This window comes from Pseudomonas sp. NyZ201 (genome assembly GCF_049860765.1).
Classification (GTDB): domain Bacteria; phylum Pseudomonadota; class Gammaproteobacteria; order Pseudomonadales; family Pseudomonadaceae; genus Aquipseudomonas; species Aquipseudomonas bharatica.
Map to the genome: position 1 here is coordinate 3791666 of NZ_CP187557.1, position 227649 is coordinate 4019314.

The following is a 227649-nucleotide window of genomic DNA, read 5'->3' on the forward strand; positions in this document are numbered from 1 at the left end:
TCAGCGGCTTGCCCATCACCAGGGCGATGGTCGGTGCGCACAGCAGCACGGCGAAGAATTCGAAGCCCAGCGCATGGACGATGCGGGTGAGCAGGGTCTTTTCGGTGGTCATGGGATGACTCCTGGAAAGGTTTGAACCCGGCCAGCTTATGACCTACATTTCCGTACCTCAACAGCCAATATCCCAAGCACTGGTTGCAAATATGAAACGACTCGAATGGGACAACCTGCACGTCCTGCTTGCCGTGGTTCGCTCCGGCAACCTCAAACGCGCGGCCCAGCGTTTGCGCCTAAGCACCGCTACGCTGTCGCGGCGCCTGGATGCGCTGGAAGAACAGCTCGGCGGGCAATTGCTGGAGCGCAGTTCCACCGGCTGCCTGCCCACTGCGTTCGGCCAGCGTATCGCCGGCCTGGCCGAGCAAATGGAAGGCGCGGCCAACGAGATCCTGCGCGAGGCCGACTCGCCAGAGAACGTGGAAGGCACGGTGCGGGTGAATGCCGACGAGTGGCTGTCATTCCTGGTGATCGCCCTGCTCGCACCGATCCGCCCGCGCCATCCGCTGCTGGACATGGAGGTGCTGACCACGCCACACCCGGTCAATCTGGCGCGACGCGAGGCCGACCTGTCGTTGCGCTATGCCGAGCCGGAAACCCGCGACCTGGTCGCCGAGCCCCTGGGCGAGATCGAATTCGCGCTGTACGGCGCCAGCCACTACCTGGACCGTCACCGCCCGGCGCTCGCCGCGCGCGACTGGGCCAACCTCGACTTCGTCGGCCTGGAGGAGTCACGCCTGGACCAGGACCTGGAAACCTGGTGGCAAGGCCTCGACGGCGCACCCCCGCCGTGGCTGCGCTGCAACCAGACCCTCGGAATCTACGACGGGGTAATCGCCGGGGCCGGGCTCGGCATCGTGGAAAAACGCACGGCGAAACTGACGCCGACACTGGAACTGGTGATGGACATGCCCGGGCTGACCCGCGAGGTGTGGCTGTGTACCCACCGTTCGTTGCGGGAAAGTGCGCGGATCAAGGCGGTTCGGGATTTCCTGGTGCAAGCCTGGCCGCACTAGCAAGGCTTGACGCGCTCGGTGTGGGAGCGGGTTCACCCGCGATGACGATGGTGGGTTCACTTACGTCATCGCGGGTAAACCCGCTCCCACATTGACTGCGTCAAGACTACCTACAGAGCATGGATCAGGCTCTTATCTTGCCCGTTTCCCGACAGCCGTTGTCCCAATCGCGCGAGACAGGGCTTGCCCGGCGGCCTAGGATAGGCTCGCTTCGTCCTTGTGTGTCGAGTTATTTCCGGAAGGTCCCGTATGTCCACTACAACAACCAGTGCAGCGCCCCCTCTTTCAGCCACATCCACTGCCAGCCCCGGCAGCCAGCTGGTGATGCAGGTCATCGCCGGCTGCGCCCTCGCCCACCTGGTCAATGACCTGATCCAGGCGGTACTACCGTCGATCTACCCGATCCTCAAGGCCAACTACGGCCTGAGCTTCACCCAGATCGGCCTGATCACCCTGACCTTCCAGCTCACCGCCTCGCTGCTGCAGCCCTGGGTCGGCTACCACACCGACCGCCATCCCAAGCCATGGCTGCTGCCGGTGGGCTCGATCTGCACGCTGGTCGGCATCATCATGCTGGCTTTCGTCGGCAGCTTCGGCGCCATCCTGCTGGCCTCGGCACTGGTGGGCATCGGTTCCTCCACCTTCCATCCGGAAGCCTCGCGCATCGCCCGCCTGGCCTCGGGAGGGCGCTTCGGCCTGGCCCAATCGACCTTCCAGGTCGGCGGCAACGCCGGCTCGGCCTTCGGCCCGCTGCTGGCCGCGGCCATCATCATTCCCTACGGCCAGGGCCACACCGCCTGGTTCGGCCTGGTGGCGCTGTTCTCGATGTTCGTCCTGTACAAGCTCAGCCGCTGGTACAGCCACCACCTGAGCCTGTTCAAGCTCAAGGCCGGCAGCAAGGCCACCCACGGCCTGTCCAGGCGCCGGGTGACCTTCGCCCTGGTGATCCTCGCGCTGCTGGTGTTCTCCAAGTACTTCTACATGACCAGCTTCACCAGTTATTTCACCTTCTACCTGATCGAGAAATTCGACCTGTCGGTAGCCAGCTCGCAACTGCACCTGTTCCTGTTCCTCGGTGCAGTGGCGGCGGGAACCTTCTTCGGCGGGCCGATCGGTGACCGCATCGGCCGCAAGGCGGTGATCTGGTTCTCCATCCTTGGTGCCGCGCCATTCACCCTGGCGCTGCCCTACACCGACCTGTTCTGGACCAGCGTGCTGAGCGTGATCATCGGCTTCATCATGGCCTCGGCGTTCTCGGCCATCGTGGTCTATGCGCAGGAACTGGTGCCGGGCAACGTCGGCATGATCGCCGGGATCTTCTTCGGCCTGATGTTCGGCTTCGGCGGCATCGGCGCCGCGCTGCTCGGCCACCTGGCCGACCTGCACGGGATCACCGAGGTGTACACCCTGTGCTCGTTCCTGCCGTTGCTGGGGATCCTGACGGTGCTGCTGCCGTCGACCAAAGGGGTCTGACAGACGACGCGGACCTTGTGGGAGCGGGTTTACCCGCGATTGCGGCAGCGAATCCAGCATCGCAATCGCGGGTGAACCCGCTCCCACAGGGTCCGCGTGTGCCCATGAACACCAGTTTTTTTAACGCCTCAGAACACATATTTACTAATTTCGCCCCCGCCCCAGCCCCCTCAAGATCGGCCTCCTACAAAAACGAAGTGCGCCAAGCGTGCTCATCCTTGCCTTGGAGTCCGTCATGACCAACGCTGCGTCATCCGCACCGCTTATCGAGAAACACACGATCGGCTACGTGCCCCCCGAAGATCGCCATGGAAAGGTACGGGACCTGTTCACCCTCTGGTTCGGCGGCAATATCGCGCCGTTGCCCATCGTCACCGGGGCCCTCGGGGTCCAGTTGTTCCACCTGAACCTGGTCTGGGGCATCGTCGCGATCCTCGTCGGCCACCTGCTCGGCGGTGTGTTGATGGCCCTGCATTCGGCCCAGGGCCCGCAAATGGGCATCCCGCAGATGATCCAGAGCCGCGCCCAGTTCGGCTCCCTCGGCGCCCTGCTGGTGGTGGTGATCGCCGGCCTGATGTACATCGGCTTCTTCGCCTCCAATATCGTCCTGGCCGGCAAGTCCTTGCATGGCGTGGCCGAGAGCATCCCGGTGCCGGTGGGCATCGTGATCGGCGCCCTCGGCTCGGGAATCATCGGCATCATCGGCTACCGCTTCATCCACGTACTCAACCGCATCGGCACCTGGGTACTGGGCATCGGTATCGTGGTGGGCTTCGGCTACATCCTCAGCCACGTGCAGTCCGATGACTTCCTCACCCGCGGCAGCTTCAACCTGTCCGGCTGGCTGGCCACGGTGTCCCTCGCCGCGCTGTGGCAGATCGCCTTCGCCCCCTACGTGTCCGACTATTCGCGCTACCTGCCGGCCAACGTGCCGGTGGCGGCGACCTTCTGGACCACCTACCTGGGCTCGGCCCTGGGTTCGAGCCTGTCCTTCGTGTTCGGTGCCGTCGCGGTACTGGCGGTGCCGGCCGGCATGGACAGCATGGACGCGGTCAAGCTCGCCACCGGCGCCATCGGTCCGCTGATGCTGGTGCTGTTCCTGCTCAGCGTGATCAGCCATAACGCCCTCAACCTGTATGGCGCGGTGCTGTCGCTGATCACACTGGTGCAGACCTTCGCGTATCGCTGGATCCCTACCGCGAAAAGCCGCGCCGTGCTGTCGCTGGTGGTGCTGCTGGGTTGCTGCGTGGTGGCGGTGTTCGCCTCGGCGGACTTCATCGGCCACTTCGTCGATATGGTCCTGGTGCTGCTGGTGGTGCTGGTGCCGTGGACGGCGATCAACCTCATCGACTTCTACGCGATCCACAAGGGCGACTACGACATCGCCTCGATCTTCAAGGTCGATGGCGGCATCTATGGCCGTTACAACCCGCAGGCGTTGCTGGCCTACGCCATCGGCATCCTGGTGCAGATTCCGTTCATGAATACCCCGCTGTATGTCGGCCCGGTCTCGGCGCATATCGATGGCGCCGACCTGTCGTGGCTGGTCGGGCTGCTGGTCACCTCGCCGCTGTACTACTGGCTGGCGACCCGGGACAGCGCGTATCGCCGGCGGCAGACCAGCGCCAGGCTGGCGGCTGCGCACTGATCGCACGCAGGGCCTGAACGCAAAGGCCGCGGAGGTTTGCTCCGCGGCCTTTTTTCATACCGCTACGGTCAGCGGCGAAGCTGACACCGATAGCGTCAGCAATGCTTTGCAAATCCTCATGTTCAGCAACGCGTCACTGAGCAATTCCTGGTGGCGGTCATTGGGCAGGTCGGGAAGGCAGGCGGCGTACTGGATGGCTTTGACGAGGTGTTCGGTTGCCCGCTGGATGGCGTCTTCATGAGAGAGGCCGGGGCCGACGCAGAGGGTCGGGGGTGGATCGGGGACGAGCTTTTTCATGGTGTAACTCCTAGCCGGGTGATGCGGTCACCGACTCGCCGCTAAACGAGTGGGTGGCAGCTGTACGTGGGTTAGCAGACCGAGGGCTAGGAGACCCGGCGCACCCGAAGGTGCCCACACGCACAGCCGCCATTACAAGCGTCGCTGGAGTGCACTAGCCATTCGGACTGCTAATCCGTGTCGTCGATGTGCGACGACCGGCGAAGACTAGGCAGGGTTTCCCAGGGACGCAACCACCAAGCGGGGGTCGGGAGTATGCTTGGGAAATTGCCTACAAGAAAGTCGGAAATCGGTGAAGTTTCCAGACATATGCAACAGAACTTGACCCGGCCATTGAGCGCGGCATCGGCAGCTCACCCCCGCAAATAAACCAGCAACCGCCCCAGCATCTCGTCACACCCGCGCAATTGCTCCAGGCTGACGAACTCATCCGGCTTGTGTCCCTGGTCCATGCTCCCCGGCCCGCACACCACGGTGGGAATCCCTGCCTGCTCGAAAAGCCCACCCTCGGTACCGAAAGCCACGGTGCCGAACCCGTCGGAACCACTGAGCATCGCCAGCACCCTGGCCGCCTCGCTATCAGGCGCGGTGGCCAGCCCCGGATAGGCGCTCAGCGGTCGCAGGCTGACACCGGTAGCGGGCTCTACCGCCTGCATCTTCGGTACCAGTTCCGCCTCGGCAAAACGCTCCAGTTCATCCGCTACCACCTGCGCATCGAAGCCCGGCAAGGCCCGTACCTCGAAATCGAACTCGCATTCCGCCGGGACGATATTCAGCGCCCGGCCACCCTTGATCACGCCGGTCTGCACCGTGGAGAACGGCGGATCGAAGCGTTCGTCGTGCAGTTCGGGAGCGGCCAGGCGTTCGCCGATCTCGCCGAGCTTGCCGATCAGGCGCGCCGCATATTCGATGGCGTTCACGCCATAGGGTGCGTAGGCCGAATGGCAGGCCGCGCCATGCACCTGGCAACGCATGGCCAGCTTGCCCTTGTGGCCGAGGACCGGCTTGAGCTCGGTGGGCTCGCCGATCAGGCACAGCACCGGCTTGTGCGGGCGCTGCTCCAGGGCGGCGAGCATCGAACGCACGCCGAGGCAGCCGACTTCTTCGTCATAGGAAAACGCCAGGTGCACCGGGGTGCGCAGCGGCGCGGCGACGAAGGCCGGGACCGCCGCCAGCACGCAGGCGATGAAGCCCTTCATGTCGGCGGCGCCGCGGCCATACAGGCGGCCGTCGCGCTCGCTCATGGCAAAGGGCTCGACCGTCCACGCCTGGCCGTCCACTGGCACCACGTCGGTATGCCCGGACAGCACCACGCCGCCACGGTCCCGAGGGCCGATGGTGGCGAACAGATTGGCCTTGGTGCCCTCGTCGTTGAGAAACAGCTCGCTGTCCACGCCATGACTGGCCAGGTAGTCGCGGATAAAGGCGATCAGTTCCAGGTTGGAGTCGCGGCTGACCGTCGGGAAGGCGATCAAGCGCGCCAGCAGGCCACGGCTGTTCGCGTCATTCATCGCCCGGCACTCCGTAGCTCGGCGCGGCGGTGGGGTCGAGGGCGCGGGTCACGTAGTCCTGCATCTGCGGGCGGTAGGCCTGCCACAGGGCATCGAGCTGGCCGATGGGGTCTTCGTCGGCCCAGTCCACGCGCAGGTCCACCAGCGGCCAGGTCAGTTCCCCTGCCACCTTCAGCGCCGCCGAATGCACCGGGCCGGCCTCGCCACCGGCGGCCATGGCGGCATGCATCGCGGCCAGCAGGCGGTCGGGAAGCTGGCCGTCGGCCTGTTCGAAGGCGCTGACCATGGCTTCGATCACGTGGCGCCCGGAAAGCAGGTTGCCCGCCGCCGCGCACTGCTCGCCGGCCACTGCATGGTGCACACCCAAGGCTTCGCTGCCGGTGAACAGCGCGACCCGGCCCTGGCTGTCGATCACCGTGACCTGGCGGTACTGGCTCCAACCGTTGGCGCCGAGCGCTCGCTCCAGGGCATCGGCAGGCGCGCTCTGCTCACGCTCGAGCAGATCGAGGATCTGCGGGCCGAGGGCTGGCAGGGTGATGTTCTGCGTCGACACCGCGCCGACGCCGGCACGCACCCAGGGGCAGCGGGCGCCGACGGCGATGCTGGAGGAACTGATGGCGATGCCGACCTGGCCGGTTTCGGGGCAGCGGCCAATGATGGAGAAGGTCATGCAGGGGCTCCTTGAAGGTCTGGTTCAGAGAGCATTGTGGCTGGCCGCAGTGGAGCGGGAAATTCGCGGATTTATGGCTTGGGAGAAGGAAAAAACTGGCCTGGCCCCGCCAGGGCACCCACCCTCGGCTTTTTATCGCCAACCCCCAGTTATTAACTATTTTCGCCTTTTCCTGCGCTTCCCTAGTCTGGCCCCAGGCAACGGCGGTTCTCCGACCGTCCCCGAACACAACGCCTGGAGAAAGGGCAATGGGCATGACTTTGAACAACCTTGAAATCGATACCCTGGTGGTCGGCGCCGGACAGGCCGGGGTGGCCATGAGCGAACACCTGAGCAAGCTCGGCGTGCCGCACCTGGTGCTGGAGCGCAATCGCATCGCCGAAGCGTGGCGCACCGGCCGCTGGGATTCGCTGGTGGCCAACGGCCCGGTCTGGCACGACCGCTTCCCCGGCCTGGAATTCGACCTCGACGCCGACGCCTTCGCCGGCAAGGACCAGGTCGCCGATTACTTCGAAGCCTACGTGCGCAAGTACGACCTGCCGATCCGCACCGGCGTCGAGGTGAAAAAGGTCACCCGCAACGCCGATCGCCCGGGCTTTACCATCGAAACCAGCGAAGGCACGCTGCATGCTGCCCGCGTGGTTGCCGCGACCGGCCCGTTCCAGCGCCCGGTGATCCCGGCCATCGCGCCGAAGGATCCGGCGCTGCACCAGATCCACTCGGCCGCCTACTTCAATCCGCAGCAGTTGCCCGAGGGCGCGGTGCTGGTGGTGGGCGCCGGTTCTTCCGGTGTGCAGATCGCCGACGAACTGATGCGTGCCGGGCGCAAGGTCTATCTTTCGGTGGGTGCCCACGACCGCCCGCCGCGCGCCTATCGCAACCGCGATTTCTGCTGGTGGCTGGGTGTGCTCGGCGAATGGGACGCGGAAATCATGAAGCCCGGCCGCGAGCACGTGACCATCGCCGTCAGCGGCGCCCGCGGCGGCCATACCGTGGACTTCCGCGCCCTGGCCCACCAGGGCATGACCCTGGTCGGCCTGACCCAATCGTTCCAGGATGGGGTCGTGCGCTTCCAGGACAACCTGGTGGACAACATCCGTCTCGGCGATGAGAACTACCTGGCGCTGCTGGACGCTGCCGACGCCTACATCGAACGCAACGGCCTCGACCTGCCGGAAGAACCGCAGGCCCGCATGCGCCTGGCCGATCCTGAATGCATGACCCGGCCGATCCTCGAACTGGACCTGGCCAAGGCCGGCGTCACCAGCGTGATCTGGGCCACCGGCTACGGCCTGGACTTCAGCTGGCTGGCGGTGGATGCCTTCGATGCCAACGGCAAACCCAGGCACCAGCGCGGCGTGTCCAGCGAGCCCGGCGTTTACTTCCTGGGGCTGCCATGGCTGTCGCGCCGTGGCTCCTCGTTCATCTGGGGCGTGTGGCACGACGCCAAGCACGTGGCCGGGCACATCGCCACCCAGCGCACCTACCTGGCCTACCGCGACAAGGCCCAGCGCCAGTCCGCCGCCGCTACCGAATCGTCTGAAAACGCTGCTCTCGAAGGAGTCAACTGATGCCAACCCATACCCGCATCCGCATGTTCAACACCAAGGCCACCTACCCCAACCAGACCCTCGACAACGACCTGTGCCAGGCCGTACGTGCCGGTAATACCGTGTACGTACGGGGCCAGGTGGGGACCGATTTCGAAGGCAACCTGGTGGGCCTCGGCGACCCGCGCGCGCAGGCCGAACAAGCGATGAAGAACGTCAAGCAACTGCTGGAAGAAGCGGGTTCGGACCTGAGCCATATCGTCAAGACCACCACCTACATCACCGACCCGCGCTTCCGCGAACCGGTATACCGGGAAGTGGGCAAATGGCTCAAGGGCGTATTCCCGATCTCCACCGGCCTGGTGGTGGCCGGGCTGGCGCAGGCGGAGTGGTTGATGGAGATCGATGTGATCGCGGTGATTCCGGAGTAAGCAAGACCGCAAGACCATGCACCCTCCTGTGGGAGCTGGCTTGCCAGCGATGAGGCCCGACTGGACAACATCTTTGTTGTCGACGGCCAAATCGCTGGCAAGCCAGCTCCCACAGGGTTTTGGGCCAGCCGATTCAGGAAAGCCCGGAGAGTTCTTCCCTGCAGAAATCCACGAACAACTGCGCCGGCCGGGTCAACTGCACCCGCTTCAGCTTGGCCGTGACCAGTCCGGACAATTCCACCGGCTCGGCGATGTCCACCGCCACCACTTTCTGCCCGTCATAGGTGCATTCCGAGCTCGGCCGGGTGACCAGCAGCGAGAAGCCGAAACCCTGCCCTACCATGCCCCGTACCATCTCGATCGACGGCGAGCTGAAGACGATGTTCGGGGTCAGCCCGAGGTCGTTGAACAGGCTGACGAAGTAGGTCCGGCTCGGCGCGACGTCGAGCAGGATCATCGGCTCCGGACACAGGTCGCGCAGTGATACCTGGGCCTGGCTGGCGAAACGATGCTTTTGCGGCAGCAGCACATAGGGCTTCTGCGGCGGCATCAGCGGTTCGGTCTCGATGGTGTTGTCCAGGTAGTGGTCGTACAGGAAGGCCAGGTCGAACGCCCCCGAGGTCAGCCCCTGCACCAGCTCCTGCTGCTCGCCGTCGCGCATGCGGATGTCCACGCCGGGATAACGCTCGCGGAACCCGGCGATCAGACGCGGCAGGTACAACGGCGCGACGGTTTCGAATACGCCGATATCGATCTGCCCGGCCACGGTGTCGTTGTCGGCCAGGGCGTTCTGCTCGAACTCCCGGGCCATCTGCAGCAGCGACTTGGTCTTGGCATAGAAGCGCTTGCCACTGGGGGTCAGCGAGACGCCCTGGGCGTGATGGCGGATGAACAACTGCACGCCGAAGCTCTCTTCCAGGCTCTTGATCGCCGTGGAAATCGACGGCTGGGCGATGTACAGCTGGCGCGAGGCCTCGGCAACGCTGCCAGCCTCCACCGTGGTGACGAAATACTTGAGTTGTCGCAGGGTGTAGGACGCCACGTGAACTTCTCCTGGCAGGTTTACCCATCACCTTACCCTAGCCGTGGAAAACCCCGACCGAGGTTTTTCCTCTGCCCGGACCATATTTTTCCTTGGCCTCACTTCCAGGCTTCACGCTCGAAGAAGGCACGCAGGTGTTCGATGAAGAACGACACCTTGGCCGACAGGTTCAGGCGCTCCAGGTACACCGCATAGATATCGGCAGGTGGTGTCTCGTAGTCGCCCAGCACCTCCACCAGCTCACCGGAACGCAGGTAGCGCGCCAGGTTCCACTCGGCCCGCATCAGGATGCCATGCCCCTCCAGCGCCCAGTTCAAGGCGACTTCGCCATCGTTGGTGCTGAGCCCGCCGCGCACCTTGACCGATTCCGCCTGCTTGCCCCGGCTCAGGCGCCAACTGCCGAAGGCGGCGTCGTTCTGGCGCAACACGATGCAGTGGTGGCTGGCCAGGTCCCTGGGGGTTTCAGGGGTGCCGCAGCGCGCCAGGTAGGCCGGCGCGGCACACAGGCGCCGACGGTTGCTGGCGATCTTGCGCGCGATCAAGCGCGAGTCCGGCAGGTCGCCGAAGCGGATCGCTACATCGATGGCATCGTCCGGCAGGTTGATCGGCCGGTCGGTAAGTTGCAATTGCACCTCCACTTCCGGATGCCGCTGGACGAAGGAAGAAATCGCCGGCCCCACGTGCGTGCGCCCGAAGCCCAGCGGCGCATTGACCCGCAACAGGCCCTTGGGCTCGGCCCGGCTGCTGGAGACCTGGCGCTCCATTTCCTCGATCTCGCCGACGATACGCTGGGCGTTGACCAGGTACAGCTCGCCCTCGGCGGTGAGGCTGATGCTGCGCGTGGTGCGGTTGAGCAGGCGCACGCCCAGGCGCTGCTCCAGCTGGGCCAGGCGCTTGGAAACCGCCGGCGGGGTCAGGTTCAGCTCCCTGGCCGTCGCCGCCAGGCTGCCAAGGCGCACCAGCTGGATAAAGAAGGCCAATTCCGAGACCGGACTCATTAGTAACCTCAGGTAAACAATGAAGTGAAATTCATTGTATTACCACGTTTCAGAAAAACCTTTAACTTTCCCTCCCGTGATTACCCACACGAAACCTGGGCTATCCCGCCGCCGCGACTTGCCTGGTCGCAGCGGCGCGACAAGCCCGGCCGACAAGAAAAAATCCGACTCACAACAATAAAGCGGAGAAAAACGGCCATGAAAGTTCTAGGCAAGTTGTATGTGCAGGTCCTGATCGGCGTCAGCCTCGGTATCGCCCTCGGGGTGTTCTGGCCCGAAGTCGGCGTCGATCTCAAGCCCTTGGGCGATGCCTTCATAAAACTGATCAAGATGGTCTTCGCGCCGATCATCTTCGCCACGGTGGTGCTCGGCATCGCCAAAATGGAAAACATGAAGGAACTGGGCCGGGTCGGCGCCCGCGCCCTGATCTACTTCGAAGTGCTGTCCACCTTCGCCCTGGTGCTGGGCCTTGTGGTGGTCAACCTGGCGCAGCCCGGCGTGGGCATGAACGTCGACCCGGCGACCCTGGATACCAAGAGCATCGCCAGCTACACCTCGGCGGCAGCGGCCGGCTCCGGCAGCTTCACCGACTTCCTCCTGCATATCATCCCGGCCAGCGTCACCGACGCCTTCGCCAAGAACGAGATCCTGCCGATCCTGCTGTTCTCGACCCTGCTGGGCATCGCCCTGGCCCATCTGGGCGAGCGCGGCAAACCGGTGGTGGACGTGCTGGAAAGCTTCTCCCACGGCATGTTCCACATCGTCGGCATGGTCATGCGCGTCGCCCCGCTGGCGGCCTGCGGCGCCATGGCCTTCACCGTCGGCAAGTACGGACTGGGCTCGATCGTGTCCCTCGGCAAGCTGATGGCGACCATGTACATCACCTGCTTCCTGTTTGTGGTGATCGTGCTGGGCTTCGTCGCCCGCCTGTCCGGCTTCAGCCTGTGGAAATTCCTGAAATACCTGAAGGAAGAACTGTTCACCGTGCTCGGCACCAGTTCCTCGGAATCGGTGGTGCCACAACTGATGGGCAAGCTGGAAAAGGCCGGCGTATCGAAACCGGTGGTGGGCCTGGTGATTCCGTCCGGGCTGACCTTCAACCCCGATGGCCAGTGCATCTACTACACCATGGCGGCGATCTTCATCGCCCAGGCCACCAACACGCCGCTGAGCCTGACCGACCAGCTCATCGTCCTCGGCGTGCTGCTGCTCACCTCCAAGGGTTCGGCCGGGGTGACCGGCTCCGGCTTCATCACCCTGGCCGCGACCCTGGCGTCGCTGGGCAGTATCCCGGTGGCCGGCATGGTCCTGCTGCTCGGCGTGGACCGCTTCATGTCCGAAGCCCGCGCCATCACCAACACCATCGGCAACGCCGTCGGCACCCTGGCGATCGCCAAATGGGTCGGCGCGCTGGACAGCGCCCAGCTCAACCGCGTCCTCGACGGCCAGCCCGAAGCCGAAGCACACCGTGCAGAGGCAGCCCCCGCGCTGCACAACAACCAGACCGTGACACCGGCGACCACCGCCAGCGGTGCATGACCTGCCCCCGAACCCACCCGCCTTGTGATGCTGTAAGGAGATAAACCGTGGAAAGAGAAGAAGCCGTCCAGTCGCTCACCGATACCCTGGCGAAATTCACCGCCTACATCGGCAAGCGCCTGCCCAGGGACGTCAAGGCCAAGACCGCCAAGCTGCGTGCGGCGGAAACCAACCCCCTGGCCATCGCCGTGTACGACTCCATGGCCGAGAACCAGGACTATGCCGACAAGCTCAACCGCCCGAGCTGCCAGGACACCGGGGTGATCCAGTACTTCGTCTCGGCCGGAGCGCGCTTCCCGCTGCTGGGCGAGATGGAGAGCATCCTGGAGAACGCCACGAAGGAGGCGACCATCCAGGGCCCGCTGCGCCACAACGCCGTGGAGACCTTCGTCGAGAAGAACACCGGGACCAATACCGGCTCGAAGATCCCGTGGCTGGACTGGGAAATCATCCCGGATGCCGACTACGCCATCGTCGACGTGTACATGGCCGGTGGCGGCTGCACCCTGCCCGGCTCGGCCAAGGTGCTGATGCCCGGCCAGGGCTACGAAGGGGTGACCGAATTCGTCTTCGACGTGATCACCTCCCGCGGCGTCAATGCCTGTCCGCCGCTGCTGGTCGGCGTAGGTGTCTCGACCTCGGTCGAAACCGCCGCGCGCCTGTCGAAGAAAGCGATCCTGCGTGAAGTGGACTCCAGCCACCCGAACGAAAGCGCGGCGCTGATGGAAAAGCTGCTGGAAGAAGGCCTGAACGAAATCGGCATCGGGCCCCAGGGCCTGACCGGCAACAGCAGCGTGATGGGGGTGAACATCGAGTCCTCGGCCCGTCACCCTTCGACCATCGGTGTTGCCGTATCCACCGGCTGCTGGGCCCACCGCCGCGGCAAGATCCGCATCAACGCCGACCTGTCCTACGACATCCTTTCCCATGAAGGTGTAGTTCTGTGAAAAAGATCCTCAGCACCCCGATCAAAGACGAAGACCTGGCCGAGCTCAACGTGGGCGACGTGGTCTACCTCACCGGCCAACTGGTGACTTGCCGCGACGTCGCGCACCGGCGCCTGATCGAACTGGGCCGCGAACTGCCGGTGGACCTGCGCGGTGGCGCGATCTTCCACGCCGGCCCCATCGTCAAGAAGAAGGACGATGGCAGTTTCGAGATGGTCTCCATCGGCCCGACCACCAGCATGCGCATGGAGAAGTTCGAGAAGGAATTCATCGAGCAGACCGGCGTCAAGCTGATCGTCGGCAAGGGCGGCATGGGCCCGGAAACCACCACCGGCTGCCTGGAGAACAAGGCAGTGCATGCGGTGTTCCCCGGCGGTTGCGCGGTGCTCGCGGCCACCAAGGTGGAAGAGATCGAACGTGCCGAATGGCAGGACCTGGGCATGCCCGAGACCCTGTGGGTCAACCGCGTGCGCGAGTTCGGCCCGCTGATCATTTCCATCGATACCAAGGGCAACAATCTGTTCGAACAGAACAAGAAGCGCTTCAACGAACGCAAGGGCTCGGTGATCGAGAAGATCAACGCGCAGGTGCGTTTCATCAAGTAAGACCACGACCGACCGGTGCCCACGCAGCACCGGTCGGCCGTTCCCTTCTTTACAGAACAACGAGATATCGCCATGTATCCAGCCAGTCATCACGCACTGCGCGAGACCTTCCGTGGCCTGCTCGCCCGCCCGGCCTGCCAGCGTACCGCTTCGGTGTTCGACCCCCTTTCCGCGCGCATCGCCGCCGACCTTGACTTCGAGGTCGGCATCCTCGGTGGCTCGGTGGCCTCGTTGCAGGTGCTGGGCGCGCCGGACATCGCCCTGCTGACCTTGAGCGAGTTCGTCGAGCAGGCCACCCGCATCGGCCGGGTGTCGCGCCTGCCGGTGATCGCCGATGCCGACCATGGTTACGGCAACGCGCTCAATGTGATGCGCTGTGTCGCCGAGCTGGAACGGGCCGGGGTCGCCGCCCTGACCCTTGAGGACACCCTGCTGCCGGCGCGCTTCGAAGAGCCGCTGTCGGAGCTGATCAGTGTCGAGGAAGCCGTCGGCAAACTGCGCGCCGCGCAGCGGGCGCGGCAGGACCGCAGCCTGGCACTCATCGCCCGAACCCATGCCGGGGTGCAATCCTTGTCGCAGGTTATCCAGCGCACCCGGGCCTATCAGGAGGCCGGGGCAGACGGAATCTGCCTGATCGGGGTGAGGGACTTCGAGCAACTGGAAGCAATCGCCGAAGGATTGCGGGTGCCCCTGATGCTGGTGACCTATGGCAGCCAACAGGCCTGGGACGAACAACGCCTGACCGGACTCGGCGTGCGGATCGTGGTGGACGGGCATGCGGCCTGCTTCGCGGCGATCAAGGCCACTTACGACACCCTGCGGGCGCAGCGCGGGCCGGATGCCGGCGCCGAGCTCAGGCCCGGCGAACTGGTGGCACGGTACAGCCGGGCCGAGGAGTACCTGGGGCTGGCGCGGGAATATATGGGGGTGATTGCCTGAGGGGTCTTGGGCTGTTCTTTCGGGCCTCATCGCTGGCAAGCCAGCTCCCACAGGTTTTGTGCAAATCTCAAGGTTTGCAGTAACCCTGGGGGCAGGGGGTGATGCCTGAAAGGTCTTGGGCTGTTCTTTCAGGTCTCATCGCCGGCTAGCCAGCGATGAGGCCTGAGAGACCACCACACACTTCAGATCAGATCACTTCCCGGGCCAGGGATTTGATCAGCGCGTGGTAAATGCCCCATCAGGGCCTTGAACAGCAGCATCCTCGCCTTCGTCATCCTGTTGAGTCTGCTGCATCCACGGGCCATCCCGCAGTCGCGCGTCCAGCCGTGCGGCTTCCTGCAGCAACGCCTCGCTGGCGGCACGGGCCTGGCGCGAGCGCCAGCCCGAGGTGAACCCCAGGCGCTGGACTTCGGCCAGCGCTTCGTCGAGGTCCTGCATACCACGCTCCTGTGCTTCGCAGGCCACCGCAATGGACATGCCGCGCTCTTCGATGCTGCTCGAGGCGGCGCTGATCCCGGCAAGGGCCAGGTTGGCGTCGTAGGTCTGGTCGCGCCCCTGGCGTGCCAGCAGGCGCACCTCGTTGCCCAGGTCGGTCCTGGCTGCCAGCGCCGTCCGGTCGACACTGCGCAACGCCATCAGGGTGGCACTGAGCCCCGCCTGGCCCTCCAGTGCCAGCTTCATCGATTGGCGTGATTCACTGCCGACCTGACGGGCATCCTCCAGCAACTGCCGACCCTCTACCTTGATCCGGGCAAAGGCGGTCAACGCCAGATCGAACTTGCGCTGCTGTTGTTGCAGGGCCGCGTCACACTCGTTGCTCAAGGCAACGACCTGGTTCGCCAATTGGCCCAGGTGCGCCAGGTCCTTGCGCATCAGCCCCAGGCTGTCGCTGGCTTCACCCTGCAGCCCCCGCATGCCCTCGCGCAGCGCCCGCGCCTGCTCCTGACAGCGGGCCAGATGTGCGCGCTGGCGCAGGCACAGGTCCAGCAGGAGGACGCCAGCACAGGCGCCGAGAGCCGCGAACAGCCCCAAGAGCGGCTCCAGCAACAGGATGACCACAAGGATCAGGCAGTAGCGAAATGAAACGGTGGCTGGTGGCATGCGGGCAGAAGGTCCCTCAACGGCTGCGCAAACGTGTGCGTATCAAGTGTGGCGGCTTTTTTCCCGGGTTGCCGTGGTCCGCGCTGCCGGGATAAACAAAAAGCCTGCGCGGATAAACGAAAGCCTTCAGAGCTGCTCGCGATAGCGTCCCGGCCCCATGCCGAACCAGCGCTCGCAGGCCTTGTTGAAAGCACTTTGATGGCGAAAACCGACCTGGTAGGCAATCTGCTTGAAGCTCAGGGTGCTGTTGCGCAATAGCCGATGGCTGTCGCGCAGCCTCACCTCGTCGAGCAAACGCACGAAGCTGTGCCCCTCGCCTTCCAGGTTGCGACTCAGGCGCGGACCACTCATGGCCAGCACCTCGGCGACCCGGGCCAGGGTTACCGGACGCCCCTGGCCCAGTTGCTCGCTGATGACCGCCCGGACCTTCAGGCTGAGGCGATCGCCGCCCATCTGCGCCTGCCAGCGTGCCAGGTAGTCGCTATGTACTGCATGCAGCGCCGGATCGTGGCTGGCCACTGGCAGCGCGGCATCGGCATGGCTGAACAACAAGGCATTCTGCGCCGCGCCGTGCTGGATATGCTCACCATAGACCCGCCTTGCATCGGCGCTGACGGTGCACGGCGGATAGCTCAGTTCCGCGCGCAATGGCCGGATCGTCCGCCCCGGCACCAACCAGCACAGCAGGCCGACGGTGATCGCCGCCACCGCGTCGATGAACACCCGCGACAGTTCGCGCTGGCCAGTTCCGGTAGGCACGCCGACCAGGCGCACGCCGTCGCTGCGTTCTTCGACGAACAGGCAGAAACCGGTGCCCACCAAATGGTGATGCTCGGCCAGGCTCACCAGCACGCTCTTGATAGTCGGGCTGGACATCACCGCGTAGCCAAGTGGCCCGAGGTGGGCCGGGTGAGCATGCTCGAACGCGCGCAGGCCGATCCCCGGATCGCCGCCGAGCAGGCTGGCCTGGTCGAACACAGCGTCGAGGCTGGCCAAGGGGATGAAGGCAGGCGCGGACGGGTCCAGCAAGGGTTCGGCCAGGTGCTGGCACAGCTCGCGAACGGCGGGCTGGACACCTCCCAGCGCGGAGATCAGGGCGTTGGCAAAAGCCCGCGAAACGGTTGGCATGGACGAATTCCAGATACGAATGGGTCAGGCATGTCCGGAGTCAGTCGTATGACCACCGAAAGCGCATTTGACTCAATGAATCGTCTTCCAGGACACAACCTTTAGTGGCGTAGGGGCTTTCCCGATAAGGCTTGCCGGGGTGCTAGGGGAAACCATCAAGTGGGTGGCGGGGTCGGGAAGTTATCGCATGACCTTGCGACACGCCCCCACAAAAGCACGGCATGCAGCGACAAGCCCCCACCCTCCTGCATCTGTAGGATAGTGATCCACCACCCTTTACCGCGAAACTCGATCCAGGCCCTGCCCCCTCCGGCCACCCCAAGACCCCTGACGAAACCAATAACAACAGTCGCACAGAGGTAGTTGCCCCATGTCCCGGCACGAATACAGTCCCGCCCGCCTGTTGCAGGCGTTCAGCAACATGAGCCTGGAGCTCCAGCGCCTGGCGCAGAACCAGGACCTCGCGAACTTCCACCGCCCGGCCCTGGACTGCATCGGCCAGGTGCTGCCCTTCGCCAGCGCATGGTGGGGCCGCGCCGCATTGATCGACGGCTTGCCGGAAGAACACAGCTCCTACCTGCATGGGCTGCCCGCCAGCTACCTCCCGGACTGGCAGTCCATCCGCCATATCGACGTCACGGTCGGCCGGGTCCACGCCCATCCCGGGCAGTCGGTGATCATCGACATGCGCGACCCCGACAACGGCCCCGGCCTCAACTGGCTGGGACAGGCCTACGGCATCGGCGAGCTGCTGTGCGTGGTGCATGTCGATCCGCGCACCCTGTTGAGCGACCACCTGGCCCTGTACCGTGCCCCGGGCGCGCCGCGCTTCACCGAACAGGACCGGCTGATCCTCGATAACGCCATGCTGCACCTGGTCGCAGCGGTGTCGGCCAACCAGATCCGCACCCTGGTGACCAAGCGCGAGTCCCTCAGCCCGTCGCGCAACCTGGCGCTGGCGGTGTGCGACCAGCGCGGCACCCTGCAGTGTGCCGAGCGTGGATTCGTCGATCTGCTGCTGGGCGAGTGGCCGCAGTGGAGCGGCCCGCTGCTGCCGATGGCCGTGGACGGCCGCGGGCATGAGGGCAAGCACCTGCAGATCGAAGCCTCGGCGGTAGGCGACCTGTTTCTCCTCGCCGCCCGCCCCCGCGGTGCCCTGGCCCAGTTGAGCCCGCGGGAACAGGATGTCGCCATGGGCTTCGGCGAGGGCAAGACCTACAAGGAAATCGCCCGCGACCTGGGCATGGCACCCAACACCGTGCGCCACCATATCCGCGCCATCTATCACAAGCTCGGGGTCAACGATAAGACCCGCATCGCCCAGTTGCTGCATACCCCGCCCGACTGACCCCGGACGCTGATCGACCCTGACCGCACGCCGACGCCTAGCGCCGGTGACGGCCCGGCTTTGCCTGCGATTTGCCAACCATAGAAGAAGAGACACCACGACCATGACCCATTCCCTGATCCGCACGCTGGCCCTGGCCGGTGCCCTGTCGAGCCTGCACGCCCAGGCCGCCGACCTCAACGCCCGGGATTTTTTCGGCGCGCCTTCCGGCACCAGCCTCGGCGTGCTGTACCTGCCGGCCACCCGTGCCGGCGACTTCCACGGCCCGGCCGATAGCACCGGCAAGGCCGAGCTGAAGGTCAATGCCGTGGCCTACCGCCAGGTGTTCTTCAGCGACCTTTGCGGCACCCTGTGTACCCCGCAGTTCATCGTGCCCTTCGCCGACATCGATGCACGCCTGCCCGGCGCGAGCCGGCATACCGGGGAAAGCGGCTTCGGCGACCCGCAGGTGGGCGGCACGCTGTTTTTCATCAACGACCCGGCCAGCCGCACCTACAGCGGCCTGCTGACCCTGGTCACCCTGCCGGTCGGCGAGTACCACGGGCAAAATCCGGACGTCTCGCCCGGTGCCAACCGCTGGGGCACCACCTTCGTTTACAACGACACCCGGGGCATCGGCGAGAAGTGGGTGCTGGAAGCCAACCTCGAAGCCCAGCTCTACGGCAAAAACGACGACTACTTCGGCAGCGACCTCAAGCAGGACCCGCTCTATCGCCTGCAAGCCTTCGCCTCCTACGACTTCACTCCCGCCACCTACGGCGCGCTGCGCCTGATCCATGCCGACGGCGGCGAACTGAAGATCGACGGCCAGCGCATCGACGACACCCACAAGCGCTACACCCAGGTGGGCTTCGAGCTCGGCCACTGGCTGGACCGGCAAAACCAGGTGATGTTCAGCCTGTCGCAGAACGTCGCCACCGACAACGGCTACCACGGTACCGACGCCTTGCTGCGCCTGGTCCATGTGTTCTGACGCGGAGATGCCCATGAGCAGCAAGCCCCTGTCCGCTGGATCCGCAACCGCTTCGTCGCACCTGGCCCTGCTGGCGGCCATCGTGCTGTTCGCCGCGATCACCCCGACCATCCTCATGACCGCGCCGGCGGTGGCCGCGCAACTGGCCACGCAGTGGAGCCTGAGCCCGTCACGGATCGGCGATCTGTTTTCCGCCGAACTGGGCGCCATGAGCCTGGCCACCCTGCCCGCCTTCTGGTGGCTCAAGCACGCCGATTGGCGACGGGTCGCCCTGCTCGCGGGCCTCGCCTTCATCGCCGCCAACCTGCTGTCGATCTACGCCACGGATTACTCCACGCTGCTGGCCCTGCGCTTCTGCAGCGCCCTGGCCGGCGGCTCGCTGATGATCGTGTGCCTGTCCAGCGCCGCCTCCACCAGCAATCCGAGCCGGGTCTACGGCCTGTGGGTCATGGGTCAGCTGGTGGTCGGGGCGATCGGCCTGAGCGTGCTGCCGCGCCTGTTCGAACACTACGGGCTGGCCGCCTGCTACCTGTCGCTGGCGATACTGATGGCGCTGTTCCTGCCCCTGGCGCGTTGCTTCCCGCAAGGAGCGCCAGCCGCACCGACGGGCGCCGACACAGCGCCCTCGGCGAACAAAGGCAAGATCGTCCTGGGGATCCTCGGCATCCTGGCCTTCTACATCAGCCTCAGCGGCGTGTGGACCTTCATCGGCGCGATCAGCGCCGCCGCCGGGATCGCCGCCGAAATCAGCGGCGAAGTGCTGGCCATCGCCACCCTGATGGGCATCGTCGGTGCCGGTTGCGCCTCGCTGATCGGCGAACGCCTGCCGCGTGGCCTGCTGTTGCTGGCGGGCTACGGGCTGATGGTCGGTTCGGTGCTGCTGCTCCTCGGCCAACCGGCCCTGGCGCGGCTGGCGCTGGCGGCGCTGGTGTTCAAGTTCACCTGGACCTTCATCTTGCCGCTGGTGCTCGCCTGCCTGGCCGACCTCGACCGCTCCGGACGCCTGATGAACGCGTCCAACCTGGTGATCGGCGCCGGCCTGGCAATCGGCCCGGCCATCGCCGGCCGCCTGATCGAAAGCAGCGGCAGCTACCAGCCGCTGCTGATCGGCGCCGCCGTCCTGACCTTCACCTCGCTGCTGCTGATCCTCGGTTGCCGTCGCGGCGCCTGAGCCCTCCTTTCACCTGGAAAAAAAACGGAATCATCATGAGCCGAAACACTGCCTTTTTCTTCGACGAACTGAGCCTCTGGCACAGCGCCGGCCTGCATGCCCTGACCTTGCCGGTAGGCGGCTGGGTGCAGCCTCCGGCCGCCGCCGGACATGCCGAGTCACCGGAAACCAAGCGCCGCCTGAAAAGCCTGCTGGATGTCTCCGGCCTGACCCGCCGGTTGCAGGTGCGCGGTGCGGCGCCTGCCAGCGAGGAGGATCTGCTGCGCGTCCACACGCCTGATTACCTGCAACGCTTCAAGGCCCTCAGCGATGCCGGTGGCGGCGAGCTGGGCCCGCACGCGCCAATCGGGCCGGGCAGCTACGAGATCGCCAGGCTGTCCGCCGGCCTGGCAGTGGCGGCGGTGGACGCGGTGCTGGCTGGCGAGGTGGACAACGCCTATTCCCTGTCGCGCCCGCCGGGTCATCACTGCCTGGCCGACGGCGCCATGGGCTTCTGCTTCCTGGCCAATATCGCCGTGGCCATCGAAGTGGCCAAGGCCAGGCGCGGGCTGGGCAAGGTCGCAGTGATCGACTGGGACGTGCACCACGGCAACGGCACCCAGTCGATCTTCGAGGAACGCGGTGACGTGCTGAGCATTTCTCTGCACCAGGACGGCTGCTTCCCGGCCGGCTACAGCGGCGAGGACGAGCGCGGGCGCGGCGCCGGGCTGGGCGCGAATATCAACATTCCCCTGCCGCCGGGCAGCGGACATGCGGCCTATATCCACGCGATGGAGCGCATCGTGGTGCCGGCCCTGGAGCGTTTCGAACCGGAACTGATCATCGTCGCCTGCGGCTACGACGCCAACGCCGTGGACCCGCTGGCACGGATGCTGCTGCACAGCGACTCGTTCCGCGAGATGACCCGGCGGGTGCGCGAAGCCGCCGAGCGCCTGTGCCGGGGGCGGCTGGTGCTGGTGCATGAGGGCGGTTACTCGGAGGCCTATGTGCCGTTCTGCGGGCTGGCGACGATCGAGGAGCTGGCGGGCGTGCGGACCGGGGTGGACGATCCGATGCTGGAATTCGTGCAGTTGCAGCAGCCGGTCGAGACCGTGGCAGCGTTCCAGCGGCAGTGGGTCGAGGGCCTGGCAGGCCGGTGCCTGCCCTGAGGATAACGAGGTTGTCGAACATCCCTCTACCCAGCCGACCGTGAATAGTGGCAGGATGCCGCATCACTCCGGAGCACTGCCATGCCCTTGTCGAAACCACCCAGACTGCCTGCGAGGTTCTGATGCCAACCCTGCGTGCGATCGTCGATGACTGGTACGACAAGGCCTGGGGGGCGCACAAGAGCGGCAAGAAAGGCCTGCTCCCGGAACTGGAGCGCTCGCCACTGATGTGGCGAAGCTCCAGCCCCTGGAAGTGTGAACCGGGAGACGTCCACTTCAGCAATACCAAGGAAAGCAGCTACACCTCCAAGCTGCCCAGGCTCGACACCAGGACGCTGGAACAGCACTGGAGAAGCGTTCGCCTGGGCCTGTCCAGCCGCGGCTTTGTCGGCGAGGAACAACTGAACCCGCTGATCCCGCGGATGAACAGCAAGAACGTGGTCAAGCGCGTGAAGGCCCGGGTGAAATCCAGCGGCCTGAACGCCTCGATGGTGGTCAGGCGCGAGCTGGCCTCGGTCGCCGACAACACGCTATTCATCAAGGGTACCCTGGAGGATGGCTCCCCCCTGTCCGCTGCCGTGTGGTTCGAGCGCGCCACGGTGGCCTGGAGACTGCAGTCCTGGTGCGGCATCGTCGTTAAAGACATCACGAACCATCCTTCCCTGCACGGCATCTATGAACACCCGAACGCCCTGACCCTGGACAACGGCCTGAACAGCCTGAGTTTTGGCGAGCCGATATTCATCGAGTCGTCGGTGGTTGTCGCGGGCTCGGCGACCACCATTCCCGTACTGGCGGGCGCGCACTATTACGTGGGTTTCAGGTTCGGCCCCAACCTGCAACGGGCGGTGCGCAAACGCACGCCCCTGGTGCTGATCGGCAACCAGATGAACGCCAACGCCTGGCGTTCGACGCCCTTCGACTTGAGCTTCACCGATCTGGAACTGCGCAATTGCACCCTGTTGATCAAGACCCGCCAACTCGATGACGGCGGCACCCTGGTCTGGGACAGCCGCTGCTACCTGGAGGGTCGCGGTCTCGGTGGGCAACGTTACCGCACGGAACTGGCCAGCGATAACTGCATCCTGCGCTGGAACCTGCAGCTCAGCGCCAGTCTCGATTACGATCCAGCAGACGTGCATGAAACCGACTCACCACAAAACGCCGAGCTGGCCGGGGCCGAGGAGGACTTTTTCCTCGACTCGCCGGCGACCTACCCGCCCTTGCAGAAACTGGAACGCTACGATGCCTGGCTCGGCGGTGCAGCGTGGCGCAGTGGCGATATCACATCGGCGATCTATGGGTCGCTGGCCGAGGCCCAGTTCCTTCACCTGCAGTTCGGCATCGCCCTGACCAGCCTCAAGACCACCGACGCCGCCCTGGTCTTTCGCGGCACGCCGACGGTCAACAAGCCATCCGACGACTTCACCTGGCACCGCTCGCTGTTCCGCGTTGCCGTAGGCCAGCCGTTCGATAGCGGGCAGCGGCGCATCAGCCATGAGTCCCATATCCGGATAATGGCCGGCGACATCCCCTGCGAAGGCTTTTTCGAACCGCGGGAGGACAAACCCATCCTGAACCTGCGCCCGGCACGCGACACGGATATCCCCCGCTTTGCCGCAGGCCTCAAGATTGATATCCCGGCCGACACCCTGCCCGCCGTCGACCAGTTCACCCTGCGCTTCAACCTGATCAGCGGCCGCGGCCAGGTCATCGCCAGCAATGACGGAGACTTCCAGTTGCTCGACCCCTCGGAGGAACCCTGATGCCCGCAGTGCGCATCATCAGCTGGAATATCTTCAACTTCGCCGCCGGCAAGAACGGCGTACTGAGCCGGGCCGACAGTACCGAGCGCATGCTGGAAGTGGTGCATCCGGCCACCGGAGCCGCCGCCTGCGACATCTTCGTGATCATCGAACCGGTGACCAAGAAGGCCAAGGTCGGCGCGATCGCCACGGGCGGCGGCCCCACCGGCGGCACGCAGATCCTCGGCATGCTCCAGTCGCGGGCTACCGGCGGTGCCGACTGGGCCGTCGCCGACACCCTGTGCATCTACAGCAAGACCAATAGCTGGCCACGGGGTCGTCATCGACGGGCACCTCCGTCGGCGGGACCACGGCGAACGACTGTGGTTGCAACATCATGCCCGCGCCCTCCGCTCCAGCAACCATTCGCGCACCTCGCCATCGAGCAAATCGAGGCGATCGGCCGGACGCAGGCGGGTGTCGCCGAGCCGCAGATGGACCCAGTCCAAGTCCGCCCGACTCAAGTCATCGTCCAGGGCCATGGCCATGTTGGCCAGACGCAGTACATCCGGCCGCTCCACGATCCCATAGCCGAGCGCCACCTGACCAACGCTGCGCAAGCGCGTCAGCAGCGCCTGCGGGCCGAGGCGCTCGCAACGCTGCGGCCAGTGTACGCTGACACGCGCAGCGACGGTCTTGAGGAATACCTCGTCGGTGGCCTGGGCCAACTGCTGCGTCTGCAGGTTATTGATCAGCAGCATCACTGCTCTCCCCTCCTTGCTCGAAAACCCGCCAGCTCGTGCCCTCGTCAAGCTCGACCACCAGCCGCCGCATGGGCCCGAGCAGCGCCCGGTATTGCAAGGCATCGCAAGTGGGAAGAAACACCGACAGCACCCGGGGATCGTAGAAACGGAAATTCAGGACACGCCTGTCTTCGGTACGCACCCGCAGGAATTTCTTGCAGTGGCGGCGCAGGCGGTCCATCGACAGGTCCGCCGGCGCCACCAGCAGGATGCCCCAGGCATTGCCCCAGCCCAGGTCCAGCAGGGCCAGGCTGGCCGGAGCCCGCGCCGGCAGCCTGACCAGCCACGGCGCCGCGGCCTTGAGGCGCGGAATCAACTCGCCTGAATACAGGCAATCGCACGCCAGTCCGCTGCGCTCCAGCCACGGCAGGATCGCCGGATCCCGGGCACCATCGAGCAAGGCGTAGACCTGCTGGTCGTCGGCGTCGCCCCCAGGCCAGAGCAGGTCGGGCAGGCGCTCCAGCGCAGAAAGCCCGGACAGGTTCTCGGTCATCGCTTGCCCTCGCAGATTTCACAGAATGGCGTGCCTCGTTCGGCCGCCTGCTCCAGGACGGCCGCCTGGGCGTCTTGTACCGCTTCGATAGGTTGCTGGACAGGATCCGCCACGGCGGGCGCCTGGGCTTTGGCCTGCTCGCAGATCTCGCAAAAAGGCATGGCCTGCTGTGCCGCCTGCTCCAGCACCTGTGCCTGGGCATCCTGGACCTGCTCGGCCGCTGTCGGCTCGACGGCTGCCAGGGCGGCAGCCGGTTGTGCCTTGGCCAGTTCGCACGCCTCGCAGAACGGCGCCGCCTCCTGTGCGGCCTGCTCGAGCATCGCGGCGAGGGTGTCCTGGGCCTCGGCCTGCGCCGGCGAGGTTACAGGCGCCTCCTTGGCCACCGCCACGGGCACCACCGCTTCCACCCGTTCCGGCTGCGGTGCTGGCGGCGCCGGGGCAGCGACCACGGTAACCGCTTCGGCAGCATGGGTAATGACCTGCGCACGCCAGGCGTAACGATCAGCGCGCAGGTTGCCGAACTGCAATTCGTTGGCGACCTGATGCAGTACCTGTTCGTCGCTGAGGCGGTGAATCAGCAAGGTCTGCCGGGCCAGCATCGCGCGCAGTTCGAACAGCCGGTCGCGCAAGTGAAACTGCACGAAGGCCTCGGCCTGCCAGGCATCCCCGAGGTCGACGCGCCGCTGCCAGGACAGGTTGCCACCGTCACGGGCAATGGCCGGGAACTCGGCCTGTTCGCACAGGCCGATCTGTTCCACGCCGTCGGCAAGCCATATGCGCATGGTCGTCCCGGGAAGTCGAAAAATGTGCCGACACACTACCGCGAGCAGTGGCCTTTAGCCAGATCAGCACGAATGCCGCAGTGGTGCCGTTCGGGATTTCTACCGAACGTAGGTCAATAAGCCACAAAAAAAGCCGGGATTTGCTTGACCCACGCCAGAATCCTCCCATTAAATCCGCACATTCCTACAAAAATAACGGCCGCCGCCAGGCTTCCTCAAGGGACGTCCCATGCTCAGCACCGCCCTCGATAACGCTCGTGTCATGGCTCTCAACGACCAGGCCGGGCATTACAAAGCCCACGGTTACCTGGACAAGGCGGAGCAATGCTTCATCGAGGCACTCGACCTCGCCGAAAGCGTCGACGGCTTCGATCCCGCCCTTCTCGCCACGCTTCGCGACGGCCTAGCCGGCCTGCGCTGGGAGCAGCAACGCCACGCCGAAGCGGAGGCGCTGTACCTGGAGGTGCTGAGCACCCGGGAACAGCTGTTCTCCAGCAGCCACCGGCTGGTCGGGCAAAGCCTGCAGACCCTTGGCAATTGCTACCTCAAGCAGGGCCGCATCGGCGAAGCGGCGCGCATGCTGGAACGGGCGGTGCAGGTCTATCGCGAAGACACCCCCGACGACCTGGAGCCGGTCAGCGCCTGCCTGGCCTCGCTGGGGCTGGCTCATCTGCAGCAGGACAACCTGGCGGCGGCGCACAAGGCATTCAGCGAATCGCTGGGGATCTACCAGGTGCAACAGCCGCGGGACGAGCAGGTGATCGCGGTGCTGGGCGAGCAGTTGAAGATGATCGAGCATCTGGGCAAGGGGGCCTGGTGGAAGTTCTGGTAAAGAACGGCTCCCACAGAGCAAAACATAACTCTCTGATTTGCAGGGACCCTGTGGGAGCGGGTTCACCCGCGATTGCTGTAGTGAAGTCACTGTAGCAATCGCGGGTGAACCCGCTCCCACAGGGTACGCGGTGCTTCCGACTATCTGCCCCCTGCAAAAGCCGCCAAGAAGGATTATTCTCTTCGAACATTTCCCCGCCACAGACTATGTGAGAAGCGAATATGAAGATCGATGACATGGACGCTTTCGTCGCGGTCATCCGCTGCCAGTCGACCAACCTGGCCGCCGAGGCCTTGCAGTTGACCCAACCGGCAATCACCCGGCGGGTACAGAATTTCGAGGAAGACCTGGGCGCCAACCTGCTCGATCGCAATACCAAGCCACTCAAGCCGACGCCCATGGGCTGGCGTGTGTACGAACAGTGCAAGGCGATCCTGCGCGAGATCGATACCCTGCGCGAGCTGGTCGCCAGCGACGGTGCCCCCAGCGGCACCCTGCGCCTCGGCGTGCCGCAGACCATCGGCGACGTGGTCCTGCTCGACGCCCTGGCGAAGATTCGCGAAGCCTACCCGGACCTGCGTACCCAGGTGGTCAGCGGCTGGGGCAGCTCGTTGATCTCGCGCATGGAAAACGGTGACCTCGACGCCGCCGCGGCCCTGTTCCCTACCGGCAAGATCTTCCCCGAAGGCATCGCCAGCCGCTCCATCGGGCGCATGCAATTGAGGGTCGTGGCGGCCAAGGGCACCGCCGGCAAGAAAAGCTACAAGCTCAAGGACTGCTACCTGCGCGGCTGGGTGCTCAACCCCGATGGCTGCGGTTTCCGCGCCGGCCTGCAACGGGCACTGAGCGAACAGGGGCTGTCCCTGCAGATCAACCTGGAAACCTTCGGCACCGAGCTGCAGCTGGGCCTGGTCGCCAATGGCCAGGGCCTGGGCCTGGTACCGGAACCCCTGCTCGCGGCCAGCCGGCATCGCGACCAGCTGGAAGTGCTGAACGTCACCGATTTCAAGCCCCAGGTCGATCTCTGGCTGTTCCATCCGCGCTACCTGGGCAATCTGCAGGAGCCGGTGGAGTTGTTCGGCGCGGTATCGGCCCAGCGCCTGGACACGCACAAAATAGCCTGATTGCATTTTGAAAATTGTGATTATGTCTTTTTCTGATAATTAACTTAGAACCAAAAAGCCTTTCACAAGCCCGTTTCAGACGCTTATGTTCGCTTTACCGACCCCGACCTGGTGGAGGCAAATGGATTTCCGCCGCCGCCAGAGGGTCGTCCCTCCTCCCCGTTTTCGGGTCGCCCTCCGGTTGTCTGCGGAACCGCTATCCCAAGCTCGCGGTTGCCCATGCGGCAACCTTATGGAGAACGCGATATGGGGCTCACCCGTAGAGATCTGGTAACCCGCCTGGCCGCCATCGGCGGCTATTCGGCGGCATTGGGCGGCCTGTCCGCCCTTGGTCTGCCCGGCAGCGCCCGGGCGGCAAGTTTCGAACCCCTGAACCTGGCCAGCCGCACCGGCAACGGCAAGCGCGTGCTGATCGTGGGCGGCGGCATCAGCGGCCTGGTTTCGGCCTACGAGTTGCGCAAGGCCGGTTTCGAAGTGAAGGTGCTGGAGGCACGCAACCGCATCGGCGGGCGCGTCTGGACCCTGCGCAACGGCGACCAGGTCGAACACAACGACGGCAGCAAGCAGACCGTGGCCTTCGACGACGGCCTGTTCTTCAACGCCGGCGCCGCGCGCCTGCCCAGCCACCACCTGACCATCCTCGGCTACTGCCGCGAACTCGGCGTGCCCCTGGAAGTGCTGGTCAACAGCAGCCGCAACGCCCTCGCCCAGCCGGACCTGGCGCAGCCACCCCTGCTGCTGCGCCAGGCGGTCAACGACACCCGCGGTCATCTCAGCGAACTGCTGGCGCGCAGCGTGCAGCGCAATACCCTCGACCAGGAGCTGAACGCCGGCGAACGCAAGGCGCTGCTGGATTTCCTCAAGGTCTATGGCGACCTCAACGACGAGCGCCAGTACCGCGGTTCGGTGCGCTCCGGCTATACCCGCTTCGCCGGTGCCGGCGACCAGACGCCGGTGCAACGCACGCCGGTGGAACTGAAGCGCCTGCTCGACAGCAACCTGCTGCTGCCCCTGGTGTTCGACGAAATCCCGGAGTTCTCGGCAACCATGTTCCAGCCCGTGGGCGGCATGGACCAGATCCCCAAGGCGCTCTATCGCCAGGTCAAGGACGCGGTGCAGCTCAACGCCGAGGTGCAGTCGATCCAGACCTCGGACAGCGGCAGCCGGGTGGTATGGCGCGACCGCCTCACGGGCCGCCAGCACACCGAGGACGCCGACTACGCGGTGGCCGCCCTGCCGCTGCCGCTGCTGCGCCGGCTCGACAGCAACTTCACCCCGGCCTTCAAGCAGGCCATGGAGCTGGCCAAGCCGGACAAGGCCAACAAGGTCGCCTGGCAATCACCGCGTTTCTGGGAGACCGACTTCCAGATCTACGGCGGGCTTTCCTATATCAACCATGAAGCGCGTTTCCTCTGGTACCCGAGCGATCGCCTGAACAGCCCGCAAGGCGTGCTGGTCGCCACCTACAACACCAGCGAAGTCGCCGAGTCCTTTGCCGCCAAGCCCTGGGATGCGCAACTCGCCTCGTCGCGCAGCGCGGTGGAATCCCTGCACCCCGGCCACTCGCACAAGCTCGGCCGCGGCGTGGTGGTCAACTGGTCGAAGATCCCCTTCAGCGAAGCCCCGTGGATCGTCCACGACGAAGTCGCCCAGCCCGGCTACGACATTCTCAACCAGCCGCAAGGCCGCACCTGGCTGGCCAGCGATGCCCTGGCCCATGGCGGGGTCGGCATCTGGCAGAACAGCGCCGCCGAATCGGCGCGGCGGGTGGTCGGCCTGATCGCACAACACGCCAAGCAAACCCATGCCGGCGTCGCCGCCGCCTGAACCACGACAAGGAACGTCCCATGAAAAACATTCCCGCCCTTACCCTCGGAGCCCTGATGAGCCTGACGCTGAACACCGCCCACGCCGACAGCATCCAGCGTATCGACCCGCCGGGTTCCAGCTTCCCCATTTCCCAGGTCGTCACGGTGCCGGCGTCGGCGAAGCTGACCTTCGTCAGCGGCACCCTGCCCGACGTCGCCGACCCCAAGGCGCCGAAAGGCAGCATTGCCGCCTATGGCAATACCGAAACCCAGACCCTGTCGGTGCTCAACAAGCTGCAAGCCATCCTCAAGGCCCAGGGCCTGGGGCTGGGCGACATCGTGCAATTACGAGTATTCCTCGTGGGCGATCCGGACAAGGGCGGCACCCTCGACTTCGCCGGGCTGCAGGCCGCCTACACGCGCTTCTTCGCCACCGCCGAGCAACCGAACAAGCCGACCCGCACCGCCTTGCAGGTAGTCGCCCTGCCGCTGCCTGGCGCCCTCGTCGAAATCGAAGCCATAGCCGCCAAAGCCCCATAAGCCACCGGGACCGATCCCGGACATAAAACAGAACAGGAAACACGCCTTGAACACTGCCCGACTTTCCCGTTGGCCGGTGGCGACGGCGCGCACCCCGCTGTTGGGTGCCGCGCTGCTTGCCGGCCTTAACTTCCCCGTCGCCCAGGCCGAAGAAGCCGGTACCGACACCGCGGCCTCGCGCCTGGAGACCGTGATCGTCACCGGTAGCCGCGGCAGCGAAAAACGCACCGTGACCACCAGCCCCGCGCCGATCGACGTGATCAGCGCCAAGCAATTGCAGGACACCGGCAAGCCAGGCCTGATGGAGGCCCTGAGCGCCACCGTGGCTTCCTTCACCCTCCCGGAAAAGACCGGCTGGGACGCCAGCGGCATGGCCCGGGCGCCAAGCCTGCGCGGGCTTAATGCGGCGCAGGTGCTGGTATTGGTCAATGGCAAGCGCCGCCACACCAGCGCCACCCTCAACATCAGCGGGATCAACGCTGGCGCCGCCCCGGCCGACCTCGACCTGATCCCCATCAGCGCCATCGACCATGTCGAGGTACTGCGCGATGGCGCCGCCGCCCAGTACGGCTCCGACGCCATCGCCGGGGTGATCAACGTGATCCTCAAGGCCGATACCAGCGGCACCGCGGTAACCAACGTCGGCCAGGGCTACGACGGCAAGAAGCAGACCGTGCAGCAAAGCCTGAACAAGGGCTTCGAGATCGGCCAGGACGGCGTGCTGCAACTGGCGCTGGACGCGCGCAGCCAGAACGACGACAACAAGGCCAGCGCCAACGGCTATAGCGTCGCCGAGGCCCACGAGAAAGCCGGCAAGGTCACCTACGGCGGCTACGGCACGCCGAAGATCAACCTGCTGACCCTGGGCTACAACGCCGAACTGCCGATCCACGACGACCTGAGCCTGTACTCCTTCAGCACCTGGTCGTACCGCAAGGCCGAGCAGGGCCAGAACTTCCGCCTGCCGACCATCGTCAACACCATCACCACCGGCCCCAACGGCCGGCCTTCGGGCTATACGCCAACCTGGTACATCGAAGAGCAGGACTTCCAGGCGGCCCTCGGCGCCAAGGGCCTGGTCGGCGAGTGGGACTGGGACCTGTCCAGCACCTACGGGCGCAACGACGCCGAACAGGGCACGTGGAACAACCAGAACCCGTCTCTCGGTGAAGCGACACCCAATCACTTCAAGTCCGGCACCTGGATCTCCACGCAGCTGACCAGCAACCTCGATCTGCACCGCGGTTTCGACGTGGGCCTGAGCAAGCCGCTGGACCTGTCGTGGGGCCTGGAGCAGCGCCGCGACGGTTATGAAGTGGAAGAAGGCGACTGGGCCAGCTGGGCCGACGGCGGTTACTGCCGCGCGCCGGGGCAATGCGCCTCGTCCGGGGCCCAGGTAACCAACGGCATCTCGCCCGACCAGACCGACAAGACCCACCGCAACAGCGTCGCCAGCTACGTGGACGTCGGCTTCAACCCGCTGCCGCAGTGGTATGTCGGCACTGCCCTGCGCTACGAGCACTACGATCAGGGCATCGGTGCCACCCGCAGCGGCAAGCTCAGCACCCGCTACGAGTTCACCCCGCAGCTGGCGGTACGGGCCACGGTGAGCAACGGCTTCCGCGCACCGTCCCTGGCCAACAGCCTGTTCAGTGCACGCTCCACCACCTATGGCGTGGTCGACGGGGTCTACCAGTCGATCAACTACGGCGTACTGCCGGTGGACTCGGCGGCAGCCAAGGCCCTGGGTGCCGAAGCACTGAAGCCGGAACGATCGACCAACTACAGCCTCGGCCTGACCTTCCAGCCAAGTGACCGGCTGTCGTTCACCGCCGATGCCTACGTGATCAACGTGCGCGACCGCATCACCCTGACCGGGACCCTGCTTGGCCCGGAAGTCACCCAGACCCTGATCGCCAACGGCATCGACTCGACCTCCGGCGGCCAATACTTCACCAACGGTGCGAACACCCGGACCAAGGGTGTGGACCTGGTCGGCAACTACGACCAGGACCTTGGCGGCTACGGCAGCGTGAAGTGGACGGCGGCGTGGAACTGGAACGACACCGAGATCCTTTCGTACAAGGACAGCGTCAACATCCTCGGCAAGGACTACGCGCTGATGGATCGCCAGGCACGCAACTTCATCTCCGGGGTGCAGCCCAGGACCAAGCTGCTGCTGGGCGGGAGCTGGAAGCTGGATGACTACACGGTGAACCTCGGGCTGACCCGTTATGGCTCGCACCGCGAGGTCAACGATGCCAACGACCGCTCGCTGGACCGGGTATACAAGGCGCGCTGGATCACCGACCTCGACGTCGGCTACCAGTTGACCAAGGACCTGAACCTGGCGGTAGGCGCGAAGAACCTGTTCGACATCTATCCGGAGCGGCAGGCGCCGAGCAGCAAGACCATGACCAAAGGATATGGGGCCTATTCGCCGTATGGCTTTACCGGGGGCTATTACTACACGCGGTTGACCTATGACTTTTGATTGAGCGACGCGGACCTTGTGGGAGCGGGTTCACCCGCGATTGCGATAGTGACACCACCATCGCAATCGCGGGTGAACCCGCTCCCACAGAGTCCGCGAACCGCTTGAGCCTCCTGCCGAGATCAAGATTCAATTCACTGATATAAACCAATCCTAAAATGCACAACTTACATAATTAGCATAGAAGAAAATGTGCTTTCACAGCACAGCCCGCAACAGCTTAAGGTCTATCCCACAGTCCGACCCCATGCCAGGCGGAGGCCATCACGAACTCCCCTCTCCTCAAGGAGCCAAGCATGAGCAAGCGACAGATCAAACTCGGCGCAATGATCCACGGTGTCGGCCACGGTTGGGGCGAATGGCGCCATCCCGATGCGCTGGCCGATGCCAGCGTCAACTTCGGCTACTACAAGCAGCAGGCGCAACTGGCCGAAGCAGCCAGGTTCGACTTCGCCTTCATCGCCGACAGCCTGCATATCCACGCCAAGTCCAGCCCCCACTACCTCAACCGCTTCGAACCGCTGACCGTGCTTTCGGCCCTGGCCGCCGTGACCGAGCATATCGGCCTGGTGGCGACCATTACCGTCAGCTACACCGAGCCCTTCCAGGTTGCCCGGCAACTGGCCTCCCTGGACCATATCAGCGGCGGCCGCGCCGGCTGGAACGTGGTCACCTCCTGGCTGTCCGGCACCGCCGACAACTTCGGCAAGGCCGAGCACCCGCCCCATGCCGAGCGCTACCGCATCGCCAAGGAACATGTACAGGTGGTCCAGGGCCTGTGGGATTCCTGGGAAGACGATGCCTTCACCCGCGACAAGCAAAGCGGTGAGTTCTTCGATCCGGAAAAACTCCACGCGCTGAACCACCAGGGCGAGTTCTTCAAGGTCAAGGGCCCGCTGAACATCGCCCGTTCGCGCCAGGGCCAGCCGCTGATCTTCCAGGCCGGAACCTCCGAGGACGGGCGCAACTTCGCCGCGCGCCAGGCCGATGCGATCTTCGTCAGCCCCGAGGGTTTCAGCGAAGCCCGCGCCTACTACCAGGACCTCAAGCAACGCGCCCGCAACTTCGGGCGCAATGCCGAAGAGCTGTTCATCCTCCCGGGCATCCGCCCCATCGTCGGTGTCGATGCCGAGGACGCCGAGCGCCGCTATCAGCAGGCGGTGGACCTGGTCAGCATCGATGACGCCCTGGTCGCCCTCGGCCGGCCCTTCAACGACTACGATTTCAGCGGCCATGACCTCGATGCGCCCTTCCCCGATCTCGGCGACCTCGGCAGCCAGAGCCACAAGGGCTCGTCCGACCAGCTCAAGCGCATCGCCCGCGAAGAGGGCCTGACCCTGCGCCAGGTCGCGCTGCGGTTCTCCGCGCCAAAGCGCGACTTCGTCGGCACCGCCGAGGAAGTCGCCAATGCCGTGCAGGACTGGTTCGAACACGAAGCGGCGGACGGTTTCATCATCAATTCCCTTTTGCCGGACGGCCTGCAGCGCTTCACCGAACTGGTGGTGCCGGTACTGCAAGCCCGCGGCCTGCTGCGTCGCGACTACGAAGGCCAGACCCTGCGCGACAACTTCGGCCTGGCCGTGCCGGCCAACCGCAATACCTTGCGTCGCACCCAGGAAGCGGTCGCCTGAACCGCCCGAGCCCCCACACACAAGGAGTTTGCTTCATGAGTCTCGAATTCATCGGCCTGATCGGCCCCCAGGAAGGCAGCGAATCCCAGGCGCCGCGCGGCCCCGGTGTCGACCTCGATTTCATCAAGGCCTTTGCCCAGGCCCAGGAATACGGCGGTTTCGACAAGGCCCTGCTGGCGGTCAATACCAGTGCTGCCGACTCGCTGATCATCGCCAGCCACGTGGCCGCCTACACCGAGAAACTCGGCCTGCTGGTAGCCCACCGTCCGGGCTTCCAGGCGCCGACCTTCGCCGCGCGCCAGTTCGCCACCCTCGACCAGCTCAGCCGCGGTCGCGCCTCGATCAACGTGATCACCGGCGCCGACAGCGGCGACCTGCAACGCGACGGTGATTTCATCGACAAGGATGCCCGCTACGCCCGCACCGAAGAGTACCTGGACGTGGCCAAGCAGGTCTGGACCGCGACCCAGCCGTTCAGCCACCAGGGCGCGCATTACCGGGTCGAGGAAAACCTGACCCTGGTCAAGCCGCTGCAGAAACCGCATATCCCTATCTACTTCTCCGGTGCCTCGGACGCGGCGGTGGAAGTCGCGGCCAAACATGCCGACGTCTACATGATGTGGGGCGAGCCCCTGGAACAGGTGCGCGAGCGCATCGCCAAGGTGCGCCGGGCAGCGGCGAAATACGGGCGGGAAAAGCACATTCGCTTCAGCCTGTCGCTGCGGCCGATCCTCGGGGCTACCGAGGAGGAAGCCTGGGCACGGGCCGAGCGGATCCTCGCGGACGCCAAGGTGCTGCACGAGCAGCGCGCCGGCAAGCGTCGCGAACTGAACGTAGGCAGGAACAACGTCGGCTCCTCGCGCCTGGTGGAACTGGCGAGCCAGAAGGTGGTGCACGACAAGCGCCTGTGGACTGCGATTGCCGCCCTCACCGGCGCCGCAGGCAACTCGACCTCGCTGGTCGGCACCCCGGACCAGGTCGCCGAGGCAGCGCTGGAGTACTACAACCTTGGAATAACGACTTTCCTGTTCCGCGGTTTCGACCAGTTGCGCGACGCGGTGGAGTACGGGCAGGACTTGCTGCCGCGGATTCGCTCGCTGGTGGCGCAGCAGGCGCAGGGGAAGCGGGCCAACGGTTGAGGCCCCAATCGCCGGCAACGCCGGCTCCCACAAAGTCCGCATGCACCGCCGAACCTGTGGGAGCCGGCGTTGCCGGCGATGAGGCCCTCGAGAACACCACAAAAGCCCGAGCAAAAAAAAAAACGCCGGCAGCCCTGCCGGCGGTTCAAACGTAGCGCAGATATGAAGATATTGCCGTCGCACGCAAAGGGACCTGTTCCAGTGGTGCGCCGCCAGTATCCGCGTCCGCTCCCCTGCCCGCTTGCCTGTCCCTGCCAGTCGCTTGCACCTGGTTGCCAGCATCCAACTATCAACGCCAGGCGATAATCCCAGACTTCCATCATTCGCCGTGATAGTCACCTTCGCTTCATTCGATTCGTCCCCACCCGCGGCAAAACGCAGAATCCGCCCACTATCAATACATTGGCGGAGTTTTCCATGGAGCAGTCACTCAAACCCTTGCGCTATCCCCTTGCTGCGTTGGCCCTCCTGGTGATGAGTGCCTGCGGTCGCACCCCGGAAGCGGTGCAGGCTCCAGGGGCGCCCAAGGTCAGCGTAGCCAAGGTGATCGAGCAACCGATCAACGAATGGGACGAGTTCACTGGCCGTCTCGAGGCCCCGGAAACCGTCGAGGTGCGTCCGCGCGTCTCCGGCCAGATCGACCAGGTGGCGTTCACCGAGGGCGCCCAGGTGCAGAAAGGCGACCTGCTGTTCCAGATCGACCCACGCCCGTTCCAGGCCGAGGTCCGCCGCCTCGAAGCCCAGTTGCAACAAGCCCGCGCCACCGCCATCCGCTCGGAAAACGAAGCCCAGCGCGGTGAACGCCTGCGCAACAGCAATGCGATTTCCGCCGAACTGGCCGAATCGCGCACCAGCGCCGCTGCCGAAGCACGCGCCGGTGTGGCGGCTATCCAGGCGCAACTGGACCTGGCCAAGCTGAACCTGAGTTTCACCCGGGTTACCGCGCCGATCAGCGGCCGGGTCAGCCGCGCACAATTCACCGCCGGCAACATCGTCACCGCCGACGTCACCCCGCTGACCAGCGTGGTCTCCACCGACCGCGTCTACGCCTATTTCGATGCCGACGAGCGCGTGTACCTCAAGTACACCCAGCTGGCACGCGAAGGCCAGCGCGGCCAGACCACCCCGGTGTACCTGGGCCTGTCCAACGAAGCCGGCAACCCGCACCTGGGCCAGATGAACTTCGTCGATAACCAGGTCAACCCCAGGACCGGCACCATCCGCGGTCGTGCAGTCTTCGACAACCGCGACGGCCAGTTCACCCCGGGCCTGTATGCGCGCCTGAAACTGGTGGGCAGCGCCACCTACTCGGCCGTGCTGATCAACGATGAAGCCGTGGGCACCGACCTGGGCAAGAAGTTCGTGCTGGTCATGGACAAGGACAACAAGGCCGATTACCGCGCCGTCGAGCTGGGGCCGAAACTCGAGGGCCTGCGCATCGTGCGCAGTGGCCTGTCCAAGGACGACCGCATCGTGGTCAAGGGCCTGCAACGGGTACGCCCGGGCTCGCCGGTCACCCCTGAAGAAACGCCGATGGCGAGCGAAGCCACCCTCGCCGCCCTCGCCCAACAGCGCCAGGCCCTGGAAGCCGCCAACCGTCAGCCTGCCGACAACGGCAAGGCCACGGCGAAGCTCGCCAGCGCCGCGACTCCACGCGGTTAAGGGACCACACCCATGAATTTCTCCCGTTTCTTCATCACCCGGCCGATCTTCGCCGCGGTGCTTTCCCTGCTGATCCTGATCGCCGGCGCGATTTCGCTGTTCCAGTTGCCGATCAGCGAATACCCGGAAGTGGTACCGCCCACCGTCGTGGTCCGCGCCAACTTCCCCGGCGCCAACCCCAAGGTGATCGGTGAAACCGTCGCCGCGCCGCTGGAGCAGGCCATCACCGGTGTCGAGAACATGCTGTACATGTCCTCGCAGTCCACTGCCGACGGCAAGCTGACCCTGACCATCACCTTCGCCCTGGGTACCGACCTGGACAACGCCCAGGTTCAGGTACAGAACCGCGTGACGCGAACCCAGCCGAAGCTGCCGGAAGAGGTGACGCGCATCGGCATCACCGTGGACAAGGCCTCGCCCGACCTGACCATGGTCGTGCACCTGACCTCGCCGGATAACCGTTACGACATGCTCTACCTGTCGAACTACGCGATCCTCAATATCAAGGACGAGCTGGCCCGCCTGGGCGGCGTCGGCGACGTGCAGTTGTTCGGCATGGGCGACTATTCCCTGCGGGTCTGGCTCGACCCGAACAAGGTCGCTTCGCGCAACCTGACCGCCGCCGATGTGGTCAGCGCCATCCGCGAGCAGAACCGCCAGGTCGCCGCCGGCCAGCTCGGTGCGCCACCCGCGCCGAACGCCACCAGCTTCCAGCTTTCGGTCAACACCCAGGGCCGCCTGGTCAGCGAGGACGAGTTCGAGAACATCATCATTCGCTCCGGCGCCGACGGCGAGATCACTCGCCTCAAAGACATCGCCCGGGTCGAGCTGGGCTCCAGCCAGTACGCCCTGCGTTCGCTGCTGAACAACCAGCCGGCGGTGGCCATCCCGATCTTCCAGCGCCCGGGCTCCAATGCCATCGAGATCTCCGACGAAGTGCGGGCGAAGATGGCCGAGCTCAAGCAGAGCTTCCCCGAAGGCATGGACTACAGCATCGTCTACGACCCGACCGTGTTCGTTCGCGGCTCGATCGAGGCCGTGGTGCATACGCTGTTCGAAGCGCTGATCCTCGTGGTCCTGGTGGTGATCCTGTTCCTGCAGACCTGGCGCGCCTCGATCATCCCGCTGGTGGCGGTTCCGGTATCGCTGATCGGTACCTTCGCGGTGATGCACCTGTTCGGTTTCTCGCTCAACGCCCTGTCGCTGTTCGGCCTGGTACTGGCCATCGGTATCGTGGTGGACGACGCCATCGTCGTGGTGGAGAACGTCGAGCGCAACATCGAACTCGGCCTGCCGCCCCTGGAAGCAACCAAGAAGGCCATGGGCGAAGTGACCGGCCCGATCATCGCCACCGCCCTGGTGCTGTGCGCCGTGTTCGTCCCGGCGGCGTTCATCTCCGGCCTTACCGGGCAGTTCTACAAGCAGTTCGCCCTGACCATCGCCATCTCCACGGTAATCTCGGCCTTCAACTCGCTGACCCTGTCGCCGGCCCTGGCCGCCGTGCTGCTGAAAGGGCACCACGAGCCGAAGGACCGTTTCTCGCGGCTGCTGGAGCGCTTGCTCGGCGGCTGGCTGTTCCGTCCGTTCAACCGCTTCTTCGAGCGTGCCAGCCATAGCTACGTGGGCACCGTCGGCCGGGTCATCCGCCGCAGTGGCGTGGCGCTGTTCGTCTATGCCGGGCTGATGGGCCTGACCTACCTGGGCTTCTCGTCCACCCCGACCGGTTTCGTTCCGGCCCAGGACAAGCAGTACCTGGTGGCCTTCGCCCAGTTGCCGGACGCGGCGAGCCTCGACCGCACCGAAGCGGTAATCAAGAAGATGAGCGAAATCGCCCTGAAACAACCTGGCGTGGCCGACTCGGTGGCCTTCCCGGGCCTGTCGATCAACGGTTTCACCAACAGCCCGAACAGCGGCATCGTGTTCACTCCGCTCAAGCCCTTCGACGAGCGCAAGGACCCGAGCCAGTCGGCCGGTGCCATCGCCGCCGCGCTGAACGCGCAGTTCGCCGACATCCAGGACGCCTATATCGCGATCTTCCCGCCACCGCCGGTACAGGGGCTGGGCACCATCGGCGGTTTCCGCCTGCAGATCGAGGACCGTGGCAACCTGGGCTATGAAGCGCTGTACAAGGAAACCCAGAACATCATCGCCAAGAGCCACAACGTGCCGGAACTGGCCGGCCTGTTCACCAGCTACCAGGTGAACGTGCCCCAGGTCGATGCCGCCATCGACCGCGAGAAAGCCAAGACCCACGGCGTGGCCATCAACGATATCTTCGACACCCTGCAGATCTACCTGGGCTCGCTGTACGCCAACGACTTCAACCGTTTCGGCCGCACCTACCAGGTCAACGTCCAGGCCGAGCAGCAGTTCCGCCTCGACGCCGAGCAGATCGGCCAGTTGAAGGTGCGCAACAACCAGGGCGAGATGATCCCGCTGGCGACCTTCATCAAGGTCAGCGACACCTCCGGCCCCGACCGGGTCATGCACTACAACGGCTTCATCACCGCCGAGATCAACGGCGCCGCGGCGCCGGGCTACAGCTCCGGCCAGGCGGAAAAAGCCATGGAAAAACTGCTCAAGGAAGAATTGCCCAACGGCATGACCTTCGAATGGACCGAGCTGACCTACCAGCAGATCCTTGCCGGTAACACCGCGCTGTTCGTCTTCCCGCTCTGCGTGCTGCTGGCCTTCCTGGTGCTGGCCGCCCAGTACGAAAGCTGGAGCCTGCCGCTGGCGGTGATCCTGATCGTACCGATGACCCTGCTCTCGGCGATTACCGGGGTGATCCTGTCCGGTAGCGACAACAACATCTTCACCCAGATCGGCTTGATCGTCCTGGTGGGGCTGGCGTGCAAGAACGCGATCCTGATCGTCGAGTTCGCCAAGGACAAGCAGGCCGAAGGGCTCGATCCGCTGGCCGCGGTACTGGAAGCCTGCCGCCTGCGCCTGCGGCCGATCCTGATGACCTCGTTCGCCTTCATCATGGGTGTGGTGCCGCTGGTGTTCTCCTCCGGCGCCGGTGCGGAAATGCGTCATGCCATGGGCGTGGCGGTGTTCTCCGGGATGATCGGGGTGACCATCTTCGGCTTGCTGCTGACCCCGGTGTTCTTCGTTCTGATCCGCCGTTATGTCGAGCGCAAGCAGGCACGCCAAGCGGCCCGCCTGACCGCGCAAGGGAGCCACGCATGAGCCGTGTAGAGATGAATAGCAAACTGTGGCTGCCGAGCCTGTTGGTGCTGGCCCTGAGCGCGTGCGCCGTGGGCCCGGACTACAAGGCACCGGACACCGCTGCCGCCCACCTGGCCGCCAGCGACGGCCAGGCCGGCCTGGACCGCAGCCGCTTCGAGAGCGCCTGGTGGCACCAGTTCGAAGACCCGGTGCTGGACCAGTTGGTAAGCCAGTCGCTCAACGGCAACCGTGACCTGCGGGTGGCGTTCGCCCGCCTCAAGGCGGCCCGTGCGATCCGCGAGGACGTAGACAACGACGCCTTGCCGACCGTGACCAGCCGCGCCAGCAGCGACCTCGGCAAAGGCCAGATCCCTGGCCAGACCACCGATCGGGTCAACAGCGAACGTTATGACCTGGGCCTGGACATGGCCTGGGAACTGGACCTGTTCGGTCGCATCCAGCGCCGCCTGGAAGCCAGCGAAGCCCAGGAAGCGGCGGCCCAGGCCGACCTGCAGCAGTTGCAGGTGAGCCTGATCGCCGAACTGGTGGATGCCTACGGGCAACTGCGCGGCGCCCAGGAACGCGAGAAGATCGCCCTGGCCAACCTGAAGACCCAGCAGGATTCGCGCGGTATCACCGAAACCCTGCGCGAAGCCGGGGTCGGCAACGAGCTGGATGTGGTGCGCGCCGATGCGCGCCTGGCGGCAGTAGAGGCCAGCGTGCCGCAACTGCAAGCAGAACAGGTGCGCGCACGCAACCGCATCGCCACCCTGCTCGGCCAGCGACCGGATGCCCTGAGTGTCGACCTGTCGCCCAAGCAGTTGCCGGCCATCGCCAAGGCGCTGCCGATCGGCGACCCGGGCGAACTGCTGCAACGCCGTCCGGATATTCGTCGGGCCGAGCGGCAACTGGCGGCGGCCACGGCCAATGTGGGCGTGGCTACTGCTGATCTGTTCCCGCGTGTGAGTCTCAGCGGCTTCCTTGGCTTCACCGCCGCGCGCGGTTCGCAACTGGGTTCGTCGGCAGCCTCGGCCTGGGCTCTGGGCCCGAGCATCACCTGGCCGGCCTTCGACCTGGGCAGCGTGCGCGCCCGCTTGCGCGGCGCCAATGCCGAAGCCGAGGGCGCCCTGGCGACCTACGAGCAGCAGGTATTGCTGGCCCTGGAGGAATCGGAAAACGCCTTCAGCGACTATGGCAAGCGTCAGCAACGCCTCGTCTCGTTATTGAAGCAGAGCGAAGCCAGCCGCAAGGCGGCCGACCTGGCGTCGATCCGCTATCGCGAAGGCACGGTGGATTACCTGGTACTGCTGGACGCCGAACGCGAGCGCCTGGCGGCGGAAGATGCCCAGGCCCTGGGCGAGGTCGAGCTGTATCGCGGCATCGTCGCGATCTACAAGGCCTTGGGTGGTGGCTGGCAGAGCGAGGCGGTTGCATCGCGCTGATCTGATTTGGCAAGGCTCCTTTGGTTGGTTCGCACCAGCCTTTTTGCCCCGCAGGCTTTTGGCCTTGCGGGGCTTTTTTATGCACCAGGGCATCATTGCCGTCCTTCGTCCGGCCTGCGTGACCGCAGCAGTGCGAAAAACACATTGGGCACCATCATGATCGCCAGCATCCCCCAGAAACCGACCTTCCCGGCGTTATGCAGCGCGGCGCCAAGGGCGATGAATGCCAGCAGCGCGACAAAGCGCAGCGATACGAATTTTTCCAGGCCTCTCACGGCAGCTCCTCGGTGTCGTCTGGTGCAAGCGGGCGATTCTACAGAATGCCTCTGCGCCGCGCTTGCCGGGCCGTCGATACATCCGGCTGAACCATCCCTGCACCCACCCGCCGAATGAAGGGAAGGAAGCGCAAGTCTCCCTCAGGATTGGAAGGCAATCTGCCAGGCCAATGAAATTTATCGTCAGGAGTTCCCATGACCGTAAATATCAGCAATCTGACAATCACCACACCGCTGCCCGTCTCCTCGACCAACCCCGTCGCGCTGGAAGTCAACGGCGCGACGGCGATCGCCCAGTTCCCCAGCGTGGTCAAGGTACTCGGCGACGGCTCGATCCAGTTCTCCGCGCCGACCAAGGGTGCGTCCAGCAAAAGTACGCGCAGGACCCGTTGCGAATGGACCGAATCGACCAACTGGACCCTGGCCAGCGCCCGGGATCACTGGAACAGGCAGGAAATGACCCTGACCAAGGTCAATTCCGCGCAAAAGGTGGTGATTGCGCAGATGCACGTACGGGGCGATGACGGCCCGCCGGTGAAGGTGTTCTGGAACAAGGGCAATATCACCCTGGGGTTCCGGCAATCCTATGACCAGGCGGATCCGGTCAACTCGACGATCCTCAAGGGGGTGCCGCTGGGAACCAGGTTCAAGGTCAGTATCCACGTGACGGCCCAGGGCGTGGTCAATGTCAGCGTGGTCGCGGGAACGGCTTCTGGTTCATCGGGGGATCTGCGGCTCGACAGCAGCTGGAATGTGCGCCTGTTCGAATTTCATGGCGGCGTTTACAACCAGATCGACTACACGGATGCCACGCCGGCTGACGATGGGTCGATTTGCGTCATCAGTGACCTTTCGCTGAGTCACGTCTGAGCCTGCGCTTTCGGCATCGTGGTGCTAGTGTCAGGGTCTGTCCTGGTCAAGGAGCGCAGCATGACTATTCGCAGTCTGGCGAAAAACCTTCCGGCGGACCCTGACAATCCCGGTTGGGTACTTGGTTGGGGCGTGTTGCGGGATCGGCATCCGTGGCATTTCGTCGATGTGTATGCCGACCAGGGGACCGCAAGGGCGGAGGCGCAGCGGCGGGGTGCGGGTTATGTCGTGGAGTTCGGGTCTCATCGGCTAGGAACGGATGAGTTTGTTTGCGGTGTTGTGGCGCCGGAGGGGTGAGGGTTATCCAGTAGCTCGAGTGAAGAAAAAAGGGACGGATTTATTTTTCACTCGGCTCAGACGTCCGGCCTGGAAAATAAATCTGTCCCCTTTTCCGTCGTCCCCTTTTCCGTCCATCGCGAAGCCGTCGAAATGACAGAGTTTCGGAACTCTACCCTCAAAGTTTCGGAACTCCGGTATCATTTCGCGCAAACTAAAAAGCCCCGCAGACGTTAATCTGCGGGGCTTCGAATAGTGGAGGCCGAGGTCGGAATCGAACCGGCGTAGACGGATTTGCAATCCGGAGCATAACCACTTTGCTACTCGGCCTCATGAGCTTCGGAAATCTATCGATCTCACTAACTCGTTGAAAACGCTGAGATTTTTTATTTCTCGTCGCTTTCGATGGACGCCATTATGTCCACATTCCCGGATGCTGGCAACCCCCTGATTTAAAAAAACTTTCTGGCCGGGGACAGGGGCGCTTCGCGTCGGCTCGGCGCCCTGCTCCGCGCCGGCGGTCAAGCCGCTTCGCGCTGGCCACCGCTCCTGGAGACTTCGAACAGGCCCACCAGCTTCTGCAGCTTGTTGGCATTGAGGCGCACCGTTTCGGCACTGGCATGCAGGACGTTGACGGTCTGGTGCATCTCCAGGGAGGACTGGTCCACTTCCTTGATGGTCCGCCCATAGTCGAGGCTGCGTTGGTTGAGCTGCTGGATGATCTGGAACATGTTTTCCACCGCCTGGTGCAGTTGCACGTTTTCCGACGAGGCCTGTTCGGCGAGGCCGAGGCTTTGGTCGACGTTGTGCACGCCATCCTCCATGAAACCGACCGCCTTGCGCGTTTCGCCTTGCAGGCTTTCGACCGTGAGGCGGATCTCTTCGGCTGCGCTGGAGGTACGTGCCGCCAGGCTGCGGACTTCATCCGCGACCACGGCGAATCCGCGTCCGTGCTCCCCTGCCCTGGCCGCTTCGATGGCAGCGTTGAGCGCCAGCAGGTTGGTCTGGTTGGTGATGTCGCTGATCAGCCCGCTGATCTTGCCGATCTCGGCCATGCGACTGTCGAGCAGTTGCACGCTGGCCGCCGAGCGCTCGACCACGTCGCGGATCGACTGGGTGCCCTGGCGCACGGTGAGGAACTGCTCGCGGGCACGCTCGACCACTTCGTCCATGGCCTGCTTCATCTGCTCGGCACCGGCGGAGGCCTGCTGGATTTCACCCAGTTGCTCCTCGACGATCACCATCATGCGATGCACCGCGTCGGCCACCTCCATGGACGTGCTGCTGGCCTTGCGGCTGCGGCCGATCATCATCTGGTTGGTGGTGCCGACGCTGTGGCTGGCCTTGACCACCTGGCCGACCACCGAGTCGAGGTGGTCGATGAAGCTGTTGATCCAGCGGCCCATGTCGCCGGTTTCGTCGTTGGCCATGCGCGTGGGGTCGAGTCGCTGGCGCAGGTTGCCCTCGCCTTCGGCGATGGTGCGGATGACCCCGGTCATTTCCGTCAGGCGGGCGGCCAGGCGCTTGGGCCCCAGGGTGCTGAACACCAGCGCGGCGATCATCAGGCTGGCGGCCTCGCAGAGGTCGATCAGATGCTGGGACAGCCCGCTATAGTGCTGCACACCATAGTTGCAGGCGAACAGGCCGAGCATGGTGGCCAAGTAGGGTTTCATCAGGCCGTAGCTGAGGGAACGGCGGCGGTAGACCTCTTCCAGGTCGGCCTCGCACATCATGCCCCAGCGGTCCGGCGAGCCCGGCAACTGGAAGGTCACGCCCTTGCCCACCACTGGAATGTGCCGGTAGTCGGAGTAGCCCGGGTAGGTGACGAACAGGTTCGAGCCATTGCGGATGGTTTCCCGGACCCCAGGATGAAGCTGCTCGGTGGCGGGGTCGGTAAAGCGCAGTTCGAGTTCGGTGTGGCGCTGCACCCGCACGGTCTTCCAGGGCGTGTGCACGCCGCTCTTGAGGTTCTCGCCATGGCTGAAGGTGCCGTCCTCGAAGCGCGAACGCGACAACGCCACACCCGGCTGCAGGTTGCGGTCGAAGCGCGACTGGACCATGAACAGGTAGTTGTCCCCGGACTCGGCGAAGATATGCCCGGCCTCGCGCTGGATGAGATCACCGAGCACGTCGTTGGGCACCCTGCCGCACAGGCAGCCGAGGGTTTTCCCGTCGACTTTCAGGGGCTGGTAGAACATCAGCGTCACCTCGTCGTGGAAACGCGACGAGGACGGGCCGATGGCCAGGGTCAGTGGATCGCTGTAGGGGCCGTGGAGAAACGGTGCCTTCAACCCTTCGGCCAGCGCTGCCGGGTTCAGGGAACGGGATTGCGCGCCGTTCCAGGTCGAGGCCAGCAGATTGCCCGTGCTGTCGACGACAAAAAGTTCGGAAAAGTCCTCGGCCTGTTGCAGTTTGTCCTGCAGGGCCTGGGCGTCGATGGCTCCGGGCTCGCCCAGCCCTTGAGCCAGCTCGGCAAGGTGTTCCCACTGCTCCAGGGCCCAGCCATTGAGCAGCTTGACCCGGGTTTCGGCGATGGCTTCGAAGGTCTGCTCAATCACCGGATAAGCCCCACGGTTGACCCGACAGGCCCAGCCCATGGCGAGCTTGCCGGTCTTGCCGAACCAGGGTAACCAACGACGTTCTTCGGCGGATAACAGCATGGAGTTGCTTGATAGCGACATACACCTCTCCAATGGCGACATTCCAATGGATTTTGTGAGGCAACTACCAGGCCAAGAGCAAAGCTAGCTAACGAATTCACTGGTAAAACTGGCTTTGTGCCATCTCCGCTGATCGCAACCCGTTGAAACGCTCACCCGGACGAGCGCGAATTGCCCCAAATGCGAGCGGTTTCGCCGTCCCGATCGTCATAACGGTGCAATTTCAACGCGTTGCTCAAGCGCTGCTGGCCAGCGCCCAGTCACTGGAGCGCCGCTGGAACGGTGTCGGCTCATTGGCCACCCGCCGGTCTTCCCGGGTGATGAACAGGCCAAGTTGCGCCGCCCTGGCAATGGCGGCCACCTTGTTCTGCACCCCCAGCTTGACGATGCTGTTGCGCGCATGGAAGTTGACCGTCGATTCCGACAGGTTAAGGATCCCGGCCACTTCCTCCGCCGTCTTGCCGATGGCCGACCAGCGCAACACTTCGATCTCGCGGGTGCTGAGGTTGAGCGCCTCGATCCTGCGCTTGAGCTCGTCAACCTGCTGCATATGGATCAGGTTGCACAACAGCAGGACCTGGCCGGCCTTCTCATACCATTCCTGGTCGGAAATCGGCCCTTTTTCCCGGGCGACGTCGAGAACGCTGAACACCCCTTCCGAATGCGAACCCTGTGACCAGCCATGGCACAGCCCGAAAGCCTGCGCTTCATCCCACAGCCCCGGGGCGGAACGGAACAGATCCTCGCTCCAGCTGATCGGCAGGATGGAGCGTCGGCAATGCTCTATCCGGGGATCGACCTCCAGAAACTTCCTCGCCTTGTACTTCTGGATCCACCCCGCCGGCCACGTGTTCCAGAACATCGGGCGCGGGTCGAAGCTGGTCCAGCAGGTGAATCCGAAGAAATCGAACCCCAACTGCACGACCAGGCCGTGCAGCATGCCGAAGCGCAGATTGGGAGAGACTTCTCGTGCCAGGACATGCAACACATCGGCACTTAACGGCATGGTGCACCTCTTGTAATAAGCGCGAGGGTCCCTCCCGGATGCGCCTTGGGTGACGGATATATGAGCGATAGCAGGTTGAGGCTAGTGGCGAGCCGAAGCGCCGACAACAGGCTTTTGGATATATATCGAAAGGATGTTTTGCGCTCGGCGGAGGCTCTGGGATAGGGGTCTTCGCCAGATCCAAAGGGAAATGCCGCACGTCGCGCGATGGGAACTTTTTCACCGGACCTTGTGGGAGCCGGCGATGAGGCCGGCATAGGCAACGATGCTGTCTGGGCGGGCCAATCGCTGGCAAGCCAGCTCCCACAAGGTCAGTGTCGAACATAAAATCTGCGGCTGGCTCGGAACCTGTGGAAACTGGCTTGCCAGTTGCCACAGGTTCCGAGTCGCTTCAGCGAAATGTCACACCTTGAATTTGGAAATCATCACATTCAGTTCCACCGCCAGGCGCGACAGCTCCTGGCTCGCCGCATTGGTCTGGTTGGCCCCGGCCGAGGTCTGCATCGACAGGTCGCGGATATTCACCAGGTTGCGATCCACCTCGCGCGCCACCGACGCCTGTTCTTCCGAGGCACTGGCGATCACCAGGTTGCGCTCGTTGATCGCGGCGATGGCTTCGGCGATGACCTTCAGCGCCTCGTCCGCTGCCTGCGCCACCACCAGGGTCTGGCTGGCCTGGCTCTGGCTGCTGTGCATGGTGCTGACCGCCCGGTGGGTGCCGGCCTGTACACCGCCGATCATTTGCTCGATCTCTTCGGTGGACTGCTGGGTGCGGTGCGCCAGGGCGCGCACTTCGTCGGCCACCACGGCGAAACCACGCCCGGCCTCCCCGGCCCTGGCCGCTTCGATGGCAGCATTGAGGGCGAGCAGGTTGGTCTGGTCGGCAATGGAGCCGATCACATCGAGCACCCGGCTGATATCGTTGACGTGGTTGGCCAGGTCCTCGACTTCCTGGGCAGTGTCGCCAACGTCGCTGACCAGGCTCTGGATCGAGGCCAGCGCCTGGTCGACCTGCGCCCGGCCGTGCTGGGTGGTGTCGTCGGCGCGACGCGAGGCGTCGGAGGTGGTCACCGCGTTGCTCGCGACTTCCTCGACGGCAGCGGTCATTTCATTGACCGCCGTGGCCGCCTGCTCGATCTCGGCACTCTGTTGCAGCAGGCCGCGACTGGTGTCGTCGGTTACTGCATGCAGCTCTTCCGACGCCGAGGCGAGGCGATCGGAGGACTCGGCGATCTGACGCAAGGTGGTACGCAGCCGTTCCTGCATGGTGCGCATCGACTCCAGCAACAGGGCCGGTTCGTCCTTGCCATAGACGTTGATTTCCTGGGTCAGGTCGCCGTGGGAGACGCGGTCGGCCACCACCACGGCCTCATGCAGCGGCAGGACAATGCTGCGGGTCAGCACCGCAGCGATAGCGATCATCGCCAGGAGGATCACCACCAGGGTCGCGGCCATGATCACGATGGCACGGTCATAGGCCTCGCCACTGATCCGCCCCGACTCCAGCAGGCCGTCGTAGTTGTAGCGGATCAGCTCGCCCAGATCGTTCATCATGGCGTCGGCGTGGGCTACGATAGGGCCGTTGAGCACGTCGATAGCCTCTTCGGTGCGGTCGCCGCGCACGGCCTCGAGGAGCTGGCGCTGCAGCCCGGAGTACTGGTCGTAGGAAGTCTTGAATGCCTCGAACAACTCGCGGTTGCGGGGGCTGTCGATGCTTTGCTGGTAGGACTCGAGGTTGCCGCTGATCTCTGCCTGGCGCTCGCTGATCAGCTCGAGGGTGCGCTGGCGCTCCTGTGGGTCGCGCTGCAGGATCGAGCGCAGGGTCAAGGCCCGCGTGCGGCCCAGGGCCAGGCCGACTTCGGCCAGGGCATGGCTGCCGGGCTGCCAGTAGCCGGTGATCTTCTTGGTCGAGGAATCCATTTTCTCCGCTTCGAAAATGGCGACCGCACCCAGCAGCAAGACAAGCAGCGCCAGGATTGCGAAAGCGAACCCGGCCCTGGCACCGATGGAGAGATTTCTGACCCGCATTGACCGTTCCTCGAATAAAGCCTTGGAGCCCACAGGCACGGCGCGCTGGCGCCGGCAATGGAGGGCGTGGTGCACACAAAGGCTTTTTCTGGTCAGGTCGCAGGCCTGATTTATGGGGTAAGCATTCTACGGAAGCGGCCAGATGATGGCAAACTGCCCTGCATCGTTCTTCAGGCACTGATCGCTACGGGGCCGCGGTCTGGACCCCCAGGGCGGAGCCCTATGGCAGGGGATCTCCTCTTGACATACAGCCCTGCATTTTCCTGCAAAGGAGGCTTTTGACGTGTGTCAACTCACACTACGTGGAAACGTGCAAAATCCCGAAGACTCGCCTAAAGCCATGTACTTCATCAACCGGGGGAATTCGCTCCACGCTTGCCCCTCCTGCGCCTGTCCAGCTCGATCAACAAGGCCCTACACGATGTCATCACGCACCAATCTCACCCGCGAAGACTGGATTCATGCCGCGCAGCACGTACTGGTCAGCAGCGGCGTCGATGCGGTCCGGGTCGATACCCTGGCCAAGGAACTGAAGATCACCCGCGGCAGCTTCTACTACCACTTCAAGAGCCGCGGCGAACTGCTCGAAGGCATCCTCGGCACCTGGCGGGTGCGAGCGACCGAGGACGTGATCCTCAATCTGCGAAATGCCCATGTGTCGCCTTTGAAGCGGTTGCAGCGCTTGCTGGAGCTGCCGTCCTACGGGCAGACGGCCAAGGACGCGGCGGCGATCGAACTGGGCATCCGCGCCTGGGCGCGGCGCGACAAGCAGGCGCGCCAGGCGATCGACGAGGTGGACAGTCACCGCCTGAACTACATCGAGGGCTTGCTGATCCAGGCCGGGGCGCCGGCGGATGAGGCGCAGGATCGGGCGTACCTGATCTATGCGTACCAGATCAGCCTGTCGCTGCTGCATGGGGATGACACCCAGCAGCAGAGGCTGGAGCGCAGCCAGCGGATGGCGGAATGGTTGTTGCCGCAGGGTGCGGCGGTGCCGGCTTGAGTACAACGCCGGCTTGTATCTTTAGTCCTGAATAAAGACCAAGGACACAAGCCAGCCAAGCGGCGATCCGATTGCCGACGACGGGGCCTCAGCAGCCACCGCAAGCAAACATCAAGGCGCCGGATTCGGTTGCTGCACGTGGATCGCCTCGATCCCTTGCAGCAGCTCCTCGGTCAGCTTCACCTCGACGCTGGCCAGGTTGCTGTGCAACTGCTCCAGGGTGGTGGCGCCGATGATGTTGCTGGTCACGAACGGCCGGCTGGTGACATAGGCCAGCGCCAGTTGCGCCGGATCCACGCCATGGGCCCGGGCCAGCGCCACGTAACCCTGGGTGGCCTTTTCCACCTGCGGGTTGTTGTAGCGCTGGAAACGATCGAACAGGGTCAGGCGCCCCTTCGGTGGTTGTGCGCCGTTCAGGTACTTGCCCGAGAGCACGCCGAAGGCCAGCGGCGAGTACGCCAGCAGCCCCACCTTCTCGCGAATCGACATTTCCGCCAGGCCCACCTCGTAGCTGCGGTTCAGCAGGCTGTAGGGGTTCTGGATCGATACCGCGCGCGGCCAGCCGCGGGTCTCGGCCAGGTGCAGGAAGCGATGCACGCCCCACGGGGTTTCATTGGACAGGCCGATATGGCGGATCTTTCCGGCCTTGACCAGGTCGTCCAGCACGTCGAGGGTCTCCTCGATGGCGGTGGGCTCGTCGGCGGCATCGTGCACATAGCCGAGCTGGCCGAAGAAGTTGGTCTGCCGATCCGGCCAGTGCAGTTGGTAGAGGTCGAGATAGTCGGTCTTCAGGCGCTTGAGGCTGTCTTCCAGGGCCGCGGTGATATTGGCCCGGTTCAGGCGGGCATCGCCGTTGCGAATATGCTCGATCCGATGCGGGCCGGCCACCTTGCTCGCCAGGACCCAGTGCTCGCGGCCGCCGAAGCGGGCGAAGAAGTTGCCGATGATCCGCTCGGTTTCGCCATAGGTCTTCGCGATAGGCGGCACCGGGTACATTTCGGCGGTATCGATGAAGTTGACCCCGGCCTCGCGGGCCACCTGGATCTGCTCGAAGGCCTCGGCCTCGCTGTTCTGCTCGCCCCAGGTCATGGTGCCGAGGGCGATGGCGCTGACCTGGATGCCACTGTTGCCGAGTTGACGCTTTTCCATGAAGCACTCCTTTTTAGAAACGGCGAAGCCGCTGGCGCCCCGAACGGCTCCAGCGGCCTGTATCCGGTTACGACCTCAACGCGCGACGGGCTTGAACAGCTCCACGGCGCTGGCGTCGATCTTGCGCGGCAGCAGGCCCTGGGCGAAGAACACATCGGCGATCTGCTGCTGTTCGGCGAGGTTGTCGGCCTGCACCGGTTGCACATCATAACTGCGTCGGCCGTTGGCTTGCTCGACCGTCGCTACATCGAGGTTGCCCCAGAGCGGTCCGAGCAGCTTGGCCGCGTCGGTCGGATGGGCCTTGATCCACTTGCCGGCGCCGCTCAAGGCGGTGAACAGGGTGTTCAGCACCTGCGGGTGAGACTTGGCGTAATCGCTGGACGCCAGGTAATAGCGCTGGTAGTTCGACAGCCCCTGGCCATCGCTCAACACCCGCGCATGCTGCTGGCGCTGGGCGCTGGCGACGAAAGGATCCCAGGTCACCCACGCATCCACCTTGCGGTTCTCGAAGGCGGCGCGGCCATCGGCCGGAATCAGGTAGGCCGGCTGGATGTCATTGAAGTTCAATCCGGCCTTGGCCAGGGCCTGGATCAGCAGGTAGTGGCTGCCGGCCGCCTTGGTCACGGCGATCTTCTTGCCCTTGAGGTCGGCCAGGCTTTTCAGCGGCGAATCCGCCGGCACCAGGATGGCCTGGGCCAGGGGCGACGGGGTTTCGCGGGCGAAGTAAACCAGCTTGGCACCCGCCGCCTGGGCGAACACCGGCACGGTGTCGGCCACGTCCGCCGAAACATCGACGTTGCCCAGGTTCAGCGCCTCCAGCAGCGGCAGGCCGCTGGCGAACTCGTGCCAGGTAACGTCGATGCCCTGGGCCTTCAGGTCTTTCTCCAGTGTGCCCTGGGCCTTGAGCAGGGTCAGCAGGGTCGAGGATTTCTGGTAGCCGATGCGCAGGGTTTCGGCGCTGGCCGTGCCAGCGAGGCTGGCGCCCAGTACCACGGCGGCGGCGAGTTGGTAGAGGCGTTTGAGCGGGATCATGGGTGCAGGCTCCGGAATTCAGGGCTTCTGGTTCAGTTGCTGGGTCAGTTGTACGGTGGCCGGCAATACGAAGCCGCTGGCGAAGGTCGGGGCTACGTCGAGGCGGCCGGCGATCAGGCCGTGGGCCTGGTAGAAATCGGCAGTCTCCTGTTGCTCGGCGACGGTTTGCGCATCCACTGCCTGCCAGTGCAGTTTGCGCCGCTCGAATTGCAGGCGTGCGGCGTCCACTGGGAAGCCGATGATCTGCGCCAGGGTCTTCGAGTAGCTGTCGAGGTTGTGGTAAGCCCAGTCCTGGGCCTTGGCCAGGCGCGTGAGGTAATCCTGCAGGGCCTCGCGCCGGGCCGGATCGGCCAGGGCCTTGTCGGTGGCGGCGAGGAAACCGTTGCCGCTGGACAGGCCGCGACCATTGACCAGCACGCGGCCCTGCCCGGTCAGTTCGGACAACGCGGTGTAGGGCTCCCAGGTGGCCCAGGCATCCACCGAGCCATTGGCCAGGGCGACCTTGGCATCCACCGGGCCGAGGAAGCGGAACTCCACGTCCTTCTCGCTGAGACCGGCGCTGACCAAGGCTTTCAGGGCAATGTGATGGCCGATGGAGCCGCGCCCCGTGGCAATGCGCTTGCCCTTGAGGTCCGCCGCGCTTTTCAGTGGCGAATCGGGCCGCACCAGCACTGCGGTGCCATAGGCGTCCGACTTGTTCACCGCGATGGCCTTGACCTGCGCCCCGGAAGCCAGGGCGAACAGCAGCGGCGCATCACCAATGATGCCGGCATCGATGGCCCCGGCGTTCAGTGCTTCGGCCAGGGGCGCGGCGGCAGGGAATTCGGCCCAGCGGATATCGTAGGGCAAGTCCTTGAGACCGTTGGCGGCTTCCAGTTGGGCGCGCATATTGCCCTTCTGGTCGCCGATGCGCAGTTCGAGGCGGTCAGCGGCGAAGGCCGGGCCGGCCAGCAGCAAGGCCGCTCCGAGGGCCAGGATTCGGGTGAAGGGGATCATCGCGACGCTCCTTGAGGCTGGATCTCAGCCTGTTGTCAGGTTCCGGGTTCCATCCGCTGTGCGACGCGGAATGTAGGCCGACTGTAGCGAGTCGCGAATAATCAGTGAAATGCATTTTGGTCATAACCTAATATGCGAACAATTTTTCAATCCCGTGATTAGCTTAGAACCAGAAAGAATTTTACAGAGGCACTCTCCACGCATACGGTCATAAGCCCCGCCGTCTTATGCAAATGAGTGCCTGATGAGCCAGTCTTCCGCCAATACCGTTCCGCTGCACCGGCCGACGCCGCCTGACGATGCCCTGGACCCGGTCCTTGCCATCATTACCCGCGAACTCGCCGCCAGCGCCGCCGGTTTCGACCGCAGCGGCGAATTTCCCGCCGCCAACTTCGCGCTGCTGCAGCGCCATGGCCTGCTCGGCCTGACCGTGCCGAAAAGCCTGGGCGGTGGTGGTGCCGACCTGCCGACGGCGCGCAAGGTGGTGGCGGCGGTGGCCAAGGGCGAGCCGTCCACCGCGCTGATCCTGGTGATGCAGTACCTCCAGCACTTCCGCCTGCAGGACGACCAGCGCTGGCCGGCGCACCTGCGCGAACGCCTGGCCCGCGAGGCCGTGGAGAAAGGCGCGCTGATCAATGCCTTCCGCGTCGAACCCGAACTGGGCACCCCGGCCCGCGGCGGCCTGCCGGCAACCGTGGCGCGACGTACCGCCGAGGGCTGGCGACTGTCCGGCACCAAGCTCTACTCCACCGGCAGCCATGGCCTGGAGTGGTACCTGGTGTGGGGCCGCAGCGACGATGCCGACCCGCTGGTGGGCGGTTTCCTGGTACACAAGGACAGCCCGGGCATCCGCATCGTCGATGAATGGGATCACCTCGGCATGCGCGCCACCTGCAGCCACCGGGTGGAGTTCGACGACGTGCTGCTGCCGCTGGACCACGCCGTCGCGGTCAGCCCGGCCAGCGCGCCACGCCCGGAGCTGGACGGCGAGAGCCTGGTATGGATGTCGGTGCTGCTGTCGAGCATCTATGACGCGGTGGCCCAGGCCGCCCGCGACTGGCTGGTGACCTTCCTGCGCGAGCGCACCCCGTCCAACCTCGGCCAGCCGCTGGCCAGCCTGCCGCGCTTCCAGGAGCGGGTCGGGCGCATCGATACCCTGCTCTTCGCCAATCGCAACCTGCTCGATTCCGCCGCTGCCGGCCTGGTCCCGGCGCAGAACGCCGGCCAGCTCAAGCAACTGGTGACGCAGAACGCCATCCAGGCGGTGGAACTGGCCATCGAGGCCACCGGCAACCCCGGCCTGTCGCGCCATAACCCGCTGGAACGGCATTACCGCGACGTGCTGTGCAGTCGCGTCCACACCCCGCAGGACGACGTGGTGTTCCATGGCACCGGTCGTGCAGCCCTCGATGCAGGAGTCGCCCAATGAGCACCGTGAGCGTGATCGCCAGCCAGTTGGATGAGCAGGCCAACGAATTCATCCGCCAGCAATTGCCCGGCCACCGGGTGCTGGACCTGAGCCCGGAGCAGTTCCATGCCGAGCGCGCCGACGTGGTGATCCTGCGTCCGGTCAACGTCCGTGGCCGCCGGGTCGATGAAGCGCCGCGCGGTTGGCCCTGGTCGCTGCGCTGGGTGCAACTGGTGTCGTCGGGGATCGACTTCTACCCCGACTGGCTGTTCCAGGGCCCGCCGGTGACCAGCGGCAAGGGCAGCAACGCCGAACAGGTGGCCGAGTTCGCCCTGGCGGCGATCTTCTCCGCCGCCAAGCAGTTGCCTGACATCTGGGTCAAGGACGACGACTGGCACTTCACCTCGTTGCAGCCGGTACGCGGCAAGACCCTGGGCATTCTTGGCCTGGGCAGCATTGGCAAAAGCCTTGCGGCCAAGGCCACGGCGCTGGGCCTGCGGGTAATCGCCCTGGGTCGTCCGGGCCAGCCACTGGAAGCCGGTGTACCGGTGGAAGCGGTAGCGGACATCCACCAACTGTTCGCCGAGTCCGATCACCTGGTGCTCGCCGCGCCGCTGACCGCCCAGACCCGCGGCATCATCGGCCGCGACGTGCTGGCCAGTGCCAAGCCGGGCCTGCACCTGATCAACATCGCCCGCGGCGGCCTGCTCGATCAGCAGGCGCTGCTCGAAGCGCTGGACGCCGGACGCATCGGTCGGGCCACCCTGGACGTCACCGAACCCGAGCCGCTGCCGGCGGGTCACCCGTTGTACAGCGACCCGCGGGTGTTCATCTCGCCGCACACCTGCGCCCTTTCCACCGACGGGGTGCGCGGCTTCGCCGTGGACTTCGTCGAGAACTTCCGCCGCTATCACCAGGGCCAACCGCTGCGCAACCTGGTGGATCACCAGCGCGGCTACTGATCGTCTTCTTGGGAGTACTGCAATGACTGCCGTTTCCGCTCTAACCGTCAAATCCGATCTCGACAGCGTGCGCCAGCGGGTCAGCGCCGAGGAATGGGAGGTCCGGGTCAAGCTTGCCGCCGCCTATCGCCTGGCCGCGCTGTTTCGCTGGACCGACCACATCTACACGCACTTCTCGGCCCGGGTGCCGGGGCCGGAGGAGCATTTCCTGATCAATGCCTTCGGCTTGCTGTTCGATGAAATCACCGCCTCCAACCTGGTCAAGGTGGATGTCAACGGCACCCTCATCGACGACCCGCTGGGCCTGGGCATCAACCAGGCCGGCTATGTGATCCACAGCGCCATCCACCGCGCCCGCCCGGACCTCAAGGCGGTGCTGCACACCCATACCCGCGACGGTGCGGCAGTGTCGGCGCAGCGCGACGGGCTGCTGCCGCTGTCCCAGCATGCCCTGGCCTACTACAGCCGGGTGGCGTACCACACCTACGAAGGCGTGGCCCTGGACCTGGACGAGCAGGAGCGGCTGGTGGCCCACCTGGGCGAGAGCAATATCCTGATCCTGCGCAACCATGGGCTGCTGACCGGTGGCATCAGCGTCGAACATGCCTTCCGCGAACTGCACGGGCTGGAGCGCGCCTGCAATATCCAGATCGCGGCCCAGGCCGGCGGCAACGCCGACCTGCTGTTCGCCCCGGAGGCGGCGATCGAGAAGGTCAAGCAGCAGACGGCGGCGTTCATCGATGGCAACAGCCCCGGAATCCAGCGGCATTGGGATGCGTTGATCCGGCAGCTGGATCGCGAAGGAGATGATTACAAACATTGATCTTGGGCGGCCCTTGTGGGAGCGGGTTTACCCGCGATTGCAATTGTGGATTCACTACCGCAATCGCGGGTAAACCCGCTCCCACAGGGCTCGCGTTGCCCTCACGAAAACTTTTGACCGACCCCAACCCAGGGAGGAACCCCACACCCATAAGCAGGATGCCAACATGCCCAAACCCGCCTTGCGCCACGCTCTGCCCCCGTTGTTGCTGTCCCTCCCCCTGACCACCTTCGCCGCATCCGAGGAACGCCTCCCCAGCGTCACCGTGACCGCCGAGCACCGCCAGGAAAACCTGCAGAAAACCCCGCTGGCCATCAGCGCCTTCGATGAAACCACCCTGCGCGACCAGCAGATCAACAACATCCGCGACCTGTCCGGCCGGGTGCCCAACCTGACCCTGACCCGCCAGTCGATCTCCTACAGCGCCCAGACCTACGGCATCCGCGGCATCGGCGAGACCGACCCGATCCAGGAAGCCGCCGTCGCCGTCTACGCCGACGACCTGTACATCCCCAGGGCGATTTCCTCGATGCTCGACTTCAACGATGTCGAGCGCGTCGAGGTCCTGCGCGGGCCGCAGGGCACCCTGTACGGGCGCAACAGCGCCGCCGGGGCGATCCGCGTGATTACCCGCGATCCGGACCAGAAGACCCGCGCCTTCGTCGAGCTCGGCGCCGGCAACTACGAGGCGCGCAACGGCCGCCTGCTGGTCAGCGGCCCGCTGGTCGACGACACCCTGTTCGCCAGCTTCTCGGCCCTGCGCCTGAGCCGTGACGGTACGGTGTACAACCGTACCCGGCACAAGGACGTGAACAACGTCGATATCCAGTCCTACCGCGGCAAGCTGCGCCTGGCCCCGGTGGACTCGGCCTGGGATACCCAACTGACCCTGGCCGGCACCTTCGACCGCGGCGACACCACCAGCTACACGCCCTTCGACCCGAGCAACGGCCACTTCGACAAGTTCAAGACCTACAGCAGCCTCGACCCGAAGAACCGCCTCGACCAGGGCAGCGCCGTACTGCGTTCGATCTACCGGTTCGACGATCAACTGAGCTTCAAGTCGGTCACCGCCTGGTCGGCCTTCGACCAGCCGGTGGACTACGACAACTCCGGCGAGGCCAACGTCGGCAACGCCTCGCCGACGCAGAACAACCTGATCCACTACAAGCAGCGCTATGCCACCCAGGAATTCCAGCTCAACGGCGAGTACGAGCGCTTCAACTTCACCCTGGGCGCCTACCTGTACAAGGAGCGTTTCCGCGCCGAACGCGACAGCCTGACCTACTCGGTGGCCGCCGACCGGGTCAACGCCAGCGGCCAGTACAGCACCACCGATACCGAAAGCTACGCGCTCTACGGCCAGGGCACCTACAAGCTCACCGACCGCCTGTCCCTGACCGCCGGCCTGCGCTACACCGCCGAGCACAAGAACTTCGATTACCAGAACTACGCGATAACCAGGCAGCGCCAGATCACCGGCCTCAACTTCAGCGCCGAAACCAGCGAAAGCTGGGCCTCCTTCAGCCCCAAGCTGGGCCTGGAATATGCCTGGAGCGACGCACTGACCCAGTACGGCTACGTCGCCAAGGGCTTCAAGGCCGGCGGCTTCGACAACCGCGCACCGACCCGCCTGGCGGCGTTGCAGGGCTTCGATCCGGAGAATGTGATCACCTATGAAACCGGGCTCAAGGGCGATTACCTGGGTGGCCGCCTGCGCAGCAACGTCGCGGTGTTCTACAACGACTACAAGGACCTGCAGACCAACGCCTGGGACCCGGCGATCAGCGCCAACCTGCGCACCAACGTCGGCAGTGCCCACAGCTACGGGGTGGAACTGGAAAACACCGCCCTGCTCAGCCGCGACCTGACCCTCAAGGCCAACCTCGGCTACCTCGAGGCGCAGTACGACGACTTCAAGAACGCGGCGGGGCCCGGCGTGGATGCCGATGGCAACCGGATGGTCTTCGCGCCACGCTGGAACCTGGCGCTGGGGCTGAACTGGACGGTACCGGTGGACCTGCCGGGAGCGCTGGTGGCCGGCACCGACTGGCAGTTCCAGAGCAAGTCGTACGCCAATGCGGTGAATGGCGATATCTACGAAGTGCCGCAGCAGAGCTTCTGGAACGCTACCACCAGCTACGGCAGTGGTGATGGTCATTGGACCACCACCCTGGCGGTGAAGAACCTGCTCAACCGCGCCTATCCGCAGAGCATTGCCTATTCGGCGGCGAGCAGCACGGCGTATTACGCGGTGAACGATCCGCGGACCATCACCTTGAGCGTGCGTTACGACCTGTAGTCAGGAATCACGCTTTTCGGTAGCCGAGCGCTCGGCTTTCTTGTCGGCTACCGCCTGCTGCGGCGCCTCTTTTCGTGCCTGCTGGAACTGCGCATGCCATTGGGCGACACGGTCGCTGCCGCCTTCGGCGTGAGCCAGGGTCGGCAGGACGAAAAGGATGGAAAGGGTTGCAGCTTTGAACATCGACATGGAATGGAACCTTTGCCTGGGTAATGGAAAACCGTTGCCCGGGCATTGTGCGAAGCAGCGATTAACCCGCAATTAAGCGCGGCGTCGCCTGCATGGCGGATGATTGCGCTTCAGGTTTTCCGGGCCGGGCCGATGAATGCTTTACCTCCCCTCGCCTTGTGTCGTCACTGAGGACCCGAAGATGCAGCTCACTCTAAAAACAAAACTGCTGTTGCTCGCCGTACTCCCCGTCCTGGTATTCGCCCTGGTCATCAGTGGCGCCGCCGACCGGATCCTGCGCAACCTTGCCGAAAGCGAAATCAGCCAGACCCGCGAACGCCTGTTGAACGAAAGCCGGCAGAGCCTGGAACACTACATGCAGATCGCCGTCGGCTCGGTGCAAGCCCTGTACGACGCTGCCCCCAACGGCGACCAGGCCAGCCGCGCAGAGGCCATCGCCCTGCTGTCGAAGATCAAGTACGGCAAGGACGGCTATTTCTTCGCCCACGATTCCGCCGTGGTCCGCCTGTTCCGCGGCGACAGCCCGGTGGACGTGGGCAAGAACCTCAGCGAGCGCAAGGACGTCAACGGCGTGTTCATCAACCGCGAGCTGGTGCGCGTGGCCAAGGACGGCAGCCACTACGTCAGCTACAGCTCGCCGCTGCCCGGCAACGAAAGCGTGCAGGTACCCAAGCTGGCCTACAGCTTCTACTTGCCGAAATGGGACATGGCCCTGGGCACGGCGGTGAACCTGGACAACATCGAACTGCGCATTGCCGAACTGCGCACCGAGATCGACCGCCGCATCGACTCGATCCTCACCAGCATCCTCGCCATCGCTGCGGTGCTGCTGGTGATCCTCGGCATTGCCGGGCTGATGCTCAGCAACACCCTGCTCAAGCCACTCAAGGCGATGAAGGACAACCTCGACGATATCGCCGCCGGCGACGGCGACCTGACCCATCGCCTGCGCGCCGGCAATGACGAGCTGGGCCAGCTTGCCGGCTCGTTCAACCGTTTCGTCGAGAAGATCCAGGGGCTGGTGCGCCAGGTGGTGGACGTCAGCGGCGAACTGTCGAGCCTGGTCGAGGCCGTGGAAAGCCAGAGCCGGCGCTCGGAGCAGGCCATGGAAGCGCAACGCCACGAAACCACCCAGGTGGCCACGGCGATCAACCAGATGTCCGCCGCCGCCCAGGAAGTCGCCCACAGCGCGCAGAACGCCGCCCAGGCCGCCCAGGAAACCGACAGCCAGGGTCAGCAGGCCCGGCAGGTCGTGGACGGCAGTATCAAGCGCATTCACGCCCTGGTGGAGAACATTCGTGGCAGCGGCACGTCACTGGACAGCCTGCAGCAGGACGTACAGTCCATCGTCGGCGTGCTCGGGGTGATCCGCTCGATCGCCGAGCAGACCAACCTGCTCGCCCTCAACGCCGCCATCGAAGCGGCGCGCGCCGGTGAGGCCGGGCGTGGCTTCGCCGTGGTCGCCGACGAGGTGCGCGGCCTGGCCAGCCGAACCCAGCAGAGCACCCAGGAAATCCAGGTGATGATCGACCGCCTCACCGCCGGCACTCATTCGGCGGTGGAGTCGATGCGCCACTCCTGCGAGACCGGCGACAGCACCCGCGACCAGGCCAGCGAGGCCGGCGTGTCGCTGGATGCCATGGCCGGGCTGATCGGCACCATCAGTTCGATGAACGCGCAGATCGCCAGCGCCGCCGAGGAACAGACCGCGGTGGCCGAGGAAATCAACCGCAGCGTGCACCAGATCGCCCAGGCCGTGGACAGTGTCGCCGAGCAGACCCGCCAGGGCGCGCAGACGGCGCAAAGCCTGTCGGCGCTGGAAGGGCATCTGCGGGCCCTGGTGAAGCAGTTCCGTATATAAGGAACGGGCGGCGGATCAGTCGTGGTCCCCGCCGCTTTTCCCCGGCCCGCCCTTGGGCGCCTTGGCCGGGCCGGTCGGATCCACCTGTGGATCATCGAGGTCCGGCGAATCCGGATCGAAGCCAAGCTCATCGCTGCCGCTGGCGTGTTCCGAAGAATGCGGCCCTTGCTTGTCCTGCGGTTTGTCGTTGCCCATGGCCTTGCTCCTGTCGAAGTTGTCTGTCCTTGGGCCGCGCCGGGGCTGGCACCGTTCAATCGGATTTACCGTCTATTGGCTCGCAAGCCATTGGGCGGCCAGCCTTTAAAGCGTTTCGTCGGGGCCAGGCGAATCGGTTTGAGCCGCCATGCGGGCACCTGCGTCGTACCTGTACACAGGCTGTTCTGTGTGCCCACTTGAAATCGACATGAGGTGAAAGATCATGGCTAACAACCAAGGCAAGCAAGGCAACAGCAATCCAGGCAACTTCGCCAATGACCGCCAGAAAGCGTCCGAAGCCGGCCGCAAGGGTGGCCAGGCTTCCGGCGGCAACTTCGCCAACGACCGTGAGCGCGCTTCCGAAGCCGGACGCGTCGGCGGCCAGCACAGCCATGGCGGCGGTCGGAAAAGCCAGTAAGTAAGCACCAGCAAGTAAATCAAGGGCCCTTCGGGGCCCTTTCCTCATCCCGGCCAGGGACGCTACATCCACCCCGCCAACACCACCGGCAACCACACGAACGACAATACCGTCGAACACATCACCACGTTCGCCACCTGCTCCGGCGAGCGGTTGGCGCGTACCGCCAGCAGGTAGTTGAACACCGCCACCGGCATGGCCGACTGCATGACCAGGATCGCCCGTTCCAGGGTGTCCAGGCCGAGCAGCATGCCGATGCCCCAGCCGACCCCGGCACCGAGGACGATACGCAGGCCGCCGATCAACATGCCGCTGGCCACATCGCTCAAGCGGATGCTGGCCAGGGAAACGCCCAGGGTCAGGAGCATCAGCGGGATGGTCATGCCGCCGAGCAGGTCCACGGTATTGCCCAGCCATAGCGGCAGCTTGAGATCGAAGAAGATCAGCGGCAGGGCCAGCGCCAGGCTGATGACGATGGGATTCTTCAGCAGCGAACGCAGGTTGGCCGCACCGCCGGAAATGGCGATGCCGAGGGTGAACTGGAAGCTCGACAGGGTCAGGAAGAACGCCACCGCCAGGGCCAGTCCCTGGTCACCGAAGGCGTACAGCGCCACCGGCAGGCCCATGTTGCCGGTGTTGGGGTACATGAACGCCGGCATCAGTACCCGCCAGTGCTGGCCGAATGCACGGCTGACCAGGTAACCGATGCCGGCCATGACCACCATGCAGATCACGCAGGCCAGCGCCATGCTGGCGAACGCTCCCGGGTCCAGGCGGGTGCGGTGCAGGGTCGAGAGCACCAGCGACGGTGTGCCGATGGTCATCACCAGGCTGGCGATGAAGTCCGTGGGATAGGCATTGCCGCGGCGGGCCCAGGCAAAGCCGATCCCGGCAACGATGAAAACCGGTGCCAGGACGGCGAACAACGAAGCCAGCATGGGGCATGTTCCTTGGCCAAAGCGGCCATGCTAGGGGGCGGCGGCTGTCTGTTGCAAGGTTTTGCTGGCGTGCCGCCGGCTCACTGGGCCAGACGATGCAAGGCGATTTCCAGGCCCGCACCATGTCGATAGCCCGTTTGCCCTGCCTCGGGTTCCGGGCCGGCAGCCAGGCGCGTGCGCGAGCGATAAGCCAGCGGACTTACCCCCAGTTGCCGCTGGAAACTGCGGCGCATGCGCTCTTCGTTGCCGAAACCGACGGTTTCGGCGATGCGCTTGATCGGTTCCTGGCTGGTTTCCAGCAAGCGACACGCCGCCTCCAGGCGCAGGGTCTCGACGGTCTGTGCCGGGGTGCCACCGGTAGCGGCGGTATAGGCCCTGGCGAAATGCCGGGGACTCATGCCGAAGCGCTCGGCCAGGCGCTCGACACGCAGGTCGCCGTCGAGGTTCTCCGCGATCCATGCATGCAGGCGCACCAGGCGCTGGTCACGGTCGCTGCGCAGGGCATCGCTTTGTGCCTTGAGCGGCGCGCTGAGCTGGGCCTGCTGCGCCGAGCGCCGCAGGAACAGGGTGAAATAGCGGGCCAGTGCCAATGCCGCATGCGGGCCGAGGTCTTCCTCGAGCAAGGCCAGGCCCAGGTCGATACCGGCGCTGGCACCGCCACTGGTCCATAGCGGGCCGTCGTGCAGGTACAGCGCCTCGCGCTCCACGTCCAGGGTCGGGTAGCGGCCCTGCAACTCCTCGGCGAACTTCCAGTGGGTCACCACACGCTGGCCGTCGAGCAGCCCGGCGGCAGCCAGGGCGAAGGCGCCGGTGCCGATGGAGCACAGGCGTCGCGCTGCTGGCGCGCGCCGTTGCAGCCAGGCCTTGACGTCATGGTCGGTCTCCAGCTCGGCAACCCCCGGCCCGCCGATAACGATCAGGGTGTCGATCTCCAGCGTCTCGACCTGCGCCAGCGAGCGGGTCATGACCGCGATTCCGGAGATGGTTTCCACCTCCCCGCCCAACGGCGAGACCAGCACGATCCGGTACGGCGGGGCTGCCTGCAACGTGCCCCCCAGCACGCGCGGCGCAGCGGCGAACACCTCCAGCGGCCCGGCGGCGTTGAGCAGCAATGCGCCAGGAAACGCCAGCACCAGCACGGTACGCGGGCCGGACATGGCAGAAAAGGTGGGGTGTTTGACATGGTGGCGGCTGGAGGGCGTGGACATACTGGGCGCACTTTCCGATTCAAGAGCGACGACCATGCCCAGAAAGTCCTTTCCTGCCAAGCGCCTTCGCCAACAGCTGTCACGCCTGGCGTTGCTCGGCGTGCTGTTCGGCGCCTTGCCGGCACAGGCCGCCGAGCTGGAGGTCGGCGACCAGAGCGGGCTGATCCAGGCACTGCTGAGCGCAGCCGGCGAGGATCGCGGCCTGGCCTACGAACTCGACTGGCACCCTTTCGGCACCGGCACGGCGCTGATGGAAGCCTTGAACGCCGCTGCCGTGGATGTCGGCGTGGTCGGCAACGCGCCACCGGTGTTCGCCCAGGCTGGCGGTTTCGACGTGCGGGTGGTCGCCGCCGCAGAAGGCGCGCAGAACAACAATGCGCTGCTGGTCCAGGGCGGCTCTACGGTCGCCTCGGTCGCCGACCTCAAAGGCCAGCGCGTCGCCGTGGCCAAGGGCACCAGCGGCCACTACCTGCTGCTCGCCGCCCTCGCCGAGGCCGGCCTGGGCATCAAGGATGTCGAGCTGGTCTACGCCAGCCCGGTGGATGCGCAGAATGCGTTCGCCAGCGGCAAACTGGCGGCCTGGGCGGTGTGGTATCCGTTCGTTGGCCAGGCCACCTCGCGGGGTGCCCGCCTGTTGCTGGACGGCAGCCGCTGGCCGGAAACCGGCCTCAACTTCACCGTCGCCAGCCTCGCCGCGCTCAACGATGCGGAAAAATCCGCACACCTCGGCGACTTCATCCAGCGCCTGGCCCGGGCCCAGGACTGGGCTACGGCGCACCCCGAGGAATGGGCCCGCCGCCTGGCCGACCTCACCCGGCTGCCGTTGCCGCTGCTGCAGGAGATGCTGGCTCATCAGCAACTGCGCTACGTAGCGCTGGATGCACGGGTCGCAGGCCTGCAACAACGTCTGGCCGACCGCTTCGCCGAAGCCCGCGTGATTCCGCGTCCGCTACAGGTCGCCGAAGCCTTCGACCCGCGCTACAACGCCCTGCTTCCCGCCCGCCCCTGATCGTCACCCCGAGTGCCATGCCGCGCTGTACGGCAGGGCCTCGCTCATCCGGAGAAACACCATGTCCACGCTTGATCGCACCACCCTGCGCCGCCACGCCACCGGGCTGATCGCCCTGGATGCCGAACGTTCGGCCGGCGGCTACACCCTCTTTGCCCCGCAGACCGCAGGCGGCCAGGTGTTCCTGATCAACCTGCGCGGCGAGCAGGTCCATCGCTGGCAACTGCCGCAACGCCCCGGCCGCGATGCGGTGATCCTCGGCAACGGCAACCTCGGCTACAACGGCAACCATCCGGACTCCCCGGAGCTGTTTCCGGGCTGGTCGGTGTGGCATGGCGGCGCCTTCAGCGAAGTGACCGCCGACGGCGAGGTGGTCTGGGAATACACCGACCTGGGCCATCATCACGACGCTCAATGGCTGGACAACGGCAACCTGCTCTACAGCACCGCCGAGCCGCTGCCCGCGGCCATCGCCGCGCGGGTGCAAGGCGGCATCCCGGGCAGCGAGGCCCCGGGCGGGGTGATCTACGGTGACGTGATCAAGGAGGTCGACCGCGCCGGCACGCTGGTCTGGGAATGGCGCAGTTGGGAGCACCTCGCACCGGAGGACTATCCCCTGCACGCCTGCTTCGAGCGCTACCACTGGCCGATGACCAATTCCGTGACGCCAGGCCGCGATGGCAAGGTCATCCTCAGCCTGCGCAGCGTGTCGTCGGTGATCGCCGTGGACAAGGCCAGCGATCGCGTGCTGTGGCGCCTCGGGCATGACCTTGTGGCACAGCAGCATTGCCCGAGCGAACTGGAGGACGGCCGGATCCTGGTGTTCGACAACGGCATCTCGCGGCCCCATGTGTCCATGCCGCACTCGCGGGTGATCGAGGTCGATCCCCATGCCCAGCGCATCGAATGGCAGTACGCCGATACCCCCGGCTACGCCTTCTTCACGCCGTTCATGGGCGGCGCGCAGCGTCTGCACAACGGCAACACCCTGATCACCGAAGCCAATTTCGGCCGCCTGTTCGAGGTGACCCGCGCCGGCGAGGTGGTCTGGGAATACATCAACCCGCATTTCGCCGCCTACCCGGACGCCGCTTCGCGGGCCTATCTGCCGGGAGAAAACAACGCGATCTTCCGCGCCCACCGCTACCAGGCCAAGGACATTCCCTGGCTGCGCGACTGACCTCCAGCTTGCCTAACCTATCGCGCTTACGCAGACCACGCGCAGCGAGAGCTTTCTTCATCACAGGAGTTTCCGATGACCAAGCCGTTGCCCCGCCCCGCCCGCGCGTGCGTCTGGCCCCACCTGGTTCCCGGCGTGCTGGCCCTGGCCTGCACGCCGGGCTTTGCCGCCACACCGAGCGAAGGCCCGCAGGCCGATGATTCGACATTGCAGACGGTAACCGTCAATGCCCGACGCCGCACCGAGGACGCCCAGAGCGTACCCACGGCAATGACCGTGCTTTCCGCCCAGGCCCTGGAGAACCAGCGCCTGTACCGGGTGCAGGACCTGCAACAGGCGCTGCCAAGCGTCAACGTCGCCTTCATGCACGCCCGCCAGTCCAGCCTGTCGATCCGCGGCCTGGGCAACAACCCGGCAAGCGATGGCCTGGAAGGCAGCGCCGGCATCTATCTCGACAACGTTTACCTGGGCCGCCCCGGCATGGCCGTGTTCGACCTGCTCGACATCGAGCAACTGGAACTGCTGCGCGGTCCCCAGGGCACGCTGTTCGGCAAGAACACCACCGCCGGGGTGCTCAACATCAGCACCCGGCGTCCCTCCTTCAACCCCGAGGGCAGCCTTTCCAGTTCGCTCGGCGAGGATGGCTACGTACAAACCCAGGCCGCATTCGGCGGGCCGTTGAACAGCCAACTGGCCGGACGTTTCTCCGCCTACCGCACCCGCGAAAACGGCTATGTGCACAACGATCACGACGGCCACACCCTGGGTGGCGGCACCCGCCAGGGATTTCGCGGGCAACTGCTGTTCGAGCCCACGGAGCGCTTCAACCTGCGCTGGATTGCCGACTACAACGAGGAAGACTCCAGCGCCGGCACCCGCTCGCTGTTCAGCAGCGGCCCGACCATCAACGGGGTCAATCGCTACGAACAACGTGCCGCCGCCGTCGGCGCCAGCCTGGCCCGCGGGCGTCATGTGAACCTGGACGGCGACCAGAGTGTCAAGGTGTTCCAGGGCGGGACTTCGCTGGAGGCCAACTGGAACCTGCCGGGCGACTACACCCTGACGTCGATCAGCGCCTGGCGCTGGTGGGATTTCACCCCGCGCAACGACGACGAGCTGAATGTGCCGGTGATGTATAACGTCGGCCAGTCGGCTCGCGACCAGCAGTATTCCCAGGAGCTGCGCCTGACCTCGCCGGCCGGTGAGTTCTTCGACTACGTGCTGGGCGGTTACGGGTTCCGCCAGGAAATGCGCAACTCGGTGTTCACCGACTACGGACCGCTGGCAGACACCTGGAACGGCACGCCGCAGGGCGCGTTGAACGATGTCTACAGCCTGGGCAAGGGGCATATCGATACCGACAGCTTCGCCCTGTTCGCCCAGGGCACCTGGCACCTCACCCACCGCCTCGATTTCAGTGCCGGCCTGCGCGGCACCTACGAAGCCAAGCAGGCCCGTGTCGCACGCTATGCGCCGCTGGGCGGGGCGACGGTCGGCGGAGCTGCAGCGAACGTGCGCCAGGCACGCCTGGGTGCCTACGACTCCGGCGACCTCAACCTCTACAGCTTCAGCCCCTCGGCCCTGCTCAGCCTGGCCTGGCGCTTCAACGACGAGCTGATGGGCTACGCCTCGCTGTCCCACGGCGAGAAGTCCGGCGGGGTCAACCTTGGCGTGGCCAGCGCCCCGGTAGCCGGCGCCGACTCCTTGCTGATCGGCAGCGAGCGGGCCAACGATGCCGAACTGGGACTCAAGAGCACCCTCCTGGACCAGCGCCTGCTGCTCAACGCCAACCTGTTCTGGACCGAGGTCCACGGCTACCAGACCAACGCCTACGACGACGCCACCCTCACCAGCTACCTGACCAATGCCGGCAACGTACGCAGCCGCGGCGTCGAATTCGAATCCACCCTGCTGCCGTTGCGCGGCCTGACCCTGAACCTCAACGGCTCGTGGAACGATGTGCGCTACCGCGACTACGACAACGCCCCCTGCCCGGCCGAGGTCGCCCTGCAACCCGGCGCCCCGGCCTCCTGCGACCTGGGCGGGCATGCCGTGGTCGGCGCCTCGAAATGGATCGCCAACGCCAGCGGCAGCTATGAATGGCAGGCCGGCGCACTGCGCCCGTATATCAACGCCAGCTACGCCTTGCGCTCCCATGCGGTCGGCACGGTGGACGACTCACGCTACGCGCAATTGCCTGGCTACGCGCTGGTCAACCTCTCCGCCGGCGTACGCGGCGACCTCGGCGACGGGCTATGGGACCTGTCGCTCTGGCTGCGCAACGCCTTCGACAAGACCTACTACACGACACTGTGGAACTCGCCGAATGGCGGTTACACCGGGGTGCTCGGGTCGCCGAGGACGTTGGGGGTGAGTGGGCGGTACGAGTTCTAGACGTTAGCGGCCAGCCACTTCGATCCGCGTTAACCCCAGCCGTTCGGCCTGTTCCAGGATCTCCTGCGGCGTGGCATCCGCCGACGGCATGACCAGGCTGTTCTCGCTGTCGCCGAAATGCAGCACCAGCAGGTGCATCGCAGCTTCGTGCAGCGGCAGTTCGGCCTGCTCCAGCTCGAAGCTGCGGGTTTGCGGGGTGTCGTTGAACAGGTAATCGAGGGTGAAATGGGTCATGGGGTGCTCCTGGGCAATGGCTTTAGAATGAAACTAACTGACCAGGAAGTCAGCTTTTTGGTTCAAATCCGGTTCCAGACCTGAGCGAGACCGAGCAGATGAACCAGGCCATAGCCGGTGCAGATCAACGAGCTGACAGTGATGAAGCGCGTCGAGTGTCCCGTATGGCGCAGAAGCAAAGGACCGAGGATGCCGCGCAGCAGATAGACCAGAGTGATCAGGCACAAGGCCGGACGCAGCAGGGGCAGCGGGCCGATCACCCGGGCGCCGGACAGGGCATACGACGCCCAGACCGTCAGCATTGCGGCGATGAACAGGGTGATCAGGGTCGGGAACTTCCGGCCTTTCTCGGCGGCGCGCACCATGCGTTCGCCAGCGCCGAGCAGGCGATAGCCTGCAGGGCCCTGGTGAATGCACCAGAGGTGTGCGAGGGCGGCGAGCAGGCTGAGGGCGGCGGCGAAAATCAGGGTGGGGTTGTGGTCCGTCATCGGTAGTTCTATTCCTGGTGCACGACTGGATCAGTCGCTGGCGATATCCCACACCCGCATCACCCGGGTGATCGCCGCATCGATCACGGCATGCGGCGTGTTGTCGCGGGCCAGGATCGAGATGCCCTGGAGGAAGCTGTCCAACACCGTTCCCAGCACCTCGGCCTGGGTCTCCCGGGGCAATTGGCCCGCCTCGATCCCGCGCTCGACGCAGTGCACCAGCCCCGCCCGGGTGCGCTGGCGAGACCGGGTCAGCGCTTGCGTCACCCGTGCATTTTCCGGACTGGGCGCGCTCATCACCCCCAACGCGACCATGCAGCCGCGGGGGTGACCGTCCTCGCATTGCATCCGGGCCGACTGGCGCAGCGCGGTCTCGATGGCTTGCCGCGGCGCCAGGCTTTCATCCCACAGGCATTCGGTAACCTGGGCGTAGGTCCCCAGATAGCGCTCGACGCACTCGTTGAACAGCGCCTCCTTGGAACCGAAGGCGGCATAGAAACTCGGTGCGGAAATACCGCCCCCCAACCCGGCCTTGAGCTGGGCCAGGGAGGTGGCGTCGTAACCGTGCTGCCAGAACAGGTGCAGCGCCTGCTCCAGCGCCTGGTCACGGTCGAAAGTACGTGGGCGGCCCATTCGCGCCATGGGGAACCTCCTCGGGACAGGACTTGGATACTAATCGATACATAAGTCATTGACAACGCGACGAAGGAGTCGCCAACATTTGTACCGATCGATATCTAACTCAAGGAGTGTTACCGTGACCGCCTCGCCCTCCCTTCTGACGCCCGACCAGCGCCTGCCCATAGGCGCCCTGCTCGCCCTGGCCATGACCGGCTTTCTCTGCATCGTTACCGAAACCCTGCCTGCCGGTTTGCTGCCGCTGATCAGCGCTGGCCTGGAGATTTCCCCGTCCATGGCCGGGCAGATGGTCACCGCCTACGCGCTCGGCTCGGTGCTGGCGGTCATTCCCATGACCATCGCCACCCGCGGCTGGCGGCGGCGCAATGTGCTGCTCCTGACTATCGTCGGCTTCCTGCTGTTCAACTCCATCACCGCCCTCTCCGCTCACTACGGCTTAACCCTGGTCGCCCGTTTCTGCGCCGGGGTCTGTGCGGGTCTGGCCTGGAGCCTGCTGGCCGGCTACGCCCGGCGCATGGTCGCAGCGCACCAACAGGGCAAGGCCTTGGCGGTGGCGATGGTCGGCACGCCGATCGCCCTGTCCCTGGGCGTTCCACTGGGCACCTGGCTGGGCAGTGCCATGGGCTGGCGCGCGACGTTCGGCCTGATGTCGGCCCTGACCCTGGTGCTGATCGCCTGGGTGCTGTTGAAAGTGCCGGATTATCCGCCGCAGCCTGCGCACCAGCGCCAGTCTCTGCGCCAGGTGCTGACCACGCCCGGCGTGCGTCCGGTGCTGGCGGTGGTGATCAGTTGGATGCTGGCGCACAACATCCTCTACACCTACATCGCTCCGTTCGTGGCCCCGGCCGGGCTGGAGACACGGGTCGACCTAGTGCTGCTGGTGTTCGGCACCTTCGCCCTGGCGGGCATCTGGCTCACGGCGAAACGGGTCGAGCCGGCGCTGCGGGCAACCACCCTGGCCAGCCTGGTCGCTTTTGCCGCCGTTACCCTGGTCTTCGCCCTGTTCGCCGCCCAGCCGCTGGTGGTCTACCTCGGCGTGGCCGCCTGGGGCCTGAGTTTCGGCGGTGCCGCGACCCTGCTGCAGACGGCCCTGGCCGACGCCGCCGGGGACGGTGCCGATGTCGCCCTGTCGCTCAATGTGGTGGCCTGGAACAGCGCCATCGCCGGCAGCGGGGTGGTCGGCGGGGTGCTGCTGGATCGCTGGGGTGCAGCGGCCTTTCCGTGGGCGATGCTGGCCCTGATCGGCGTTGGCCTGCTGATTGCCTGGAGCGCCCGTCGCCATGGCTTCACGCCCGGACCGAGAGCGCCGGGCAGCGCCGCGCCGAGCGGACACTGAATACGTGCCTTGGGCGCGTGGCGCATCGTCTGTGATTACTCCCCGCCCCGCACCCAAGGCCGTCGCGATGCAAGACATGCTGCAAGAGATCCTCGACCAGGTTCGCCCCCTGCTCAGCCAGGGCCAGGTCGCGCAATACATTCCCGCCCTCGCCCAGGTCGAGCCGAACCAGCTCGGCGTTGCCGTCTACAGCCTCGACGGCCATCTGCACTGCGCCGGCGATGCCTTTACGCCGTTCTCGATCCAGAGCATTTCCAAGGTGTTCAGCCTGGTCCAGGCGATCAGCCACAGCGGCGAAGACATCTGGACCCGGCTGGGCTACGAGCCGTCCGGGCAGGCCTTCAATTCGCTGGTGCAGCTGGAAGTGGAAAAGGGCCGGCCGCGCAATCCCTTCATCAACGCCGGGGCCCTGGTGATCTGCGATATCAACCAGTCGCGCTTTGCCACGCCGGCGCTGTCGATGCGCGATTTCGTCCGGCGCCTGGCGGGCAATCGGCGCATCGTCAGCGATGCGGTGGTGGCCGAGTCGGAGTACCAGCACCGTGCGCGCAATGCGGCGATGGCCTGGCTGATGACGGCCTTCGGCAATTTCCACAACGACGTGGATGCGGTACTGCGCAGTTACTTCCATCACTGCGCGTTGTCGATGAGCTGCGCCGACGTGGCGCGCGGCTTCGCCTTCCTGGCCAACAGCGGCTACTGCCCGCACAGCGGCGAGCAGATCCTCAGCCCGCGCCAGGCCCAGCAGGTCAATGCGATCATGGCCACCAGCGGGCTGTACGACGAGGCCGGTAACTTCGCCTATCGGGTCGGGTTGCCGGGCAAGAGCGGCGTCGGCGGCGGGATCGTCGCGGTGGTGCCGGGGCGCTACAGCATCTGCGTGTGGTCGCCGGCGTTGAATGCGTCGGGGAACTCGCTGGCGGGGTTGCGGGCGCTGGAGCTGTTGAGCGAGCGGATTACCGGGTCGGTGTTTTCGGCGGTGTCGTAGGAACAGGAACGGCCCGATCCCTTTCAGGCTGCGCTGTCGCGCAGAGAACAATTCCAAAGCACGAAGCATCCTGTGGGAGCGGGTTCACCCGCGATTAGGATGGTGGGTTCACTAACGTCATCGCGGGTGAACCCGCTCCCACAAGGTCCCTGCAAATCAAAGAGTAGGGCTTTGTGCACTCCTTTCAGGTCAGCGCATGGCAGCCAGCTTGATACCGAAGCCTACCAGGCAGGCCCCCGCCAGGCGCTCGAACAGGTTGGAAATCCTTGGATTGGCGCGCATGCGCTCGGCCAGCTGCTGGGTCAGCACCACGGCGATCAGGCCGTAAAGAAAGGTCACCACGGCAACGGTGGCCGCCAGGAAGCCAAAGGTAATCAACCCCTGGTGCTTCACCGGATCGACGAACAGCGGGAAGAACGCCATGTAGAACATGATCGCCTTGGGGTTGAGCAAGGTGATCATCATGGTCTGGCGCAGGTAATGGCCGTTGTCCATGCGGCTCTTGCGCGGTTCGCCGCCAGGTTTGCTCAACAGCATGCGCATCCCCAGGTAGGACAGGTACGCCGCACCGGCCCATTGCACGACATGGAAGGCCGCCGGATAGGCCGCCAGCAAGGTGGCCACCCCGGCCACCGCCAGCCACAGCAGCACCTGGTCGCCGAGGATCACGCCGCAGGTCGCCGCCAGCCCGGCCTTGATCCCGCCTTTGCCGGTGGCGGTGATCAGGGCGAAATTACCGGGCCCGGGGATCGCCAGGACGATGATGAAGGCGATCACGAAGGCGCCGTAGTCGGTTACACCAAGCATCCGCAGTGCTCCTGTCAAAAGGCCATAGCCTACCCCAGGCGTCGCTAGGTTCCCTAGTGCCCCGGCCAACGTCGCAAACAAATACCCGTGGCCATTTGACTTGTACAAGTTTTGTCGTAGGATCAGTAATACCTGTACAACAAATACATCTTGTACAAGATTGCTCGGGAGCCTTGGCATGTCGAAGTACCTGGAAACCTTCGCGGATCGTTTTGCCATGCTGGATTCGACGAATCTGCAGTCATTGAAAAACTTGTACAGCGATGACATCACCTTCCGCGATCCTCTGCACAGGGTCCAGGGCCTGCCGGCACTGCACGACTATTTCGCCCGGATGTACGCCAACGCCAGCGACATCCGCTATGACTTCCACGACGCCAGCGAAACCCGCCCCGGGCAGGGTTACCTGCGCTGGACCCTGCATTTTCGCCACCCGCGCCTGGCCGCTGGCCAAGTGATCAGCCTCGACGGCGTCAGCCATTTGCACTGGCGTGAGCGCGTGTACAGCCATCAGGATTATTTCGACGCCGGCGCCCTGCTCTACGAGCATGTGCCGGTGCTCGGGCGCGTGATCGGCTGGCTCAAGGGACGCCTGGCATGATCCGTTGCTGGCTGACCGGCGCCAGCAGCGGCATCGGCGCCGCCCTGGCCCTGCACCTGCTGGAGCACGGCCATAGCCTGGTGGTCAGCGGGCGCCAGCGCGAGCCGCTGGAGGCGCTGCGCAGCCGTTTCCCCGACCGGGTGGTGGTCGCCCCGGGCGATATCGGCAACCGCGACGACGTTGCGGCGATCGGCCAGGTTCTGGAAGCGACCTGGGGCGCCATCGACCTGGCAATCCTCAACGCCGGCACCTGCGAATACCTGGAGCCCGGCCATTTCGACGCCGCCCTGCTGGAGCGGGTGCTGCGCACCAACCTGATCGGCCTCGGCTACTGCCTGGAAGTGGCCTTGCCCTTGTTGCACCGTGGCAGCAACCCGCACCTGGTGGTGACCGGCAGTTCGGTGGACTGGCTGGCGCTGCCGCGCGCCGGTGCCTATGGCGCATCCAAGGCCGCCGTGCGTTACCTGATGGAATCCCTGCGTATCGACCTGGCCAGCGCCGGCATCGACGTCACTTTGGTCAGCCCCGGTTTCGTCGACACCCCGCTGACCCGGCGCAACGACTTCCCCATGCCGCAACTATGGAGTGCGCAACGCGCCGCCCGGCATATCGCCGAGCGCCTGGCCAAGCGGCCCCTGCAGATTACCTTCCCGACCTTTTTCATCCTGGTATTGCGCCTGCTCGGCGCACTGCCGGGGCGCTGGCGCCTGAAGCTGGGCCAGCGCATGGCCCGCCGCGAACAGGACTGAAACACCATGCGTATCGCGATCATCGGCAGCGGCATTGCCGGCCTTACCTGTGCCCACCTGCTCTCGCGCCAGCACGAGATCACGGTATTCGAGGCCGCCAGCTGGATCGGCGGCCACACCCATACCGTCGATGTGCAGTGCCAGGGGCGCAGTTATGCGGTGGACACTGGCTTCATCGTGTTCAACGACTGGACCTACCCCAACTTCATCCGCCTGCTCGAGCACCTCGGCGTCGCCTCCCGCCCCACCGAGATGAGCTTCTCGGTACACGACCCGCACAGCGGCCTGGAATACAACGGTCACGACCTCGACAGCCTGTTCGCCCAGCGCAGCAACCTGCTGTCGCTCGGGTTCTGGGGCATGCTGCGGGACATCCTGCGTTTCAACCGCCAGGCCCTCGTCGACCTCGACCGGCAGCGCATCGAGCCAACCACCACCCTGGGCGAGTACCTGCACCGGCACGGCTATGGCCAACGTTTCATCGATCACTACATCGTGCCCATGGGCTCGGCGATCTGGTCGATGTCGCGGGCCGACATGCTCGGCTTTCCCTTGCAGTTCTTCGTGCGTTTCTGCCGCAACCACGGGCTTCTGTCGATCACCCGGCGCCCGCAATGGCGGGTGATCGAGGGTGGCTCGCGCAGCTATGTGGAACCGCTGTGCCGCGCTTTCATCGGCCGTATCCGCCTGGATTGCCCGGTGCAGAAAGTGTCTCGCGACGCCAGCGGGGTTACCGTCTTCAGCGCAGGCGCAAGCGAACGCTTCGACCGCGTGGTCTTCGCCTGCCACAGTGACCAGGCCCTGGCCCTGCTCGAAGCGCCCAGCGCGGCGGAACGGCAGATCCTCGGCGCCATCGGCTACGCCAGCAACGAGGTGGTGCTGCACACCGATACCCGCCTGCTGCCTGTGCGGCGCAAGGCCTGGGCCAGCTGGAACTACCGCCTGGGCGGACCGGAGCAGGCGCCGGCCGCGCTGACCTACGACATGAATATCCTGCAGGGCCTGGACGCCCCCGAGACCTTCTGCGTCAGCCTCAACCAGAGCGCATTGATCGATCCGGACAAGGTGCTCGCGCGCTTCGACTATGCCCATCCGCAGTACAGCCTCGCTGCCCTCGCGGCCCAGGCCCGGCGCAGCGAAATCCAGGGTCCGCAGCACAGCTACTACTGCGGCGCCTACTGGGCCAACGGCTTCCACGAAGACGGCGTGGTCAGCGCGCTGCAGGTCGCCGAACTGTTTGGAGAACGCCTGTGAACAGCAGCCTGTGCCACGGCTGGGTCAGCCATCGGCGCCTGGCACCCAGGGTCCATGGCTTTCGCTATCCGATCGGCATGCTGCTGGTCGATCTGGACGAACAGCGCGAACTGCTGGCGCTGTCACCCTGGCTCGGCAGCGCATGGCTGGCGCCCCTGTGCTGGCGCGAACGCGACTACCTGCCGGCACTGACTCGCAGCGGCCTGGCGCTGGCCGGTGCAGCCCGCCAATTGGTCGGCGAGGCGACCGGGCAGGTACCTGCCGGCCCGGTGCAACTGCTCACCCAGCCCCGGTGCTGGGGGCTGTCGTTCAATCCGGTGAGCTTTTATTTCTGCCATGAGGCGGACGGCCAACTGGCGGCGATCCTCCTGGAAGTGCGCAACACGCCCTGGCGCGAGCGCTTCCACTATGTGCTGCCGGTGCAGGACGGCCAGGCCGGACGCTTCGCCCTGCGCAAGGCCTTCCATGTGTCGCCGTTCATGCCGCTGGACATGGACTACCGGCTGGACTTCCGTCTCGCCGGGCAACACCTGCGCATCCATATGGAGAACTGGCGCGACGGGCAGCGGGTGTTCGAGGCCGACCTGGCCCTGGTCCGCCAGCCCCTCGACCGCGCCGCCGTACACCGGCACATCCGCCGCTTTCCGTGGATGAGCCTGCGCACCGTCGGTGCCATCTACTGGCAGGCCCTGCGCCTGCTGTGCAAACGCACGCCGATCCACGACCACCAACCCCTCCAGGGCAACCTGGGCCTGGGCAAAGCCCTCAACGAGGAGTCAGATCATGTCCAACCCCACCCTTAGCATCGGCAAGTCGGCAGGCCTGGCGCCCGTACTCGGCAGCCTGGCCCGGCACGCCGTGACCGCGCAATTGCGCAAGCTGCGCCACGGTCACCTGCGCCTGCTGTGCAAGGGCCGGCAATGGACATTCGGTGATGCCACCTCGGCGTTGCAGGCCGAGGTCGAGGTGCTCGACGAAGCGACCTGGAGCCTGGTGGCCGGCAACGGTTCGATCGGTGCCGGCGAGGCCTATATCCACGGCTACTGGCGCAGCCCCGACCTGGCCGCGGTAACCCGGCTGTTCGTGGCCAATCTCGAGGTGCTGGACGCACTGGAGGGCGGACTGGCGCGACTCGGACGCCCGGCATTGCGCCTGTTGCACCATCTCAACCGCAATGACCGGCGTGGTTCGCGACGCAATATCCTCGCCCACTACGACCTCGGCAACGCGCTCTTCGAGCGCCTGCTCGACCCGAGCATGATGTATTCCGCAGCGCACTTCGACAGCGCCGAGCAGAGCCTGGAACAGGCCCAGTTGAACAAGCTCCAGCGGATCTGCGAAAAGCTCGAACTCAAGCCCGACGACCACCTGCTGGAGATCGGCACCGGCTGGGGCAGCCTGGCGATCCATGCCGCCAGCCAGTTCGGTTGCCGGGTGACCACCACCACCCTGTCCGACGCGCAATACGCCCACACCTTGCAACGGGTGCGGGCCCTGGGCCTGGAGCAGCGCATCCAGGTGCTGCGCGAGGATTACCGTGACCTGCGCGGGCGCTTCGACAAGCTGGTGTCCATCGAGATGATCGAAGCGGTCGGGCACCGCTACCTGCCGACCTATTTCCGCCGATGCGGCGCCCTGCTCAAGGACGACGGCCTGATGCTGCTGCAGGCCATCACCATCCGCGACCAGCGCTATGACCAGGCGCGGCGCTCGGTGGATTTCATCCAGCGCTACATCTTCCCCGGCGGCGCCCTGCCCTCGCTGAGCGTATTGCTGGACACCGCCAGCCGCCAGACCGACCTGAACCTGGTACACATGGAAGACTTCGGCCAGGGCTACGCCCGCACCCTGCAACACTGGCGCGACAACCTGCACCGCTCCCGCGCGGCGCTGATGGAGCTGGGCTATGACGAGACGTTCCAGCGCCTGTGGGAGTTTTACCTGTGCTATTGCCAGGGCGGCTTCGAAGAGCGGGCAATCGGCGTGGCGCAATTGCTTTGGGCCGCACCCAAGGCACGCCGGGCGCCACTGGAGGCCTGAGGGTGTCGCGGCGGGCGTGGCTGGTCGGCAATGCCCTGTGGCTGCAGGCCGGATGGTGGGGATGCGTGCTTGGCGCCCGCCACCCCTGGATGCTGATGGCGGTGCTGGCCGGGCTGCTCCTGCATTTGCGGCTGTCCCCGGACCGGCGCAACGAATGCCGCGCCGTATTCGGTATCGGTCTCGCCGGCTGCCTGCTCGACACGACACTGGGCATGTTGGGCGTCTTCGACTTCGAGCAGAAACCGCTGCCGCTGTGGCTCGCCCTGCTCTGGCTGGTACTGGCGAGCGGTTTGCGCCACAGCCTGGCCTGGGCGCGATCGCCGCTGTGGCTGGGGGTGGTCGCGGGCATGTTCGGCGGGCCCCTGGCCTATCTTGCCGGCGCGGAGCTGGCGGGGGTCGGGTTGCCGCTGGGGACGGTGGGGACGTTGCTGGTGCTGGCGCCGCTTTGGGCGCTGTGGTTTCCACTGTGTCTGGTCCGGGCCCAGGCCAGCGGGCACCGCCCCACCCGGTAGGAGCGTCAGCGCTGGATCATAAGGGATCGCCGGCATCCAGCCGCGCCAGCAACGCCTCGCCCCTGTGCCACAGCGCTTCGCGCCGGGCTTCCTTCATCCGCTCGAGATTGCGATAGAGCATGACCATGCGCGGGTTCTTGCCCAGTTGCTGGCGGTGGCGCATCAGGAAATGCCAGTAGAGGGCATTGAACGGACAACCATCCTCTTCTACCGCATGATCGACACGGTACTCGCAGTGCCCGCAATGATCGGACATGCGCCGGATATAGGCACCGCTGGCGCAGTACGGCTTGGAACCGAGGTATCCGCCATCGGCGTGCATCACCATGCCCAGGGTGTTGGGCAGTTCGACCCAGTCGTAGGCATCCATGTACACCGCCAGGTACCACTGGCAGATCTGCTCCGGCTCGATCCCGGCGAGCAGGGCGAAATTGCCGGTGACCATCAGCCGCTGGATATGGTGGGCATAGCCCAGTTCCAGGGTCTGGCCGATGGCTTGGGCCATGCAGCGCATGCGGGTCTGGCCGTTCCAGTAGAACGCCGGCAGGGCGCGGTGGTTGCCGAAGGCGTTGAGCCCGGCGTACTCGGGCATGCGCAGCCAGTAGATGCCACGCACGTATTCGCGCCAGCCAATCAACTGGCGGATGAAGCCTTCGGCGGCATTCAGCGGCACGGCACCGCGCCGCCAGGCCGTCTCCACGTCCTCGCACAGCTGCCGAACGTTCAGCAAGCCGATGTTCAGCGCGGCGCTGATCCGTGCATGGAACAGGTACGGCTCGCCCTCGGCCATGGCGTCCTGGTAATCGCCAAAGGCACCCAGGCCGAAGTCGAGAAAGTGCTGCCACAACGCCTGGGCCTCGGCGTGGGTCACCGGGTAGTCGAAGCCTTCGGCATTACCGTAGTGATCGGCGAAGCGCTCGCGCACCAGCTCCACTACCTCGCGGGTGATCGCGTCCGGCCTGAACTCCAGAGCGAACGGGCCATGGACCTTGCCCGGCAGTGGCTTGCGGTTGTCCTTGTCGTAGTTCCACGAACCTCCCGCCGGGCTGCCATCGGGCTCCAGCAACAGGCGATTGCGCTTGCGCATGCCGTGGTAGAAGTGCTCCATGCGCAGTTGCTTGCGGCCTTGTGCCCAGCGTGCGAAAGCCTCGCGGGAACAAAGAAAGCGGCGGTCGCGATGCCAGGCCAGCGGCAGGCCGGACTCGCGCATCGCCTGCTCCAGCCGCCACTCGCCGCATTCGGTGACATGCACCTGCTCGGCACCGAGTTTCCTGCACCAGCGGCGCAGCTCGCCGACGATGCTGCCGCTGTTGCCGCGCGCGTCCAGCTTGACGTACTCCACGCGCCAGCCCTGCTCGCGCAGTGCTTCGGCAAAATGGCGCATGGCACTGAAGACCAGGATGATCTTGCGCGGGTGGTGCGGGACATAGCGCGCCTCGTCGCGGACCTCGGCCATCAGCAGCACATCGCGGGCAGGGTCGAGGGCGCGCAGCAGATCGAGATCGAACGACAACTGGTCGCCAAGCAGCAAACCCAGCCGCGGGGCCTGCAGCCCGCTCATGGCGCGCCCTGTGGCAGGCGGCGGAAGAACAGGGAAATCTGCCCGACCTCGACCCCCAGCTTGCTCATGCGGGTGCGATTGACCAGCGTGTCTTCGTTCATCAGGTACATCCAGTCGTCCATGTCCATCACCCAGTTGCGTCCATCGACCGGCAGGTCAAGGCGGTAGCGCCAATGCAGCGCGTTGCCGGCAATTTCGCCGACGGCCTCGCCGACCACGTCGCCGGCGGTGCCACGCCAGCGTCCGGGCCCGTCCGGCACCAGGGTCCAGGTGCGTTGCTGGCGGGTGCCATCGCTGTAGACGAAACGCTCGTCGAGAATCAGTTTTTCACCCTCCCGGCGACTGTCGACGCGCACATGAAAGCGCTTGACCACCTCGCCCGAGCGCTTCTGGAAAATGCCCCAGGCTTCCACCGGCCGGGAAAAATAAGCCGCCAGGTCGAGCCTGGGTTGCTCCTTGGCATAATGGTCGACCTCGACATTGCCGCACGCCGCGAGCAGCAGGCAGCCCAGTACAGCCAGCAGGATACGCATCGTCACTCTCCTCGATCGTTTGCGGACAGGCCGGACAGGCGCTGGCGCAGTTGGGGATCACGGGCACGCGGGTCCAGCCAGATGGCGAAGAATCCACGGGCGAACGCGGCATCGTCGAACTGCCGGCGCAACTGGCCATCGACGTAGAAACTGCCGCCCTTTCCGGGCTGGTACAGGCCTGCGATGCGTGTGCCGGGTCGTACATCGACGAACGCTTCACGCATCAACGCGGCCCAACGGGCCAGGGTGGCCTCGGACAGGTCCGGCCCACCGAGGCGGCGCATCTCGTCGAGGCTGGCCTCCACCAGGGTGTCGCGCGACAGGCTGCGGTGGTAGGTCAGCTCCAGAACGAACGGCTGCGACCACGCCAATGGCGTGACCGGGCTGAACGTACGGGCGCTGTACAAGCGCAGGCCGAACCAGGTGAAGTCGCCGCTACCGACCAGCCGGCCATCCTGCAAGGCCGGGCGCCAGTCCGCCAGGGCCGGCTGTGCCAGCACCAGCGCCAGGCACAGCGCAGTACGGGACAACCTGCGGATAGCGTCACCTGCTGTCATCGACCGACCCTCAAACGCACAAATGTTGTACAAGTATATTTCTTTGTACAATTTTTTCGCGAAAAGTTTGTACAACTTTTTCAGCCAGCGCTTCTCCAAGCTTCAACAGACCTCGCAAACCAGCGGAGCCCGACATGACCCTGCGCAAACCCCTGCTGTTCTCCTGCCTGATGCTGGCGCTGGCCGGCTGTTCCAGTACCGATCGTGGCAGCCCGCCCCCGGCCACCGTGCAAGTGGACCTGCAGCGTTACCAGGGCGTCTGGTACGAGCAGGCGCGCCTACCGATGTTCTTCCAGCGCAACTGCGTGCAGTCGGAGGCGCACTACACCCTGCGCGACGACGGCAAGATCGACGTGACCAATCGCTGCAAGGAAAAGAACGGAGAGTGGAATGAAGCCCGCGGTGTTGCCGAAGCCCAGGTACCGGGCAAGACCGACAAGCTCTGGGTGCGTTTCGATAACTGGTTCAGCCGCATCGCGCCGGACATGACCAAGGGCGAGTATTGGGTGCTCTATCACGACACGGACTACAAGGTGGCCCTGGTCGGCCACCCGAACCGTGAATACCTGTGGCTGCTGTCGCGCTCGCCGCAGATCGACAGCGCCACTCGTGACAAGCTGCTGGGCATCGCCCGCGAACAGGGCTATGACGTCAGTGAGCTGATCTGGCGCCAGCAATGAGCGAAGCGGCATCGTCACTGATGCCGCTTCACGTTCATCAGGATTTGTAATGCCCGGCAATGCCCGCCAGAATCGCCGGCCAATCCGTCCTGCGTACTGCTGACAAGGCCTCCTGCTTGAACGAACAGACACTTTCCCTGCGCCTGGAGCGCGTGGCTGCCCATATACCAGGCGGTTCGCGCCTGGCCGACATCGGTTCGGACCATGCTTACCTGCCGGTAGCCTTGATGCGCCGTGGCCAGTTGGCCGCGGCGGTGGCCGGCGACGTGGCGCTGACGCCCTTCCATGCCGCCCGGCGCAACGTGCGCGAGAACGGTCTGGAAGGGTCGATCAGCGTGCGCCTGGCCAGTGGCCTGCAAGCGATCGAGGCGGATGACGCTATCGATGTGATCACCCTGTGCGGCATGGGCGGCGAGACCATCCGCGACATTCTCGAGGCGGACCAGGCCCGGCTCGGCGGCCACGAGCGACTGGTGCTGCAGCCCAACGGCGGCGGACAACCGCTGCGTTCATGGCTGATGGAGCACGGCTACCGGATCGTGGCGGAAGAAGTACTGCGGGAAAATCGTTTCGACTACGAAATCATCGTCGCCCTGCCCGACGGGCCAGCGAGCTACAGCGCCGAGGAGCTGTATTTCGGCCCGTTGCTGATGCGCGAGCGCAGCGAGGCGTTTCTCGCCAAATGGCGGCGCCTGTTGCACTTGAAGGAGAAGACCCTGGCGGGATTGGGCCAGGCCCGCCAGGCAGTAGCCGAAGAGAAAAGCCGGGCATTGGTACAGCAGATCACCTGGATCAGAGATCTGCTCGCCCTGGATCGAGGCTAAGCGCGAGGCGGCTCAGCCCTCGCAGAACCTGATCCGGTTGCCGAACGGGTCATGCACTTCGAGCACCCTGCCCCAGCCCTGTTCGGTGATATCCGGACGCGCATAGCCGTAGCATTTGGCCAATAGTTCGTCGCGCAGTTGCTCGATGTTCTCCACCGGCACGAACAGCGTCGCCCCCGGGCTGGCATCGCCATGGTGTTCGGACAGGTGCAGCTGCAGACCATCGCGGCGAATCCCCAGGTACAACGGCAGATCGGCTTCATAACGGTGTTCGAATTCCACGTTGAAGCCCAGGAAGTCCAGGTAGAACTCCCGGGCCTTGGCTTCGTCGAACATGCGCAGGATGGGAATGGCGCGTTCCAGGCGAATGGCGGGGCTGGCAGCGGTTGCAGTCATGAACATGTCCTTGTCGTCGATGATGGCAGGGCATCATACGGAACCGCCCTGAAGCGGACCACCCCGTCCGGACTTCAACATCCGATACTCGGCCATGATCGCAATGGAACGATCAGCGAAGTTGCGAGCCAGAGCATTATGAATCTGGCATGAAATTCTCATGCTAACGTTCAGCGATATCCAGGAACACAATTACGCATTCATCTTCCCCACCCAATAAAAGCGAAAGGGGGTTCCATGAGTTGTCTGATCTGCGCAGGTCTTGCCGAATCCATCGAATGTTCGCCGGGGTGGGAACAACGCAGTTGCCCGCAATGCGGGTGTTACCGGATGTCCCAGTCATTGGTACTGCTGATGATGAACGAGGGCCAGATCTTCGATTCGACGAAGATGCGCGAATGGCTGGAAGTGCGTCGCGGCGTCGTACCGGTACCGTCCATCGACCTGAACCAGGCCATTATCGTTCGATAAGGCTTTTGGTACGGAGCCTATGAAAAAAGCCCGTCCGAAGACGGGCAAGCACCTGATGTGGAGGGTCTGAGCGAACCCTGCGTAACGTTCGATAGGGGTTATCAGGCAAGTTTCTTTTTTAATCGCAGTCCGCTCGACGAATGGTCTTTCGCCGGTTTTACATGCCTGTTGATTGACCAACCTTGCCAATCAAAAGAATTGAACAAGCGCGACCGTACTTCAGTCATTCGATATATCCCGGTTCAAAAGGATGTATTGCATGTCCGGCCCTGCCCTTATCGGCATCATTGCAAGCTCGTGGAAGATCGGTCCGCACGCGGTGCAGATCCTCGACGACAAGTACGGCCAGGCCGTGGCCACCGCAGCCGGCGGGCTGCCGATGGTCCTGCCGGTGTTCCCCGACCTAGTGCAATTGCCGGACATCATCGAGAGCCTGGATGGCGTGCTCTTCACCGGCTCGCCGTCCAACATCGAGCCGCACCACTACGACGGGCCGCCGAGCCCACCGCGAACCCCACACGATCGCGCCCGCGACGGTCTGGCGCTTCCGCTGTGGCGGGCCGCTGTCGAAGCCGGCCTGCCAGCCTTGGGCATCTGTCGCGGGTTCCAGGAGCTGAACGTCGCCTTTGGCGGCACCTTGCACCAGCAATTGGCCGGTTCGGGCGCCGAACATGAGCCACCGGACAATGAACCCCTCGAAGCGCAGTACTCGCGCACCCACGCCCTGACCATACGGCCGGGCGGTGTGCTCGAACGGCTGGGGCTGGCCGGAAGGCTCGAGGTCAACTCCGTCCATGGACAGGGCATCGCCGAAGTCGGCCCAGGGCTGCGCATCGAGGCCGTGGCCGAGGACGGCCTGGTAGAAGGGCTTTCGGTGACGGGTAGCCGCAGCTTCGCACTCGGGGTGCAATGGCATCCGGAGTGGCAAGTGACGGCCAATGCGGATTACCTGGCGATCTTCAAGGCGTTCGGCAGCGCCTGCCGTGAGCGGGCGCAGCGTAGGCCTGGTCGGTAACGGGCCCCGCGCTCACAGGGCTGCCGGATTTGCCACGTTCTTTGGTGCGCCATCGAAAAACGCCACGACATTCTCGAACGCATCGCCGAAATACAGCTCGTAGCCCTGTTTCTCCACGTATCCCAGGTGCGGGGTCGCCAGTACCCGGGGATGAGTGAGCAAGGGATGGCGTGGATCGAGGAGCGGTTCCTGCTCGTAGACGTCCACTGCGGCGAATCCCGGCCGCCCGGCATCCAGGGCCTGCAACAGCGCTCCCGGCGCGATCAGCTCGGCGCGACTGACGTTCACCAGCAAGGCGTCGGGCTTCATCCGGCCAAGGTCTTCGAGGGTGACGCCATGGCGAGTGCTGTCGGACAGCCGCAGGTTGAGGCTGAGGATATCCGCCTCAGCGAAGAACGCCTCCCGCGATGGCGCAGCCCGGTGTCCATCGGCTTCGGCAGCCTCGCGACTGGCCGCACTGCCCCACACCAGTACCGGCATATCGAACGCCCGGGCGTAGCGCGCCAGGCGCTGGCCGATCTTGCCGTAGCCCCAGATACCCAGGGTCTGCCCGGCCACGGCCTGGCCGAGGTTGACCTGCCAGCGCCCCTGCCTGAAGGCGTCGATCGCCGGCACCAGTTGCCGCCGCGCAGCGAGGATCAACGACCAGGCCAGTTCCGCCGGCGCCACCGGCGAGCCGCGACCTTCGGTGACGACCACGCCATGCGCCGTGCACGCCGCCAGATCGAGGTGCGCGGACACCTTGCCCGTCTGGCTGATCAACCTGAGCCTGGGCAGGCGCGCGAGCAGGGCCGCGTCGATCCGGGTGCGTTCGCGGGTAAGCACCAGCGCATCGGCATCGATGAAGCGGGCGACCAGCTCGTCGAGAGAGGCGGGCTGGACGTCGTGATGGAGGGTCACCTCATGCCCGGCAAGCAGGGCGAAGCAATCGAGGCTGCGGATCGCGTTCTGGTAGTCGTCGGGAATGACAATACGCATCGGGGCAGGTCCAGGCGGGGGATCGGAACGGCTGACGATAGCCGAACAGCCAGGTGAATGCACCGATGCCGCGCCGTCCTGCCCATGGTTTCCTGTTCAGGCCAGCGCCACCACTTCGCCCTCCCCGGTCCCCAGGTCGTACACCACCAGCGCTTCGCCGGTCACATCGGCCGCCGCCACCAGCGTCCCGTCGGCATTCCACACCGCCGACTGCCCGGCGGCGACATAGTCGTCGGCCTGTCCCACGCAGTTGGCCATCAGGACGGTCATGCCGTGTTCACGGGCAACCATGGGATAGTGCCCGTAGCCTGTTTCCACACCGCGCTGCGACTTGGCGACACTGGCGAAATACACCTGCGCCCCGGCCTGCGCTGCCTGTTGCGCATGCTCCGCCTGCAGCGATTCGTAGCAGATGGCCGGTGCCAGCAGCACCTCGCCGCGGCTGAACAGGCTCTGCCCGCTGCCCGGCAGGAAGAACGGGTATTCGTCCGGGTGCAGGCGCTGCTTGCAGTACAGGCTGCGCGGCAGTTCCGGCTGGAACACCAGCATGCCGATGCGGTTGCCGCCGGCCTTGCGGATCGGCGCGCCAACGGCGATCAGCAGGCCGAAGCGATCGCTCAGCCACTGGAACACCTCCAGCCGCTCGTCTTCCACCGGCATCGCCAGTACGTCGGCCAGCCGCGGTTGATAGCCGGTCAACGACAGCTCCGGGAAGACGATGCCATCGGCTCCCAGGCTGGCAGCGATCTCGATCACATCGACATGCTTGTCGAGGTTGTGCTCCACCGCTCCGGCAACCGAGGCGATCTGTGCGGCAATCAGTTTCATTGCTCCTCCTTTTGAACCTGTGATCATTCCTGCGCCTCGGCCACGCCCTGGTCCTCGCCGAGAAAGCCACCGCTCTGGTGCTGCCAGAGCCGTGCGTAGGTGCCATTCCTCGCCAGCAGTTCGGCGTGGGTGCCCTGTTCGATGATCTGGCCGTTGTCCATGACGATCAACCGGTCCATGGCGGCGATGGTGGACAACCGGTGGGCGATGGCGATGACGGTCTTGCCCTGCATCATCTCGTCGAGGCTTTCCTGGATCGCCACCTCCACTTCCGAGTCGAGGGCGCTGGTGGCTTCGTCGAGCAGCAGGATCGGCGCGTTCTTCAGCATCACCCGGGCGATGGCGATGCGCTGGCGCTGGCCGCCGGAGAGCTTGATGCCACGCTCGCCGACCAGGGTGTCGTAGCCGCTATGCCCCTGGCGGTCGCTCAACTGCATGATGAACGCGTCGGCCTGGGCATTTTTGGCGGCGGCGCGGACCTGCGCCTCGCTCGCCTCGGGGCGGCCATAGGCGATGTTGTCGCGGATCGAACGATGCAGCAGCGAGGTGTCCTGGGTGACCATGCCGATGGCGCTGCGCAGGCTGTCCTGGGTGACCTTGGCGATGTCCTGGCCGTCGATGCGGATGGTGCCGCTGTCGACGTCGTAGAAGCGCAGCAGCAGGTTGATCAGGGTCGACTTGCCGGCGCCGGAGCGCCCCACCAGGCCGATCTTCTCGCCCGCGCGGATATCCAGGCTCAGGCCATCGAGCACCTGGCGCTCGCCGTTGTAGTTGAAGCTGACGTTATCGAAGCTCACCGCGCCGCCGGACGTCACCAGTTGCCCGGCGTCCGGCGCGTCCACCACCTTGGGGCCCTGGGTCAGGGTCTGCATGCCGTCCTGCACGGTGCCGATGTTCTCGAACAGCGAAGTCATCTGCCACATGATCCAGTGCGACATGCCGTTGATGCGCAGGGCCATGGCCGTGATCGCCGCCACCGCGCCGGTGCCGACATCACCCTGGTGCCAGAGCCACAGCGAGTAACCGCCGGCAGCGATGATCAGGCCCACCACCAGCGCCTGGTTGACGATCTCGAACTGGCTGACCAGGCGCATCTGGCGGAAGCCGGTTTCCTTGAAGTCTTCCATTGCCGCACGGGCGAAATGCGCCTCGCGTTTGGAATGGGAGAACAGCTTCACGGTCGTGATGTTGGTGTAGGCATCCGATACCCGCCCGGTCATGGACGAACGGGCATGGGCCTGCTCCTGGCCGACCTTGCCCAGGCGCGGCACGAAATACAGCATGGCCAGGCCGAACAGGACGATCCAGGCCATGAACGGCAGCATCAGCTTGAGGGCGAAACCACCGGCCAGGGCGATGATCGCGATGAAGTACACACCGATGCCGGGAAGAATCTCGATCAGGGTGAACAGCACCTCGCGCACCGCCAGGGCGGTCTGCATCACCTTGGTGGTAACCCGCCCGGAAAACTCGTCGGAGAAGAACGACAGGCTCTGGCGCAGCATCAGGCGGTGGAAGTCCCAGCGCAGGCGCAGCGGCAGGTTGATCGCCAGTACCTGGTGCTGGACCATGGTGCGCAGCGCCACCAGGCCGATGCTGGTCACCAGCACCAGGCCGATGCCCCACAACACCCGGCGCTCCTGCTCGCTCACGGCGCCGCCGGCCTGCCACGCGGCCAGCAGGTCGACCACCTGGCCAAGGAAGGAAAACAGCCAGGCTTCGTAGATCGACACGGCAGCGCTCAGCAGCGCGAACACCAGCACGTAGCCACGGGCGCCACGGGTGCAGGCCCAGAGGAAACGCAGCAGGCCGACCGGGGGCGGCGGGAGTTCGTCGGGCGGGAATGGGTCGAGGCGTCGTTCGAACACACGAAGCATGGAAAATCTCTGCACAGGTGATGGTCGGGAGAGTCTGCCATCTGATGGAGGCTTTGCGGGGGTTTTTGGTTCAAGCAGATGAAGGAGCACCGCCTGCGAGCGAAGCTCAGGACATGCGCTCCACGCGCCCGAACTGCTTGCGATAACAACTCGGGCTGCTCTCCAGGTACTTGCGAAAATGATGTCGCATCGTCGCTGCGGTGCCGAACCCGCAACGCTCGGCAATCAACGGAATCGACAACCCGCTCGTCTCCAGAAGGTCCTTGGCCCGCTCCAGACGCACGCCCAGCAACCAGTTGGCCGGGGTGGTGCCGGTGGCATCATGGAAACGCCGCAGGAACGTGCGCCGGCTCATATGCGCCGTGCGCGCCAGGTACTCGATATCGATCTCGCTATCCGGATTGGCCCGCAGGCGATCGAGTAACGGCGCAAGGCTGCTGCCGGGGCGCACGGTGACCGGCTGCTCGATGTACTGCGCCTGGCAACCCAGGCGATGGGGCGGCGTGACCATGCGCCGCGCCGCTCGATTGGCCGCTTCCGGGCCGAAATCGCGGCGGATCAGGTGCAGGCAGGTGTCCAGCCCGGAGGCGCAGCCTGCCGAGGTCAGGATATCGCCCTCGTCCACGTACAGCACCGATGCCTCGACCCGGACCTGCGGATAAGCTCTGGCCAGTTCCTCGTGATGGAACCAATGGGTGGTCGCACGCTTGCCGGCCAGCAAGCCGGTGGCGGCCAGGACAAAGGTGCCGGCACAAATGGTAACGATACGGCAGCCCCGCCGGCTGGCCGCCCTCAGGGCATCGAGCAAATCGCTGTCGACCTCTGCGGCAAGGTCGCGCCAGCCGGGAATGACGATGGTTCCCGCCTGCTCCAGCAGTTCCAGGCCGCCTTCCACGTTGATCTGGAAACCGCCGAAGGCCCGCAATGGCCCCGGCTCGACGGCAGCGATACGCAGGTCATAGAGCGGTTTTCCCAGCAACAGGTCATCACGCCCGAAAGCTTCGATGGCGGTGCCGAATTCGAAGGTGCACAACTGGTCGTAGGCCAATACGACCAGGCGCGAGTCAAAGGAGGTCGGGTCAACAGAGTGGTTTGGCATGAAGTTGACGATACTTGGCCTGCGTGCCGATTTCCATGATTCCTTGCAACTCCGATCATCCCTGCCCTGATTCGTACTCAAGGAAAAGGTGCAACATGAAGGACTCGACAAAGGCACTGGCCGCCGTCTGCCTCGCGGCGATGATGTTCGGCCTGGAGATCTCCAGCGTCCCGGTGATACTGCCCACGCTCGAAACCCTGCTCGATACAGGATTCAGCGATCTGCAATGGATCATGAATGCCTACACCCTGGCCTGCACTACGGTGCTGATGGCCGTGGGCACGCTGGTGGACCGTTACGGGCGCAAGGCCCTGTTTCTTGCCAGCGTCGCCCTGTTCGGCCTGGCCTCGCTGGCCTGCGGCCTGGCGCAGGACGCCACGCTGCTGATCATCGCCCGCGCGCTGCAAGGCGCAGCTGGAGGTGCCATGCTGGTCTGCCAGGTTTCGATCCTGTCCCGGCAGTTCACCCAGGCCGATGAACGCAGCAAGGCGTTCGGATTCTGGGGAATCGTGTTCGGCGCAGGCCTCGGGCTGGGCCCGCTGATCGGTACGTTCATCCTTGAGCTGGCCGATTGGAAATGGGTATTCCTGGTGCACGCCCCACTCGCCCTGCTCACCTGCATCCTGGCCAGCACCGGGGTGCAAGCGTCGAAGGACCCGGCAAACGGCAAGCTCGACGGCCTGGGCATCCTGTTACTGGCATCGGCGGTGTTCGGCCTCACCTACGTGATCATCGAAGGACCCGGGATGTCGCGCGTAATGGTCAGCGCGACCAGCCTCCTGACCGGGATGGCGTTCGTTGCTTTCGTCGTATCGCAAAGGCTTGTGCCACATCCGATGATGGATTTCTCGGTGTTCCGCATTCGTGGTTTTTCCGCGGCCTTGCTGGCTTCGGCAGGAATGAACTTCAGTTTCTGGCCGTTGATGATCTACCTGCCGATCTATGTCCAGGCGGGGATGGGGCTGGACAGTAGCGAAGCAGGCATCCTGCTCCTGGCCTATACCCTGCCGACACTGCTTGCACCGCCAGTGGGCGAGCGGCTGGCACTCAGGCTGCAGCCGGGCGTATTGATTCCGGCAGGCCTGCTGGCGATCGGCGCGGGCTTGTTGCTGATGTGCCTGTCGATCGGCGCCGCTGAACTGCTGGTACCCGGCATGACCGCCGGCTGCGTGCTGGCCGGCACCGGACTGGGGCTGATCAACACGCCGGTGACCAACACCAGCACGGCCTCCGTCCCTGCTGAGCGCGCCGGCATGGCCTCGGGCATGGACATGAGTGCGAGGATGATCTCGCTGGCCATCAATATTGCGGTGATGGGCTGGCTCCTGGTGCAAGGCGTTGCCAGCAGGCTGCGCAGTAGCCTGCCCGGCTCGCTCGATGAGGCGGCCCTGCAGGCGGCGGCCCAAGGGATAGCCGCCGGCAAGCGCAACGTATCCGACGCAAGTTTCCAGGCCGCTCTGGATCAAGGCTTCAGTTGGGTGCTCTTGTACGGCGTCGCCAGCGTCTGCCTCGCGGCCTTGGCAAGCCTGCTGGTGTTCAGGCCCTGGGCGGTCGCTGACGAGGGCTGCAAACCTGCGGGCAGCCCTGCCCAGATTCGCGGGAGTTAAGTCAGCCCGCCTGCGCCGCCAGGCTGTTGCTGACATTGCGCCCAAGCACCAGCACGGTCACGAAGCCGCAACCCACCAGCGCCGTGGCCAGGCTCAGCAGCAAGGCGCTGCCGAACTGGTCGACGATGCGCCCGCCGAAGAACGAACCCAGGGCGATGATCACCTGGAACATGGCGACGAACAGCGGCATGCCACGTTCCACGTCCTTGGGTGCGACGACGAACATCCAGATGCTGGCGCAGGCCGGGAAGGCGCCGAAGGCGAAGCCCCACAGGGCGATCAGCATCACCGCACCGGTCAGGCCGGTGGCGAAATGGGGGAACAGCGCGGTACTGGTGCCGATCATCAAGGCCACCAGCAGCAGCGTGTAGCGCACGCTCTGGTTGGCCGCAAAGCCGGCGAAAAGATTGCCGATCACGCCGGCCACACCGTACAGCAACAGCAGCGAGCCGATGGTCGGGGCATCGAAACCGGAGCTTTGCTTGAAGAACGGCGCCACATAGGTGTACGCGGCAAAGTGCGCCAGGCCGATCAGCAGCACCGCGATCAGGCCGACCCGTGCCAGCGGATTGATGAACAGTGCCGGCAGGTCATGGATGCGAATGGCCTTGTCCGGGGTCAGCCGCGGCAGCAGGAAGACCTGCGCCAGCAATACCGGAACCCCCAGCACCGCGGTGGCTAGGAAGGTCATGCGCCAGCCCATCAGGTCGCTGAGCCAGGTCCCGACCGGGACGCCCAGTACGGTAGCGAGCGTCACCCCGGCCATGATGATCGAGGTCGCCTGGGCTACCCCGACACCCCTCGGCGCCAGCCGGCCGCTGAGGGCGATGGCGGTGGCCCAGAAGCCGCCGATGCTGATGCCCAGCAGGACGCGGCCGAACAGCAGCAGGCTGAAGTCGCTGGCCAGGGCCACCACCGAGTTGGCGATGATCATGATCAGCGTCAGGCCGACCAGCAGATAGCGGCGATCCATCGCGCCGATACCCACCGACAGCAAGGGCGCGGCCAGTGCGGCCATGATCCCGGGCAGGGTCACCATCAGGCCGGCACGCCCGGCACTGATGCCCAGGTCGCTGGCGACGTCGTTGAGCACGCCTACCGGAAGAAATTCGCTGGTCACCAGGGCGAAGGCGCCCACGGCGACCGAAAGGATCGCCAGCCACTGCTGGCTGACGCTTTGCTGATCATGTTCGGGACGGCCCTGGTGGGCCTGGCTGGCGCTTGACATGGGTATGGATTCCAAAGGGAGATGGCGCCTGTGGCAGGCGCAGGGAGCGGGGAAAAAACAGGAGGCGATTATAGGAGCCGGTTTTGCCGGCAAGACAGGCAGCCCGTTCGATAGTAATCATCAGTGTTATCGATAGGCGTGGGCAGCTCCCTACAGCTCCAGCACCCAGGTCTGGCTGAGCAGGTCCTTGCCGAATTGATGCACCGGTGCCTCCTCGACCAGTTGGAATCCCGCCTTCTGGTACAAGCGCCGGGCGTCCGTCAGCACGCTCACGGTCCACAGCATGATGCGCGTGTAACCGCTGTCGCGGGCAAAGCGCAGGGTCTCCTCGACCAGCCGCTGGCCGATGCCCAGCCCGCGGGCGCTGGCATCCACGTAGAGCATGCGCAGCTTGGCGGTGCTGTCGTCGTGGCGAGTCACGAACACCGAGCCGATGATCTCGCCGTGCTTTTCCGCAATCCAGCACCGCTGCGCAGACGAATCGGATTCGCGCAGGAACTTCGCCACGATCTCCGCCACCATGGCTTCGAATTCCGAATTCCAGCCGTACTCGCGGGTGTACAGCTGCGCCTGCTGCTGGACGACCCGGCCCATATCGCCGGCCTGCGGCGGTCGCAGGATATAGGCGCCGTCGCGTTCGCCGAGCAACGCCTGGATCTGCTCCATCGCCTGCACCAGCCGTTGCTGGCGGGCCGGCGGCATGTCCTGGAGCAGGCCGGCGACTTCCTCGCGAGCGGCCTGTTCCAGGGACGCCAGCACCGCCGAGCCCTGTTCGGTAAGCCGCAGCACCGTGGCCCGCGCATCGCTGGGCGAAGGCGACTTGCTGACCAGGCCCTTGCGCTCGAATCCGGCGATGATCCGGCTCAGGTAGCCGGCGTCCAGCCCCAGCAGTTGGCGCAGCTCGGCGCTGGTCAGGCCAGGCGCGCTGCCCAGCTCGTAGAGGATGCGGCTTTCGCTCAGGGAGAACTCGGTGCGCGCCAGGTGCTCGTCCAGGGCGCCGATCTGCCGGGTATAGAAGCGGTTGAAACGGCGGATGGCGTCGGCGGTTTGCAAGGTCGTATTCATGGTGAGAAATCCGGTTAATTGCTTTTGGCAAAAATATAGTTGCTAAAAGCAACCATATCAACCGCTACGTCCCTGCAAGCGGCGGCGAGAGCAAAAAACGCCCCACCCTCACCGAATACGACCCCCACCTTTCCGATCAAGACACCTGCCTTGCCGACCGCCACGTGCGCCTTGCATCGTGCGGAAAAAAGCATTCGCCGCACGGCGCCCCTTCCTCCACTGCCCTTCCCTTTTGCCCTTGAAAGGTTCCAGGAGAGCATCGGTCATGAACGAAACGATCAGCGTCCCCCCCGCCACATTGCGCAAGGTCACCGCCGCCGCCGCCGTGGGCAATTTCGTCGAATGGTTCGACTTTGCCGTGTACGGCTTCCTCGCCACCATCATCGCCAAGCAGTTCTTCGCCAGCGACGACCCCAACGCCGCCCTGCTGCAGACCTTCGCCGTATTCGCCGTGGCGTTCGCCCTGCGGCCCCTGGGCGGCATCGTGTTCGGCGCCCTGGGCGATCGCCTTGGACGCAAGCGGGTGCTGTCGGCCACGGTCTTGATGATGGCCGCCGCCACCACCCTGATCGGCCTGCTGCCGACCTACGCCAGCATCGGCCTGATGGCGCCGGTGCTGCTGACCCTGACCCGCTGCGTCCAGGGGTTTTCCGCCGGTGGCGAATACGCCGGCGCCTGTGCCTACCTGATGGAGCACGCGCCCAACCACAAGCGCGCCTGGTATGGCAGCTTCCTGCCGGTATCGACCTTCTCGGCCTTCGCCAGCGCTGCGGTGATCGCCTATCTGCTCGAAGCCAGCCTGTCGCCCGAGGCCATGGCCCAGTGGGGCTGGCGCGTACCGTTCCTGGTGGCCGCGCCGCTGGGTATCGTCGGCCTGTACCTGCGCTGGCGGATGGAAGAAACCCCGGCCTTCCGCCTGGCCCTGGCGGAACAGAAGGAGCACGCCCATTCGCCGCTGCGGGAAACCCTGACCCAGCAGAAAGGCGCGATGCTGCGCCTGGGCGCGTTCATCTCGCTGACGGCGCTGTCGTTCTACATGTTCACCACCTACTTCGCGACCTACCTGCAGGTGGTGGGCCACCTGACCCGGGCGCAGGCGCTGATGGTCTCGACCATCGCCCTGCTCTTCGCCGCCGGCGCCTGCCCGGCAGCGGGTGCCTTCGCCGACCGTTTCGGCCGGCGGCGGACCATCGGCCTGACCTGTCTGTGGGTGATCGTCGCGGTATTCCCGGCCTATTGGCTGGCCAGTTCCGGCAATGTGGCGGCGGCGGTGATCGGCGTGATCCTGCTGGCCGTAGGCGCCGTGTCGTCGGGCGTGGTGACGGCTGCCCTGCTCTCGGAAACCTTCCCCACACGCACCCGCTACACCGCCTCGGCCATGACCTACAACATCGCCTACACCTTGTTCGGCGGCACCGCACCACTCATGGCGACCTGGTTGATCGGCCTCAGCGGCAGCAGCCTGGCACCGGCGTTCTACCTGGTGGTGATCGCCCTGGTGGCATTGATCGGCGGGCTGGCGCTGCCGGAGACCAGCCGCATCTCCTTGCATGAAGAAGCGGGCGGCACGGCCTCCAGCGCAGCCGGCGAGGCCCGGGATCCGGCCTGAGCCCTCGGCCCCGGCTGTCGAACCGCGCGGGGCCTTTCACTCCCTGGACCATTCGTCGCGTTATTCGGAACTTTGCGCAACCCCTGTCCGCTTGCCCTGCTTCTAACCCTGCAGATGTAAACATCCGGATACAACTACAGGACAGGGACATGCTGCAGCGATACCGCAACCTCGCCAGGCTGGCCGGCCTGATGGTACTGGGCACCCTCGCCCTGCTGCTGTCGGGCTGCGACATGGTGCTGTTCAACCCCAAGGGCCAGGTCGGGCTCGAGCAACGCAACCTGATCATCCTTGCCACGGCCCTGATGCTGATCGTGGTGATACCGGTGATGGTCATGGCCCTGGTGTTTTCCATCCATTACCGCGCCTCCAACCACAAGGCCCGCTACGAGCCCGAGTGGAGCCATTCGCGGGTTATCGAGGCGGTGGTGTGGGGCGTACCGCTGGCGATCATCATCGTTCTGGGCGTGGTCACCTGGCGCTCGACCCATGCCCTTGACCCCTACCGTCCGTTGAAGGCCGATGTGCCGCCGATCCAGGTCCAGGTGATCGCCACCGACTGGAAATGGCTGTTCGTCTACCCGCAACTGGGCATCGCCTCGGTCAACGAACTGGCCATGCCGGTAGGGACGCCGGTGGATTTCCGCGTCACCTCCGACGGCGCCATCACCTCGTTCTTCATCCCGGCCCTGGGCGGGCAGATCTACGCCATGGCCGGCATGCAGACGCAACTGCACCTGATTGCCGATCACGCCGGCACCTACACCGGCATCGCCGCCAACTACAACGGCCCGGGTTTTTCCGACATGCACTTCCAGACCCTGGCCCTCGACCGGGCCGGCTTCGACGCCTGGGTAGCCAGGGTGCGCGCCTCGGGCCAGACCCTGGACCAGGCCGGCTACACGCGCCTGGCCCGGCCCAGCGTTGCCCACCCGGTAGAGCATTACGCCAGCGTGGACGAGCACCTGTTCCAGTCATTGATCGATAAATACCAGGGCGTCAACCGCTCCCGCGAGGTCGAGCGGCGTCTCGATATGTCCGGGAACGCGTCGGCGCAAGGCAGCCAGGAGTAATGGATATGTTCGGAAAGCTGAGCTGGGACGCCATCCCCGTCGACGAGCCCATCATCATGTACACCCTGGCCATCGTTGGCCTGATCGGCTTCGCCGGGGTGGGCGCGATCACCTGGAAGCGCAAGTGGACCTACCTGTGGAAGGAGTGGTTCACCTCGGTGGACCACAAGCGCATCGGCGTAATGTACATCGTCGTCGCCCTTGTCATGCTCCTGCGGGGCTTCGCCGACGCCCTGATGATGCGTACCCAGCAGGCCATGGCCTCCGACGGCTCGCCAGGCTACCTGCCACCGGAGCATTACGACCAGATCTTCACCGCCCACGGGGTAATCATGATCTTCTTCATGGCCATGCCCTTCGTGGTCGGCCTGATGAACATCGTGGTCCCGCTGCAGATCGGCGCCCGCGACGTGGCCTATCCGTTCCTCAACGCGGTGAGCTTCTGGTTGTTCGTCGCCGGCGCGCTGCTGGTGAATATCTCCCTGGGCATCGGCGAGTTCGCCCGCACCGGCTGGGTGGCCTACCCGCCGCTGTCGGGGATCGGCTACAGCCCCGGGGTCGGCGTCGATTACTACATCTGGTCGCTGCAGATATCCGGGGTCGGCACGCTGCTCACGGGGCTGAATTTCTTCGTCACCATCCTCAAGATGCGCACCACCGGCATGACCCTGTTCCGCATGCCGGTGTTCACCTGGACGGTGCTGTGCACCTCGATCCTGATCCTCGCGGCGTTCCCCATCCTCACCGCGACCCTGTTCATGCTCAGCCTCGACCGCTACCTGGGCATGCATTTCTTCACCAACGAGCTGGGCGGCAACCCGATGATGTACGTCAACCTGATCTGGGCCTGGGGCCACCCGGAGGTGTACATCCTGATCCTGCCGGCCTTCGGGATCTTCTCCGAAGTGGCCTCGACCTTCGCGCGCAAGCGCCTGTTCGGCTATTACTCGCTGGTCTGGGCGACCATCGTCATCACCCTGTTGTCGTTCATCGTCTGGGTCCACCACTTCTTCACGATGGGCGCCGGGCCGAACGTCAACGCCTTCTTCGGCATCATGACCATGATCATCGCCGTGCCCACCGGGGTGAAGATCTTCACCTGGCTGTTCACCATGTACCGCGGCCGGGTACGCTTCGAAACGCCGATGCTGTGGACGGTGGGCTTCATCGTCACCTTCAGTATCGGCGGCATGACCGGCGTGCTGCTGGCAGTGCCGGGCGCCGACTTCCTGCTGCATAACAGCCTGTTCCTGATCGCCCATTTCCATAACGTGATCATCGGCGGCGCCGTGTTCGGCTATCTCTGTGGGCTGACCTACTGGTTCCCCAAGGCCTTCGGCTTCAAGCTCTACGACCCGCTGGGACGGGCAGCGTTCTGGTGCTGGCTGGCGGGGTTCTACTTCGCCTTCATGCCGTCGTATTTCCTCGGTTTCATGGGCATGACCCGGCGCCTGAACCACTTCGACGTACCGCAATGGCGCCCGCTGCTGCTGTTGGAGATGTTCGGCGTGTGCATCATCCTGTGCGGCGTGGCCTGCCAGGTCGCGCAGCTGGTGGTGAGCATCCGCAAGCGCCACGAGAACCGCGACTATACCGGCGACCCTTGGGACGGCCGCACCCTGGAGTGGGCCACCGCCTCGCCACCGCCGTTCTACAACTTCGCCGAACAGCCCGTGGTACATGGCATCGACGCCTATTGGGGAATGAAGGAGCGCGGTGTGGAAACCCTGGCCAAGGCCGATTTCCGCAAGATCCATATGCCGTGCAATACCAGCCTGGGCCTGGTCATCGGTGCCCTCAGCACGGTGCTGGGCTTCGCCCTGGTCTGGCATATCTGGTGGCTGGTGATCGCAAGCCTGCTGGCGACCGTCGCAACCCTGATCGTGCGCAGCTACGACCAGAACACCGAGTACTACGTCGAGGCCGGGGAAGTGGAACGCCTGGAAACCGAACGGCGCCAACTGATGGCGGAGGCCTGAACCATGTCGCAGATCGTCCTGAACGAGACCGCCCACCAGCAGGAGCACGGTTACGAGGATGCCGGCTCGCTGAGCCTGTTCGGCTTCTGGATCTACCTGATGACCGACTGCATCCTCTTCGCTACGCTGTTCGCCACCTATGCGGTACTGGGCCAGGCCACGGCGGGCGGACCGAGCGCGGCGGACATCTTCGAACTGCCCTACGTACTCGGCGAAACCTTCCTGCTGCTGTTCAGCAGCATCACCTACGGCTACGCCATGCTCGCCAACCACCGCAAGGACAAGCGCCGGGTCCTGCAATGGCTGGGGGTGACCTTCGTCCTCGGCCTGGGCTTCATCGCCATGGAGCTCAACGAGTTCCATACGCTGATCGCCGAGGGCAACGGCCCGCAGCGCAGCGCCTTCCTTACCGGTTTCTTCACCCTGGTCGGCACCCACGGCCTGCATGTGCTGATCGGCCTGGTGTGGATGGCGCTGCTGATGCTCCAGGTCCGGCAGCGCGGCCTGTGCTGCGTCAATTCCACGCGCCTGAGTTGCCTGAGCCTGTTCTGGCACTTCCTGGACATCGTCTGGGTCTGCGTGTTTACCGTCGTCTATCTGTTCGGGGTGATCTGATGTCCAGTGAAAGCCAGGTTCACAGCAGCGCCGGCGCCAGCCAGTCCAGCGCCAGGTCGTACAACATCGGCTTCCTGCTGGCAGCCATCCTGACCCTCGTTCCCTTTGCCCTGGCCCTGTACCCGAGCATGTCGCGGCGGGTCACCTTCGCGGTGATCCTTGGCTGCGCGGTGTTGCAGATCCTGGTGCACGTGGTCTTCTTCCTGCACCTGACCACCGCCCGCGAGCAACGCTGGAGCCTGGTGGCGCTGGTGTTCAGCGTGGTGATCATCGCCCTGCTGGTGGGGCTGTCGCTGTGGATCATGTACTACGTGCACGCCAATATGCTGGGTTTGTGAAATCGGATCGAACTGTGACGGTCGCAGGGCACCCCATAAGAAGGACCCTGAGCAAACCACCCGAGGACAACCCGGAGGCTGACCACCCATGAACGAGCGCATCATCGGACTGTTCACCGACACCACGCTGTTCGGCATTTCCCTTCTCAACCTGCTCCTGGCGCTGTGCGTGACGTTGCTGACCTTCCTCGTCTCGCGCGCTGCCATCAGCTTCCTGCTGCGCCGGGTGCGGCGCTGGTCGGAGCATGACGGCGCGCTGAGCCAGGTACTGGCCAAGGTCCTGGCCGGCACCAGCAACCTGCTGCTGTTCCTTGCCTCGCTGCTGGTCGGCCTGGGCATGCTCGACCTGCCCGAGCGCTGGCTGAACCGGGTCGGCAGCCTGTGGTTCGTGGTCGCGGCGTTGCAGATCGGCCTGTGGGCCAACCGTGCCATCGCCCTGGGCCTGTCGCGCTACTTCGCCCGGCAGAGCAGCGACGGCCTGTACCAGCGCGGTGCCCTGGCCACCCTGTCGGCCTGGGGTGCGCGGGTGCTGTTGTGGTCGGTGGTACTGCTGGCGATGCTATCCAACCTGGGGGTGAACATCACCGCCTTCGTCGCCAGCCTGGGCGTGGGCGGGATCGCCGTGGCCCTGGCGGTGCAGAACATCCTCGGCGACCTGTTCGCCTCGTTGGCGATCGCCGTGGATAAACCGTTCGAGGTCGGCGACTTCATCGTCATCGGCCCGCTGGCCGGGACCGTCGAGAACGTCGGCCTGAAGACCACGCGAATCCGCAGCCTGGGTGGCGAACAGATCGTCATGTCCAACGCCAGCATGATCAGCAGCACCATCCAGAACTACAAGCGCCTGCAGGAGCGGCGCATCGTGTTCGAGTTCGGCCTGTCCTACGACACCCCGACCGAGGCAGTGAAGCAGGCACCGGAGATCGTCGAGCAGGCCATTCGCGCGCAGGACCAGGTGCGCTTCGACCGTGCCCACCTGCGCGGCTTCGGCAAGGAAGCGCTGGAGTTCGAGTGCGTGTATATCGTCAAGGACCCGGGCTACAACCTGTACATGGATATCCAGCAGGCGATCAATTTCCACCTGCTCGAGCGCTTCTCCAGGATCGGCGCGAAGTTCGCCGTGCCGGTGCGGGCGATCAAGGTCACGGCACTGCCACAGGAAATCCAGGCGCAGCAGCTTCCCGAGCGCGGAGCGGCGTTCGGGCAGGCTTAAAGACCATGAGCAAACCTAAAGTTCTTCGCGAATAAAATGAGTTTGTCTCACCACAGCGCAATCCCGAAAATCCCTCCACTGATTTTTTCGATGGAGAGATTGCAGCATGGCACTGGCACACAACCTCGGTTTCCCGCGCATCGGACGCGACCGTGAACTGAAAAAGGCCCAGGAAGCCTTCTGGAAAGGCGAGCTGGATGAAGCCGGCCTGCGCACCGTGGGCCGCGCGCTGCGTGCCAGCCATTGGCAGGTGCAGAAGGATGCCGGGATCGAGTTGCTGCCGGTCGGCGACTTCGCCTGGTACGACCAGGTCCTGACCCATTCGCTGACCTTCGGCGTGATCCCCGAGCGCTTCCGCAACCACACCGGCAAGCCGACCCTGCACACCCTGTTCGTCATGGCCCGCGGCGTCAGCGAAGGGTGCTGCGGCGCCCATGCCCAGGAAATGACCAAGTGGTTCGACACCAACTACCACTACCTGGTCCCCGAATTCACGGCCGACCAGCAGTTCGAACTGAGCTGGGAACAGCTGTTCGAGGAAGTCGATGAAGCCCTGGCGCTGGGCCATGCGGTCAAGCCGGTGGTGCTGGGGCCACTGACCTACCTGTGGCTGGGCAAGGCCAAGGGTGGCGACTTCGACAAACTGGAGCTGGTGGACCGCCTGCTGCCGCTGTACGGCCAGATCTTCCAGCGGCTGGCCGCGCAAGGCGTGGAATGGGTGCAGATCGACGAACCGATCCTGGCCCTCGACCTGCCCCAGGACTGGAAGAACGCCTACGAGCGCGTCTACAACCTGATCCAGCGTGAACCGCTGAAGAAGCTGGTCGCCACCTACTTCGGCGGCCTGGAGGACAATCTCGGCCTGGCCGCCAACCTGCCAGTGGACGGCCTGCATATCGACCTGGTGCGCGCCCCCGAGCAGTACCCGACCATCCTTGACCGCCTGCCGGCCTACAAGATCCTGTCCCTGGGCGTGGTCAACGGCCGCAACGTCTGGCGCTGCGACCTGGAAAAAGCCCTGGAGGTGCTGCGTCACGCTGCCGAGCGCCTGGGCGATCGCCTGTGGATTGCGCCATCCTGCTCGCTGCTGCACAGCCCGGTGGATCTGGAGCGTGAAGACCAGCTGGATGCCGAACTGAAAAGCTGGCTGGCCTTCGCCGTGCAGAAATGCCGGGAAGTCGCCCTGCTGACCAAGGCCATCGACCAGCCAGACGCCGCCGACGTGCGCAGTGCGCTGGAGCAAAGCCGCGCCGTGCAGGCCAGCCGCGCTGCCTCGCCTCGCATCCACAAGCCCACCGTGCAGGCTCGCCTGGCAGCGATAAAGCCGGCCGACAGCCAGCGTCATTCGGCGTTCGCCCAGCGTATCGGCAAACAGCGCGCCCACCTCGACCTGCCCGCGTTCCCCACCACCACCATCGGCTCGTTCCCGCAGACCGCCGCCATTCGCCTGGCGCGCCAGTCCTTCAAGCAAGGCCGGCTGACCGAGGCCGACTACGTCGAAGCCATGCACAGCGAAATCCGCCACGCCGTGGAAATCCAGGAAAACCTCGGGCTCGACGTGCTGGTGCACGGTGAAGCCGAACGCAACGACATGGTCGAGTATTTCGCCGAGCAACTGGACGGCTACGTCTTCACCCGCTTCGGCTGGGTCCAGAGCTACGGCTCGCGCTGCGTGAAACCGGCGGTGATCTTCGGCGACCTGAGCCGTCCGCAGGCGATGACCGTGGACTGGATCAGCTATGCCCAGGGTCTGACCAGCAAGGTCATGAAAGGCATGCTCACCGGCCCGGTGACCATGCTGATGTGGTCCTTCCCGCGCGAAGACGTGAGCCGCGAGGTCCAGGCCCGGCAACTGGCCCTGGCCATCCGCGACGAAGTGCAGGACCTGGAAGCCGCGGGCATCCGCATCGTGCAGATCGACGAAGCGGCCTTCCGCGAAGGCCTGCCGCTGCGTCGCAGCGCCTGGGGGCATTACCTGGAATGGGCCACCGAAGCCTTCCGCCTGTGTGCCGCTGGCGTGCGCGACGAAACCCAGATCCACACCCACATGTGCTACAGCGAGTTCAATGACGTGATCGAATCGATCGCGGCCATGGACGCCGACGTGATCACCATCGAAACCTCGCGCTCGGACATGGAACTGCTCGACGCCTTCGAGCAGTTCGACTACCCGAACGAGATCGGCCCCGGGGTCTACGACATCCACTCGCCGCGGGTGCCGGGCAAGGACGAAATGATCAAGCTGCTGGAAAAGGCCGCGCGGCGCATTCCGGCCCAGCGACTCTGGGTCAATCCGGACTGCGGCCTGAAGACCCGCGGCTGGCCGGAAACCGAAGCGGCACTGGTGAACATGGTGGCTGCGGCACGAGAGCTGCGCAGGCGGGTTCAAATCTAGTTATCCTTGCCGCCATCCCGGCACGGGCCGCCACACAGGCATGACAGCAGTGCCGTGGTGGCCCGTTGGAGGAGTAACCGGAATGCGCATGAAAGCCCTGTCCATCGTCAGCCCCGGCGGCACGAGGATCGCCTGCGGGCAGAAAACCCTCGAAATCCGTCGCTGGCAGCCTGGCCTTGAGCCCTCCGAGGACCTGCTGATCGTCGAGAACAAGCGCTTTTTGCATAACGACGGTGAGCAGGACGATGGAGTTGCCGTCGCCATCGTGCGGGTAAAGGCGGTTCGCCCCTTCGAAGTCGGCGATATCGAGGCGGCCTGTGCGAGTTATCACGAAGAAGGCTGGCTCGCCTGGGAACTCACCGACCTGAGGGCGATCACAGCACCGGTGCCGATGCGGGCCGAGCGAGGCATCTACGAAGTGGATTTCCCGGCCCTGCATCCGTAGTTTCCCACCCGTCCAGGATATCCGTCTCAATGGAACTGACCCGCATTTCCCCCCGCACGATCAAACCCGCCCTCGCGCTGCTGCTCGGCCTGTGGGCCGGCAACTCGCTGGCGACCGGCCTGGCCGAAGGGCTGCTGCAATGCCAGCCTTCGTTCTTCAAGAACCTGCATGCCCAACGTGGCGAACTGGCCCGTCAGGTGAAGCTGAGCCAGGACGACAAGGCCGGCGTGGCCTGGATATCGGTCGCCGACCGCACGAGCCCGGAGGGTGCGCTGCTGACCTTTGCCCATCCCGTGGATGACAACGGCCTGCCGTTGACCGCCTGGTATGACCGGGCCTTCGACCTGGGCGCGCAAGGTACCTATTACTTCTGGGGCTTCGAAACCGTGGCCAGCCGCGAGGAGGTCATGGCGAAACTGCCCCAGGCCCACTGGGAAGAAGCCGGGGAATATTTCATTTCCCGGCCGCAGATCAAACCGCGCGGCAGTGACGCCTGGCAGGACAACCCGAGCGCGGCATCGGGCATTGCGCCGGCGGCAGGCTCTGCGGAAAAGCTGCTGATGCTCAGCACCGAGGACGGCAAGACCCGTCTGCTGTGCTCGCTGCAAGGCAGCATCGATACCGCGTTGCTGCAGCGCGAGCGCCCGGATGTCGTACCAGGAGCCGGGCAATGAAACCTGTCCTGTGCCTGACCGCCGCCCTGCTCCTGGCCGGCTGCGCCCATGATGGGGCGAAGCCCGAAGCGACGCCGGCTGCCCCGCCGGCCAAGCCTGCGGGCATGTTCGAAATCATGTCCACGCCCGAAGTGGCCAGTTTCTTCGCGGCCAACTCCGTCGCCCTTTACCAGGGCAAGCCGCAGTTGCGCCAGTTCAACCTGGTTCACAATTACGGCAAGCCCGAGCAGATCGGCGCTGGCAAGACCTATGTGCGCAGTTCGAGCGCCTTGCGGGTGATCAACTGCGAACGGGACGAAACGGCCCAGTTCGGCCGGGTTTATTTCACCGACTATTTCGCCAGCGGCGAAGAGATCGCGCGCAGGGACGAGACCCCACAGTGGGAGCCCCTGCAGCGCCAATCGATCCTCGGGGAGCTGCGCAATCTGGTCTGCGCGATCGATGCCAAACGCCTCAGGGCCGCTGGCCACTGAACACCCGGCGCAACGGCAGGGACCGTAGCGCCGGAACTGTATACAAAAAAATATAAATACAACTACAATCCTCCGGCGCCTACGACATTGGCAATCGCCCATGCGTATAGCGACGGTCTGACACCATGCAACACCTGATCCTGCCCGAACCACTCGGGCGCCCTCTCCCGATGTCGCTTGTCGTGCGCCTGGCCGCCGACGATGAACTCCGTTCCCGCGAACGCCTGGACCCATCGAGGCCCCGCGCCCCGACCGCCTTCTCGCCCCCTTCGCATTGATCGAATCGCCGCCAAGGCATCCCATCGAAACCGCACTCCCATCAGGAGAGGAATACCCATGCCCAAGACATTACTGGTCAAGAACGCCACGCTGCTGGTCACCATGGACGGCGAACGCCGTGAAATCAAAGGTGGCGGCCTGTATATCGTCGACAACCTGATCCAGCAGGTCGGCCCCAGCGACGCGCTGCCGCAACAGGCCGACGAGATCCTCGACATGACCGGCAAGGTGGTCATCCCCGGCCTGGTCAACACCCACCACCATATGTACCAGAGCCTGACCCGCGTGGTCCCGGCCGCCCAGGATGGCGAACTGTTCAACTGGCTGACCAACCTGTACCCGATCTGGGCCCGGCTGACCCCGGAGATGATCGCGGTCTCGACCCAGACCGCCATGGCCGAGCTGATCCTGTCGGGCTGCACCACGTCCAGCGACCACCTGTACATCTACCCCAACGGCTGCAAGCTCGACGACAGCATCCACGCCGCCGGCGAGATCGGCATGCGCTTCCATGCCGCCCGCGGCAGCATGAGCGTCGGCCGCAGCCAGGGCGGCCTGCCGCCGGACTCGGTGGTGGAAAAGGAAAGCGACATTCTCAAGGAGTCGCAGCGCCTGATCGAGGACTACCACGATGCCAGCCATGGCTCGATGCTGCGGGTCGTGGTCGCGCCCTGCTCGCCGTTCTCGGTGAGTCGCGACCTGATGCGCGAAGCCGCCGTGCTGGCCCGTGAGCATGGGGTTTCGCTGCACACCCACCTGGCGGAGAACGTCAACGACATCGCCTACAGCCGCGAAAAATTCGGCATGACCCCGGCCGAATACGCCGAGGATCTGGGCTGGGTCGGCCACGATGTCTGGCACGCCCACTGCGTGCAGCTCGACCAGCACGGCATCGAGCTGTTCGCCCGCACCGGCACCGGGGTCGCCCACTGCCCGTGCTCGAACATGCGCCTGGCCTCGGGCATCGCGCCGATCCGCAAGATGCGCGATCACGGTGTACCGGTGGGCCTGGGCGTCGATGGTTCGGCGTCCAACGATGGCGCCAGCATGATCGGCGAAGTGCGCCAGGCCCTGCTGTTGCAGCGGGTCGGCTTCGGTCCGGATGCGATGACTGCGCGCGAAGCCCTGGAGATCGCCACCCTGGGCGGCGCCAAGGTGCTCAACCGCAACGACATCGGCGCCCTCGCCCCGGGCATGGTGGCCGACTTCGTCGCCTTCGACCTCGGCCATGTAGCCTACGCCGGCGCCCTGCACGACCCGCTGGCGGCCCTGGTGTTCTGCACCCCGACCCATGTCGATACCAGCGTGATCAACGGCCGGGTGGTGGTGAAGGACGGGCGCATCACCACGGTGGACCTGCCGCGGGTGCTGGAGCGGCACAACCGGCTGGCGCGGCAGTTGGTGCTCGGCGAGTAAAAGATCTCCGCTACCGCTGATGGCCTCATCGCTGGCAACGCCAGCTCCCACAGGGACCGCGTGCACCGCAAATCCTTTGGGAGTCGCGCAGAGAACAGTTCTAAAGCACGACGCGTACTCTGTGGGAGCGGGTTTACCCGCGATTGCTGTAGTGAATTCACCATAGCAATCGCGGGTGAACCCGCTCCCACAAGGTCCTTGCAAATCAAATAGTTATGTATTGCTCAATGAGAGCCGGCGCAGCCTGGGAGGCCGCCGAAAGCAGCCGCTTTTATCCGGGGATTGCCAAACCTGCTGCAAAAAGGTGAAATTGCAAAAAATTCTCATTAGCGACTCTTTCCCATGTCTGTCGACGATTTCGCCCTGCGCTCCGCCGTCCATGATCTGTACAGCAGTCACAGCGGCTGGCTGCGTGGCTGGTTGCGCAAGCGCCTGGATAACCATAGCGATGCCGCCGACCTGGTCCAGGACACCTTCGTGCGGGTGCTCAAGGCGCGGCAGGCCACGGACATTCGTCAGCCCCGCCAGTACCTGAGTACCGTGGCCAAGGGCCTGATGATCGATCTGTTCCGCCGCCGCGCCCTGGAGCACAGCTACCTGGAAGCCCTCGCCGCCCTGCCCGAGGAAACCTGGCCTTCCCAGGAAACCCAGGCCATCGTCCTCGAGACCCTCATGGAAATCGACCGCATGCTCGACAGCCTTGGCGACAAAGTGCGCCAGACCTTCATCCTGTCGCAGTTCGAAGGCTTGAGTTATCCGAAGATCGCCGAGCGCCAGGGCATCTCCCTGCGCACGGTGAACAACCATATGGCCAAGGCCATCGAGCACTGCTGCCTGATCCGCATGGGCTTGCTGTGAGCAGCGCCCGCCCTGCCCTGGACCCTGCCGAACGCGCGGCCCTGCGCAGTGCGGCGCAGTGGTATGCGCGCCTGTCGTCCGGTATCGAGACCGAGTCCGACCGTCTCGGCTGGCAGCACTGGCACAACGCCGATCCGCTGCACCGTCGGGCCTGGCAACAGGTCGAGTCGATACGCCAGATGGTCGAGGGCGTGCCGGGCGATGTGGCGGCTTCGGCCCTGCGCCAGGCGCGGGAATCCCGGCGCCGGGTCCTGCGCCAGTTGTTGCTGCTGGCCGGGGTCGGCGTGGTGGGCTGGAACGGCTGGGACAGCCAATGGCGCGCGGCGCGGATGGCCAGCCACCGTACCGCCGTGGGCGAACAACGCCGCCTGGCCCTGGCCGATGGCAGCCAGGTGCTGCTCGACAGCCATTGCGCCCTGGACGTGCACTTCGACGCCGAGCGCCGCTTGCTGCGCCTGCTCAGCGGTCGGCTGCTGGTGGAGACGGCGGTCGATGGCCTGGCCCGGCCCTTCGTGGTGGAGACCGCGCAAGGACAGGTCCGCGCCCTGGGCACCCGCTTCACGGTGCAGACCGAAGCCCGGTTCTGCGAAGTGGCGGTGCTGGAGAAAGCCGTGGAGGTCCGCCCGGCTGCCGGTGAGCGCGTCATGCGCGTCGAAGCCGGGCAACAAGTGCGCTTCGACCGCCTGCGCCTCGGCGAGCCCTGGCAGAGTGATGCCAGCGTCGCCTCGTGGCGCAGCGGCAGCCTGATCGCCATCCAGCGCCCCCTCGGCGATCTGCTCGACGAACTGTCGCGCTATCGCCATGGCTGGCTGCGCTGCGATCCCGCCATCGCCGACCTGAAGATTTCCGGCGCCTTCCCCCTGGACGATACCGACCGCGCCCTCGCCGCCCTGGAAAGCGGCTTCGGCCTGCGCATCGTGCGGCGCACCGCCTACTGGGTCAGCGTACAGCCGGCATAGGGGTGAATTGCCGCCCAAAAGATGCGAACGAAAAATACTTAGATTCAGGTTGCACTGTTTGCCCGCCCTGCTCGGCCAATCCTCAGTAGATGCCGTTTTGCACGGTTTCATTTGGGGAGGAACACCATGAAGTACCCGCACGCACGCCTGCTGACACCGGTAGCCGTAGCCATTCGCCTGGGCTTTTGCACACTCGGCGCGCTCAGCCTGCCGGGGCTGGCCCACGCTGCCGAAGCCGGCGCGATGCAATCCTGGCACATCCCGGCCGGCAGCCTGGCCACCGTCCTCAGCACCTTTGCCTCGGCGTCCGGCACGGCCCTGTCGTTCGATGCGGCGTTGCTCCAGGGCCGTCAGTCCGGCGGGCTAGACGGCACCTACAGCGTCGACCAGGGCTTCGCCATCCTGCTGCAAGGCAGCGGCCTGCAAGCGGTGCCGCAGAGCAACGGCTCCTACGCGCTGCGCCCCTTGCACAGCGAGCAGGGCTCGATGGAACTGGACGCCACCACCATCAGCAGCCAGCGCCTCGACCCCACCACCGAAGGTACCGACTCCTACACCGCCCGTGCCGTGACCATCGGCAAGGGCGTGCATACCCTGAAGGAAACCCCGCAGTCGCTGACCGTCATCACCCGCAGGATGATGGACGACCAGAACCTCAACACCCTGGAAAAGGTCCTGGAAAAGACCCCGGGCATCACCGTTTACGACTCGCCCATGGGCGGCAAGTACTTCTTCTCCCGCGGTTTCAACATGGATGGCCAGTACCAGTACGACGGCGTGCCGCTGGATGTGGGGGGCAACTATGTGCAGGCCAACAGCTTCTCCAGCGACATGGCCTTCTATGACCGGGTCGAAGTGCTCAAGGGCGCGGCGGGCATGCTCAAGGGCTCGGGCAGCTCCGCTGGCGGCGTCAACTTCGTGCGCAAGCGCGGGCTGGAAACCGCGGCGACCAAGCTGACGATGTCCGCCGGTAGCTGGGACGATTACCGCGGCCAGATCGACGTTGGCGGCCCGTTGAACGAATCCGGCAGCGTGCGCGGCCGCGCCGTGGCCACCCTGCAGGACCGCCAGTATTTCTACGACAACGCCAAGCGCCAGGACCAGGTGCTTTACGGCGCACTCGATTGGGACATCAGCCCGGACACCACCCTCGGCTTCGGCCTGGCCTACGAGGACGTCGATGCCTCACCCTGCTACCACGGCCTGCCGCGCTACGCCGACGGCAGCGACCTCAAGCTGTCGCGCTCGACCTGCCTCGGCGCCAGCTGGAACGACCTGCAAAGCCAGCGCATCACCGGCTTCGCCGACCTCAAGCACCGCTTCAACGACGACTGGTCGCTGAACTTCGCCTCGGTCTATACCCATAACGACCAGGACATCGAATACGGCTACTCCGAGGGGGCCGTTGCCGTGGGCGCCAGCACAGCGGCCATGGGTCGCTATGCCGGGCGCTTCGACTACGACCAGACCGACTACGGCTTCGATACCTACCTCGACGGCAAATTCCGCGCCTTCGGCCTGGAGCACGAGGTCATCGTCGGGATGAACGCCAGCCGCCAGAAGAACCACGACTACTTTGCCCTGATGCGCCTGAGCGGCTCGCAGAACCCGTTCGATCCGTCGTCGGACTTCCCTCATCCCTCCAAGGCCGATTACCTGGTCAACCCGACCCGGGGCGGCAGCGTGCCGACCGACTCCCTCACCCGCCAGTTCGGCACCTACGCCAATGTGCGCCTGAAGCTGGCCGAGCCGCTGACCCTGGTGCTCGGAGGCCGGGTCAGTTGGTACCGCAACCACAGCGACTCCTATACCCAGGCCTATGACTACTGGGTGCCCAACCGCAGCCAGGAAAACGGCCAGGTCACCCCGTTCGCCGCGGTGCTGTATGACCTGAACGAGCAGTGGACCGCCTACGCCAGCTATGCGGATATCTTCCAGCCACAAAGCAACAAGGTCACCGCCGACGGCCAGACGCTGCAACCCAAGACCGGTGCCAACTACGAGATCGGTATCAAGGGCGAGCTGTTCAATGGCGAACTGAATACCGCGTTCAACCTGTTCCGGACCATCGAGGAGCATCGTGCCGAAACCGACTATGTCGGTACCTGCATGGGTTCCGGCGACCAATATTGCTACACCGACAACGGCAAGGTCCGCGCCCAGGGCTTCGAGGCGGAAATCAGCGGCTCGCCGGTCGAGCGCCTGCAAGTGCTGGCCGGCTACACCTACACCCAGACCAAATTCCTCAAGAGCATCAACGAGGTCGACAGCAACGACCTGACCTTCAGTTCCAGCTTCGTACCGAGGCACATGCTGCGGGTCTGGGGTGATTACCAGCTCGACGGCGCGCTGGAACGCTGGAGCCTCGGTGCCGGGGTCAGCAGCCAGAGCGAGAACTCGCGCTACAACCGCACCCTGAAGATCGAACAGCCGGGCTACACCCTGTGGAGTGGCCGCTTGCAATATCGCGTCGACCAGAATTGGACGGTGGCGCTGAACGGCAACAACCTGTTCGACAAGAAGTACTACGCCACCATCGGTGCACCGGGATGGGGGAACTACTACGGGGAACCGCGGAATTTCATGGTCACGGTGCAGGGAGCGTTCTGACCGCGACCTGCAACTCACTGGTTTCACGTCCTGCACATTGACCAACAAATCGCCACCATGGATGATGGCCGCTCCCTGTACAAGGACGAACAGATGCTACGGATTCTAGGCAAAGCCACCTCCATCAACGTGCGCAAGGTCCTCTGGACCTGCGCCGAAATCGGCCTTCCTTTCGAGCGCGAAGATTGGGGCTCGGGCTTCCGGGCCCTCGATACTCCGGAATACCTGGCCCTCAATCCCAACGCCATGATCCCGGTGATCCAGGACGGCGATTTCATCCTGTGGGAATCCAACAGCATCATCCGCTACCTGGCCACCCGCTATGGCGAAGAAGCCCTGTATCCGCTGGAGGCGCAGGCCCGGGCCCGGGTCGATCAATGGATCGACTGGCAGGCGTCCGATCTCAACCGGTCGTGGAGCTACACCTTCATGTCGCTGGTGCGCCGCTCGCCCTTGCATCAATCGCCCGAGGCGCTTGCCGCCGGGCAGGCGGAATGGTCGCGGTACATGGGCATCCTCGACCAGCAACTGGCCCGTACGGGCGCCTTCGTCGCTGGCGAACGCTTCACCCTGGCCGACATCCCCGTGGGGCTGTCGGTCAACCGCTGGTTCGGAACGCCCTTCGAGCGGCCGCACCTGCCGGCGGTGAGCGAGTACTACGAGCGACTCAGCGAACGCAGCGGGTACCTGCTGCACGGACGAAACGGCACGCCTTGAAACCCGCGTCCCTCGAATGCGTCGGAAAAAGATGTTGCATTTGAGGGCGAAACTTCCCCGACTTCCGACTTTCTTGTAGGCAATTTCCCAAGCATACTCCCCAGCCCTGCCAACTGGTTGCGTCTGGTGGAAACGGTGCCTAGTCTTCGTCGGTCGTCGCAAATCGACGACACGGATTAGCAGTCCGTCGAGATATAGGCGCACCAGTGCCTCAATGGTGGCTGTGCGCGTGGGCACCTTCGGGTGCGCCGGATTCCTATATCTCCGGTCTGCTAACCCGCGTACAGTCGCCACCCTCCGTTTAGCAGCGACGTGTGGTGAATTCCTTAATCGATATAGGGTTACACCATGAAGAAGCTCGTACCCGATCCACCTCCCGTCCTCTGCGTCGGCCCCGGCCTCTACCACAACGAAGCCATCGCCAGGGCTGCCGAACATCTCGAAAAAGCCATCCGCGGCGCAGGCTCGCTGCCTGACACGCCCACTCCGCGCAACGAAGCCAGACTGAGCAGCATCCTGCTGGAAATGAGGATTGCCAAAGCCCTGCTGAGCGTGGCGTTGTCGGCCTCGCCGGTGACCATCGAGGTGTAGAAAGCAGCAAAACGCGTACCCTGTGGGAGCGGGTTCACCCGCGATTGCGGTAGTGAATTCACCATAGCAATCGCGGGTGAACCCGCTCCCACAGGGTACGCGTAGTGCTTTCGAACCTGTTCTCTACGCGACAGCGCAGCCTGAAAGGCTGGGCGGACGCCTGCGGCAAGCTGGTCCGAATCAGAAATCAGCCCGCAAGGTCACCGTGTAGTTGCGCGGATCGCCGTAGTGGTTCGCCGCATGCAGCCAGCCAATCGTCGAGTAGTACTTCTTGTCGAACAGGTTGTTGCCGTTGAGCGCCACGCTGAAGTGCTTGTCGATCCGGTACGCCAACCGCGCATTCCACACTGCATACCCCGCCTGCTCGATATCCCCCACGCCGTCGGTGCCACCGAAGTTGGTGTGGTAGTTGCCGCTCTGGATATTCGCCCCGCCTCCCACCGTCCATTGCTCCAGTCGGCCTGGCAGGTTGTAGTCCGCCCAGAAGCGCAGCAGGTGCCGCGGCGTGTAGCTGTTGAAGGTGGAACCGGCCGTGGACACGTCATCGTTCGGGTCGTTGAGGTACTCGGTGGTGGTGTAGGTGTACCCGGCGAACAGTTGCAGCCCCGCCAGCACCTCGCCGCTGACCTCGGCATCGAAGCCCTGCGCCCGGACCTTGCCCCCGGCGACATAGCAATCGTTGTTGCACGCCGGGTTATTGGTCACCTGGGCGCGGTTTTCCTGTTCGACGCGGAACAGCGCAAAGCTGGTGTTCACTCGCCCGTCGAGCAGCTCGCCCTTCAACCCGATCTCGTAGTTGGAGCCGGTGATCGGCTTGAGGGTGGTGCTCTGTGCGGTCAACTCGGTCTGCGGCTTGAAGATATCGGCGTAGCTGACATAGGTGGACCACTGATCGTTGAGCGCGTAGATCAGGCCGCCGTAGGGCGTGAACTCGCCGCTCTCCCGCGACCGCGCCGGGTCCGGCGAGGCGGCGTTGAAACGGTGCAGGTCATAGTCGTAGCGGTAGTTGCTGCTGCGCCCTCCCAGCACCAGGGTCAGCGGCTCCGCCAGCTTGTAGCGCGCCACGCCATAGATACCGTTCTGGCTGATCTTGCCCTTGGACGTCCCGGCATAGGTGGTGCCCAGCAACTGCTCCAGGGTCGGCCGCGGCGGCGAGACCGGATCGTAGAGGTTGATCGCCCCCAGATTGAGCAGACCGCCTTGCAGGTCGTCGGTTTGCAGGTCGCTGGCGTTGGCCCCCAGCACCACCTCGTGCTCCAGGTCGAACGCCCGCCATTTGCCGGTGAGGTTGATATCGGCACCCTTGTTGATGTTCTCGAAGTCGTACAGGTAGGCCCGGGAACGCATGCCGTCGCCCGTCGCCGGATCGACCGCGCCGCGCCCGAAGCTGTAGAGGATGTAGTTGGTTTCGCGCACGTAGCTACCGGAGGCCTTCAGCCGCCAGTCGTCATTGAAGTCATGGGTGATGTCGGCGAAGTAGGTGGTCTGCTTGTTGTTCCATGTGTTCCAGTCGGCGCCGGTGAAGGTCGAGCGCCCGGCGTTCACCGCACTGCCGTCCTTGTTGCGCGGCAGGCCGCTGAAGAACGGCACGGCGTGCAGGTCTTCGACACTGGCGCCGGCCGCCACCGTGGTGCGGTCGCCGAGGTCGTACTCGAGGATGCCGTAGAGCACGTTCTTGCGGCTTTCGGCGGTATCGTAGAAGTAATCCTGGTCTTCATGGGCGGCGACCATGCGCCCGCGCAGCGAGCCATCGCCTTGTTCTGGAGTCACTTGCGTGGCAGTCGTAAACGAATGCCTGGCTCCCATGCTGAACAGCCCTTCTCAGCGTGACACTCCCTCAGCCGGCATCGGTAGGCCAAATGTAGCCCATCGTCGGCGGGTTGCCTTGAAAGCGACGGACGGCCAACGACTGTCGCCGGTCAAACGGATTCGCTGGCCTGGGTAGCACTCACCTCTTCACTGGACTCGGCCGCCAGCTTCAACCGGTCCGCCTTGGAGACGTAGGTGTTCCTGTTCTTGGGCGCCAGCTTGGCACTGGCCTTCTTGGCCTTGGCCTTGAACAGTTGCTGGAGCTTTTTTTGACGATTCATGGCGGTGTACTCGGCTGGAACGGCGGTCGCACACAGTACGGAGTCAGCCGGGTCGTGTCCATGGACCTGTTCGGGTTCCGTCATGTGAAGCCAGCGATTACGGTAGTGGCTTCACTCAAGCAATGACGAATTAATGAATCCATTTCCTCAAACAAGAGAAAAAACACCAAAAATAAGACCTCTTCTAACAAATAGACTGGGGCGCTGTTCATTGGAGCCCCTCGTTCATGTCCGTCCACCAGCCCGTCCCTCGCTTGGCATCTACCCGCTCCACCGGGATCAGCATCGCCATCCTCGCCTTTTCAGCCTTCCTGATCGTCACTACCGAATTCCTCATCGTCGGCCTGCTGCCCGCCCTGTCCCGGGACCTGGGCATTTCGATTTCCATGGCCGGGCAACTGGTCACCCTGTTCGCCTTCACCGTGATGCTGTTCGGCCCGCCGCTGACCGCCGCCCTCTCCCATGTCGACCGCAAGAAACTGTTCATCGCCATCCTGCTGGTCTTCGCCGCGTCCAACGCACTGGCGGCCGCCTCGGACAGCTTCATGGTCCTGGCCATCGCACGGATCATCCCGGCGCTGGCGTTGCCGGTGTTCTGGGGCACTGCCAGCGAAACCGCCGGGCATCTGGCGGGCCCGTTGAAAGCCGGCCAGGCGATTTCCAGGGTCTACCTCGGCATCTCGGCGGCCATGCTGCTGGGCATCCCGCTGGGCACGGTGGCCGCCAGCGCCATCGGCTGGCGAGGCACATTCTGGATGCTGGCGGGCCTGTCGCTGCTGATGGCGCTGGCGGTGACGCTGTGCATGCCCAGCGTCGCGCGAACCGCCAAGGTCGACTTCATGAAACAGGCACGGATCTTCAAGGAGCCGTTGTTCCTGGCGAACGTGCTGCTGTCGGTCGTGGTGTTCAGCGCCATGTTCATCGGCTACACCTACCTCGCCGATATCCTCGAACGGGTCGCGGGCGTCCCGGCGGCGCAGGTGGGTTGGTGGCTGATGGGCTTCGGCGCGATCGGCCTGGTGGGTAACTGGATAGGTGGCAAGGCGGTGGACCGCTCGCCGATCAAGGCCACCGCGCTGTTCCTGGCGCTGCTGGCGATCGGCATGGCGGCGATCGTCCCCCTGGCCCATGCAGGCGTGCTGTTCGCTGCCGCGCTCGGGCTCTGGGGTATCGCCAATACGGCGCTGTACCCGGTCAGCCAGGTGCGGGTCATGGCTTCGGTCAACCACGCCCAGGCCCTGGCCGGCAGCACCAACGTGTCTGCCGCGAACGCCGGTATCGGCATTGGTGCGGTGATCGGTGGGCTGACCATCCCGGCCCTTGGGGTCGAATGGATCGGCTATATGGCCGCGCTGGTCGCGCTGCTGGCCCTGCTGATGGTGCCGCTGGTGCGCAGGCTCGATCCCGCGCGCTGATCAGGGTTCGGCGCGGGTCCCGTGGGGAGCCAGGCGCGGTAGCAGGTAATCGAGCAAGGCGCGGACCTTCGGCAGGTTTTCCCGGCTCTTGAGCCAGACCAGGTGCATCGGCAAGCCATCGTGGGCCAGGTCCGGCAGCACCTCGACCAGGGTGCCCGCATCGACATGCCGCTGGGTCAGCCAGGTCGGTAGCTGGCCAATGCCATGGCCGGCGAGCACCGCAGCCACCTCGCCCTCGCCATCGCCCACGGCGATGCGCGCCTGCATGGTCCGACGTTCCATCTCGCCGGGCTGGCGGCCCTTGAAGAACCAGGGGCTGACCAGCCCGTTGCCATGCCCGTAGACCACGCACTGATGGTGCTCCAGGTCCTGCCCGGTGCGGGGCACCCCATGGCGTTCCAGGTAGTCGGGAGAAGCGCAGAAGATCTGGCGCTGGGCACCGAAATAGCGATGGCCGAGGCTGGCCGGCCAGACGTCCGCGCCGCCGATGCGCACGACGATATCGATGCCCTCCTGGACGGGATCGACAAAATGGTCGGAGAAGGAAACATGCGGCTGCAACAGTGGATGCAGGCGCAGGAAATCCATGATCAACGGCAGCACGTGCAAGCGACCATAGGAGGCCGGCAGTTCGATCCGTACCCGCCCGTGAGGCTCGTTGCCCTCGCAGGCCAGGGCCTGCTCGACTTCCTCCAGGTCCGCCAGCACCGAGGTGCAGGTGCGGTAGAAGGTCAGCCCGGCTTCGGTCAGCGCCAGGCTGCGGGTGGTCCGGCTGAACAGGCGAGTGCCCAGGCGCCCTTCCAGGCGCGCCACGCTTTTGCTCACGGCGGAGCCGGTCAGGTTCAAGCGTTGTGCCGCAGCGGTAAAGCTGCCCAGGTCGGCAACGGCGACGAATACATCGATGCCCTTGAGCCGTTCGGAGGAGAACATGCGCAGTCCAGTGTCGGATGAAACCGCTATTAGCGCTCAAGGTGAAACATTAAGCAACGCTGGAGCGGGCGACGCACTCGCCCCATCACCAGCGTAACGGCAATGACGTGGATCACTAGGTGAAGCGGGTAAATCCGCCCAACACTTCCATTCATTCAATCGAATTGAATTTTTCCGAACCGCGCCTCTCCATGTATCCGGTATCTGATGAAGGAGATCGCCATGAAGGGACCCCAACTGTATGTAATCGACTATGAACTGCGCGGCGAACCTCGCACTTTCATCATCAGGCTGGAACGCATGGATAATGCCGAAGCCTGGCATTGGGCAAGTTGCGATGCGGGAATAGGCGTTATTCCGCGTTTCGGTCAGCACAAGATCAAGAAAGTGAGCAAACCGATGGCAGAACGCTATGGCCTGGAGAATGTACGCTGGCGACTGGCCGGGGACGGACCGGCCTTCCAGCCACCACCCGTGGACCCGAAGAAGTTCGCCGAGACCAGCACGCTACCGGACTGAAGAAGCCCGCAGCAAAAAGCCCGACCTCAGGTCGGGCTTTTTCTTTCAAGCCTTCCCCACGCTGGCGTACCTTCCGCCGCGTGCCAGACGGGTCGCGGCCAGGCGCCTGGCATGCACCACGCCGAACGCCAGGGCCTTGGACATGGACTCGCCAGGACGCGAATCGAAGGCTTCTTCATGCAGCGCCTGGCCTTCGGCGGCATAAATGCCGATGAACAATTGCGTATTGCCAGTACGCGACAGCCTGACCTGAACATCAATATGGCTGCCATCATCGAGTATTTCGTCGTAGGAGCGATGGTGAAGGCCGGCATCCGCCCATGCCCAGAATACCTCTCCTCGAATTCTCATCGGATCCTCCTGAAAGTTTGATGAAACGACATTCGACACAGTAGCCCTTTGTTTGAACGACTGGAAACTTATTGCGCAAATAAACGGCAATCCAGACCGACGGGCCTAACAAAGTTATACCTGAAGTTGCTCGCTGTATAACTTATTAAGAAAGTTATACATAAAGGCTCGCACGCCAACTATTGGTCACGCATTCGAAAAGGTCCCTGCAATTAGCCTTGATGCTCTTAATGCACTTCGTCCACTAGTGTCGAACACCGTAAAAACCCTCGCCGCTTGCCCTCGGTCATTACTGAACACAGACCAACCTGTGTGACAGATACGAGGTGAAAGATCATGGCTGACAATCAGGACAAAAGCGGCAACCAGGGCGGCAACGCCAATACCAACCCGGGCAATTTCGCCAATGACCGTGAGAAGGCTTCCGAGGCGGGGCACAAAGGTGGCCAGGCCTCCGGCGGCAATTTCAAGAACGACCCGGAGCGTGCTTCCGAAGCCGGCCATAAAGGCGGCCAGGTCTCCGGCGGCAACTTCAAGAATGACCCGCAGCGTGCCTCCGAAGCCGGCCACAAAGGCGGACAGGCCTCCGGTGGCAATTTCGCCAACGACCGTGAGAAAGCCTCCGAGGCCGGACGGGTCGGCGGCCAGCACAGTCATGGCGGTGGCCGCAAAAGCGATGACGACAATCGCTGACCGGTGCTTGAAGCGTAGGTAGTGAAGCTTGCAAGACCGTGTAAACCTGCCGGGGCGGCAATCGCCCCGGCTGCTCGCCGAGGAAAAATCCCATGTTCATGCACAACAAGCGATTGCAGTACACCGTGCGCGTCAGCGCGCCGGATCCGGCATTGGCCAACCTGCTGCTGGAACAGTTCGGTGGCCCCCAGGGCGAACTCGCCGCAGCGATGCGCTACTTCACCCAGGCGGTCAGCGAGGATGACCCAGGACGCAAGGACATGCTGTTCGACATCGCCACCGAGGAACTGAGCCACCTGGAAGTGATCGGCTCCATCGTGGTGATGCTCAACAAGGGCGCCAAGGGCCGGCTTGCCGAGGGGGTGGAAGCGGAAGGCGAGCTGTATCGCTCGTTGACCGGCGCAGGCAATGACTCGCACATCACCAGCCTGCTGTACGGCGCCGGGGCACCGTTGGTGAATTCCGCCGGTGTGCCGTGGACGGCGGCCTATATCGACACCATCGGCGAACCGACCGCCGACCTGCGTTCGAACATCGCTGCCGAGGCCCGGGCCAAGATCGTCTACGAGCGCCTGATCAACGTCACCGACGATCCAGGCATCAAGGACGCACTGGGCTTTCTCATGAGCCGGGAAATCGCCCACCAGCAGTCCTTCGAAAAGGCCCTGCACTCGATCCAGCCGAACTTCCCGCAAGGCAAGCTGCCCGGCCATCCGGAATTCAACCGGACCTACTTCAACCTCTCCAGCGGCGGCGAAATGCGCGGGCCGTGGAACGAGGGCGAAGACTGGGTATACGTGGAAGAGCCGCAACCGGCGGTGGATGGTGGCGACGGTTCGGCCTCGGTTGAACTGGACGATTTTTCCGCAAGCACCCTCGAAAGCATGAAGCTCAGGACCATGTCCAACCCCAATGCGCAGCCGATCACCGCGGCTGATCTTGGCAAGGTCAATAACGACGAGGCGTAAAAAACCGCGCCGGGCCCTTGGGCCCGGCGCGGTTTTTTTCTGCTTAGCGCTTGGCCTCGGCATCCGGATCGGCCGAACGTTCAAGGAAGGCCCGGGTCACTTCCGGCAGGTGCTCCCTCAGCCAGTCGGCCATGGCGATCTCCTCCTTGATGATCGAGCGGCAGACCTCGGCGGTGGCCACGTCTCCCGCCGCCTCGGCGGCTTCGATCAACACGGTGTAGCTGGCGATTTCCAGATTCTCGAACACGTAACCGGCCATGGCGCCCTTGACCACCTCGTCGCTCATGGTCATGCCACCTACGCCCTGAGCGAAAGCCATCAACTTGCCCGCCAGGTCCTTGAGGGTCGAGGTGCTGCCGCCCAGGCGTTCGATACAGCCCACCAACTGGCGTTGCTGGCCGCGGGTTTCCTCGATGTGCTTGACGATCCGGGTCTTGAGCAATGGGTAGTGTTCCAGGCGCTCGGCCTGGGCCTTGAGCATGCTTTCGGCCTGCTGCTCCATGGCATGGGCATCACGCAGCCAGTCCAGCAGGTGTTCCTGTGGTGTGGTGGTCATAAGGAAGACTCCTGTTTCCATGGGTGGAGTAATTGAGAGGCCTGGCCAGGCGCGCAGGTCCTTGACAACGACAGGCGGTAACCGTGCGCCCCGGTCATCGAAAAGGCTGAACCTGCAGGGCCGTGGCGCCCTCGAACGGCAACCCCACTCACCCCAGGAGGCAAGCGAAATGGCCCGGCATCTTTTCCTGATCAGCTATATCCAGAACAACCAGCCCGGCACCTGCGAGCTGTACAGCGAGGAGGAAACCCTGACGCCCGAACAGGCCGCCGCCCACTTGCAGGGCCTGCAGCGCGGCGATGCGGCCTCGTTCAGCGATGTGCAGGTGCAACGCCTGGAACATGACCACGAGCCCGGCACCACGCCAGGCCACTATCAACAGCCGTGACACGACGCAGCGGGAGCGACGAAGTCGTCTCCCGCCACGGCCCGCAGGTAACTGCGATCGGCCAGGGTTCTGAGGTCGCGCCATTGCTGCCAGCCGACCAGCCCCTGGCGGTCCATCTCGTCGGCACGTCTTAGCAGCTCATCGTGGTAGTCGTCCGGACGCTCGCGGCGCAAGCGATGGTCGTCGTAGATCGCAAACCAGGCATCCAGGGCTCGGGCCCCATTGCTTGTGCACCACACCGACTCATCGATTGCATTCATCGCCGTCCTCCTCTACCTAGAGGGTGGAGCCCCATGGCGCGGACGGGGTTCAACGCGAGTACGCCAGCGGTCGTTCGGCTCTTCGCTGATGGGTATCTACACATCTTTTGAGGTAAGAAGACCCGTCAGTAGATCGCATCAGGGCTGGCGGGTGCTTGTCATGACTTTTCTGGCGTCCTCGAGATCGAGCGCCGCCCGCGCGGCGCATCGCCGGCAACGCCGGCTCCCACATTTGTTGCAACGTGCCATGGCCTGTGAAATCTGCGCTGCCAGCCTTTGGATGTTCGGCGATCTACTGCGGGGAGACTGTTGGGCTCGACGCGGTATCGCGTCGTACAAACAAGGCGATCACTATGGCCTGTCAGGCATAGGCACGTTTCAACAAAATGTGGGAGCCGGCGTTGCCGGCGATGCGCCGCGCGGGCGGCGCTCGATCTCAAGGGCGCTGAAGATCTCCCGGCGTGCGCCTGGTGGCCATAACGCGGTTCTCAGACGGGCACCTCGTAGCCACCACTATTCAGAAAGATGCCTAGATACCCACGCTCTTCGCTGGAACCAACCCCCGGGCCGTTGCGTCAACCGCAAAACAGCAACAGGGTGCATGACGATGACTAAAGATCCCGTAGAGAGCGTGCTCGAATACCTCAAGCATCACCAACTGATCCTGACCACCGCCGAGTCCTGCACGGCGGGAGACATGGTGGCCATGCTGGCCGCGATACCCGGTACCGGCGAAGTGCTGGAAAGCGGTTATGTGGTGTATTCGCCGAGTGCCAAGAAACGCCTGCTCGGCGTCAGCCAGGAGACCATCGATCGCTATGGCCTGACCAGCGAAGCAGTGGCCTGGGAAATGGCCCGCGGCGCCCTGCGCGACAGCCAGGCGAATGTCGCCATCGCCACCACCGGCATCGCCGGCCCCGAGGGCGAAGGCAGCATCCAGCCAGGCACCCTGTGCTTTGCCTGGGCCTTCGCCGGCGAACCGCTTGCCACCTTCACCCGTAGCCAGCGTTTCTTCGGCGAGCGTGCCGAGGTCATGCGCCAGGGCGCGCTGTTCGGCCTGACCCAGCTTGAGCACTACCACCAGCGCTGGTTGCGCGGCGAGCGTGCCTGACCATGAACGACGTCGAGCTGGTCTCGCGCCATTACCCGGTCGAGGAAGACATGACCCTGCAGCAGCGGGTCTGGCGCTTCGAGCGGGTCGGTTGGTACGTGCTGGTGCTGATCGTGCTGCTGGCCCTGGCCGGCCTGTTCGGCAACGGTCCGCTCAGCGATGCCGACGCCACCAGCGCCGACGGGCGCGTTCGCGTGGAGTACCAGCGCCTGAGCCGCAGCGGCACCACCGACAGCATGCGCATCCAGGTCCGTGGCACCCCGGGCCAGCCGGTGCAGCTGCTGCTTGGAGGCTCGCTGCTGCGCGAAGCCAGCATCGAGACCCTTCAACCCGAGCCGCTGTCGGCACAGTCCCGCGGCGAGGAAATCCTCATGCGCCTGGGCACCGGCGAAGATGGCATCGCGACGCTGTACCTGACCCTGCGCAGCGAACATGTGGGCCGCCTGGAAGGACGCGTCGGCCTTGGCCAGGGCAGCACCACAACCTTCTCGACCTTTTTCTTTCCCTAGGAGCCAGCCATGGATTCCATTCTCCGCGCCGCAGGCATGTACCTGGCGTTGATGCTGGTATTCCGCATCGCGGGGCGCCGCTCCCTGGCCGACCTGACCACCTTCGACTTCGTCCTGCTGCTGATCATCGGCGAAGCCACCCAGCAGGCATTGCTGGGCGACGACTTCTCCTTCATCAACGCCATGCTGGTCATCGCCACGCTGATCGCTCTGGACGTCGGGCTGTCGCTGGCCAAGCTCAACTCGCGCCGCCTGGCCCGGCTGCTGGACGGCCATGCCACGCTGGTGGTCGAGCACGGCCGCTTCCTCCACCAGCGCATGCGCCGGGCACGCCTGACCGAGGACGACATCCTGGAATCAGCGCGCGACAGCCAGGGCATCGAACGGGTGGAACAGATCAAGTTCGCGATCGTGGAGCGCAACGGCAAGATTTCGGTGATCCGGCAGGAACCGTGATCAGGGCTTCCAGCCCACCTGATGTTCCTCCAGATACACATCCACTGCCGCTTCCACCGTCGGCTGGAATACGTCCCGGCCGATATGCGCCAGCACTTCGAGGCGCTCCAGCTTGTCCCGCACCGGATCCTTCACCTCGGCGAAGCGCAGCTCGATGCCCTGCCCGCGCAGGCTCTGTTCCAGCTCGACCAGCATGTCTGCCGAGGTCACGTCCACGCTGGTCACCGGCTCTGCCGCGATCACGACCCGTCGCACCGGCCCGGGTGCCTCTTGCACCGCCTGCAGTACACAGTTCTGGAACAGCTCGGCGTTGGCAAAGAACAGCGGTGCATCCCAGCGGAACAGCACCAGCCCCGGCACCCGGCGGGCATCCGGGTAGCGGCTGACGTCGTGATAACCGCGAATCCCGGCGACCCGTCCGAGCACGGCGTAGTGCGGACGCCAGCCATCCCAGAGAAACTCGATTACCGCGATCGCCACCGCCAGGCCGATGCCTGGCACTGCGCCGAGCACGGCGACACCGACGAAACAGGTGATCGACAGCCAGAACTCCCATTGCTGGATACGGTAAATGCGCCGCAGGTCCTTGAACTCGAACAGGCCGATGGCGGACGCAATCACCACGGCAGCCAGGGCGCTGCCGGGCAGATGCTTGAGAAGGTCGGGGCCCAGCAGCAGCAACAGCGCCACTCCCAACGCGCCGAACACCCCGGCCATCTGGGTACGCGCCCCGGCCGCTTCGGCCACCGGCGTACGCGATGAACTGCTGCTGACCGCAATGCCCTGGAACAGCCCGGTGGCAAGGTTGGCCATGCCCAGGCCGATCATTTCCTGATTGGCATCCACTGGCGTGCGGGTCTTGGCGGCATAGGTGCGCGACAGCACGCTGGTATCGGCGAAAGACACCAGCGCCGCCGCGAAGCCGCCGATCAGGATCGCCTGCACATCGGCAGCGTCGATCAACGGAAAGGCGAACCCCGGCAAGCCTTGGGGCAACGAGCCGGTGACCTTGACGCCGTACCTGGCTTCGAACTGCAACGACCACGCGACCAGCGTCGCAGCCACCACGGCGACCAGCATTCCGGGCACCCGCTCGAAGCGCTTGAGCAGCAGGATGATCGCCAGGCTGCCGGCGCCTACGGCAAACGCATGCCAGTTGGCCTTGCCGTCGAGCAGAGCCTGGACAAGGTGCCAGATATCCCGCGCCGGCCCTTCGCTGTCGAAGCTGATACCGAACAGCTTGGGCGTCTGGCTGATCAGCACGGTCAGGGCAATGCCGTTCATGTAGCCGTAGCGGATCGGTTTGGACAGCAGCTCGGTGATGAAACCCAGGCGCAGTATCCCGGCCGCAAGGCAGACCAGGCCCGAGACCAGGGCCATGGCGCTGGCCAGGGTGATCGCCCTGAGCGGATCACCGCCGGACAGCGGCAACACCACGGCAATGATGATCGCGACCAGGGCCGAATCGGGGCCGAGCACAAGGATCCGGCTCGGCCCGAACAGGGCATAGGCCAGCAGCGGCACGATGGTCGCGTACAGCCCATGGATGCCCGGCACCCCCGAAGCCTGGGCATAGGCGATGCCCACAGGGACCAGCATGGCGGTGAGCACCAGGCCGGCCAGCAGGTCCCTGGGCAACCAGGCAAGCGGGTAGCTGCGCAGCACCTGCAGGCCCGGCAGCCAGCGCTGCCAATCACGTTTGCCAGGGGACGCGGCGGGCTTGGACGATGGAGGCTGCATAGATTTCCTTGGGCGACGAGCAGAACGCCTGAGCAAATCTAGCAAGGTTATTGGCTCCCGCAGCCGGCGGCGGTCAATCTTTGGTGCGCTGGGCAATATTCAATTGCCAGCACGGCTGTGCTAGAACATCAAGGCAGCAGGCAACCTGTGGTTTTCCCCTGCCGAAGCGGAACGTCCCGGCGCGCGCGCCAGTCCAACGCCGGCTGGCTCCCTGGCCCTGCGGGCAAGAACGAATGAAAAGAAACACCGGTGGAACGCGATGAAGCACCTGACCCGTGAAGCGCTGGAGGCGGAAATCCTGCGTTTGCGCATGGCCCTGGAGAATGCGGGGCTCGATCCCGACCCGCCGTCAGCCCATTACCAACCCTTCGAAACCACCGCCATGCACAAGGCCCGGGTCGCCTTGCGCAAGAGCGAGGAACGCTTTCGCACCATCCTCGAAACGGTCGAGTCGGCCTTCGCCCTGGTCAAGGTCAAGTTCGACGCCGATGACCGCCCCATCGACTACCAGTTCGTCGAGGCCAACCCGGCCTTCGAACGCCAGGCCGGGGTCGATCTGCGCGGCAAGTGGGTCACCGAGTTCGCTCCGGACCTGGAGGATTTCTGGTTCCAGACCTACGGCCATGTGGCCAGGACCGGCGAGCCGGCCACCTTCGAGAGCTATGCCGAAGCCTTCAAGCGCTGGTTCGACGTGCGCGCGGTCAAGGTCGGCGAACCCGAGGAGCGCCTGATCGCGATCATCTTCAGCGACGTCACCGAACGCCGCAACGCCGAGGAGCGCCTGCGCCGCAGCGAGGCCCTGGCCCGGCAGAACATCGAACGGGTGCAACTGGCCCTGGCCGCCGGCGCGATCATCGGTACCTGGCACTGGGACCTGAACAACGGCCGGTTCAGCATCGATGAGGCCTTCGCCCGTGCCTGCGGCCTGGATCCGGCCTGGGGCACCGAGGGCCTGACCCTGGAGCAGGTGTTGCAATCGGTGCACCCGGATGACCGCAACGGCCTGACCGAAGCCATCGGCGCGGTGATTGCCAGCGGCAAGCCCTATGCCCATCAATACCGGGTCAAACGCAGCGATGGCCGCTATTACTGGATCGAAGCCAATGGCCGCGTCGATCGTGCCGAGGACGGCAGCCCCAGCAGCCTGCCGGGTGTGGTGATCGACGTCGAGGAGCGGCGCTCGGTGGAGGCCGAGCGCGACCGCGCCATCGCCGCATTGCGCAGCCTCAACGAAACCCTCGAACAGCGGGTCGCCGCGCGCACCCTGGAGCTGATGCAAGCCGAAGAGAAACTGCGCCAGTCGCAGAAAATGGAAGCGGTCGGCCAGCTCACCGGCGGTATCGCCCACGACTTCAACAACCTGCTGGCGGGGGTTTCCGGCGCCCTGGAAATGATGGCGACCCGTATCGCCCAGGGCCGTATCCAGGAGCTGGACAAGTACCTGGACACTGCCCAGGGCGCGGTCAAGCGCGCCGCTTCCCTGACCCACCGGCTGCTCGCCTTCTCCCGCCGGCAGACCCTCGACCCGCGGCCCACCGACGTCAACCGGCTGATGCAGGGCATGGGCGAACTGATCCAGCGCACCGTGGGCCCGGGCATCGCCGTCGAGACGTCGGCAGCCCCCGGCCTGTGGCCGACCCTGGTGGACGCCAGCCAACTGGAAAACGCCCTGCTCAACCTGTGCATCAATGCCCGCGACGCCATGCCCGATGGCGGGCGCATCCGCATCGAAACCGCCAACATCAGCCTGGATGCCGAGGGTGCCCGGGCCCAGGAAATCGCCGAGGGTGAATACGTCCTGCTGACGGTGGCCGACACGGGCATCGGCATGACCCCGGACATCCTCGCCAAGGCGTTCGACCCGTTCTTCACCACCAAGCCGATCGGCCAGGGCACCGGGCTGGGGTTGTCGATGATCTACGGTTTCGCCAAGCAGTCAGGTGGCCAGGTGCGTATCAGTTCGGAATCGAGTGGCGGCACCAGCGTGCAGATCCTCCTGCCGCGTTACCAGGGCGCCCTCGACGAGGAAAGCGCCCGAAACGATCTCAATGCGATGATGCCGAGCGTGTCCGGGGAAACCATTCTCATCGTCGACGACGAACCCAGCGTGCGCATGTTGCTGGTGGATGCGCTGGGCGATCTCGACTACAGCCTTATCGAGGCGGGCGACAGCCTGTCGGGACTCAAGGTGCTGCGCTCGGACGTGCACATCGACCTGCTGATCACCGATGTCGGCCTGCCCGGCGGCATGAATGGCCGGCAGATGGCCGATGCCGGGCGAATGACCAGGCCGGACCTGAAGGTACTGTTCATCACCGGCTATGCCGAGACCGCCGCCATCGGCGAAGGGCAACTCGAACCGGGGATGCAGGTGCTGACCAAGCCATTCGCCCTGGAAACCCTGGCAGAGCGGGTGCGGGAAATGATCCGGGCTTGAGATTACAACGCCGGCCGCACCTTTTCCGCCCACTCCCGCACCGACGCGCGCTGCCACTGCCGTGCCGCATAATCCTTCAGCCGCTGCGGCACTTCATCGCCATTGAAGATCAGCCGGTTGAGCATCACGGCCAGGTCCGCATCGGCGATGGACCACTCCCCGCACAGATACTCCGCCCCCTCCGGCAACAACGCCTGCGCCGCCGCGATCAGCTTGCCTGCCGCGGCCTGCCCCGCCGTCGACAACGGCCCTTGCTTCACGCCGTAGAACACCACCAGGGTGGAACGCTCTTCGCGGATCGGCATCAGGTCGCTGCGTAACCAGGCCTGGACCTGCCGGGCGCGGGCGCGCTGGAGCGGATCGCGGGGATAGACCGGGCGTTCGGGATACAGGTCTTCCAGGTATTCGCTGATGGCCGAGGACTCGGACAGGGCGAAACCGTTATGGACCAGGGTGGGTACCCGTTGGGTGAGAGACAGCCGGCTGTAGTCATCCGCCTGGTTTTGCCCCTGGTCGAGGTCGACCGGCACGGTTTCGAAATCCAGGCCCTTTTCCCGCAGGGTCACATGCACCGACATGGCATAAGGGCTGGTGTAGCGGGCATCGACGAACAGGCGCAGCTGACTCATGGCGCAATCTCCGTGGTTGAGGAGATCACGCTATGAGGTTTTTCGAGGGAAATACAATTCAAGCTTTTCATGGGGGTATTCCAGGGCGGAATAGGGCTGGCCTACGGCTGCCCGACGATTCCCGCCCTCACCCGCTCCACCTGCTCGACACTCACCGCCGGAGCACGGTTCGACCAGCCCTGGCGCAGGAACGTGGCCAACTGCGCGACCTCGGCATCATTCAGGCGCTTGGCGAAACCTGGCATCGGCAGCACCGACGGCGCGCGCTCGGTAGAGGGCGTGGCCGCGCCGGCGAGGATCACGTGCAACAGCGCGTCCGGCTTGTCGGCGGTGACCACCGTGGCCCCGTCCAGTTGCGGGAAGACCCGCTCCGCGCCCTTGCCGGAGACGAAGTGGCAGGCATTGCAGTTATCCAGGTACAGGCGCTCGCCAAGGCTGAGGTCGCGCGCAGCGGCAAGCTTGCGCGCCGTGGCGCCGGCACGCTCGACGTCGGCTCGGTGAGCCCTCGCCTGCCCCGGGTCCAGCGACTTCAGATAGGCCGCCATGGCCTGCAGATCGGCATCGCTCAGGTGCGAGGTGCTGTTGGCGACCACGTCGGTCATCTCCCCTGCTACCGAGGCCTTGGCATTGCGCCCGCTGCCCAGGTACTCGGCGATCTCGTCCTCGCTCCAGTGCGGCATGCCGCGCAGGGCCGGGACGTTCCAGCCATTGAGTTCGGTACCGGTGAGATAAGCGGCCGCGCGCTCGTCCAGGCCGTTTTCCTGGAGGGTCAGGGCCCGCGGGGTGTGGCACGAGCCACAGTGCCCCAGGCCCTGGACCAGGTAGGCACCGCGAGCGATGTCGTCGCCGTTGACGGCCGCCTCGCTGCTTGCCACCGACTCGGGGGCTGGCGAGAACAACGCGCGCCAGTAGGCCAGCGGCCAGCGAATCGACAGCGGCCAGGGAATGTCGCTGGCACGGTTTTCCTGGCGCACCGCCGGTACGCCCTGCATGAACCAGGCGTACAGCGCCCGGGTGTCGGCGTCGGTCAGGCGGGCGTAGGACGGAAACGGCATGGCCGGGTACAGCGCAGCCCCGTCGTGGCCGATGCCGCGGCGCACGGCGCGTTCGAACTGGCCATAGGTCCAGCGGCCGATGCCGGTGTCCGGGTCGGGGGTGATGTTGGTGGAGTAGATGGTGCCGATCGGCGAGGCAATGCCCAGCCCGCCGGCGAACGGCTTGCCGCCCTCGCGGGCGGTATGGCAGGCGACGCAGTCGCCGGCGCGGGCCAGGTAGGCGCCCTTGTCCAGCAGCTCGGGGGTGACCGCCTGGGACATCTGCTCGGCGGCATCCCCGGACCGGTTGAGCAGCCCGGCGACCAGCCAGGCCAGCAGGGCCCCGACCAGCAGGACCAGGCACAGCGACAACAGCAGTGGACGGGATCGGGTTGTCATGGTCGCGCTCCTCAGGCCTGTACCAACGGGCCAGGGTTCTTCAGGTACTGCTCCTTGATGGCCTGGGCCGACATCAGGGTCAGGGCGCCGATCAGCGCGGTGGGGTTGGCCTGGAAGTTCTGCGGGAAGGCATTGCCGCCGGGGACGAAGACGTTGTGCACATCCCAGCTCTGCAAGTAGCGGTTGAGCGCGCTGGTTTTCGGCGAGTCGCCCATGATCGCGCCGCCGACGTTATGCGTGGACACGTACTTGGTGATATCCCAGTGCGAGTCCATGCCCAGGAAGTTTTCGCTGTAGCTGTCCGGCCCCAGCTCCCGGGTGATGTCGAGGACGATGCCGCGCAGGTACTGCTGCAGCTTCAGTTCGTTGGGTTTCCAGTCGAAGGTGATGCGCAACAGCGGCTGGCCCCACGGGTCCTTGTAGGTCGGGTCGAGGTCCACATAGTGGTCGCGATAGGACATGCAGCCGGTGGAGATGTTGATGGTCATCGAATGGCCATACCAGTCCTGCATCGCCTCCTTCCAGCCCTGGCCCCATTCCGGCGTCCCCGACGGCAGCGAGGTGCCGATGGGCGTGCCGGTGGCCTGGGAACTGTGGATCTTCGCCCCGCCGATCACGCCCAGTGCCGGGCCATCGAAATTGCCCGGGGAGATATCGTTGAACATCTGCCCGGTGGCGCCGGCGGTGGCGAAGGGATTGAAATGCTTGTCCTTGAAGAACAAGGTCGCTCCGCCGACGCTGAGGAAGGCGTAGTTGCGCCCGATCACGCCCTCGCCGGTGTGCGGGTCATAGGGCTTGCCGATACCCGACAGCAGCATCAGGCGCACATTGACGAACTGGAAGCCGGCCAGGATGACGATCTTCGCCGGCTGGAACACCTCGTTGCCCTGGGCATCGGCGTAGGTAACGCCGCGGGCGGTCTTGCCGTCGGGGTGCAGATCGACCCGCAGCACGTTGCAGCCGGTGCGGTAGTCGAAGTTGTCCATGCGCGTGAGGGCGTCCATCACGGCGGTCTGCGGCGAGGCCTTGGAATAGTTCAGGCACGGGTACTTGCTGCAGAAGCCGCAGTAGTTGCACGGCGCGATCTGGTTGCCGTAGGGGTTTTTCCACGGGCGCGAAACGTTGGCCGAGGGGTTGGGGAACGGGTGGTAACCCAGCTTGCGCGCGGCCTCGGCGAACATCCTGTTGTTCAGCGTGTCTTCCAGCGCCGGCAGCGGGAACGGGCTGGAACGCGGGCCCTCGAACGGGTCGCCGCCGGCGATGATCTGCCCGCGCAGGTTGCCGGTGTTGCCGGACAGGCCGCAGATCTTGTCGAAGCGGTCCAGGTACGGCTCGATCTCGTCCCAGGTGAAAGGGTAATCCTGGATCTGCATGCGCTCGTCGAGACTGCCCGGTGCGTAGGCCTGGTCGGCATAGGTCTTGAGCTTGATATCGGTCGGCGTGGGGCGGATCAGCACCCCTGTCCAATGCAGGCCGGAACCGCCGACGCCGGTACCCGGGACGAAGGCGCCCCACTGCCGGGTCGGCAGGGCGTTGCCGGCGAGGTCATGGCGTACGGTCAGGGCACCGTCCCGGGGCGTGACCATGACCTTGTTGCGCAGGCCGTAGGCGTACTGGTCCGCCGGCCTGGGGTAGGAAAAATCGGCGTTGGGCCGGTCGGCGCCGCGCTCCAGGGCGCGCACCCTGAGCCCCGCCTGGGCCAGCTCGATGCTCATCAGCGAACCGGTCCAGCCCAGGCCGACCACGACCACATCGACTTCATCATTGCTCATGCTGCTCATGCTTGCCCCTTGAATGCTGTGGCGCCGGATAACGGCTTCAGGCGCGCTCGCCACTCAGGCTCACCGGCCCGAGCGGATACGCCACGTTGTGTTGGGTCACCCATTCCAGATAGCTGGCACGGGCACCGGGAAAGCCGATGGCGATCCACGCCTTCATGCCCTTGTTGCCGCCATAGATAGGATCGGCGAGCCAGCCCTGGCGGGTGTGGTTGAGCAGGTCGGTGAACAGCAGCTTGCCCGGCAGCACCGGCTCGCCGTGGGCAGCGAAATCGATCTGGCCGTTCTGCAACTGGCCCAGGACCTGCCCGCGGGTGGGCAGGTCGAGCAAGGCGAAATGCGTGCCGTGGCTGGCCTGGCACGCGCGCTCCAGGGCGGCGATGCCCTTGCGGTAGACCTCCTGCGGGGTGAAGGGCAACTGGTAGCCGAGGGTGGCGGGCGCGTTCAGGTCGAAGGGGCCTTCGAGGTAGACCTCGCTGCCCAGGTCGCCGGCCAGTTGCTGGTCGATGAAGATCGGCACGTTGCATTCGAGTGCGCCGGGGCCGCGGCCATCGGCGGGGATCAGGCGGTCGCAGGCGGCCTTGATGAAGGTCCACTCGGCGGCGCTGAAGAACACCGGGGTGTAGCTGTCGAGGCTCGGCGCGATGATCTCCGCCGCCACGGCCGCGCTCAGGCCGTCGAGGGCGATGCCCATGGCGGGCAAGGCGATCAGCGAGGACAGCAGGAACTTCCTTCGCGAGGTTTGCTTGGCTGACAACATGCAGGTTCACCTATTACCTTGCGCAGGGAACCCGGATGGCGTGCTGCATATCGACCTGGCGGGCTGGGCGCCGCGCTTCTTGCGGGTATCGATGGGCAGGCGTTGGCATCACGGGCAAAGTGGCCGGCCTGGCCTGCCTCGCTTGTTACAAGACATTTCAAAACCGGCGTTGCTATGGCTTTGTCCGCGGGATGTCCGGGGAAGTTCGGTCGGGTTCCACGATCAGTAGCGACCGGTAGGAAAAGCAGGTATACGTGAACACCCGTTACTCCTTGCAACGCCCTTTCCGTCAGGGTGGCCCGATGCGTCAACTCCCCCCGCTCAACATGCTGCGCGTCTTCGAAGAAGTCGCCCGGCACCGTAGCTTCAGCCAGGCTGCCCTCGGCCTGAACGTCACCCAGGGCGCGGTCAGTCGCCAGATCAAGCAACTGGAGGACCACCTCGGCGTGGCCCTGTTCGTGCGCACCCATCTTGGCCTGACCCTCACCGAAGCCGGTGCCGCGCTGTCACCGCAACTGGCGGCGGCGTTCGACCAGATCGACCGTGCCCTGCAATCGGTGCGCGTGCCCAATCTGCGCCAGCGCCTGCGCATCCTCGCCCCGCCGACCTGGGGCACGCGCTGGCTGTCACCACGACTGCGGGACTTCTGCCGACGCTATCCCGACATCAGCCTGAGCGTGAGCAACCAGGCCAGCCATGAGCATCTGGCCGAGATCGACTGCCGGATCCGCTTCGGCCTGGGGCCGGCGGAGCATTGGCACAGCGAACTGCTGGTGATGGAGCGGCATGTCGCGGTGGCCAGTGCCGAGCTGTTCGTCGAGGGGCAGCCTCCTGACCTGAACCAGCACCCACTGCTGCATATCCTGCATGACGGCAAGCGCCTGAGGGTCTGGGAGAACTGGCTGACGGCCATGGGGCGGGAGGATGTGGAGACCAACGGCGGGCTGGAGTTCACCACCCTGGACCAGGTGATCCATACAACGCTGGCCGGAGGTGGGCTGGCGGTGATCGATCGGCAGATGATCGAGCGCGAATTGCAGCAAGGCAGCCTGCTGCCGATTGCCGGGGTGGAAGTGCTGGGACCTTATGGCTATTGGCTGGATGTGGCGAGGGACAAGCAGGGGCTGTCGAAGGTGGGGTTGTTCACCGAGTGGTTGCAGAAGGCAACCACCTGAGGCGAGACGCGTACCCTGTGGGAGCGGGTTCACCCGCGATTGCGGTGGTGTGGCCACTATCGTAATCGCGGGTGAACCCGCTCCCACAAGGTCCGTGCAAGACAAAGCATGGAGCAGGTTTACCGAATCCCACAGGGGAATGGACCTGCCTGGAAAAGTGAATCAGGCCGCCGGGACAGCGCTCGCCTTCGCTGCAACACCCTCGACACTCGGCACATCACACGCCTGGCTCAGGGTCAGCGCCTTGGTCTCGGGCGCCCAGGCCCAGGAAATCAGGGCGCCGAACGCCAGGATCGCGGCCAGGATGCCCATGGTCGGGCTCAAGCCGATGCCTGCCACGCTCAATGGCAACAGGAAGGTGCTTACCGCCGAGCCCAGGCGGCTCACCGCAGTGGCCAGGCCTATGCCGCTGGCCCGTACCGGCGTCGGGAAACTCTCGGCCGGGAAGACCCCGACCAGGTTGCTCACCGCCGACAGGACCAGGGTGAACAGCCCGAACACCAGCACCATCAACCACGCCGCACTGCCCGGCAACACCGCCAGCAGCAACAGCGCCACGGCCAGGATCACGAACGAGCCAATCAGGAATCCACGCCGCGAGAATTTCACCGTGCACCAGATTCCGGTCAGGGCACCAATGATCAACAGCATGTTGAGCATCAACTCGGTGCCGAAGCCTTCGGCCAGCCCCATCTGCGCCAGGATGGTCGGCAGGAAGGTATAGATGGCGAAGTACGGCATGACGATGCAGACGAAGAACAGGCAGTTGAACGCGGTGCGCTTGCGGTATTCGCGGCTGAACAGTGCGCCATAGCCGCAGCGCTGGGTGCTGGCCGGTTCCTCGTCGAGCACCACATGGGCGCCGAGGTGCTTGCGTACGATGGCCCGGGCTTCCTCGATCCGCCCTCGATTGACCAGCCAGCGCGGCGACTCCGGGGTGCCGATGCGCGCCAGCAGGATCAGCCCGGCCGGGATCGCCGAGGACGCCAGCATGTAGCGCCAGGCATCGTCGCCGAGGCTGAGCATCGCCGTGCCGACGAAGGTCGCGGCGACGTAGCCGAAGGTCCAGATCACACTGAACGAGCCCAGCAACACACCTCGATGCTTGCGCGGGGCGAACTCGGCGAGCATGGCGTGGCCGACGCTGAAATCCCCTCCCAGCCCTATGCCTATCAGGATCCGGCAGAGCAGCAAGGCCGCCGCGCTTTCCACATAGAACTGCATGACCGAGGCCAGGGTGATCAGCACGAAGCTGATCAGGAAGATCTTCTGCCGCCCGAGCCGGTCGGAAATCCAGCCGAAGAACAGGCTGCCGAGAAACAGGCCGATCAGCGCCGAAGCGCCGATCAGCCCCTGCCAGAAGGCATCGAGTTGCATCTGCGGACTGATCAGGGTGAAAGCGATACCGATCAGGCCAAGGATATAGCCGTCGGTGAAGTGAGCGCCGAAGGTCAGGCCGGCGATCTTGATATGAAAGCGACCGATCGGCAGGTCATCGATCTTGACGGGATTAACGGACATATTCGTCTCCGGTTTTTGTTCTTGAAGTAGAGATGAAGCCGAAAAGCCGCCGGTGTGCTGCCGGCGGCGGAAGTTGTGCTACAGCCCGCCCATCAGCAGGTATTTGATCTCCAGGTATTCATCGAGCCCGTATTTCGAACCCTCCCGGCCCAGACCCGACTCCTTGATGCCGCCGAAGGGCGCGACTTCGGTGGAAATCACCCCTTCGTTGATCCCGACCATCCCGGCCTCGAGCCCGGCCGCCATGCGCCACACCCGGCCGATGTCGCGGCTGTACAAATAGGCCGACAGGCCATAGGGCGTGTCATTGGCCGCTTGCAGCACCTCGCGTTCATCCGTGAAGCGGAAACAGGCGGCCACCGGGCCGAAGGTTTCGTCGCTGGCGATCAGCATGTCGCGGGTCGCCTCGGCCAGCACCGTGGGTTCGAAGAACGTACCGCCCAGGGCATGGCGCTGTCCGCCGCAAACCAGGCGCGCGCCCTTCTCCAGCGCGTCGCCGACATGGGCCTCGACCTTGGCCAGGGCCGCCGCATTGATCAGCGGCCCCTGTTCGGTTTCCCCCAGCAGCGCGGCACCGACGCGCATGGCACGCACCGCCTCGGCCAGCCGGGCGACGAAGGCGTCGTACACCCCGTCCTGGATGAAGAAGCGATTGACGCACACGCAGGTCTGCCCGGTATTGCGGAACTTCGAGGCCATGGCGCCCTTCACCGCGGCGTCCAGGTCGGCGTCGTCGAAAACGATGAAGGGCGCGTTGCCGCCCAGTTCCAACGAGACCTTCTTCAAGGTATCGGCCGCCTGGCGCATCAGCAATTTCCCGGTGCGGGTCGAGCCGGTGAAAGACAGCTTGCGCACCACGCTGGAAGCTTGCAGCGCGCCGCCGATGGCCACGGCATCACCGGACACGATATTGAACACCCCGGCCGGAATGCCTGCTTCCTCGGCCAGCACCGCCAGGGCGAACGCCGACAGCGGGGTTTCCTCCGAAGGCTTGAGGACCATGGTGCAACCCGCTGCCAGGGCCGGGCCGACCTTGCGCGTGACCATCGCCAGCAGGAAGTTCCACGGCGTGATCGCCGCGACTACGCCGATGGCCTCCTTGACCACAATGATGCGTGCGTCGGCCTTGTGGCTGGGGATCACATCGCCATAGGCGCGCTTGGCCTCCTCGGCGAACCATTCGAGGAAACTCGCGGCATAGACCACCTCGCCCATGGCTTCGGCCAGCGGCTTGCCCTGCTCGCGGCTGAGCAGCGTGGCCAGGTCGTGCTGCCGGGCCAGCATCAGCTCGGCCCAGCGCTTGAGGCGCTGACTGCGCTCCTTGGCGGTGAGTCCGCGCCAGGCCGGCAGGGCCCGTTCGGCCGCGGCGATGGCGAGGTTGGTTTGCTCGGCACCGGCCTTCTGCACCTGAACGATCAGTTCGCCACTGGCCGGGTCGGTCACCGGATAACTCGTACCGCCAGCGGACCACTGGCCGTCGATATAGTTGCCATTACGCAGCAGCCCGTTCATGCCACCGCCTCGCTGAGCAGGAAGCGCTCGCTGCCCGGACGTGCCGTGCGCAGGATGCGCTTGCCGGCGGTGTAGTCGTTGATCAGGTCGCACGGCGTGTAGTTGCGTTCCAGCTCGTGCAGTTCCTCGGCATCCAGGCGGGTTTCCAGGGCCGCCAGGGCACTGTCGAACTGAGTCGTGGTGTCGGCACCCACCAGCATGCAATCGACACCGGCATGACCCAGCACCCAGGCCTGCGCCACCTGCGCATTGGACACGCCACGGCCGCGGGCCACGCGCTGCACCGAGCGGGCGATGTCGAAGGAGGCCTCGTCGCTGTACATCTGCTGGGTGAAGAAATCGGTCTGGTTGCGCGTCGATTGCACGTCGCCACTCAACAGGCCGCGGGCCAGCGGGCTGAACACCGAAACGCCAAGGCCCTGGTCGCGGCAGAACGGGATCATTTCGCGCTCTTCCTCGCGGTAGGCAAGGTTGAGCTGCAACTGCATGTTGATCGGCTTGACCCAGCCATTGCGTTCGCAACACATGAGGATCTTCGCCAGTTGCCCGGCAAGCATGGTGGAAACGCCGATGTAGCGGGCCTTGCCGGCCTTGACGATGTCGTTCAAGGCTCCCATGGTCTCCTCGACCGGGGTGTTCACGTCGAAGAAATGCAACATGTACAGGTCGACGTAATCCATGCCAAGGCGGGTCAGGGACGCGTCGATGCTGTCCATGATGTGCTTGCGCGAATGGCCGCTGGCGTTGACCCCGGAACGAGTGCCGTAGCCGACCTTGGTGGTGATTACCAGATCTTCCCGGCGGGCCAGGCGCTTGACGATGCGGCCCACCACTTCCTCGCCGACACCGGCGGAGTAAAAGTCGGCCAGGTCAATGAAGTTGACCCCGTTGGCCAGGGCATGGGCGACGATCGGCTCGCTCTGCTTCTCATCGAAAATCCACGGTTTCCAGTCCGGCGTGCCCATGTTCATGGTGCCCAGGCACAGGCGCGAGACTTCCAGGCCGCTATAGCCCAGGCGAATGTATTGCATGGCGGCCACCTCAGGCTTTGGGGGTATAGAACGGGTTGCTGATCTGGCCAACCACATCGGCCAACTGGGCACGCTCGGGCTTGCCGGCAAGGGCGGCGCGGATGGCCGTGCGGCAGGCGTTGTAATTGTTGAGGTAGACAGCGTCGAGGTCATCGCAGGCGGGATTGACCCAGTTCGCGGTGACGATGGCCCACTCGTCCTCGGCCTCGGCCGGCAGGGTGCCGTCCAGCAAAGCCTCGGTCACGGCCTTGGCGATCCCGGCCTGGGAGGCACCCCAGGTGGCATTGCCGTGGAGTTCGCCATCGATGGCGGCCTTGTTCACATAGAGGGTCATGGGCTTGACCGGGATATTCGGCTGGGCGATCACCATGAACGGGCAGTGGCCCTGGCTCGGCGACGCCAGGCTGTTGGCGAAAGCCTGGCCGGCAGGGCCGTTACGCGGGCCGATGAGGATATTGATATGCGCCGCATTGACGCCGGGACCTTCGAAACCTTCGCCGATATACAGGTCGAGTTCTTTCATCTGCAAACACTCTTTGTTGTTGGTGGGTGTGTTTGCAGGTTTTGTATCACCGCGGTGGCCGGCGGCTGGAACCACATAAAATCATGGGGGTATGACGGGAAGTCATACCCCCATGATCCAGGTCAAGCGGGCCGCTTCAGGCCTTGCCAGCCTCCTGCGCCTTGCCCGAGGCGAACGAGCTGGCGAGGAAGGTCAGCTTGTTCTTGTTCTGCTCGAAGGTGTAGATGGTGGCCAACGGCACGGCAGTGACCACGACCACGGTCAGCACGCCGGTAATCGCTCCGTTGAACTGGTTCAACAAGGGCACGCCGCTGATCGCCGTGGACACCGCACGCCCGACATACAACCCGGCGATCGCCGACGCCGCCCCGGCGAGCAGCACCAGGATGCTGTTCAGCTTGTCGGGATCATCGCTCAGCAGCACCCGGACACACCGCACCACGCTCAAAGTGCATTCACGGATGAGCCCGAGAACGAAGGACGGCACCTTGACGATCAGCGAAATGACGATTTGCGGAATCACGCTCAACGCACCCGCCACCCCCGCTTCGAGCCCGACCTTCCTGGCCCGAGCCCAGATTTGCCGTTCCTCGAAGCGTTCGCTCAGGCGGGTCTCGATCCGTGCCTTGGCGTCCTTGGCGTTCTGCAGCCAGCCTTCTTCGTTGAACAGCCGGCCCTTGGTGGTCAGCAGTTTGATCTCGTCGACGAAGACATCGATGGTTTCCAGCACGATCAGGCCGACGATCTGTTGCGCAGCCATGGTCGCCCCAGTCATCGCGACGGTCTGGCCGATCTCCTGCAAGGCAGCCATGCGGTGCTCGTTCTGCTTGGCCTTGGCCCGTTCGTAGGCTTCGACCATGTCGGCTTCCTTGACCTCGACAGTCTTGATCGAACCATCGGCCTGCTTGATATCCACGGCCTTGATCCCGGGCTTGCCTTCCACGGGACGACCGCGCCGGGCCAGGTACTCGAGTACGTTTTCCTGGCCGATGGAACGGTTCAGCGAATGATCGGCAAACACCAGGTTCTCGGGCGAATTGATCAGGTCGAAATACTGCTCGTTGGTGGTGCCCAGGCGAATCAGCGGATCGACGTACAGCTCCTTCTTGGCCACGACATGCTCGATATCGACGCCACCTGCCGTGTCCAGGCGCTGGTCGGAGTTATAGCCGTTGGCGAGAGTCTCGGCCCTGGTTGCCGCATCGTTCCTTTCATTGACCATTTTGGCGAAAGGCTCGGAGGCCTTGATCTGGTAGGCGTTGTCCTTGGCGAAGGTGGAGTAGCGCTCGGAGAGATTGTCGTACTTGGCCTGGCTATGGTTGTCGATATCCTGCATGACACCGCCAAGGGCGAACGAAGCAACCGCCCGGCGCATCGCCTCGCGCTTGCATTGCTCGAATATGTCATCGACCGTCTGCGCCGGAACGGGCAGTTGCGCGCGGATGTCATCGACCATTTCCAGGGTGGACTTGTCGACTTCGAAGGTCGAGCGGTACATCGCGCTGACCTTGCTGATCGACAGATCCCGGTAATGGACGAAATTGCGCGAATAGAACTCGCCGCTACCCAGTTCGGTGTAATCGAAAGCGGCAATGGCCTCGCTGGTCGAGGCGTGGACTGCAACCACCTTGTCCCTGGTCACCCCGTAGGCGTCGAGGCTCGCCTCCTTGGTCTTCACCGCAGCCGTCGTGGCGGCACTTGACGCAGCACTCGCCAGCCGCGCGGCAGTTTCCTTGATTTCAATGCTCGCTACGACATCCGTGGCACTCGAAACGGTTTCGCTCACCGACTTCTTGACCGCCGAGAACTTGTCATCCAGCCATCCCATACTGCATCTCCCCGATAGCGATCCATGCCCGCGCGAAACAGCGCAAATGGCCTTGTGCCTTATTCTCGCCTCCGGTGTTCACTGCATCAAGTCAAAGTGCCATCATTATGGGACATGGTCGAGCATTCGTTGCCGTTCGGATTTGCGCCGATGAAGGCCTGAACGGCAACGAGGCCCGCCGGGCTAGCGCGCAGCCCAGGCGTTGAAGCGCTCTTCCAGTTCCTCGCCGTGATCCACCCAGAATCCGGAATCCACCAGCAGGCCCTGCTCCAGGTTGGCCGGCGCGGTCGGCAACTGGGCCTGGACGTCCAGCGGCAATGCATCCAGCGCCTGCTTGTTGACCGGGCCGTAGGGGATGCTCGACGAGAAGCGCTGCTGATTGGCCGCCTGGCTGGCGAAGACGATGAACTTCTCGGCCAGGGCCTTGTTCGGCGAGCCCTTGACGATGGCCCAGTGGTCGGGGTCATAGAGGCCGCCGTTCCAGACGATGCCGAGGTGGGTGCCTTCCTTCTGGGCCACGGCGATGCGTCCGTTGTAGGCGGCGGACATCACCACGTCATTGGCCGCCAGCCATTGCGGCGGCTGGGCGCCGGCTTCCCACCACTGGATCGAGGACTTGATCTGGTCGAGCTTGGCGAAGGCGCGGGTCACGCCGGCAGGGGTGGCGAGCACCTTGTACAGGTCGGCACGGCTGACGCCATCGGCGAGCAAGGCGGCTTCCAGGGTGTACTTGGCGCCTTTGCGCAGGCCGCGCTTGCCGGGATACTTGGCGGTGTCCCAGAAGTCGGCCCAGGAGGCGGGTGGCGAGGACAGCTTCGCCGGGTTGTAGGCCATGACCATGGACCAGACATAGCTGGCGACGCCGCATTCACTGACGGTATCGGCCAGGTAGTGCTCGCCGTTGCCAAGCAGCGCCGGGTCGATCTTCTCGAACAGCCCCTCTTCGCAGCCGCGCAGCAGTTCAGGGCTTTCCACCTCGACCACGTCCCAGGACACCTGGCCGACGCTGACCATGGCCTTCACCTTGGACAGTTCGCCGTTATAGTCGCCGGCCACCACCTTGCCCGCCCCGCTCTGCTCGAACGGCTTGAAATAGGCTTGGTCCTGGGCAGCCTTGGTGGCGCCGCCGAAGGAGATCACGGTGAGCTTGTCCGTCGCGGCCAGGGCATTGCCCGCCGCCAGAGTGGAAACCACAGCCAACGCGCACGCACGCATTTTCAAAGACATCGACACTTCCTCCCTACTACTCAAGGTAAATGCCGGGTAGCCGCGAACAGCAGGCGCGGGTCGTCGACCCCGACATGGTTGGCAAAGACAGTCTTGAAAGGGCAGTAAGGCGGGCGCGGGCTCTTCTGTTCGGGCCCTGGCGCCGGCCGGGTTTCGAGCGCGTGGAATGCGCGTCGTTTTTATTCTTCGAGTGAGGAGGATGATGGAGCAGAGCGGGGGTTAGGCAAATTATTAAAAATGTTGGGGCTGGGCAGGAAAAAGCTTTGTAGTGACCGACGGGCCAACCCGATCCCGTGGGAGTCCGTCCAGCCGTTCAGGCTGCGCTGTCGCGCAAAGAACAGTTCCAAAGCACGGCGCGTACCTTGTGGGAGCGGGTTCGGCGCTCCGATGAACCCGCTCCCACAAGGTACGAGTCGTGATTCCTACAGGTCTAGTACCAGGCAACCGCCGCGGGCCCTTGAGCAGCAAGGCGTCATTTGCCCGCGTCGCTCTTCGGCGGTGAGGAACTGGTCGCGGTGATCCACCTCGCCATCCACCACCCGGGTAATGCAGGTGCCGCAGATTCCCTGTTCGCAGGATACCGGGATGATGATTCCGGCGTCGTCCAGCACCTGGGTGATGGAACGATCCGCCGGCACCTCGAAGACCTGCCCCGTCGCGTGGATGCGCACCTCGAAGGCCGCGTCTTCAGCGTGGGTCAGCGGCGCTGCGCCGAAGTATTCGCGATGCAGTCGCGACTCGTCCCAGCCCAGCGCCCGGGCGGCCTCGAGCACATGGTCGATGTAACCTGCCGGACCGCAGACATACAGGTGCGTATCCGCCGGCTCGTTCGCCAGGACCGTAGCCAGGTCCAGGCGCTGGCCGTCGTCGAAATAGCACCTGGCCGGCAGTTCGCCGAGCTGGTCGAGAAACGCCGCACGTTGCGCCGAACGCGCCGAGTAGTGAACGGCGAAAGGCCGCCCTTCGCGGGCCAGGCTGTGGGCCATGGCCAGGATCGGCGTGATGCCGATACCACCGGCGAACAACAGCGAGCGCCCTGCCCCGCTGTCCAGCGCGAACAGGTTGCGCGGCTCGCTGACCGTCACTCGCTGGCCCACCCGCAGCCGCTGGTGCACCGCCCGCGAGCCGCCGCGGGACGCCGCATCATGCAGCACACCGATGCAGTAGCGGTGCTGCTCGTGCGGGTCGTTGCACAGTGAATACTGGCGGACCAGCCCCTGGTCGAGATGCACGTCGATGTGCGCGCCGGCGGTGAACGCGGGCAACGGTGCGCCGTCTTCGCGGACCAGCTCCAGGCCGACGATGTCCTCGGCCTCCAGGCGCATCGCCTTGATCAGCAGTTCCATCACGATGCACTCCGGGCAATCACCGGTGCCTGCTCGGCGGCGATGATCCGTTCGATGATGCGTCGCGACTGCACGCCGCCGGCATCGATATTGAGCTTGAGCAGGCTGCGCTGCGGGTGTTCCAGCAGGTTGCGCTGCTGGCGCTCGAGCATTTCCAGGTCCTCGGCGAAGATCTTGCCCTGGCCGCTGCGGATGGTCTCGGTCAGCGCCGGGTCATCGGCCTTGAAGTTGCGCGCCATGCCCCAGAAGTACCAGATCGAGGTGTCGCTCTCGGGCGTGATGAAATCGACCACGATGCTCCCGGCCTTGCAATGCGCCGGTGCGTCGTAGCCGCCGGTACCGGCATGGGCCACGCCGACTTCGATCATCACGTGGCTGGGCGGGGTAAAGCGGCAGATCTGCCAGCGATCCACCGGCACGTCGTCGGCCAGGCCGTTGCCGCGCAGGGCGGCCTGCCAGAACGGCGGCGGCAGGATGTTCTCCATGAAGCGACTGGTGATCACTTCGTCGCCATTGACCCGGGTGTTGACCGGCGCCTCGTCGATTTCCTTCTGGCCGATGCTCGACGCATGCACGTAGGTTTCGTGGGTCAGGTCCATCAGGTTGTCGATCATCAGCCGGTAGTCGCAGGCGATGTGGTAGAGCCCGCCGCCGTATGCCCAGTCAGGACTTTCGGCCCAATGCAGGTGAGGGATCAGTGCCGTGTCGGCACGGGCGGGATCACCGGGCCAGACCCAGATGAAGCCATGACGCTCTTCGACCGGGAAGCTGCGGATCGCCGGGAAGGCCTGCACCCGCTGGCACGGCATGGCGGCGGTGCGGCCATCGCTACCCATTTCCAGGCCGTGGTAGCCGCATACCAGCTTGCCGTCGCGGACGAAGCCCAGCGACAGCGGCGCGCCACGGTGTGGGCAGAAATCCTCGAGGGCGGCGACGCGGGAGTGGTCGCCACGGTAGAACACCATGTTTTCATTGCAGATCTTGCGGCCCAAGGGCTTTTCAGCGATCTCGTCCGGGGTGCAGGCGACGTACCAGGCGTTTTTCGGGTGCATGGGTCAGGCTCGTTTTGTTGTTGTGATGGATCCATAAATTGGATTCAACCCAATAAAAACACAATATATCCACGCTTAATGGATCCATTAACGGTTCGATAATCGCCCGGCTTTTTTCTTCCCGTCTGCCCTTCGCAGCGGCCGGCAAAGCCGCTACAGTGCCGCGCATGAAGGGTTTTGGCCGTGGAGGCCGCAGTGAGTGGATCCGGACAACGTGTATTGAACCTGCTGCGCAGGATGATCCTCGACGGGCAGTTCGCCCCCGGCGAGCGCATCGCCGAGGTACCCACCGCCGAATTGCTGGAAGTCTCGCGGATGCCGGTACGCATGGCGTTGCGCGCGCTCGAACAGGAAGGGCTGCTGGTTCGCCACGGGGCACGGGGTTTCGCGGTGAAGCAAGTGACGGCGCAAACCCTCGGCAATGCCGTGGAGGTGCGCGGCGTGCTGGAAGGACTGGCGGCGCGGCAGGCGGCCGAGCGCGGTATAAGCATGGCAACGCGCGCGGTATTGCTCGAATGCCTGGAGCAGGCGGACAGCTTGTTCGACAAGGGCTTCGTCAGCGAGGAAGACCTGGCGGCCTACCACGACATCAACAAGCGCTTCCACCAGACCATCATCGAAGCCAGCGGCAACGCCGCGGTGGCCGAAGCGCTGTCGCGCAACGAGCACCTGCCATTCGCCTCGGTGAGTTCGATCGCCGTGGACCGCAGCAACCTGGCCCAGGAGTTTCGCCGGTTCAATTTCGCCAACATGCAGCATCACACCCTGGTCGATGCCCTGCTGGCCGGACAGGGCGCACGGGCCGAGGCGATCATGCGCGAGCATGCGCAGGTGACCATCAGGTACATGAAGATCTTCAGCGGGCCACGCCAGGAAGGGTTGAAGATCATTCAATGACCGTACGGACAAAACATGTAAATTTTGCATGAAAACAAAACATCGTTATTAACAAAGCACCAAGCGGTATTTCACAACACAGCCCTCCGCACCCTACCCTGTTCGCCATCCCCAGTGATGAAGAACCCCGACCATGTCCCGCCCAGAAACCCGCCCTGCGCTAAGGCGGACGACCTGAACGCCCTGACCCGCCCGGACGCACCACCGACCTTCCAGCGCAAGGTGCCGATGATCATCGGCTGCGCGCTGTTCATGGAGTTGCTCGACTCCACCGCCGTGCTCACCGCCCTGCCGCAACTGGCGGCGGACTTCGGCGAGCCCAGCGTGCGCATGAACCTGGTGGTCACCCTTTACCTGCTGGCGGTGGCAATGTTCATCCCCCTCAGCGGCTGGCTGGCCGAACGGCTTGGGCCGCGCCGGGTGTTCATCGCCGCCATCGGCCTGTTCGTGGCTAGCTCGCTGGCCTGTGCCCTGTCCGCCAGCCTTTGGCAACTGGCCCTGGCGCGCTTCTGCCAGGGCATGGCCGCAGCGCTGATGGTGCCGGTGGGCCAGGTGATCCTGCTGCGCTGGTCGAGCAAGGGCGACCTGCTCAAGGCCATGGCCTACCTGACCATGCCCGCCCTGCTCGGCCCGGTGTTCGGCCCGCCGCTGGGCGGATTGCTGGTGACCGGGTTGTCGTGGCACTGGATCTTCCTGCTCAATTTGCCCATCGGCCTGCTCGGGATAATGCTGGTGCTGCGCCATGTACCGGACTACCCGGGGCAACGCACCCGCTCGCTGGACCTGCGCGGCTTCCTGCTCGGCAGCCCGGCGCTGGCCTGCCTGGTGCTGGCATTCGAAAGCCTCGGGCACGGTTCGTTGCGCTGGGAGTGGTCATGCCTGTTGCTGCTCGCCGGCGCGGGTTTCGCCTGCGCCTATGTGCGCCATGCACGGCGCGCAGCGTCGCCGCTGCTGGACCTGTCGTTGCTGCACATTCCCAGTTTTGCTCTGGTGCTATGGGGCGGCACCCTGTTTCGCCTGGGCAGCGCCTCGCTGCCGTTCCTGCTGGTGCTGCTGTTCCAGCTGGGATATGGCATGAGCGCGCTGCAGGCCGGGCTGTTGACCTTCGCCGGCGGTGCCGGAGCCCTGCTGATCAAGTTCATCTCGGTGCCCCTGGCGCGGCGTTTCGGCTTTCGCGACCTGCTGATGTGGAACACGGTGCTGGGGGCGCTTTCCATTGCCCTGTGCGCGCTGTTTACCGAGAACACCGCACCGCTGGTAGTGATGTCGATGCTGTTCGTCGGCGGGCTGTCGCGCTCGTTGCAAATGACTGCGATGGGCGCGCTGACCTACGCCGATATCCCGCCGGAGCGCTCGGCCAGCGCGGCGACGCTGTCGGCGACCAGCGTGCAGATCAGCCTGAGCCTGGCCGTGTGCCTGGCGGCGATGCTGCTGGGTGCGATCCAGCGGCTGCAGGGGCACGGGCAGCCACAGGCCGGCGATATCCAGATCACCCTGGTGCTGGTGAGCCTGATGTGCCTGGCCGCCGGCCTGGTGTTCCGGCGCTTGGACCGGGAGCAATAAGCGCAAAAAAAAGGCGCCCGAACGGGCGCCAAACGTATCCACCTTTTAACCAAAGGAGCAGGGGAGCTTCTCAAGGTGAATCAGAGTACCGACAGCGGGTATTCCACTATCAGGCGAATTTCGTCCAGGTCGGATTCGAACGCGGTGGCGCGGGTGGTGGCCTGGCGCACGCGCAGCGACAGGTCCTTGGCTGCGCCTTCCTGCACCACGTATTTCACTTCGATATCCCGCTCCCAGCGCTTCTGCTCGGTGAGCGGATCGCCATTGCCATCGCGACGCATGTAGACGCTGTTGGCATTGGAGTAGTCCGCATCGCTGCCCTTGCCATAGCGGGTCATGAACGACAGCCCCGGCACGCCGTAGCTGGCCATGTCCAGGTCGTAGCGCAGCATCCACGAGCGTTCTTTCGGCGAGTTGAAGTCGCTGTACTGGATGGAGTTGTCGAGGAAGATCGAGTCCGACTGGCGCAGATAGTCGAAGTCATCGTCACCGTTGTTGCGCTGGTGCGTCAGGGCCACGGTATGCGCACCGAAACGCAGCCCCAGCTTGCCGCTCCAGAGGGTGTTGTCGAACTCGCCCAGCAGTTGCTTGCCCTCGTCGACGGCGCGATAGGCGTTGAAGCCGGTGATCAGGTCCAGGTCGTCGGCCAGCGGATAAGTGAAGCTGGTGCCGACGTAGTACTGGTTCCAGGCATCCTTGAGACGACTGCCGTACAGGCTGACACTGAAATTGTCGGTGACCGCATAGTCACCACCGCCATAGGCGACCCACGGCGAATCCACTGCACCACCATAGAAGGTCACGAAACCGTCACGCATGTTGCTCGATACCGGCTGGCTCATGGCATGCAGGCGCCCGGCCTGCAAGGTCAGGCCATCGAAACCGGTGTTTTCCGCCGTCACTCCACGGAAGCTTTCCGGCAGCAGGCGCGAGTCGCCGGCGGCGACCACGGGGGTCACCGGGAACACATCGCCGACCCGCACCACAGTGTCGAACAAGCGCACCTTCGCCGCGCCGCCGACCTTGGTGTACTCATCCCGGGCCTGGCCATCACGCGCCACCGGCACCACATCGAAGGAACTGCGCCCGCCGTTGCGACCAGCGCCGCTATCGAGCTTCAGGCCGAGCATGGCGAAGGCATCGACGCCGAAGCCGACCGTACCCTGGGTGAAGCCGGAAGAGAACCTGCCGATCACGGCGTGGGCCCAGGCTTCGGAATAACCGTTATCCCCCGGCTTCCCATAGGTTGGCGCCGGGCCATCGCGATGATCGCGGTTGAAATAGAAATTGCGGTTCAACACCGACAGGCTGCTGCCTTCGACAAAGCCCTCCTCCCGTTCGGCGGCGCTGACCAACTGGCTTGCGGGCAGCGCGCAAAGCGCTGCCAGATACAACGGTAACCTGCGACTCATGCAATGCTCCTTCGAGGTCCGGCAGTTTTTATTGTGAGTTCGACGGGCGTTGCTGGAATTGTGATTTCGCCCGGCCAGAGCATTGCTGACGGCAGATAACGCCAGCATGAGCGGGGCATTACATTCCCGTCATCGCGCTGTTGGCCGGCGACTGTCCTGATTACAGAATTGTCATCCTGCCGCCACCGCCCTGATAGCTGCCGCTCCCTAGAGTGCCGCCATCCACTCAACCGGGCCTGGCGGCACCTTCGGCGTTTCCGTCGGGCTTTCCGAGCACGAGGAACCGTCAGTGCCCCGCCTCCCGTTACTGCCCAGAACCGTCCTCACACTCTGCACCGCCCTGGCCGCGTCGCCGGCCATGGCCGACAGCCTGAGCCTGCCCCAGGCCCTGGCAGCAGCCCTGGAGCGGAACCCGGCCATGGCCGCCGCACGCCAGGAGATCGGCATCGCCGACGGCGCCCGGCGCCAGGCCGGGCTGATGCCCAATCCGGAACTGTCCTACGAGGTCGAAGACACCCGGCGCAACACCAGTACCACCACCGTGACCCTTAGCCAGCCATTGGAACTGGGTGGCAAGCGCGGCGCACGGATCGAGGTCGCCAGCCTCGGCCAGAACCTCGCTCGACTTCGCCTGGAACAGCAGGTCAACGACCTGCGCGCCGAGGTGACCCAGGCCTTCCATGCCGCCCTGCGCGCCGAGGCGGGGGTGGAGCTGGCACGGCAATCCCTGGAGCTGACCGAGCGTGGCCTGCGCGTGGTCGCGGGCAAGGTCGGCGCGGGCAAGTCCTCGCCGGTGGAAGCCACCCGTGCCGAGGTGCAATTGGCCGAGGCACGCCTGCAACTGAGCCGCGCCGAACGCGAGCAGGACGTGGCCTGGCGGCAGCTGGCACAGGTGATCGGCAGCCCTGTCGCCACCTTCGACCACCTGCTGTCACCTTCGCTGTCGCCGGGCCTGCCGCCGGATGCCGAGCAGCTGCTCGCTCGCCTGGAACAGACCGCCGAACTGCGCCAGGCCGCTGCGCAGATCGAACAGAACGAAGCCGAACTGGGCTCGGAAAAGGCCCTGCGCATTCCCGACCTGACCGTCAGCCTCGGCAGCCAGTACGACCGCGCCGAGCGCGAGCGGGTCAATGTGGTCGGCCTGTCCTTGGCCTTGCCGCTGTTCGACCGCAACCAGGGCAACGTCCTGGCCGCCGCGCGCCGCGCCGACCAGGCCCGCGACCTGCGCAATGCCGTGGAACTGCGCCTGCGCAGCGAGACGCGCAGCGCCCTGAACCAGTGGGCCACGGCGATGGATGAGGTGGGGACCTACGACCGCACCATCCTGCCCGCCGCGCGCCAGGCCGTGGACACCGCCACCCGCGGCTTCGAGATGGGCAAGTTCGGCTTTATCGAAGTGCTCGACGCCCAGCGCACCCTGATCGGCGCCCGCGGGCAGTACCTCGCCGCCCTCGCCGCTGCCAGCGACGCCAGGGCCCGGGTCGAGCGGGTCTACGGCGACCTCGACATCCTTTGAATCCTACGGAGCATCCGATGAACAACTCTCGCAAGATCGCCCTCGCGCTGGCCGTGGCGGCGGCCCTCGGCTTTGCCGGGCTGGCCTGGAATGACGACGCCGTCCACGGCAAGGACGACGGGCACGGCCACGGTGCGGAAAAAACCGCCGCCCGGGACGACCACGGCCATGAAGAACCAGGCGAAGCCGGCCACGAGGAAGAAGTCCGGCTGATGCTCACCGCGCAGCAGATCCAGGCCGCCGGCATCGAGCTGGAGGCCGCAGCCCCGCGGGACCTGGGCAGCGTGGTCAGCTTCCCCGGCGAAATCCGCTTCGACGAGGACCGCACGGCCCACGTCGTGCCCCGGGTACCGGGCGTGGTGGAAAGCGTCCATGCCAATCTCGGCGAAACCGTGAAAAAGGGCCAGTTGCTGGCGGTGATCGCCAGCCAGCAGATTTCCGACCTGCGCAGCGAGCAGCAGGCCGCGCAGCGCCGGGTCGAACTGGCACGGGTGACCTTCGAACGGGAACGGCAGCTGTGGCAGGAGCGCATCTCCGCCGAACAGGACTACCTGCAGGCACGGCAGGCCTTGCAGGAAGCCGAGATCGGCCTGGGCAACGCCCGGCAGAAGGTCGCCGCGCTGGGCACCTCGGTCGGCGCGGTCGGCGGCAATCGCTATGAACTGCGCGCGCCGTTCGATTCGGTGGTGGTGGAAAAGCACCTGGCCCTCGGCGAGGTGGTCAGCGAGGCCAGCAATGCCTTCACCCTGTCCGACCTGTCGCGGGTCTGGGCCACCTTCGCCGTGCCGCCACGCGATCTGGACAAGGTTGCCAGCGGCCGGCCCGTGCGCGTTTCGTCGCCGGACCTGGGCAGCACGGTGGACGGCGCCATCGGCTATGTCGGCAGCCTGCTGGGCGAGCAGAACCGCGCCGCCACCGTTCGCGTCACCCTGACCAACCCCGATGGCGCCTGGCGGCCGGGGCTTTTCGTCAATGTCGCGGTGGCCACGCAAGTGGCGCCGGCAGCCATCACCGTGCGCCACGAGGCGATACAGAGCGTGGAAGAACGGCCCTCGGTATTCGTGCGCAACGCCGACGGCTTCGATACCCGCCCGGTGTCCCTGGGCCGCCGCGACGGCGACTACGTCGAGGTCCTCGACGGCCTGGCCGCCGGCGACCTGGTCGCCACCCGTGGCAGCTTCACCCTCAAGTCCGAGCTGGGCAAGGCCTCCGCCGAGCACAGCCACTGATGCGCCCGTACAGGATGACCCTCCATGTTTGAACGTCTGATTCGCTTTGCCATCGAGCAGCGCATCGTGGTGATGATCGCCGTGCTGCTGATGGCCGGCCTGGGGATCTACAGCTACCAGAAGCTGCCCATCGACGCGGTGCCGGATATCACCAACGTCCAGGTGCAGATCAACACCGCGGCCCCGGGCTACTCGCCCCTGGAAACCGAGCAGCGCATCACCTTCGCGGTGGAAACCGCCATGGCCGGCCTGCCCGGGCTCAAGCAAACGCGCTCGCTGTCGCGCTCGGGGCTGTCCCAGGTCACGGTGATCTTCGCCGATGGCACCGACATCTTCTTCGCCCGCCAGCAGGTCAACGAACGCTTGCAGGTCGCCAGGGAGCAACTGCCCGAAGGCGTGGAAGCGCTGATGGGCCCGGTATCCACCGGCCTCGGCGAGATCTTCCTGTGGACCGTGGAAGCCGAGGACGGCGCGCGCAAGGAAGACGGCACGCCCTACACACCCACCGACCTGCGGGTGATCCAGGACTGGATCATCAAGCCGCAGTTGCGCAACGTGCCCGGCGTCGCCGAGATCAACACCATCGGCGGCTTCGCCCGGCAATACCTGGTCGCCCCGGATCCGCGGCGCCTGGCCGCCTATCGGCTGACCCTCGGCGACCTGGTCACGGCCCTGGAACGCAACAACGGCAACGTTGGCGCCGGCTACATCGAGCGCAACGGCGAGCAGTTGCTGATCCGCGCGCCGGGCCAGGTGGGCAGCCTGGAGGATATCGCCAACATCGTGATCTCCAGCGTGGACGGCACGCCGATCCGGGTCAGCAGCGTGGCCGAGGTCAGCATCGGCAAGGAACTGCGCTCCGGCGCCGCCACCGAGAACGGTCGCGAAGTGGTGCTGGGCACGGTGTTTATGCTGATCGGCGAAAACAGCCGCACGGTATCCCAGGCCGTCGCCGCCAGGCTCGCCGAGATCAACCGCACGCTGCCCGAGGGCGTGGTCGCGGTAACCGTCTACGACCGCACCCACCTGGTGGAAAAGGCCATCGCCACGGTGAAGAAGAACCTGGTGGAAGGCGCGATCCTGGTGATCGCCATCCTCTTCCTGTTCCTCGGCAATATCCGCGCGGCGCTGATTACCGCGATGGTCATCCCGCTGTCGATGCTGTTCACCTTCACCGGCATGTTCCACAACAAGGTCAGCGCCAACCTGATGAGCCTCGGCGCCCTGGACTTCGGCATCATCGTCGACGGCGCGGTGGTCATCGTCGAGAACGCCATCCGCCGCCTGGCCCACGCCCAGCACAGGCACGGGCGCATCCTGACCCGCGCCGAGCGCTTCCATGAAGTCTTCGCCGCCGCCCGCGAGGCGCGCCGGCCGCTGGTCTTCGGCCAGTTGATCATCATGGTCGTGTACCTGCCGATCTTCGCCCTGACCGGGGTCGAAGGCAAAATGTTCCACCCCATGGCCTTCACCGTGGTGATTGCCCTGCTCGGCGCCATGCTGCTGTCGGTGACCTTCGTCCCGGCGGCGATCGCCATGTTCGTCACCGGCAAGGTCAAGGAAGAGGAAGGCCTGGTCATGCGCAAGGCGCGGCTGGGCTACGCCCCGGTGCTGGGATGGGTGCTGAAGCATCGCAACCTGGCCTTTGCCTCGGCGGTGGGCGTGGTGGTGCTGACCGGCGCCCTGGCCAGCCGCATGGGCAGCGAGTTCATCCCCAGCCTCAGCGAGGGCGACCTGGCCCTGCAGGCATTGCGCGTACCGGGCACCAGCCTGAGCCAGTCGGTGGAGATGCAGCAGCGCCTGGAAAAGGCCCTGCTGCAGCAGGTGCCGGAGGTGCAGCGGGTGTTCGCCCGCACCGGCACGGCGGAAATCGCCGCCGACCCGATGCCGCCGAACATTTCCGACGCCTACATCATGCTCAAGCCCAAGGCGCAATGGCCGGATCCGGGCAGATCGCGCGAGGCCATCATCGCCGCCGTGCAGCAGGCTGCCGCCAGCGTGCCAGGCAGCAACCACGAGCTGTCGCAGCCGATCCAGTTGCGCTTCAACGAGCTGATATCCGGAGTGCGCAGCGATGTCGCGGTGAAGGTCTTCGGCGACGACATGGACACCCTCAACCGCACGGCGGCGAAGATCGCCACGGCCTTGCAGGGTGTGCCGGGTGCCTCGGAGGTGAAGGTGGAACAGACCACCGGCCTGCCGGTGCTGACCATCAATATCGACCGCGAGAAAGCAGCGCGCCATGGCCTGAACATCGGCGAAGTGCAGGATGCCGTGGCGATCGCCGTCGGCGGGCGCCAGGCCGGCACCCTGTACGAAGGCGACCGCCGCTTCGACCTGGTGGTGCGCCTGTCCGAAACCCTGCGCACCGATGTCGCCGGGCTTGCCGACCTGCTGATCCCGGTGCCGGCCAATGCCGCCCTGGGCGCCGAGCGGATCGGCTTCATCCCACTGTCCCAGGTCGCCAGCCTCGACCTGCAACCGGGCCCGAACCAGATCAGCCGGGAAAACGGCAAGCGTCTAGTGGTGGTCAGTGCCAACGTGCGCGGACGCGACCTGGGCTCGTTCGTCGAGGAGGCCAGCGACACGCTGGTGCGGGACGTGCAGATCCCGGCGGGGTACTGGACCACCTGGGGCGGCCAGTTCGAGCAGTTGCAATCGGCGGCCAAGCGCTTGCAGGTGGTGGTGCCGGTGGCCTTGCTGCTGGTCCTGACCCTGCTGTTCCTGATGTTCAACAACCTCAAGGATGGCTTGCTGGTGTTCACCGGGATCCCCTTCGCCCTTACCGGCGGCGTGCTGGCCCTGTGGCTGCGGGATATTCCGCTGTCGATCTCGGCGGGCGTGGGTTTTATCGCCCTGTCGGGGGTGGCGGTGCTCAACGGCCTGGTGATGATTTCCTTCATCCGCAACCTGCGCGAGGAAGGAGCTTCATTGAGCAGCGCCGTGACCGAAGGCGCCCTGACCCGCCTGCGGCCGGTGCTGATGACGGCGCTGGTGGCGTCCCTCGGCTTCATTCCAATGGCCCTGGCCACCGGCACCGGCGCAGAGGTCCAGCGGCCGCTGGCGACCGTGGTGATCGGCGGGATCCTGTCGTCGACGGCGCTGACCCTGCTGGTCTTGCCGGCGCTGTATCAGTGGGCGTATCGGCGCGACGAGGAACTGCCGGGGCAGTAACACGCCGTCAGGCGTCGAAGCGGCCGTCCAGCCACTGGCCGAGCAACTCGCTGGTGCGCTCCGGGTGCTCCAGCGGCGGCAGGTGACCACAGGCCTCGATCACTTCCAGACGGGCGCCGGGGATGCCGGCCTGGATCACCCGGGCCTCGGCCAACGGCGTGATTTCGTCCTGGGCGCCGAACAGCACCAGGGTCGGCACCTTGATCGCAGCCAGCAGCGGTTGGTAATCGGCACGTTCGATGATCGCCCGCTGCTGGCGGATGAAGCCCTCGCGGCCGATGGCGTCGGCCATGTCCATCACCACCTGCGGCACCTGGCTTTCGAGGGCGCGGGCATGCATCAGGCGCGGCAGCAGTTGCGGGGTCACCCCCTTGAACTTGCCCAGCCCGGCCAGTTCCAGCAGGCCACGACGGACCCGTGCCCGTTCCGGCTCGTCGGGACGGGCCGTGGTATCGAGCAGGGCCAGGCGCGCGACCCGCTCCGGCGCACGGCGCAGGATTTCGAAGGCGACATAACCACCCATGGACAGCGCGGCCAGGGCGAACCGCGGTGGCGCCTGCTCCAGCACGTGATCGGCCATGGCGACGATGGACTCGTGCTGGCTGAGGTCCGGAATCAGGATCTCGCGGTCGGATTCGAAGGTGGCCTGGGCGTGGGTCCAGAGACGGTGATCGTTGAGCAGGCCGGGAAGCAGGACGAGCGGGAGGTTGTTGCGGGACAACGGAAGGACTCCAGGGTGACGCGCGGGATAGGCGCACAGTTTATACAGGATGTATCAGAAAATGTCGGCTTGGACGCGGCCTCTGTGGGAGCGGGTTCACCCGCGATTGCGGTGTTGGATTCACGACCGCAATCGCGGGTGAACCCGCTCCCACAGAGCCCGCGCCGCTTTTAGGCTTCGATATCCAGCACATCCCCCCTCTCCCTGAGCAACTCGACAAAGGTGCTCAAGCACCGCGACATCATCCCCTTCCTCCACACCAGCCAGGTGCGCAGATAGCGGAACCGCTCCGACAACGGCCAGACGCTCACGGTGCTGCAGCCGGGCATGCTGTCGAGCATGCTGCGCGGCATTAACGCCAGCCCGGCCCCGGCACTGACGCAGGCGAGCATGCCGTGGTAGGACTCCATTTCCAGGATTTTCCCGGGTACCGCGCCGTCCTGGGCGAACCAGCTTTCGAAGTGATGGCGGTACGAACAGTTGGCGCGGAACGCATAGATGGTCGAGCCGTTCACCTCGGCGGCACGGGTGATGGCCCCATGGTTGAGCGGCGCGATCAGCACCATTTCCTCGATGAACACCGGCACGCCTTCCAGCGCCGGGTGCAGCACCGGCCCATCGACGAAGGCGGCGCTGAGGCGCCCGGCCAGCACACCGTCGATCATCGCTCCGGAAGGCCCGGTGCTGAGGTCCAGTTCGACCTTGGCATAGCTCTGGTTATAGGCCGCCAGCAACGCCGGAATGCGCACCGCCGCCGTGCTTTCCAGGGAACCGAGGGCGAACGGGCCCTGGGGTTCGTCACCGGCCACGGTCTGCCGCGCTTCGCCGACCAGGTCGAGAATGCGCCGGGCATAGTCGAGGAAGGTCCAGCCGGCCGGCGACAGGCGCAGGCGGCTTTTCTCGCGAATGAACAGGTCGACGCCCAGTTCTTCTTCCAGTTGGCGGATCCGCGTGGTCAGGTTCGACGGCACCCGATGAATATGTTGGGCCGCCGCACTGATGCTGCCCTGCTCTGCCACGGCCTTGAACATCTCAAGCTGGACCAGATCCATACAATCATTCTCTCTGCGTGAATGTTTCGCTCAGTATTATTCAGTTTAAGGGAAACATACAACGCAGTAGGCTTCGGTTCGTACGCCTTCTATCAGGACGCCGAGATGACCGTGATCAGCCACCAGACCCATGCCCTGTCGATCAACCCCGCCACCGGCGAACGGATCGGCCATTACCCCTATGAAAGCGATGCCGTGCTCAACGCCGCGCTGGCCCGTGCCGCCGCCGGCTACGCGGTGTGGCGCCGGACGCCGATCGACGGCCGCGTGGGCCAGTTGCGCGCCCTGGCCGTTGCCCTGCGCGACAACGCCGACGCCATGGCGCTGATGATCACCGACGAAATGGGCAAGCCGATCGCCCAGGCCCGCGGCGAGATCGAGAAATGCGCCCAGCTCTGCGACTGGTACGCCGAAGCAGGCCCGGCCATGCTGGCGCCGGAGCCGGCCCCGGTTCCGGTGGGCAAGGCCCGTATCGAATACCGTCCGCTTGGCCCGCTGCTGGCGGTGATGCCGTGGAACTTCCCGATCTGGCAGGTGCTGCGCGGCGCCGTTCCGGCCCTGCTGGCCGGCAACACCTACGTGCTCAAGCACGCGCCGAACGTGATGGGCAGCGCCTACCTGCTGCTGGATGCGTTCAAGCGGGCCGGCTTCCCCGAGGGCGTGTTCGAAGTGATCAACGTCACCCCGGATGGCGTGTCCAGGGCTATCGCCGACCCGCGCATCGCCGCCGTGACCCTGACCGGCAGCGTGCGCGCCGGTACCGCCATCGGCGCCCAGGCCGGTGCCGCGCTGAAGAAATGCGTGCTGGAGTTGGGCGGTTCCGACCCGTTCATCGTGCTCAACGATGCCAACCTGGATGAAGCGGTGAAGGCCGCGGTGATCGGTCGCTACCAGAACACCGGCCAGGTCTGCGCCGCCGCCAAGCGCCTGATCGTCGAGGAAGGCGTGGTCCAGGCCTTTACCGAGAAGTTCGTCGCACTGACCCGCGAGCTGGTGATGGGCGACCCGCGCAATGCCGAGACCTATATCGGCCCGATGGCACGCTTCGACCTGCGCGACGAACTCGACGGCCAGGTCCAGGCTACATTGGCCGAAGGCGCGACCCTGCTGCTGGGCGGTGGCAAGGTCGAGGGCGAAGGCAACTACTACCAGCCGACCGTGCTGGCCGATGTCACCGACCAGATGACCTCGTTCAAGCAGGAACTGTTCGGCCCCGTGGCCTCGATCATCACCGCCCGGGATGCGCGGCATGCCCTGCAACTGGCGAACGACAGCGAATTCGGCCTGGCCTCGACTATCTACACCGCCAATGTGGAACTGGCCGAGCAACTGGTGGAAGAGCTGGAAACCGGCGGTATCTTCATCAACGGCTACTGCGCCAGCGATCCGCGGGTGACCTTCGGTGGCGTGAAGAAGAGTGGTTTCGGGCGCGAGCTGTCGCACTTCGGTGTGCGTGAATTCTGCAATGCGCAGACGGTGTGGCTGGATCGGAACTGAGATGTGAATGGGGCTGCAAGAGCGATACAGCTCTGAATGTGGGAGCGGGTTCACCCGCGATTACGTCGGTGAATTCACCACCGTAATCGCGGGTGAACCCGCTCCCACAGGGTCTGCGTTGCAAATTACCCCAGGCACCGGGTCACATGCTTGACCGACTGATACGCCGACAACCCCCAAGGCCCCAGCTCACGGCCGATGCCGCTGCCCTTGGTGCCGCCCCATGACGTTTCGACGAACACCGCCTGGATCGAGTTGATCCACACATGCCCCACTTCCAGGGCATCGGCGACCCGCTCGGCACGCTCAAGATCAGCGCTGACCACCGTCGCCACCAGCCCGAAACGGCTGTCATTGGCCAAGGAGATCGCTTCTTCCTCGCTACGGAAACGCTGGCTGCACAGCACCGGCCCGAAGATTTCCTCGTTCCACAGGCGGCTGTGCACCGGGACGTCGGCATACAAGGTCGGGCTGACGAACCAGCCGGCACGGTCCAGCGGCTCGCCGCCGGTCAGGCAGTCCAGGCCCTCTTCCTTCGCCACGGCGAAGTAGGCCGCAACCTTCAGCCACTGCCCCTGGCTGGTCAGCGGGCCCATATCCACGTCCTCGGTCAGCGGATTGCCGACCCGCAGCTTTTCCAGCGCCAGCTTCAAGCGCGCCAGCAGCGCGTCGGCGATACCTTCCTGGATCAGCAAGCGCGAAGTGGCCGAGCACATCTGCCCGGCATTCCAGCAGATCCCGGCGACGATCCAGTCCACCGCCTGGTCCAGGTCGCAGTCGTCGAACACCACGATGGCCGACTTGCCACCCAGTTCCAGGGTCACCGGCCGGCACTGCGCCGAGGCACTGCGCATGACCTGGCTGCCGACGGTGTTGCTGCCGGTGAAGGACAGCTTGTCCAGACCGTTGTGGTTGCTCAGGGCGATGCCCGTCTCGGCCTTGCCGACCACGATGTTCAGCACGCCCGCCGGCAGGCCCAGTTGCTCGGCGATCTGCCCGTAGCTCTGCTCGATCAGCGGCGTGACCTCGGACGGCTTGAGTACCACGGTACAACCGGCGGCCAGGGCCGGAGCGAGTTTCCAGGCGCTGGTCACCAGCGGGAAGTTCCACGGCACGATCAGGCCGACCACGCCCACCGGCTCCAGCCGGGTGCGGGCGCTGAAGCCCGGCGCGGCGAGGGCCACGTTGAAATCCTTGCGGGCCTGCTGCTCGATCAGGTCGGCGTAGTAGGTGAAGGTGGCGACCGCGTCGTCCAGGTCCACTTCGGCTTCATGGCGCGGTTTGCCGTTGTTGCGCATCTGCAGGGCGATCAGTTCCTCGCGGCGCAGGCCAAGGTGCTCGGCAAAACCGCGCAGGTAGCCGGCGCGGGTGGCCACGTCGAGGCCTTTCCAGGCCGGCAGCGCCTTGCGCGCGGCGGCCACCGCCTCGTCCACCTGGGCGGCCGTGGCCGCCAGCAGTTCGGCAAAAGGCTCGCCCAGTGACGGGTCGAATACCTTGATGCAGTCGGCGCTGGCGCCATCCACCCAGCGGCCATCGATGTAATGAGTCATGTGCAGCTCCGGTTCAGGCCGTTTCGGCAGTGGTCAGCGACCTTTGCGCCGCTGGTTTGCGAAATACCCAGCGCGGGCCCTTGGGGCCATATACCGCGGCGGGCTCGGGGAAGATATTGATCAGGGCCAGGTACAGCACGGCGGCCAGGCCCAGGGTGATCGGCAGGCTGATATCGATGCCGCCTGCCAGCTCGCCCAGGCTGCCAACGAACTGCCCGGGCAGGTTGACGAAGCACAGGCCGATGATCGCGCTGGGGATCCAGGCGCCCATGCCGCGCCAGTTCCAGCCATGGTGGAACCAGTAATGGCCGCCGCGCTCGCCACGGGTGAACACCTGCAGGTCATCGGCGTGGTAGAAGCCGCGACGGGTGATCAGGCCGAGGATCATGATCACCATCCACGGGCTGGTGCAGGTGATGATCAGCACGGCGAAGGTGGACACGCTCTGCACCAGGTTGAAGGTGAAGCGGCCAATGAAGATGAAGGCGATGGCAGCGACGCCGATCAGCAGGGTCGCCCCGGCGCGGCTGAGCAGGCGCGGGAACACGCTGGACATGTCCAGGCCGGTGCCATACAGCGCCGTGGTGCCGGTGGACATGCCGCCGATCACTGCGATCAGGCACACCGGCAGGAAGAACCAGGTCGGCGCCACGGCCAGCAGGCCGCCGACATAGTTGTTCGCTTCGATGTACTGCGGCGCCTGGGTCGCCACCAGGGTTGCGGTGCACAGGCCGAACAGGAACGGGATCAGGGTGCCGATCTGCGCGGCGATCACCGCCAGCATGATCCGCGCCTTGGATGTTTCCCGCGGGATGTAGCGCGACCAGTCACCCAGGAAGGCCCCGAAGGACACCGGATTGCTCATGGCCAGCAGTGCCGAGCCGATGAAGGCCGCCCAGAAGCCCGGCTGGCCGAGGTTGACACTGCCGGCAAAGCCCGCATCGAAAGGCCCGGCAAAGGCCAGGATGCCGAGCAGGAACAGCAGGCTGGAGGCCCATACCGCGATCTTGTTGACCCACAGCATGAAGCGGAAGCCGTGGATGCAGACGATCAGCACCAGCACCGCGAACAGGCCGTAGGCCAGGCCCAGGGTCAGGTCGGTTTCCGGCAACCCCGCCAGGCGCTTGGCGCCGCCCACCAGGGCATCGCCGGAGCTCCACACCGACAACGAGAAGAACGCCACCGCGGTCAGCAGCGACAGGAACGAGCCGACGATACGCCCGTGCACACCGAAATGCGCCCCGGACGATACCGCGTTGTTGGTACCGTTGAGCGCGCCGAACAGGCCCATGGGCGAAAGGATCAGCGCACCGACCCCGACGCCGAGCAGGATCGCCCAGACCCCGGCCTGGAACGACAGGCCGAACAGCACCGGGAAACTGCCCAGCACCGCCGTGGCGAAGGTATTGGCGCCGCCGAAGATCAGGCGGAACAGGTCCAGTGGCGAGGCATCGCGTTGGTTATCGGGAATCTGCTCGACCCCGTTGGTTTCGATCCCGGAGGAATGGCTCATGATGGTGCTCCAGCGCCTGTCGTGATTGTTGTTGAGTGCGTTGGCAGTAACGGCAAGGCCGTCGAAAAGGGGCTCAGCTATCGCTCAGTGCCGACAGATGCTCATGACAGGCCAGCCAGCGCCCGCCGTGCAGGCGGAAGACGATGGTTTCCCGTTCCTGCAGGCGAAGCTCTTCGCCGCCGATGCGCAGGCGGGTGGCGACGTCATGCATGAAGATCGCCACGTCGCCCTGCAGGCTGACCTGGCCATTGCTCGACTGGCAGCCGAGCACGGCAAAGCCTTCGGCCTGCCACTCTGCCCACAACTGCTCGTAGGCAAGGCGTGACATCAGGGGTTGCGGAACGGTATGGAACAGGAAGGTAGCGTCTTCGCTGAAGCAGGCGAAGTAGCGCTCGGCGTGGTTGCTGGCGAAAGCCTCGACCAGGGCGGCGGCGGCTTGCAGAACCTGGGTTTCGCGCGTAAGGATCGGATTCACGAGTGTGGCACTCACGGTTTTTGTAGTTGTCGTGAGGGATTCTGGCGAGGGGCCAGGGCCGGAAGAATCGCTACGGGCAAATAATCAGTTCAGATTTTTCTAAACCATTCCGGCCTCATCGCCGGCAACGCCGGCTCCCACAGGTTGTGCACCGATCCTGTGGGAGCCGGCGTTGCCGGCGATGAGGCCAGTCCAGACACCATCCTACTCCCAGCCCTCCAACCGCATCGTCGCCCGCACCAGCCTTTGCTCTTCCTGCTCGATCTCCCGCAGGTTGTCCCTGATGCTTCCCAGGTGCTCCCGCGCTGCCCGCTGTGCCTGCTCCGGCTGCTGTTCCATCACGGCGTGATACAGCCGCGCGTGCTGGCGGTCGATCTGGCGTTTCTGCGCCGGGCGGCAGTAGAGGTTGTTCACCGAGGCGAACACGGTACTGAGCATCAGGTCGTTGAGCCCCTGCAGCGTATGCACCAGCACCGGGTTGTGCGAGGCCTCACTGATGGCGCGGTGGAAGGCGTGATCGAGACGGGCCTGCTCGCGGGCATCCTGCTCCTGGGCGCCGGACATTTCATCGAAGCGGCGCTTGATCAGCAGGCGGTCGACCTCCGTGGCACGCAACGCCGCCAGCCGCGCCGACTCGCCTTCCAGCAGCGCACGCACTTCCAGCAGGTCGAACAGGGTCCGCGGCTGCGAGGCGAACAGGTGCATCAACGGCGTGGTGTCGTCGGCCCGGCTCAGGTCGGCGACATAGGAGCCACGCCCGTGTTCGGTCTCGACGATTCCCCGCCCACGCAGGATCCGCAACCCCTCGCGCAGGGCCGAGCGCGAACAGCCCAGCTTGTCCACCAGGCGTCGCTCCGAGGGCAGCGCCTGCCCGACCTTGAGCACGCCATCGACGATCAGCTTCTCGATACGCTCGGCCACCTGGTCGGCGACCTGCCTCTTTGCGGGAGTGACATCAGTCATTGAAGTATGCCTATAACTGGTAGGACCAGTGCAAATCCTGCGATGAGTTGTTTCCGAAGTCCAGGCCTGAAACCACTGATGTAGCTACCTTAAGGAAGAGATACTGGCAAAAACTGGTAGGACCAGCTGGCTTTCACATCGACGGGCAACACGCCGGGCGAGCAGTCTGGCAGGCGTTCAGCCAATAACAAGACCGGACGCCCCAGCCAATGAACATCCTTTACGACGAACGCGTGGATGGTGCCCTGCCCGCCGTGGACAAGCCCCGCCTGCTGGCGCAACTGCGCCAGGCCCTGCCCGACCTGGAAATCCTCCACCGCGCCGAAGACCTGCGCCCCTACGAGTGCGACGGCCTCTCCGCCTACCGCGTGGTGCCGCTGCTGGTGGTACTGCCGGAGCGCCTGGAACAGGTGCAGACCCTGCTGCGCCTGTGCCACGCCAATCGGGTGCCGGTGGTGGCCCGTGGCGCCGGAACCGGCCTGTCCGGCGGCGCGCTGCCCCTGGAAAAGGGCATCCTGCTGGTGATGGCACGCTTCAACCGGATCATCGAGGTCAACCCGCAGGGCCGCTTCGCCCGGGTCCAGCCCGGGGTGCGCAACCTGGCGATTTCCCAGGCCGCCGCGCCCCACGGCCTGTACTACGCGCCCGATCCGTCTTCGCAGATCGCCTGCTCCATCGGTGGCAACGTGGCCGAGAACGCCGGCGGCGTGCATTGCCTCAAGTACGGTTTGACCGTGCATAACCTGCTGCGGGTCGACATCCTCACCGTCGAGGGCGAGCACCTGACCCTGGGCAGCGACGCCCTGGATTCGCCAGGCTTCGACCTGCTCGCGCTGTTCACCGGCTCCGAAGGCATGCTCGGCATCGTCACCGAAGTCACCGTCAAGCTGCTGCCCAGGCCGCAGGTGGCGCGGGTGCTGCTGGCCAGCTTCGATTCGGTGGAACAGGCCGGGCGTGCGGTGGCCGATATCATCGCCGCCGGGATCATTCCCGGTGGCCTGGAAATGATGGACAACCTGTCGATCCGCGCCGCCGAGGACTTCATCCACGCCGGCTACCCGGTGGACGCCGCCGCCATGCTTCTGTGCGAGCTGGATGGCGTCGAGGCCGACGTTCACGACGACTGCGCCCGGGTCGACGCGGTACTGCGCCAGGCCGGCGCCGGCGATGTGCGCCTGGCCCGCGACGAAGCCGAGCGCGTGCGCTTCTGGGCCGGGCGCAAGAACGCCTTCCCGGCGGTCGGGCGGATTTCCCCGGACTACTACTGCATGGACGGCACCATTCCGCGCCGCGAGTTGCCGGCGGTGCTGCGCGGCATCGAAACGCTGTCGCAGGCGTTCGGCCTGCGGGTAGCCAACGTCTTCCATGCCGGCGACGGCAACATGCACCCGCTGATCCTCTTCGATGCCAACCAGCCGGGCGAACTGGAGCGCGCCGAAGCCCTCGGGGCGAAGATCCTCGAACTGTGCGTGGCGGTCGGCGGCAGCATCACCGGCGAGCACGGCGTCGGCCGGGAAAAGATCAACGCCATGTGCGCCCAGTTCAGCAGCGACGAAATCACCCTGTTCCACGCGGTCAAGCAGGCCTTCGATCCCCTGGGTCTGCTCAACCCCGGCAAGAACATCCCGACCCTGCACCGTTGCGCCGAATTCGGCTCGATGCATGTCCACCAGGGGAAGCTGCCCTTTCCCGAACTGGAGCGCTTTTGATGAACCTCGATCACGACAACAGCGCGGCCCTGCTGGAACAGGTCGCGCAGGCCCTGAACGACGGCGTCGCCCTGCGAATCCAGGGTGGCGACACCAAGGCCCTGCTCGGACGTCGCACCCGTGGCGAACTGCTCGACACCCGCAGCCACCGCGGCATCGTCAGCTACGACCCCACCGAGCTGGTGCTGAGCGCGCGCGCCGGCACACCGCTGGCGGAAATCGAGGCGGCGTTGCAGGCCAAGGGGCAGATGCTGCCGTTCGAGCCCCCGCATTTCGGCGCTGGCGCCACCCTGGGCGGCGCCATCGCCAGCGGCCTGTCGGGGCCGCGCCGACCTTGGTCGGGCGCAGCGCGCGACCATGTACTCGGCACCCGCCTGATCACCGGCCATGGCAAGCTGCTGCGCTTCGGCGGCGAAGTCATGAAGAACGTCGCCGGCTATGACCTGTCGCGCCTGATGGCGGGCAGCTTCGGCTGCCTCGGGCTGCTCACCGAGGTATCGATCAAGGTGCTGCCCAAGCCACGCGCCTGCGTCAGCCTCAGGCTGGAGATGGACGCTGGCGAAGCGCTGGAGGAACTGGCCCAGTGGGGCCAGCAACCTGTGCCGATCAGCGCCGCCTGCCACGACGGCAACCACCTGCACCTGCGCCTGGAAGGTGGCGAGGGCTCGGTGAAATCCGCCTGCCAGCGCCTCGGGGGCGAGCACATCGACAGCGCTTACTGGACGCAACTGCGCGAGCGACAACTGCCGTTCTTCGCCAGCACCCGACCGCTCTGGCGCCTGTCCCTGCCCAACGCCACGCCCTTGCTCGACCTGCCCGGCGAGCAATTGCTGGACTGGGCCGGGGCCCAGCGCTGGCTGCTTTCGGACGCGCCCGCCGAGGACATCCGCCAGCAGGTGAGCGCCGCCGGCGGCCATGCGACCCGCTACGGCCCTGACGAAACGCCGTTCCAGCCCTTGCCCGCGCTGCTGTTGCGCTATCACCAGAACCTGAAGAAGCAGCTCGACCCCCGGGGGATCTTCAACCCTGGCCGACTCTATGCGGAGGTCTGAAACGCCATGCAAACCCAACTAAGCGAACACGCCAGGCAACTGCCCCGGGCCGCCGAGGCCGAACGTATCCTGCGTTCCTGCGTGCATTGCGGTTTCTGCACCGCCACCTGCCCGACCTACCAGTTGCTGGGCGACGAACTCGATGGCCCGCGCGGGCGCATCTACCTGATCAAGCAGGTGCTGGAAGGCCAGGACGTCACCCGCAGTACCCGGGACCACCTGGACCGCTGCCTGTCCTGCCGCAACTGCGAAACCACCTGCCCGTCCGGCGTCGAATACCACAACCTGCTGGATATCGGCCGCGCGGTGGTCGAGGAGCAGGTGCCGCGCGGCCTTGGCGAACGCCTGCTGCGCCACGGGCTGCGCACGCTGGTGCCCAACCCCGCGGTGTTCAAGGCGCTGGCCCGCACCGGCCAGGTGTTCCGTCCGTTGCTGCCGGAGCACCTGCAGGCCAAGTTGCCCCGCCATCCCGTGCCGGCCAAGGCGCGACCGGCCAACCAGCATCCGCGCAAGGTGCTGATGCTGGAAGGGTGCGTGCAGCCATCGCTGTCGCCCAACACCAATGCGGCCGCCGCACGGGTGCTGGATCGCCTCGGCATCAGCGTGGTCGCGGCACGGGAGGCTGGCTGCTGCGGTGCCATCGACTACCACCTCAATGCCCAGGAACAAGGCTTGCAGCGGGCACGGCGGAACATCGACGCCTGGTGGCCAGCGATCGAGGCCGGGGCCGAGGCCATCGTCCAGACCGCCAGCGGTTGCGGCGCCTTCGTCCGCGACTATGGGCACCTGCTGGAACAGGATCCGGCTTATGCCGCCAAGGCGGCACGGGTCAGCGCGCTGAGCCGCGACCTGACCCAGGTACTGGGTGCCGAGCCACTGGAGCGCCTGGGGATTCATGCCGAACGGCGCCTGGCCGTTCACTGCCCCTGCACCCTGCAACATGCGTTGAAACTGGGTGGTGCGGTAGAGGCGATCCTCCAGCGCCTGGGTTTCAGCCTCACTGCCGTGAGCGACGGGCATCTGTGTTGCGGCTCGGCGGGCACCTATTCGCTGACCCAGCCGGAACTGTCGCGGCGCTTGCGCGATAACCGCCTGAACGCGCTGGAAGCCGGCAATCCGGAAGTCATCGTCACCGCCAACATCGGTTGCCAGACCCACCTCGACGGGGCCGGGCGCACGCCGGTGCGGCATTGGATCGAGCTGGTGGAAGAAGCACTGGCATAAGCGATATGCGGCCCCTGTGGGAGCGGCGTATCGCTGTCGAACGTCGTTAAAAGGAGAACTCTCATGCAGCAAAAAGCAGTCCTGGAAAACACCGACGTCGCCCGTCTCCTCGCCGCTGCCCGCGACGAGGCCCGGCGCAACGCCTGGAACGTCACCATCGCCATCGTCGACGACGGCGGCCATCTCCTGGCCCTGGAACGCCTCGATGGCTGCGCGCCGATCAGCGCCTATATCGCCACCGAAAAAGCCCGCTCGGCCGCACTGGGCCGGCGGGAAACCAAGGGCTACGAGGAGATGGTCAACAACGGCCGCACCGCTTTCGTCAGCGCACCGCTGCTGACCTCGCTCGAAGGCGGCGTGCCGGTGCTGGTCCAGGGCCAGGTGGTCGGCGCCGTAGGCGTGTCCGGGGTGAAGGCGGACCAGGATGCACAGGTGGCGGCGGCAGGCGTCGCCGGGCTTTGAATCGAACATTTACCAAGGAGTACTGGCCGTGACCCAGCGTATTGCCAGCCACCGGTTGCAGGTGGCGGAAAACCTCAAGCGATTCATCGATGACGAAATCCTGCCGGGCACGCCTGTGGAGCCGGCACGCTTCTGGGCCGGCTTCGACCAGTTGGTCCACGACCTGGCACCGAAGAACCGCGCCCTGCTGGCCGAGCGGGACCGCCTCCAGGCGTTGCTGGACACCTGGCACCGCGAACACCCGGGCCCGGTCACGGACCTGCCGGGCTACCAGGCGTTTCTCGAAGACATCGGCTACCTGGTGGCGCAACCTGCCAGCGTGAAGGTCACCACCACCCAGGTCGACCACGAAATCACCGCCCAGGCCGGGCCGCAACTGGTGGTTCCGGTGATGAACGCGCGCTACGCCCTGAACGCGGCCAATGCGCGCTGGGGATCGTTGTATGACGCGCTGTATGGCACCGACATGATCGACGAGGCGGACGGCGCGCAGAAAAGCGGCGGCTACAACCCGACCCGCGGCGCCAGGGTAGTGGCCTGGGCCAAGGCGTTTCTCGACCAGGTATTTACCCTTGAAGACGCGTCCCACGCCGACGCGGTGGCCTATCGCGTGGTTGCAGGAACGTTGCAGGTTGCCCTTGCCGATGGCCGGGATACGGGGCTGAAAAACCCTGCGCAATTTGCCGGCCATCAAGGCACCGCCGAGGCCCCGGACGCGGTCCTGTTGCAAAACCATGCCCTGCATATCGAATTGCAGATCGACCGCACCAGCCCCATCGGCGCGACCGACCCGGCCGGGCTCAAGGACCTGCTGGTGGAATCGGCGATCACCACCATCATGGACTGCGAAGACTCGGTGGCCGCCGTGGATGCCGAGGACAAGGTGCTGGTCTATCGCAACTGGCTGGGCCTGATGAAAGGCGACCTGAGCGAAGCGGTAAGCAAGGGCGGCAAGACCTTCTCGCGCACGCTCAACCCGGACCGCCGCTACCACGGGCGGGACGGCAAGGAGCTGGTCCTGCCCGGCCGCTCGCTGCTGTTCGTGCGCAATGTCGGCCACCTGATGAGCAATCCGGCGATTCTCGACCAGGACGGCGTGGAAATCCCCGAGGGCATCCTCGATGCGGTGGTCACCAGCCTCGCCGCCCTGCACGACCTCCAGCGCAAGGGCAACTCGCGCACCGGCAGCGTCTATATCGTCAAGCCGAAGATGCACGGGCCGCAGGAAGTGGCCTTTGCCAACGAGCTGTTCGGCCGTGTCGAGGACCTGCTCGGCCTGCCGCGCCACACCCTGAAGATGGGCATCATGGACGAGGAACGGCGCACCAGCGTCAACCTCAAGGCCTGCATCGCCGAGGCGGCGCAGCGGGTGGTGTTCATCAACACCGGCTTCCTCGACCGCACCGGCGACGAGATGCACAGCGCCATGCAGGCCGGCGCCATGCTGCGCAAGGGCGATATGAAAGGCAGCGCCTGGATCCAGGCCTACGAGCGCAGCAACGTGCTGGTCGGCCTGGCCTGCGGCCTGCGCGGACGGGCGCAGATCGGCAAGGGCATGTGGGCCATGCCGGACCTGATGGCGGCGATGTTCGAACAGAAGATCGCCCATCCGCAGGCCGGCGCCAACACCGCCTGGGTGCCCTCGCCCACCGCCGCCACCCTGCATGCCCTGCACTACCACCAGGTGGATGTGCAGCAGGTCCAGGCCGGGCTCGAAGCCATCGATGCCGATGCCGAGCGCACGGCGTTGCTGCAGGGTCTGCTGAGCGTTCCGGTCAGCCCGTCGCGGGACTGGAGCGCCGCGGATATCCAGGCGGAACTGGACAACAACTGCCAGGGCATCCTCGGCTACGTGGTGCGCTGGGTGGAACAGGGCGTGGGCTGCTCCAAGGTGCCGGATATCCATGATGTCGGCCTGATGGAAGACCGCGCGACCCTGCGCATCTCGGCGCAGCACATCGCCAACTGGCTGCACCACGGCGTGGTCGATGCCGCGCAAGTGCGCAACACCCTGGAGCGCATGGCGGCGGTGGTTGACGGGCAGAATGCCGGCGACCCGGCGTACCGGCCGATGGCGCCCGGGTTCGACGCCTCCCACGCATTCCGGGCGGCCTGTGACCTGGTGTTCAAGGGCGTGGAGCAGCCGAGCGGCTATACCGAACCGTTGTTGCATGCCTGGCGGCGCAGATATAAAGCCGAACAACGCGCGTAAGGACACCGCGTGCCCTGTGGGAGCGGGTTCACCCGCGATTGCTATCGTGAATTCGCTACCGCAATCGCGGGTGAACCCGCTCCCACAGGGTCCGTGTCAAGCATCACAAATGCCCGCTACTGCTGACGATCCGCAATGACAACGCCTCGTACGGATCCAGGTTGATCAGCAGGCGCCCGTCCTCGTGCAGGTCGCCTTCCAGCGTTTCGCCCAGCATGTCCACCACCGGCCCCGGGGTGAAGCCTTCCAGGACGATCTCCTCGGAAATCACCTCGCTACCGAAGTTCAGCGCCGTCAGTTGCGTGCCCTTCCCGGCCGGCAATTCATGGACCATGACCAGCAACCCCGGATGCTGCACCTCGGGCACCAGCACCTGGCGACTGCTGGCAATGCCATAGGCCTGGCGCACCGCCAGGACTTTCTTTACCCGGCTGGCAAAAGAGTCGGGCTGCTGCAATTGGCTGGACAAACTGCCATACAGCGAGCGCGCCCGGGGCATGCCGCGCAGCGATTCATCGGCCTGCGGCGCCAGGTCCACCAGGTCGTAGCCGCCGCGGTGGATCCAGCGGGTGTCGCCATCGGCCATGCGCTCGGCGACCTGCCCGGCTTCCAGCGGCAAGGCGCCGATCAGGTCCCAGCCCGACAACGCCACTACCCCAGGCTGCATGGCGTTGTAGATCACCAGCAGCAGGTGGATCTTCTGGATCAGCGCCAGTTGCTCGGCAGTGATCACGCCCAGGTCACGGATCCCCAGCGCTGCGGTAATGATGCTCACCGTGGTGCACGACACGCCATTGGTCACGAAGCGCAGGTTGTACGGGGCATGCTCGCCCGACAGCCGCTCGTACATTTCCTCGCGGATATGCTCGCGCAGGATGCTGCCGGGGAAGGTCTGGCCCTTGTAGAGGAACATGTCGTTGGCGTGCAGGGTCCAGAAATGCACCAGTTCGATGGTCAGTTCGTCGTGGTTCTGCAGGGCGTGGATCAGCGAGGCGGGGTCGATGCCGAAGCGGTGCATTTCGCCGAGCATCAGGCGCAGGAAGCTGGTGTCGCCGGTGAGCAGCGCGTGCTGGTAGGCCGGACGGGTAACGAAGTCGTAGGACAGGTCGGCGCCGCCCTTGGACATCTGGGCGATGTCATCGAGGGTCAGGTTGAGCTCCTGGAAGCTGAAGGCACCGGCCTTGCGGATCATGCCGCCGAGGATCTGGTTACCGGTCAGCGACAGCGGGTGGCTTTCCGACCAGGCGGTGTCGTTGGGGCGCATTTCCACGCCGAGGAAGCCGTTGGCGTCCAGGCGCAGGCCGCGGGCACCGAGGCAGTCGATGGCGTGCAGGGCATCGCCGATGATCAGTTGCTGGGCGGCGAAGGTCGGGTCAAGCCAGTTCAGCGACGGCTGGCCTTCCTTGAAGTAATGCAGGTAGACCCAGCGCCGGGTCTTGCCGTCGGCGCCGGTGACCGCCGGGGTGGCGCTCCAGTCGGTTTCCTTGACCCCGGGCTCGAAGAAGATCACCCGCTGCAACTGGCCGACGATGTAGTGCCGCTGCTTGAGTTCATCGCACTGGGCCGGGCTGAGGTTGACCGCATCGCGCCCCGGCGGCACGTCCGGCAGCAGGCCCCAGTCTTCCTCGCGGATCTCGACCATGTGGTAGATGCCCGGGTATTCCTCATGGCCCAGTTCCGCCAGGCGGAAATCGGCGCCCTTGCCGGTGTGGGAAGGGATCAGGTCATCGATGGTCACGGCGTTGTGCGCCGCCGCCATGCGGCTCAGGTGCACCAGTTGCTCCTCGCTGCCATAGAGCGGGTCGATATCGAAACTGATGCGGTCGAAGTTGCCGTCGACACTGGGGGTGAACTCACGGCCGCTGATACCGCCCGAGCGCTTGATCGGGCCGGTATGCATGCCCTGCACGCCCAGTTCGGACAGGGCTTTCCACAGGCTGTCGGCGCCGAGGGCGTCGAGCACGCTGGCGTCCTCGGGGGCGATGATCGAGTCGGGGTAGACCGTCAGCCACACCGAGGCGATCTCGATGGCCCGGCGCGGCCGCGCCTCGGCGTAGGGGTTCATCCACAGCCGGGACTGCCCGGCATAGCTGCGCGCCCGGTCCCGGGCCGCCTTGAGCATGGATTGCGCCACCAGCCATTCCACATAGTCGCGGTTTGCAGCCGTCATTACCGCCTCCTCAGCAGCAGGGTCGTTGCTAACTCTGACGGTACGGCGGCGCAAACGTTCTGATGGAAGCGACGCGGCCCCGTGGAGCCTCAGCCAGCCAGGCGATCCAGGCCCGCGCGCAGGTCGCGCTTGAGGTCTTCCATGCCTTCCAGGCCGATCTGCAACCGCAGCGCCAGCCCGCCCGGGGCCCAGCGGGTGGCGGTGCGGTAGCCGCTGCAGTCGAAGGGAATGACCAGGCTCTCGAACCCGCCCCAGGAATAACCCATGCCGAAGATTTCCAGGTGATCGAGCATATGGGCCAGGTTGCGCTTGCTGTAGCCGGGCTTGAGGATCACCGAAAACAACCCGGTGGAACCAGTGAAATCACGCTTCCAGATCTCATGCCCCGGGCATTCCGGGAAGGCCGGGTGGAGCACCGTCGCGACCTCGGCCTGCACGGCCATCCAGTGGGCCATTTCCAGCCCGCGGCGCTGCGCTTCTTCAAGGCGCAGGTGCAGGGTGCGCAGGCCGCGCAAGGCCAGGAAGCAATCCTCGGCCCCGGGCAGCATGGCCATGGCGTCGTAGGTCTTGCGCAGCGCCGGCCAGGTTTCGGCATTGGCCGTGACCAGCCCCATCAGCAGGTCGGAGTGCCCGCCCAGGTACTTGGTCCCCGCCTCCACCGCCAGGTCGCAGCCGTGTTCATGGGCACGGAAGAACACCGGCGTGGCCCAGGTATTGTCGATGATGGTCTTGATCCCGCGCGCCCTGGCCACGGCGGTGATGGCCGGTACGTCCTGGACTTCGAAGGTCTGCGAGCCGGGGGACTCAAGGAAGATGGTCGAAGTGTTGGGTTTGAGCAACGCAACGATACCGGCGCCGACCAGCGGATCGTAGTAGGTCACCTCGACGCCGAATTTCCTGACCAGGTTGTCGCAGAGCATGCGGGTCGGCTGGTAGGTGGAGTCGGGCATCAGCAGGTGGTCGCCGCTTTTCAGCGTGGTGAACAGCGCGAGGGCCAGGGCGCCAAGCCCGGACGGCGACATTACCGTGCCTGCCGCACCGGACAGTGCGCTCCAGGCATTTTCCAGCGCCTCGATGGTCGGCGTGCCCTTGGTCCCGTAGGTGTAGCGGCCGCGGTTCGCCTCGAGGTCGGCCAGGGTCTTGAACACCACGGTGGAGCCGCGGAACACCGGCATGTTGACGAAGCCGTGCTGCATGTCGTGGTCACGGCCCAGGCGGGTCAGTTGCGTGGCGAGGGAGAAGGCGTCGTTGGAATCGGTCATCAGCGGCTCATGGTCATTTCAACCCGGGACATGCCGCCATGCGCACATGGCGGCGGTTGCCCTACTGATACCCCATCCGGCGCGACAAATCGACAGGCAGGCGCGAAAGCCTTCACAGCCGGAAGCGTTGCACCTGGTCGTTCAAGACCTCGCCCAGCCCGGCCATTTCGACACTGGCCGCGCTGACCTGCCCGCTTGCGGCATGGGCCTGGTCGGCGATGTTGCGTACGCTGAGCACGCTGCGGTTGATTTCCTCGGCGACCGCGCCCTGCTGTTCGGCCGCCGTGGCGATCTGCTGGGTCATGCCCTGGATGCCGCTCATGCGGGTGGTGATCCTGCCCAGCGCCTGGCCAGCTTCGCGCGCCAGCCTGACGCTTTCGCCGGTCAGGTCGCGGCTGGCCTCCATGCGCTGCACCGCCTGGTGGGTGCCCTGCTGCAGGGCGGCGATCAGCACTTCGATGTCTTCGGTCGATTGCTGGGTGCGCTGGGCAAGGCCGCGGACTTCATCGGCGACCACTGCGAAGCCGCGCCCTGCTTCGCCGGCCCGGGCCGCCTCGATCGCTGCGTTCAGGGCCAGCAGGTTGGTTTGCTCGGCCACCGCCTTGATCACATCGAGCATGCCGCCAATGCGGCTGCTTTCCCGCGCCAGGCTGCCGACCGCTTCACCGGTCAGTTCCACCTCCCTGGCCAGGGATTCGATCTGCACCACCGCACCGGCCACCACCTGTGCACCGCTGGCGGCCTCCTCTGCCGCCTGGTCTACGCTGCGCGCCGTTTCCACGGCGTTGCGCGCCACGTCCTGGATCGAGGTGGTCATTTCGTGCATGGCCGTGGCCACCTGTTCGGTTTCCAGCTTCTGCTCGTTGGCGCTGGCGGCGGTCTGCCGGGTAATCGCCGCCAGTTCCCCGGTGGCGCTGCCGATACGCGATGCCCCCTCGCCGATGTGCGCGATCAGCCCCCTCAGGCTATCGGTCATGCGCTGCAGGGCCGTTTGCAGCTGGCCGATTTCATCCGTGCGCTGCACCAGCGCCTGGTGGCTCAGGTCGCCACTGGCGATGCGCTGCACGTTGTGCAACGCACTGCGCAGGGGCGGCACGATCTGCCGGGTAATGAGCAATGCCCCCAGCACGCCGAAGACCAGCGCCAGGACCAGGCCGCTGGTCAGCGTCCAGGCCGCCGCGCGGGTATCCTCCTCGCGCAGTTGCATCTGGTGCTCGTAGAGTTCCTGGCTGATGCGCACCAGCGCATCGCCGTCATTCTGTACTTGCTGGGTAATGGCGCTGGCCTGGGCCAGGGCCGCCTGATGACTGTCCAGCGACTGCCGGTAGGTGCGCATGGCGCGTTCAAGTTCGTTGAAAAGCGTGGCGTCCGTGTTGCCCAGGACTTCGCGTACCGGGGCCAGGCTGGCAAGCGCCGCATCGATGGCACCGGTTGCCGCGGAGTACTGCTTGGGATTGGCGCCGTAGGTATAGGCGCGGGTCTCGAAACGTGCATAGAGAAACTGCATCTGCACGTCCTTGATCGCCTTGTACAGTTCGAGGCGGCGTTCGCTGGAGTAGCCTTCGCCCTCCAGGAACGCATTCAGCTGGTCCAGGCCTTTCAAGGCCTGGTCGCCGCTGAGGCGCCGGGTGGCCCGCGCTTCCTCTATCTGCCGGTAGGCCTTTTCCAGCTCACCGATGTTTGCCTGGTAAGCGGCAAGGTGCCGGGCCATCTCCTCGATTCGCTGCCTGTTCTGCTCCTGGGTGAAGAAATCACCCAATGCTTCCAGGTTGCCGGCGACCTGCCGGATTTTCTCCTTCAGCTCGTTGGCCGCTTGCCCGCCGCCTTCGCTCTCGACGAACGCGCTGCGCTCCTGGCGCAACTTCGAGAAATCGTCCATCAGCCGATTCACGGCGCTCATCCGGTCCATGCGATAGGAAAGGCTGTCGATCGCATGCCGGCCGGCGCCGAAGATCAGCACGCTCATCAGGCATAACAGACCGAAGCCGATCATCAGCTTCCGGGCGACAGGGAGGTTGGCAAGCCAGCTGAACATATCCGTGCGTCCTTGAACGATCCGCTACCAGATCGCGATGTCGTAGGTGAGGTAGATCCGGTTGCTGTCGCGACCGCGGGAATAGTCGGAGCGGTACACATAGTTGCGCGCCTTGACGCCCAGGCCCTTGAAGGTGCCCGACTGCACCACGTAGGCCAGCTCCATGTCGCGCTCCCATTCCTGGCGGCTGGCGCTGCCGGAATGGTCGTTGTCGCCGCTGAGGTAGCGGGCCATGAAGGTCAGGCCGGGGACCCCGGCGGCAGCGAAGTTGTAGGCGTAGCTGGCCATCCAGGTCTTTTCGTCTTCCTCGATGAACTTGCCGATACCCACGTTGCTGAAGGAATACACGGTGGCGCCGCTGATATAAGGCAGGCCGGCGTCACCCTGGAGCACCTGGTAGCCGGCCCCGACCGTGTGCCCGGAGTGGGCGTAGGACAGCTGCCCGCTAAGCATGTCGTTGTCGATCTTGCCGCCATGGGCTGCGCCGCTGTCCTGGCTCTTGAAGTAGCGCAGGTCGCTGGTCAGCACGCCGCCGGCCAGCGGCAGGTCGTGCTGGATACCGGCGAAGTCCTGGCGATAGAAGTTCTGCAGCTCGCCGTGGAAATAGCTCAGGCGCAGTTGCTTGCTGAAGGCGTAGTCGGCACCGGCGTAGTTGAAATCGCCGGAGGCGCCGCCGCTGTAGCCATCGAGGAACAGGCCGACACTGTCGGTGGAATCACGCAGCTTGAAGCGGTCCAGATGGCCGGCGGTCAGGGTCAGGCCGGCGATGTCCTTGCTCACCAGTTCGGTGCCCTGGTAGGTCTGCGGCAGCAACCTGGCGTCGTTGTAGACCAGCAACGGGTTCTTCGGCAGTTGGGTGCCGTGGCGCAGCACCGTCTGGCCGAGGCGGACCTTGGCCGTCGCCCCGGCACTGGCGAATTCGTCGGCAGCGCGGCCATCGTCATGCACCGGCAGCAGGCCGGTACCGCTGCGGCCCTTGCCCGAATCGAGGCGCACGCCGACCAGGGCCAGGGCATCGACCCCGAAGCCCAGGGTGCCCTGGGTGAACCCGGACTGGTAATCGAGCAGGAAGCCCTGCGCCCACTCGACCCGCTCGCTTTTCGCGGTGGCCGCGGCGCGGGCGCTCATGCCCTGCTCGTCACGGAAGTTTTCGTTGAAATAGACATTGCGCAGTTGCAGCTTGAGCTTGCTGTCTTCGATGAAACCTGCGGCGCCGACACCGGGCAGGTAGCAGAAACACAGGCCGCAGGCGGCCGCACGACTGTAGATACGGGTCATGATGAAAACTCGGTTTATTTTTATTGGGTGTTTTCAGACGAAGAACGAAATGGCGCCGGTCAGCACGGCCAGTGCAGTGATCACCAGGGAGGTCAGCACCGCCCATTTCACCGTGGCCTTCTGGAAATCGCCGATATCGCGATCGACCATGCCCACCAGCAGCAGGGTCGAGGCCACCAGCGGGCTCATCAAGTGCACCGGCTGGCCGAGCACCGAGGCGCGGGCGATTTCGATCGGGTCGATACCGTAGGCCGCGGCAGCGTTGGCCAGGATCGGTACTACGCCGAAGTAGTAGGCGTCGTTGGACAGCACGAAGGTCAGCGGCATGCTGGTCAGCGCCACCACCAGCGGGAACCAGTGGCCCCAGGCGTCGGGAATCCAGGCGACCAGGGTCTGGGCCAGGGCGTCGACCATCTTGGTGCCCGAGAATATCCCGGCGAAGATACCGGCGGCGAACACCAGCAGGACCACGGTCATGGCGTTGCCGGAATGGGCAAGGATCCGCTCTTTCTGCAGTTCCAGCTGCGGGTAGTTGATCATCAGGGCCGCAACGAAGCCGATCATGAACAGGATGGCCGCGTGCATCAGGCCCATCACCAGGGCGACCATCACCACGATCACCAGCAGCAGGTTGACGTAGGCCAGGCGCGGACGCTTGTAAGGGGTATCTTCGAGGATCGCCTTGATGTAGCAGTTGCCGCCGCCGGACTCGAGCTTGATGTTGCCGATGCGCTTGCGCTCTACCCGGCCCAGCAGGAAGGCGGTGAAGACCACCCACGCCGCACCGCCGATCATGGTCGGCAGCATCGGGATGAAGTACTCGGTGGCGTCCAGGCCCAGGGCTGCGATCGCCCGGGTCGCCGGCCCGCCCCAAGGGCTCATGCCGCTCATGATGCTCAGCGAGAGCATGGAAATGGTCGCCAGGATCATCGGGTTCATGCCGATGCGCTTGTACAGCGGCAGCATCGCCGCGCAGGTGATCATGTAGGTGGTGGTGCCGTCACCGTCCAGGGCCACCAGCAGCGACAGCAGCGCGGTACCGATGGCGATCTTGATCGGGTCGCCGTTGACCCGCTTGAGGATCTTGCGGATCAGCGGGTCGAACAGGCCGGCATCGATCATCAGGCCGAAGAACAGGATGGCGAAGAGCAGCAGCGCGGCGGACGGCGCGACCATCTTCAGGCCGTCGAGCATCATCTTGCCCAGGTCCGGGGCGAAACCGCCGATCAGGGCAAAGACGATCGGTACCACCGTCAGGGCGACGATCGGGGAAAGACGTTTACTCATGATCAGGTAGGTAAAGGTCACCACCATGATCAAACCAAGCAATGCGAGCATAGGATTCACTCTTGTTTTTATTGTGAAGGCAGCCGTATCCGCTACCCGGCAGTATGACTGCCGGACAGGGATATCGGAGTGTTGTATCGGGGTAACGCGGTATGGATCAGCTGTGGCGCTGGGGCTGCTCGGCAGTCCAGGTCACCGCCTGCTCGCCGGGTTCGGCCACAGGCGCCTGGTGCCCCTCCTCCAGGGCACGCATCAGCACCTCGCGGTCACAGGCCTTTTCCGACAGCGACATGACCACGGTGGCAACCGCGTTGCTGGCCAGGCTGGTCAGGGCGCGGGCCTCGGACATGAAGCGGTCGATGCCGATCAGCAGGGCCAGGCCGGCCAGCGGGATGTCGTGGATCACGGTCAGGGTCGAAGCCAGCGCGACGAAGCCGCTGCCGGTCACCCCTGCCGCGCCCTTGGACGACAGCAGCATGATCGCCAGCATGGTCAGGGTCTGGCCCAGGCCCAGTTCGATATTGCAGGCCTGGGCGATGAACACCGCGGCCAGCGACAGGTAGATCGCCGTACCATCGAGGTTGAAGGAGTAGCCGGTCGGCAGCACCAGCCCGACCACACCCTTGCGGCAGCCCAGGCCTTCGAGCTTCTCGATCATCCGCGGCAGCACCGGCTCGGTGGACGAGGTGCCAAGGACCACGAGGAACTCTTCGCGGAAGTAGCGCAGCAGCTTCCACAGGCTGAAGCCATGGAAGCGGCACACTGCGCCCAGCACCACGATGACGAAGAAGGCACAGGCGATGTACAGGGTCATCACCAGCTTGGCCAGCGAGCCCAGCGAGGTGATGCCGTACTGGCCGACGGTGAACGCCAGCGCGCCGAAAGCACCGACCGGAGCGAAGCGCATCAGGTAGCCGAAGATGCGGAACACCATCTGCGACACCGCTTCCAGCACATCCAGCACCGGCCGGCCGCGCTCGCCCATGGCAGACAGGGCGAAACCGCAGAGCACGGCGATGAACAGCACCGGCAGCACCTCGCCCTTGTTGAAGGCACCGACGAAGGTCTCGGGGATGATGTGCATGAAGAAGTCCACCACGCCCAGCTTCGCCGCCGAATCGGTGTACTGGCTAAGGCCCGCCATGCTCAGGGTGGACGGGTCGATGTTCATGCCCACGCCGGGCTTGAACAGATGGACCGCGGCCAGGCCGATGGCCAGGCTGATCACCGTCAGCACCAGGAACAGCAGCAGGGTCTTGCTCATCAGGCGGCCCAGGCTGCTCTTGTCGGTCATCCCGGCGATGCCGGTGACGATGGTGCAGAACACCACGGGGGCGATCATCATCTTGATCAGCTTGATGAAGGCGTCACCCAGGGGCTTCAGGGCGATTGCCTGCTGCCCCCAGATATGGCCGACCAGGACGCCGAGCAGGACGGCGCAGATGATCTGGAAGTACAGCGATTTTGCGAGTTTCATGAGGCATCACCCATTCTTGAATTTGTGCGGATGCGCTGTTGTGACTATTTGCTACAAGTATCAGCCGGCAAGTCGTCGCGAGGCAGGTGCGTAGACGAAACCGGAGAACAACCGACGGGCGGTACGTACCACGGAGGCCTGGATGGTCTTGCCGTCCGGACCGCTGCGCGACAGTGCGATATCGATGCCGCCACCCGGATGTTCCAGACGCACCTCGGTCAGTTCCGCGGCGCTGTCGCCGAGCATGTCCATGGTCACCGTGCCCGGGCTGACGCAGGCAGTCGCCAGCCCGATGGCACCGGTGATCGCCAATGCACGATGGCAGTTGTGCGGCATGAAGTAGCGCACCTGCAGCGTGCCGTCCTGGCGCGGTGGCGAAATCAGTACCGGCTTGGGAATGACCATGTTGCTGACATCGCCCAGGCCCATGGCCCGGCCCGCCTTGAGCCGCAGCGCTTCCAGGCGCTCGAGCAAGGCAGTGTTGGCGTCCAGGTCCGCCGGGGTTTCCGAACCGGTGACACCCAGTTGGGTGGCATCGACGATCATCATCGGCATGGCCATGTCGATGCAGGTCACCGGAACGCCATCGATCACGTCGCGCGGCTTGCCGGTCGGGAACAGCTTGCCGGTCTTGCTGCCGACCGCGTCGAGGAAGGTCAGGTGGATCGGCGCGGCGGTGCCCGGTACGCCATCGATGGCAGTACGGCCCTCGTAGCGAACGATGCCGCCCGGGGTTTCCACCAGCGAGTTGACGAAGGTACCGGTGTTCAGGTTACGGATGCGCACCAGCGTACGCCCTTCCTGGCCCTTGACCAGGCCCTGCTCGATGGCGAAGGGCCCGACCGCGCAGAGCATGTTGCCGCAATTCGGAGCCGTATCGACCCGACGCTGTGCCACCATGACCTGGACGAACAGGTAATCGACGTCGGCATCGGCATGCAGCGACGGGCTGACGATCGCGACCTTGCTGGTCTGCGGGCTGCCGCCGCCGATCCCGTCGATTTCCAGCTCGTGGCCCGAGCCCATCAGGTTGAGCAGGACTTCGTCGCGCTCGACCACGTTCGCTGGCAGATCCCAGGCATGGAAGATCGGGCCTTTCGAGGTACCGCCGCGCATGAGCACACAAGGAATACGTTGCATGACTACTGACTCTCGTTTATCAATCGACACAATTGATGCTGTGCGAACAAGAGTGACAGGCTTGGATAGATCAATCCAATGCAAAGATCGTCCGGATTATTGCACTTCAAACATTAATCACAGGTACCTCGAACAAGGCCCTTCTCGATGGAATACGAGCTTCAAGATCTGAGATCTTTCGTCAAAATCGCCGAACTTGGCAGCTTCCACGAGGCTGCGGAGGCGTTGCACCTGTCGCAGCCAGCCCTGAGCCGGCGTATCAAGAAACTGGAGGAAGGCCTGGGCACGCCCCTGCTCGAGCGCACCACCCGTCGGGTCGGGCTGACCAGTGTCGGGCGTGACTTCCTGCCCAAGGCCCGGCGCCTGCTCGACGACTTCGAAGACTCGATCCTCAGCATCCGCGAGCTGGCCGAGCGCCAGAGCGGCCAGGTCACCCTGGCCTGCATTCCGACCGCGGCCTTCTACTTCCTGCCGTCGGTGATCGGCCAATACAACGAGCAATACCCGAAGATCCGCATCCGCCTGCTCGACCTCAGTGCCAACGACGGGCTGGAGGCGGTACTGCGCGGCGAAGCGGACTTCGGCATCAACATGATGAGCGGCCAGCACGCCGACATCGAGTTCGTACCGCTGGTGGAGGAGAAGTTCGTCCTGGCCTGCCGTCGCGACCACGAACTGGCCGAGCGCAAGGCCCTGACCTGGTCGGAGCTGGCGCCCTATCGGCTGATCGGCGTGGGCCGCCTCAGCGGCAACCGCATGCTCCTCGACCATGCCTTGAGCGGCCTGAACATCAGGCCCAAGTGGTTCTATGAGGTGCAGCACCTGTCCACATCGCTGGGCATGGTCGAGGCCGGACTGGGGGTATCCGCCATGCCGAGCCTGGCAATGCCGGATGCCGATCACCCGACCCTGGTCAGCATCCCGCTGGCCGAGCCGGAGGTGACCCGCACCCTGGGCCTGGTCTATCGCCGCGGTGCGTCGCTGTCGCCGGCGGCGGAGAAATTCGTGGCGATCCTGCTGGAGAAATGGCGGGAGCGGTGAACCCCGGCATGCGCGCCCGGCCCGCTCCCGATGCGACCTAAGCGCCGTCGGGCTTGTGGCCCAGGCTGCGCATCAGGTCGCGAGCGGTTTCGAAGAACACCTCGCGAAAATTCTGCGCGCTCTCTTCCGTCAGCCGGCTCGCTGGCCCGGAGATCACCAGCGCCCCCACCAGTTCTTGTTGCGCCCCATAGATCGGCAAGGCCATGGAGGACGCATGCGGGTCCGTCGCGCCACGGGAGTAGTAGGGTTTCGGCAAGGCGATACCGGTCTGGTACGGCGCCCTCAGGGCCTGGGCACCGGCCGCCTCGTCCATGGGACGCATATCGCCCGGCTGCAGATCGAGGCGCAGGCGATGGGCAGAGTTCACCCGGTACTGGCACAGCCGGTAGGCGCCATGACGAACGTAGAACGACGCCGTCTCACCGGTCTGCTCGGCCAGGTAATGCAGGCGAGGCATGACATGCCGCTCAAGATCGAGCGACTCCTGGTACACGGTATTGAGCCTCATGATTTCGCTGGCCAGCTGATAGCGGCCGTCACTCATCCGGGTGACGAAGCCGTAGCTTTCCAGTGACACCATCAGGCGCATGATCGTGCTTTTGATCAGCCCGGTGCGCTCGGCAAGTTCCACAAGACTCAGCGACGAATCGCCGATTTGAAACGCTGTGAGCACGGTCAGGACACGGTCGGCCGAAGCCACTCCGTTCACCGCTGGACGCGGCCGCGCTTTCACCATCGAAAAAACCTCGCATGCAGTTGCCCTTCCATTGGCAAGGGCGAAAGGCGGCATTATCCGCCAACACCCCCGCTTATCGCTATCCCGGCATCAGCCGGGACGCGAAGGGCCTGCATGCTTGGCTGCGGTTCAGCCTGCGCCGCTGTCGGGAGCGCTTAGCCCGGGAGCAGGCAACCTTTCTTCTTCAAGGCGTCCAGGACCCAGGAACGGTCGTTGTTGCCCTGCGCGATCTGCTCCAGCTGGGCGGTTTCAGCACGGTGCTTGGCCGTCGCGCGTTGATACACCTCGGCCACGTGATCGAATGGCACGCAGAGCAGGCCATCGTCGTCGCCGATCACCAGGTCACCCGGCTCGATGACCATGCCATCGATGGCGATCGGCACATTGACCTCGCCCGGACCGTCCTTGTAGGGGCCGCGGTGGGAAACCCCGGCGGCGAACAGCGGGAAATCGCCAGCAGCGATGGTCGCCGCATCGCGGATGGCACCGTTGATCACGATACCCGCCACGCCACGCTTGGTCGCGTAGGCCACCATCATTTCGCCGATCAGGGCATTGCTCAGGTCGCCGCCTGCATCCACCACGATCACGTCCCCCGGCTGGGCGATGTCGATCGCGTAATGGAGCATGAGGTTGTCGCCCGGCCGCGCCTTGACCGTCAGTGCAGGCCCCGCCAGGACGCCTTCGCGATGCATGGGCCGCAGCCGCGCGCCACCAGCGGTCATCCGGTTCATCGAGTCGCTCACGTTGGCGACCGGAACCTCCCGGTAACGCGCAACCCATTCCTCGCCGACCTTGCGTGCACGTTCCAGCACCTGAAAGCCAATGCTCATGTGACCTACCTCTATTGATGTTATTAGACGACCCCGATGGATTTTCGGTGTCTTTTTCAGAATGGCATTTCATTTTCAACAAATCAACAGCCTAAAAAACCGCAAATAATCCTCTAAACCCAATTTGAATTTATTTTTTTGAAACGACATTTCATTATGCTAGGGTTCACTTACTCGCACCGCACCGTGGTCGAGATCGTTCAAGACAAGAACAAAGGTACCCATGATGTCCCGCACCCTTCTGCTCACAGGCCCTGAACTGGCCGCCGATGCCATGACCCTCGCCGCAGCCCATGGCATCCGCGTGCTGCCCACCACCCCTTACCTGCCGGCGGCCGAACTGGAAGCCATCATTCGTGCGGAGCAACCCGACGCGATCATCGTTCGCCAGGGCGAGCTGACCCGGCCGATGATCGAGGCCTCGGCGAAGCTGCGGGTGATTGCCAAGCACGGCGTGGGTTACAACAGCATCGATATCCAGGCTGCCGCCGACCGCGGTATCCCGGTGTCGATCGCTGTCGGCGCCAATGCCCAGTCCGTGGCCGAGCACGCCTTGGCCCTGATGCTCAGCGTCGCGCGCCAGACCGCTCTGCTCGATGCCCGGATGCGCGATGGCCATTGGGACAAGTCCTCGGCCAACGGCATCGAGCTGTACGGCAAGACCCTCGGCCTGGTCGGCCTGGGCTCGATCGGTAGCATCCTGATGGACCTGGTCGGGCCGTTGCGCATGAAGGTCAAGGTCTTCGACCCCTACTTGAAGGCGCTGCCGCAACGCAGCAACGTCGAGCGCGAAGAAGATTTCGATCGGTTGTTGAGCGAGAGCGATATCATCAGCCTCCATTGCCCACTGACCGAGGCCAACCGCAACCTGATCGGTGCCGCGCAGTTCGCGCGCATGCGCCCCGGCAGCATCCTGATCAACACCGCACGCGGCGAACTGGTCGACACCGACGCGCTGGTGCAAGCCCTGGGCGAGCGCAGAATCGCCGGGGCCGGCCTGGACACCTTCAACCCCGAACCGCCACCTGCCGACAGCCCGCTGTGGGGCCTGCCAACCCTGGTCGCCACGCCACACGTGGGCGCCAACACTGCCGAAGCCCGCGACCGGGTCGGCGTGGTCGCCGTGGGACAGGTCCTCGACGCCTGGGGCGGCAAGCCCCTGGACCCGCGCTGCGTGGTGAATCGCCATCTGATGAACGACTGATCCGACACCCGGCGCTTTCCCTAGCGAAGCAAAGCGCCTTCAAATCGCACCACTCCAGAAAAACAACAATTGGAGAACATCATGCCCCCAGCGACGCCCGTCCCGGACGAACTCGAACGCAGCACCATGCACCGTGTCGCCTGGCGACTGCTGCCCTTCCTTATGCTCTGCTACCTGTTCGCGATCATCGATCGCGGCAACATCGGCATGGCCTCCCTGCAAATGAACGAAGACCTCGGTCTGACCGCAAAGGTCTTCGGCTTTGCCAGCAGCCTGTTCTTCTTCGCCTACTTCCTGGTCGAAGTGCCCAGCAACCTGGCCATGCAGAAATACGGCGCACGCATCTGGATCGCCAGGATCATGGTGACCTGGGGCCTGATCTCCGCCGGTACGGCATTCGTCCAGGGCGCCAACTCGCTGTACGTCATGCGCTTTCTGCTGGGGGCAGCCGAAGCGGGCTTCTTCCCCGGCGTACTGCTCTACCTCACCTACTGGCTGCCGTCGGCCTACCGCGCGCGCATGGTGGCGATTTTCATGGTGGCCATCCCCGCCGCCAACTTCGTCGGCTCGCCGCTGTCCGGCCTGCTGCTCAGCCTCGATGGCTGGATGGGCATGCGCGGCTGGCACTGGCTGTTCATCCTCGAAGGCATCCCGGCGGTACTGCTCGGCATCGCTTGCCTGTTCGTCCTGACGGACCGGCCCGAACAGGCCAGGTGGCTCAGCGACGAACAGCGCGCGTGGCTGAGCACACGCCTGGCGCAGGAGGCCGCGAGGAAAACCGCGATCGGGCATATTTCCCTGTGGAAGCTGCTGCGTCACAAGGACATCTGGGTGCTGGCGTTGATCTACTCGGGAGCGTCCGCCGCCGGCAGCACCATGAGCGTATGGGGCCCGCAACTGCTGAAAACCTTCGGCCTCGACTCGATGCAGATCGGTCTGGTGAACGCCATTCCCTACGGCGTCGCCTCGGTCCTGATGATTCTCTGGGGACGCAGCTCCGACCGCACCGGGGAACGTCGCTGGCACACTGCAATGACCCTGCTGCTGATCGCTGCGGGCCTGCTCATGACCCTGTTCACCACATCGCTCGGCGCAACGGTGGTCATGCTGACCATGGTCCTGGTGGGCGCCTACTCGGCGAAGGGACCGTTCTGGGCCCTGGTTTCCGGCTGGCTATCGTCCTCTACCGCAGCAGCCGGGCTGGCGGCCGTCGGGGCGATGGCCAACCTGATCGGCGGCGGCCTGATGGTCAATGCCTACGGCGCCATCCATGACGCCACCGGCAGCTACGCCCTGGCCCTTATGCCGCTTGCCCTGCTCTGCACCCTGGGTGGCGTAATGATCCTGGTGATCGGGCGCAAGCGCCAGCAGGAGCAGGCCGGAAAAGCCAGCACCGCCTAGGCGCTGCACCTCAACGGCCTTTACAAGAACGGCGCCCGGCTGGACGAAAGCGGGCGCCGTTCTTGTGTCTGCGGATGGATTCGTAGCATGGGCATCTGCACATCTGCTGCAGGCGGCTTGATGTGCGCACCTTGTATCGCGAGATTGTCCGGTCGATGCCTTGCGCATGCATCAAGGAGGAGGTACTGCACCACCGCCTCACGCCTCGCCGAAAAACCGTCGCCCGTCTGCCTTCAGCAACTCCACCAGCGCTGCCGCCGCCGGCGCAACGTAGCGGCCCGCCGCCAGGGAAATACCGATGGAACGCTGCATGGTGGTCTGCGCCAGCGGCACCTCGCGCAGACGCGACATGCCTTGTCCATGCTCGAGGATCTCGCGGGCGACGAAGCTCAGCAGCCGGGTCCGGGCGATCAGCCGCGGCAGCAGGGAAATGGAGTTGGTCTCGACCTGCACCTGCGGCACCGGCAACTGCTGGGCGATGAAGGCATTGTCGATCCAGCGCCTGGCACTGACGGTAGGCCCGCCAAGCACCCAGCGGTAGCGGCACAGGTCCTTCATCTGGATCGGCGCGTCCCACAGCGGATGATCGACGCTGGCCACGACGACCATTTCATCCTCGAGTACCGGGTAGGAGACGAAGTGCTCATCATCCGTGACCAAAGGGCAAATGATCACATCCAGCCGGTCTGCGCGCAGCGATTCCCTGAGCACGTCATCCTGGGCGATCGACAGCTTCACCACCAGTTCCGGGGCCCGCTCCAGCAACGCGGCGGTGAGCTGCGGCAGCAGGTATTCGGCCATGCTCGCCGCGCAGCCCAGGCGCAGGGTGCCGGTCAGGCCGCCGGCGAAATCGCGGATTTCGCGCTCGGTCTCGGCGATGCTCATCTGCAATTGCCGCCCCCGCGCCAACAACAGTTCACCGACATCGGTGAGCCTGATGCGCCGACCGTCGCGCTTGAACAGGCGCGCACCGAGGGACTCCTCCAGGCGCTGGATGCTCTTGCTCAAGGCCGGCTGGCTGCGGTTGAGCTTCTCCGCCGCCTTGCCGAGGTGGCCGAGCTCGGCGATGGTGGCGAAATACTTAAGGTCGCGAAGGTCCATGATTCATGAATTTCAGTTATCGATTGATCGAAAGTAGAAAATAGACTTGATGATTGGCGACGTCGATAATTTTCCTGCCGGCCGGGCTGCGTCCCGGTCGCTGTCCCATCTGCAGGAGACCTTCGACCTTGCCTTCCCCCTCTATGGAGCGCCCTCCCCGACCTTCCTGGCTGCGCTGGCTGATGCTGGCGCTGAGCGCCGGCGCCACGGGCCAGTTGCTCCATGCGTTGTCGGTGCCCGCCGGGCTGTTCCTCGGCCCCATGCTGGTGGCCATCGTGTTCGGCGTCAGCGGCGCCAACCTGCACCTGCATCGCCAGGTGTTCCGCTTCGGCCAGGGCTGCGTCGGGCTGCTGGTCGCCCACTCGGTGACCTGGGCAGTGCTGGTGTCGCTGGCCCAGGCCTGGCCGTTGATGCTGTTCGCCACCCTGGTGACCGTGGTGCTGAGCGCCCTGGTCGGCCTGGGCACCGTACGTTTCGGCGGGATTCCCGGCAGCACCGCGGCCTGGGGCACGGCGCCGGGCGCCGCCTCGGCGATGGTGTCGATGGCCGAGGAATACGGTGCCGACGGGCGGGTGGTGGCGACCATGCAGTACGTGCGGGTGGTGTGCGTGGTGATGGTCGGTTCGCTGGTCAGCCATGCCCTGGGCGTGTCCCCGGCCGAGGGGCTGGTCGCCGCGGCGCGGGTCAGCGATCCGGCCCCGGTCAACCTGGCCCTGGGCCTGCTGGTGATCCTGCTGGGCATCACCCTCGGCAACCGCATGCCCGCCGGCGCCCTGCTCATGCCGCTGCTGATTGGCGGCGCGTTGCAACTGGGCGGTGTGCTGGTGATCGAAATGCCCGGATGGCTGCTGGCCTTCGCCTACGGTGCCATCGGCTGCTACATCGGCCTGCGCTTCGACCGCCAGACCCTGGGCTACGTGGGCAAACGCCTGCCGGCGATGATCAGCGGCGCGCTGGTGCTGATCCTCCTCTGCGCGGGCTGCGCCTGGCTGCTCGCCCGTGTCGCCGGAACCGATTTCCTGTCCATGTACCTGGCCACCAGCCCCGGCGGGCTGGATGCCATGGCCATCATCGCGGTGGAAACCCACGCGGATGTCGGCCTGGTTCTGGCCATGCAGACCTTGCGGCTGTTCGGGGTGATTCTCACCGGGGCGTTTTGTGCCAGGCAGATTATTCGTTTGACCGAGCGGTAAGTGGTTGGCTTTGGTGTGTTGGTGCAGGGTATTGGGTGTTGATCCGTTTGCTCCGGCGACGCTGAGTCACCTTTTCGCCCTTACGGCGACCCACTTTTGAAAAGCGCAAAAGTGGCGGTTCGGCGGTCCGACAAAACGCTTTCGCTCCCACATCCGGCCCTACGCTTCGCTCCGGGCTCCCTCCCTCCGCGCTGATTCCGGGGGCCGCGCCATACGGGCTCCTGCCCTATGGCGCGGCCCCTGGAATCAGTGCGGAAGGAAGGGACCCGGAGCGAAGCGGAGGGCCGGATGTAGGAGCAAGAGCGTTTTGCCCACTTTTGCGCTCTTCAAAAGTGGGTCGCCGTAAGGGCGAAAAGGTGACTCAGCGTCGCCCAAGCAAACGGATCAACACCCAATACCCAGCACCAGCACCAGCACCAGCACCAGCACCAGCACCACAAGGACCAGCCCCCCCTCACATATGCATGGAAATGAAATCCACAAAACACCGCAGCTTCGGCGCAATGAACCGGCTAGGCGGCCATAACACGCTGAAGTGGATAGTGCGGGTCACTTCCTCGGTCAGCACCGCCTGCAATTGCCCGGCATCGAGCGCGGCCTTGACCGAGAACTCGGGCAGGCAGGCAATGCCGCGCCCGGCCAGCGCCGCGTTGAGCAGCATGTCGATGTTGTTGCACACCAGCACCACGCGCAGGTTCTGCGGGCCATTGGGCGCCTGCTCCGGCAGCGGCCAACGCTCGAGCTTGCCGGTGGAGGGCACGCGGTACAGCAGGCAGTCATGCTGGCCAAGGTCGTCGGCACAGCGCGGCTCGCCGTGGGCCTGGAAATAGCCCGGGGCGCCCACCAGCAGGAAGCGGAACGCGCCCAGGCGCCGGGCCACCAGGCGCGAGTCGTTGAGGGCGCCGGTGCGGATCACCGCATCGAAGCCCTCCTCCACCACGTCCACCAGGCGATCACTGAAGTCCAGCTCCAGATGGATGTCCGGGTAGCGATTGGCGAAGCCGGACAACAGGCTGAACAGGAACTGCCCGGCCAGCGGCAGGCTGACCCGCAGCTTGCCCCGCGGCTCGCTGCTACTGCTGGACAGTTCCAGCTCCGCCGCCTCCAGTTCATTCAGCACACGCTGGCAGCGCCCGAGAAACAGCGCGCCCTCGGCAGTCAGGTTGATGCTGCGGGTGCTGCGGTGGAACAGCCTGACCCCGAGACGCTGCTCGAGGCGGGCGATGCTCTTGCCGATGGCCGATGACGAAACGCCCAATTGCCGCCCCGCCGCCACGAAACTCCGGGTTTCGGCAACCTGCACGAAAACCGAGATACCACTGAGGTTATCCACGCTCTGTCCTTGAGTCCTGGGCTCCTGATTACGGAACCCGATGTCCGATGTGTCCGGAATTCTAGCCTCTGTTTCCGCAGATGTCCGCGCCCTAGCATGGCGCCGTCTACTACAGCAGGGAAATGCAGACATGACCGTCAAACAAACCATCCAGCTCGCCAACGCCGTCGCCACCGACCCGATGCAGGCACGCATCGACGCCGCGCTGGACAGCGCCATCAATGAACAGCGCCTGGTCGGCGCCGTGGTCCTGGTGGCCCGCCGCGGCGAAGTCACCTACCGCCGGGCCGTCGGCCTGGCCGACCGCGAGGCCGGCCTCGCCATGCGCGCCGACGCCTTGTTCCGCCTGTCCTCGGTGACCAAGCCGATCACCTCCGCCGCCGCCCTGGCCCTGGTCGCCCAAGGCCGCATCGGCCTGGACGACCCTATCGCCCGCTGGTTGCCGGAGTTCCAGCCAACCCTGGCCGACGGCACGCGCGTAGCCATCACCGTGCGCCAGTTGCTCAGCCACACGGCGGGCCTGGGCTACGGCTTCCTTGAAGCCCAGGGCGGCGGCGCCTATGCCCGCGCCGGGGTCTGCGACGGACTGGAAAACGCCCCGTTGAGCCTGGAAGAGAACATCCGCCGCCTGGCCACCGCGCCGCTGCTGTATCGCCCGGGCACCGACTGGGGCTACTCGATCGCCACCGATGTGCTCGGTGCCTTGATCGAACGGGTCACCGAGACCGGCCTGGCCGAAGCGATCGAGCAACTGGTGAGCAAGCCCCTGGGCCTGACCGATACGCGCTTCCAGGTGGCGGACCGCTCGCGCCTGACCGCCGCCTACCTGAATGCCGAGCCGGCGCCACGACGCATGCAGGGCGTCGAGGTGATCGAGGTATTCGAAAATACCGCTGGCATTCGCATGGACGCCGACCGTGTCCTGGATGACAACGCCTATGCGTCCGGCGGCTCGGGGATGGTCGGCACCGCCGGGGAGTTCCTGGTCCTGCTCGAAACCCTGCGCCAGGGTGGCGGCGCCCTGATGCCGGCGAGCCTGGTGAAGGAACTGGGCAGTGTGCAGACCGGCCAACTGGAACTGGCCAACTGGCCCGGCCGCGGCTTCGGCCTGGGCTTCACCGTGCTGACCGACCCACAGGCCGCGCAGACCCCGGAATCCGTCGGCACCTGGCGCCTGGGCGGCGCCTTCGGCCATTCGTGGTTCGTCGATCCGGCGCAGCAACTATCGGTCGTGGCCTTCACCAACACCGCCTTCGAAGGCATGTTCGGCCAGTTCACCGTCGATCTGTGCAACGCCGTCTACGGCGCCTGACCCCACCCGCCTGCACGCTGCAAACAAGGAGCCCATGACTACAGGACCGGCCACCCCGCCGGTCCTGCTGCGAATGCCGCTTGAGTGGCCCCGTCTAGCTGCCCCATGGAATTGACCAGGCCCGTCGATCCCCGACGGCGCCGGATCTTTAATGAAAGGTATCGACTCATGACGCATTCACACCTGTACCACCAGCACCCCCACGCGCGCCTGGATTCCCTCACCGGGTTTCGTTTCATCGCCGCAGCCCTGGTGTTCTTCTTCCACGCCTCCCTGACCAAGATCATTGGTTTCAACCCCTTCGCCGACCCCGACATCATCGCAGGCTTCCAGCGCCTGTTCAGCGTCGGCGGCTGGACCGGGGTGTCGTTCTTCTTCGTCCTCAGCGGCTTCGTGATCACCTGGTCGGCGCGGCGCAACGACACCCTGGTAGCGTTCTGGCGCCGGCGCCTGGTGAAGATCTACCCCAACCACCTGGTGACCTTCGTCCTGGCGATGGTGCTGTTCGCCGTGCCGCTGGGGGCCATCGGCGCCTGGCTGCCCAACCTGGTGCTGGTGCATGCCTGGGTGCCGGACATGTCGGTGTTCCTCAGCGTCAACGGGCCATCCTGGTCGCTGTGCTGCGAACTGCTGTTCTACCTGGCCTTCCCGTTCCTGCTGCGGGCCTTGTGGAAAGTTCGCGAGGAGCGCCTGTGGCTGAGCGCGGGCCTGACCGTGGGCGCGCTGGCCGCCACCCATTGGGCGATCGCCAGGTTCGTCGGCGCCACGCCGCAGATCGCCGAGTACCCGATCTCCCTCGAACAGTGGTGGCTGGCTTACTACTTCCCGCCGCTGCGCCTGTTCGAGTTCGTGCTCGGCATGCTGATGGCGCGCATTCTCATGGCCGGGCGCTGGCCGGCGATCCCGGTCGCGCCGACACTGGCGCTGGCGGCGCTGGCCTATTTCCTCGCCGGCGAAGTGCCCTTCATCTATAGCCTGTCGCTGACCACCGTGATCCCCATCGCCCTGCTGATCACCAGCCTGGCGGCGGCCGATGTGACCCGGCGCCGCTCCTGGTTCCGTCATCCGCTGATGGTCTGGCTGGGCGAGATCTCGTTCGGCTTCTACATGATCCACCTGCTGATCATGACCTGCGTGACCAACCTGCTCGGCGGCCAGACCTTCGCTGCCGGCCCCGCCGCCTTGATCCTCATCGCCACGTTCGCCCTGTCGCTGCTGGGCGGCTGGCTGCTGTTCGCCTTCGTCGAGCAACCCGCCATGCGCCGCTGGGGCAAGGCCCGTCCGGCGCCACAGCCACTGGGCGTGCCCCTGGCCTGAACCACTCCATTCGAAAGGATGCTTGCCATGTCTTCGTACCTTCGCAAATTGACCGGCGTGCCCGCCTGGGCGCTGGCCGGTTTGACCCTCATAGCGCTCGCCGGGGTCGCCATGGGCCTGCGCGCACCCCGGGCCCAGGCCACCAACGCCCCGGCGCCGCTGCCGCAAGTCCAGGTGATGAACGCGGTCAGCCGCGACGTGGTTGACTGGCAGGGCTACACCGGCCGCCTGGTCGCCACCGACACGGTGGTGATCAAGCCGCTGGTGGCCGGCACCCTGGTCAGCGTGCATTTCAAGGATGGCGCACTGCTGCGCAAGGGCGACCTGATGTTCCAGATCGACCCGCGCCCCTACGCCGCCGCCCTGCAACAGGCCCAGGCGGCGCTGGTGGCGGCACGTTCGGTGAGCCAGTTCGCGGACAAGGAACTGCAACGCTACGAGCACCTGATCAACAGCAATGCGATCGCCAAGACCGACCTGGACAAACGCGTGCAGAGCGCCAACGAAGCCCGGGCCCGGGTCGACGAGGCGCAGGCGCGGGTCGAACTGGCGCGCCTGGACCTGGAGCACACCCGCATCCTGGCGCCGTTCGACGGGCGTGCTTCGCGGGTAGAGGTCACCCCGGGCAACATCGTCGATGTCGGCGAACGCTCGACGGCGCTGACCAACTTGGTGTCGATCTCGCCGATCTATGCCGACTTCGACGTGGACGAGACCACCTTCCTGCGCTACCTGGGCAACCGCCCGGGTGGCGAGCCGGTACCGGTCAGGCTCGGCCTGGCCCACGAGGAAGGCTACCCGCGCCAGGGCACCCTGAGTTCCCTGGACAACCGCCTGGATACCCGTTCGGCCACCATCCGGGTCAGGGCCAGCTTCGATAACGCCAACGGCGAGCTGCGCCCTGGGCTGTTCGCCAGGGTGCTGCTGCCGGGCAGCGCCAGCCGGCCGGCCACGCTGGTGGACGACAGCGCCATCGGCACCGACCAGGACAAGAAATACGTGCTGGTGGTCGATGCCGAGGGCCGCGTGCAGTACCGCCAGGTCAAGCCCGGCATCCGCCAGGGTGCGCTGCGGGTCATCGACCAGGGCATCGAGCCCGATGAACAGGTGGTGGTGAGCTCCCTGCACCTGGCCACGCCAGGCAGCCAGGTCACGCCGGTCCAGGTGCCCTCCCGACCACAGGCGCAGCAATGATGAATATCTCCGCATTCTTTATCGACCGCCCGATCTTCTCCGGCGTGCTCAGCGCCCTGGTCCTGCTCGCCGGCCTGCTGGCGCTGACGCGCCTGCCGGTATCGGAGTACCCCGACGTGGTGCCACCGCTGATCGTGGTCAACGCCCAGTATCCCGGGGCCAACCCCGAGGTGGTGGCGCAAAGCGTGGCCGCGCCGCTGGAAGAGCGCATCAACGGCGTGGAAGGCATGCTGTACATGCAATCCCAGGCCAACAGCGATGGCAGCCTGGCGATCAACGTCACCTTCGCCCTCGGTACCGACCCGGACAAGGCCCAGCAACTGGTGCAGAACCGCGTCTCCGAGGCGCTGCCGCGCCTGCCGCCGGACGTGCTGAGCCTGGGGGTCAACACCAGCAAGTCGTCCTCCACCCAGACCCTGGCCATCCACCTGGTGTCGCCGAACAACGCGTACGACGCCAACTACCTGCGCAACTACGGCATCCTCAATATCAAGAGCCAGCTCGAACGCATCCCCGGCGTCGCCGAGGTGCGCATCTGGGGCGGTGGCGACTATGCCATGCGCATCTGGATCGACCCCGATCGCGTGGCGCAGCGCGGCCTCAGCGCCGGCGAAGTGGTACAGGCGATCCGCGAGCAGAACGTGCAGGTCGCGGCCGGGGTCATCGGCGCCTCGCCGATGAAGGCCGGGGTGCCGCTGCAGTTGTCGGTGAACACCCAGGGCCGCCTGAAGACCGAGGAAGAGTTCGCCCGGATCGTGGTCAGGAGCCTGCCCGACGGCGGCGTCACCTACCTGCGCGATGTCGCCCGCATCGAGCTGGCCGCCTCCACCTACGCCCTGCGTTCGCTGGTGGACGGCCAGCCGGCGGTGGGCTTCGGGGTGTTCCAGATGGCCGGCGGCAACGCCCTCGACATCTCCGCCCGGGCGCGGGCGATCATGGCCGATGCCAAGGCCGACATGCCGGCGGGCGTCGATTACAAGATCGTCTTCGACCCCACCCAGTTCGTGCGTTCGAGCATCAATGCGGTGATCAGCACCCTGTTCGAAGCCATCGTCCTGGTGGTGCTGGTGGTGATCCTGTTCCTGCAGACCTGGCGCGCCTCGGTGATTCCTCTGCTGGCGGTGCCGGTGTCGATCGTCGGCACCCTGGCCGTGCTGCTGGCCTTCGGCTTTTCCATCAATGCCCTGTCGCTGTTCGGCCTGGTGCTGGCGATCGGCATCGTGGTGGACGACGCCATCGTAGTGGTGGAAAACGTCGAGCGCAACATCGCCCAGGGCCTGTCGCCACGCCAGGCCACGCACAAGGCGATGATGGAAGTCAGCAAGCCGATCATCGCCATTACCCTGACCCTGGTCTGCGTGTTCATTCCACTGGCGTTCATGCCCGGCCTGTCGGGTGGCTTCTATCGCCAGTTCGCCCTGACCATCGCCATTTCCACGGTGATCTCGGCCTTCAACTCGCTGACCCTGTCGCCGGCCCTGTGCGCCCTGCTGCTCAAGCCCCACGGCGCGCCGAAGGATGCCCTGGAGCGCGCGATCGACCGCCTCGCCGGGCGTTTCTTCAGCGCTTTCAATGCCCGCTTCCGTAGCGCCGAAGCGCGCTATGGCAACGGCGTGCGCGGCGTGCTGGCGCACAAGGGCCGGACCCTGGCGCTGTTCGGCGTGTTGCTGGCAGCCTGCGCCTGGCTCGGCCACAGCCTGCCGACCGGGTTCGTCCCGGCCCAGGACAAGGAGTTCCTGGTGGGCTTCGCGCAACTGCCCGCCGGCGCCTCGCTGGACCGCACCGAAGCGGTGATCCAGAAGATGAACGACATCGCCCTCAAGCATCCGGGCGTGGCCCACACCCTGGAATTCCCCGGGATGTCGGTGAACGGCCTGATGAACTCGTCGAGCTCGGGGATCATCTTCGTGATCCTCAAGCCATTCGCCGAACGCTCCGGCGAGGCGCTGGGGGCCAACCGGATCGCCGCCGAACTCAATGGCCAGTTCAGCGCGATCAGCGAATCGTTCACCGCCGTGTTCCCACCGCCGCCGGTGCTGGGGCTGGGTACCCTGGGCGGCTTCAAGCTGCAGATCGAGGACCGCGCCAGCCTCGGCCACGTCGCCCTCGACAGTGCCCTGAAGGCGTTCATGGCCGAGGCCGCCAAGGCGCCGGAACTGGGGCCGCTGTTCTCCAGCTACCAGATCAACGTGCCACAACTGGACGTCGACCTGGACCGGGTCAAGGCCAAGCAACTCGGGGTGTCGGTGACGGATGTGTTCGAAACCCTGCAGATCTACCTGGGCTCGCTGTACGTCAACGACTTCAACCTGTTCGGCCGGGTCTACCAGGTGCGCGCCCAGGCCGATGCGCCGTTTCGCGCCAACCCCGAGGACATCACCCGGCTCAAGGTGCGCAATGCCCATGGCGACATGGTGCCGCTCTCGACCCTGCTCAGCGTGGGCCAGGGCTACGGGCCGGAAATGGTCGTGCACTACAACGCCTTCACCGCGGCGGACGTCAACGGTGCGCCCGCGCCGGGCTATTCGTCGGGCCAGGCCGAAGCCGCCATCGAACACATCGCCCGCGACACCCTGCCCCAGGGCATCCGCATGGAATGGACCGACCTGACCTACCAGCAACGCCTGGCCGGTGACAGCAGTGCCTGGGTGCTGGCGGTCAGCACCCTGCTGGTGTTCCTGGTGCTGGCGGCGTTGTACGAAAGCCTACTGCTGCCCCTGGCGGTGATCCTGATCGTGCCCATGGGGGTGCTGTCGGCGCTGGCCGGCGTGTGGCTGACCGGCGGCGACAACAACATCTTCACCCAGATCGGCCTGATGGTCCTGGTGGGGCTTGCGTCGAAGAACGCCATCCTCATCGTCGAGTTCGCCCGCGAACTGGAACGCCAGGGCCACAGCATCGCCAGTGCGGCGCGAGAGGCCAGCCGGCTGCGCCTGCGGCCGATCCTGATGACCTCGATCGCCTTCGTCATGGGCGTGGTGCCCCTGGTGCTGTCCACCGGTGCCGGCGCGGAAATGCGCCAGGCCATGGGCGTGGCGGTGTTCTTCGGGATGCTCGGCGTGACGGCCTTCGGCCTGTTGTTCACCCCGCTGTTCTATGTGCTGGTGCGCAACCTCGCCAGCCGTCTGGCCCAACCGCGCCCGACGAGGATTGCGGACATTCCTGTCCATTAACAGCGGAACTCCAGCGCGTTTTTCTTCATTGGACGCGCCCATAGACTGCGACTTTGCCAACCTTGCGAGAAATACCATGACACGTGTCGTTCGCTTCCATGAGTACGGTGATCCACAGGTCCTGCGGATCGAAGAATTGCCGGAGCCCCAGCCCGGCCCCGATGAGGTGCGTATCCGGGTCAAGGCCATCGGCCTCAACCGCGCCGAGTCCATGTTCCGCCGCGGCCAGTACCTGGAGCAGGCCGATTTCCCCAGCCGCCTGGGCTACGAAGCGGCCGGGCTGGTCGAGGCGGTCGGCGAAGGCGTACGCGACGTGCGGATTGGCGATGCGGTGAGCCTGGTGCCGCCGTCGAGCATCGCCCAATGGGGGACCTATGCCGAGCAGGCGGTGGTGCCGGCGGCCATGCTGGTGCGCCACCCGGACAACCTCGACATGCAGCAGGCCGCCGGCGTGTGGATGCAATACCTCACCGCCTGGGGTGCGCTGGTGGCGGTAGCCGGCGTGGGCGCAGGCGACCACGTGCTGATCACCGCGGCTTCGAGCAGCGTCGGCCTGGCGGCGATCCAGATCGCCAACCGGCTGGGCGCGATCCCGATTGCCGTGACCCGGGGCGAGGACAAGGTGCGCAAGCTGCTGGCCGCCGGCGCGGTGCAGGTGATCGTCAGCGACCAGGAAGACCTGGTCGCCCGGGTCGCGCAGATCACTGACGGCAACGGTGTGCGGGTGGTCTTCGACCCGGTCGGCGGCCCGGTCATCGCGCGCCTGGCCGAGGCCACCGCGCGCGGCGGGATCATCATCGAGTACGGCGCGCTGAGCAGCGAACCGTCGCCCTTCCCGCTGTTCACCGTGCTGGGCAAGAGCCTGACCTTGCGCGGCTACCTGCTGCACGAGGTGGTCAACGATCCGCAGCTGTTCCGCCAGGGCAAGGCCTTCGTTACCAGCGGCCTGGAGGACGGCAGCCTGGTCCCGGTGATCGCCCGCACGTTCCCCTTCGAAGAGATTGTCCAGGCCCATGAGTACCTGGAGGCCGGCGAGCAGTTCGGCAAGATCATCGTGACCCTGGAGGATCGACCGTGAAAATGTTCAACCCACTGTTCTTCATCGCCCTGGGCCTGTTCGGGGTCTACACCATCGAGTTCGGCGTGGTCGGGATCCTCCCGGTGATCATCGAACGCTACAGCGTCAGCGCTTCCCAGGCCGGCTTCCTGGTCGGCCTGTTCGCCCTGATCATCGCGGTGTTCGGGCCGTTCATGGTGCTGCTGTTCTCGCGCTACAACCGCAAGCGCGTGCTGACCCTGTCGCTGTTCATCTTCGCCGCCGCCAGCGCGCTGTCGGCCTACGCGCCGAACTACGAGTCCCTGGCGCTGCTGAGGATCATCCCGGCGTTCTTCCACCCGGTGTACTTCTCGCTGGCATTCGTCGCGGTGGTGTCGCTGTACCCCAAGGAGCAGGCAACCCAGGCGACCGCCAAGGCCTTCGTCGGCACCAGCATGGGCATGGTCTTCGGCGTGCCGATCACCACCTGGATCGCCGCGCGCTTTTCCTATGAGGCAGCGTTCCTGTTCTGCACCGCCGTGAACGTGATCGCCGGCCTGGGCATCATCGCCCGCCTGCCCGACACCTTCGCCGGGCAACGGGCGCCCTACGGCAAGCAACTGGCGATCCTGCGCAAGCCGACCCTGTGGCTGAACATCCTTGCCTCCACGCTGATCTTCGGGGCGATGTTCTCGGTGTATGCCTACAGCGCCGAGTACCTGTCCCGCGAGGCCGGCATGAGCGGCGAGGTGATCAGCGCCATGCTCATCCTGTTCGGCGTCGGCGGTGTCGCCGGCAACCTGCTGGCCGGGCGCCTGCTGGCGCGGAGCAAGGTGGGTACCACGCTGATGCACCCGATCATGCTCGGCGCGGCGTACCTGCTCCTGCACTTCTTCGCCAGCCCGGCGATCGTGCCGATGATCATCATCGTGGTGCTGTGGGGGGCGACCCACACCAGCGGCCTGATCGTCACCCAGGTCTGGCTCACCTCGGAGGCCCCCGAGGCACCCGAGTTCGTCACCGGCCTGTACATCTCGTTCATCAACCTGGGGGTGACCCTGGGCGCTACCACCGGTGGCTGGTTCCTGGAGCGCCTGGGCATGCAGGGCACCATCCTCTCCGGCCTGCTGTTCTGCGCCCTGGCCGCAGCGACCATCGCCGCCAAAGTGTTGATGTACGGCGCTCGGCCGGTGGAACCCGAGCCAGAAACCCGAGCGGTTTTGCACTAGAGTGAGTGACTGGAAAACCGTGGCGAGCCACGGTTTTCCTTTTGCAGTTTCCATCGCCTAGGACGGAGTCACGAAATGGATGTCAGTACCTCTTCGCTCAGCACCGCGCAGCCCATGGATTTTGCCGTGGACAGCACCCAGTTCGACTGGGAGAACCTGCGCTACTTCATTGCCTTTGCCCGCATACGTTCCCTGGCCGCCGCCGCCCGTGTGCTGAATGTCGAGCACGCCACGGTGTCACGGCGCATCGCCGCCCTGGAAAGTGCCTTGAAGATCCGCCTGGTGGACCGTCGCAGCCACCGCTACGAGCTGACCGAAAACGGCGAGCGCATCGCCCAGCTGGGCAACCGCATGCAGGAAACCGCCTGCGCCCTCAGCCGCACGGTGTGCGCCATCCGCACGGAGCGGGTGGCGGACATCACCCTCAGCACCCCGCCGCACCTGGCCACCCACTTCATCGCCCCGCACCTGGGGCGGCTGCGCGAGCAGTGCCCGGACGTCAACGTGCGCATCCTCTCCAGCCTGCGCATGGCGTCCATGGCGCGGCGCGAGGCGGACATCGCCATCAGTGTCGGGCGACCGACCGAGACCGACCTGGTGGTGCGCAAGATCGGCACCCTGGATTTCGGTTTCTTCGCCGCCCCCGCCTACCTGCAGGGCCGCAGCGAAGCGGACTATGAATTCATCGCCCACGACGATGACCAGGAGCCCTCGCCGCAGCGCATCTGGCTGGAGCACGCCGCCGGACAGCGCCCCGTGGTGCTGCGGGTCAAGTCGTTCGACGTACAGGCCGAGGCGGCCAGGGCCGGTGCCGGCATCGCCTTGCTGCCGGTGTTCATGGCCGGTGCCCAGGGTGGCCTGCAGCGGGTGGCGATCGAGGAACGTCCCCTGCACGCGGAACTCTGGCTGGTGGTTCACCGCGATATGCGCACTGCCCCCGGTATCCGCGCAATGATGGACTTCCTTATCGATTGTTTTGCCGCCCACCATGAATAAAGTGGTTTATCGCCGTGCGTTGTGAATTTTTTAACAGCCACTGTTAAAAACAACCTGTTTACATACCCGGCTGTATTGTCCAGTATCCAACCTGGTCAGGCGTATACAACACCGCAAATGCCATGACTTCGCTGTATCACGTTGCTGCCACACTTCCATAATAATAAGCAAAGCGGCCATATGCATATAACGATACCTCTGCCGACGGATCGTTATATGCATTCGGTCGTACACGACATTGCTACTCCTGGTGACCTCGGTTTTATTCGAAGTAAAAGCGGCACACTTGCGTGCCTTCGAAACATGATAAAGGGACTGTGTTCATGAACCAGATAAAGATTATCGATGTCACGCTGCGTGACGGCGGCTACCGCAACAACTTCAACTTCACGGTGGACTACGCCCAGTCCGCCATTTCGCAAATGATCGATGCCGGTATTCCCTATTGTGAAATCGGCTATCGCAACGGCCCCTTCGCCCCCAAGCGCGAACACGGCCTGACCAGCGCGGTGGACGCGCGCTACCTGGAGGCCCTGCAGGCCGCCGCCCAGGGCCGCATCGCCCTGTGCGTCATGGTCCATCCGCATAACGTCGATGCCAGCGACTTCCAGTTGCTGCGCGAGCACGGCGTATCGATGATCCGCGTATGCCTGCGCCGTGACCGCCTGGAGGACGGCCTGGCCACGCTGCGCCTGGCCAAGGCCCATGGCTTCCAGGTCAGCGCCAACATCACCCATGTCACCACCCTCGGCCCCGGGGAAATCTCCGACATGAGCCTGCGGGCGGAAAGCGCCGGGGCAGACGTGCTGGTGTTCGCCGACTCGAATGGCAACATGATCCCGGCCGACGTTGATCGGCTGATCAGCCGCATTTCCAGCCGGGTCCTGATCCCGTTGGGCTTCCATGCCCACAACAACCTGTCCCTGGCCCTTTCCAACGCCATCGCCGCCATGGATGCCGGCGCCGAGTACATCGATGCCTCGGTGTGCGGCATGGGCAAGGGCGCCGGCAACCTGCACCTGGGCGTCTTCGTCGCCTACCTGCACCGTGCCGGGATCCGCAACGACTACGACCTGGCCAGCACCCTGCACCTGTCGCAGCACACCGCCGACACCGTGCCGGCCAGCAGCCTGCCGCTGTCGCTGACCGACCTGATGATGGGCACCTACAACATGCCCTTCGATGTTCAACAACGCCTCGATGAAGTGATCCGCCTGCATAACCCGACTTCAACTTTCCATGCCTTGCAACTTCTTCATGAACAGGACAACAGCAAGGAACAACGGCTGATCAAACCTTTGTCGCGCGTTCAATCAGCGCCCCTTGCCAGCGGAGGAACTGTTTAATGAGCCCGCGCCAGAAAGTTGCAGTATTGCCCGGCGACGGTATCGGCATCGAAGTAACCGAAGCGGTACTTCCGTTATTCGAAGCCCTGGATCTTCCGATTGACCTGCGTTTCGGCGACATCGGCTGGAGTTGCTGGCAGAAGGAAGGAAATTGCATTCCCGACACCACCTGGAAACTGATCGAGTCCAGTGATGCGACCTTATTGGGAGCGATCACCAGCAAACCCCTGCGCGAAGCCGAAGCGGAACTTCCAGAGGCACTTCGCGGCCGTGGCAAAGTGTATGTTTCGCCGGTGATCCAGTTGCGTCAGAAACTTGGCCTGTTCGCCAATGTGCGGCCGGTGACCGATGTGCTGGGCGATAACCGCTACCGCTTCTCGGTGATCCGCGAGAACACCGAGGGCCTGTACGCGGGGCTGGATTTCGCCAGCATTCCCGAGGCCTTCGCGCCGATTCTCGAGGAGCGCGAGCGCAACGGCGCGGCCTGGACCCGCGCCGGGCTGGACGACGCCACCATGACCGTGCGCCTGCAGACCCGCGCCGGGCTGACGCGCCTGTTCCGCTTCGCCTTCGAGCATGCCCGCGAGCAGGGGCATGACCGCGTCACCCTGGCGGACAAACCCAACGTGCTGCGCTACAGCGGCGCGTTCGCCCGCGACATCCTGGAAACGGTCGCGGCGGACTATCCCGACATCGGCTTCGCCATCGACAACGTCGATGCCGTCGCCCTGTGGATGGTGCGCCGCCCCGAGCGCTTCGGCGTGGTGGTGGCGGAAAACATGTTCGGCGACATCCTCTCCGACCTCGGGGCCGGCGTGATGGGCGGCCTGGGCCTGGCGCCCAGCGCCAACATCGGCGCCCAGGGTGCCTATTTCGAGCCGGTGCATGGCAGCGCGCCCGCCTATGCCGGGCAGAACCGGGCCAACCCGAGCGCGATGTTCCTCACCGTCGCCCTGTTGCTCGAACACCTGGGCCATGCCCAGGCCGCCCTGGCGATCCGCAACGCCGTGGCCCAGGTGGCACGCAGCGCCTGCCGCACCTACGACCTGGGCGGCACCGCCAACACCTTCGAGGTAGCAACGGTGATCGTCCGGCAGACCCTCGAATGGGCCGCGAAGCTCGACGCCGGCGCCAGCCGCACCCCGCACACCGTGAACACAGGAGCCCACGCATGAACGCAATCACGTCGCCCGTCCGCCAGGACCCTGCCCTGCTCAAGGCCTGCGAAGCGCTGGATACCGCCAGCCTGTCGGATGCCCTCGACAGCCTGGGTATCTCCGGCGGCCTGGCCGGCCTGCACCAGCAAGTGCCCGGCACCCGCTGCGTCGGCTTTGCCTACACCGTGCTGTACGAACCGGTGCAGGAACGCAGCGGCTTCAGGAACGCCGCCAACTACATCGACGACGTGCCGTCCGATGCGGTCATCGTTTCCAGCAATCCCGGACGCACCGACTGCACCACCTGGGGCGACATCCTCACCCACGTGGCGGTCAGCCGCGGCATCCGCGGCACGCTGATCGACGGCGCGGCGCGGGACATCGACACCGTCCAGCGCCTGGGCTACCCGCTGTTCAGCCGCGCGCGCTTCATGCAGTCGGCGAAGAACCGCGTGCAGCTCAAGGCTGCCCAGGTGCCGGTGCAGGTGTCGGGGGTGACGGTCCACCCGGGCGACCTGGTGGTCTGCGACAGCAGCGGCTGCCTGGTGATCCCCGCCGGCCAGGCCGAAGAGGTGATCCGCCGCGCCCGGGCCGTGGAGCAGACCGAGCGCGACATCATCCAGAGCGTCAACGAAGGCTATTCCCTGGAACAGGCCCGCGCCCTGCACCGCTACGACCAGCCCTGGCTCTCCAGCGGCGAAAAACGCACCGGCGCCTGAGCCGCGAACCCTTCCATATTTCTTGCAGCGAGTACGTACGACATGACCAATGCAACCCCGTCCATCCGCAAGCCAAACCCGGTGCGCGACAGCAAGAACAAGATCAAGCTCGGCGTCTTCGGCTTCAACATCGAAGGCGGCTGCACCCTGACCAGCGCCCCGGAACGCCACCGTGCCGCCGACTGGCAAAGCAACCTGGCGATCGCCACCCTGGCCGACCGCGCCGGCCTCGAACTGCTGCTGCCGGTGGGCCGCTGGCGTGGCTGGGAAGGCGCCAGCAACCCCATGGGCGTTTCCTACGAAACCTACACCTGGGCCGCCGGCCTGGCCTCGGTCACCGAGCAGATCGCGCTGTTCACCACCTCGCACCTGTCAACCGTGCACCCGCTGTTCGCCGCCAAGCAGGCAGCGACCATCGACCATATCAGCGGCGGTCGTTTCGGCCTGAACATGATCTGCGGCTGGTTCGGCCAGGAGATGGGCATGTTCAACGGCCACCAGCGCGACCACGACAAACGCTACGACCACGCCGACGAGTGGATCGAGATCGCCAAGACCGCCTGGCAAGCCAACGGCTACTTCGACTACGAGGGCGAGTTCTTCAACGTCAAGCAAGGCTATTCCGAACCCAAGCCGCTGAACCGGCCGTTCCTGATGAACGCCGGCGGCTCGGCGCGGGGCAAGCAGTTCTGTGCCACCCATTGCGATGCCGCGTTCCTGATCCTCAAGCACGAGGACGATGACGACACCATCCGCGCGCAGATCCAGGGCTACCGCGACCTCGCCCGCGAGCAGGGCCGCGACCTGCAGATCTGGGTGTACGCCTATGTGGTCCACGAGGACACCCTGGAGCAGGCCCATGAGCAACTCGACTACTACGTCACCCGGCATGGCGACGACGCTGCGCTGGACAACGTGACCCGCGAGATCGGCGTGCAGAGCGGCATGTTCAAGGACGAAGAGGACGCCGAGCGCTTCCGCTTCCATTTCAAGGCAGGCTTTGCCGGCGTACCGCTGGTGGGTACCGCGCCGATGATCGTCGAGCAGATGCAACGCTGGTCCGACCTGGGCGTGGACGGCATCAACCTGACCTGGCTGGACTACCAGCGCGGCCTGCAACGTTTCGTCAAGGAAGTCCTGCCGCTGATGGAACAGGCCGGACAGCGCGCCCCGTACAAACCGGGCCGGATCATGGAGGCGGTGGCATGAGCGGATACCCACAGGCCCAGGCCGTTGCCGGTGCGCTCGCGCACCTGCCGGTCGACGGCGAGGACGATGCCCTCGAACTCGCCGATCGCTTCAAGAGCGCCATGCGCCGGCTGACCTCGAGCGTGGCGATCATCGCCAGCCGCGACGGCGACGACCCGGTGGGCATGGTCGCCACGGCGGTGGTCTCGGTCAGCACCACGCCGCCGGCGCTGCTGATCTGTGTCAACCGCTCGGCCAGCCTGCACAGCCCGCTGACCCTCTCCGGGCGCTTCAGCGTCAACCTGCTGAGCGCCCGCCACAGCCATCTGGTGCCGGTGTTCGCCGGCCAGGTCAAGGGCCCGGAGCGCTTCACCCACGGCCACTGGGAAGACATCCAGGGCCTGCCCTGCCTGGCGGACGCGCAATCGAGCCTGGTCTGCACCCTGGACCGACGCGTCGACTATGGCTCCCACGACGTGATCATCGGCCGCGTCGACGAAGTGCGCTTCGCAGAATCCATCAACCCCCTGCTTTGGGAAAACGGCAGCCCGGCGATCTCCGCCCGGCTGGCGCAATGAACCTTCACACCTCTCAAGGAGCGACACCCATGACCCAGATCGAACAGTTCCAGGCCCCGCAACCGGGCGAAGACCAGGCCATCTTCCTGGTGAACGTGGTGCACGTGAACCCGGGCCAGCAGGATGCTGCCCTGCAGGTACTGCGCGACACCGTGCAGTACGTGGCACGCACCTACCCGGCCTTCCAGTGGAGCCGGCTGTACAAAAGCACCGACGGCAAGACCGTGATCAACCAGGCGCAATGGAGCAGCCAGGACGCCTTCGACTCGCTGTTCCACGACAATGAGTTCCTGTCCCGCTACAACGGCCTGAAGAACACCGGCACCTGGGAGTTCCACCTCTACCACGTCAGCGACTACATCCCGCAGGCGCTGACCGTGGCTGCCCTCGCCGAGTGACGGACCGACCCGGGCGGCAGGCGCGGCCTGCCGCCACCCCAACAGGAGCGTTGACATGACTGATCTCGATACCCGTCTTACCCGAAGCCTGAACATCCGCAACCCGATCGTCCTCGCGCCCATGGGCGGCGCCTCCGGGGCCAGACTGGCCAGCGCGGTGTCGCGGGCCGGCGGCCTGGGCCTGGTCGGTGCCAGCTACGGCGACGAACAATGGATGCGCACCGAACTGGCCCCCATGCGCGAACTGGAACAGCCCTGGGGCGTCGGCCTGGTGATGTTCACCGTGGCCCGCAACATGGCCCTGCTGGACCTGGCCCTGGACTATCGCCCCGACGTCGTCGCGCTGTCGTTCGGCAACCCGGCCGACTTCATCCCTACCATCCACCGCGGCGGCGCCAAGGCCATCGTGCAGATCCACGAACTGGACCAGGCCCGCGCCGCCGTGGATGCCGGCGCCGACGCACTGATCGTGCAAGGCGCCGAAGCCGGTGGACACAGCCTGCGCCGCGGCCTGCTGCCGTTGCTGCCCGCGGTGCAGGACCTGGTCGGCGACCGGGTACCCTTGATCGCCGCCGGCGGCATCGCCGATGGCCGTGGCGTGGCCGCGGCCCTGGTGCTGGGCGCCGATGGCGTGATGCTGGGCACCCGTTTCCTGGCCTCCGAGGAAGCCCTGCCTTCGGAGGCCTTCAAGCGCCGGCTGATCGAGTCCGCCACCTCCGACACCGTGCGCACGCGGATCTTCGACCGCGTGCGCGGCATCGAGTGGCCCGAGCAGTACAGCGGCCGGGCCATCGCCAACCGCTTCTCGGACGCCTGGCTGGGCCGTGACGACGCACTGGCCGAAGCGCCGGAGTCGGTACGCCAGGACTATGCCCGGGCCGTCCTCGCCGACGACCTCGAACAGCGGGTGATCTGGGCCGGCGAAGTGCTGGACCTGGTCGGCGACATCAAGCCCGCGCGGCAGATCGTCAGCGACCTGCTGGAAGACACCACCCGCATCCTGCGCAACGGTCAGCGACTGTTGGCGCTGGACAAGATCGCCTGAGCGCGGAGGCCATGATGACGCAACGCTCAACCGCTACACGCCGGCAATGGGGCGATGGCAGCCTGCTGGCAGTGGTCATGTCGCCGGTCATGCCAGTGTGGGATGAAGGCCGGTTCTTCGAGCCGATGATCGCCCCGCTGGTCAAGGCCGGCTACCGGGTACTGGTGTTCGACACCCTGTCGCTGCTGGACGACGCGGACGAATCGCTGCCGGCGTTCGCCCAACGCTGGCACGCGGAACTGACGACGCTGGGGCACATCGACCTGCTCGCCGGCTCGGCCCTGGGCGGCGCGCTGGTGCAGAGCCTGCTCGGCCTGCCCATCGGCCAGCAGATCGGCAAGGTGCTGCTGCTGTCCTCGCCCGCGCTGGCCGACGGTATCCTCGACGGCCGCCTCGGGCGGATGGCCGACCTGGCCCAGCTCGGTGAGCTCGAGCGGGCCCTGCAACTGCTCGATGAATGGGTGCAGCCGGCCTCGCGGATACAACCCAGCGGGCCGATCGAGATCGATCCGGTCAGTGCCGCGCTGCAGGCCCGACGCCTGCACCTGGGCTTCCGCCTGCTCAACCGCCTCGATGTGCGCCAGGCCAGCGAAGCCTTCGGCGGCAGCTTGCTGACGGTCTACGGCGAGCAATCGCAACTGGTACGCAGCATCAACGTGCACACCCATGCGCGGGCGCGCCAGCATCGCCTGGCCATTCCCGGTGGCGGCATGCGCCCGCTGCTCGATGCGCCGGGGCTGGTCCTGCGCAGCGTGCGCGAGCACCTGGGCATCGACCTGGAGGTGGCCGCATGAATCCCACGCCAAGCCTGCTCGACGCCGAATTCATCGATGTGCACTATCACGCCGGCCCCGACGCCTTTGTCCGGCGTCACGGGGTGATCGAGGCCGGTCGGCGCTACGCCGCGCTGAACGGCTGGGTGGTGTTGAAGAATCACCTGGGCTGCACCGCCGCCCAGGCCTGGGAAGCCCGCCAGGAGGGTTTGCCGGTGTCCGGCTCGGTGGTGCTCAACGAGATTGCCGGCGGCATCGACTTCCGTGTCGTCCAGCGTTCGCTCTGCCAGCACGGCGACAGCGACGCCCGGCTGATCGTGCACCTGCCGACCGTCACCGGCCGCGCCCACACTTCGCGGCTCAAGCGCAACAGCGCGCACTGGATCCTCGACGAGCATCCGATCAAGCCGCTCACCGTCAGCCACGAAGGCCGCCTCAACGCGCAGACCCTGGACGTGCTGCGCATGGCCCGGGACTACCCCATCGTCATTTCCAGCGGCCATGCCGACGCCCATGAGGTGCGCCTGCTGATCGAGGCGGCGCAGCAACTGGAGGTACCCCGGCTGATGCTCAACCAGCCGGCCAACCCGCTCACCGGCCTCGATGCCGAGGCCCTGCTGGAGCTGGCCCGGGCGCCCATGGTGTACACCGAGCAGACCGCCCTCACCTACCTGCTCGGCTACCAGGGCTGGGATGACTTCGCCAGGGTGCTGCGCGAAGTGCCCCGCGCGCTCTACAGCTCCGACCTGGGCCAGACCTCGCAGCCGGACATCGAGCAATGGCAGGTGGACAGCCTGCTGTGGTTCGAGCGCATGGGGCTCGATCGCGAGCGGGCGTTGCAGGTCGGTCGCGGGCATGCCCGGGAGATGCTGAAGCTGGCGTAGCCTGCCTTCAGAGCAACTTCCAGGTGTAGGTCAGGATCAGCCGGTTCTCGTCGATGTCGCTGCGGTAGTTGGAACGGGCCACGGCATTGCGCACGCGAATGCCGAGGCCCCCCAGCACGCCGCTCTGCACCACATAGGCGATATCCAGGTCGCGCTCGCGGTCCTTACCTTCGAAACCGCGCCCGGTATCGACGTTGTCGCCAGTGATATAGCGCACCCCGGCAGTCAGGCCGGGAACGCCCATGGCGGCAAAGTCGTAGTCGTAGCGCGCCTGCCAGGAACGCTCGTCGGTGTAGGCGAACTCGTAGGTCGGCACTTCGTTGCCCAGCGGGGTGATGTTGGCGAATACCCGCGGGAACGGGCTGTCGCCGTACATGGCCTGGTAGCCGATGTAGAAGGTATGGCCGCCGCGCTTGGCCGAGAGCAGCGAGAACAGCGCCTGGTTGTCGATGTTGCCGAGCAGCGCATCGCCGTCTTCGCGCGCCGTGTAATAACCGAGGTTGGCGCCCAGCACCCAGTCGCCCAGCGGCTGCGAATGCTTGAGGCCGAGGAAACCCTGCTCATAGATGTCTTCGAGCTGGCCGTACCACAGGCTCGCCGTGGTGCGGTTGCCGTTGAAGGCGTAGTCGGCACCGGCAAAGTTGAACCCATCGCTTTGCGCCTGGCGCTGCGGCACGTGGCCGAGCATGGCGGACATCTTGCCGTCGCCGCTTTCATTGCGCAGGTGGGTGGACGTGAGGTGGCCGGCCTGCAAGGTCAGCCCGTCGATTTCCGCCGAGCTGACGGCCACGCCCTGGTAGGTCGGCGGCAACAGGCGGATATCGCTGAAGGCCAGCACCGGCAGGTTGGGCTGCAGCTCGCCGAACTTCAGCTCGGTCTTCGACAGCCGCGCCTTGAGGGTCAGGCCAAGGCGGCTGTAGTTGTCGGCCGCCTCGCCGTCTTCCTGCACCGGCAGCAGGCCGGTGTTGGCGCGGTCCGGGCTGCTGTCGAGCTTGACCCCGAGCAGGCCGATGGCATCCACGCCGAAGCCGACGGTGCCCGGGGTGTAGCCGGACTTGAAGCTGAGGATGAAGCCCTGGGCCCATTCCTCGGCCTTCGACTGCCGGTTGGCCCCGACGATGTCGGAGAAGTCGCGGCTGAAGTAGTAGTTGCGGGTGGTCAGGGTGGCGGTGGAATCCTTGAAGAAGTCCGCCTCGGCCGCCATCAGCGACGGGCTGGCAACGGCCAGGCCAAGCGGCAGCATGACTCGGATAGCGCAAGGTGCATGTTTCATCGGGAAGCTCTCTGATCTTGTTTTTATTGGGGGTGCAGCTTTCCAGGCGGCGGTCCGGTGAGGCCGCTGCCGTTGGTGTGGAACGGGTGGATCAGTGGCTGCGGCGCAAGGCAGCCTCGCGGCTGGATGGACGCCGCAGCGCCAGCAGGAAGTGGGTCGCCAGGCCGAACAGCAGGCCCCAGAACGCCGCCGACAGCCCAAGGAATGACACACCCGACGCGGTGACCAGGAAGGTGAACAACCCGGCATCGCGCTCCTTGGGTTCGGCCAGGCTGCGGGCCAGGGCCTCGCTGATGGCGCCATACAGCGCCAGCCCCGCCAGCGCCGCGATCAACTCTGCCGGAAAGGCAGCGAACAGCGAGACCAGGGTCGCCCCGGCAATGCCGAACAGCAGGTACAGCGCACAGCCGGACAAGGCCGCGATATAGCGCCGGCGCGGGTCGTCATGGGCCTCGCGCCCGGTGCACAGGCTGGCGGTGACGGCGGCCAGGTTCAGCCCATGGCAACCGAACGGCGCCAGCACGCCGCCCACCAGCGCACTGCTGCTGATGATCGGGCTGGCCGGGGTCTGGTAGCCGGCGTTGCGCAACACCGCCATGCCCGGCATGAACTGCCCGGTCAGCGACACCAGCACCAGCGGCAGCGCCAGGTTGAGCACGGCCGACAGGCTGAATTGCGGGGCGATCCACTGCGGCGTGGCGACATCGAAGACCAGCGCCTCGCTATGGAAATGCCCGCCGGACAGGGTAATGCCGACGCCCACCAGCAATACCGCCGCCACCGAGTAGCGCGGCCACAGCCGGCGCATCGTCACGTAGGTGACGAACATCCCCAGCACCAGCGCCGGTTGCGCCGGCAGGGCCTTGAACACCTCGATGCCGAAGCTGAACAGGATGCCCGCCTGCATCCCGGCGGCAATCGAGCCCGGCAGGCGGGCGATAAGGCGGTCGAAGGCACCGCTCAGGCCGATCGCCAGCAACACCAGGTTGGTCACCAGGTAGGCGCCGATGGCCTGGTTCAGGCCGATCTGCGGCAAGGCGGTGACCAGCAACGCCGAACCCGGGATCGACCAGGCGATCACCACCGGCACCCGGTAGCGCAGGCTGAGCACGGCGCCGAGCACGGCGCTGCCGACGGAAATCGCCCAGACCCAGGACGACAGCAACTCCTGGGACAACCCCGCGCTTTGCGCCGCGTGGAACACCAGCACCAGCGGGCCGGCGTAGGAGATCAGCGTGGCGATCATCCCGGCCACCAGGGCGGATAGCGAACAATCCTTGAAAAGGTCTTTCATGGGACCTCACTTGGGCCATTTTTGGGGCTGCTACGGGTACCTTGTGGGAGTACGCCCAGCCTTTCAGGCTGCGCTGTCGCGCAGAGAACAGTTCCAAAGCACGACGCGTACCCTGTGGGAGCGGGTTCATCGGAGCGCCGAACCGCCGCGATTGCTATGGTGAATTCACTACTGCAATCGCGGCGGTTCGGCGCTCCGATGAACCCGCTCCCACAGGTATCGCGCTCGGTTCAGGCTTCCTGCAGGGCACGAGGACGCTTGCTGCGTACCTCGGCAGCCGCATCCGGCGCGGCTTGCAGCTGGAAGTCGAAGCTCAGTTCGGCATAACGCCCCGGTACGCCACGGGCGCCGTCCTCGTGGAAGCGCACCTCGCCCACCAGGCCCTCGCGGGTGGCATAGGCGAAGTCGTCCCACAGGTATTGGTCGCCGGACAGGTTGATCTGGGTGGTCAGGTGGCGATAACCCGGGGCCGAGATAAAGAAGTGCACATGGGCCGGACGCTGGCCGTGGCGGCCGAGCTGGTCCAGGCATTCCTGGGTCGGGCCCTGGGGGTCGCAGCCGTAGCCGGAGGGCACGATGCTGCGGGCACGATAGCGGCCTTCGGCGTCGGTGACGATACGGCGGCGCAGGTTGTACTCGGACTGGCCCGGGTCGAAGAACGAATAGGTGCCCCGGGTGTTGGCATGCCACAGGTCGACGATGGCGCCGGCCACCGGCTTGCCGTGCGGGTCGAGCACCTGGCCGTCGAGGAACATCGGCACGGCAACGCCCTCCTCGCTGCCATCGTCCATGCGCGTCTCGCCCTCGGCGATCGGCGCACCGGCCACGTACAGCGGGCCTTCGATGGTGCGCGGGGTGCCGCCGGTCAGGCCGGCGTGGGCGTCCTTGGCATCCTGCAGCAGGTCGAGGAAGTGCTCGATACCCAGGCCCGCCACCAGCAGGCCGGCTTCATTGCGCCCGCCAAGACGGTTGAGGTAATCGACGCTCTTCCAGAACTCGTCCTCGGTGATCTCCAGGTCCTCGACGATCCGCGCCACGTCCTGCAGCACCCGCAGCATGATGCGTTTCAGGCGCGGGCTGCCCTCGTCGTTACCCAGGCCGGCGGCCTCTTCGAAGAACTTCTGTACCTCGGCAGTGTGGGAAATCTTCACGGTCATGCTGTTCACCTCTTGTTATCGATGGGTATCGCGGGGTGCCTTCACACCGCCGGGGCAGCCGCCAGGGCCTGGCGTTTGCCGCTGAGCACATGGATGGTCATGGCCAGGGCGGCGACCGCGCCGGGAATGGCGAAGGCAATGAAATTCAGTTGCAGCGGCAGGTTGATGCCCATCAGCGCGCCGCCCAGCAGCGGGCCGACGATGGCGCCGTTACGGCCGATGCCCGAGGCCCAGCCCAGGCCGGTGGAGCGGATCGACAGGCCGTAGAGCTGGGCGGCGCCGGCGTACAGGAGGATCTGGGTGCCGATGGTGGTGGCGCCGGCGATGAAGATCAGCAGGTAGAGCACCGGCATCGGGCTGTTGACCCCGAGCAGGCTGATCGAAGCCGCCGCCGCGAGGAAGAAGGCGATCTTGACCTTGACCAGGTTGTAGCGGTCGCCCAGCCAGCCACCAAGAATGGCCCCGGCCATGCCGCCGAAGTTCAGCGCCAGCAGGAACGACAGGCTCGACCCCAGGCTGTAGCCGGCGCTGGCCATCAGTTTCGGCAGCCAGGAACTCAGGGCGTAGACCATCAGCAGGCAGCAGAAGAACGCCACCCACACCGACAGGGTGCGCACCGCCAGGCCGCCACGGAACAGTTCCAGAACCGAGACGCCCTTGCCCTTGTTGTCGTGGGCCTGCAGCACATCTTCGGCCTGCGGATCACACGCCGGATCAAGGCGCTTGAGCAGGGCCCTGGCCTGTTCGAACCGCCCCTGGCGTACCAGGAAACCGATCGACTCCGGCAGGTAGTAAAGGATCACCGGCAACAGCAACAACGGGATGGCCGCAGCGAAGAACATCGACTCCCAGCCGAAGCGCGGCAGCATGTAGATGCCGATCCCGGCCGAGAGCATGCCGCCCACCGAGTAGCCGCTGAACATGATCGCCACCAGGGTGCTGCGCAGGCGCTTGGGCGCATATTCGTTCATCAGCGCCACGGCATTGGGCATCAGGCCACCGCAGCCGAGGCCGGCGAAGAAGCGATAGATGCCGAACTCGCTGGGGCTGCTGGCAAAGCCGTTGAGCAGGGTCGCGGTGGAGAACAGGGCGAAGCAGATGGCAATGCCCTTCTTGCGCCCGATCCTGTCGGCCAGGCTGCCAAAGGCCAGGGCGCCGAACATCATGCCGAACAAGGCGTAGCTGCCGAGGGCACCGGCCTGCAACGGGGTCAGGCCCCACTCCTTCATCAATACCGGCAGGACCACGCCATAGATGAACAGGTCGTAGCCGTCGAAGATCAGCAGCAGCGCGCACCAGCACATCACCATCCAGTGAAAGCGGGTAAAGGGCGCCTGGTCGATGACCTGGTGAACGTCGATTTTTCGCATGGCATCCATCTCTTGTTTTTGTTGTTGTAGAAACCGTGTCGGCGCAGGGGTCAACCGAGGTCGCCTCCGCCTACGGGGAGAATCGTTCCGGTGATATAGGAGGCTTCGTCGGAGGCCAGGAAGAGGATCGCGCCGACCTGTTCGTCGAGGGTGCCGTAGCGCTTCATCAAGCTGCTGTCGATCGTCTGGTCGACGATCTGCCGGTACCAGCCCTGCTCCTGCTCGCTCTGCTGCGCGGCGTTGCGCGGAATGCGCCGTGGCGGCGCCTCGGTGCCGCCGGGGGCGGTGGCGTTGACGCGAATGCCGCGTCCGGCGTTCTCGAAGGCCAGGCAGGCGGTCAGGGCATTCACCCCGCCCTTGGCCGCGCCGTAGGGCACGCGGTTGACCCCGCGGGTGGCGATGGACGAGACATTGACGATCGCCCCCCTGCCCTGCTCCAGCATGTACGGCAACGCCGCATGGCAGCACCACAAGGTGGGGAACAGCGAGCGGCGCACTTCGGCTTCGATCTCGTGCGCCTGGTAATGCTCGAACGGCTTGGCCCAGATGGTCCCGCCGACGTTGTTGACGAGCACGTCGAGACGGCCGAAGCGTTCGACCGCCGCTGCCATCACCCGCTGGCAATCGGCGTAGTGTTCCAGGTCGGCGGTCAGGGCCAGCAAGGTCTCGCCCTGTTCCAGCTCGAACACCAGCTCGGAGCGGTCCACGGCGATCACCCGGGCGCCCTCGGCCAGCAGGCGCTCGACCACGCGGCGGCCGATGCCCTGGGCGGCGCCGGTCACCAGCGCGATCTTGTCGTCGAATCTGTTCATTGCGACCTCGAATAAAAGGGGGTCACCCCGCCCGCACGACAGGGCAACCCCATAAAAGGGTTCAGACGGCGGCGGCGAACTTCTCGTAGTAGAAGTTGGCCGGATGGATGTCCTGCTCGCGCAGGTACTGGCTGACCGCCTCGACCATCGGCGGCGGGCCGCACAGGTACACATCGACATCGCCGTCGTTCAGGTGCGCCGGGGCGATGTGCTGGGTGACATAGCCCTTGTTCGGGTACTGGCTGCCGGGGTTGGCGACACAGGCGCTGAAGGTGAAGTTGGGAATCTGCACGGTGAACTGCTCCAGGCGCTCCAGCTCCACCAGGTCGAAGTCGTTGGTGACCCCGTAGATCAGGTGCAGTGGGTAGTCGCTGCCCTGCACGGCGATCTTCTCCAGCATCGCGGTGAACGGCGCCAGGCCGGTGCCGCCGGCCAGCAGCAACAGCGGGCGCTTGACCTCGCGCAGGTAGAAACTGCCCAGCGGGCCGCTCAGGGTCATGCTGTCGCCGGCCTTGGCCAGGCCGCTGAGGAAGCTGCTCATCAGCCCGCCCGGTACGTTGCGGATCAGGAAGCTGACCTCGCCATCCTTCTGCAGCGAGCTGAAGGAATAGGCGCGGCTCTGCTCGCTGCCCGGCACCTTGAGGTTGACGTACTGACCCGGCAGGAAGGCCAGGCGCGACAGCGACTCGTCCTTGATCGACAAGGCGATGGTGCTTTCGGACAACTGGCGTACCTGGCTGATGGCGGCCTCGTAGCTGGCCTGCTGGGTCTTGCAGACCTGGGACGACGCCGGCACCCGCACGACGCAGTCGCTTTCGGCGCGCATCTGGCAGGTCAGCACGTAGCCCTGGGCCAGCTCGTCGGCGCTGAGGGCATCTTCGATGAAGTTGTCGCCCATGTCGTAGCGGCCGGCTTCGGCGAAGCACTTGCAGGTGCCACAGGCGCCGTCGCGGCAGTCCAGCGGGATGTTGATGCCCTGGCGATAGGCGGCGTCGGCCACGGTTTCACTGGCGGTGGCGTCGATGAAGCGGGTCACCCCGTCTTCGAAATTGAGCGCGATCTGGAAGCTCATGCTGCACCTCGCACGGCAGCGGGCTTGGGGCACCGCTGCCGGGTATTCAAATGTGATAGATGTCGATGACCTGGCGGACGTAGTCGTTCTTCAGCACCACTTTCTTGGCCGTGATCAGTGGTTGTTCGCCACGCAGGTCGAGGCTGTAGAAGCTGGTGCCGAAGTAGCTGTCGGTGGTCTTGTAGCGGAAGCTCAGGGTGTGCCAGTTGAAACGCACCTGGCACTGGCCCTCGCCCTCCTCGACGATCTCGATGTTGCTCAGGTTGTGCGAGGTCCGGGTGTCAGGGATGGTCGCGCTGGAGCGTTCGGTCTTGATGCGGAAGACACGATCCTCCAGGCCACCGCGGTTGCCGTACCAGATCAGCGAGATCTCGCTTTGCGGGTCTTCGGTGAGGGTGTCGTTGTCGTCCCAGGACGGCATCCAGAAGGTCGCGTCGGCGGCGTACAGTTCCAGCCATTCGTCCCATCGGGCATCGTCGAGCAGGCGCGCTTCGCGGTAGAGGAAGTCGCGCACGGTGGCGTAGAGAGCGCTCATCACACGGCCTCCACGGCGATCAGTTGCGGCTCGCCGCCGACGGCCTTGAGCATGGTGTCCTGCCAGTATTTGTGTTGCAGGACGAATAGCCCCTCGTCCTCGGTGCGCACGCCGGACAGCAGCGGATGCAGGTCGATTTCCTTCGCCGCGTCATCCGCACCTTCGACCCAGTGCTCGGCACCGCGGGACATGTCGTTCCAGCCGCGACCGCCGCCGTAGCCGGTCTGGCAGGAGCGGAATTCCTCCAGGTCGTCCGGGGTGGCCATGCCGCTGACATTGAAGAAGTCTTCGTACTGGCGGATACGCTTGGCCCGCGCCTCGGCGCTTTCGCCGCGGGGCGCGATGCAGTAGATGGTGATCTCGGTCTTGTCCACGGAGATCGGCCGGGCGATGCGGATTTGCGAGCTGAACTGGTCCATCAGGTAGACGTTGGGGTACAGGCACAGGTTGCGCGAGTTCTGGATCATCCAGTCGGCGCGGGCCTGACCGAAGTCCCGGGCCAGCTCGTCGCGGCGCTCGAAGGCCGGACGGTCCTCGGGGTTGGCCCAGCGGGTCCAGAGCAGCAAGTGACCATGCTCGAACGAGTAGAAGCCGCCACCGTGCTTGGCCCAGCTGCCGGCGCTCATGGTCTTGATCTCTTCACCGGCCTCGCGCTGCTTGCGCTGGTTCTGCGTGGCGGCGTAGTTCCAGTGCACGGAACTCACGTGGTAACCGTCGGCGCCGTTCTCGGCGGTGAGTTTCCAGTTGCCTTCGTAGATGTACGAGCTGGAACCGCGCAGCACCTCCAGGCCGTCCGGCGACTGGTCGACGATCATGTCGATGATCTTCGCCGACTCGCCGAGGTGCTCGATCAGGGGCTTGACGTCAGGGTTGAGGCTGCCGAACAGGAAACCGCGATAGGACTCGAAACGGGCCACCCTGGTCAGGTCGTGGGAGCCTTCGCAATTGAAGGAGGACGGATAGCCGGCTTCGCTCGGGTCCTTGACCTTGAGCAGCTTGCCGCTGTTGTTGAAGGTCCAGCCGTGGAACGGGCAGGTGTAGCTGGAACGGTTGCCGCTCTTGTGCCGGCAGAGCATCGCGCCGCGATGGCTGCAGGCATTGAGGAAGGCATTGAGTTCACCGTCCTTGTTGCGCGCGATGAAGATCGGCTGGCGCCCCATGGTGGTGGTGAGGAAGTCGTTCTTCTCGGGGATCTGGCTGTCGTGGGCGAGGTAGATCCAGTTGCCTTCGAAGATGTGCTGCATCTCCAGTTCGAACAGGCGCGGGTCGGTGAACATCTCCCGCTTGCAGCGGTAGACGCCTCGGTCCTTGTCTTCCTCGAGCAGGGCATTCAGGTAGTCGATTCCCAGGGTCATGGCCGGGACCTCCGTTTTTATTATCAGACGGAGGAAAGGTTAAGCAGGCGGGGATGGCCGGGATATCCGGTTTTTGCAGACCGTTATCCGTTTCTTGCAGGTGAGAATGACGCGAACCCTGTGGGAGCTGGCTTGCCAGCGATAGCGGCGGTGAAGTCACTACCGATATCGCTGGCAAGCCAGCTCCCACAGTTGTCTGGTTTTATGCCCGGCGTTTGAGGGTGTCGGAGGGCAGTTCGCCGAACTGCAGGCGATAGCTTTCGGAGAAGCGCCCCAGGTGCAGGAAGCCGTAGTCCAGCGCCAGTTCGGTCAGGCTGCGTACGTGGCAGTCCGGGTCGCCGAGACAGGCATTGATGCGCTCCAGCTTGCGCTGGCGGATGTACTGCTTCGGGGTGATGCCCAACTGGCGCTCGAACAGCCCGTACAACGAACGCACGCTCATCCGCGCCTGCTCCGCCAGGTGCTCGCTGGACAGCTCCTGCTTCAGGTTGCGTTCGATGTAGTCGAGGATCCGCTGGAAACCGGCCACCGACGGCGCCAGGCTTTCGCGACGGATATTGGTGCTCAGCAGCGACAGCAGCTTGCTGCCGACGATCTGGCTGTAGTGACTCTGCACCCGCAGCAACGGGTCGCTGGCTTCGGCTTCCATGCAGACCATCGCCAGCAGGCTGGAAAAGCCTTCCAGTTCATCCAGGCGGTAATGGTTGCGCAGGAAGCGTACGCCGCTGTCCGGGCGTTGCCAGCGGTGTTCGTCGCACACCGACTCGAGCAGCCTGACCGGCAGCTTGAGGATGAATTTCTCGCAGTCTTCGGAGTAGGTCAGGTCTACCGGATCGTCCGGGTTGATCAGCAGCAGCTCGCCCGGCACCAGGTGGTGCTCGCGCCGGTGCCCGCGCCACAGGCAGTTGCCGCTGAGCAGCACCTGCAGGTGGTAGATGGTCTCCAGCGCCGGCGAGGTGACGCGGACGCTGCCGCCGTAGCTGATCCGGCACAGGTCGAGGTCGGCGAACTTGCGGTGGTTGAGGCTGGCCTGGGGGTGGGTGCTGCGGGAAAGGCCTATGCAGTGCTGGCCGACGTGTCGATTGACATAGTCGGACACGGCATAGGGGTCGGCATGTCGAAACACGCTACTGCGGTCACTCAGCAGGCGGCTATCCATCGGCAAGGCACTCGGTTCTTGTATTTATTGTCGTGGCGCTCCTCCGGCAGCAACGCTGCGGGGGCGCCCTCCGGCATCACAGTACGCAAAGGCGAGGACTGGCACAATTCACCGGCGACAGACAGTGCTCGGCAACTATGCGGGTGCCGCCCCCGCCGGGCCTCATGTTCTCAACGATCGTCCCCGTGGATCGACGAGGGGTGTCGGCACAGCCCGTCGATCTCGATATCCATGTAGGGGAACAACGGCAACTGCATCAGGGTTTCGTGCAGGGCCTCGACGCTGGGCAGGTCGAATACGCTGTAGTTGGCGTAGTGCCCGGCGATGCGCCACAGGTGGCGCCAGCTGCCCTCGCGCTGGAGGCTCTGCGCCAGGGCCTTCTCGTCGGCCTTGAGCTTCGCGGCCCGGGCCGGGTCCATATCGACGGGCAGCTTTACCGTCATCTTTACGTGGAAGAGCATGGTCTTGTCCTTCTTAGCGGCGGGCGAAGCGCGACAGTTGCGCCTCGTCCAGGGTCAGGCCGAGGCCGGGGGTACGCGGCACATGCAGCTGGAAATCGCGGTAGACCGGCGCTTCGCGAACGATTTCCTCGGTCAGCAGCAACGGGCCGAACAGTTCGGTGCCCCAGGTCAGCTGGCGCAAGGTGAGGAAGGCGTGGGCCGAGGCCAGGGTACCGATCGAGCCTTCGAGCATGGTCCCGCCATACAGGGCGATACCCGCCGCCTCGGCGATCTGCGCGCTGCGCAGGACGGCGCGAGGGCCACCGTTCTTGGCAATCTTCAGGGCGAAGATGCTGGCGGCGCCGTCGGCGGCCAGGCTGAAGGCATCCTCGACGCTTTCGATGGACTCGTCGGCCATGATCGGCGCCGGGCTGCGCTGGTTCAGGCGCACCTGGCCGGAACGGTTGACCCGGGAAATCGGCTGTTCGATCAAATCGATGCCGTTGTCGCCCAGCACCTGGCAGCCACGGATGGCCTGGGACTCGTCCCAGTACTGGTTGACGTCGACGCGCACGCTGGCGTAGTCGCCCAGGGCCTTCTTGATCGCCACCACGTGCGTGAGGTCCTGCTCCAGCGGGTTGGCGCCGATCTTCAGCTTGAAGATGCGGTGGCGGCGCAGTTCCAGCATCTGCTCGGCCTCGGCGATATCCCGGGCGGTGTCGCCGCTGGCCAGGGTCCAGGCCACTTCCAGGCTGTCGCGCACGCGCCCGCCCAGCAGTTCGCTGACCGGCAGGCCAAGGCGCTTGCCCTGGGCATCGAGCAAGGCGCTTTCAAGGCCGGACTTGGCGAAGGTGTTGCCCTTGGCGATCCTGTCGAGCTTGAGCATGGCGGCGTTGATATTGTCCGCGGCCATGCCGACCAGGGCCGGGGCCAGGTGCGCATCGATATTGGCCTTGATGCTCTCGGGGCTTTCATAGCCGTAGGACAGGCCGCCAATGGTGGTGGCTTCGCCGATACCTTCGACGCCGTCGCTGCACCTCAGGCGCAGGATCACCAGGGTCTGCTGCTGCATGGTATGCATCGCCAGCTTGTGCGGGCGGATGGTGGGGAGGTCGACGATCACCGCCTGGACCTGTTCGATCACTGCATTGCTCATTTGCCGGGGCACCTTCTGCCGGCGACGCCCTGCATCGCCGTGGTTGTTCAGTGGACGGGCAAAGGATTGCCTGTTGGCGGCTGGCAATCCAATATCGATTACCTCTGCCACCATACCCAGGAAGTCTGATGGAGCTTCGCCACCTGCGTTACTTCAAGGCGCTCGCCGAAACCCTGAACTTCACCCGCGCCGCCGAACGCCTGCACATGGCCCAGCCGCCGCTGAGCCGGCAGATCGGCCAATTGGAAGAAGAGCTTGGCACCCTGCTGGTGGAACGCGGCCGGCCGCTGCGCCTGACCGAGGCCGGACGCTACTTCCATGAACAGACCGGCACCCTGCTCCAGCAGCTCGAACAGATCGCCGCCACCACCCGGCGCATCGGCCAGGGCCAGCGGCACTGGCTGGGCATCGGCTTCGCCCCCTCGACCCTGTATGGCCTGCTGCCGGAACTGACCCGCGAACTGCGCCGCGACGCCGAGCTGCAACTGGATCTGGTGGAAATGACCACGCTGCAGCAAGTCGAAGCGCTCAAGGCCGGGCGCATCGATATCGGTTTCGGGCGGATCCGCATCGACGACCCGGCTATCGAGCAGCGGGTGCTGTACGAGGATCCGCTGGTGGCGGTATTGCCGCGCGGGCATGCGCTGTGCGGCACCACGCCGAGCCTGGCGCAACTGGCCGGCGAGCCCTTCGTGCTCTACCCCGCCACGCCGCGGCCCAGCTATGCCGACCACGTGCTGGCGCTGTTCGCCCACCATGGTTTGAGCGTGAAGGTCGGGCAGTGGAGCAATGAATTGCAGACCGCGCTGGGCCTGGTGGCGGCCGGCCTTGGCGTGACCCTCGCGCCAGCCTCGGTACGCCAGCAGCATCGGGCGGACCTGGAATACACAGGCGTGAGTGACCGGGATGCTGTGAGCCCGATCATCCTCAGCCGGCGCAAGGATGACGCCGGGCCAGAGTTGCAGCGCTGCCTGGAACTGATCGAGGGGTTGCTCGCGGCACAGGATCCCCCTTCCGAGAGTCGTTAACGCCGGGTTAATCCAGGCAATGCCCAGTGGTGGCCAACCTTGGAAAACAGGAAGCACGCCTTATGAAAAGCACCCTACAAGCCGCACTCCTTGCGGGTTTACTGGGCTCCGGCCTGCCATACGCCACCGCAGCCAACGTCTACGGCCCGCAACTGGAGGGCTTTGCCTACCCCTATCCGTTGCAGCACCTGAACTTCACCTCCCAGGGCAAGGCCCTGCAGATGGGCTACCTGGACGTGCCCGCGCAAAAGCCCGGATCAACGGTGGGCACGGTCGTACTGCTGCACGGCAAGAACTTCTGCGCGGCCACCTGGGAAGACACGATCAAGGGGCTTAGCCAGGCCGGCTACCGGGTGATCGCGCCCGATCAGATCGGCTTCTGCACATCGAGCAAACCCGACAACTATCAGTACAGCTTCCAGCAACTGGCCCACAACACCCATGAACTGCTGAAGCACCTGGGTATCGACAAGGCCAGCATCATCGGCCACTCGACCGGTGGCATGCTGGCGACCCGCTACGCCCTGATGTACCCCTCCGAAACCGCCCGGCTGGTGATGGTCAATCCGATCGGCCTCGAAGACTGGAAGGCCATGGGCGTAGCGTACCGGACGGTCGATCAATGGTTCGAGCGGGAGCTGAAAGTAACGGCGGAAGGCATCAAGGCCTACGAACAGAAGACCTATTACGATGGCCGCTGGAAGCCCGAGTACGACAAATGGGTGGATATGCTGGCAGGGCTCAATGCCGGGCCTGGCCGCCAGGCAGTGGCGTGGAACTCGGCGCTGGTCTACGACATGATCTTCACCCAGCCGGTGGTGTATGAGTTTCCGAAACTGCGGGTACCCACCCTGCTGATGATCGGGCAGACCGATACCACCGCCATCGGCAGCGATATCGCACCGCCCGAGGTCAAGGCCAGGATCGGTAAATACCCCGAGCTGGGAAGAGCCGCACAAAAGGCGATACCTGGGGCAGACCTGATCGAATTCCCGAGGCTGGGGCATGCACCACAGATGGAGGAGCCGGCCAAATTCAACCAGGCACTGGTGGAGTGGTTGGCGAAGTGATCGGGTTCTGCCGCGGAAGATAGAGGGAAACCGTGGTACCCGTGCCCACCTGCGAGGCGATGTGCGCCTGGCCGCCGGATTGCCGGGCGAAGCCGTAGATCATCGACAGGCCCAGCCCCGTACCCTGCCCGGCCGGCTTGGTGGTGAAGAACGGCTCGAAGGCCCGGGCAAGGACATGCTCGGGCATTCCGCTGCCGGTGTCGGACACGGCCAGGCACAGGTAACCACCCGCCGGCAGTTCGAGCGCCAGCGCCTGGTCGTCGTCGAGGTACAGGTTGCTGGTCCTGATCTGGATCCGCCCGCCTGCGGGCATGGCGTCACGGGCATTGATGCACAGGTTGAGCAGCGCGTTTTCCAACTGGCTGGCATCGACGAAGGCGGGCCAGAGGTCGGGCGCACCGTGGGTTTCGAGGGTGACGGCGGGGCCGACGGAGCGTTGTATCAATTCGAGCATGCCGCTGATCAACGCATTGACATCGGTAGCCCGGGGCTCCAGCGGCTGCCGGCGGGAAAATGCCAGGAGCCGGCTGGTCAGCGCCGCTGCCCGGGTGACCCCGTCCTGAGCGGCGATCAGGTACTTGCCCAGTTCGCCGAATCGCCCCTGGAGCATGCGCCCTTCGAGCAGCTCCAGGGCACCCGAGATGCCAGCCAGCAAGTTGTTGAAGTCGTGGGCGATCCCGCCGGTCAACTGCCCGACCGCCTCCATTTTCTGCGACTGGCGCAGACTGGCCTCAGCAGCCATAAGCGCCTGGGTACGCTCTTCGACCCGTTGTTCAAGGGTGTCGTTGAGCAGGCGCAGGGCTTCTTCCGAGTGCGTCCGTTCGAGCAGGTCGGCAGCCTGGCGGGCGAGGATATCCAGCAGTCGCAGATCGCGCTCGGAAGGATGGTGGGGCTGGCCCCAATGGGTGGAGATCATGCCCAGCAGCGCGCCTTTGCGCGATACCAGCGGGGTGGTTTGCGCGGCGCGGATACCGGTGCGGCGAAACGCTTCCAGCTCCTCGGTACCGGCGATGTCCGGCCATTGCTCATAGTCGGCAATGATCGCGCGCTGCTGCAGACGCAGGGCCAGGGCACAACTGCTCAGGGCCGAGGGGCTGACCCACTGCCAGAACCGCACCGCATCCTCGGGCAAATGTCGCGCGCACAGCAACTGCAGGCCGATGGCGCTGCCCTCGCTGTCGCTACCGGCGGACAACACCTGCATGGTGCCGAACTGCGACCCGCAGATGGCCACTGCCGCGTCGACGATCTTGCCGTACAGGGCGGCGAGATCCTGTTCGCCGATCAGCATGGTGCTGATACGGTGCACCAACTCCAGGTCACCCAGTTCGTCGAGCACGGTAAAGGCACAAGCCGCGGGCGACTCCGAAGGTTGAACGACTTGGGTCTGGGTCATGGACGGGGCCTGATGAGCATGCAGAAGAGATGATTGTTAATAGTTATACGCGCTTATGCCTGGTGCTGCCGACTATCTTCAGCATGCCCCACCATCCGGCCATGAACAGCGGACGGACCAAAAGGGGCTAGAATTGCGCCACCTTCCGCCGCCGACCCAGCCTCCATGACCAGCCTTCCCGAAGCCGCCCCCCTGGCCACCGACCTGCGGGTGTTCCTGACCGTCATCCGCAAAGGCAGCTTCGCCAGCGCGGCGCTGGAGCTCGACCAGTCGCCGGCTTATGTCAGCAAGCGCATCAAGATCCTCGAAAGCACCCTGGGTACCCGCCTGCTGCACCGTTCGGCGCGGCACATCGCGCTGACCGACGCGGGCCTGCGCACGCAGCATTGGGCCGAGCGGATACTCGATCAGTTCGACGACTTCATGAGCGACCTGAGCCAGGTGCGCAAGGCACCGCGCGGCCTGTTGCACCTGTGCAGCAGCTTCGGCTTCGGGCGCAACCATGTGGCCCCGGCCATCGCCGAACTGGCCGCGACCTATCCGGACCTGGAGGTGCGCCTGGAGGTGTTCGACCGGGTGGTGGATATCGTCGCCGAGGGTTTCGACCTGGAAATCCGCGTGGGCAACGACCTGCCGGGACAGCACATGAGCCGCCGCCTGGCGAGCAACCGGCGGGTGATCTGTGCCACGCCTGAATACCTGGAGCGCTGCGGGACACCGATGACCCTGGACGACCTGGGCCAGCACGACTGCCTGGTGCTCAAGGAACGCAACAGCCCGTTCGGCTTGTGGCGGCTGGAGTCTGCCGGCAGGGAACATACGGTGCAGGTCAACGGCACGCTATCGTCCAACAGCGGCGAGATCGTCCTGCAATGGGCGCTGGCCCATCGCGGCTTGTTGCTGCGTTCGTGGTGGGATGTGCAACCGCTGGTGGCCCAGGGACGGCTGGTGCAGGTGTTGCACGAGTACAGCCAGGGCGCGGATATCTGGGCGGTGTATCCGACGCGCCTGGCTGATTCGGCGAAGTTGCGGGTGTGCGTGGAGTTTCTGGAAGCGCGGTTGAAGCACCTGGCTGTGTAGTGCTCTTCCGGGCCTCATCGCTGGCAAGCCAGCTCCCACAGTGACCGCATGCACCGCCGGACCTGTGGGAGCTGGCTTGCCAGCGATAGGGCCTTGAAGAGCACCACAAGGCTCAAGCCAGCCAGGGATTCGCGGCCAGGTGCCGCACCTCGAACGCCCGGATCTGCGCGCTGCGCTGCAAGGTGCTGCCGATCGCATCCAGCCCCGACAACAAGGCTTGCTTGCGCAGCGCATCGATCTGGAAGGCAATGCTCTCCCCCTCTCCCAACACAATCCGCTGCCCCGGCAGGTCGATCTCGATGCCGTTGGTTTCAGGCTGGCTGACCCGCTCGCCCAGACGCTTGAGTTCGTCCGGCTTCAGTTGAATGGTCAACACCCCGTTGCGCTGGCAGTTGTCGTTGAAGATCCCGGCGAAGCTGGTCCCGATCAACGCCCGTATGCCCAGTTGCTTCAGCCCCCACACCGCATGCTCGCGGCTAGAGCCACAACCGAAGTTGGGGCCGACCACGAGGAAGGCCGCCCCTTGCCAGGGTGCCTGGTTCAGCACGAACGCCGGATCGGGCGAGCCATCCGCAAGAAAGCGCAGGTCGAAGAACACCCCGCGATCCAGCCCGGCACGGTCGATACCCTTGAGGAACTGCTTGGGCATGATCACGTCGGTATCGACATTGGCCGCCAGCAATGGCGCGGCCACGCCTTGTACATGAACGAACGGTTGCATCTCACACCTCCCCTTGCAGCGAACGCACATCGACAAGATGGCCGCTTACCGCTGCCGCGGCGACCATCGCCGGGCTCATCAGATGGGTACGCGCGCCAGCCCCCTGGCGGCCTTCGAAATTGCGGTTGGTACTGGACGCACAGCGGTCACCGGGACTGAGCACGTCGTCGTTCATCGCCAGGCACATGGAACACCCCGACTGCCGCCATTCGAAGCCGGCTTCGCGAAAGAGCTGCGCCAGCCCCTCGGCTTCGGCCTGGTCGCGCACCTGGGTGGAGCCCGGGACAATCATCGCCCGTACCCCTTCGGCGACCTTGCGTCCCCGAACCACGCGGGCGGCATCGCGCAAGTCTTCGATGCGGGCATTGGTGCAGGAACCGATGAAGGCATGGCTGATGGGGATGCCACTGAGCGCCATGCCGGGTTGCAGCCCCATGTAGCGCAGGGCACGTTGCAGGTCCTGGCGCAGGATCAGGTCCGGCTCGGCCTGTGGATCGGGCACGCAGGCGCCGATGGCGGCGGCCTGGTCGGGGCTGGTGCCCCAGGTGACCATGGGCTCCAGTGCGCCGACCTGCAGCGTGACCTCACGATCGAACTGCGCGCCCGGGTCGCTGGACAGCTCGCGCCAGCGCGCCACGGCTTGCTCCCACACGGCGCCACGGGGCGCCCGCGGCTTGTCCTTGAGGTAGTCGAAGACCTTGTCGTCCGGGGCCATGAAGGCACCCCGGGCACCGGCTTCCACCGCCATGTTGCACAGGGTCATGCGCCCTTCGACGCTGAGGGCGTCGATGGCCGGGCCGGCGAATTCGATGGCGTAGCCGGTGGCACCGGAGGCGCCGATGCGGCGGATCAGTTCCATGATGATGTCCTTGGCCACCAGCCCCGGGCCCGGCTCGCCCTCGACGGTCACGCGCAGGGTCTTGAGGCGCTTGTACACCAGGGTCTGGGTAGCGAGCAGGTGCTCGATCTCAGAGGTGCCGATGCCGAAACCGAATGCGCCGAGGGCACCGTAGGTGGTGGTGTGGCTGTCGCCCGCCGCCACCACCATGCCCGGCAGGATGAAGCCTTGTTCCGGCGCTACCACGTGCTCGATGCCCTGGCGCTTGTCGAGCACGCCGAACAGCTCGATGCCGAAGTCGCGGCAGTTTTCCTCGAAGTAGCTGACCTGGCGCGCACCGCCCGGGTCCGCCATTTCGGCACCCCGTTCGGGTGTGGTGGGATTGACGTGGTCCACCACGCACAGGGTCGCCGCCGGCCGCCAGACCGTGCGCCCCGCCTCGCGCAAACCGCTGAAGGCCTGGGGGCTGGTGTACTCGTTGGCGACCTGGCGGTCGATGTACAGCAGCACATGGCCCTGGTCGTCCAGCTCGCACACGGTATGGGCGTCGATGTGTTTCCGGTACAGCGTTCTTGGGCTAGTCATGGTCATGTCCATCACGGAGGAACGGCAGCGCGTGCTCCAGCAGGGCCTCGGGGGCTTCTTCGGCGATGTAGTGGCCGCACGGCAGTTCGCCGCCGCGCACGTCCGTGGCGATGGCGCGCCACTCCTGCAACGGCGAGAAGCACTTGCCGATCACGCCATCACGGCCCCACATCACCAGCAATGGAAGCTGCAGCTTGTTGCCGGCATCGAGGTCGGCCTGGTCGTGTTCCAGGTCGATGCCGGCGGCGGCGCGGTAGTCCTCGCATACCCCGCGGGCGGCGCCGGGCAGGGACAGGCAGCGCAGGTATTCGGCGAAGGCCTCGTCGGTGAAAGGCGCAAGGCCGGCGCTGCGCCCGCCCATGACACTGCGCAGGTAGCCTTCGGGGTCGGCTTCGATCAGGGTTTCCGGCAGTGGCGCCGGGCGGATCAGGAAGAACCAGTGCCAGTAGGCACGGGCGAAGGCTTCGTTGGTTTGCCGGTACATGGCCAGGGTCGGGGCGATATCCAGCAGGACCAGGCGGCTCAGGCGCTGCGGGTGGTCCAGGGCCAGACGGTGAGCGACCCGGGCGCCACGGTCGTGGGCCATCAAGGCGAAGGTGTCGAAGCCCAGTTCGCGCATCAGCCCGACCATGTCGTTGGCCATGGCGCGCTTGGAATAGCGCTCGTGGGCGGGGTCGGCCTCGGGCTTGGCGGAGTCGCCATAGCCGCGCAGGTCGGCGGCGATCACGGTGAAATGCCCGGCCAGGGTGGCGGCGACCTTGTGCCAGATCACATGGGTCTGCGGATGGCCGTGCAGCAGGAGCAGCGCCGGGCCCTCACCGCCCTTGCGATAGGCGATCTCGACCTCGTCGATGATGCAGGTGGATTTGTGGAAGTCTGGGAACATCGGCGGTACTCCATTTCTTGTTCTTTCAGGTTGGGGTCGAGGATAGCTTTGGCAGGAACGGGTTCAACGGGTGAAATGGAGAGGGATGGAACACGGATCGTGAATTTGAGCCGGGACAGAACGCCGGCCTCGCTCCTATAAGAAATTGCCAGCGCTCGCAGATCGCACAACAGTTCGATAATCGCACCAATTCCGCCAAACCCCCTCTACTTGTCGCCCTCTCTGCGGCACGCTATGGACAAGTCAGCCAACGACTCCAGGCGCTGACTGGCCCAGGCCTTGTGGCGCGTCGGCCAGTCCGGCAATCAATACTCCAGGAATGACCAGGAGCCCGCTTTGATCAATAAAACGTATGAGTCCATCGCCAGTGCGGTGGAAGGGATCACCGACGGTTCGACCATCATGGTCGGTGGTTTTGGTACTGCCGGCATGCCGTCCGAGCTTATCGACGGGCTGATCGCCACTGGCGCCCGCGACCTGACCATCATCAGCAACAACGCCGGCAACGGCGAGATCGGCCTGGCCGCGCTGCTCATGGCTGGCAGCGTGCGCAAGGTGATCTGCTCGTTCCCGCGCCAGTCCGACTCCTACGTGTTCGACGAACTGTACCGCGCCGGCAAGATCGAACTGGAAGTGGTCCCGCAGGGCAACCTGGCCGAGCGCATCCGCGCTGCCGGTTCGGGCATCGGGGCGTTCTTCTCGCCGACCGGCTACGGCACCCTGCTGGCCGAAGGCAAGGAAACCCGCGAGATCGACGGGCGCCAGTACGTGCTGGAAATGCCGCTGCACGCCGACTTCGCGCTGATCAAGGCGCACAAGGGCGACCGCTGGGGCAACCTGACCTACCGCAAGGCCGCGCGCAATTTCGGCCCGATCATGGCGATGGCCGCCAAGACCGCCATCGCCCAGGTCGACCAGATCGTCGAGCTCGGCGAACTGGACCCGGAGCACATCATCACTCCCGGTATCTTCGTCCAGCGCGTGGTCGCCGTTTCCGGCGCTGCCGCTTCTTCGATCGCCAAAGCTGTCTGAGGCCTGCCATGACCATCACCAAAAAACTCTCCCGCACCGAGATGGCCCAGCGCGTGGCCGCCGACATCCAGGAAGGCGCGTACGTCAACCTCGGTATCGGCGCACCGACCCTGGTGGCCAACTACCTGGGCGACAAGGAAGTGTTCCTGCACAGCGAAAACGGCCTGCTGGGCATGGGCCCGAGCCCGGCCCCGGGCGAGGAGGACGACGACCTGATCAACGCTGGCAAGCAGCACGTGACCCTGCTCACGGGGGGCGCCTTCTTCCACCACGCCGACTCGTTCTCGATGATGCGCGGCGGCCACCTGGACATCGCTGTGCTGGGTGCCTTCCAGGTATCGGTCAAGGGCGACCTGGCCAACTGGCACACCGGCGCCGAAGGCTCGATTCCCGCCGTAGGCGGCGCGATGGACCTGGCCACCGGCGCGCGCCAGGTGTTCGTGATGATGGACCACCTGACCAAGACCGGCGAAAGCAAGATCGTCCCCGAATGCACCTACCCGCTGACCGGTATCGCCTGCGTCAGCCGCATCTATACCGACCTGGCGGTGCTGGAAGTCACGGCCGAGGGCCTGAAAGTCATCGAGATCTGCGCCGATATCGACTTCGACGAGCTGCAGAAGCTCAGCGGTGTACCGCTGATCAAGTGATTCGCTGAACGTGCAGGCCACGAAAAATCCGGTGCCCGGTAACAGGCATCGGATTTTTTATTGGGAAACCTTAGGGGGACACTGCGGCAAAGCCACCGGCATGCCACCAGGCGCTGTCGATCAAAGCGCCTGGCCGTCGTCCTCGATATCTTCCTCCGCCTCTGCGGCGTCGGTCGCGTCGGCATCGTTCAAGGGTGGCGAAGACGGCTTCTCGGGGTCGTTGATGAAGGGCACGCCGCTTGGGCCGTGCTCTTCCAGTCCTTCGGTCTTGGGCTGCATGGGAAATCCTCCGGGTGATGGGCGTTGGAGGCGGGGCCGGGAGGTGTCGTTCAAAAATTCGTGGGCGATGCAGGCGTTGCAAGGGACTTGATCGTTCACCGATGGCCGAAAAACCCTACAGGCCTCGGACCGTTTCCGACTTTCATGTAGGCAATTTCCCAAGCATACTTTTCCGCCTTCTCAGTCGTTGCGCTCCTGGGCATTTGCTGCCTACGCTTCGCCGGTCGCTGCGATCCAGCGACACAGACTTCGCGGTCTGTTGGCGAAAGGTGCTTCGATAGCGCCATCCAGATAGCAGGCGCTTTTTTTGCGCCTGCCGTTTGTCCAATGGCGGCTGTGCGTGGGAGACCCTCGGGTCTGCCGGGTTCCTTTTGCCTCGGTCCGCGAACCCGCGTACAGCTGCCACCCTTCGTTTCGCGGCGAGGGCTGGCAGTTTGGCCGCAGAAGGAGATGCACCATGAAAAAACTCGTACCCGATCCCCCTCGCCTCACTACCGTCCATACCCAGTTCAGCGCCTGCAACAACAGCCACAAACCGCTGTTCGCGGTCTGTGATGGCGTCGATATCGAGGATGCGCTGGTGCATCTGTCGATGACCCTGAAATCGGCAGCCGAAACCAACACCCAGGTTTGCGAACAGACCGAACGGTCGCTGGGCGGGCTGGCCTGGGCAACCTATCACTCATTGGAGATTTCACAGGCGTTGGTGGAGTCATTACTGAGTGGGTTGGCACAGCAGAGAGCAAGTGGCTGACAGCCGATGCGAGGGCCGCGTATGCGGCCCTTCAAACAGGATCGAAGACAAAATATATCGGTCCTCCCTTTTTCCTTGTCCCCCTTTCCACTTTTACCCCGCCCTGGCAAAACGATCAGTTTCTTCCTGCCGTCGACACCTATAATTCGAAATGGCCGTCAACGAAATGGATATCACCGCAGGAGACACCATGAAGCAGGCATATATGACCGCCTTCGTCATCTTGTCACTGAGCCCGGCAGCTTTCGCATTTGACTCCAACGAAGTACCGCGTGAAACATCGTTACAACGGGCCATTATCGAGCCCGCGATGGTGCAGCAGGCCATCGAGCTGGAGAACCGAATCTCCGCACAGGCTGATACCGCCGCGCCCAGCGGCGAGTCGCCAGTGGTCGTTCTCAAGGGCAGCAGCAAGGTCATCATCACCGCTCCCCACGCCACGGAACCTTTCCGAGAGGGCAAGTATCGGTTCTCCGATGGCGCCGGCACTGCAGCATTGGCGCAAATGCTGAATCGAACTACCTGCGCGACGGTCATCTATACGCAGTACCGCACGCCATCCGATCCCAACTATTACGATGACAACGAGTTTAAAGACCAACTGGCAGAACTGATCGGCAGCCATCGTCCAGCACTCGTATTGGATATCCACGGAAGCAGTGATTTCAGGCCCTACGATGTCGATATCGGCACCATGAATGGCAAATCGTTATTGGGCAATCAGGCCCTTCTGGTTGATCTTGTTGAACATCTGCGCCAGGAGGGAATGACCAACCTCTCGAATAATTACTTCGCTGCAGAAAAGAACCAGACAATTACCCGCTTTGCCTCGAGCAAGCAGGTCCCGACCCTGCAGTTGGAAATCAGCAGCACCCTGCTGCGCCCTTTCCGAAGGTGGAGTGATGGCCCACCGTTTCGCTCAGTTGTTGCAGGGCCTCACACGATACGTTCGAGGTGTAACCAACAACCCGACAGGTCAATGTGGGCCTACTGCATAAGCGAGCTTGCGCGCGATTGCGGTAGTGACTTCACCGCCGCTATCGCTGGCAAGCCAGCTGTCATAGAACAAAACATAACTCTTTCCAGGGACTTTGTGGGAGCGGGTTTACCCGCGATTGCTATGGTGAACTCACTACCGCAATCGCGGGTGAACCCGCTCCCACAAGGTACGCGTCGTGCTTTGGAAACTGTTCTCTGCGCGACAGCGCAGCCTGAAAGGCTGGGCGGACTCCCACAGTTTCCGCACTGCAGCCAGATCGTCGGCGGCAAGCTGCTGTCGCTGCTGGCCCGGGTTGCGGCGCATATATCCCGGGCTCTACTTTTTCTTCTTCGCGAGGCCCTTCATCCGTAGCGCCGCCTTTTGCACCGCGGCCATCTTCTCCGGCCTTTTCATCCCGCGCCATTTGCGGATTTCTTCCCTGGTCCGCCCGCAACTGACGCACATCTCGCTGTTCAGCTGACAGAGCGATACACAAGGGTTTTCAACATCTTTTGCCATGTTCCAGCCTGAGCGATCGTTAATTTAAGCGTAATGATCCGCGAACCATCTTGATTGATGCCTTTCCTCCTCCCCTCGTATGTTGACCTCCACGAAAGCGGACCCGTGGAGTCACCCAATGACAACAAGACCCTCCCCCCCACCGCAGTGGTCGCGCCGGCGCACCGAGAAGCAGCGGCGGCTCGATCAGCTACGCCACCTCGCAGATGGCGCGGTGATACCCGGTGAACGAATCGTCGAAGCCCTGGAACTGTTGATCGCCCCCGGTGATCGGGTGGTGCTCGAAGGCAACAACCAGAAACAGGCCGATTTCCTCTCTCGCTCGCTGGCCAAGGCCGACCCCGGCAAGCTGCACGACCTGCACATGATCATGCCCAGCGTCAGCCGCGCCGAGCATCTGGACCTGTTCGAACAGGGCATCGCCCGCAAGCTCGATTTCTCCTTCGCCGGCCCGCAAAGCCTGCGCATCGGCCAGTTGCTCGAAGACGGCCGCCTGGAGGTCGGCGCCATCCATACCTACATCGAACTGTACTCGCGCCTGCTGGTGGACCTGATCCCCAACGTGGCCCTGGTGGCCGGCTTCATGGCCGACCGCGAGGGCAACATCTATACCGGCCCGAGCACCGAGGATACCCCGGCGCTGGTCGAACCGACCGCCTTCAGCGACGGCATCGTGATCGTCCAGGTCAACCAGTTGGTCGACGATGTCCGCGACCTGCCCCGGGTCGATATCCCGGCGTCCTGGGTCGATTTCGTAGTGGTCGCCGACAGGCCGTTCTACATCGAGCCGCTGTTCACCCGCGACCCGCGCCATATCAAGCCGGTCCATGTGCTGATGGCGATGATGGCGATCCGCGGGATCTACGAGAAGCACAACGTGCAGTCGCTCAACCATGGCATCGGTTTCAACACCGCCGCGATCGAGCTGATCCTGCCGACCTATGGCGAGTCCCTCGGCCTCAAGGGCAGGATCTGCCGCAACTGGACGCTCAACCCGCACCCGACGCTGATCCCGGCGATCGAGTCCGGCTGGGTCGAGAGCGTGCATTGCTTCGGCACCGAGCTGGGCATGGAAGACTACATCGCGCAGCGCCCGGACGTGTTCTTCACCGGGCGCGATGGCTCGATGCGCTCCAACCGCATGATGTGCCAACTGGCCGGCCAGTATGCCGTCGACCTGTTCATCGGCGCCACCCTGCAGGTAGATGGCGACGGGCACTCCTCGACCGTTACCCGCGGCCGCCTGGCCGGCTTCGGCGGCGCGCCGAACATGGGCCACGACCCACGCGGCCGGCGCCACGCGACCCCGGCCTGGCTGGACATGACCGAGCCAGTGACCCTGCTGGAACGGGGCCGCAAGCTGGTGGTGCAGATGGTCGAGACTTTCCAGGAAGGCGGCAAGCCCACCTTCGTCGAGACCCTGGATGCCGTGGACGTGGCCAGGAAAGCCGGCATGCCCCTGGCGCCGGTGATGATCTACGGCAACGACGTGACCCACCTGCTCACCGAGGAAGGCATCGCCTATCTGTACAAGGCACGCAGCCTCGAAGAACGCCAGGCGATGATCGCCGCGGTCGCCGGGGTCACGGCCATCGGCCTGCGCCACGATCCGAAAAACACCCAGCGCATGCGCCGCGAAGGCCTGATCGCACTGCCCGAGGACCTCGGCATCCAGCGCACCCAGGCCAGTCGCACCTTGCTCGCGGCCAAGAGCATCGCCGAACTGGTGGAGTGGTCCGGCGGACTGTACAACCCGCCCGCACGTTTCAGGAGCTGGTAAATGAGCGTATCGACACTGATTCACGCCCCGCTTCCGCTCGCCCACTGGCTGGCCGATGCCGCCGTGGACGCCCTGATCGACGAGGC

At 65.1% G+C, this 227649-nt stretch carries 203 protein-coding genes, 1 tRNA gene and 7 pseudogenes (2 of these 211 only partly in view); 118 read left to right on the plus strand and 93 right to left on the minus strand.

From position 1 onward, the window contains the following. Positions 1-112 carry the start of a multidrug/biocide efflux PACE transporter gene (locus ACPFMA_RS16775; protein ID WP_064304088.1) on the minus strand. 332 nt of this gene lie to the left of the window's left edge, so 112 of the gene's 444 nt are visible here — the first part of the coding sequence; it begins with the start codon at positions 110-112; the stop codon falls past the left edge of the window. Positions 113-203: 91 nt separating this feature from the next. On the opposite strand from ACPFMA_RS16775, the gene ACPFMA_RS16780 reads away from it, so the two are divergent. The 3 genes from ACPFMA_RS16780 to ACPFMA_RS16790 all read left to right on the plus strand — a co-directional run bounded on the left by ACPFMA_RS16780 (position 204) and on the right by ACPFMA_RS16790 (position 4191). Beyond that, positions 204-1070 (plus strand): LysR family transcriptional regulator, encoded by an 867-nt coding sequence (locus ACPFMA_RS16780; RefSeq protein WP_064304087.1) that lies wholly within the window; start codon positions 204-206, stop codon positions 1068-1070. 249 nt (positions 1071-1319) lie between these two features. Next, on the plus strand, positions 1320-2543 hold the full coding sequence (locus tag ACPFMA_RS16785; RefSeq protein WP_037062396.1) for an MFS transporter: 1224 nt from the start codon (positions 1320-1322) through the stop codon (positions 2541-2543). Between the two features lie 235 nt (positions 2544-2778). Continuing rightward, the gene (locus tag ACPFMA_RS16790) at positions 2779-4191 is read left to right on the plus strand and encodes a purine-cytosine permease family protein (protein WP_420058838.1); all 1413 of its coding nucleotides are present in this window, start codon (positions 2779-2781) and stop codon (positions 4189-4191) included. A 54-nt stretch (positions 4192-4245) separates the two neighbouring features. Here ACPFMA_RS16790 and ACPFMA_RS16795 read toward each other — a convergent pair whose 3' ends face one another. The 3 genes from ACPFMA_RS16795 to ACPFMA_RS16805 form a co-directional block, all read right to left on the minus strand. Further along, on the minus strand, positions 4246-4488 hold the full coding sequence (locus ACPFMA_RS16795; RefSeq protein ID WP_420058837.1) for a hypothetical protein: 243 nt from the start codon (positions 4486-4488) through the stop codon (positions 4246-4248). A 353-nt stretch (positions 4489-4841) separates the two neighbouring features. Further along, entirely contained in the window at positions 4842-5999 is a 1158-nt protein-coding gene (gene argE / locus ACPFMA_RS16800; RefSeq protein ID WP_420058836.1) for an acetylornithine deacetylase, read from the minus strand. Beyond that, positions 5992-6669, minus strand: coding sequence for a DUF1028 domain-containing protein (locus ACPFMA_RS16805; RefSeq protein ID WP_064304084.1), 678 nt, complete (start codon positions 6667-6669; stop codon positions 5992-5994). Before ACPFMA_RS16805 ends, argE begins: the two co-directional genes overlap by 8 nt. Here ACPFMA_RS16805 and ACPFMA_RS16810 point away from each other — a divergent pair. Genes ACPFMA_RS16810 through ACPFMA_RS16820 form a run of 3 tightly spaced genes read left to right on the plus strand, consistent with a single transcriptional unit; the run spans position 6668 to position 8650 of the window. Continuing rightward, on the plus strand, positions 6668-6943 hold the full coding sequence (locus tag ACPFMA_RS16810) for a hypothetical protein (RefSeq protein ID WP_425928264.1): 276 nt from the start codon (positions 6668-6670) through the stop codon (positions 6941-6943). The genes ACPFMA_RS16805 and ACPFMA_RS16810 overlap by 2 nt on opposite strands. Beyond that, positions 6924-8240 carry a flavin-containing monooxygenase gene (locus ACPFMA_RS16815; RefSeq protein ID WP_064304304.1) on the plus strand — a complete coding sequence of 439 codons (1317 nt, stop codon included), beginning with the start codon at positions 6924-6926 and terminating at the stop codon, positions 8238-8240. The genes ACPFMA_RS16810 and ACPFMA_RS16815 overlap by 20 nt, the downstream gene beginning before the upstream one ends. Then, positions 8240-8650 (plus strand): RidA family protein, encoded by a 411-nt coding sequence (locus ACPFMA_RS16820; RefSeq protein WP_064304083.1) that lies wholly within the window; start codon positions 8240-8242, stop codon positions 8648-8650. The genes ACPFMA_RS16815 and ACPFMA_RS16820 overlap by 1 nt, the downstream gene beginning before the upstream one ends. Before the next feature lie 133 nt (positions 8651-8783). Here ACPFMA_RS16820 and ACPFMA_RS16825 read toward each other — a convergent pair whose 3' ends face one another. After that, complete coding sequence (locus tag ACPFMA_RS16825) at positions 8784-9692, minus strand: LysR substrate-binding domain-containing protein (RefSeq protein WP_009407239.1); 909 nt, start codon at positions 9690-9692, stop codon at positions 8784-8786. Between the two features lie 98 nt (positions 9693-9790). Then, entirely contained in the window at positions 9791-10690 is a 900-nt protein-coding gene (locus tag ACPFMA_RS16830) for a LysR family transcriptional regulator (RefSeq protein WP_064304082.1), read from the minus strand. 198 nt (positions 10691-10888) lie between these two features. Here ACPFMA_RS16830 and ACPFMA_RS16835 point away from each other — a divergent pair, with 198 nt between their 5' ends. From ACPFMA_RS16835 to ACPFMA_RS16850, 4 genes are all read left to right on the plus strand, one after another. Next, positions 10889-12229: a dicarboxylate/amino acid:cation symporter gene (locus tag ACPFMA_RS16835; protein WP_420058834.1), complete on the plus strand. Its 1341-nt coding sequence runs from the start codon at positions 10889-10891 to the stop codon at positions 12227-12229. A gap of 47 nt (positions 12230-12276) precedes the next feature. Then, positions 12277-13176, plus strand: a complete 900-nt coding sequence (gene ttdA / locus ACPFMA_RS16840; RefSeq protein ID WP_009407248.1) for a L(+)-tartrate dehydratase subunit alpha — start codon at positions 12277-12279, stop codon at positions 13174-13176. Next, a complete protein-coding gene (gene ttdB / locus ACPFMA_RS16845) occupies positions 13173-13781 on the plus strand; it encodes a L(+)-tartrate dehydratase subunit beta (protein WP_009407255.1) in 609 nt (202 codons plus the stop codon). The genes ttdA and ttdB overlap by 4 nt, the downstream gene beginning before the upstream one ends. A gap of 72 nt (positions 13782-13853) precedes the next feature. Further along, complete coding sequence (locus tag ACPFMA_RS16850) at positions 13854-14720, plus strand: isocitrate lyase/PEP mutase family protein (RefSeq protein ID WP_425928265.1); 867 nt, start codon at positions 13854-13856, stop codon at positions 14718-14720. 216 nt (positions 14721-14936) lie between these two features. On the opposite strand, the gene ACPFMA_RS16855 is transcribed toward ACPFMA_RS16850, so the two are convergent. Both ACPFMA_RS16855 and ACPFMA_RS16860 read right to left on the minus strand, forming a co-directional pair. Beyond that, positions 14937-15821 (minus strand): hypothetical protein, encoded by an 885-nt coding sequence (locus ACPFMA_RS16855; RefSeq protein WP_425928266.1) that lies wholly within the window; start codon positions 15819-15821, stop codon positions 14937-14939. 126 nt (positions 15822-15947) lie between these two features. After that, positions 15948-16949 (minus strand): AraC family transcriptional regulator ligand-binding domain-containing protein, encoded by a 1002-nt coding sequence (locus ACPFMA_RS16860; protein WP_425928267.1) that lies wholly within the window; start codon positions 16947-16949, stop codon positions 15948-15950. A gap of 370 nt (positions 16950-17319) precedes the next feature. On the opposite strand from ACPFMA_RS16860, the gene ACPFMA_RS16865 reads away from it, so the two are divergent. The 5 genes from ACPFMA_RS16865 to ACPFMA_RS16885 all read left to right on the plus strand — a co-directional run bounded on the left by ACPFMA_RS16865 (position 17320) and on the right by ACPFMA_RS16885 (position 23355). Then, positions 17320-18297, plus strand: a complete 978-nt coding sequence (locus ACPFMA_RS16865) for a helix-turn-helix transcriptional regulator (RefSeq protein ID WP_420058832.1) — start codon at positions 17320-17322, stop codon at positions 18295-18297. Between the two features lie 103 nt (positions 18298-18400). Next, a complete protein-coding gene (locus tag ACPFMA_RS16870) occupies positions 18401-19270 on the plus strand; it encodes a transporter (RefSeq protein WP_425928268.1) in 870 nt (289 codons plus the stop codon). A gap of 7 nt (positions 19271-19277) precedes the next feature. Further along, the gene (locus tag ACPFMA_RS16875; RefSeq protein WP_064304076.1) at positions 19278-20441 is read left to right on the plus strand and encodes an MFS transporter; all 1164 of its coding nucleotides are present in this window, start codon (positions 19278-19280) and stop codon (positions 20439-20441) included. A gap of 35 nt (positions 20442-20476) precedes the next feature. Beyond that, the gene (locus ACPFMA_RS16880) at positions 20477-21589 is read left to right on the plus strand and encodes a class II histone deacetylase (protein ID WP_425928269.1); all 1113 of its coding nucleotides are present in this window, start codon (positions 20477-20479) and stop codon (positions 21587-21589) included. Between the two features lie 122 nt (positions 21590-21711). Further along, positions 21712-23355: a hypothetical protein gene (locus ACPFMA_RS16885; protein ID WP_425928270.1), complete on the plus strand. Its 1644-nt coding sequence runs from the start codon at positions 21712-21714 to the stop codon at positions 23353-23355. A gap of 374 nt (positions 23356-23729) precedes the next feature. Here the strand turns inward: ACPFMA_RS16885 and ACPFMA_RS16890 are convergent, their stop codons facing one another. From ACPFMA_RS16890 to ACPFMA_RS16900, 3 genes are read right to left on the minus strand one after another with little or no spacing between them, the layout of a single operon-like run. Next, positions 23730-24095 (minus strand): hypothetical protein, encoded by a 366-nt coding sequence (locus ACPFMA_RS16890; RefSeq protein WP_425928271.1) that lies wholly within the window; start codon positions 24093-24095, stop codon positions 23730-23732. Next, positions 24079-24630, minus strand: coding sequence for a DUF4123 domain-containing protein (locus tag ACPFMA_RS16895; RefSeq protein ID WP_425928272.1), 552 nt, complete (start codon positions 24628-24630; stop codon positions 24079-24081). Before ACPFMA_RS16895 ends, ACPFMA_RS16890 begins: the two co-directional genes overlap by 17 nt. Further along, complete coding sequence (locus tag ACPFMA_RS16900; protein WP_425928273.1) at positions 24627-25412, minus strand: hypothetical protein; 786 nt, start codon at positions 25410-25412, stop codon at positions 24627-24629. The genes ACPFMA_RS16895 and ACPFMA_RS16900 overlap by 4 nt, the downstream gene beginning before the upstream one ends. Before the next feature lie 229 nt (positions 25413-25641). Between ACPFMA_RS16900 and ACPFMA_RS16905 the strand changes: the two genes are divergently transcribed. From ACPFMA_RS16905 to ACPFMA_RS16950, 10 genes are all read left to right on the plus strand, one after another. Continuing rightward, a complete protein-coding gene (locus ACPFMA_RS16905; protein WP_064304069.1) occupies positions 25642-26244 on the plus strand; it encodes a tetratricopeptide repeat protein in 603 nt (200 codons plus the stop codon). Between the two features lie 221 nt (positions 26245-26465). Continuing rightward, positions 26466-27368, plus strand: coding sequence for a LysR family transcriptional regulator (locus ACPFMA_RS16910; RefSeq protein ID WP_064304068.1), 903 nt, complete (start codon positions 26466-26468; stop codon positions 27366-27368). Positions 27369-27614: 246 nt separating this feature from the next. After that, positions 27615-29195: a flavin monoamine oxidase family protein gene (locus ACPFMA_RS16915; protein WP_064304067.1), complete on the plus strand. Its 1581-nt coding sequence runs from the start codon at positions 27615-27617 to the stop codon at positions 29193-29195. Positions 29196-29215: 20 nt separating this feature from the next. Further along, positions 29216-29716: a RidA family protein gene (locus tag ACPFMA_RS16920; protein ID WP_420058824.1), complete on the plus strand. Its 501-nt coding sequence runs from the start codon at positions 29216-29218 to the stop codon at positions 29714-29716. Between the two features lie 46 nt (positions 29717-29762). Beyond that, the gene (locus ACPFMA_RS16925; protein WP_425928274.1) at positions 29763-32210 is read left to right on the plus strand and encodes a TonB-dependent receptor plug domain-containing protein; all 2448 of its coding nucleotides are present in this window, start codon (positions 29763-29765) and stop codon (positions 32208-32210) included. A 296-nt stretch (positions 32211-32506) separates the two neighbouring features. After that, complete coding sequence (locus tag ACPFMA_RS16930) at positions 32507-33841, plus strand: LLM class flavin-dependent oxidoreductase (protein ID WP_009407298.1); 1335 nt, start codon at positions 32507-32509, stop codon at positions 33839-33841. A 35-nt stretch (positions 33842-33876) separates the two neighbouring features. Then, positions 33877-34980, plus strand: coding sequence for an LLM class flavin-dependent oxidoreductase (locus ACPFMA_RS16935; protein WP_064304064.1), 1104 nt, complete (start codon positions 33877-33879; stop codon positions 34978-34980). A gap of 417 nt (positions 34981-35397) precedes the next feature. Then, complete coding sequence (gene mexE, locus ACPFMA_RS16940) at positions 35398-36642, plus strand: multidrug efflux RND transporter periplasmic adaptor subunit MexE (protein WP_064304063.1); 1245 nt, start codon at positions 35398-35400, stop codon at positions 36640-36642. Between the two features lie 12 nt (positions 36643-36654). Beyond that, positions 36655-39834 carry an efflux RND transporter permease subunit gene (locus ACPFMA_RS16945; RefSeq protein WP_420059220.1) on the plus strand — a complete coding sequence of 1060 codons (3180 nt, stop codon included), beginning with the start codon at positions 36655-36657 and terminating at the stop codon, positions 39832-39834. An 11-nt stretch (positions 39835-39845) separates the two neighbouring features. After that, positions 39846-41255, plus strand: coding sequence for an efflux transporter outer membrane subunit (locus ACPFMA_RS16950; protein WP_064304061.1), 1410 nt, complete (start codon positions 39846-39848; stop codon positions 41253-41255). A 92-nt stretch (positions 41256-41347) separates the two neighbouring features. Here ACPFMA_RS16950 and ACPFMA_RS16955 read toward each other — a convergent pair whose 3' ends face one another. Continuing rightward, on the minus strand, positions 41348-41530 hold the full coding sequence (locus ACPFMA_RS16955; protein WP_420059219.1) for a hypothetical protein: 183 nt from the start codon (positions 41528-41530) through the stop codon (positions 41348-41350). 195 nt (positions 41531-41725) lie between these two features. On the opposite strand from ACPFMA_RS16955, the gene ACPFMA_RS16960 reads away from it, so the two are divergent. Beyond that, complete coding sequence (locus ACPFMA_RS16960) at positions 41726-42400, plus strand: polysaccharide lyase family 7 protein (RefSeq protein ID WP_064304059.1); 675 nt, start codon at positions 41726-41728, stop codon at positions 42398-42400. A gap of 60 nt (positions 42401-42460) precedes the next feature. Next, positions 42461-42697, plus strand: coding sequence for a hypothetical protein (locus ACPFMA_RS16965; RefSeq protein WP_009407315.1), 237 nt, complete (start codon positions 42461-42463; stop codon positions 42695-42697). Positions 42698-42932: 235 nt separating this feature from the next. On the opposite strand, the gene ACPFMA_RS16970 is transcribed toward ACPFMA_RS16965, so the two are convergent. The 5 genes and pseudogenes from ACPFMA_RS16970 to ACPFMA_RS16990 all read right to left on the minus strand — a co-directional run. After that, positions 42933-43006 (minus strand) — tRNA-Cys (locus tag ACPFMA_RS16970). Between the two features lie 191 nt (positions 43007-43197). Continuing rightward, positions 43198-45378: a methyl-accepting chemotaxis protein gene (locus tag ACPFMA_RS16975; RefSeq protein WP_425928275.1), complete on the minus strand. Its 2181-nt coding sequence runs from the start codon at positions 45376-45378 to the stop codon at positions 43198-43200. Positions 45379-45571: 193 nt separating this feature from the next. Then, positions 45572-46342: an autoinducer binding domain-containing protein gene (locus tag ACPFMA_RS16980; RefSeq protein ID WP_425928276.1), complete on the minus strand. Its 771-nt coding sequence runs from the start codon at positions 46340-46342 to the stop codon at positions 45572-45574. Between the two features lie 402 nt (positions 46343-46744). After that, positions 46745-47617: a methyl-accepting chemotaxis protein gene (locus ACPFMA_RS16985; RefSeq protein WP_425930602.1), complete on the minus strand. Its 873-nt coding sequence runs from the start codon at positions 47615-47617 to the stop codon at positions 46745-46747. Continuing rightward, positions 47600-48370: pseudogene (locus ACPFMA_RS16990) on the minus strand (MCP four helix bundle domain-containing protein); the annotation flags it as partial. The pseudogene ACPFMA_RS16990 and the gene ACPFMA_RS16985, both read right to left, overlap by 18 nt. A 421-nt stretch (positions 48371-48791) precedes the next feature. On the opposite strand from ACPFMA_RS16990, the gene ACPFMA_RS16995 reads away from it, so the two are divergent. Beyond that, on the plus strand, positions 48792-49373 hold the full coding sequence (locus tag ACPFMA_RS16995) for a TetR/AcrR family transcriptional regulator (RefSeq protein WP_425928277.1): 582 nt from the start codon (positions 48792-48794) through the stop codon (positions 49371-49373). Positions 49374-49484: 111 nt separating this feature from the next. Here the strand turns inward: ACPFMA_RS16995 and ACPFMA_RS17000 are convergent, their stop codons facing one another. The 3 genes from ACPFMA_RS17000 to ACPFMA_RS17010 form a co-directional block, all read right to left on the minus strand. Next, the gene (locus ACPFMA_RS17000) at positions 49485-50522 is read right to left on the minus strand and encodes an NADP(H)-dependent aldo-keto reductase (RefSeq protein WP_425928278.1); all 1038 of its coding nucleotides are present in this window, start codon (positions 50520-50522) and stop codon (positions 49485-49487) included. Between the two features lie 75 nt (positions 50523-50597). After that, complete coding sequence (locus ACPFMA_RS17005; RefSeq protein WP_420059215.1) at positions 50598-51554, minus strand: aliphatic sulfonate ABC transporter substrate-binding protein; 957 nt, start codon at positions 51552-51554, stop codon at positions 50598-50600. A gap of 18 nt (positions 51555-51572) precedes the next feature. Further along, positions 51573-52550 (minus strand): ABC transporter substrate-binding protein, encoded by a 978-nt coding sequence (locus ACPFMA_RS17010; RefSeq protein ID WP_425928279.1) that lies wholly within the window; start codon positions 52548-52550, stop codon positions 51573-51575. 244 nt (positions 52551-52794) lie between these two features. Between ACPFMA_RS17010 and ACPFMA_RS17015 the strand changes: the two genes are divergently transcribed. The 4 genes from ACPFMA_RS17015 (at position 52795) to ACPFMA_RS17030 (ending at position 58045) form a co-directional block, all read left to right on the plus strand. Then, a complete protein-coding gene (locus ACPFMA_RS17015; RefSeq protein WP_009401644.1) occupies positions 52795-53979 on the plus strand; it encodes an acyl-CoA dehydrogenase family protein in 1185 nt (394 codons plus the stop codon). Next, positions 53976-54920: a D-isomer specific 2-hydroxyacid dehydrogenase family protein gene (locus tag ACPFMA_RS17020; protein ID WP_064304050.1), complete on the plus strand. Its 945-nt coding sequence runs from the start codon at positions 53976-53978 to the stop codon at positions 54918-54920. Before ACPFMA_RS17015 ends, ACPFMA_RS17020 begins: the two co-directional genes overlap by 4 nt. A gap of 22 nt (positions 54921-54942) precedes the next feature. Beyond that, positions 54943-55743, plus strand: a complete 801-nt coding sequence (locus ACPFMA_RS17025) for a class II aldolase/adducin family protein (RefSeq protein WP_064304049.1) — start codon at positions 54943-54945, stop codon at positions 55741-55743. A gap of 166 nt (positions 55744-55909) precedes the next feature. Beyond that, positions 55910-58045, plus strand: coding sequence for a TonB-dependent receptor (locus ACPFMA_RS17030; protein ID WP_420059213.1), 2136 nt, complete (start codon positions 55910-55912; stop codon positions 58043-58045). Here ACPFMA_RS17030 and ACPFMA_RS17035 read toward each other — a convergent pair whose 3' ends face one another. Then, positions 58046-58234 (minus strand): co-regulatory protein PtrA N-terminal domain-containing protein, encoded by a 189-nt coding sequence (locus tag ACPFMA_RS17035; RefSeq protein ID WP_425928280.1) that lies wholly within the window; start codon positions 58232-58234, stop codon positions 58046-58048. It lies immediately after the preceding gene. Positions 58235-58415: 181 nt separating this feature from the next. Between ACPFMA_RS17035 and ACPFMA_RS17040 the strand changes: the two are divergent. Continuing rightward, positions 58416-59237, plus strand: a pseudogene (locus ACPFMA_RS17040) (cache domain-containing protein); the annotation flags it as partial. A 102-nt stretch (positions 59238-59339) separates the two neighbouring features. After that, on the plus strand, positions 59340-60095 hold the full coding sequence (locus tag ACPFMA_RS17045) for a methyl-accepting chemotaxis protein (protein WP_376699757.1): 756 nt from the start codon (positions 59340-59342) through the stop codon (positions 60093-60095). Positions 60096-60110: 15 nt separating this feature from the next. Here the strand turns inward: ACPFMA_RS17045 and ACPFMA_RS17050 are convergent, their stop codons facing one another. Continuing rightward, positions 60111-60290, minus strand: coding sequence for a DUF6021 family protein (locus ACPFMA_RS17050; protein ID WP_009401650.1), 180 nt, complete (start codon positions 60288-60290; stop codon positions 60111-60113). Positions 60291-60546: 256 nt separating this feature from the next. Between ACPFMA_RS17050 and ACPFMA_RS17055 the strand changes: the two are divergent. Continuing rightward, positions 60547-60708, plus strand: a pseudogene (locus ACPFMA_RS17055) (general stress protein); the annotation flags it as partial. 62 nt (positions 60709-60770) lie between these two features. Here ACPFMA_RS17055 and ACPFMA_RS17060 read toward each other — a convergent pair. Further along, positions 60771-61646, minus strand: coding sequence for an AEC family transporter (locus ACPFMA_RS17060; protein WP_420059211.1), 876 nt, complete (start codon positions 61644-61646; stop codon positions 60771-60773). A gap of 80 nt (positions 61647-61726) precedes the next feature. Continuing rightward, on the minus strand, positions 61727-62854 hold the full coding sequence (locus ACPFMA_RS17065) for a GlxA family transcriptional regulator (protein ID WP_425928281.1): 1128 nt from the start codon (positions 62852-62854) through the stop codon (positions 61727-61729). Between the two features lie 34 nt (positions 62855-62888). Between ACPFMA_RS17065 and ACPFMA_RS17070 the strand changes: the two genes are divergently transcribed. From ACPFMA_RS17070 to ACPFMA_RS17080, 3 genes are all read left to right on the plus strand, one after another. Further along, the gene (locus tag ACPFMA_RS17070) at positions 62889-63863 is read left to right on the plus strand and encodes an aliphatic sulfonate ABC transporter substrate-binding protein (RefSeq protein WP_425928282.1); all 975 of its coding nucleotides are present in this window, start codon (positions 62889-62891) and stop codon (positions 63861-63863) included. Positions 63864-63924: 61 nt separating this feature from the next. Further along, positions 63925-65043, plus strand: a complete 1119-nt coding sequence (locus ACPFMA_RS17075) for an aryl-sulfate sulfotransferase (RefSeq protein ID WP_009406383.1) — start codon at positions 63925-63927, stop codon at positions 65041-65043. A 75-nt stretch (positions 65044-65118) separates the two neighbouring features. Continuing rightward, complete coding sequence (locus ACPFMA_RS17080) at positions 65119-67437, plus strand: TonB-dependent receptor (protein WP_425928283.1); 2319 nt, start codon at positions 65119-65121, stop codon at positions 67435-67437. Between the two features lie 3 nt (positions 67438-67440). Here ACPFMA_RS17080 and ACPFMA_RS17085 read toward each other — a convergent pair whose 3' ends face one another. The 3 genes from ACPFMA_RS17085 to ACPFMA_RS17095 form a co-directional block, all read right to left on the minus strand. Further along, on the minus strand, positions 67441-67671 hold the full coding sequence (locus ACPFMA_RS17085) for a hypothetical protein (protein ID WP_064304041.1): 231 nt from the start codon (positions 67669-67671) through the stop codon (positions 67441-67443). A 62-nt stretch (positions 67672-67733) separates the two neighbouring features. Next, positions 67734-68159, minus strand: coding sequence for a hypothetical protein (locus tag ACPFMA_RS17090; protein WP_425928284.1), 426 nt, complete (start codon positions 68157-68159; stop codon positions 67734-67736). Between the two features lie 30 nt (positions 68160-68189). After that, the gene (locus ACPFMA_RS17095) at positions 68190-68801 is read right to left on the minus strand and encodes a TetR/AcrR family transcriptional regulator (RefSeq protein WP_425928285.1); all 612 of its coding nucleotides are present in this window, start codon (positions 68799-68801) and stop codon (positions 68190-68192) included. 184 nt (positions 68802-68985) lie between these two features. Between ACPFMA_RS17095 and ACPFMA_RS17100 the strand changes: the two genes are divergently transcribed. Together ACPFMA_RS17100 and glsB are read left to right on the plus strand one after the other, a co-directional pair. Beyond that, positions 68986-70134, plus strand: a complete 1149-nt coding sequence (locus tag ACPFMA_RS17100) for an MFS transporter (protein ID WP_158467799.1) — start codon at positions 68986-68988, stop codon at positions 70132-70134. Between the two features lie 67 nt (positions 70135-70201). Continuing rightward, a complete protein-coding gene (gene glsB / locus ACPFMA_RS17105) occupies positions 70202-71122 on the plus strand; it encodes a glutaminase B (RefSeq protein ID WP_064304037.1) in 921 nt (306 codons plus the stop codon). A 189-nt stretch (positions 71123-71311) separates the two neighbouring features. Here the strand turns inward: glsB and ACPFMA_RS17110 are convergent, their stop codons facing one another. Beyond that, a complete protein-coding gene (locus ACPFMA_RS17110; protein WP_420059205.1) occupies positions 71312-71929 on the minus strand; it encodes a LysE family transporter in 618 nt (205 codons plus the stop codon). Positions 71930-72107: 178 nt separating this feature from the next. Between ACPFMA_RS17110 and ACPFMA_RS17115 the strand changes: the two genes are divergently transcribed. From ACPFMA_RS17115 to ACPFMA_RS17140, 6 genes are read left to right on the plus strand one after another with little or no spacing between them, the layout of a single operon-like run. Further along, a complete protein-coding gene (locus tag ACPFMA_RS17115; protein ID WP_420059204.1) occupies positions 72108-72530 on the plus strand; it encodes a nuclear transport factor 2 family protein in 423 nt (140 codons plus the stop codon). Further along, the gene (locus tag ACPFMA_RS17120; RefSeq protein ID WP_425928286.1) at positions 72527-73279 is read left to right on the plus strand and encodes an SDR family NAD(P)-dependent oxidoreductase; all 753 of its coding nucleotides are present in this window, start codon (positions 72527-72529) and stop codon (positions 73277-73279) included. Before ACPFMA_RS17115 ends, ACPFMA_RS17120 begins: the two co-directional genes overlap by 4 nt. A gap of 6 nt (positions 73280-73285) precedes the next feature. Next, entirely contained in the window at positions 73286-74533 is a 1248-nt protein-coding gene (locus ACPFMA_RS17125; RefSeq protein WP_064304034.1) for an NAD(P)/FAD-dependent oxidoreductase, read from the plus strand. Next, a complete protein-coding gene (locus ACPFMA_RS17130) occupies positions 74530-75336 on the plus strand; it encodes a DUF1365 domain-containing protein (protein WP_425928287.1) in 807 nt (268 codons plus the stop codon). Before ACPFMA_RS17125 ends, ACPFMA_RS17130 begins: the two co-directional genes overlap by 4 nt. Next, complete coding sequence (locus ACPFMA_RS17135; protein ID WP_425928288.1) at positions 75317-76573, plus strand: class I SAM-dependent methyltransferase; 1257 nt, start codon at positions 75317-75319, stop codon at positions 76571-76573. Before ACPFMA_RS17130 ends, ACPFMA_RS17135 begins: the two co-directional genes overlap by 20 nt. A 2-nt stretch (positions 76574-76575) precedes the next feature. Further along, the gene (locus ACPFMA_RS17140; RefSeq protein ID WP_425928289.1) at positions 76576-77085 is read left to right on the plus strand and encodes a DUF2878 domain-containing protein; all 510 of its coding nucleotides are present in this window, start codon (positions 76576-76578) and stop codon (positions 77083-77085) included. A gap of 16 nt (positions 77086-77101) precedes the next feature. Here ACPFMA_RS17140 and ACPFMA_RS17145 read toward each other — a convergent pair whose 3' ends face one another. From ACPFMA_RS17145 to ACPFMA_RS17155, 3 genes are read right to left on the minus strand one after another with little or no spacing between them, the layout of a single operon-like run. After that, positions 77102-78646, minus strand: a complete 1545-nt coding sequence (locus ACPFMA_RS17145) for a cryptochrome/photolyase family protein (protein WP_425928290.1) — start codon at positions 78644-78646, stop codon at positions 77102-77104. Next, positions 78643-79179, minus strand: coding sequence for a DUF3833 domain-containing protein (locus ACPFMA_RS17150; protein WP_425928291.1), 537 nt, complete (start codon positions 79177-79179; stop codon positions 78643-78645). Before ACPFMA_RS17150 ends, ACPFMA_RS17145 begins: the two co-directional genes overlap by 4 nt. A gap of 2 nt (positions 79180-79181) precedes the next feature. After that, positions 79182-79736: a chalcone isomerase family protein gene (locus ACPFMA_RS17155; RefSeq protein WP_064304029.1), complete on the minus strand. Its 555-nt coding sequence runs from the start codon at positions 79734-79736 to the stop codon at positions 79182-79184. A 134-nt stretch (positions 79737-79870) separates the two neighbouring features. Here ACPFMA_RS17155 and ACPFMA_RS17160 point away from each other — a divergent pair, with 134 nt between their 5' ends. Together ACPFMA_RS17160 and ACPFMA_RS17165 are read left to right on the plus strand one after the other, a co-directional pair. Further along, on the plus strand, positions 79871-80416 hold the full coding sequence (locus ACPFMA_RS17160) for a lipocalin family protein (RefSeq protein WP_009406485.1): 546 nt from the start codon (positions 79871-79873) through the stop codon (positions 80414-80416). Positions 80417-80532: 116 nt separating this feature from the next. Then, on the plus strand, positions 80533-81240 hold the full coding sequence (locus ACPFMA_RS17165) for a tRNA (adenine(22)-N(1))-methyltransferase (protein WP_420059196.1): 708 nt from the start codon (positions 80533-80535) through the stop codon (positions 81238-81240). A 12-nt stretch (positions 81241-81252) separates the two neighbouring features. On the opposite strand, the gene ACPFMA_RS17170 is transcribed toward ACPFMA_RS17165, so the two are convergent. Beyond that, the gene (locus tag ACPFMA_RS17170) at positions 81253-81636 is read right to left on the minus strand and encodes a glyoxalase superfamily protein (protein ID WP_167654051.1); all 384 of its coding nucleotides are present in this window, start codon (positions 81634-81636) and stop codon (positions 81253-81255) included. 330 nt (positions 81637-81966) lie between these two features. On the opposite strand from ACPFMA_RS17170, the gene ACPFMA_RS17175 reads away from it, so the two are divergent. After that, the gene (locus tag ACPFMA_RS17175) at positions 81967-82107 is read left to right on the plus strand and encodes a hypothetical protein (protein ID WP_009406479.1); all 141 of its coding nucleotides are present in this window, start codon (positions 81967-81969) and stop codon (positions 82105-82107) included. Positions 82108-82366: 259 nt separating this feature from the next. Continuing rightward, on the plus strand, positions 82367-83122 hold the full coding sequence (locus ACPFMA_RS17180; RefSeq protein ID WP_425928292.1) for a gamma-glutamyl-gamma-aminobutyrate hydrolase family protein: 756 nt from the start codon (positions 82367-82369) through the stop codon (positions 83120-83122). A 12-nt stretch (positions 83123-83134) separates the two neighbouring features. Here the strand turns inward: ACPFMA_RS17180 and ACPFMA_RS17185 are convergent, their stop codons facing one another. The 4 genes from ACPFMA_RS17185 to ftrA all read right to left on the minus strand — a co-directional run bounded on the left by ACPFMA_RS17185 (position 83135) and on the right by ftrA (position 87904). Then, on the minus strand, positions 83135-84100 hold the full coding sequence (locus ACPFMA_RS17185; protein ID WP_009406475.1) for a D-2-hydroxyacid dehydrogenase family protein: 966 nt from the start codon (positions 84098-84100) through the stop codon (positions 83135-83137). A gap of 96 nt (positions 84101-84196) precedes the next feature. Next, positions 84197-84928 (minus strand): carbon-nitrogen hydrolase family protein, encoded by a 732-nt coding sequence (locus ACPFMA_RS17190; protein WP_420059194.1) that lies wholly within the window; start codon positions 84926-84928, stop codon positions 84197-84199. A 23-nt stretch (positions 84929-84951) separates the two neighbouring features. Continuing rightward, complete coding sequence (locus tag ACPFMA_RS17195; protein WP_009406471.1) at positions 84952-86805, minus strand: ABC transporter ATP-binding protein; 1854 nt, start codon at positions 86803-86805, stop codon at positions 84952-84954. Between the two features lie 106 nt (positions 86806-86911). Then, positions 86912-87904, minus strand: a complete 993-nt coding sequence (ftrA, locus tag ACPFMA_RS17200) for a transcriptional regulator FtrA (RefSeq protein ID WP_425928293.1) — start codon at positions 87902-87904, stop codon at positions 86912-86914. 95 nt (positions 87905-87999) lie between these two features. On the opposite strand from ftrA, the gene ACPFMA_RS17205 reads away from it, so the two are divergent. Beyond that, on the plus strand, positions 88000-89511 hold the full coding sequence (locus tag ACPFMA_RS17205; protein ID WP_425928294.1) for an MFS transporter: 1512 nt from the start codon (positions 88000-88002) through the stop codon (positions 89509-89511). A gap of 1 nt (position 89512) precedes the next feature. Here the strand turns inward: ACPFMA_RS17205 and ACPFMA_RS17210 are convergent, their stop codons facing one another. Together ACPFMA_RS17210 and ACPFMA_RS17215 are read right to left on the minus strand one after the other, a co-directional pair. Continuing rightward, on the minus strand, positions 89513-90739 hold the full coding sequence (locus ACPFMA_RS17210; RefSeq protein WP_064304020.1) for an MFS transporter: 1227 nt from the start codon (positions 90737-90739) through the stop codon (positions 89513-89515). 150 nt (positions 90740-90889) lie between these two features. Beyond that, a complete protein-coding gene (locus ACPFMA_RS17215; protein WP_420059192.1) occupies positions 90890-91804 on the minus strand; it encodes a bifunctional helix-turn-helix transcriptional regulator/GNAT family N-acetyltransferase in 915 nt (304 codons plus the stop codon). Between the two features lie 265 nt (positions 91805-92069). Between ACPFMA_RS17215 and ACPFMA_RS17220 the strand changes: the two genes are divergently transcribed. The 16 genes from ACPFMA_RS17220 (at position 92070) to ACPFMA_RS17295 (ending at position 110048) form a co-directional block, all read left to right on the plus strand. After that, positions 92070-93413: an MFS transporter gene (locus tag ACPFMA_RS17220; RefSeq protein ID WP_425928295.1), complete on the plus strand. Its 1344-nt coding sequence runs from the start codon at positions 92070-92072 to the stop codon at positions 93411-93413. A gap of 149 nt (positions 93414-93562) precedes the next feature. Further along, complete coding sequence (cyoA, locus tag ACPFMA_RS17225) at positions 93563-94486, plus strand: ubiquinol oxidase subunit II (protein WP_425928296.1); 924 nt, start codon at positions 93563-93565, stop codon at positions 94484-94486. A 5-nt stretch (positions 94487-94491) separates the two neighbouring features. Continuing rightward, positions 94492-96465, plus strand: a complete 1974-nt coding sequence (cyoB, locus tag ACPFMA_RS17230) for a cytochrome o ubiquinol oxidase subunit I (protein ID WP_425928297.1) — start codon at positions 94492-94494, stop codon at positions 96463-96465. A 3-nt stretch (positions 96466-96468) separates the two neighbouring features. Further along, the gene (gene cyoC, locus ACPFMA_RS17235) at positions 96469-97080 is read left to right on the plus strand and encodes a cytochrome o ubiquinol oxidase subunit III (RefSeq protein WP_037062104.1); all 612 of its coding nucleotides are present in this window, start codon (positions 96469-96471) and stop codon (positions 97078-97080) included. Continuing rightward, on the plus strand, positions 97080-97418 hold the full coding sequence (gene cyoD / locus ACPFMA_RS17240) for a cytochrome o ubiquinol oxidase subunit IV (protein ID WP_009406455.1): 339 nt from the start codon (positions 97080-97082) through the stop codon (positions 97416-97418). The genes cyoC and cyoD overlap by 1 nt, the downstream gene beginning before the upstream one ends. Positions 97419-97506: 88 nt before the next feature. Beyond that, positions 97507-98631 (plus strand): mechanosensitive ion channel family protein, encoded by a 1125-nt coding sequence (locus tag ACPFMA_RS17245; RefSeq protein WP_064304016.1) that lies wholly within the window; start codon positions 97507-97509, stop codon positions 98629-98631. Positions 98632-98737: 106 nt separating this feature from the next. Then, positions 98738-101026: a 5-methyltetrahydropteroyltriglutamate--homocysteine S-methyltransferase gene (metE, locus tag ACPFMA_RS17250; protein WP_425928298.1), complete on the plus strand. Its 2289-nt coding sequence runs from the start codon at positions 98738-98740 to the stop codon at positions 101024-101026. Positions 101027-101108: 82 nt separating this feature from the next. Next, positions 101109-101471, plus strand: a complete 363-nt coding sequence (locus ACPFMA_RS17255) for an ASCH domain-containing protein (protein WP_420059188.1) — start codon at positions 101109-101111, stop codon at positions 101469-101471. Between the two features lie 29 nt (positions 101472-101500). Then, positions 101501-102145, plus strand: coding sequence for a hypothetical protein (locus ACPFMA_RS17260; RefSeq protein WP_425928299.1), 645 nt, complete (start codon positions 101501-101503; stop codon positions 102143-102145). Beyond that, positions 102142-102618 (plus strand): surface-adhesin E family protein, encoded by a 477-nt coding sequence (locus tag ACPFMA_RS17265; protein ID WP_279898555.1) that lies wholly within the window; start codon positions 102142-102144, stop codon positions 102616-102618. Before ACPFMA_RS17260 ends, ACPFMA_RS17265 begins: the two co-directional genes overlap by 4 nt. 336 nt (positions 102619-102954) lie before the next feature. Next, entirely contained in the window at positions 102955-104313 is a 1359-nt protein-coding gene (locus ACPFMA_RS17270) for an 8-oxoguanine deaminase (RefSeq protein ID WP_420059185.1), read from the plus strand. 342 nt (positions 104314-104655) lie between these two features. Next, positions 104656-105171, plus strand: a complete 516-nt coding sequence (locus tag ACPFMA_RS17275; RefSeq protein WP_420059184.1) for a sigma-70 family RNA polymerase sigma factor — start codon at positions 104656-104658, stop codon at positions 105169-105171. After that, a complete protein-coding gene (locus tag ACPFMA_RS17280; protein ID WP_425928300.1) occupies positions 105168-106130 on the plus strand; it encodes a FecR domain-containing protein in 963 nt (320 codons plus the stop codon). Before ACPFMA_RS17275 ends, ACPFMA_RS17280 begins: the two co-directional genes overlap by 4 nt. Positions 106131-106256: 126 nt before the next feature. Further along, positions 106257-108740 carry a TonB-dependent siderophore receptor gene (locus tag ACPFMA_RS17285; RefSeq protein ID WP_425928301.1) on the plus strand — a complete coding sequence of 828 codons (2484 nt, stop codon included), beginning with the start codon at positions 106257-106259 and terminating at the stop codon, positions 108738-108740. A gap of 93 nt (positions 108741-108833) precedes the next feature. Next, positions 108834-109457, plus strand: a complete 624-nt coding sequence (locus ACPFMA_RS17290; RefSeq protein WP_425928302.1) for a glutathione S-transferase family protein — start codon at positions 108834-108836, stop codon at positions 109455-109457. 348 nt (positions 109458-109805) lie between these two features. Then, on the plus strand, positions 109806-110048 hold the full coding sequence (locus ACPFMA_RS17295) for a hypothetical protein (RefSeq protein WP_425928303.1): 243 nt from the start codon (positions 109806-109808) through the stop codon (positions 110046-110048). Positions 110049-110228: 180 nt separating this feature from the next. Here the strand turns inward: ACPFMA_RS17295 and ACPFMA_RS17300 are convergent, their stop codons facing one another. Both ACPFMA_RS17300 and ACPFMA_RS17305 read right to left on the minus strand, forming a co-directional pair. Continuing rightward, the gene (locus ACPFMA_RS17300; protein ID WP_425928304.1) at positions 110229-111854 is read right to left on the minus strand and encodes a TonB-dependent siderophore receptor; all 1626 of its coding nucleotides are present in this window, start codon (positions 111852-111854) and stop codon (positions 110229-110231) included. Between the two features lie 113 nt (positions 111855-111967). After that, complete coding sequence (locus tag ACPFMA_RS17305) at positions 111968-112138, minus strand: DUF2986 domain-containing protein (protein ID WP_420059179.1); 171 nt, start codon at positions 112136-112138, stop codon at positions 111968-111970. Between the two features lie 227 nt (positions 112139-112365). Here ACPFMA_RS17305 and ACPFMA_RS17310 point away from each other — a divergent pair, with 227 nt between their 5' ends. After that, entirely contained in the window at positions 112366-113553 is a 1188-nt protein-coding gene (locus tag ACPFMA_RS17310) for an MFS transporter (protein WP_425928305.1), read from the plus strand. Here the strand turns inward: ACPFMA_RS17310 and ACPFMA_RS17315 are convergent, their stop codons facing one another. Next, positions 113554-114483, minus strand: coding sequence for a LysR family transcriptional regulator (locus tag ACPFMA_RS17315; RefSeq protein ID WP_425928306.1), 930 nt, complete (start codon positions 114481-114483; stop codon positions 113554-113556). Positions 114484-114705: 222 nt separating this feature from the next. Here ACPFMA_RS17315 and ACPFMA_RS17320 point away from each other — a divergent pair, with 222 nt between their 5' ends. Next, entirely contained in the window at positions 114706-115002 is a 297-nt protein-coding gene (locus ACPFMA_RS17320) for a DUF6555 family protein (protein WP_009406423.1), read from the plus strand. A 45-nt stretch (positions 115003-115047) separates the two neighbouring features. Here the strand turns inward: ACPFMA_RS17320 and ACPFMA_RS17325 are convergent, their stop codons facing one another. Beyond that, positions 115048-115353, minus strand: coding sequence for a hypothetical protein (locus ACPFMA_RS17325; RefSeq protein ID WP_425928307.1), 306 nt, complete (start codon positions 115351-115353; stop codon positions 115048-115050). 336 nt (positions 115354-115689) lie between these two features. Here ACPFMA_RS17325 and ACPFMA_RS17330 point away from each other — a divergent pair. From ACPFMA_RS17330 to ACPFMA_RS17340, 3 genes and pseudogenes are all read left to right on the plus strand, one after another. Beyond that, positions 115690-115950 (plus strand): annotated as a pseudogene (locus ACPFMA_RS17330) (general stress protein); the annotation flags it as partial. Then, a pseudogene (locus ACPFMA_RS17335) lies at positions 115951-116046 on the plus strand (general stress protein); the annotation flags it as partial. Between the two features lie 92 nt (positions 116047-116138). Then, positions 116139-117014 carry a manganese catalase family protein gene (locus ACPFMA_RS17340; protein WP_009406414.1) on the plus strand — a complete coding sequence of 292 codons (876 nt, stop codon included), beginning with the start codon at positions 116139-116141 and terminating at the stop codon, positions 117012-117014. Between the two features lie 43 nt (positions 117015-117057). Here the strand turns inward: ACPFMA_RS17340 and ACPFMA_RS17345 are convergent, their stop codons facing one another. Next, positions 117058-117570: a ferritin-like domain-containing protein gene (locus ACPFMA_RS17345; protein ID WP_009406413.1), complete on the minus strand. Its 513-nt coding sequence runs from the start codon at positions 117568-117570 to the stop codon at positions 117058-117060. Between the two features lie 169 nt (positions 117571-117739). Here ACPFMA_RS17345 and ACPFMA_RS17350 point away from each other — a divergent pair, with 169 nt between their 5' ends. Next, entirely contained in the window at positions 117740-117958 is a 219-nt protein-coding gene (locus ACPFMA_RS17350) for a hypothetical protein (RefSeq protein WP_009406412.1), read from the plus strand. Here the strand turns inward: ACPFMA_RS17350 and ACPFMA_RS17355 are convergent. Then, on the minus strand, positions 117946-118218 hold the full coding sequence (locus ACPFMA_RS17355; RefSeq protein ID WP_009406411.1) for a hypothetical protein: 273 nt from the start codon (positions 118216-118218) through the stop codon (positions 117946-117948). The genes ACPFMA_RS17350 and ACPFMA_RS17355 overlap by 13 nt on opposite strands. A 607-nt stretch (positions 118219-118825) precedes the next feature. On the opposite strand from ACPFMA_RS17355, the gene ACPFMA_RS17360 reads away from it, so the two are divergent. From ACPFMA_RS17360 to ACPFMA_RS17370, 3 genes are read left to right on the plus strand one after another with little or no spacing between them, the layout of a single operon-like run. Beyond that, positions 118826-119329: a CinA family protein gene (locus ACPFMA_RS17360; protein WP_420058387.1), complete on the plus strand. Its 504-nt coding sequence runs from the start codon at positions 118826-118828 to the stop codon at positions 119327-119329. Between the two features lie 2 nt (positions 119330-119331). Beyond that, a complete protein-coding gene (locus tag ACPFMA_RS17365; protein WP_425928308.1) occupies positions 119332-119838 on the plus strand; it encodes a hypothetical protein in 507 nt (168 codons plus the stop codon). 9 nt (positions 119839-119847) lie between these two features. Continuing rightward, the gene (locus tag ACPFMA_RS17370; protein WP_425928309.1) at positions 119848-120294 is read left to right on the plus strand and encodes a DUF421 domain-containing protein; all 447 of its coding nucleotides are present in this window, start codon (positions 119848-119850) and stop codon (positions 120292-120294) included. Here the strand turns inward: ACPFMA_RS17370 and ACPFMA_RS17375 are convergent, their stop codons facing one another. Beyond that, entirely contained in the window at positions 120295-122034 is a 1740-nt protein-coding gene (locus ACPFMA_RS17375) for a SulP family inorganic anion transporter (protein WP_425928311.1), read from the minus strand. Between the two features lie 259 nt (positions 122035-122293). On the opposite strand from ACPFMA_RS17375, the gene ACPFMA_RS17380 reads away from it, so the two are divergent. Then, positions 122294-124471: an ATP-binding protein gene (locus ACPFMA_RS17380; protein WP_425928312.1), complete on the plus strand. Its 2178-nt coding sequence runs from the start codon at positions 122294-122296 to the stop codon at positions 124469-124471. A gap of 2 nt (positions 124472-124473) precedes the next feature. Here the strand turns inward: ACPFMA_RS17380 and yfcF are convergent, their stop codons facing one another. The 4 genes from yfcF to ACPFMA_RS17400 form a co-directional block, all read right to left on the minus strand. Beyond that, positions 124474-125100 (minus strand): glutathione transferase, encoded by a 627-nt coding sequence (yfcF, locus tag ACPFMA_RS17385; protein WP_425928313.1) that lies wholly within the window; start codon positions 125098-125100, stop codon positions 124474-124476. 101 nt (positions 125101-125201) lie between these two features. Then, the gene (locus ACPFMA_RS17390) at positions 125202-126533 is read right to left on the minus strand and encodes a c-type cytochrome (RefSeq protein WP_425928314.1); all 1332 of its coding nucleotides are present in this window, start codon (positions 126531-126533) and stop codon (positions 125202-125204) included. A gap of 11 nt (positions 126534-126544) precedes the next feature. Then, entirely contained in the window at positions 126545-128314 is a 1770-nt protein-coding gene (locus ACPFMA_RS17395) for a GMC family oxidoreductase (RefSeq protein ID WP_425928315.1), read from the minus strand. Positions 128315-128351: 37 nt separating this feature from the next. Further along, positions 128352-129071, minus strand: coding sequence for a gluconate 2-dehydrogenase subunit 3 family protein (locus ACPFMA_RS17400; RefSeq protein ID WP_064303995.1), 720 nt, complete (start codon positions 129069-129071; stop codon positions 128352-128354). 302 nt (positions 129072-129373) lie between these two features. Here ACPFMA_RS17400 and ACPFMA_RS17405 point away from each other — a divergent pair, with 302 nt between their 5' ends. Continuing rightward, entirely contained in the window at positions 129374-130246 is an 873-nt protein-coding gene (locus tag ACPFMA_RS17405) for a LysR substrate-binding domain-containing protein (RefSeq protein WP_425928316.1), read from the plus strand. 162 nt (positions 130247-130408) lie between these two features. On the opposite strand, the gene ACPFMA_RS17410 is transcribed toward ACPFMA_RS17405, so the two are convergent. From ACPFMA_RS17410 to ACPFMA_RS17445, 8 genes are all read right to left on the minus strand, one after another. Then, positions 130409-131767 carry an MFS transporter gene (locus ACPFMA_RS17410; protein WP_425928317.1) on the minus strand — a complete coding sequence of 453 codons (1359 nt, stop codon included), beginning with the start codon at positions 131765-131767 and terminating at the stop codon, positions 130409-130411. Between the two features lie 78 nt (positions 131768-131845). Beyond that, positions 131846-133279: an NAD-dependent succinate-semialdehyde dehydrogenase gene (locus ACPFMA_RS17415; RefSeq protein WP_425928318.1), complete on the minus strand. Its 1434-nt coding sequence runs from the start codon at positions 133277-133279 to the stop codon at positions 131846-131848. Next, entirely contained in the window at positions 133276-134310 is a 1035-nt protein-coding gene (locus ACPFMA_RS17420) for an aldo/keto reductase (protein ID WP_425928319.1), read from the minus strand. Before ACPFMA_RS17420 ends, ACPFMA_RS17415 begins: the two co-directional genes overlap by 4 nt. A 10-nt stretch (positions 134311-134320) precedes the next feature. Then, positions 134321-134833: a formaldehyde-activating enzyme gene (gene fae / locus ACPFMA_RS17425; RefSeq protein WP_425928320.1), complete on the minus strand. Its 513-nt coding sequence runs from the start codon at positions 134831-134833 to the stop codon at positions 134321-134323. A 136-nt stretch (positions 134834-134969) separates the two neighbouring features. Then, positions 134970-136661, minus strand: a complete 1692-nt coding sequence (locus ACPFMA_RS17430; RefSeq protein ID WP_425928321.1) for a hypothetical protein — start codon at positions 136659-136661, stop codon at positions 134970-134972. Positions 136662-136844: 183 nt separating this feature from the next. After that, positions 136845-137888, minus strand: a complete 1044-nt coding sequence (locus tag ACPFMA_RS17435) for an ABC transporter substrate-binding protein (RefSeq protein WP_064303992.1) — start codon at positions 137886-137888, stop codon at positions 136845-136847. Positions 137889-138310: 422 nt separating this feature from the next. Further along, entirely contained in the window at positions 138311-139237 is a 927-nt protein-coding gene (locus tag ACPFMA_RS17440; protein ID WP_425928322.1) for a PDR/VanB family oxidoreductase, read from the minus strand. Beyond that, on the minus strand, positions 139234-140286 hold the full coding sequence (locus ACPFMA_RS17445; RefSeq protein ID WP_064303990.1) for an aromatic ring-hydroxylating oxygenase subunit alpha: 1053 nt from the start codon (positions 140284-140286) through the stop codon (positions 139234-139236). The genes ACPFMA_RS17440 and ACPFMA_RS17445 overlap by 4 nt, the downstream gene beginning before the upstream one ends. A gap of 195 nt (positions 140287-140481) precedes the next feature. Here ACPFMA_RS17445 and ACPFMA_RS17450 point away from each other — a divergent pair, with 195 nt between their 5' ends. Continuing rightward, positions 140482-141183: a GntR family transcriptional regulator gene (locus ACPFMA_RS17450; protein WP_425928323.1), complete on the plus strand. Its 702-nt coding sequence runs from the start codon at positions 140482-140484 to the stop codon at positions 141181-141183. 228 nt (positions 141184-141411) lie between these two features. Further along, on the plus strand, positions 141412-142746 hold the full coding sequence (locus ACPFMA_RS17455; RefSeq protein ID WP_425930603.1) for an MFS transporter: 1335 nt from the start codon (positions 141412-141414) through the stop codon (positions 142744-142746). 80 nt (positions 142747-142826) lie between these two features. On the opposite strand, the gene ACPFMA_RS17460 is transcribed toward ACPFMA_RS17455, so the two are convergent. Next, complete coding sequence (locus tag ACPFMA_RS17460; protein WP_425928324.1) at positions 142827-144158, minus strand: OprD family porin; 1332 nt, start codon at positions 144156-144158, stop codon at positions 142827-142829. Positions 144159-144516: 358 nt separating this feature from the next. Between ACPFMA_RS17460 and ACPFMA_RS17465 the strand changes: the two genes are divergently transcribed. The 3 genes from ACPFMA_RS17465 to ACPFMA_RS17475 are packed head-to-tail and all read left to right on the plus strand — an operon-like array spanning position 144517 to position 150077. After that, positions 144517-145674, plus strand: a complete 1158-nt coding sequence (locus tag ACPFMA_RS17465) for a TolC family protein (RefSeq protein ID WP_425930604.1) — start codon at positions 144517-144519, stop codon at positions 145672-145674. 17 nt (positions 145675-145691) lie between these two features. After that, positions 145692-146903 (plus strand): efflux RND transporter periplasmic adaptor subunit, encoded by a 1212-nt coding sequence (locus ACPFMA_RS17470; protein ID WP_425928325.1) that lies wholly within the window; start codon positions 145692-145694, stop codon positions 146901-146903. Between the two features lie 24 nt (positions 146904-146927). Then, positions 146928-150077, plus strand: a complete 3150-nt coding sequence (locus tag ACPFMA_RS17475; RefSeq protein ID WP_425928326.1) for a CusA/CzcA family heavy metal efflux RND transporter — start codon at positions 146928-146930, stop codon at positions 150075-150077. A gap of 7 nt (positions 150078-150084) precedes the next feature. Here ACPFMA_RS17475 and ACPFMA_RS17480 read toward each other — a convergent pair whose 3' ends face one another. Both ACPFMA_RS17480 and ptrR read right to left on the minus strand, forming a co-directional pair. After that, positions 150085-150798: an alpha/beta fold hydrolase gene (locus ACPFMA_RS17480; protein WP_425928327.1), complete on the minus strand. Its 714-nt coding sequence runs from the start codon at positions 150796-150798 to the stop codon at positions 150085-150087. Positions 150799-150968: 170 nt separating this feature from the next. After that, positions 150969-151850 carry a putrescine utilization regulator PtrR gene (gene ptrR / locus ACPFMA_RS17485; RefSeq protein WP_009407976.1) on the minus strand — a complete coding sequence of 294 codons (882 nt, stop codon included), beginning with the start codon at positions 151848-151850 and terminating at the stop codon, positions 150969-150971. Between the two features lie 105 nt (positions 151851-151955). Between ptrR and ACPFMA_RS17490 the strand changes: the two genes are divergently transcribed. Then, positions 151956-153347 carry an aldehyde dehydrogenase family protein gene (locus ACPFMA_RS17490; RefSeq protein ID WP_425928328.1) on the plus strand — a complete coding sequence of 464 codons (1392 nt, stop codon included), beginning with the start codon at positions 151956-151958 and terminating at the stop codon, positions 153345-153347. Between the two features lie 125 nt (positions 153348-153472). On the opposite strand, the gene ACPFMA_RS17495 is transcribed toward ACPFMA_RS17490, so the two are convergent. From ACPFMA_RS17495 to glcC, 4 genes are all read right to left on the minus strand, one after another. Next, positions 153473-154903 (minus strand): aldehyde dehydrogenase family protein, encoded by a 1431-nt coding sequence (locus tag ACPFMA_RS17495; protein WP_425930605.1) that lies wholly within the window; start codon positions 154901-154903, stop codon positions 153473-153475. Between the two features lie 7 nt (positions 154904-154910). Beyond that, the gene (locus tag ACPFMA_RS17500) at positions 154911-156410 is read right to left on the minus strand and encodes a purine-cytosine permease family protein (protein ID WP_425928329.1); all 1500 of its coding nucleotides are present in this window, start codon (positions 156408-156410) and stop codon (positions 154911-154913) included. Between the two features lie 73 nt (positions 156411-156483). Beyond that, positions 156484-156885: a YybH family protein gene (locus tag ACPFMA_RS17505; protein ID WP_009407962.1), complete on the minus strand. Its 402-nt coding sequence runs from the start codon at positions 156883-156885 to the stop codon at positions 156484-156486. A gap of 204 nt (positions 156886-157089) precedes the next feature. After that, positions 157090-157848 carry a transcriptional regulator GlcC gene (glcC, locus tag ACPFMA_RS17510; protein WP_009407960.1) on the minus strand — a complete coding sequence of 253 codons (759 nt, stop codon included), beginning with the start codon at positions 157846-157848 and terminating at the stop codon, positions 157090-157092. A gap of 209 nt (positions 157849-158057) precedes the next feature. On the opposite strand from glcC, the gene glcD reads away from it, so the two are divergent. From glcD to ACPFMA_RS17535, 5 genes are all read left to right on the plus strand, one after another. After that, on the plus strand, positions 158058-159557 hold the full coding sequence (glcD, locus tag ACPFMA_RS17515) for a glycolate oxidase subunit GlcD (protein WP_425928330.1): 1500 nt from the start codon (positions 158058-158060) through the stop codon (positions 159555-159557). Beyond that, the gene (gene glcE, locus ACPFMA_RS17520) at positions 159557-160609 is read left to right on the plus strand and encodes a glycolate oxidase subunit GlcE (protein ID WP_420058402.1); all 1053 of its coding nucleotides are present in this window, start codon (positions 159557-159559) and stop codon (positions 160607-160609) included. Before glcD ends, glcE begins: the two co-directional genes overlap by 1 nt. A gap of 6 nt (positions 160610-160615) precedes the next feature. Beyond that, a complete protein-coding gene (glcF, locus tag ACPFMA_RS17525; protein WP_425928331.1) occupies positions 160616-161833 on the plus strand; it encodes a glycolate oxidase subunit GlcF in 1218 nt (405 codons plus the stop codon). 63 nt (positions 161834-161896) lie between these two features. Then, a complete protein-coding gene (locus ACPFMA_RS17530) occupies positions 161897-162295 on the plus strand; it encodes a heme-binding protein (RefSeq protein ID WP_009407955.1) in 399 nt (132 codons plus the stop codon). 28 nt (positions 162296-162323) lie between these two features. Then, on the plus strand, positions 162324-164507 hold the full coding sequence (locus ACPFMA_RS17535) for a malate synthase G (protein ID WP_425928332.1): 2184 nt from the start codon (positions 162324-162326) through the stop codon (positions 164505-164507). A 103-nt stretch (positions 164508-164610) separates the two neighbouring features. On the opposite strand, the gene treS is transcribed toward ACPFMA_RS17535, so the two are convergent. From treS to ACPFMA_RS17575, 8 genes and pseudogenes are all read right to left on the minus strand, one after another. Next, a complete protein-coding gene (treS, locus tag ACPFMA_RS17540; RefSeq protein WP_425928333.1) occupies positions 164611-166677 on the minus strand; it encodes a maltose alpha-D-glucosyltransferase in 2067 nt (688 codons plus the stop codon). A gap of 89 nt (positions 166678-166766) precedes the next feature. After that, a complete protein-coding gene (gene metC / locus ACPFMA_RS17545) occupies positions 166767-167939 on the minus strand; it encodes a cystathionine beta-lyase (RefSeq protein ID WP_425928334.1) in 1173 nt (390 codons plus the stop codon). A gap of 112 nt (positions 167940-168051) precedes the next feature. Continuing rightward, positions 168052-168915 carry a methyl-accepting chemotaxis protein gene (locus ACPFMA_RS17550; protein WP_425930606.1) on the minus strand — a complete coding sequence of 288 codons (864 nt, stop codon included), beginning with the start codon at positions 168913-168915 and terminating at the stop codon, positions 168052-168054. Next, positions 168910-169974: pseudogene (locus ACPFMA_RS17555) on the minus strand (methyl-accepting chemotaxis protein); the annotation flags it as partial. The pseudogene ACPFMA_RS17555 and the gene ACPFMA_RS17550, both read right to left, overlap by 6 nt. A gap of 24 nt (positions 169975-169998) precedes the next feature. Then, positions 169999-171252, minus strand: coding sequence for an OprD family porin (locus tag ACPFMA_RS17560; RefSeq protein WP_420058407.1), 1254 nt, complete (start codon positions 171250-171252; stop codon positions 169999-170001). 33 nt (positions 171253-171285) lie between these two features. Beyond that, positions 171286-172590, minus strand: coding sequence for a CitMHS family transporter (locus ACPFMA_RS17565; protein WP_420058408.1), 1305 nt, complete (start codon positions 172588-172590; stop codon positions 171286-171288). A gap of 106 nt (positions 172591-172696) precedes the next feature. After that, positions 172697-174016 (minus strand): C4-dicarboxylate transporter DctA, encoded by a 1320-nt coding sequence (dctA, locus tag ACPFMA_RS17570; RefSeq protein ID WP_009407943.1) that lies wholly within the window; start codon positions 174014-174016, stop codon positions 172697-172699. 60 nt (positions 174017-174076) lie between these two features. After that, positions 174077-175156 (minus strand): 4-oxalomesaconate tautomerase, encoded by a 1080-nt coding sequence (locus ACPFMA_RS17575; protein ID WP_081263226.1) that lies wholly within the window; start codon positions 175154-175156, stop codon positions 174077-174079. 147 nt (positions 175157-175303) lie between these two features. Here ACPFMA_RS17575 and ACPFMA_RS17580 point away from each other — a divergent pair, with 147 nt between their 5' ends. Then, positions 175304-176197, plus strand: coding sequence for a LysR family transcriptional regulator (locus tag ACPFMA_RS17580; RefSeq protein WP_009407939.1), 894 nt, complete (start codon positions 175304-175306; stop codon positions 176195-176197). Between the two features lie 37 nt (positions 176198-176234). Here ACPFMA_RS17580 and ACPFMA_RS17585 read toward each other — a convergent pair whose 3' ends face one another. Together ACPFMA_RS17585 and ACPFMA_RS17590 are read right to left on the minus strand one after the other, a co-directional pair. After that, entirely contained in the window at positions 176235-176933 is a 699-nt protein-coding gene (locus tag ACPFMA_RS17585; protein WP_425928335.1) for an IclR family transcriptional regulator, read from the minus strand. Between the two features lie 155 nt (positions 176934-177088). Then, a complete protein-coding gene (locus tag ACPFMA_RS17590) occupies positions 177089-177766 on the minus strand; it encodes an RraA family protein (RefSeq protein ID WP_425928336.1) in 678 nt (225 codons plus the stop codon). A 226-nt stretch (positions 177767-177992) separates the two neighbouring features. Between ACPFMA_RS17590 and ACPFMA_RS17595 the strand changes: the two genes are divergently transcribed. Together ACPFMA_RS17595 and ACPFMA_RS17600 are read left to right on the plus strand one after the other, a co-directional pair. Then, positions 177993-178970 (plus strand): hydroxyacid dehydrogenase, encoded by a 978-nt coding sequence (locus ACPFMA_RS17595; protein ID WP_425928337.1) that lies wholly within the window; start codon positions 177993-177995, stop codon positions 178968-178970. A gap of 81 nt (positions 178971-179051) precedes the next feature. Continuing rightward, positions 179052-180371, plus strand: a complete 1320-nt coding sequence (locus ACPFMA_RS17600) for an MFS transporter (RefSeq protein WP_425928338.1) — start codon at positions 179052-179054, stop codon at positions 180369-180371. Positions 180372-180569: 198 nt separating this feature from the next. Here the strand turns inward: ACPFMA_RS17600 and ACPFMA_RS17605 are convergent, their stop codons facing one another. After that, positions 180570-181472, minus strand: coding sequence for a LysR family transcriptional regulator (locus ACPFMA_RS17605; protein ID WP_425928339.1), 903 nt, complete (start codon positions 181470-181472; stop codon positions 180570-180572). A 143-nt stretch (positions 181473-181615) separates the two neighbouring features. Here ACPFMA_RS17605 and ACPFMA_RS17610 point away from each other — a divergent pair, with 143 nt between their 5' ends. Then, on the plus strand, positions 181616-182665 hold the full coding sequence (locus tag ACPFMA_RS17610; protein ID WP_425930607.1) for an AbrB family transcriptional regulator: 1050 nt from the start codon (positions 181616-181618) through the stop codon (positions 182663-182665). Between the two features lie 454 nt (positions 182666-183119). Here the strand turns inward: ACPFMA_RS17610 and ACPFMA_RS17615 are convergent, their stop codons facing one another. Further along, positions 183120-183998, minus strand: a complete 879-nt coding sequence (locus ACPFMA_RS17615) for a LysR family transcriptional regulator (protein WP_064302905.1) — start codon at positions 183996-183998, stop codon at positions 183120-183122. Positions 183999-184128: 130 nt separating this feature from the next. Between ACPFMA_RS17615 and ACPFMA_RS17620 the strand changes: the two genes are divergently transcribed. From ACPFMA_RS17620 to ACPFMA_RS17695, 16 genes are all read left to right on the plus strand, one after another. Further along, positions 184129-185310 carry a serine hydrolase domain-containing protein gene (locus ACPFMA_RS17620; RefSeq protein WP_425928340.1) on the plus strand — a complete coding sequence of 394 codons (1182 nt, stop codon included), beginning with the start codon at positions 184129-184131 and terminating at the stop codon, positions 185308-185310. Between the two features lie 168 nt (positions 185311-185478). Then, the gene (locus ACPFMA_RS17625) at positions 185479-186627 is read left to right on the plus strand and encodes an acyltransferase family protein (protein WP_425928341.1); all 1149 of its coding nucleotides are present in this window, start codon (positions 185479-185481) and stop codon (positions 186625-186627) included. Positions 186628-186654: 27 nt separating this feature from the next. After that, a complete protein-coding gene (locus ACPFMA_RS17630; protein ID WP_420058411.1) occupies positions 186655-187821 on the plus strand; it encodes an efflux RND transporter periplasmic adaptor subunit in 1167 nt (388 codons plus the stop codon). Beyond that, positions 187821-190994 (plus strand): efflux RND transporter permease subunit, encoded by a 3174-nt coding sequence (locus tag ACPFMA_RS17635; RefSeq protein ID WP_425928342.1) that lies wholly within the window; start codon positions 187821-187823, stop codon positions 190992-190994. The genes ACPFMA_RS17630 and ACPFMA_RS17635 overlap by 1 nt, the downstream gene beginning before the upstream one ends. Positions 190995-191070: 76 nt before the next feature. Next, positions 191071-192072, plus strand: coding sequence for a zinc-dependent alcohol dehydrogenase family protein (locus tag ACPFMA_RS17640; protein ID WP_425928343.1), 1002 nt, complete (start codon positions 191071-191073; stop codon positions 192070-192072). Further along, positions 192069-193259: an MFS transporter gene (locus ACPFMA_RS17645; protein WP_009404649.1), complete on the plus strand. Its 1191-nt coding sequence runs from the start codon at positions 192069-192071 to the stop codon at positions 193257-193259. Before ACPFMA_RS17640 ends, ACPFMA_RS17645 begins: the two co-directional genes overlap by 4 nt. Before the next feature lie 75 nt (positions 193260-193334). Further along, the gene (locus tag ACPFMA_RS17650; protein ID WP_081263160.1) at positions 193335-194255 is read left to right on the plus strand and encodes a LysR family transcriptional regulator; all 921 of its coding nucleotides are present in this window, start codon (positions 193335-193337) and stop codon (positions 194253-194255) included. A gap of 323 nt (positions 194256-194578) precedes the next feature. After that, positions 194579-195601, plus strand: coding sequence for an aldolase catalytic domain-containing protein (locus ACPFMA_RS17655; RefSeq protein ID WP_425928344.1), 1023 nt, complete (start codon positions 194579-194581; stop codon positions 195599-195601). Continuing rightward, the gene (locus ACPFMA_RS17660; protein WP_425928345.1) at positions 195601-196776 is read left to right on the plus strand and encodes an isocitrate/isopropylmalate dehydrogenase family protein; all 1176 of its coding nucleotides are present in this window, start codon (positions 195601-195603) and stop codon (positions 196774-196776) included. Before ACPFMA_RS17655 ends, ACPFMA_RS17660 begins: the two co-directional genes overlap by 1 nt. Next, complete coding sequence (locus ACPFMA_RS17665; RefSeq protein ID WP_425928346.1) at positions 196773-197477, plus strand: RraA family protein; 705 nt, start codon at positions 196773-196775, stop codon at positions 197475-197477. The genes ACPFMA_RS17660 and ACPFMA_RS17665 overlap by 4 nt, the downstream gene beginning before the upstream one ends. Before the next feature lie 42 nt (positions 197478-197519). Next, a complete protein-coding gene (locus ACPFMA_RS17670; RefSeq protein ID WP_009404660.1) occupies positions 197520-198686 on the plus strand; it encodes an LLM class flavin-dependent oxidoreductase in 1167 nt (388 codons plus the stop codon). Further along, positions 198683-199243, plus strand: a complete 561-nt coding sequence (locus ACPFMA_RS17675; protein ID WP_064302914.1) for a flavin reductase family protein — start codon at positions 198683-198685, stop codon at positions 199241-199243. Before ACPFMA_RS17670 ends, ACPFMA_RS17675 begins: the two co-directional genes overlap by 4 nt. 29 nt (positions 199244-199272) lie before the next feature. Continuing rightward, a complete protein-coding gene (locus ACPFMA_RS17680; protein ID WP_425928349.1) occupies positions 199273-199641 on the plus strand; it encodes an antibiotic biosynthesis monooxygenase in 369 nt (122 codons plus the stop codon). A gap of 55 nt (positions 199642-199696) precedes the next feature. Further along, positions 199697-200686: an NAD(P)H-dependent flavin oxidoreductase gene (locus ACPFMA_RS17685; protein ID WP_420058416.1), complete on the plus strand. Its 990-nt coding sequence runs from the start codon at positions 199697-199699 to the stop codon at positions 200684-200686. A 14-nt stretch (positions 200687-200700) separates the two neighbouring features. Further along, positions 200701-201480 carry an alpha/beta hydrolase gene (locus ACPFMA_RS17690; protein WP_425928350.1) on the plus strand — a complete coding sequence of 260 codons (780 nt, stop codon included), beginning with the start codon at positions 200701-200703 and terminating at the stop codon, positions 201478-201480. Beyond that, the gene (locus tag ACPFMA_RS17695; RefSeq protein WP_425928351.1) at positions 201477-202343 is read left to right on the plus strand and encodes a DUF6282 family protein; all 867 of its coding nucleotides are present in this window, start codon (positions 201477-201479) and stop codon (positions 202341-202343) included. Before ACPFMA_RS17690 ends, ACPFMA_RS17695 begins: the two co-directional genes overlap by 4 nt. A gap of 7 nt (positions 202344-202350) precedes the next feature. On the opposite strand, the gene ACPFMA_RS17700 is transcribed toward ACPFMA_RS17695, so the two are convergent. The 11 genes from ACPFMA_RS17700 to ACPFMA_RS17750 form a co-directional block, all read right to left on the minus strand. Further along, positions 202351-203616: an OprD family porin gene (locus tag ACPFMA_RS17700; RefSeq protein ID WP_425928352.1), complete on the minus strand. Its 1266-nt coding sequence runs from the start codon at positions 203614-203616 to the stop codon at positions 202351-202353. Positions 203617-203707: 91 nt separating this feature from the next. Continuing rightward, complete coding sequence (locus ACPFMA_RS17705; protein ID WP_425928353.1) at positions 203708-204910, minus strand: benzoate/H(+) symporter BenE family transporter; 1203 nt, start codon at positions 204908-204910, stop codon at positions 203708-203710. A 230-nt stretch (positions 204911-205140) separates the two neighbouring features. Then, positions 205141-206067 carry a catechol 1,2-dioxygenase gene (gene catA / locus ACPFMA_RS17710; protein WP_064302920.1) on the minus strand — a complete coding sequence of 309 codons (927 nt, stop codon included), beginning with the start codon at positions 206065-206067 and terminating at the stop codon, positions 205141-205143. Positions 206068-206108: 41 nt separating this feature from the next. Beyond that, on the minus strand, positions 206109-207437 hold the full coding sequence (locus tag ACPFMA_RS17715; RefSeq protein ID WP_064302958.1) for an MFS transporter: 1329 nt from the start codon (positions 207435-207437) through the stop codon (positions 206109-206111). 50 nt (positions 207438-207487) lie between these two features. After that, a complete protein-coding gene (locus ACPFMA_RS17720; protein ID WP_009404676.1) occupies positions 207488-208249 on the minus strand; it encodes a 1,6-dihydroxycyclohexa-2,4-diene-1-carboxylate dehydrogenase in 762 nt (253 codons plus the stop codon). A 61-nt stretch (positions 208250-208310) separates the two neighbouring features. Next, on the minus strand, positions 208311-209321 hold the full coding sequence (gene benC, locus ACPFMA_RS17725; protein WP_420058422.1) for a benzoate 1,2-dioxygenase electron transfer component BenC: 1011 nt from the start codon (positions 209319-209321) through the stop codon (positions 208311-208313). 46 nt (positions 209322-209367) lie between these two features. Continuing rightward, a complete protein-coding gene (gene benB / locus ACPFMA_RS17730; RefSeq protein WP_064302922.1) occupies positions 209368-209856 on the minus strand; it encodes a benzoate 1,2-dioxygenase small subunit in 489 nt (162 codons plus the stop codon). Beyond that, positions 209856-211211, minus strand: a complete 1356-nt coding sequence (gene benA / locus ACPFMA_RS17735; protein ID WP_425928354.1) for a benzoate 1,2-dioxygenase large subunit — start codon at positions 211209-211211, stop codon at positions 209856-209858. Before benA ends, benB begins: the two co-directional genes overlap by 1 nt. A gap of 202 nt (positions 211212-211413) precedes the next feature. Next, on the minus strand, positions 211414-212370 hold the full coding sequence (locus ACPFMA_RS17740; protein ID WP_425928355.1) for a helix-turn-helix domain-containing protein: 957 nt from the start codon (positions 212368-212370) through the stop codon (positions 211414-211416). 170 nt (positions 212371-212540) lie between these two features. Beyond that, positions 212541-212831: a muconolactone Delta-isomerase gene (gene catC / locus ACPFMA_RS17745; RefSeq protein WP_064302925.1), complete on the minus strand. Its 291-nt coding sequence runs from the start codon at positions 212829-212831 to the stop codon at positions 212541-212543. Between the two features lie 13 nt (positions 212832-212844). Continuing rightward, positions 212845-213966, minus strand: a complete 1122-nt coding sequence (locus ACPFMA_RS17750; RefSeq protein ID WP_425928356.1) for a muconate cycloisomerase family protein — start codon at positions 213964-213966, stop codon at positions 212845-212847. Between the two features lie 128 nt (positions 213967-214094). On the opposite strand from ACPFMA_RS17750, the gene ACPFMA_RS17755 reads away from it, so the two are divergent. Then, the gene (locus ACPFMA_RS17755; protein WP_064302927.1) at positions 214095-214994 is read left to right on the plus strand and encodes a LysR family transcriptional regulator; all 900 of its coding nucleotides are present in this window, start codon (positions 214095-214097) and stop codon (positions 214992-214994) included. A gap of 62 nt (positions 214995-215056) precedes the next feature. Next, positions 215057-216064 (plus strand): alpha/beta fold hydrolase, encoded by a 1008-nt coding sequence (locus tag ACPFMA_RS17760; RefSeq protein WP_425928357.1) that lies wholly within the window; start codon positions 215057-215059, stop codon positions 216062-216064. A 4-nt stretch (positions 216065-216068) separates the two neighbouring features. On the opposite strand, the pseudogene ACPFMA_RS17765 reads toward ACPFMA_RS17760, so the two are convergent. Beyond that, positions 216069-217460 (minus strand): annotated as a pseudogene (locus ACPFMA_RS17765) (ATP-binding protein); the annotation flags it as partial. A gap of 165 nt (positions 217461-217625) precedes the next feature. Between ACPFMA_RS17765 and ACPFMA_RS17770 the strand changes: the two are divergent. Further along, positions 217626-218540, plus strand: coding sequence for a LysR substrate-binding domain-containing protein (locus tag ACPFMA_RS17770; RefSeq protein ID WP_420058427.1), 915 nt, complete (start codon positions 217626-217628; stop codon positions 218538-218540). A gap of 112 nt (positions 218541-218652) precedes the next feature. On the opposite strand, the gene leuD is transcribed toward ACPFMA_RS17770, so the two are convergent. From leuD to ACPFMA_RS17785, 3 genes are read right to left on the minus strand one after another with little or no spacing between them, the layout of a single operon-like run. Beyond that, positions 218653-219261 carry a 3-isopropylmalate dehydratase small subunit gene (gene leuD / locus ACPFMA_RS17775; protein ID WP_420058428.1) on the minus strand — a complete coding sequence of 203 codons (609 nt, stop codon included), beginning with the start codon at positions 219259-219261 and terminating at the stop codon, positions 218653-218655. Position 219262: 1 nt separating this feature from the next. Next, complete coding sequence (gene leuC / locus ACPFMA_RS17780; protein WP_425928358.1) at positions 219263-220684, minus strand: 3-isopropylmalate dehydratase large subunit; 1422 nt, start codon at positions 220682-220684, stop codon at positions 219263-219265. Next, positions 220677-221570, minus strand: a complete 894-nt coding sequence (locus ACPFMA_RS17785; RefSeq protein ID WP_425928359.1) for an alpha/beta fold hydrolase — start codon at positions 221568-221570, stop codon at positions 220677-220679. Before ACPFMA_RS17785 ends, leuC begins: the two co-directional genes overlap by 8 nt. A gap of 336 nt (positions 221571-221906) precedes the next feature. Between ACPFMA_RS17785 and ACPFMA_RS17790 the strand changes: the two genes are divergently transcribed. Both ACPFMA_RS17790 and ACPFMA_RS17795 read left to right on the plus strand, forming a co-directional pair. Next, positions 221907-222602 (plus strand): 3-oxoacid CoA-transferase subunit A, encoded by a 696-nt coding sequence (locus ACPFMA_RS17790; protein WP_009404708.1) that lies wholly within the window; start codon positions 221907-221909, stop codon positions 222600-222602. Positions 222603-222610: 8 nt separating this feature from the next. Continuing rightward, entirely contained in the window at positions 222611-223252 is a 642-nt protein-coding gene (locus ACPFMA_RS17795; protein ID WP_279898994.1) for a 3-oxoacid CoA-transferase subunit B, read from the plus strand. 120 nt (positions 223253-223372) lie between these two features. Here ACPFMA_RS17795 and ACPFMA_RS17800 read toward each other — a convergent pair whose 3' ends face one another. Further along, the gene (locus ACPFMA_RS17800; protein WP_167654036.1) at positions 223373-223531 is read right to left on the minus strand and encodes a hypothetical protein; all 159 of its coding nucleotides are present in this window, start codon (positions 223529-223531) and stop codon (positions 223373-223375) included. A gap of 457 nt (positions 223532-223988) precedes the next feature. Here ACPFMA_RS17800 and ACPFMA_RS17805 point away from each other — a divergent pair, with 457 nt between their 5' ends. Further along, positions 223989-224285, plus strand: coding sequence for a DUF3077 domain-containing protein (locus ACPFMA_RS17805; protein WP_064302931.1), 297 nt, complete (start codon positions 223989-223991; stop codon positions 224283-224285). Positions 224286-224475: 190 nt separating this feature from the next. After that, positions 224476-225636 (plus strand): hypothetical protein, encoded by a 1161-nt coding sequence (locus tag ACPFMA_RS17810; protein WP_425928360.1) that lies wholly within the window; start codon positions 224476-224478, stop codon positions 225634-225636. On the opposite strand, the gene ACPFMA_RS17815 is transcribed toward ACPFMA_RS17810, so the two are convergent. Next, positions 225601-225783: a DUF1289 domain-containing protein gene (locus tag ACPFMA_RS17815; RefSeq protein WP_420058434.1), complete on the minus strand. Its 183-nt coding sequence runs from the start codon at positions 225781-225783 to the stop codon at positions 225601-225603. The two genes, ACPFMA_RS17810 and ACPFMA_RS17815, sit on opposite strands and share 36 nt — an antisense overlap. Positions 225784-225901: 118 nt before the next feature. Here ACPFMA_RS17815 and mdcA point away from each other — a divergent pair, with 118 nt between their 5' ends. Together mdcA and ACPFMA_RS17825 are read left to right on the plus strand one after the other, a co-directional pair. Then, positions 225902-227563, plus strand: a complete 1662-nt coding sequence (gene mdcA, locus ACPFMA_RS17820) for a malonate decarboxylase subunit alpha (protein WP_425928361.1) — start codon at positions 225902-225904, stop codon at positions 227561-227563. Further along, positions 227564-227649: the start of a triphosphoribosyl-dephospho-CoA synthase gene (locus ACPFMA_RS17825; protein WP_425928363.1), read on the plus strand. The gene runs 769 nt beyond the window's last position; only the first 86 of its 855 coding nucleotides appear in the window; it begins with the start codon at positions 227564-227566; its stop codon lies beyond the right edge, outside the window. It begins immediately after the preceding gene.

Coding starts and splice junctions, on each gene's coding strand:
- ACPFMA_RS16780 (WP_064304087.1), top strand. CDS start 204: ATGAAACGACTCGAATGGGACAACCTGCACGTCCTGCTTGCCGTGGTT.
- ACPFMA_RS16785 (WP_037062396.1), top strand. CDS start 1,320: ATGTCCACTACAACAACCAGTGCAGCGCCCCCTCTTTCAGCCACATCC.
- ACPFMA_RS16790 (WP_420058838.1), top strand. CDS start 2,779: ATGACCAACGCTGCGTCATCCGCACCGCTTATCGAGAAACACACGATC.
- ACPFMA_RS16795 (WP_420058837.1), bottom strand. CDS start 4,488: ATGAAAAAGCTCGTCCCCGATCCACCCCCGACCCTCTGCGTCGGCCCC.
- argE (WP_420058836.1), bottom strand. CDS start 5,999: ATGAATGACGCGAACAGCCGTGGCCTGCTGGCGCGCTTGATCGCCTTC.
- ACPFMA_RS16810 (WP_425928264.1), top strand. CDS start 6,668: ATGCAGGGGCTCCTTGAAGGTCTGGTTCAGAGAGCATTGTGGCTGGCC.
- ACPFMA_RS16805 (WP_064304084.1), bottom strand. CDS start 6,669: ATGACCTTCTCCATCATTGGCCGCTGCCCCGAAACCGGCCAGGTCGGC.
- ACPFMA_RS16815 (WP_064304304.1), top strand. CDS start 6,924: ATGACTTTGAACAACCTTGAAATCGATACCCTGGTGGTCGGCGCCGGA.
- ACPFMA_RS16820 (WP_064304083.1), top strand. CDS start 8,240: ATGCCAACCCATACCCGCATCCGCATGTTCAACACCAAGGCCACCTAC.
- ACPFMA_RS16830 (WP_064304082.1), bottom strand. CDS start 10,690: ATGAGTCCGGTCTCGGAATTGGCCTTCTTTATCCAGCTGGTGCGCCTT.
- ACPFMA_RS16835 (WP_420058834.1), top strand. CDS start 10,889: ATGAAAGTTCTAGGCAAGTTGTATGTGCAGGTCCTGATCGGCGTCAGC.
- ACPFMA_RS16850 (WP_425928265.1), top strand. CDS start 13,854: ATGTATCCAGCCAGTCATCACGCACTGCGCGAGACCTTCCGTGGCCTG.
- ACPFMA_RS16855 (WP_425928266.1), bottom strand. CDS start 15,821: ATGCCACCAGCCACCGTTTCATTTCGCTACTGCCTGATCCTTGTGGTC.
- ACPFMA_RS16860 (WP_425928267.1), bottom strand. CDS start 16,949: ATGCCAACCGTTTCGCGGGCTTTTGCCAACGCCCTGATCTCCGCGCTG.
- ACPFMA_RS16865 (WP_420058832.1), top strand. CDS start 17,320: ATGTCCCGGCACGAATACAGTCCCGCCCGCCTGTTGCAGGCGTTCAGC.
- ACPFMA_RS16870 (WP_425928268.1), top strand. CDS start 18,401: ATGACCCATTCCCTGATCCGCACGCTGGCCCTGGCCGGTGCCCTGTCG.
- ACPFMA_RS16875 (WP_064304076.1), top strand. CDS start 19,278: ATGCCCATGAGCAGCAAGCCCCTGTCCGCTGGATCCGCAACCGCTTCG.
- ACPFMA_RS16880 (WP_425928269.1), top strand. CDS start 20,477: ATGAGCCGAAACACTGCCTTTTTCTTCGACGAACTGAGCCTCTGGCAC.
- ACPFMA_RS16885 (WP_425928270.1), top strand. CDS start 21,712: ATGCCAACCCTGCGTGCGATCGTCGATGACTGGTACGACAAGGCCTGG.
- ACPFMA_RS16890 (WP_425928271.1), bottom strand. CDS start 24,095: ATGCTGCTGATCAATAACCTGCAGACGCAGCAGTTGGCCCAGGCCACC.
- ACPFMA_RS16895 (WP_425928272.1), bottom strand. CDS start 24,630: ATGACCGAGAACCTGTCCGGGCTTTCTGCGCTGGAGCGCCTGCCCGAC.
- ACPFMA_RS16900 (WP_425928273.1), bottom strand. CDS start 25,412: ATGCGCATATGGCTTGCCGACGGCGTGGAACAGATCGGCCTGTGCGAA.
- ACPFMA_RS16905 (WP_064304069.1), top strand. CDS start 25,642: ATGCTCAGCACCGCCCTCGATAACGCTCGTGTCATGGCTCTCAACGAC.
- ACPFMA_RS16910 (WP_064304068.1), top strand. CDS start 26,466: ATGAAGATCGATGACATGGACGCTTTCGTCGCGGTCATCCGCTGCCAG.
- ACPFMA_RS16915 (WP_064304067.1), top strand. CDS start 27,615: ATGGGGCTCACCCGTAGAGATCTGGTAACCCGCCTGGCCGCCATCGGC.
- ACPFMA_RS16920 (WP_420058824.1), top strand. CDS start 29,216: ATGAAAAACATTCCCGCCCTTACCCTCGGAGCCCTGATGAGCCTGACG.
- ACPFMA_RS16930 (WP_009407298.1), top strand. CDS start 32,507: ATGAGCAAGCGACAGATCAAACTCGGCGCAATGATCCACGGTGTCGGC.
- ACPFMA_RS16935 (WP_064304064.1), top strand. CDS start 33,877: ATGAGTCTCGAATTCATCGGCCTGATCGGCCCCCAGGAAGGCAGCGAA.
- mexE (WP_064304063.1), top strand. CDS start 35,398: ATGGAGCAGTCACTCAAACCCTTGCGCTATCCCCTTGCTGCGTTGGCC.
- ACPFMA_RS16945 (WP_420059220.1), top strand. CDS start 36,655: ATGAATTTCTCCCGTTTCTTCATCACCCGGCCGATCTTCGCCGCGGTG.
- ACPFMA_RS16950 (WP_064304061.1), top strand. CDS start 39,846: ATGAATAGCAAACTGTGGCTGCCGAGCCTGTTGGTGCTGGCCCTGAGC.
- ACPFMA_RS16960 (WP_064304059.1), top strand. CDS start 41,726: ATGACCGTAAATATCAGCAATCTGACAATCACCACACCGCTGCCCGTC.
- ACPFMA_RS16965 (WP_009407315.1), top strand. CDS start 42,461: ATGACTATTCGCAGTCTGGCGAAAAACCTTCCGGCGGACCCTGACAAT.
- ACPFMA_RS16975 (WP_425928275.1), bottom strand. CDS start 45,378: ATGTCGCCATTGGAGAGGTGTATGTCGCTATCAAGCAACTCCATGCTG.
- ACPFMA_RS16980 (WP_425928276.1), bottom strand. CDS start 46,342: ATGCCGTTAAGTGCCGATGTGTTGCATGTCCTGGCACGAGAAGTCTCT.
- ACPFMA_RS16985 (WP_425930602.1), bottom strand. CDS start 47,617: ATGCGCACCATGCAGGAACGGCTGCGTACCACCTTGCGTCAGATCGCC.
- ACPFMA_RS16995 (WP_425928277.1), top strand. CDS start 48,792: ATGTCATCACGCACCAATCTCACCCGCGAAGACTGGATTCATGCCGCG.
- ACPFMA_RS17000 (WP_425928278.1), bottom strand. CDS start 50,522: ATGGAAAAGCGTCAACTCGGCAACAGTGGCATCCAGGTCAGCGCCATC.
- ACPFMA_RS17005 (WP_420059215.1), bottom strand. CDS start 51,554: ATGATCCCGCTCAAACGCCTCTACCAACTCGCCGCCGCCGTGGTACTG.
- ACPFMA_RS17010 (WP_425928279.1), bottom strand. CDS start 52,550: ATGATCCCCTTCACCCGAATCCTGGCCCTCGGAGCGGCCTTGCTGCTG.
- ACPFMA_RS17015 (WP_009401644.1), top strand. CDS start 52,795: ATGAGCCAGTCTTCCGCCAATACCGTTCCGCTGCACCGGCCGACGCCG.
- ACPFMA_RS17020 (WP_064304050.1), top strand. CDS start 53,976: ATGAGCACCGTGAGCGTGATCGCCAGCCAGTTGGATGAGCAGGCCAAC.
- ACPFMA_RS17025 (WP_064304049.1), top strand. CDS start 54,943: ATGACTGCCGTTTCCGCTCTAACCGTCAAATCCGATCTCGACAGCGTG.
- ACPFMA_RS17030 (WP_420059213.1), top strand. CDS start 55,910: ATGCCCAAACCCGCCTTGCGCCACGCTCTGCCCCCGTTGTTGCTGTCC.
- ACPFMA_RS17035 (WP_425928280.1), bottom strand. CDS start 58,234: ATGTCGATGTTCAAAGCTGCAACCCTTTCCATCCTTTTCGTCCTGCCG.
- ACPFMA_RS17045 (WP_376699757.1), top strand. CDS start 59,340: ATGGAAGCGCAACGCCACGAAACCACCCAGGTGGCCACGGCGATCAAC.
- ACPFMA_RS17050 (WP_009401650.1), bottom strand. CDS start 60,290: ATGGGCAACGACAAACCGCAGGACAAGCAAGGGCCGCATTCTTCGGAA.
- ACPFMA_RS17060 (WP_420059211.1), bottom strand. CDS start 61,646: ATGCTGGCTTCGTTGTTCGCCGTCCTGGCACCGGTTTTCATCGTTGCC.
- ACPFMA_RS17065 (WP_425928281.1), bottom strand. CDS start 62,854: ATGTCCACGCCCTCCAGCCGCCACCATGTCAAACACCCCACCTTTTCT.
- ACPFMA_RS17070 (WP_425928282.1), top strand. CDS start 62,889: ATGCCCAGAAAGTCCTTTCCTGCCAAGCGCCTTCGCCAACAGCTGTCA.
- ACPFMA_RS17075 (WP_009406383.1), top strand. CDS start 63,925: ATGTCCACGCTTGATCGCACCACCCTGCGCCGCCACGCCACCGGGCTG.
- ACPFMA_RS17080 (WP_425928283.1), top strand. CDS start 65,119: ATGACCAAGCCGTTGCCCCGCCCCGCCCGCGCGTGCGTCTGGCCCCAC.
- ACPFMA_RS17085 (WP_064304041.1), bottom strand. CDS start 67,671: ATGACCCATTTCACCCTCGATTACCTGTTCAACGACACCCCGCAAACC.
- ACPFMA_RS17090 (WP_425928284.1), bottom strand. CDS start 68,159: ATGACGGACCACAACCCCACCCTGATTTTCGCCGCCGCCCTCAGCCTG.
- ACPFMA_RS17095 (WP_425928285.1), bottom strand. CDS start 68,801: ATGGCGCGAATGGGCCGCCCACGTACTTTCGACCGTGACCAGGCGCTG.
- ACPFMA_RS17100 (WP_158467799.1), top strand. CDS start 68,986: ATGACCGGCTTTCTCTGCATCGTTACCGAAACCCTGCCTGCCGGTTTG.
- glsB (WP_064304037.1), top strand. CDS start 70,202: ATGCAAGACATGCTGCAAGAGATCCTCGACCAGGTTCGCCCCCTGCTC.
- ACPFMA_RS17110 (WP_420059205.1), bottom strand. CDS start 71,929: ATGCTTGGTGTAACCGACTACGGCGCCTTCGTGATCGCCTTCATCATC.
- ACPFMA_RS17115 (WP_420059204.1), top strand. CDS start 72,108: ATGTCGAAGTACCTGGAAACCTTCGCGGATCGTTTTGCCATGCTGGAT.
- ACPFMA_RS17120 (WP_425928286.1), top strand. CDS start 72,527: ATGATCCGTTGCTGGCTGACCGGCGCCAGCAGCGGCATCGGCGCCGCC.
- ACPFMA_RS17125 (WP_064304034.1), top strand. CDS start 73,286: ATGCGTATCGCGATCATCGGCAGCGGCATTGCCGGCCTTACCTGTGCC.
- ACPFMA_RS17135 (WP_425928288.1), top strand. CDS start 75,317: ATGTCCAACCCCACCCTTAGCATCGGCAAGTCGGCAGGCCTGGCGCCC.
- ACPFMA_RS17145 (WP_425928290.1), bottom strand. CDS start 78,646: ATGAGCGGGCTGCAGGCCCCGCGGCTGGGTTTGCTGCTTGGCGACCAG.
- ACPFMA_RS17150 (WP_425928291.1), bottom strand. CDS start 79,179: ATGCGTATCCTGCTGGCTGTACTGGGCTGCCTGCTGCTCGCGGCGTGC.
- ACPFMA_RS17155 (WP_064304029.1), bottom strand. CDS start 79,736: ATGACAGCAGGTGACGCTATCCGCAGGTTGTCCCGTACTGCGCTGTGC.
- ACPFMA_RS17160 (WP_009406485.1), top strand. CDS start 79,871: ATGACCCTGCGCAAACCCCTGCTGTTCTCCTGCCTGATGCTGGCGCTG.
- ACPFMA_RS17170 (WP_167654051.1), bottom strand. CDS start 81,636: ATGACTGCAACCGCTGCCAGCCCCGCCATTCGCCTGGAACGCGCCATT.
- ACPFMA_RS17175 (WP_009406479.1), top strand. CDS start 81,967: ATGTCCCAGTCATTGGTACTGCTGATGATGAACGAGGGCCAGATCTTC.
- ACPFMA_RS17180 (WP_425928292.1), top strand. CDS start 82,367: ATGTCCGGCCCTGCCCTTATCGGCATCATTGCAAGCTCGTGGAAGATC.
- ACPFMA_RS17185 (WP_009406475.1), bottom strand. CDS start 84,100: ATGCGTATTGTCATTCCCGACGACTACCAGAACGCGATCCGCAGCCTC.
- ACPFMA_RS17190 (WP_420059194.1), bottom strand. CDS start 84,928: ATGAAACTGATTGCCGCACAGATCGCCTCGGTTGCCGGAGCGGTGGAG.
- ACPFMA_RS17195 (WP_009406471.1), bottom strand. CDS start 86,805: ATGCTTCGTGTGTTCGAACGACGCCTCGACCCATTCCCGCCCGACGAA.
- ftrA (WP_425928293.1), bottom strand. CDS start 87,904: ATGCCAAACCACTCTGTTGACCCGACCTCCTTTGACTCGCGCCTGGTC.
- ACPFMA_RS17205 (WP_425928294.1), top strand. CDS start 88,000: ATGAAGGACTCGACAAAGGCACTGGCCGCCGTCTGCCTCGCGGCGATG.
- ACPFMA_RS17210 (WP_064304020.1), bottom strand. CDS start 90,739: ATGTCAAGCGCCAGCCAGGCCCACCAGGGCCGTCCCGAACATGATCAG.
- ACPFMA_RS17215 (WP_420059192.1), bottom strand. CDS start 91,804: ATGAATACGACCTTGCAAACCGCCGACGCCATCCGCCGTTTCAACCGC.
- ACPFMA_RS17220 (WP_425928295.1), top strand. CDS start 92,070: ATGAACGAAACGATCAGCGTCCCCCCCGCCACATTGCGCAAGGTCACC.
- cyoA (WP_425928296.1), top strand. CDS start 93,563: ATGCTGCAGCGATACCGCAACCTCGCCAGGCTGGCCGGCCTGATGGTA.
- cyoB (WP_425928297.1), top strand. CDS start 94,492: ATGTTCGGAAAGCTGAGCTGGGACGCCATCCCCGTCGACGAGCCCATC.
- cyoC (WP_037062104.1), top strand. CDS start 96,469: ATGTCGCAGATCGTCCTGAACGAGACCGCCCACCAGCAGGAGCACGGT.
- cyoD (WP_009406455.1), top strand. CDS start 97,080: ATGTCCAGTGAAAGCCAGGTTCACAGCAGCGCCGGCGCCAGCCAGTCC.
- ACPFMA_RS17245 (WP_064304016.1), top strand. CDS start 97,507: ATGAACGAGCGCATCATCGGACTGTTCACCGACACCACGCTGTTCGGC.
- metE (WP_425928298.1), top strand. CDS start 98,738: ATGGCACTGGCACACAACCTCGGTTTCCCGCGCATCGGACGCGACCGT.
- ACPFMA_RS17255 (WP_420059188.1), top strand. CDS start 101,109: ATGCGCATGAAAGCCCTGTCCATCGTCAGCCCCGGCGGCACGAGGATC.
- ACPFMA_RS17260 (WP_425928299.1), top strand. CDS start 101,501: ATGGAACTGACCCGCATTTCCCCCCGCACGATCAAACCCGCCCTCGCG.
- ACPFMA_RS17265 (WP_279898555.1), top strand. CDS start 102,142: ATGAAACCTGTCCTGTGCCTGACCGCCGCCCTGCTCCTGGCCGGCTGC.
- ACPFMA_RS17270 (WP_420059185.1), top strand. CDS start 102,955: ATGCCCAAGACATTACTGGTCAAGAACGCCACGCTGCTGGTCACCATG.
- ACPFMA_RS17275 (WP_420059184.1), top strand. CDS start 104,656: ATGTCTGTCGACGATTTCGCCCTGCGCTCCGCCGTCCATGATCTGTAC.
- ACPFMA_RS17285 (WP_425928301.1), top strand. CDS start 106,257: ATGAAGTACCCGCACGCACGCCTGCTGACACCGGTAGCCGTAGCCATT.
- ACPFMA_RS17290 (WP_425928302.1), top strand. CDS start 108,834: ATGCTACGGATTCTAGGCAAAGCCACCTCCATCAACGTGCGCAAGGTC.
- ACPFMA_RS17295 (WP_425928303.1), top strand. CDS start 109,806: ATGAAGAAGCTCGTACCCGATCCACCTCCCGTCCTCTGCGTCGGCCCC.
- ACPFMA_RS17300 (WP_425928304.1), bottom strand. CDS start 111,854: ATGGGAGCCAGGCATTCGTTTACGACTGCCACGCAAGTGACTCCAGAA.
- ACPFMA_RS17305 (WP_420059179.1), bottom strand. CDS start 112,138: ATGAATCGTCAAAAAAAGCTCCAGCAACTGTTCAAGGCCAAGGCCAAG.
- ACPFMA_RS17310 (WP_425928305.1), top strand. CDS start 112,366: ATGTCCGTCCACCAGCCCGTCCCTCGCTTGGCATCTACCCGCTCCACC.
- ACPFMA_RS17315 (WP_425928306.1), bottom strand. CDS start 114,483: ATGTTCTCCTCCGAACGGCTCAAGGGCATCGATGTATTCGTCGCCGTT.
- ACPFMA_RS17320 (WP_009406423.1), top strand. CDS start 114,706: ATGAAGGGACCCCAACTGTATGTAATCGACTATGAACTGCGCGGCGAA.
- ACPFMA_RS17325 (WP_425928307.1), bottom strand. CDS start 115,353: ATGAGAATTCGAGGAGAGGTATTCTGGGCATGGGCGGATGCCGGCCTT.
- ACPFMA_RS17340 (WP_009406414.1), top strand. CDS start 116,139: ATGTTCATGCACAACAAGCGATTGCAGTACACCGTGCGCGTCAGCGCG.
- ACPFMA_RS17345 (WP_009406413.1), bottom strand. CDS start 117,570: ATGACCACCACACCACAGGAACACCTGCTGGACTGGCTGCGTGATGCC.
- ACPFMA_RS17350 (WP_009406412.1), top strand. CDS start 117,740: ATGGCCCGGCATCTTTTCCTGATCAGCTATATCCAGAACAACCAGCCC.
- ACPFMA_RS17355 (WP_009406411.1), bottom strand. CDS start 118,218: ATGAATGCAATCGATGAGTCGGTGTGGTGCACAAGCAATGGGGCCCGA.
- ACPFMA_RS17360 (WP_420058387.1), top strand. CDS start 118,826: ATGACTAAAGATCCCGTAGAGAGCGTGCTCGAATACCTCAAGCATCAC.
- ACPFMA_RS17365 (WP_425928308.1), top strand. CDS start 119,332: ATGAACGACGTCGAGCTGGTCTCGCGCCATTACCCGGTCGAGGAAGAC.
- ACPFMA_RS17370 (WP_425928309.1), top strand. CDS start 119,848: ATGGATTCCATTCTCCGCGCCGCAGGCATGTACCTGGCGTTGATGCTG.
- ACPFMA_RS17375 (WP_425928311.1), bottom strand. CDS start 122,034: ATGCAGCCTCCATCGTCCAAGCCCGCCGCGTCCCCTGGCAAACGTGAT.
- ACPFMA_RS17380 (WP_425928312.1), top strand. CDS start 122,294: ATGAAGCACCTGACCCGTGAAGCGCTGGAGGCGGAAATCCTGCGTTTG.
- yfcF (WP_425928313.1), bottom strand. CDS start 125,100: ATGAGTCAGCTGCGCCTGTTCGTCGATGCCCGCTACACCAGCCCTTAT.
- ACPFMA_RS17390 (WP_425928314.1), bottom strand. CDS start 126,533: ATGACAACCCGATCCCGTCCACTGCTGTTGTCGCTGTGCCTGGTCCTG.
- ACPFMA_RS17395 (WP_425928315.1), bottom strand. CDS start 128,314: ATGAGCAGCATGAGCAATGATGAAGTCGATGTGGTCGTGGTCGGCCTG.
- ACPFMA_RS17400 (WP_064303995.1), bottom strand. CDS start 129,071: ATGTTGTCAGCCAAGCAAACCTCGCGAAGGAAGTTCCTGCTGTCCTCG.
- ACPFMA_RS17405 (WP_425928316.1), top strand. CDS start 129,374: ATGCGTCAACTCCCCCCGCTCAACATGCTGCGCGTCTTCGAAGAAGTC.
- ACPFMA_RS17410 (WP_425928317.1), bottom strand. CDS start 131,767: ATGTCCGTTAATCCCGTCAAGATCGATGACCTGCCGATCGGTCGCTTT.
- ACPFMA_RS17415 (WP_425928318.1), bottom strand. CDS start 133,279: ATGAACGGGCTGCTGCGTAATGGCAACTATATCGACGGCCAGTGGTCC.
- ACPFMA_RS17420 (WP_425928319.1), bottom strand. CDS start 134,310: ATGCAATACATTCGCCTGGGCTATAGCGGCCTGGAAGTCTCGCGCCTG.
- fae (WP_425928320.1), bottom strand. CDS start 134,833: ATGAAAGAACTCGACCTGTATATCGGCGAAGGTTTCGAAGGTCCCGGC.
- ACPFMA_RS17430 (WP_425928321.1), bottom strand. CDS start 136,661: ATGGGATGGCTGGATGACAAGTTCTCGGCGGTCAAGAAGTCGGTGAGC.
- ACPFMA_RS17435 (WP_064303992.1), bottom strand. CDS start 137,888: ATGTCTTTGAAAATGCGTGCGTGCGCGTTGGCTGTGGTTTCCACTCTG.
- ACPFMA_RS17445 (WP_064303990.1), bottom strand. CDS start 140,286: ATGCACCCGAAAAACGCCTGGTACGTCGCCTGCACCCCGGACGAGATC.
- ACPFMA_RS17455 (WP_425930603.1), top strand. CDS start 141,412: ATGATCATCGGCTGCGCGCTGTTCATGGAGTTGCTCGACTCCACCGCC.
- ACPFMA_RS17460 (WP_425928324.1), bottom strand. CDS start 144,158: ATGAGTCGCAGGTTACCGTTGTATCTGGCAGCGCTTTGCGCGCTGCCC.
- ACPFMA_RS17465 (WP_425930604.1), top strand. CDS start 144,517: ATGGCCGACAGCCTGAGCCTGCCCCAGGCCCTGGCAGCAGCCCTGGAG.
- ACPFMA_RS17470 (WP_425928325.1), top strand. CDS start 145,692: ATGAACAACTCTCGCAAGATCGCCCTCGCGCTGGCCGTGGCGGCGGCC.
- ACPFMA_RS17475 (WP_425928326.1), top strand. CDS start 146,928: ATGTTTGAACGTCTGATTCGCTTTGCCATCGAGCAGCGCATCGTGGTG.
- ptrR (WP_009407976.1), bottom strand. CDS start 151,850: ATGGATCTGGTCCAGCTTGAGATGTTCAAGGCCGTGGCAGAGCAGGGC.
- ACPFMA_RS17490 (WP_425928328.1), top strand. CDS start 151,956: ATGACCGTGATCAGCCACCAGACCCATGCCCTGTCGATCAACCCCGCC.
- ACPFMA_RS17500 (WP_425928329.1), bottom strand. CDS start 156,410: ATGAGCCATTCCTCCGGGATCGAAACCAACGGGGTCGAGCAGATTCCC.
- glcC (WP_009407960.1), bottom strand. CDS start 157,848: ATGACTGATGTCACTCCCGCAAAGAGGCAGGTCGCCGACCAGGTGGCC.
- glcD (WP_425928330.1), top strand. CDS start 158,058: ATGAACATCCTTTACGACGAACGCGTGGATGGTGCCCTGCCCGCCGTG.
- glcE (WP_420058402.1), top strand. CDS start 159,557: ATGAACCTCGATCACGACAACAGCGCGGCCCTGCTGGAACAGGTCGCG.
- glcF (WP_425928331.1), top strand. CDS start 160,616: ATGCAAACCCAACTAAGCGAACACGCCAGGCAACTGCCCCGGGCCGCC.
- ACPFMA_RS17530 (WP_009407955.1), top strand. CDS start 161,897: ATGCAGCAAAAAGCAGTCCTGGAAAACACCGACGTCGCCCGTCTCCTC.
- treS (WP_425928333.1), bottom strand. CDS start 166,677: ATGACGGCTGCAAACCGCGACTATGTGGAATGGCTGGTGGCGCAATCC.
- metC (WP_425928334.1), bottom strand. CDS start 167,939: ATGACCGATTCCAACGACGCCTTCTCCCTCGCCACGCAACTGACCCGC.
- ACPFMA_RS17550 (WP_425930606.1), bottom strand. CDS start 168,915: ATGACCGATAGCCTGAGGGGGCTGATCGCGCACATCGGCGAGGGGGCA.
- ACPFMA_RS17560 (WP_420058407.1), bottom strand. CDS start 171,252: ATGACCCGTATCTACAGTCGTGCGGCCGCCTGCGGCCTGTGTTTCTGC.
- ACPFMA_RS17565 (WP_420058408.1), bottom strand. CDS start 172,590: ATGCTCGCATTGCTTGGTTTGATCATGGTGGTGACCTTTACCTACCTG.
- dctA (WP_009407943.1), bottom strand. CDS start 174,016: ATGAAACTCGCAAAATCGCTGTACTTCCAGATCATCTGCGCCGTCCTG.
- ACPFMA_RS17575 (WP_081263226.1), bottom strand. CDS start 175,156: ATGCAACGTATTCCTTGTGTGCTCATGCGCGGCGGTACCTCGAAAGGC.
- ACPFMA_RS17580 (WP_009407939.1), top strand. CDS start 175,304: ATGGAATACGAGCTTCAAGATCTGAGATCTTTCGTCAAAATCGCCGAA.
- ACPFMA_RS17585 (WP_425928335.1), bottom strand. CDS start 176,933: ATGGTGAAAGCGCGGCCGCGTCCAGCGGTGAACGGAGTGGCTTCGGCC.
- ACPFMA_RS17590 (WP_425928336.1), bottom strand. CDS start 177,766: ATGAGCATTGGCTTTCAGGTGCTGGAACGTGCACGCAAGGTCGGCGAG.
- ACPFMA_RS17595 (WP_425928337.1), top strand. CDS start 177,993: ATGTCCCGCACCCTTCTGCTCACAGGCCCTGAACTGGCCGCCGATGCC.
- ACPFMA_RS17600 (WP_425928338.1), top strand. CDS start 179,052: ATGCCCCCAGCGACGCCCGTCCCGGACGAACTCGAACGCAGCACCATG.
- ACPFMA_RS17605 (WP_425928339.1), bottom strand. CDS start 181,472: ATGGACCTTCGCGACCTTAAGTATTTCGCCACCATCGCCGAGCTCGGC.
- ACPFMA_RS17610 (WP_425930607.1), top strand. CDS start 181,616: ATGGAGCGCCCTCCCCGACCTTCCTGGCTGCGCTGGCTGATGCTGGCG.
- ACPFMA_RS17620 (WP_425928340.1), top strand. CDS start 184,129: ATGACCGTCAAACAAACCATCCAGCTCGCCAACGCCGTCGCCACCGAC.
- ACPFMA_RS17625 (WP_425928341.1), top strand. CDS start 185,479: ATGACGCATTCACACCTGTACCACCAGCACCCCCACGCGCGCCTGGAT.
- ACPFMA_RS17630 (WP_420058411.1), top strand. CDS start 186,655: ATGTCTTCGTACCTTCGCAAATTGACCGGCGTGCCCGCCTGGGCGCTG.
- ACPFMA_RS17635 (WP_425928342.1), top strand. CDS start 187,821: ATGAATATCTCCGCATTCTTTATCGACCGCCCGATCTTCTCCGGCGTG.
- ACPFMA_RS17640 (WP_425928343.1), top strand. CDS start 191,071: ATGACACGTGTCGTTCGCTTCCATGAGTACGGTGATCCACAGGTCCTG.
- ACPFMA_RS17650 (WP_081263160.1), top strand. CDS start 193,335: ATGGATGTCAGTACCTCTTCGCTCAGCACCGCGCAGCCCATGGATTTT.
- ACPFMA_RS17655 (WP_425928344.1), top strand. CDS start 194,579: ATGAACCAGATAAAGATTATCGATGTCACGCTGCGTGACGGCGGCTAC.
- ACPFMA_RS17660 (WP_425928345.1), top strand. CDS start 195,601: ATGAGCCCGCGCCAGAAAGTTGCAGTATTGCCCGGCGACGGTATCGGC.
- ACPFMA_RS17665 (WP_425928346.1), top strand. CDS start 196,773: ATGAACGCAATCACGTCGCCCGTCCGCCAGGACCCTGCCCTGCTCAAG.
- ACPFMA_RS17670 (WP_009404660.1), top strand. CDS start 197,520: ATGACCAATGCAACCCCGTCCATCCGCAAGCCAAACCCGGTGCGCGAC.
- ACPFMA_RS17675 (WP_064302914.1), top strand. CDS start 198,683: ATGAGCGGATACCCACAGGCCCAGGCCGTTGCCGGTGCGCTCGCGCAC.
- ACPFMA_RS17680 (WP_425928349.1), top strand. CDS start 199,273: ATGACCCAGATCGAACAGTTCCAGGCCCCGCAACCGGGCGAAGACCAG.
- ACPFMA_RS17685 (WP_420058416.1), top strand. CDS start 199,697: ATGACTGATCTCGATACCCGTCTTACCCGAAGCCTGAACATCCGCAAC.
- ACPFMA_RS17690 (WP_425928350.1), top strand. CDS start 200,701: ATGACGCAACGCTCAACCGCTACACGCCGGCAATGGGGCGATGGCAGC.
- ACPFMA_RS17695 (WP_425928351.1), top strand. CDS start 201,477: ATGAATCCCACGCCAAGCCTGCTCGACGCCGAATTCATCGATGTGCAC.
- ACPFMA_RS17700 (WP_425928352.1), bottom strand. CDS start 203,616: ATGAAACATGCACCTTGCGCTATCCGAGTCATGCTGCCGCTTGGCCTG.
- ACPFMA_RS17705 (WP_425928353.1), bottom strand. CDS start 204,910: ATGAAAGACCTTTTCAAGGATTGTTCGCTATCCGCCCTGGTGGCCGGG.
- catA (WP_064302920.1), bottom strand. CDS start 206,067: ATGACCGTGAAGATTTCCCACACTGCCGAGGTACAGAAGTTCTTCGAA.
- ACPFMA_RS17715 (WP_064302958.1), bottom strand. CDS start 207,437: ATGCGAAAAATCGACGTTCACCAGGTCATCGACCAGGCGCCCTTTACC.
- ACPFMA_RS17720 (WP_009404676.1), bottom strand. CDS start 208,249: ATGAACAGATTCGACGACAAGATCGCGCTGGTGACCGGCGCCGCCCAG.
- benC (WP_420058422.1), bottom strand. CDS start 209,321: ATGAGCTTCCAGATCGCGCTCAATTTCGAAGACGGGGTGACCCGCTTC.
- benB (WP_064302922.1), bottom strand. CDS start 209,856: ATGAGCGCTCTCTACGCCACCGTGCGCGACTTCCTCTACCGCGAAGCG.
- benA (WP_425928354.1), bottom strand. CDS start 211,211: ATGACCCTGGGAATCGACTACCTGAATGCCCTGCTCGAGGAAGACAAG.
- ACPFMA_RS17740 (WP_425928355.1), bottom strand. CDS start 212,370: ATGGATAGCCGCCTGCTGAGTGACCGCAGTAGCGTGTTTCGACATGCC.
- catC (WP_064302925.1), bottom strand. CDS start 212,831: ATGCTCTTCCACGTAAAGATGACGGTAAAGCTGCCCGTCGATATGGAC.
- ACPFMA_RS17750 (WP_425928356.1), bottom strand. CDS start 213,966: ATGAGCAATGCAGTGATCGAACAGGTCCAGGCGGTGATCGTCGACCTC.
- ACPFMA_RS17755 (WP_064302927.1), top strand. CDS start 214,095: ATGGAGCTTCGCCACCTGCGTTACTTCAAGGCGCTCGCCGAAACCCTG.
- ACPFMA_RS17760 (WP_425928357.1), top strand. CDS start 215,057: ATGAAAAGCACCCTACAAGCCGCACTCCTTGCGGGTTTACTGGGCTCC.
- ACPFMA_RS17770 (WP_420058427.1), top strand. CDS start 217,626: ATGACCAGCCTTCCCGAAGCCGCCCCCCTGGCCACCGACCTGCGGGTG.
- leuD (WP_420058428.1), bottom strand. CDS start 219,261: ATGCAACCGTTCGTTCATGTACAAGGCGTGGCCGCGCCATTGCTGGCG.
- leuC (WP_425928358.1), bottom strand. CDS start 220,684: ATGACTAGCCCAAGAACGCTGTACCGGAAACACATCGACGCCCATACC.
- ACPFMA_RS17785 (WP_425928359.1), bottom strand. CDS start 221,570: ATGTTCCCAGACTTCCACAAATCCACCTGCATCATCGACGAGGTCGAG.
- ACPFMA_RS17795 (WP_279898994.1), top strand. CDS start 222,611: ATGACCATCACCAAAAAACTCTCCCGCACCGAGATGGCCCAGCGCGTG.
- ACPFMA_RS17800 (WP_167654036.1), bottom strand. CDS start 223,531: ATGCAGCCCAAGACCGAAGGACTGGAAGAGCACGGCCCAAGCGGCGTG.
- ACPFMA_RS17805 (WP_064302931.1), top strand. CDS start 223,989: ATGAAAAAACTCGTACCCGATCCCCCTCGCCTCACTACCGTCCATACC.
- ACPFMA_RS17810 (WP_425928360.1), top strand. CDS start 224,476: ATGAAGCAGGCATATATGACCGCCTTCGTCATCTTGTCACTGAGCCCG.
- ACPFMA_RS17815 (WP_420058434.1), bottom strand. CDS start 225,783: ATGGCAAAAGATGTTGAAAACCCTTGTGTATCGCTCTGTCAGCTGAAC.
- mdcA (WP_425928361.1), top strand. CDS start 225,902: ATGACAACAAGACCCTCCCCCCCACCGCAGTGGTCGCGCCGGCGCACC.